The following is a 224363-nucleotide window of genomic DNA, read 5'->3' as shown; positions in this document are numbered from 1 at the left end:
ACCGGGCTCGGCGCCGAGGCCTCCGACCCGCTCGCCACCCTCGTCCAGCAGCCCGAGGTGCCCTGGCTGCAGCCGGTGCCGGACGCGCTCGTCGCCGCCGAGGCCGCCGACCCCGCCACCGTGGTGACCTCGAAGGAGAGCATCCGGCTCGCGTTCGTGGCCGCGCTCCAGCACCTGCCGCCCAAGCAGCGGGCGGTGCTGATCCTGCGCGACGTCCTGAAGTGGCGCGCCGCGGAGGTCGCCGAGCTGCTCGGCACCACCACCACCGCGGTCAACAGCAGCCTCCAGCGCGCCCACGCCCAGCTCGACCGGGCCACCCTGGTCCAGGACGAGATGGTCGAGCCGGCCACCCCCGACCAACGCGAGCTCCTCGACCGGTACGTCGCCGCCTTCGAGAGCTACGACGTGCAGGCCATCGTCGACCTGTTCACCGAGGACGCCGTGTGGGAGATGCCGCCGTTCACCGGTTGGTACCTCGGCGCCGAGACGATCGGCCGGCTCATCGGCAGCCAGTGCCCCGCGAGCAGGCCCGGGGACATGCGGATGGTCCGCGCCGACGCCAACGGGCAGCCGGCCTTCGCGCTGTACATGCGCGACCTCGACGGCGTGCACCGCGCGTTCCAGCTCCAGGTGCTGACCCTGACCTCCTCGGGCGTGGCCCACGTCGGGTGCTTCTTCGACACGGGTCTGTTCGCGTCGTTCGGCCTGCCGGAGACCCTTCCCGCGGAGGGCGGCGAGCCCGGCGCCGGGGCCCCGCGGCGGGGCGGCGGTCACGGCCTCCACGCGCACGGCTGAGCCAGGTGACGCACGTGACCGGGCCGGCGCCGGCGGCGGCCGTGTGGGGCGGGGTCGAGCTGCTCGAGCGCGCGATCGGCTACATGCTGGGCAGCCTGCGGCTGGCCACCGAGGCCGACTACACCGCGCCCACCCCGTGCACGGAGTGGGACCTGCGCGCGCTGCTGGACCACATGAACGACTCGCTGGAGGCGCTGCAGGAGGCGGTCGACGTACGCCGGGTGGACCGCCGCTCGGGCCCGGCCGGGACCGGCGACCCCGTCGCGGCGCTGAGGGACCGGGCCTGCCGCCTCCTCGGCGGGTGGGCGAACGACCCGTCGGGCGGCGACGTCTCGGTCGACGGCAGGCCGCTGACCGCCCGGGTGCTGACCAGCGCGGGGGCGCTCGAGGTGGCGACGCACGGCTGGGACGTCGCCGAGGCATGCGGCGCCCGACTGGCGGTCCCGGAGGCGCTGGCCGAGGACCTGCTGCGGCTCGTCCCGCTGCTCGTCACCGCCCACGACAGGCCGGGCCGGTTCGGCCCGGTGGTCGAAGTGCCGGCGACCGCCGCGGCGGGCGACCGCCTGCTCGCACTCCTGGGCCGGGACCCCTACCGGCGGCCGCGGCGCGCGCGCAGGTAGTCCGCGACGACGTACTCGCCCAGCCGGGACAGGTCCGGGGTGAACACCCGCCCGCCCGCGCGGCGGGCCACCGCGTCGACGAAGCGCGCCAGCCCGGGGTCCTCGCCGAGCATGAAGAAGTTGAGCGCGGCGCCGTACCGGGTCAGCTCGTCGACCTGGCCGATCGTGGCGCGCAGCGTGGCGTGCGTCGTCGGCCAGCTGAACCACGGGGTGCCGTCCTCGAGCAGGTGCGCGGTCGGCTCGCCGTCGGTCACCACCAGCACCACCGGCTCGGCGTCGGGATGGCGGCGCAGGTGCCGCGCGGCGATCATCAGCGCGTGCTGGAGGTTGGTCCCCTGGACCCACTCCGGCTCGACCCCGGCGAGCTGCACCGGTGACAGGCGGCGCGCGGAGAGGTCGAAGCCGATGACCTGGAGCGCGTCCTGCCGGAACCGGGTCTCGACGAGGTGGGACAGCGCGAGGGCGGTCTGCTTCATCGGCCCCCAGCGGCCCTCGTGCACCATCGAGTAGGACAGGTCGACGCACAGCGCCACCGCAGCCGTCGTACGGCGCTCGGTCTCGACCACCTCGAAGTCCTCGACCAGCAGCCGGCCCGAGCCCACTCCCCCGCCCCGGCGCAGCGCGTTGGACACGGTGCGGACCGCGTCGATCGGCAGGTCGTCGCCGAAGACCCAGGGCCGGGTCAGCCCCGTCGGCTCGTCGGCCGCCCCGGTGCGCCGGTCGTCGTGGTCTCCGGTGCCGGACGCCTCGAGCTGGCTGAACACCCGGCGCAGCGCGGTCTCCCCCAGCCGTCGCACCGCCCGCGGGGTCAGCCGCAGCCCGTCGTCGTCCCGGGTGACGAAGCCCTGCCGCTCGAGCTCGTGCTCCAGCTCGCGCAGTGCCCGCAGGTCCGCGGCGGCGTCCCCGCCGAGGTGCCGCTCGAGTGCCTCCACGTCCACGTCGTCCAGCGTCGACCCGGGCAGGCCCTGGCCCAGCTGCTGCTCCAGCGCCTCGAGGTCGGCGAGCTCGGCCACCGCCTCCACGGCGGCGCTGTACCCCAGCGCCTCCCCGCCGGGCCGCATCGAGACCGGGTCACGGCCCAGCCCGGGGCGCAGCGCGCGCAGGTTGTCGGACAGCTGCGTCATCTCCGAGGCGAGATCGGGGTCGGCGAGCGCGTCGCTCATCAGCTGGGCGAGCTGTTCCCGCTGGTCGGGCGAGAGCGAGGCCATCATCCGGTCCGCCGCGGCCTGGCGTCGGGCGAGCGCGTCGATCAGCTCGTCGACGTTCTCGGGATGCTCGGGGAACAGGTCGCCGTGCCGATCCATGAACTCCGCGAACCGGTCCGTGGTGTCCTCGCCGCGGGCGTGGGCGGCGAGCAGCGCGTTCAGGTCGGCGAGCATGTCCTTGACCCGCTCCATCGCGGCCGGGTCGTCGGAGGACAGCGCCTGCTTGAGCCCCGCGAACTGCGCGTCGAGGACCTCCCGGCGCAGCATCTGCTGGATCGACTCGTAGGCCGCCCGCGCCTCCGGCGAGTGCCAGGCGTAGTCGTCGAGGGCACGGACGGCGCCGGCCACGTCGTCGGGGATGGTGGCGAGCTCCATCTCCGCCATGCGGGCGTCGTCACCCTCCTCCCCCGCCAGGGTGTCCCGCTCCGCGGCGAGCGCCTGGTCGAGCACCGCCCGGACCTGGTCCAGGGTGCCGCCGAGGTCGCCCTGGCGGCGGGCCCGCTCGCGCATCCGGCGTACCCGCTCGGACAGGTCGTCGAGCCCGCGCCGGCCGTCGAGACCACGACGCATCAGCTCCCGCAGCGCCTCACGGAGCGACCCTCCGGCCAGCACCTCGCGGCCGACCTCGTCGAGCGCCTCGCGGACGTCGTACGGCGGCGCGAGCGGGTCGCGCCCCCCGTGCCAGGGGCCGTACCTGAACCGGTGCCGGGACACGGTCAGGCTCCGTAGACCGAGCGGCCGTCGAGCGTCTCCTTGTCGATGCGCCGGGTCAGGTGCAGCCCCTCCAGCACCAGCTCGACGGCAGCCGCGACGTGTCCGGCCGACGCGTCGTCGCCGTCCCCGAGCCGGTCGAGCACCTTCGACAGGCCCGGGATGGTCCCGAACTGGCCGAGCAGCTCCTCGGCCGGGACCAGCTCGCCGGTCTCCACGGTCGACCCCTCGCTGAAGATCTCCGTGAACCCGGACAGGTCGAGGCCCGCGAGCCGCGCGCGGAACGTCTCCGCCGTCGCCAGTCGCAGCAGGTGGTGCACCACCTCGACCTCGCGGCCCTCCTCCCCCATCTCGAACTCCACCTTGCCCAGGAGGGTGGGGACCACGGTCGGCACGTCGCAGATCCGGGCCACCGCCGCGGGCTCCCCAGAACGGGCGCTGCGGCGCAGCGCGGAGGCGGCGACCGCCTCGGCCGCCGCGATCGCGAACCGGGCGCTGACCCCCGAGCGCTGGTCGATCGAGGAGGACTCGCGCAGGCCGCGGGTGAGCCGGGCGACCACCTCGAGCAGGTGCTCGGGTACGTCGGCCACCAGCGCCGACTCCTGGCCGATGAGCGCGACCTCCTCCGCGACCTCGTACGGGTAGTGGGTGCGGATCTCGGCGCCGAACCGGTCCTTGAGCGGGGTGATGATCCGGCCACGGTTGGTGTAGTCCTCGGGGTTGGCGGTGGCCACGAGCAGCAGGTCGAGCGGCAGTCGCAGCGAGTAGCCGCGGACCTGGATGTCGCGTTCCTCGAGGACGTTGAACATCGCGACCTGGATCCGCTCGGCGAGGTCGGGCAGCTCGTTGAGTCCGAAGATGCCGCGGTGGGTGCGCGGCACGAGCCCGTAGTGGACGGTCTCGGGGTCCCCGAGGGTGCGCCCCTCCGCGACCTTCACCGGGTCCACGTCGCCCACCAGGTCGCCGACGCTGGTGTCCGGCGTGGCCAGCTTCTCGACGTACCGCTGGTCGCGGTGCCGCCAGGCCACCGGCAGGTCGTCGCCGAGCTCCGCGGCCAGCCGCCGGCAGCGGGTGCACACCGGGGCGAGGGGGTCGTCGTTGATCTCGCACCCCGCGACCACCGGGCTCCACTCGTCGAGGAGCGCCACGAGGGTGCGCATGAGGCGGGACTTGCCCTGGCCGCGCTCGCCGAGGAGGACCAGGTCGTGTCCGGCGAGCAGGGCGCTCTCGAGCTGCGGCAGGACCGTGTCGTCGAAACCGACGATCCCCGGGAAGGCGGTGTCCCCGGAGCGCAGCCTCTCCAGCAGGTTCGAGCGGATCTCGGCCTTGACCGAGCGGGACCGGTAGCCGTGCTCGCGCAGGCCACCGAGCGACGTGGGCTGGCTCATGTTCTCCACAGTAGGACGCCGCTCCCAAGGGGCCATCGCGGTTCGGGGCGACCAGGACGATGGGAGCCATGCCGGGAGCGACTAGTCTTTTCTCCTCATACCGAACCACCCGGACGGGCCACTAACCGCGCCCGTGCCGAGTCGTTGTCAGGAGAGCAGGGGGACGAAAGGAGCCGATTGTGCACGACCTGATCGCCACCCATCTCCACGATGCCGAGCTGATGGACGAGATCGAGCTCGTCTCCGGCCTCATCGTGGCCGCGAGCGCCGCGCCCGCCCCGCTGGACCAGGCCACGGTGGACCGGCTGCTCGGCCTGGACGACACCACGGACCCGGACTTCCCGACACAGCGAACCGACTGACCCGGCCCACGGCGAGGGACCGGGAGCCGCGGCCCGACGCGGGTCGCGCGAGTCCCCTCCGCCCGGACCGCCTAGACATTCGGCCGCCTCGAAACGCCCATACCGCCACGGGATGTGCGAGACTCCCTCACGGCCGTCCACTCAAGCAGCGAGGTGAACCACGGCCTGCTGCACCAGGAGAGGACCACGTGCTACTCGAAGTCGACGTGCAGAACCACGGCGAGCACACCGTTGTCACGGCGCGCGGGGAGGTCGACTACGCGACCAGCCCGCTGCTCCGCGACACCATCAACGACCTCGTCGTCGACGGCAGGATCCATCTCGTGCTGGACTTCAGCGAGGTCAGCTTCCTCGACTCCACGGGCCTCGGCGCCCTGATCGGCGCCCGACGGCGGGTGCACACCTTCAAGGGTTCGCTCGCGCTGGTCTTCACCGGCGACCACCTGCGCAAGCTCTTCCGGATCACGAACCTGGAGAAGGTGTTCACCATCCACGCCTCGCTCGACGACGCGCTCCCCCAGGACGCCCGGGCCCACTGACCCGGACGCCCCGCGGGAGCGACCGGCGTCAGCGCCGCCGCGAGATCACCGGCACCCCGGCCCACAAGCCGGCGAAGAAGATCAGCGCCAGGCTGCCCGCCACGTTCGCCGCGGTCCGGTTGGTGACCAGGTCGAAGACCAGCCACACCACCCCGGAGGTGGTCAGCGCCAGCATCAGCAGGCCGGCCCGGGCCGCCTGGTTGGCGGCGTGCACCAGCCAGCGCCGCTCCCCCTGCCGGAACAGGATGCGGTGGAAGGCGACCGGGCCGATGATCAGGCCGGTGGCGATGACCGAGCCGCAGAGCACCGCGAGGTAGGCGAACTTCTGCACGTTGTCGAGGTCGGCGAACCGCTCGGTGAACGGCAGGGTCAGCAGGAAGCCGGTGAGGATCTGCACGCCGGTCTGGGTGACCCGCAGCTCCTGGAGGAGCTCGTTGAAGTTCCGCGTCAGCTGCTCGTGCTGGGTCTCGTCCTTCTTCTCGGCCTCGGACTTCTCGTCCTCCACGGTCGTGCTGTCCCTCTCCGAGGTGTCCTCCGGCTCGGACTCGGCGTGGTTGCGCTCGGGCGACATGCTGGTCACAGGTTCTTCTCTTTCTCGTGTGCCCGCGGACGCGGGGCGCCTGCCGGATACCCCGGCCGACGGTCCGGGAAACGCTCGACGCGTCGCCGCTGATCATGCTCCGTTTTGCCGGGGTACACCGGCAGTTCAGACAGTTCGCGCAGGCTCGGCCGGGTGAGGACGTCGCGCTCCAGGCAGGTGGTCGCCGGGCGCCGCGGTCTCGCTCGCCGGCGCGGGGGTCACCGCGGTGGCGCTCGGCGGCTTCCTGCGCAGCGGGTCGCCCCGACACGGTGTACTCACGATGTGCCGGGGCGACCCCGGCGTCCCTGCTCAGCCTGCTGCTAGACCGCGAGGAACACCTGACGACCCGTGCCCTTTGCGGTCCGGTACATGCAGCCCCCGTCCCCTCTCTTCGCCGCATACCGGACCTCGCCGGCGGCGTGTCGTCTGAGCCGGACCCGGCTGGGTAGAGACGGGTAGAGACTGCAGGTGTCGCACGTGAAGGGAGTCCCGCATGGGACACGAGGCATCCGCCGGCTCGGGCACCGTCTGGGGCACCGAGGACCGCGGCCAGCGGTTCCCGGCCCTGGCCCGGGACGAGCTCGCGGACGTCGTGGTCGTCGGCGCCGGCATCGCCGGGCTGAGCGTCGCGCGCGAGCTGGCCCGGGCCGGCCGGAGGGTCGCGGTGCTGGAGAGGCACGTCGTGGGCGCCGGGGTGACCGGTCACACCACGGCCAAGGTCTCGGTCCTCCAGGGCGCCCGGCTCGCCGCCCTCGGGCGTCGGCACGGCGAGCAGACCGCGGCGGCGTTCGTGGAGAGCCAGACGGCGGCGATGCTGCACGTGGCGGACGTCGTACGGCGGCTGGGGGTCGACTGCGACCTCGAGGAGCGGCCGGCGTACCTGTTCTCCGAGGACGTCGAGGACCTGACCACGCTGCACGACGAGGCGGCCGCCGCCCGCCGGCTCGGCCTTCCGGCCCGCTTCACGCACGACACCGGCCTGCCGTTCCCCACCGTGGGCGGCGTCCAGGTCGAGGACCAGCTGCAGTTCCACCCGCTGCGCTACCTCGACGCGCTCACCGACGACCTGCTCGCCCACGGCGGCCGGATCTGGGAGGGCACCACGGTGACCGGGCTCGAGGAGCGCGGCAGGCCCGCTGTGCGCACCGCCGACGGGCACCGGGTACGCGCCGAGCACACCGTGGTCGCGACCCACTTCCCGCTCTTCGACCGGTCCCTGCTCTTCGCGCGGATGCACACGAGCCGCGAGTTCGCCGTCGCCGGCCCGGTCGCCGAGCGCGACGCCCCGCACGGCATGTACATCAGCGCCGGCTCCGACACGCGGTCGCTGCGCACCGCCCCCCACGACGGGGGCGGACGGCTCCTGATCGCCACCGGCGCACCGTTCACGCCCGGCGCGGCCGACGCCCGCGCCCGGCTCGACGACCTCGTGGACTGGTTCACCAGCCACACCGCAGTGGAGCGCGTCGAGCACGTGTGGGCCGCGCAGGACAACTTCACCCCCGACGGGCTGCCGTTCATCGGCCCGCTGCACCCGCGGACCAGCCGGGTCTGGGTGGCCACCGGCTTCGGCGGCTGGGGGATGACCAACGGCGCCCTGGCCGGGACCCTGCTGCGCGACCACATCGAGGGGCACCCGCCGCCGTGGGCGGACGTCTACCACCCGCGACGGCTCAAGCTGGCTCCCGAGGCGCAGTCGGCGACCAGGGCCGCGCTGCGGACCGTCCGCGGCTGGGCCGGCGCCCGGATCGCGGCCCGCGTCCGCGACGTCGACGACGTCACCGCGGTACGCCCCGGTGAGGCCGCCGTGGTCAGCGACAAGGGCGGCACCTGGGCCACCCATCGCGACGAGGACGGGACGCTGCACTGCGTGTCGGCGGTGTGCACCCACATGGGCTGCCTGGTCGCGTTCAACGACGTGGAGCGCACCTGGGAGTGCCCCTGCCACGGATCCCGCTTCGGGGTCGACGGGCAGGTCCTCCAGGGCCCGGCCACGGCTCCGCTGCAGCCCCGACCCGGGGACTGACGACATCCGGACGTAGGCCGCATTTCACCTCCGCTTCCGGAGCCGGTTCCCCGCGCCTGACTGACTGACACCTCCCACCTACTCGGAGGTCTCAGTCCATGCACCCCACGTCCAGCAGCCGCCTGTCCCGACGCGGCTTCCTCGCCCTCACCGGCGGCGCGAGCGCGGCCGCCACCGCCGCCATGTACGGCTTCTCCTCCGCGCCCGCCTGGGCAGCGCCCCGCTTCCCCGACGACCCGTTCACGCTCGGCGTCGCCTCGGGTGACCCGACCCCGGACGGCGTGGTCCTGTGGACCCGGCTGGCCCCCCAGCCACTGGCTGCCGACGGGCTGGGCGGCATGCCGCCGTACCAGCTGGAGGTGAGCTGGCAGGTGGCCACCGACCCGGCGTTCGCCACCGTGGTGCGGGCCGGCACCGAGACCGCGGCCCCCGAGCTCGCGCACTCCGTGCACGCGGAGGTGACCGGCCTCGAGCCCGAGCGCGAGTACTACTACCGCTTCCGCGCCGGCAAGGAGACCAGCCGGGTCGGCCGCACCCGCACCGCGCCGGCCGCGGGGTCCACCCCCGCCCGGGTCTCCTTCGCGCTGGCCTCCTGCCAGGCCTGGGCAGGAGGCCGGTACGCCGCCTACCGGACGATGGCCGAGGAGGACCTCGACCTCGTCGTGCACGTGGGCGACTACACCTACGAGGGCCGCGACCACGAGTCCCTCGCCGACTTCCGGCTCAACCACGCGAAGTACAAGTCCTCCCCGGACCTGCAGGCCGCGCACGCCGCGTTCGCGTTCGTGCTGACCTTCGACGACCACGAGGTCGAGAACAACTGGGCCGGGGCGGTCTCCCAGCCGGATGGCGAGGCGTCCAACGACCCGCAGCGGTTCCTGCAGCTGCGCGCCAACGCCTTCCAGGCCTACTACGAGCACCTCCCCCTCCGCCGTCCGCAGCGGCCCAGCGGCCCCGACATCCGGCTGCACCGCCGTCTGGACTACGGCTCGCTGGCGACCTTCCACGTGCTCGACACCCGGCAGTACCGCTCCGACCAGCTCACCGAGGCGTTCCCGGGCGGTCCCCAGCACCCCGACGTCATGGACCCCTCGCGCACGCTGCTGGGCGACGCGCAGGAGCGCTGGCTCTTCGACAACCTGGCCGCGTCCCGGGCGACCTGGAACGTCGTCGCGCAGCAGACGATCATGGCGCAGTACGACTACGACACCGGTCCGGGGCTCTCGGTCAACCACGACCAGTGGGACGGGTACGCCGTCTCTCGCGACCGGTTCCTCACCTACCTGGACCGGAGCCGCCCGTCCAACCCCGTCGTCCTCACCGGCGACTGGCACTCGGCCTGGGTCAACGACCTGCTCGCCGACTTCTCCCGACCCGGGTCCGAGGTCCTCGCGACCGAGTTCGTGGGTACGTCGATCAGCTCCGACTGCGGCTGGGCCGGTGCGATCAAGGCGGCCACGTCCGCCAACCCGCACGTGAAGTACGTCAACCCGGACCGGCGCGGCTACTCCCGCTGCGTCGTCACGCCCGACACGTGGCGCACCGACTACCGGGTCGTCTCGTCGGCGACCGACCCGGTCGCGCCGGCCGTGACGGACGCGAGCTGGGTGGTCGAGAGCGGCCGCCCGGGAGCGGTGCCCGCCTGACCCGGAAACGCATCGAGGGCAGTCCCTGGGGATGGGGACTGCCCTCGCGATACGGAGATCGGCCGGGGGGATGGCCATGGGTCGAATGGTCGGGGGGGGTGACTCTCTTCGACCTGATCTCGTGACTCCAGAGTGACGGCTCGTCGGGCGGATCGTCTGCACATTGGCGGTGCACGCTTCTGCAATGCATCAAGATGCAGAATCGCGGGAGGTCACGCCCCGCGACGTGGTCCTCGCAGGACTCCCCCGGCCACCGCCGTACCCGAACGGCTGGACCGGCGGACGGGCCACCAGGTCGGCGATGAACATCCGCCGGGCGAGGAGCACCAGCAGCGCCGCGACCAGGAACAGCAGCGCGGCGGCCCGCCAGGCGGTCTCGTAGCCCGTCGCCCCGACCAGGGCGCCGAAGAGCGCCGGCCCCGCCGCCCCGCCGACGAAGGCACCGGCCTGGACCATCCCCGTGGCGACCCCCGGCGCGTCCCGGCCGACCCGGACCACCGCGTACAGCAGCAGTCCCGGCCACGACCAGCCCACCGCGAACGCGACCAGCCCGGCCGGGACCACGGCGTACGGCGACGGGACCGAGAGCACCGCGACCGCGACCGCGCCGACGAGCATCTGGACGGCGACCACCGGGAGGTTCCGGCCGTGCCGGCGGTCGGCCAGGTGGCCGGCGACGACCCGGACCACGATGTTCAGCGCGCTGCCGGTCGCCATCAGCACCCCGGCCTGGCTCGGGGAGAGCCCGACCCGGAAGCCCCACGACGCCAGGAAGGCTCCCAGCGAGTTGGCGGCGGCGCTGGCCACCGTGATCGCCACCGCCGCGGTGACCAGGGCGGCCATCGACGGGGCGTCCCGCTCGGCGGCGGCCGGGGCACGGTCCGGCCCGCCGCGCGGCAGGCGCAGACCCGACAGCGCCGCGAGCAGCCCGGCGACGCCGGTGAACACGAACGTGCCGCGCCAGCCGACCAGCACACCGACCGTCGGCACCGCCAGCCCGGCGACCATGATCGACAGCGGGATCGCGGACTGCTTCACGCCGAAGCCCAGCCCCCGGCGGTGCGGCGGCACCGCCCGGGCCATGGTCAGGTTGGAGGTCACCTGGCAGGCCGCGTTGGCGACCCCGAGGACGACCATCAGCGCGACCAGGACCGGGAACGAGTGCGCGACCAGGGCGACCCCGAGACCACCCGCGGCGGCGACCAGCCCGGCGACGACCGTGCTGGTCCGCCGCCCCAGCCGGTCCGCGAGCCCGCCGCCGAGCAGCGCGGTGGTGGCGGCGGCCGCGAAGAAGGCACTGACCGCCACCCCGAACCGGGTCTCGTCGAAGCCGAGCTCGGAGCGGACGAACACCGACTGGGAGCTGAGCAGGAACACCGGCAGCGTCCCGAGCGTCGTCATCGCGCTGGCTCCCAGCAGCATCCGGGTGACCGGCGGGACGCGGCGCGACAGCATGCCCCCGACTCTAGAAGTCACTCGACCTCCCGGTCGCCCGGGGCGTCAGCAGACGCCGTCCTCGGCGCGCGGGCGCGAGAGGCCGAAGAACGGCCGGACCCGCAGGCCGATCCAGGTGCCCAGGAGCGCCATGACGCCCCACACCCAGCCGTGCAGGCTCAGCGAGGCGATGCCCCCGAGGTAGGCCCCGATGTTGCAGCCGTAGGCCAGTCGGGCGCCGTACCCCATCAGCAGTCCGCCGACGACCGCACCGGCCGCGAGCCGGCCGGGGACGCGGCGGTGGAGGGTGAACGCGCCGGCCAGCGCGGAGGCGATCAGCGCGCCGGTCATGATCCCGAAGTTGGTCAGGCTGGTGCTCTCGGCGAGCACCGACCCCTGGAGGACCGCGGCCTTGTCGCCGGACCAGAAGCCCCACGTCGACGGGTCGGCGATGCCGAGTGCGCCGGCCGCCTTGGAGCCCCAGAGGGCGAACGCGGTGGTGACGCCCCAGGGGGCACCCGACACCAGCAGCACGCCGAGGTTGAGCACGGCCAGCGCCAGCGCGCCGAACCACAGCGGCCAGGAGCCGCGCAGGGCGCGGGCGACGCCCGTGGCGGTCGCGACCGGGGCGACCGGCGGCGGGTTCCGGCGCCGGCCGACGAGCACCGTCGCGCCGGCGATCAGGGCCAGGACGGCCAGGGTGACCGCGAGGCCGCCCCACGGCCCGCCGAAGACGTCGGCCAGGCTGACCGGTTCCAGCGCCGGCCGCTCCTCCCACCAGCCGATGTGCGCCGCACCGACGGTCGCGCCGGCCACGAAGCCGCCCAGCGTCAGCAGGATCGCGGTGTGCCCGCTGCCCACCGCGTACAGCGTGCCGGAGGCGCACGCGCCGCCGATCTGCATGCCGAACCCGAAGAGGGTGGCGCCGACGAGCAGGCCCACCCCGACGGGGGAGACGTAGCCGGCGACGTCGACGCCGGTCGGGCTGACGCCGGCGGACAGGAACGGCGCGAAGAGGATCGCGGTCGTGGCGATCAGGAGGGTGTGTGCGCGCAGCGCCCTGCCCTGGCCGACCGCGACGAGCTGCCGCCAGGCGGAGGTGAACCCGAACCGCGAGTGGAACAGGCCGAAGCCGAGGCCGACCCCGAGCAGCAGCAGTGCGGCCTGGGCCACGCCCTGGGTGACCAGGGTCACCGCAAGCAGTCCGGCCGCCAGGGCCACCCCGGCCAGCGCCACGCCGCGCTGGACGGGCGGCGCGGCGGGTGCAGGCGGCGGCGTACGGCGGCCGCGCTCCGCGACACGTTCGGGCTGGGTCAGCGTGGTCATCGGCATGCTCCAGTGCGTAGGGGACGTCGACCACCCAGAACACCCGAGCCGTTCCGCGTCATCCATCCCGGTCCGGGCATGTCAGATGGTGGACAAAACCGGCGCGTGTAGGCCCGGGTGCTCCGCCGCGCCGCCCGGGCCGTACGGGCGTCAGGCAGGAGCGGCCCGGCCCCGTCGCCAGTAGCCCATGAACGAGACCGAACGGCGGTCGACGCCGTGCTCGTGCACCAGCAGCCGGCGCAGCGCGCGCACCGTGCCGGCCTCGCCCGCGACCCACGCGTAGAGGCCCGTGCCGGCCTCCGCCGCGCTCTCCCAGAGCAGCTCGGCGTCGACGTCGACGTCCGCCCAGCCGACCGGCTCCGTGCGCGCCGCCGGCGGGCAGGCGGCCAGGAGCGCGCCGACGCTCGCCTCGAGCCGGGTGCCGTGCGGGTGGGCGCCGCGGGCCAGCCAGCGCACCTCCACCGCCGACGCGGTCGCGAGGTCCTGGAAGTCCGCCCGGTCGGGCACCTCCAGCAGCGCGTGGCCCGCGTAGCCCGGCGGCAGCGACTCCAGCACGGACGCGATCGCGGGCACCGCGGTCTCGTCCCCGGCCAGCAGCACCCGCACCGGGGCCGCCGGGTCCGGCGCCGGGGGCCGCCACTCGATACCGCCGTAGCGCTCGGAGTGCGCGTTCGGGCCGATCAGGGTCACCCGGTCCCCCGGACGGGCGGCGGCCGCCCACGCCGACGCCGGGCCGCCGCGGCCGTGCTCGTCGAGGTGCAGCACGAAGTCGACGTCGATGGTCGGCTCCGGGCCGGCGAGCCGCGCTGCGCGGACCGTGTACGTGCGCATGGCGCCGCGCACCGCGGCGTCGACCGCCAGCCACCGCCGGTACCAGCCCTCGGAGAGGTCGGAGAGGTCCGGGAGCGGATGGCCCGGGGAGGGCACCATCACCTTGACCCGCAGGTCCCGCGGGCCGCCCGGGCCGCACGGGTGGAAGCCGGCGAGGGCGGGTCCGCCGAACGTGAGCCGCACGAACGTCGGCGACAGGCGTACGGCGCGGACCACCTCGACGTCGAAGGCGAGGGCCGGGGTGGCCTCGGTCGCGGTGATCATGCGCGGGCCCCCGCGGCGACGGCTCGGGATGCGGCCGGCCCGGCCTGCTTCCGGCCGAGCGGGATCACCAGCGGGGTGCCCGCCACCGGGTCGTCGATCACCGTGCAGCGCATCCCGAACACGTCGCCGACCGTGGCCTCGGTGACCACGGCGCGCGGAGGGCCGGCGGCGACGACCCGGCCCGCCAAGAGGGCGACCATGTGGTCGGAGTAGCGCGCGGCCAGGTTCAGGTCGTGGAGCACGGCCACGACGGTCGTGCCACGGCGCTGGTTGAGGTCGGCGAGGAGATCGAGCACGTCGACCTGGTGCGCGACGTCGAGGAACGTGGTCGGCTCGTCGAGCAGCAGCACGTCGGTCTCCTGGGCGAGCGCCATCGCGATCCACACCCGCTGCCGCTGCCCGCCGGACAGCTCGTCCACCGTGCGGTGCGCGAGGTCGAGCGTGCCGGTCGCCTCCAGGGCCGTGGCGACGGCCGTCTCGTCGGCGGCGGACCACTGCCGGAACCAGCCCTGGTGCGGGGAGCGCCCGCGCCCGACGAGGTCCACGACGGTCAGCCCGTCCGGGGCCACCGGCGACTGCGGCAGCAGACCCATCACCCGCGCCACCTGCCTGGTGGGCAGGTCGTGGATCGACCGGCCGTCGAGGAGCACCTGCCCGGCGGCCGGTCGCAGGAGACGGGCCAGCCCGCGCAGCAGGGTGGACTTCCCGCATGCGTTCGCGCCGACGATCGTGGTCACCTTCCCCCGCGGGACGGTGAGCGACAGCTCCTCCACGATCGGCGCGGCGCCGTACCCCAGGGTGAGGTCGCGGGCCCCGAGCGTGTGATGTCCGGACATGGTTCAGCCTCCTCGGCCGACACGGCTGCCTGTCACCAGGAGCCAGAGCAGGAACGGCGCCCCCAGGGCACCGGTGACGACACCCACCGGGAGCACGGCCCCGGGGACCAGGTTCGCGGCGACGAGCTCCGCGGCCAGCACGACGAGCGCGCCGACGAGGCCCGCAGCCGGCAGCGACACCGCACCGCCGAGCAGCCGGCGCGCGATCGGACCGGACAGGAAGGCCACGAACGCGACCGGGCCCGTGGCCGCCGTCGCCACCGCGGCCAGGGCCACCGCGAGCAGGAGGAGGCCGAGCCGAACGCGCGCGACCGGGACACCGAGCCCCGCCGCGGCGTCGTCGCCGAGCTCGAGCCCGCGCAGCCCGTGCGCGAGATGCGCGGCGACCGGGAGCAGCAGCCCGGTCGCGAGCAGCAGGTGGGCCGCCCGCTCCCAGGTGCTGTCGTTGAGCGAGCCGTTCAGCCACACCATCACCTCCGAGGCGGTGCGGATGTCGGACCGGGTGAGCAGGTACGACGTCACCGCCTGGAGCAGCGCGGCGCAGCCGATCCCGACCAGCACGAGCCGGTGGCACGACGCGCCGCCGCCACGCGCCATCACGTGGAGGGTGAGCGCGACGAGCAGCCCGCCGGCCAGGGCGAGCCAGGAGACGCCCTGGCCGCGCACGCCGAGCACGACGATCCCGAGCACCGCCGCGGCACTCGCCCCGGAGGTGACACCGATGACGTCGGGGCTCGCCAGCGGGTTGCGCAGCAGGGTCTGGCAGACCGCCCCGGAGACACCGAAGGCGGCCCCGGCCAGCAGGCCGACCACGGCCCGGGGCAGCTTGTTCTCCATCACGATGAAGCTCGCGCCGGGGATCTCCGTGCCGCCGAGGATGCGCAGGAAGTCGGGCATGGTGACCGTGTACGTCCCGAGCAGCACGTCGACGAGGAACATCGCGAGCACCGCGACAGTCAGCGCGGCGACCGTCCGTCGTACCCGCCGGCGCCGGGCCCGGTGCACGGACCGGACCAGCGCCGCGGGCCGGTCGAGAAGGACGCTCACAGCGCCACTCCCCTGCTCCGGCGGACCAGCCAGAGGAAGACGGGCGCACCGAGGACGGCGGTCATCACGCCGGCCTGCACCTCGCTGGGCGGCAGCACGAGCCGTCCGGCGACGTCGGCGCCGACCAGCAGCGCGGCCCCGAGGAGGCCCGAGAGCGGCAGCACCCACCGGTAGTCGCCGCCGACCAGCGCCCGACCGACGTGCGGCACGACCAGCCCGACGAAGGCGATCGGGCCGGCGACGGCCGTGGCCGCGCCGCAGAGCAGCACGACACCCAGGGCCACCACTGCTCGGCTCAGCGCCACCTTCTGGCCCAGGCCGCGGGCGAGGTCGTCGCCGAGCGCCAGCCCGTTGAGGGCCCGGCCGGTGCCCAGGGTGACCACGGCGCCGACCGCGAGCAGCGGGACCACCGGCGCGACGTCACCCCAGCTGCGCCCGGCCACGGACCCGATCTGCCAGAACCGGAAGGCGTCGAGGGTCTCCTGACTGGTCACGAGCACCCCGTTCGTCAGCGACGCCAGCCCCGCGCTCAGCGCCGCCCCGGCCAGGGCCAGCTTGACCGGCGTCGCGCCCTCGCGGCCGAGGCTGGCCACCGCGTAGACGACGACCGCGGCGATGCCGGCGCCGAGGACGGCGAACCAGACCAGCGACGTGAGGCTGCTCTGTCCGAGGACGAACATCGCCGCCACGACCGCCAGGGCCGCCCCGGCGTTCACGCCGAGCAGCCCGGGGTCGGCCAGCGGGTTGCGGGCCACGCCCTGCATCGCGGCGCCGGCCAGGCCGAGGGCAGCTCCGACGAGCAGACCGATGACGGTCCTCGGCACCCGCGAGGCGATCACGGCATGGTCGCCGTCGGCCGGGTCGAAGTCCGTCCACGCCTCGACCAGCGTCGCCCACGAGAGGGGTCGGGCGCCGAACGCGAGGGACGCCACGCAGGCGAGCAGCACGAGCGCGGCGGCGAGCAGGACCCAGCCCGGCGCCGTACCCCGGCGAGCGGACCCGGTCTGCGCGACGCCGCCCCCGCGCGCCGCGACGGTCGTGGAGATCCCCATGCTCAGCCGGCGTTGTCCGCGGCCTCAGCGAGCTGAGGAAGGAACGCGTCGAGCGCCCAGGGCAGGCTGAGCGGGCTGGCCGCGGAGATGGCCAGGGTCAGCGTCTCGTCCGGGTCGGCGACCAGGGCGCCGTCGCGCACGGCCGGGATCTGGCCGAGCAGCGGGTCCTGCTCGATCTGCTGCTTGGTCGTCGCCTCGGGCACCCACGTCACGAAGACGTCGGACTCCAGCTCGTCGGCGCGCTCCGGGGACCACTCGAGGAAGAACTGGTCCCCCTCGAGGCTCTCCTCGACGATCGGCGCCTGCTCCATCCCGATCTGGGTCAGGAAGCGGGGCCGGTTGTCCTCGGTGGTGTAGATGTTGATGCCCGCGCCCTTGTCCGGCTCGAGGTTGCCGTAGATGAACGTCGTGTCCTCGAGCTGCGGGTACCTCGCGGACTTCTCCTCGATCGTCGCCTCGGTGTCCTCGACGAGCTGCTCGGCCTGCGCGGACCGGCCGAGCGCCTCACCGATCATCCGGGTCGACTCCTGCCACGGGGTCCCGTAGGCGGTGTCGGGGTAGGCGACGACCGGGGCGATCTTGGAGAGCTTGTCGTACTCCTCCTGCGTGAGGCCGGAGTAGGTCGCCAGGATCACGTCGGGGGTGAGCTCGGCGATCGCGTTGTAGTTCACGCCGTCGGCCTCGGAGTACTGCTGCGGGGCGTCCTCGGTGCCGAGCGCGGCGCCGGCCTCCTCGAGCGCGGCGTCCTTCCAGGGCGTGGACTCCTGCTCGTTGCCGCCCCACTCGTCGGCGGGCATGCCGACGGGCACGACGCCGAGCGCGATGGACACGTCGGCGTTGACCCACGACACCGTCGCGACCCGGGTCGGTTCGGACTCGATGGTGGTCTCCCCGAACGCATGCTCGATGGTCACCGGGAACGCGTCGCCCGCGGCACCGGTCGAGGAGCCCGCGCTCTCGGCCTCCTCGCCGCCGGCCGGGCCGGTGGCGCAGCCCGTGACGGTCAGCAGCAGGGCCGCGGTCACGGCGGCGATGGTGGGTGGTGGCGCGATGCGCATGTGTCTCCTCGACAGGCTGGGCCGACAGGCAGGTAAGGGTCCCCTTAGTCGGATCATGCCAGATGAGGTAAGGCTTACCTAACTTGGGTCACGGATCGCTGTAGCATCAGGCTTTGTGGACGTTTACAAAGCCGCAGAGCGGAAACGGTCCACCGGGTCGCCGCCTCATGGCGGCGACGCGCCCAACGTCGAGACACAAGGAGTCACCATGAAGAAGGACGATCTCGTCCAGGCAGTTGCCGAGGCCGCAGGGCTGAACAAGGCTGAGGCCGACCGCGCGCTCTCGGCACTCGTCGAGACCGTCGTCTCTTCGGTCGCGGCAGGCGAGCGTGTACAGATCCCCGGGCTCGGCACGTTCGAGTCCCGTGAGCGCAGCGCCCGCGAGGGGCGCAACCCGCAGACCGGCGAGACCATGCAGATCGCCGCGACCACGGTCCCCGGCTTCAAGGCCGCTGCCGCGTTCAAGCAGGCCACTGCCAAGTAGCCACTCCCCCGGCACGGCGCACCGCCGGCCGGGAGCACAGACTCGAGGCCAGGGGCCCTCTTCCGTCACGGAGGAGGGCCCCTGGTCTCTGTCGTCGGCGGGAACACCGGCGCGCCGTCGCGCCTGGGCTCAACCGATCTGCGCGGACTCCCCGCTCTGCCAGAGGTCGTGCGGGAGCAGTGGGATGAGCTCGTCTCGTGCGGGATACCGCGACACCGACTCACGCCCCACCACCGTCGAGGCGACGCGTACCCCCGTCGCCAGCGCGGTCGTCATGTCGGCGCCATCGACGAGCTCGGAGAGCATTCCCGCGGCCAGGCTGTCACCGGCCCCCGTGGTGTCGATCGCGGTGACGGGCGGCGCCGAGACCGCGACGAGCTCCCCCTCGGGGCTCCGCGCGACCACACCTCGCTCCCCGAGCTTCACGACCACCCATCCGGCACAGTGTTCCCCCAGCTGCTCCGCTGCCCTCCTGGGGTCCGTCTGCCCGGTCAGCGCGACAGCCTCGGACTCGTTGGGAAGGAAGACATCGACGTACGGGAGCATCCGCAGCACCTCCTGCACCGCGTCTCCCGTCCAGTCATCCGGGTCCCATCCCGTGTCGAAGATCGTGACCGCGCCTTGCTCTCGAGCCCTCCGGAGAAGGTCCCGTGTCGCATCACCGCGAAGGCCCGGCAGGGAGAAGTACCCGGTGACCAGGACCAGGCCTGCCTGTGACGCCTCACCCGGGAGGTCGGACTCGTCATAGTCCGCGAGAACACCGTGCGCCGTGAGGAAGGCGCGCTCCCGGCCCGGTGCCTCGAGGGCGATCGAGATACCGGTCTCCCGCCCCGCGTACACCTGAAGGTCCGCGGCCACGCCTGCGTTTCGCAGCTCATCTGCCACCCACCGTCCGGCCTGGTCGTCGCCGACGGCGCCGAAGAGGCGATGCTGGACCCCTAGGGCGGCGAGCGCGAGCGACACGTTGCCTGCAGCGCCCGCGGGCCGTACCGCGATGCGCTCGATCACGTCGTCCCCTCCTGGCTGGGGAAGGCGGGTGACCGAGCTCGCCAGCACGTCGAGCTGGACGTTCCCGATGACGTGCAGCGACCGGCTCATCGGCCGTCCAGCTTGATGTCGTCCTGCTCGTAACGGAAGCCGTCGGCTCGCAGGCCGCGTCGGGCGGCGAGGCTCCACCCGAGCAGCTGCAGCGGCAGGATCTCCAGCACCGTCCCGGCGAGTGCGGACGGGGGCTCCGGCAGCGTGAGGACGGTGAGTGCCTCGTCGGGCTCCACGTCCGACCGTCGCGTGACGAGCAGCGTCTGGCAGCCGAGGCCGCTCAGCTCGCGAGCCAGTCGTACCTCCCGGTCGTCACCTACGACGATGCAGGCGCAGCTGTCGTCGACCGGCTCCATCGGGCCGTGCAGGTAGTTGTACGTCTCGTGCGCCGCGGTGTGAGCCCTGGCCGCCTCCCGCAGGAGAAGTGCCCCTTCGCCGGCGGTGGCGTTGGACGCCCCCGAGCCGACTACGTCGATGATGCGCGCACGGTCGAACCGCTCGGCCACGGACTCGACGACCGGCTTGGCCTCCGCGATCACCCGTTCGGCCAACCCGGGCAAGGCGGACCAGTCACTGGTCGTGCCGCTCCAGTGCTCGCCGAGAAGCCCCATGGTCTGGAGCGTTGCCGAGTACCCCGTCGTGTAGACGGGACTGTCCGGCCCACTCTCCATGGGCAGCAGCTCGTCGACGACCTCCGCGAGCACGGAGTCGACGAAGTTCGTGACCCCGACGCGTCGCACGGTGACCTGCCGCAGAGCGGCCACGGTCTCGGCGCTCCGCCCGGACTCACTGATCCCCACGTACACGTCCGCCACCGGTCCGGCCTCCAGCAGTTCCGACGCCGGCACGGCGAACGCTCGTAGACCGAGGTCGCGCCAGACCGGCGCGACACTCCTGGCCACGTGCTCGCTCGCACCGATGCCGACCAGGGCAACCACCGACCCCGGGTCGGGCGGAGCCAACCGCGGCAGGGCGTCCTGCACTGCCTTGGCGCTGGCTGCCAGCACCGCCGGCTGGGCGTCGATGCCTTCTTGGAATCGCAACAGGGTCAGCCTTTCACTGCTCCGGAGGTCAGGCCTCCGACGATGTAGCGCTGGAACAGCAGCGCGAGGACGAGTGGCGGAACGGTGGCCAGGACGCCACCGGCGGCGATCAGGCCGAAGTCGGAGGAGTACTTCCCGGTGAACTCCGCGATGGCCACGGGGATCGTCTTGGACTGGGTGGTCGAGGTGAAGATCAGCGAGTAGAGGAACTCGTCCCAGGCAAGGAGAAACCCGAACATGCCGGTGGTGAGAAGTCCTGGCCGCGCGAGCGGCAGGATCACCCGGACCAGCGCGCCGAGTCGTGTGCACCCGTCGACCCGAGCCGCCTCCTCCAGGTCCGCCGGCAGGCTGAGGTAGTAGTTGCTCATCGTCCACAGGCAGAACGGCGTGACGATCGAGCAGTAGGTGATCACCAGGCCGGTCTTCGTGTCGAGCAGGTCGAGGTTGGCCAGGGCAAGGTAGAGCGGGATCACCAGGGCGATCGGCGGGAGCATGTAGATCGCGAGGAAGGTGAACAGCGAGGTACGCCGGAACCGGAACTTCAACCGCGCGAAGGCGTAGCCGCCGAGCGCGCCGACCACCAGCGACACCAGGGTCGTGAGCGTGGCGACGATGAAGCTGTTGACCATGGCCTGCCGGAAGTTGGCGGCCACGTCGGCCTCACCGGGCGCCGATCTGAAGATCGCCTTGTACCGCTCGAGCGTGGGGTTCTCGGGCCACCAGTGAGGATGCGGCGAGAGCAGTTCCGCGGAGGGCGAGACGCTGGAGATCAGCAACCACGCGAACGGCGCGAGGACCACCAGCGCCATCACCACCGCGGCGACGTGGATGCCGATCATGTAGCGCCTGCCGGGCCTCACTCGACACCTGCCATCTGCCCCTGCCGCAGGAGCCGGAGGTAGGCCATGGCGAGTGCGAAGACCGCCAGGACGATGAGGTACGCCAGCGCGGCCCCATAGCCGAAGAGCTGATTGGAGAAGGCCTGGAGATAGGTGTAGAAGGCGACCGTCTGCGTGCCGCTCGCCGGTCCACCGCCTGTCATCACGTAGATGATGTCGAAGACCTTGAACGCCTCGATCGTGCGCAGGATCAGGACCACGGCGATGGCCGGGGCGAGCAGGGGCATCGTGATACGCCAGAAGCCGCGCCACGCGCTGGCCCCGTCGATGCGCGCAGCCTCGTACAGGTCGTCTGGAATGGTCTGCAGTCCGGCGAGGATGAAGAAGACCACGATGGAGGTGTTCTTCCAGACGTCGGCGACGATGACCATGTTCAGCGCCAGGAACGGCGTCCCGAGCCACTGGACCGGGGTGTCGGAGATGCCCACGGTGTCGAGCAGTCCGTTCAGTGCGCCGTACTGGCCGTTGTAGATCCAGCGCCACAGCGCACCGTTGACGATGGTCGGCAGGGCCCACGGCAGGACGACGATGCTACGCCACAGCCACCGCGCTTTCAGCGGAGCGTTGAGCAGCAACGCGACGGCGATCCCCAGCGTCAGCTCCAGGAACGTCGACACCAGCGTGAAGTACATGGTGTGCCCGAGCACGGTGTAGAAGGCGCTGTCTTGGAAGACCTTCACATAGTTGTCCAACCCGACGAACGGGTAGGAGCCCGGCATCGGGCTGGTGATGTCGTAGAGCGAGACCACGAAGGTCCGCACGACCGGGTACAGCACCACACCGAAGACGACTACGGCGGCCGGCAGGAGCAGGAGCAGGGCGAAACGTCCCTCACCCTTGCCGCCACCCGAGCCAGCCACCCGACGCCGGAGACGGCGAGGGGTCGACGCGGCGCTCAAGACTCCAGCAGCGACGAAGCCTTGGAGGCTGCGTCGTCCAGGGCTTGCTGCGGCGTCTTGTCACCGAGCAGGGCCAGCTGGATCTCTGCCTGCAGGGCTTGCGACATGGCGTTGTAGCTCTCCACCTGGGGGCGGAGGATCAGGTCGCCCAGCTGCTTCTTCGCCTGCGGGACGACCGCGGGGTTGGTCTTCACGACGGCGGGGTCGTCGTAGGAGCTCTCCCACACCGGCAGGGAGCTGAGGGCGTACTTCTCCTGGACCTGCTGGCTGGTGACGTACTCGACGAACTTCCAGGCGGCGTCCTGGTTCTGGCTGCCCGCCGCGACCGCGAGCGCCATGCTGCCGTTCACACCCGGACGGCCGGACGGTCCGCTCGGGGTCTGGAGAACCTGCACGTCGCCCGGCACCTGGCTCTCGGCCGGGTCGTTGGCCAGGCCGTACATGTATGTCCAGTTCAGGGCGAGACTCGCCTGGCCCGACGAGAAGACCCTGCGGACGTCCTCCTCGAGCGACTGGGTCGAGGTGGGGTTGCTGAGCCCGTCGACGATCGTCTGCCGCATGAACTCGAGCGCCTGCACACCGCCCTCCTGCTGGAACGCGGGCTGGCCGCTGTCATCGAGGAAGCTGCCCCCGAACGCGCCGAGCAGCTGGGCGTAGTCGCAGATCAACGCCTCTGCCTGCTGCCAGGACCAGATCAGCGGGTACTCGACGACACCACCCGACTTCAGCGCACGCGCCGCGTCCAGCACCCCGTCCCACGTATCGAGCTGGGCCGCGTCCACGCCGGCCTTCTGCAGGTGCGCGGAGTTGTAGAAGAGGTACTTGGTGTCGAGGATCCACGGCACCCCGTAGAACTTCCCGTCGTACTGCGGGGTCGCCACCGCGCCGCCGAGCATCTGCTGCTCCCACGACGCCGGCCACCGGTTGGTCACGTCAGCGACGACGTTCTTGCTGCCGAACTCGGCCGGCCAGATGACGTCGATGAGCACGACGTCGTACGTGCCGGCCGGTGCCGCGGCGACGATCTTGTCGTGCAACGCCTCGTAGGAGACGAAGTCGGCACTCACCTTGATTTCAGGGGTCGCCTTCTGGAAGGCGGAGACCATCTCGTTGATGTTCTCCTCCGAGTAGCCGGCCTGCTTCATGAACAGGGCTCGGATGTCGCCCTTCCCGCTGCCGGCCGCGCCCTGCTCGCCCCCACCGCCGAGCCCGCACGCCGCGAGGAGACCCGCGAGCCCCACGGCACCGCCGCCGATGAGAAAACCTCGCCGGGATGGCCTGACCGCCAAGATCTCCGAGGCCGTCGAAGAGTTCCTCACCATGAGAGCTCCATTTATTAGGCAACTTGCTTATTGATTGGCAATATAGTCAGCAGCCGAGAAGGCCGTCAAGGGATTCAGGAGGGCACATGCAGGTGCAGGTCGCCGCTCAGCAGTCCGGCGTCCAACGTGTGCTGGCGTTCCTCCTCGAGGAGCAGGATCCGGTAACGCGGCCACTCGTCGCGTCGGCCTGCGCCCTCTCGCGCCCGACCGTCTTCGCGGCAGTGCAGCAGCTGGAGAGCCTGGGGCTCGTGGCGGTCACCGGCCAGCAGAGCGGGTCGCCCGGCCGATCCGCCACGCTCTACGAGGTGGCCCCCGGGGCCGGAATCCTGGCCGCTGTGGACATCGGCGGCAGCAACCTGCGAGTCGCGATCACCGACCTCCGCGGAAAGCTGCTCGCGGAGGGCAACGAGCCCACCGCGGAGGCCGGAGGCCCGGCCATCACCAAGCAGGCGATCGACCTCGTGCACTCCGTGCTCAAGTCGTCGGAGGCGGCTGGAGCCACGCCCACCCGGGTCGCGGTCTCCGTCCCCGGCGTCGTCGGAGCCGACGGCAGCACCGTGCACTACGCCTCCAACATCGACCAGTTCACGGCCTTCGACTTCCGGACTCCACTGAGCGACGCCCTGAGCGCCCCGGTGGTACTCGACAACAACGTCAACCTGGCGGCGTTGGGAGAGCGATGGCGCGGGGTCGCCCGAGGTCTGGAGACCTTCGCCGTGGTCGCGGTCGGAGCCGGGATCGGCGCCGGGATCGTCCACGAGGGAGTCCTGCTCCGGGGCGCGCACGGAGCTGCCGGGGAGGTCGCGTTCCTGCCGCCGTTCGGTAGCCGGCGCAAGGTCGACGCGGCCGCGCACGACGAGGCCGGAGGCCTGAGTCTCCTCGCGGCCGCACGAACGCGGTCCGGGTGGACCGCTCCTCCGCCCGTCACGGTGGAGGAGCTCTTCGTCCGGGCGGCCGAAGGCGAGGAGCCGGCGGCATCCCTGGTGGAGGAGGAGTGCACCCGGGTCGCCTCGGTCATCGCCTCCCTCTGCGCGGTCATCGACCCCGAGACGGTCATCCTCACCGGTGGTGTCGGGGCGAACGACCTGCTCATCGCGCGCGCCGGAGAGCTGGCGCAGACGATGACCCTCTTCCCCCCGTCAGTGGTCAGGTCCGGCCTGGGAGAGCGGGCCAGCCTGGTCGGCGCGATTCAGCTCGCCGCTCAGTCGGCGAAGCTCCACCTGATGGAGACCCTGAACGTCTGACGTGTGCCCGGCGCCCGGTGTCCGGCCGGCGCCGGGACTCTGCCGAAGTTGGACGTGCGGATCAGGCAGTGGATGCCCGTGGTCCGGTTCACCGCCCGGCGGGGAGCTCCCGGCGCACGTGGGAAGATCGGCGTTCGCCGCGCGCGAGCGGCAGGCGACGACCATGATGGAGGCGGCGGCGGTGTCGCCGCCCGACGTCGCGCCCGCGCGGGCGTGGCGACGTACCAGGACGGTCGACGAGGCGGGTGACACGTGGCCGGAGCGCTCACCTCGAGCGAGGACGACGCAGCCGCCGGACGGCGCGGGCGGTCGCCGCGGGTACCCCCCTGGTTCCGGCGGGGTGTCATCTTCATCCTGCTCGCCGTCGCAGCGCTGCAGGTCGCGGAGTGGCTGTTCTACAACCTGCGCAGCTTCCTCGGGCTGCTGTTCCTGGCCTGGCTGTTCAGCATCACCGTGGAGCCGCTCGTCGACGTCGGCGTCCGGCGGGGCATGCGTCGCGGCCTCGCGACCGCCATCGTCATGTTCGGCCTCGCCGCCGGCTCCGTGGCCTTCTTGGTCGTGTTCGGTGCGCTGCTCGTGGACCAGCTCTCCGAGCTCGTGACCGCCCTCCCCGGCGTGGTGGGCGACGTCGTGGACTGGATGAACCGCACCCTGGGCACGACCTTCCAGCCCCAGGACATCAACGACTCGCTCCAGCTGACCCCCGAGCGGATCCAGCAGCTCGCCCAGGAGCTGACGCCGGGCGTGGTCGGCATCCTGTCGTCGCTGGTCGGGCTGCTCTTCCAGGCGCTCACCCTGATCCTGTTCGCCTTCTACATGACCGCTCAGGGCCCCCAGCTGCGCGAGACCGTGTCGCGGTGGTTCCCGCCGCGACAGCAGCTGGTCATCTCGACCGTGTGGGAGATCGCCGTCGTGAAGACTGGCGGCTACGTGGTGTCACGGCTGCTGCTGGCGCTGCTGAGCAGCCTCCTGACCGGGGCCTTCCTCTGGTTCCTCGGTGTCCCCTACTGGCTGCCGCTGGCGATCTGGACCGGGCTCGTCTCGCAGTTCATCCCGACGGTGGGCACGTACCTGGCGATCGCGGTGCCGGCGCTCATCGCGTTGGCGCAGCAGCCCCTGGACGCGCTGTGGGTGGTCGCCTTCGGCGTCGTCTACCAGCAGGTGGAGAACTACTTCTTCGCACCGCGGATCACCTCGCGGACGGTGGAGATCCATCCCGCCGTCGCCTTCGGCGCCGTGGTCGCCGGCGCCGCGCTCTTCGGGCCGCTGGGCGCGCTGGTGTCGGTGCCGGTCGTCGCGGCGATCGAGGCCCTGGCCCAGACCTACGGCCACCGCTACGAGTTCGTCGCCCAGGACGACGACGCCCAGAACGACGCCGCCCAGAGCGACGCCGGCCGGGGCGACACCGCCCAGGCCAGTACGCCGGGCGCCCCGCCCGTCGAGAGCGCCGGTGACCCGGAGGGTCAGGCCGGCCCGACGGTGTAGACGACCGTCTGCACGCGGATCATGCCGTCCCGGAAGACGAACGTGTCGATGCCGTCCTCGACCTTCCGCCCGCCTCCGGTGGCCTTCCACTCCAGGTAGAGCACGTCGTCGACGAACACGGTCTCCAGCTCCCACTTCGCCTGCGGCAGGTCGGCGAGCAGCTGGGTGAACACCTCCCGCGCGCCGTCCCTGCCGCGGTAGACCTTCTTCTGCACGACCAGGATCGCGTCGTCTGCGTAGTCGGCGAGGATCCCCTCGAGGTCCTCGCTGCCGAGGGCCTGGCCGTGGTGGGCGAAGACCTCCTCCGGTGTGCGTGTCGCCATGTCGGTGCCTTTCTCGAGGGCCTGGATCCGGCAGCCGACCGCCGGCGTTTTTCAGTGTGCGTCGCGGGCATGCGGTTGTCCACGCCCCACAAGAACCACCCGGAGACCCGTCCGCTTGTACGAATGCGTTAGTCACGGCTAACGTATTGCCTGTGCCCGACCTCCTGTCCGCTGCAGCCGAGCCGAACCGCCGCAGAATCCTGCAGCTGCTCGCCTCGGGGCCACACACCGTCACCGAGGTCGCCGCGAACTTCCCGGTGACCCGCTCCGCGATCTCGCAGCACCTCGGTGTGCTCGCCGAGGTCGGCCTGGTGACCCACCGCAAGCAGGGCCGACAACGGTTCTACGAGGTGCTTCCCGACGGGATGGCCCGGCTCCGCGCCGAGATGGACCGGTTCTGGACCGACGAGCTGGCCCAGTTCACCGCCGACGCACACGCACTGCCCCACCGCACCTTCACAGATTGGGAGAGACCCACATGACCGCCGAGAAGACCACCCTCCTGCCCGTGTCCCCCGACGAGGCGTTCGCCCTGGTCACCGAGCCGGAGCGACTCCGCCGCTGGCAGACCGTGTCCGCCCGCGTCGACCTCCGCGCCGGCGGTGACTACCGCTGGACCGTCGTACCCGGCCACGTGGCCTCCGGCTCCTTCCGCGAGGTGGTCCCGGGCCGGCGCGTCGTGTTCGGCTGGGGCTGGGAGGGGTCGGACGACCTGGCCCCGGACACCTCCACGGTCACGCTGACCCTGGAGCCCACCGAGGGAGGCACCCTCGTCAGGCTGGTGCACGAGGGCCTGACCGCGGAGCAGGAGGTCAGCCATCTCGAGGGCTGGGACCACTTCTTCGACCGTCTGGAGCACGCCGCGGTCACCGGGGACGCCGGGCCCGACGAGTGGGCGGCCGCCCCTGCCCAGCTCGACAAGCTCACCTCCGCGGACGCGACCCTGGCCGTGTGCCAGCACGTTCTGCGCGGGCTGACCGAGGCCGACCTGGACACGCCGACCCCCTGCAGCGAGTTCACCGTGCGCCAGTTCGTCGACCACCTCGTGGACTCGCTCACCGGACTCGGCGCGATGGCGGGCGGGACCGTCGAGGTCGACGCGACAGGCACTCCCGAGGTGCGCGTGGCCGACGCGGCGCAGCAGGCGTTGGAGGCCTGGAACCGGCGCGGTCTCGAAGGGTCGGTCACGGTCGGGCCGAACGAGATGCCCGCCGACCTGGCCGCCAACATCCTCTCGCTCGAGTTCCTGATCCACGCCTGGGACGTCGCCGAGGCCACCGGCCAGAAGGTCGTCGTCTCCGAGCAGGTGACGGAGTACGTCCTTCAGCTCGCCGAGCAGGTCATCACCCCCCAGGCTCGTGAGGGCGGCGCGTTCGCCCCCGCGGTGGAGGTCGCACCCGACGCCCACGTGCTCGAGCGCCTCATCGCCTACTCCGGCCGTACCTCGGCCTGAACCGACCACCGACATCTGACGAGCACGACAGGAGATCCGGGATGCAGATGCCCAGGCCGTCCGAGAGTGACAAGGACCGCTTCCGCGACCTGATGCCTGCGACCCCGCAGGTGGAGGTCAAGCCGATGTTCGGGAACCTGGGAGCCTTCGTCAACGGGAACATGTTCGCCGGGCTGTTCGGGTCCGCGGTGGGCGTGAAGCTGTCCGAGTCCGACCGTGCCGAGCTAGAGACGGTCGAGGGGGCAGGCCCGTTCGGCCCGCCCGAGCGCCCGATGGGCGGCTACCTCTCCCTGCCCGACGCGTGGGCGGACCACCCGGAGCTGGCGGCGGCGTGGGTGGAGCGGGCGTTCGCGCACGTGTCGACCCTGCCTCCCAAGGCCAAGAAGGCTCCGAAGAAGCGCTGACCACGCCCGGTGCGGTCGGGGTGCGCAGACCCGACCGCGCCGGGTCTGCGCGACGCCTCAACCGGCGGACTCCATGTTCTTCGTGACCACGTCGAGCGTCCGTTGCAGCGGTCACAGTCGCAGCACCAGCAGCGCGATGTCGTCGTCACCGGCGCCGGCGATGGCCGCGGTCTCGACGAGCGCGTCGCAGAGCTGCTGGGACTCGAGGTGGCCCAGGTCCGCGAGCGCCGCGGCGAGGTTGTCGATGCCCTGGTCGATGCTCTCGGCCCGCCTCTCGACGAGTCCGTCGGTGTACAGCAGCAGCGTCGAGCCCTGCACCAGGTCGACGGTGTGCTCGTGCCGTGGCGTCTCGGGCGTGACCCCGAGGAGCAGGTCGGGCTCCGCCTCGAGGCGGGTCACGGTGCCGTCCGCACGACGCAGCAGCGGGGGAAGGTGCCCGGCGTTGCTCCACCGGAGCCGGCGCGTGCCGGCCTGCGCCTGCGCCGGGTCCTCGTCGATGCGGGCCACGACCGCGGTTGCCAGCGTGTCGAGCTGCAGACCTCGCAGCGCTGCGTCGAGGCGGGCGAGCAGGCGGGAGGGGCCGTCGTGGGTGTCGAAGGCGAGGCCACGCAGCAGGTTGCGGACCTGCCCCATGGCCGCCGCCGCGATCTGGTCGTGCCCGTTGACGTCCCCGACCGACAACACCGTGGCGCCGGAGGCGTCCACGAAGGCGTCGTACCAGTCACCGCCGATCTGGGCGGCCTGCTCCGCCGGCTGGTAACGCACCGCGATGGTGAGCGCGTCCGGTGTGGTCGGCTGCGTCAGCGACGAGCGCTGCAGGATCTCCGACATCTGCCGTGCCGAGTCGGCGGCGGCCAGGTCCGCCTCGCGACGCCGCACCCGGTAGAGCGCCTGGGCGCACTGCGCGGCGACGCCCCGCAGCAGGCCCAGCTCGTCCTCGCCGAACTCGCGTTCGGACCACCATGACACCCCGAGGGCGCCCAACAGCCGGTCACCCACCTGCAACGGGAGCGTCGCCCACGCCACCCGTCCGGTCGCGTCGTACAGGGCCTGGGTGGCCGGGGACCAGGCGAGGCCCGCGTCCTTGGTACGGAACAGGAGCGTCTCGCCCGTCCTGGCCACGTACGGCGCCGGCAGCGGACTGGTCAGCGGCAGCTCCGCGTAGCCGACCGGCGCGTCCGCCCCGGGCCGGTCGCTGATCGCCAGCCTGACCAGGTCGGCCTCGTCGTCGCGTACCGCGAGGACACCACCGTCGGCGCCCAGTACCTTCAGGCAGTCGTCGAGCACGATGCGCTCCAGGTCCCGCACCGTCTCGGCGCTGACCAGGGCGAGCGCGATCGCCGACAGCTGGTCGAGACGGTCGGCGGCCAGCCGCTCGGCAGCGCGCAGCAGCGTCAGCTCCCGTTCCTGGTGCTCCTGCCGTTCCCGCTGCGCGAGCGCGACCTCGGTGACGTCGCTGCCCGTGGCGACGATGTGCGTGACGACGCCGTCCTCGTCCCGGACCGGGTACAACGCCAGGTCGACCACGCGTTCCCGGCCGTCACCGAGGAAGTACCGGCTGCGAGCTCGCACCGCCTCCCCGGTCCGCACCGAGTCCTCGCACCAGCGGCGGACCTGCTCGGAGACGGCGGGGTCGGGGCTCCACCATCCACCCGCCCAGAACGGTCGGCCCAGGATCGTGGCCCGGTCCAGCCCGCACCCCTCGATGGACAGGGTGTTCCCGGCGAGGACCCGGCCGTCGCGGTCCAGGATCCCGGAGAAGAGCAGCGGCGTGTCGTACAGGCCCTGGAACCAGCGTCGCACCAGGACAGGGTCGAGAGGCTGGGCCGGGTGGTCGTGCACGTCCGGTCGATCGGTCATCCCCTCGATGCTCTCACCGCCAGCGGTGCGCGACCCCGAGGAGACCGTGCGGATCTTCAGCGGTCCACGCCCTGGTCGGGATCCCCGCCACGGCCCGGACGGCCGAGGGTCACCGCCTGACCGTCACCTGCTCAACAGGGCGGTCTCGAACACCTTGCCCATGGCCGCCGGGTTCCGGGCCACGTAGCTGCGGCCACCGGTGGCCGCGACGATGCGGCTCAGCGCCTCGGCGTCCGCGTCGGGGCCGACCCCGATGGCGATGACTGCGACGGGCCGGGCGGGGTCGCGCTCCGCGCGCAGCGTGTGGAGCAGCTGGGGCAGCGCGAGGCTCCCCGGATCCTCGTTCCGGCCGTCGGTCAACAGCACCACGGAGTTGACCGCCTCGTCGTCGTAGCCGGCCCGGACGGCGCGAACGGCGGCCAGGGTCGTGTCGTAGAGGCCCGTCCCGCCGTACGTCAGGCCGGGCAGCTCCGCCAGCGCACCACCGAGCGCCTGTCGCTGGCTCTCGCCGCCGACTCGCGCGTCCAGCCGCCTGATCGGGACCAGCTCCCGGTAGTCCCGGTCCGGGCCACCGAGTCCGACGGAGAACGCCCACATCCCGACCTGGGACTGGTCGGCGAACATGCCCATCGACGCCGCCGAGGCCTCCGACGCCAGCGACACCCTGGTCCGACCACCGGCCACCTCGTCCATGGAGCCCGACACGTCGAAGACACCGAGGATCCGCGACGGAACCGTCAGCACCGACCAGCGCCGGAGCGTGGTGGCGACGGCTTCGGCTCCCGGCGCTCGCAGCAGGTCGAGCTGTCCGGCACCGCGGTCCCGCGGCAGGGGCTCGAGGTCGGCGGACCGGAACCCGGCCACCTCCAGCAGCTCGGCACCGTCGGGGCTCCCCAGCCGGTCGGCCAGCTGCTCGGCCGCCTCGACACCGACGGACCCCTCGGTCAGCGCCACCAGCGGGTAGTCCAGCACCATCGTCCCGGTCCCGGGGACCCGTACGTCGAGGTCACGGCCCAGCCCCTGCGCCCTCAGGTCCAGCAGCTGCTGCTCGCTCAGGACCGCCGCACCCCCCGGGTCCAGGGCGAGCTCGGTCACGTCGCGTGGCGCGTCCCTGTCGTCACCGAGGCGTTGGGCGAGCGGCACCATCACCGAGTCGACGTCCGCCCCGGTCGATCCCGGCTCGGCCTTCAGGGCGAGCAGCGCCGCAGCCGGCGCCGAGCTCCTCACCGGGTCCACGAACCTGACGTCGTCGCGCGACAGCACCTCGCGCCAGGACTCCGGCCGCACCAGGCCCCGACCGGCGACGACCACCGGGGACCGGGCCAGGGACCGTGAGACCACCGTCGGCTGCCCCTCGAACCCGTCGATGCGCTCCAGCCAGGTTGCCGAGTCCGGCACCCACAGGTCGGGAGCTCCGGCGGCACGTGCGTCCAGCGACCTCGAGACCTCGGAGGGGTCGGCGGCGTACACCCGGTAGTCCACACAGCGACCGTCCGCCTCGGCGCCACCCTCCTCCAGGCTCAGCGCCACCTCGCGGAGAACCTCGACGCTCTCCTCGGCCGCGGCGACCGAGACCGTCTGTGAGCCGGAACAGCCGCCGAGTCCCAGGAGGGTCGGGTTCGCGACGTGCTGGACACCCAGGGCAACCGGGAGCGCGACGCACAGCACGGCCAGCAGGATGAGCAGGGGGCGAGGGGCCGTCCGCCGTCGTCTCCGCCGGGGGGCTGCCGAGTGCTGTCCGGGCAATGACCTCGTGTCCTTCTGTGCCGGTTGCTCCCCCGCTCCGGCTCCGCAGCCTAGGACATCGAGACGGCCTGCCCGCAGGGGTGCCCGCCCGGGCACCCCGAACCCGGTCTGCTACCGGGGTCGCCCGGTCGCGACGACCGGCGCGGCGTCCCGGTGGGGTCGGTGCCTCCCCGGCACAGCCGCTACGCCGACTCCGACAGCGCGTCCGTCAGCAGCGCGACGAGCGCCTCGAGCTGCACGTCGGCCGACGACGCCACCTCGTCGTCCGATCCGTCGAGCGCCCTGGCCGCGATCCCCGCCTTGCTGTCGATCAGCTCCGCGATCCTGGTGTCGATGGTCTGCGAGGCGATGATGCGCCACGCGGTGACGGGCTCCTCCTGGCCGATGCGGTGGATGCGGTCCACGGCCTGTGTCTGCTCCGCGTCGGTCCACGAGAGCTCGGCCAGCACCAGGTTGGAGGCGACCTGCAGGTTGAGGCCCACCCCGGCCGCGGTCAGGGAGCAGACCACGATGTGGACGTCGGGGTCGTTCAGGAACGCGTCGATGTTCTTCTGCCGCGACGACGGGGTCTGGTCGCCGCGGATCGACGCGAAGCCGATCCCCCGCTTGGCGAAGGTCTCCTCGGCGACGTCCATCACGTCGACGTGCTTGGCGAAGAAGACGACCTTGCCGACGCTGCGCGCGAGCTGGGCCGCGTAGTCGGCCGCGAGGCCCGCCTTGGCCTGGCCGATGCGTCGCATCATGCTGAACACGTTCTCGTCGCTCTTCGTGGTGGTGGTGTCCTCCCGCTCCCACGTGGCGACCCGGCGTACGAGGTCGTGGTCGATGCCCTCGACGACGGCACCGGAGGTGCGCGTGGCGAGGGCGGTCTCGTAACGGTGCACGAGGCGGCGGGCGAGCTCGCGCTCGGCCTCGCGGATCGAACGGCCGGCCTCGTCGTCGAGCTCGACGGGAAGGTCCGCGATCCGGCGGGCGGGGAGGTCGGCGGCGACCTCGACCTTGCGACGGCGGACGATGCCGAGGTCGACCACACAGTTGCGAGCCGCCGGGTAGAACCCGGGGTCACCCGGCTCCAGTCCTGTCTCCTCGAGCGCGTTCATCAGCTCGGCCAGGGGCCGCTTCTCGTCGATCCAGCCGAGGAACTGCCAGATGGCCCGGAAGTCCTCGATGTCGTTGATCAGCGGGGTGCCGGTGAGCGCCATCAGCAGAGGACGCGCGATGCGGGAACGGATGCGCTCGGAGAGCTCCAGCACGTGCTGCGAGCGCTGCGACGTCTTGTTCTTGATGAAGTGCGCCTCGTCGACGACCATGCCGCGGAAGCCGAGATCGCCGATCCAGCCGACGTGGCGGTCGAGCACCTCGTAGTTGACGACGACGATGTCGGCGAAGCCGTCGATCGTGTCACCGTCGCCGTGGATCACGGTGGCCGGGTGGTTGGGGGTCCAGAGGCCGGCCTCGCGGGCCCAGTTGGTCTTGACGACGTTCGGCACGACCACGAGCAGCGGGTAGGCGTTCGCCGCCTGCGCGGCGAGCAGCGCCTGGGCCGTCTTGCCCAGGCCGGGCTCGTCGGCGAGCAGGAAGGTCCGGTGACCGGCCGCGGCCGCGGCGACCACCTGCGCTTGGTGCGACATCAGCTCCAGGTCACCGGCGGCCCGGCGCGAGGACGGCTCGGGCAGGGCCATGCACGCCGGGGCGCCGCCGGCGTACTCGAACGACCTGAAGAGCGGGCCGAGCAGCTCCCAGCCGGCAAGCCGTCGCGGACGGGCCTCGCTCTGCTTGGCGGCCGAGAAGTCGGGCGCGAGGAAGGGGTTGGCGAGCTGTCGCGAGACGATCGACTGCGGCACGACCCGGCGCTTGGTGGGGGCGGTCGCGGCCGCGGGCTCCGTGGGCGCGGGCTCGGGGCCCGTCTCGATACCGGCCGCCCTCTGCATGTCGCGCTTGAGCGCCCTGGCAGCGTCGGAGAGGACGGCATCCTCGGCGAGCAGCGCGAAGAGCGAGGTGTCACGGGCGGCGGTCTGCGCGAGGATCGTCGCGATCCCGTCGAGGCGCTTGAGCTGCTCGGCCCGGTGAGCGTCGCTGCTGGTGTCGTCAGCCTTGACGCGGGCACGCTCGTCGCGCACCAGCAGGGCGATGACCTGGAACTTCGTGCCTACCGACGACGTCACCGGTCCGCGTTTGGCGGCCGTCTCGACCTCCCGCACGGCGCGGGCGAGCACCGGGATGATGCCCTCGTTGTCGCGGGGCCGGACACGTCGCTGCTGTCGCGGGGCGGTACGGCGAGCGGCCGGTTGACGCTGGCCTCGTCGAGCCACAGGCTCCTCCTCTGGAGTGCCCGGCACGCTCGCCGCTGCGGGTGGCGACACCCGCACGCGGTCGTGCGGCCGGGGCGATATGGACGTCGAGCGGAGAAGCCCCGGAAGGCGACTCCGCGACGCGACGCGGTCCCACGGATCTGCGAGAGATCGTTGCGTCGGGCCCCGACGGCCCGCCCACGGCGTGGAACCCACGGCCGTCGGTCGACGGCCGGGCCACCGACCCGGGCAACGGTCGTCACGCGACGATGCACGTTGTCGAGAGGCGGTGGTGGACCAAGCGTAGCGCGCCGCGGCCCCCGATGCGCAGCCGACACCACGCCGCCCCACTGGCGGCCGGCCCCCGCCGCCCCTGCACGGCGGGGGCCGCCACCGCCCGGTGGACCGGGCAGACGGAAGCGGCTCTCACCGTGACGGTGAGGGCCGCTTCCTCGTGGACCGGGGCAAACCCGGCAACGTCAGCCGATCAGCGACTCCTGCGTCTGCGGGTTGAGGTGAGGAAGCTTGTTCGCACCGGCCCTGACCGGATCGGCGAGCAACATCACGTCCATACCGCGCCCGGTGTCGTTGGTGAAGACGTGGCCGTTGTACCAGTACGAGGACCAGGTGTTCGCCCCGTGCGGGTCGTTGTGCGCGATCTCGACCGGGTTCTCGCGATCCGTGAAGTCGAAGACGGTCGTCCCACCGGAGTACGCGGCCGACACGCCGACGTACCGGCCCTCGACCGGGAGCACGTTGAAGTTGTGCATGGTGCACCGCGCGTTTTCACCCTGGACCCGCGAGATCTTGTAGTGGCTCAGCGGGGTCTCCGGGGTCGTGGCGTCCCTGTTGTCGAGCGACGCGAGGTCGTACAGCCAGATCGCGCCCACCGTGTCAGGGTCGGTCGCCCGGCAGCGCGGGGACGTCCCGCCGCCTGCCTCGTCACCGAAGAGGACGGTGCTGCCGTCCCACGTGAAGGTCGCGCTGTGCCAGAAGTCGAAGGCCGGGTTGTGGATGCGCGCGATCGTCGTCGGGTTCTCGACGTCGCTGATGTCCCAGATCTGTCCCTCCTGCATGCACGCAGCCGCGGCACGGTCGATCGCGCTGAAGACGCTGATGTCGTGACAGCCGCGGAACCCGGCGTTCCCCTTGTAGTCGTTGAGCTCGAGCCGCGGCTCGTTGACCACCGACGCGCTCGCGGGGTCGCCCAGCGGCACCTCGACCACGGAGATCTTGCTGTGTCCCTCGCCGACACGTGAGCAGGAGTTGCCGTACGCCGACTCCGCGAGCTCGCCCGACGGGTAGGACGAGACGTACAGGAGGACACGGCTTGGGTCCGCCTTGTCCGGGACCACCGTGTGGGTGTGCGAACCGCAGTCCGTCGCCACCGCGCCCACGTAGGCCGGCTGCTCGGGGTCGTGCACGTCGAAGATCCGGATCCCCTCGAAGCCGGGGGTGGTGTGCCCCTCCGCGTCCAACGACCGCGGGCTACCGCACTCCGGGGCGGTCAGCGGAGAGTCGATGGAGACGAACAGCAACCCCTTCCACACCGAGACGTCGTTCTGGGACCCGGCGCACGCGAAGTCGCTGAGCACCCTCGGGTTCTCGGGGTCGCTCGCGTCGATCGTGCGGAAGCCCTCGTAGTTGCCGGCGAAGACCGTCCGGCCCCAGAAAGCGAGGTCGGAGTTCCGGTACGAGGGGACGTCGCTGGTCTTGGGGGCGCTGCCGACGATCTTGAGGTTCTTGGTCTGGCTCGTCGGGCTCGGGTCCCACGTGCCGCCATGGTCTTCGTGAGCAACGACGGGTGGTGCCGCGACGAGGAGCATGAGCGCGCTGAAGGTGAGCGCGATCCTCCGAACAGGAAGTCGCATGGGAACAGTCCGTTCTTCCGGGAGGACCGCCCGCCTGGTGGTCCGATTCGCGACATTCTGGCTGAAGTGTGATCTACGTCGCAATAGCGTGTTCTCGCCTTCAGTGCCGCAGGTTTCTGCAACGCACATACCTGCATGTTCGGCGCATTGCCGGCAGGGGACGCCCCTTCTAGCGTGACCGCCACGCCTTCGGGCGTGCCCCGGGCGTCCCAGAGCGGACGCTCCCGATCCTGGAGGTTCCATGCGTCGACCCCGCATCCTCGTCGGGCTCGCTGTCGCGGTGATGGCCACCGCCACGGCGCTGCCCGCAACAGCCCACGAACCGTGGGACGACGGCTCCGTGCCGCCACCGCCCCCGGCGAGCCCCGCCGACGGCTACAGCCAGAACATGCACCTGCTCAGCACCGCCGAGCACCGCGGCGGTGTGAACTCCGACCTGGCGTTCAAGGGCACCCTGGCCTTCGCCGGCCACTACGGCGGCTTCCGGGTCATCGACCTGGCCGACCCCGGGGAGCCGGTCGAGGTCGCCGACGTGCACTGCAACGGCCCGCAGGGCGACGTCACCGTCCACGGCGACCTGCTCTTCCTCTCCGTCGACACCCCGCAGAGCACCGAGGGGTGCGAAGGCTCCCGCAACGTCACCGCCAGCACCGAGGGTGCCTTCGAGGGCGTGCGGATCTTCGACATCAGCGACCCCGCGGAGCCGGAGTTCATCAAGGGCGTACGGACGGACTGCGGCTCCCACACGAACACCCTCGTGCCCGGCGAGGGCGGCACGGCGTACGTGTACGTGGCGTCGTACCCGCTCTCGAAGAACAGCCTCGGCCCCGACTGCCAGGCGCCGTTCGAGCGGATCTCGGTGGTCCAGGTCGACGGGACCGACGCCGCTGCCGGGCAAGGAGCACGGGTCGTCGCCGAGCCGACGATCAAGGGCGTGGACCTCTTCGGTGCGCAGTACGGCGCCGAGCCGTTCTTCGCGTGCCACGACATCACCGTGCTCTCGCCGACGAAGACCGCCGCGGCGGCGTGCCTGTCGCAGGGACAGCTCTGGGACATCTCCGACCCGCTCGCGCCGAAGGTGACCGCGGACATCGACACGCCGGACGTCGACATCTGGCACTCGGCCGCGTTCACGCCGGACGGGAGGTACGTGACCTTCGGGGACGAGTACTTCGGTCCCGCCAAGGAGCCGTTCGGCGCGATCTGGACCTACGCCGTCGCCGACCCGTCCGTGCCGTTGAGCCACCTGCGCATCCCCCGGGAGGAGACCAGCACGTACCACAACTTCAACTACGTGCCGCTCGCCGACCGCTACGTGCTCGTGGCCTCCGCCTACGGGTCCGGGACGTCGGTGGTGGACCTGACCGACCCGTCGGCCCCGACCGAGATCGGCTTCTTCGACATGCAGTCCAACGCCTGGTCGACGTACTGGTACAACGGTCTGGTCGTGGTCAACGACATCTCGCGCGGCCTGGACACGCTGCGCTTCAGCGACCGTTCCGTGGCCGGCGCGAAGCAGCTGCCGATGCTGAATCCGCAGACGCAGGACTACCTGCTCTGACCCAGCACACGAAGGGGCCCGCTGCGACGAAAGCAGCGGGCCCCTTCTCACGCTCCCCTCGGCCGAGGGAGGTCACCGGCAGGGAGAAGCCCGACGGTCGGGACCGCGGCGACGTGGAACCGAGGGCCGGCCGGGCTCGCCAGCCCGATAATGGGTCTCATGGCCGGACGCTGGGAGTTCTGGATCGACCGTGGCGGCACCTTCACCGACGTGGTCGCCCGTCGTGGGGACGGGACACTGGTCACCCACAAGCTGCTCTCGGAGAACCCGAAGCGGTACGACGACGCCGCGATCGCCGGGATCCGGGAGGTGCTCGGGCTCGGTGACGGTGAACGGATCCCGGTCGAGGACATCGCCGCGGTGAAGATGGGGACGACGGTCGCCACGAACGCCCTGCTGGAGCGCACGGGCGAGCCGACCGTGCTGGTGACCACCCGCGGCTTCGCGGATGCGCCGCGCATCGCCTACCAGAACCGGCCCAAGATCTTCGCCCGGCACATCGAGCTGCCCGACCTGCTGCACTCCGTGGTCATCGAGGCGACCGAGCGGCTCGACGCCGAGGGGGAGCTGGTGACCCCGCTCGAGCCCGGGTCGGTCCGGCGCGAGCTCCACGAGGCCTTCGACCGGGGCTTCCGCAGCGTGGCGGTGGTCCTCATGCACGCCTTCCGCAACCCGGCCCACGAGCTCCGGATCGGCGAGCTGGCCCACCAGGTCGGCTTCACCCAGGTCTCCCTGTCCCACGAGGTGAGCCCGCTGATGAAGCTGGTCTCGCGGGGCGACACCACGATCGTCGACGCCTACCTCTCGCCGATCCTGCGGCGCTACGTGGACCAGGTGAGCAGCGCGCTGCCAGGAGTGAAGTGCCAGTTCATGCGCTCCTCGGGCGGTCTCACCGAGGCGCACCACTTTCGCGGCAAGGACGCGATCCTGTCAGGCCCCGCCGGCGGCATCGTCGGGATGGCACGGACCGCGCAGGCGGCCGGGCTGACCCGGGTGATCGGGTTCGACATGGGTGGGACCTCGACCGACGTGTCCCACTACGCCGGGGAGTTCGAGCGGCAGTACGACACCCAGATCGCCGGCGTGAGGGTCCGCGCCCCGATGATGAGCATCCACACCGTGGCCGCGGGAGGCGGGTCGATCCTGCAGTTCGACGGCCAGCGGTACCGCGTCGGGCCCGCGTCGGCAGGCGCCGACCCCGGGCCGGTGGCCTACGGGAAGGGCGGCCCGCTGACCGTCACCGACGCCAACGTCATGCTGGGGCGCATCCAGCCGGCCCACTTCCCGACCGTCTTCGGCGACGACGGCGACGAGCCTCTCGATGCCGAGGAGGTGACGCGCGCCTTCGGGGACCTCGCCCGCACGATCGGTGACGGTCGCAGCCGCGAGGAGGTGGCCGCGGGCTTCCTGCGCATCGCCGTCAACAACATGGCAGACGCGATCAAGAAGATCTCGGTGCAGCGCGGCCACGACATCACCCGCTACACCCTGTCCACGTTCGGCGGCGCGGGTGGTCAGCACGCCTGCGCCGTTGCCGACGCGCTCGGCATGACCCAGATCCTCATCCACCCCTTCGCCGGCGTCCTCTCGGCGTACGGCATGGGCCTCGCCGACGTCACGGCCACCCGCGAGAAGGCCGTGGAGACAGCCCTTCCAGAGCTCGGCGAAAGCGGGCTCGACGCCGCGCTCGCCCCGCTCGTCGAGGACGGGACCCGCGAGCTGTCCGACCAGGGGGTCCCTGGTGAGCGGGTGGACGTGGTCCGCCGCGCCCACCTCAAGTACGGCGGCACCGACACCACCGTCCAGGTTCTGTGCGGTGACGTCGACGGCATGCTCGAGGAGTTCGAGCGTCTCTACCGGCGCAGGTTCTCGTTCCTCATGCCGGAACGTCCCGTCGTCGTGGAGGCCGTGTCGGTGGAGCTGACCGCACGCACCGACTCCCACCCCGACGAGGTGGCGAGCACGGCCCGCGAAGGCGCGCTGCGTCCTGCCTCGAGGGTCCGGATGTACACCGATGCCTGGACAGAGGTGGACCTGTTCCGGCGTGAGGACCTCTCCGTCGGCGACGTGATCGCGGGACCCGCCGTCATCGCCGAGGCCAACGCCACCACGGTGGTGGACCCGGGCTGGCAGGCTCGGGTCACCGACCACAGCCATCTGATGCTGCGGCGGGTGGAGGCCCGGCCCAGGGACCCCGCGGCCACCACCGACGTGGATCCCGTCATGCTCGAGCTGTTCAACAACCTGTTCATGTCCATCGCGGAGCAGATGGGTGAGCGGCTCCGCGCCACTGCCAACTCCGTCAACATCAAGGAGAGGCTCGACTTCTCCTGCGCGCTCTTCGACACCGACGGCCGTCTGATCGCCAACGCCCCGCACATGCCGGTCCATCTGGGGTCGATGGGCGAGTCCATCAAGGCGGTGATCGAGGCGAACGCGGGGCGGATGCGGCCCGGCGACTCCTACGTCCTCAACAACCCGTACCGCGGGGGCACCCACCTGCCCGACATCACTGTGGTGACCCCGGTCTTCGACGAGACCGAGCACATCCTGTTCTACGTCGCCTCTCGCGGCCACCATGCCGAGGTCGGTGGCATCACACCGGGCTCGATGCCCTCCTTCAGCCGCCGGGTCGAGGAGGAAGGCGTCCTGATCGACAACGCCCTGCTCACCCGGGACGGCAGGATGCGCGATGCGGAGATGCTCGCGCTGCTGACCGGAGGAGAGTTCCCGGCCCGGAGCCCCCAGGACAACCTGGCGGACCTCCGGGCGCAGCTGGCGGCCAACGAGAAGGGCGTCTCGGAGCTCCGCTCCCTGGTCGAGGACTTCGGCGTGGACGTCGTGATGGCCTACATGGGGCACGTGCGGGACAATGCCGCCGAGGCGGTGCGCCGCGTCATCTCCGCGCTGCACGACGGGAGCTACCGCTACGAGCTCGACTCCGGAGCCGTCATCGAGGTCACGATCACCGTCGACCGCGAACAGCGGTCTGCCCACATCGACTTCACCGGTACGTCGGAGCAGCAACCGGACAACTCCAACGCCCCCTCCTCGGTCACCATGGCGGCGATCCTCTACGTGTTCCGCACGCTCGTCGACGACGAGATCCCGCTCAACGCCGGCTGCCTCGAGCCGATCGAGGTGACCATCCCCGAGGGCAGCATGCTCGCGCCCAGCTATCCGGCCGCGGTCGTCGCCGGCAACGTCGAGACCTCGCAGGCGGTGACCGGGGCGCTGTACGCCGCGCTCGGGGCGCAGGCCGAGGGGTCGGGCACGATGAACAACCTGACCTTCGGCAACGACCGGTACCAGTACTACGAGACCGTGGCGAGCGGCTCCGGCGCCGGTCCCGGCTTCGCCGGTACCGACGTCGTGCAGACGCACATGACCAACTCCCGGCTGACCGACCCCGAGGTCCTCGAGTGGCGGTTCCCGGTGCGGCTCGAGGCCTACGAGATCCGGCACGGCAGCGGCGGCGCGGGCCGGCACCGCGGCGGCTCGGGCGGGCGCCGTCGGCTGCGTTTCCTCGCGCCGATGACGCTCACCCTGCTCAGCAGCCATCGTCGAGTCGCGCCCTACGGCATGGCCGGCGGCGCACCTGGCGCACTGGGTCGCCAGTGGATCGAGCACACCGACGGCAGCCTCCAGCAGGTCGGCGGGCGGGACTCCGTGCCAGTCCGGGCCGGCGACGTGTTCGTCGTCGAGACACCCGGTGGAGGCGGGTACGGCGTACGGGAGTGACGCCGCATGCCGGCCCAGCCTGCCGGCAGGGTCAGTGCGTCCGGGGCCCGGGAGCTGCACCCGCAGCGCTGAGTGGTCACAGACCGCCGAAGAGGTCCACGTCGTCGTACACCGGAGCCGGGCGGTCCTCGGGGTGGCGGGTCACGGCACCCTCGAAGCCCGGCCCCGGCAGCGGAGCCGCGCTCTCCTTCCACGACGCAGCCGCGCGGTTGGCCAGGCGGTCGGCCGCCTCGTTGAGCGGGTGGCCGGAGTGCCCCTTCACCCACGCGAACTCGACGCGGCGACCCACCATCGCCGTGTCCAGCGCCTTCATGATCTCGACGTTGAGGACGGGCTTGCCGTCACCCTTCTTCCACCCGCGTCGCTTCCAGCCGACCATCCACTTGGTGATCGAGTTGATGACATAGGTGCTGTCGCAGTAGACGAGCAGGTCCTCGGAGAGGTGTGCGGTCTGCTGCAGCAGATCGAGTACGGCCGTCAGCTCCGCCTTGTTGTTCGTCCCGTGGGCCCAGCCACCGGCCGCCCAACAGGCGTCGTCGACGTACCACGCCCAGCCCGCGGGACCGGGGTTGCCGAGCGCCGAACCGTCCGCTGCCGCAATGATCGTCACGCACCGCATCCTGCCATCACGGCCGCGCCCGCCGGCGGGCCCCCACCGTCCCCGAGGAGGTCCAGGCCGGCCGGCGTGCGGCCGACCTGGACGTCGGGATCAGGCCAGGTCGAACCGGTCGAGGTTCATCACCTTGACCCACGCCCGCACGAAGTCGCGGACGAACTTCTCCCCTGCGTCGTCGGTCGCGTAGACCTCCGCGATCGCTCGGAGCTGTGAGTTGGAACCGAAGACGAGGTCGACGGCCGTGGCGGTCCACCTGATCTCGCCCGTGCCGCGATCCCTACCCTCGAACACGTTCTCCGCCGAAGCGGAGGCCTTCCACTCCGTGCTCCCGTCGAGCAGGTTCACGAAGAAGTCGTTGGTCAACGTCTCGGGCCGGTCGGTGAAGACGCCGTGCGGGGATCGACCTGCGTTGGCGTTCAGCGCCCGCATGCCGCCGATCAGCACCGTGAGCTCGGGCGCGGTCAGCGTCAACAGGTTGGCCCGGTCCAGGAGCCGGGCCTCCGCGGGCAGCTTCTCCCCGGGCCGGAGGTAGTTGCGGAACCCGTCGGCGGTCGGTTCGAGGACCCGGAACGCCTCCACGTCGGTCTGCTCCTGGGAGGCGTCCGTGCGGCCCGGCACGAACGGGACGGTGACGTCGTGGCCGGCGTTCCTCGCCGCTCGCTCGACGGCGGCGCTTCCTCCCAGGACGACCAGGTCCGCGAGGGAGACCTTCTTCCCGCCGGACTGCGAGCCGTTGAACTCCTGCTGGATCTGCTCCAAGGTCTGCAGCACGGTGCCCAGCTCGGCCGGGTTGTTGACCTCCCAGTCCCGTTGCGGCGCAAGGCGGATCCGCGCACCGTTGGCCCCGCCGCGCATGTCGGTGCCCCGGAAGCTGGCCGCCGACGCCCACGCGGTGGAGACCAGCTGGGAGATGGACAGCCCCGATCCGAGGAGCTTCTCCTTGAGCGCGGCGATGTCCTGGTCCCCGACCAGGTCGTGGTCGACCGGCGGGACCGGGTCCTGCCACAGCTGCGGCTCCGGAACCCACGGACCGCGGTAGCGGGAGACGGGTCCCATGTCGCGGTGAAGCAGCTTGTACCAGGCCTTGGCGAACGCATCCGCGAGCTGGTCCGGGTTCTCCATGAAGCGCCGGGAGATCTGCTCGTAGGCCGGGTCCAGCCGCAACGCGATATCCGTCGTCGCCATCATCGGCGCGTGCCTGACCGACGGGTCGTGCGCGTCGGGCACGGCGTCCGCCCCCGCGCCGCCCTTCGGCTTCCACTGCTTCGCACCGGCAGGGCTCTCGGTCAGTTCCCACTCGTAGCCGAACAGCGTCTCGAAGAAGCTGTTGTCCCACGTGATCGGGGTGGGCGTCCATGCACCCTCGAGCCCGCTGGTGATCGTGTCCTTGCCCTTGCCGGTGCCGAAGGTGTTCTTCCAGCCGAGACCCTGGCCCTCGAGGGGGCAGCCTTCGGGCTCGGGACCGACGTACTCGGCGGAGGCGGCACCGTGGGTCTTGCCGAACGTGTGGCCGCCGGCGATGAGCGCGACGGTCTCCTCGTCGTTCATCGCCATGCGACGGAAGGTCTCTCGGATGTCACGTGCGGCAGCGAGCGGGTCCGGCTTGCCGTTGGGACCCTCGGGGTTGACGTAGATCAGGCCCATCTGCACGGCGCCGAACGGACCTGTGAGCTCGCGGTCGCCGCTGTAGCGCTCGTCTCCGAGCCAGGTGTCCTCCGGCCCCCAGAAGATCTCCTCGGGCTCCCAGATGTCCTCCCGCCCGAAGCCGAAGCCGAAGGTCTTGAAGCCCATCGACTCCAGGGCACAGTTGCCGGCGAAGATCAGGAGGTCGGCCCAGGAGATCTTCCGGCCGTACTTCTGCTTGACCGGCCAGAGCAGCCGTCGGGCCTTGTCGAGGTTCGCGTTGTCCGGCCAGCTGTTGAGGGGGGCGAAGCGCTGAGCGCCCTCGCCACCGCCGCCCCGGCCGTCCTCGATGCGGTACGTGCCGGCGGCGTGCCAGCTCATCCGGATGAAGAGCGGACCGTAGTGGCCGTAGTCGGCCGGCCACCAGTCCTGCGACGTCGTCATCACCTCGAAGATGTCCCGCTTCAGCGCGTCGACGTCGAGGGTCTTGAGCTCTTCTGTGTAGCTGAAGTCCTCGCCCATGGGGTTGGCCCGGGGTGAGTGCTGGTGGAGAACCTGCAGGTTGAGCTGATTGGGCCACCAGTCCTGGTTCGACCGGGGCCGACCCGCCTTGGGGGTCGGGGCGGGGATGACCGGGTTTTCACTTTCGCTGCCGGGCTCGGACACGTCGCTCGTCTCCTGTCTCGCTGTTTTTCTCAAGTATCGAGCATTCTCCGGGCTCCGTGAAGATCGCACGCCCGCGAGACCTGCACAGAACCTTCACGAGTCGTCCCCCACTCCTGACCAGGCAGGCTCCTAGGCTCGCACCATGCCAGTCAGCGGACCCGCCCCCAGGATCCTCGTCGTCGAGGACGAGCCGGTGATCAACCAGGCGCTCACCGACCGGCTGCGCGGCTCGGGGTACGACGTCGTCCAGGCCTGGGACGGGCCGGGCGCGGTCGCGCAGTTCGCGGCCACCGCACCGGACCTGGTCCTCCTGGACGTGATGCTTCCCGGTTTCGACGGCCACGAGGTGTGCCGGCGGATCCAGGCCGAGCGGCCGGTCCCGGTGCTCATGCTGACTGCGCGCGACGACGAGGCGGACATCCTGGTGGGGCTCGGCGTCGGCGCCGACGACTACCTCACCAAGCCGTTTCGCATGCGGGAGCTGGTGGCCCGGGTCGCCGCCCTGCTGCGGCGGGTCGAGCGCGCAGCGGAGCTGGCGGCCCGCTCCGCCACCGACCTTGGCGACCTGCGGGTCGATGCCGCCTCGCGCCGGGTCTGGGTCACCGACACGGAGGTGCACCTGACGCCCACCGAGTTCGACCTCCTGCTCTGCCTGGCCGGCAACCCGGGCGTCGTCCTCACCCGGGAGAGTCTCTACGCCGAGGTCTGGGGCTGGTCGGGCGCCTCCGGGACCCGGACGGTCGACAGCCACGTGAAGGCTCTGCGCGCCAAGATCGGTGCGGACCGGGTGCGCACGGTGCACGGTGTCGGCTACGCCCTCGAGCCGGGGAGCGGCACGTGAGCAGCCCGCTGCTGGACCAGGTCACGTCGGTCAAGCTCAAGCTCGGGCTGCTCGTCGCGGTCAGTGTCACCGTGGCCTCGGTCGTCGCGGCGATCGGCGCCGGTGGCGGAGTGCCGTTCTGGCTCAGCGTCCCGGTCACCGTGGCCCTGGCCCTCGGCGTGACCCAGCTGCTGGCCGTGGGGATGACCTCGCCCCTGCGCGAGATGACCGCGGCGGCCCGGCGGATGGCCCGCGGCGACTACTCCGGCCGGGTCACCGCGACCTCGAGCGACGAGGTGGGCGAGCTGGCCCGCGCCTTCAACCGGATGGCCGAGGAGCTGGCCGCTGTCGACCGCCGGCGCCGCGAGCTGGTGGCGAACGTGAGCCATGAGCTGCGCACCCCGGTCGCCGCCTTGTGCGCCGTGCTCGAGAACCTCGTCGACGGCGTCGCGGAGCCGGACCCCGTGGCCCTGCGGACGGCGCTCGACCAGGCCGAGCGGCTCGCCACCCTCGCCTCCGACCTGCTCGACCTCGCCCGGGTGGACGCCGGCGAGGCTCAGCTGTCCACCACGCAGGTGCCCGTCCTGGCGCTGCTGGAGCGCGCCGTGGCCGAGGCGCGGGTGGCCGGTCGCGAGGTGAGGTACGACGTCCGCGCCACGCCGCCCGCGCTGACGGCCACGGCCGATCCGGCGCGGCTCCACCAGCTGGTCGCCAACCTGCTCGACAACGCGTCCCGGCACAGTCCCGCCGGTGGGGTCGTCCGGGTCGCCGCCCAGGACACGGCCACCGGCTGGCGCCTGGAGGTCACCGACGACGGGCCGGGTGTCCCCGCCTCCGACCGGGACCGCGTCTTCGAGCGGTTCGGGACGCTGGCGGAGGCCGAGGGCGGCGGCGGCACCGGCCTCGGTCTCGCCATCGCCCGCTGGGTGACCGACCTCCACGGCGGCACCATCCACTTCGTCGAGCCGGAGGCGCCGAGCACCGGCGCCCGGGTGCGCGTCGACCTCCCGCACGAGCCGCGGCAGCACACCCACGTCCCCAGCAGCACCCAGGAGCCAGTCATGACGAGCCCGGACCGGAGCCCCGCCCTCCCCGTACCCCCTGTGGCCCGGGTGCCCGAGCCCGCTGTGGACACGCTGTTCGGCAGGTTCTGGCCCGACACCGGCGTTCCCGGGAACGTGCGCGCAGTCCTGTCCTGCCTCGGCGTCGGCCTGCTCGCCGGCATGGTGCTGCCGTTCCGGGACTTCGGTCTCGGCACGTTCGCGGTGCTTCTGGCGGGCGGAGGCGTGATCCTCGGCTACAGCGTCTACCGCCGGTCCCCCTTCACCCTGGCCTGTGCCGCGCTGTGCGTGCTCCTGGCGGCGACCGTCGTCGTCCGGGACGCCGACTGGATCGTGGTCCTGTGCCTCCTGGCCGGCGGTGCGCTCTGCGTCACCGGGCTCGTGAGCGGCCGCACCCTGCCCGCCTTCGTGCTGGCCGGCATCGCCTGGCCGCTCGCCGGGCTGCGTGGGCTCCCGTGGCTCGGTCGCTCCGTGCGCGGTGTCACCGGCCAGGGGAACAGCGCGGCGGCGCTGCGCACCGTCGTGTGGTCACTGCTGGGTGTTGTCGTCTTCGGGCTGCTGTTCGCCTCTGCCGACGCGGTCTTCGCGGAGTGGGCGGGCGCGGTCGTCCCGGACCTGCAGCTCGACTCGTTCGTGCTGCGGGCGTTCGTCACCGTTGCGGTAGGCGGCGTGGTGCTGGCGGCGACGTACCTCGCCCTGAACCCTCCCCGCGTCGAGCCGGGGGCCGGCCCGGCGCGGCCCGTCGCGCACCGCTACGAGTGGCTGGCCCCGGTGCTGCTCGTCGACGGTGTCTTCCTGGTGTTTCTCGGCGCGCAGGCCACGGTCATCTTCGGCGGGCACGACTACCTCGAGCGCACCACGGGGCTCACCTACGCGGAGTACGTCCACCAGGGCTTCGGCCAGCTCACGGTGGCCACCGCGCTCACCCTGCTCGTGGTGTGGGCGGCCGCCCGTAAGGCACCGCGCGAGACGGCCGCGGACCGTGCCTGGCTGCGCGGGTCGCTCGGCCTGCTCTGCGTGCTGACCTTGGTCGTGGTCGCCTCCGCTCTCTACCGGATGCACGTCTACCAGGAGGCCTACGGCTTCACCCGGCTCCGCGTCCTGGTCGACGTCTTCGAGGGCTGGCTGGGACTGCTGGTGCTCGGCGTGATGGCGGCGGGCGTGACGCTCCGGGCGGCCTGGCTGCCCCGCGCCGCGTTGCTCAGCGGGACCGGACTCCTGCTCCTGCTGGCCGCGCTCAACCCGGATGCCTGGATCGCGCAGCGCAACCTGGACCGGTACGACGAGACCGGGAAGGTCGACTGGTCCTACCTGCAGGGGCTCTCCGCGGATGCGGTGCCCGTGCTCGCCACGCTCCCGGACGAGGTGGTCGAGTGCGCGCTGACGGGGCACCGGCCCGGCAACGACGACTGGCTGGAGTGGAACCTCGGACGGCAGCGCGCCGAACCGCTGCTGCGCGAACACCCCACCGACCGGGAGTACAGCGACGCCTTCTGCGCGCGCGAGGCTGCCGGCTGAGCACGGAACCGGCGAGTCGACGTCGGCGAAGGCCCCCCCGTCACTGCTTCGCGCCGCCCGCTGTCGTCGCCCGGGAAGACGCGACTTCCCGGCGGGCCCGATGGCTCGCCGGGAAGGCGCCGTGACGCTCCGCCCCTCAAGCCGTCGCCTGGATCACCAGGTTGTACGCCGTCGCGACGGCCACGCGGGCTGTCGCGAATCCGGCGTCGCGGAACGCGGCCGTGAGTCGGGCCGGTCCGGCCTGGGCGCCGAGTGCGGCACCGCCTTCGGAGACGCTGTGCGGGACGCACAGAGCTGAGCTGCCCACGTAGAACACTCCCGCGATCGGGTTGGCGAGGTTGGCCTCGAGGGTGTCCTCGGCGTACGGCTCGACCGCGACGACCAGTCCGTCCGGCGACAGCACGCTCCGGGCGTGGGCGAGCGCACCGACCGGGTCGCCGAAGTCGTGGACGGCGTCGAAGAACAGCACCAGGTCGTGGCTGCCGGTGTAGGACGTCGCGTCGGCGACCTCGAACTGGACGCGGTCGGCGACACCGGCCTCCTGGGCGGCGGCGTCGGCGAGCCGGATCGACTCGTCGTGGTAGTCGACGCCGACGAAGGTCGAGTTCGGGAAGGCCTCGGCCAGCATGATGGTCGGCAGGCCGAGGCCGCAGCCGACGTCGAGCACGCGGATGCCTGACTGGAGACGTTCGACCAGGCCGTGGACGCCAGGCAGCCACTCGGTGAGCAGCGAGTTGCGATAGAGGGTGCCGTAGAAGCGGGACACCCCGCTGAACAGGCGCGGGTCGTGCTGGTGCCAGGCGATGCCCTCACCCGTGGTGTAGGCGTGCGCGAGCTTGTCGACCGCCGCCCACACCGCGGCGATCAGCTCGAACCCGGCCATCATGGCGGTGGGGCTCTCCTCCTCCGCGAGCACGGCGGCGGCTTCGGGCGAGAACGTGAAGGACTCGGTCGCGGCGTCGTAGGTGACGTAGCCGTTGGCCGCCTGCGCCGAAAGCCACTCCTGCACGTAGCGAGGGGCGATGCCTGAGCGCTCCGCGAGCTCGGCGATGGTGGCCGACTCGAGGGACGCCAGCGCCTGCCACAGACCGAGGCGGTCGCCGAGGTAGACGAGGACTGCGTTGTACGCCGCGGCCTGGTCGGCCGACACCTTTCCGGCGAACTCCTCGAGCCTGCCGAAGTCGAGGACGGGTGCGTCGAGCTGGGTGGTCATGGACCTTTCCTTTCGTCGGGCGCCCGGTCGGCGCCTTCGATGACGACGGTCGGGTACGTGGCTGTCAGCGTGCTCGCACGGGCTGGTCTGGTCGTGGAAGCGGCGTGACAGGAGGTTGCGCCACCCTGGGGACATGGACCGCCTCGGCACCGTGCTGATGATCTGGGCGCACCCGGATGACGAGACCTACCTCGTCGGGGGGCTGTCGGCCGCCCTGACCGACGCCGGGCACCGGGTCGTCTGCGTCACGGCGACGCGCGGGGAGGCCGGCGTGTCGAGTACCGCGACCCCGAACCGCGACCAGCTCGCCAAGATCCGGACGGCTGAGCTCGAGGAGGCACTCCGCATCCTGGGCGTCGCGGAGCACCACTGGCTGGACTACCCGGACGGCGGCTGCACCGGCGTCGACGCGGAGGAGGCGGCGGATCGGATCGCGAGCGTCCTCGACGCCGTACGCCCCGACACGGTGGTCACGTTCGGTCCGGACGGGTTCACCGGTCACCCCGACCACCGGGCGGTGAGCCGGTGGACCGACCTCGCCCTGGCACGAGCGTCCACGCGGCCAAGGCTGCTGCACGCGGTCGCCCGGGAGGAGGTCGTCGACCGGGAGCTCACGGAGGACTTCGGTGTGTACGAGCTGGGTCGGCCGCGGGTGTGCGCCGACGACGAGCTGGACCTCCTGCTGGAGCTCGACGGCGTGGTGCTGGACCGCAAGGTCGACGCGCTGCTGCGGCAGGTGTCACAGACCGGCGGGCTGGTGGAGGCGGTTGGCCTGGAGCGGTTCCGAGCGTGGGTCGCCAGCGAGAGCTTCGCCGAGCCACAGACCAGATGACGGTGGCGCCGAACCTCGGGCACAGTGCGGTGATGGACCGCACCACCCTCGCCCTGTGCGTGGACGTGCTCGGGCCGCTGGTGCTGCGCGTGCGGGGTGCGGCGGTCGACGTGGTCGGCGGGCGCCGACGCGCCGTCCTGGCCCTGCTCGCGCTGGAGGGTGTTCGTGGCCTGAGCACCGAACGCCTGGTCGACTCGTTGTGGCCCGAAGACCCGCCGGAGAACGCCGTCCAGGCGCTCTACAGCCACGTCCACCGGCTTCGCCGCCACCTCGGCCCGCTGGCGAACCGGCTGGAGCGGCAGCCGAACGGGTACCGCCTGCGCCTGGAGCCCTTCGAGCTCGACGCCGACGCTGCCCGGCGGCTGGCGTCATCGGACCCGCATGCGGCGCTGGCGCTGTGGCGGGGTCCTGCGCTGGTGGAGTTCCGGTCGTTGCCCGCGCTCGAGATCGCCTCCGTCGGGCTGGACGAGCTGCGTCTGAAGCTGGTCGACGACCTGCTCGAGTCACGGCTGGCGCACGGCGACCGCGACGTGGTCGTGGACGCCGCCGCGGCCGCAGCGGCGTCGCCACTGCGGGAGCGCACGGCACTGCTGCACGTGCGGGCGCTGGCCGCAGACGGCCGCACGGCGGACGCGATGGCCGCGGCCCAGGCCTTCCGGCGCAGGCTGGCCGACGAGACCGGGCTCGATCCCACCGAGGCGCTGGCCGAACTGGAGCAGCAGGTGGCCGCCGGGTCGGTCCACGGGGCCTCCGTCGGGCGCCGGGTGGCCAAGCCGGACGGTCCGATGGTGGGCCGGCAGCACGACCGGGAGGAGGTGGTCCGGCTGCTCGGTGCGCACTCGGTCGTCACGCTGACCGGGCCCGGTGGCGTCGGCAAGACCCGGCTGGCGCTCGACATCGCGGCCGACTCGCACGTGCTCGGCGAGGCCGTGGTCGTCCCGCTCGCCGTCGTCGACCGCGCCGACCGCGTCTGCCAGGCGGTCGCGTCGGACCTGGGCCTGCGCACCACCGGCGAGACCCGTTCTGCTCAGATCGCCGCAGGTCTGGCGGACCGTGAGCTGCTCCTCGTCCTGGACAACTGCGAGCACCTGGTCGAGGCATGCCGCGAGCTGGTGGTCGCGCTCAGGCGTGGCGCGGCCGGCGTACGGGTGCTCGCGACGTCGCGAGTCACGCTGCAGGTGCCGGGAGAGTACGTCGTCCGGCTGCAGCCGTTGCCGGTGCCGAGGGACGTCACGGACCTGGAGTCCTTGCGGCGGCAGCCCAGTGTGCGCGCTTTCGTCGAGCATGCGCGCCGCCGGCGGACAGACTTCGCGCTCACGGCGGAGGAGGCCCCGGACCTGGTCGAGGTGCTGCGGCGCCTGGACGGGCTGCCCCTCGGGATCGAGCTGGCCGCGCGGCAGGTGGCGGTGATGCCCTTGCGAGCGGTCCGCGAGCGGCTCGACCGGGCACTCGACCTCTCCACCGGCCGGCGGGGTCCCGAGGACGACCGGCAGCGGACCCTGCGGGCGACCATCGAGTCGTCGTACCGCCTGCTCACGGCGGACGAGCAATGGCTGCTCCGGGCGATCGCTCCCTTCGTCGGCGGTGTCGACCTGGCGACCGTCGAGGTTCTCGCCGAGCCTCTGGCGGGCGACCCGCTCGACCTCCTGCACCGCCTGGTCGACTCGTCGCTGCTCGGGGCGGACGCGGAGAGCGCGCGCTACCGGCTGCTCTTCACCGTGCGTGCCTTCCTGGTCGACGAGATCACCAGGCTGGGCGAGACCGAGGAAGCACACGTGCGGTTCGTCGAGCGGTGCCGCGTCATCGCGGAGGACATCGGCGAGCGGATGCTCGGGCCCGACGAGGCCGCCACCAATCGGCGGCTGCGGGCGGAGCTGGACAACCTGCGGTCCGCCCGTGACCTGGCACCTGCCGATGCCAGGGTGGCGATCACGGTTGCGGTGAACCAGGTCGTCACGTGGCGCGACCTGCGCGAGATCTGGGCCTGGGCGGTAGAGCTCGCCGAGGACCCGGCGCTCGCCGCGCACCCGCAGCGGGTGACGGTGCTCGCCGGCGCAGCGGACGCGGCGAGGCTGGTGGGCGACTTCGACACCGCCGCGCGTCGTGCCGACGAGGCGATCGCTTCGGCCGGACCCGACGCAGGGCTCGCTGCCCGTGCGTGGAGTGTCCGCGCGGTGGTCGCGCACTTCCGTGGCGAGTTCACGACCGCCCGCGACGCCTGGCTGCGCGCGGCCGAAGGCGCGACGGCGGAGTCGAGCGCGTTCGTCGGCTCGGCCGCCCTCGCCGCGGCCTACGGCGGTGACCTGGTGACCGCCCGCACACTGCTGGACCGAGCGCGGTCGCTGGCCACCTGCGGCTCACATCGCGCGTTCGTCGCGTACGTCGAGGGCGAGCTGCGCGCGACGACCCGACCGGAGGGCTCGGTCCCGTACTACGTCGAGGCGATCCGGGATGCCTCCCGGGTCGGCTGCAACTTCGTGGAGGGTGTCGCGCGGGTGTCGCTCGCATCCGCCCAGACCCGTATCGGTGACGTGCCGGCTGCGGCCGAGGGTTTCGGCTACCTGATCGCGTTCTGGCGGCGTACGGGCCAGACGACCCAGCTGTGGACCACGGCACGCAACGCGGCGGAGCTGCTCTCGGCGGCAGGTCGATCGCGCACCGCGGCCCAGCTGCTGATCTGCGCCGACGCCGCGCCCGGTGCCGCCGCGGTCGACGAGGAGATCGCTCGGTTCAGCGTGCGCTCCTACCTCCGGGTCGAGGCGCTGGTGGGCGCCGGGGAGCTGGACGAGCTCCGCGCCGAGGCATGGCGGCTCGGACCCGCGAGGGTTCTCGACCGGGCCCTGGCGGAGCTGGGTGACCTGGCCTCCGCCGGGCCCTCGGCGACGACGGGTGGCGGGCGTCCACGGCACCACAGCTAGTCGCGAGGCGAGCCCCAGTTCGTACCAGGCGGTCTCAGGCGGTGGCGCGCTGCTCGTCGCCGGTGAGCAGCGCCCGGTAGCGGGCGCCGTACTCCGCGAGAGCCGCCTCGTCGAGGTGGTACACCCCGTGCACCACGAACGGCTCGGCGAGCGGCATGCCGCACAGGTGCGCGGTTGCGTCGATCGGACGCATCAGCTCGCTCATGGTGAACCTGTTGTAGCCGCCCGGTTGGTACGACTCACCCGGACCGCCGGTCGTGGTGACCACCTGCAGGGTCTTCCCGTGAAGCTTGGTGCCCTCGCTCCCGTAGGCGAATCCACGGAGCAGCACGTGGTCCATCCACTCCTTGAGGATGCCGGGGACGGAGTACCAGTACCACGGGAACTGGAGCACGACCGTGTCGTGCTCGACGAGCAGCCGCTGCTCCTCGGCCACGTCGAAGCCGCCCGCTCGGCGGACCGTGGCGAGGTCGCGGACGGTGACGTCGTCGAGGTCGCACACGGCGGCGGCCAGCGCACTGTTCACGCGGGAGCCGGCGGGATCGGGGTGGGCGAGCAGGACGAGGGAGCAGGGGTTCCGAGACATGGTGCGTTTCCTTGTGGGTGCGGGTGGTGAGGCGGTGCGGGTCAGAGCTGGGAGAGCCGGGGTACGACGTGCTCGCCGAGCGACCTGACGAAGGCGACCGGATCGCCCTGCAGGGGCATCACGTGCACCTCGTCGACGCCGACGTCTGCGAGCGCGCGCATCTCCTCGACGAGGGCGGCGGCTCCGGTCGGGTCCTGCCCGACGGGACCGTTGTAGAGCACGGTCCGACGGATCTCGTCGTAGGGCCGGCCCTCCCGCTCGCACCAGTCGCGCAGCACCGCGAGCTTGTGAGCGACCTGCTCGGGACCGGCGCCGCGACCGGAGAAGACGTTGCAGGCGTCGGCGTACTTCGCGACCAGGCGAAGCGTCTTCCGCTCGCCGCCGCCGCCGACCATGATCGGTGGGTGCGGCTTCCGCAGCGGTTGCGGTGAGTTGATCGTCTCGGCGAGCTGGAAGTGCTTGCCGTCGAACGGCCCGTCCTCGTCGCTCCACATCTGGCGCACGATCCGGAGGGCCTCCTCGAGCCGCTCGAACCGCTCGGCCAGCGGCGGGAACGGTACGCCGAGGGCGCGGTGCTCCCGTTCGTACCAGGCCGCACCGATGCCGAGGGCGGCTCGCCCGCCGGAGAGCACGTCGAGGGTCGACACGATCTTGGCGAGCAAGCCGGGGTGGCGGTACGTCACACCGGTCATCAGGAGCTGAAGCTCCACTGACGAGGTGTGCGCCGCGAGGAAGCCGAGCGCGGTGTATCCCTCGAGCATCGGTTCTCCGGCGCCCGAGAAGAAGTCGAGCTGGAAGTAGTGATCCATGAACGACAGGTTGTCCAGCCCGGCTTCCTCGGCCGCCCTCCCGGTCGCGGCGATGGTGGGACCGATCGTCTCCGGGCCGCCGGGCAGGCTGAAGTTCACCAGATGCACGCCGAGCCTCATGCCGGCTCCTTCCCGTCGACAGGTCGGTTCCAGTGTTGCTCGACTCCCACGAGCGCGGAGCTGACCTCCCACAGCCTGCGGGCCAGGTCACGGTCGTAGCTGGCCTTCGACGACCGCTTCGCCCGCATGTCGGCGAAGTAGGCGCCGGTGACGCCGTCGACCTCTGGTGAGCAGGCCAGATGGACCACCGTGCTCGCGCCCTGTTCAGGCGTCTTCATGAACGGCCTGACCAGGGGCAGCATCAGCCGCATCCATCGACCGCTGTCCTCCTGACCGAAGGAGGTGCGCACCACGCCGGGGTGCAGGACCGTCGCGGTCACGCCGGTCCCCTCGATTCGGCGGGCAAGCTCGTAGGTGAACAGCACGTTGGCCAGCTTGGACTGGTTGTAGGCGCGCTGGCCGTTGTAGCCCCGCCCGCCCTGGAGATCGTCGAGGTCGATCCGCCCCATCGCCTGCGCCCCCGAGGACACCGTCACCACCCGGGCCGGCGCGCTGGCCACCAGCAGCTCGAGAAGCTCGTGGGTGAGCAGGAACGGGGCGAGGTGGTTGAGCGCGAACGTGTGCTCCAGGCCGTCTGTGGTCACATGCCGGTGCGCCCAGTAGCCCCCGACGTTGTTGACGAGCACGTCCAGGCGAGGGTAGGTCGCCCTGACCTCGGCGGCGAGGCGGCGCACCTCGGCCTGTGAGGACATGTCCGCCTCGAACAGGTCCACCTGGGCGGACGGCACCTTCCGTCGTACGGCGTCCGCGGCAACGGCCCCGCGCGCGGCGGAGCGACCCACGATGCCGACCCGGGCGCCGAGCCCGGCGAGACCCGTGGCCGTGGCCAGCCCGATCCCGCCGGTCCCGCCGGTGACCAGCACGGTGGAGCCGTGCATGTCGGGGCTCATGGTCAGCGGACGACCTTGAAGTTGAACTGCGCGGTGCCGAGCGCGCCCATCAGCCGCAGCCAGATCGGCAGCAACATCTCGGTGCCGCGGGCGGTCTCGATGCCGCCGAGGTCGATCACGTCGTCGTGACCGAAGGACTCCAGGATCTCGACCACGATGGCCTTGGCTGCGGGGTCCTCACCGGAGACGAAGACCGTGCTGGACTCGCCGAGCGACTTCGGCTCCACCATCAGCGACGCGTTGAGGGTGTTGAGAACCTTGACGACCTTGGCCCGCGGGAAGGCGCGCTGCACCTGCTCGCCAAGGGAGTCGGTGTCCTTGACGAACAGGGTGGGCGGGAAGCCGGCGGAGAAGTCCAGCGGGTTGGCGATGTCGACCAGCACCTTGCCGGCCAGGTTGTCGGCACCGGCGAGCCCGAGCACGTCGAGGGTGGCCGCGCCCGAGGAGGCGTTGACGACCAGGTCGGCGCCGACGGCCGCATCGGCGAAGGAGGCCAGCACGACGCCGGGGTGTGCGCTGTGCCAGGCGGAGAAGGGCGGGTTGCCCATCTGGTCGGCCTCGGTGCGGGCCAGCGTGGCCTGCGGGTCGCGGGTGCCGACCACGACGGAGTGGCCGAGACCGTGCAGGCGACCGGCGATCGCCTGGCCGACCATGCCGGTGCCGAGAACTGCGATGTTCATCAGGGTTCCTTCGCGAAGTCGAATAGGTAGACAGGTCTGTCTGCTCTGTGCTTGGACACTAGCAGACAGGTCTGTCTATGATCAAGTGGTGACTTCCTCCTCTGCGCGCGACCGGATTCTCGACACCGCCTTCCGGCTCTTCTATGCCCGCGGCATCCGGGCGGTCGGCGTGGACCTGATCATCGCCGAGTCCGGCGTGGCGAAAGCGACCTTCTACAAGCACTTCCCGGCCAAGGACGAGCTGGTGCTCGCCTACCTGGACAAGGTCGACGGGATCTGGACCGGCCAGCTGCGCGCGGCCGCCGAGGCGGCCGGCCCTGATCCCGCAGACCAGCTCGTCGGACTCTTCGACGCACTGGGCACGGCCTGCCGGCGCGACGGCTACCGGGGGTGCGCGTTCATCAACGCCGCGGCGGAGGCTGCGCCCGGCACCCCGGTGCACGAGCGCACCGTCGCGCACAAGCGAGCGGTGCTCGCCTGGCTGCGCGACCTGGCCACCCGGGCGGGCGCCGACGACCCGGAGTCCCTGGCCAGGTCAATCGCCCTACTGCTCGACGGTGGCCTCGCGGATGGCGCGCTCGCCGCGGACCCCGAAGCCCCGCGCGCGGCCAAGCACGCGGCCCGCGGCCTGGTCGCCGCCGCGGCCTCCCGTGTCGCCTGAGCCCCCGTCGACCGGAGCGGGCAGGCAAGCGCCCGGGCGGCGGACCAGAGGGCTGTCACGGGGTTAGAGGTCACGCATCGCCGCGCACCAGGATGAGGCGCCATGCCTCGGGTCCCCGCTCGCTGTAGGTCACCGAGAAGAGCCCTGGCCAACGCTGGTTCACCTGGTCCAGAAGCGGCAGCGGGTCGTGGGGTGCCACCAGCTCCAGGCCGGCGCCCGGACGCAGGGACTCGAGCGCTCCGAAGATCGTCGCGTGCCGGATCGCGTGCGGGATGGAACGCACGTCCAGCTCGGGATAGCCGGGGCCGTCGTTCTCACCACACGAGCAGGTGTGGCCACCGCAACCGGCGCCCTCGTCGTCTACGTCCGTGGCAGTGGTCTTCGTTGCGCCACCGAGGAGCTGGTGCATGCCCTCGAGCAGCGCGGCCACCGAGACGCCGGGCGTCGCGGCCAGCAGGGGCACCACCAGGTCGTTCTCCTTGGCCAGGTGGGAGTCGAAGACCGCGCGTAGCGCCGCGGCCGACGCGGCAGCCCGTTGCAGGTCGGCGGCATCGGCCACCTCGCGCAGCAACCGGGTGAGGACTTCGTGCTCGCCGATCATGGCTTCGACCAGGAGCCGCCCTTCGACGATCGCCTGCGCTGCCGGGTACATCGCCTGCTCCTCGGCCCGGGCGTGCGGAAGCAGCTCGCGCTCGCACCAGTCGACGAGGTCTCGGCGGGCGATCTCGGCCGCAGGGGTGTCGCAGTGGGAGGCGGCCGTGAACAAGGCCTCCGTACGCAGCCTCAGCGCACCCGCCAGGACGGCGTGGTGCTGCTTGACCGCCTCGGCAGCGCTGGCGTCGGCCTCGCTCGAGGCGATGACGAGTTCGGACATGTCCTGTCTCCTTCAAGGGCGATGTGGCAGCTTCACCAGGATTTTACTACACTTGACTCCGTGGAAAATAATCGGCCTTCGAGCCCACCGCGGGCGGTTCCCGGCTTCGGCCCCCTGCCCGGCGCCGGCCGTTCCCGCACGCCCCTGTCCAGGTCTCGGTCAGCGCTGCTGGAGACGCTCCGGGCGCAGACGGAGCCGACGACCCTCGCGGCGCTCGTCGCCACCTCCGGGCTGCACGCCAACACGGTCCGCGAACACCTCGACGCGCTGGTGCGCGACGGCCTCGCCCACCGTCACCCCGAGGCGCCGTCCGGCCGCGGGCGGCCGGCCTGGCTGTACGAGGCCACCGGCGTGGACGCTGCCTCTGCCCCTGAGTACGCCGGCCTCGCCTCGGCGTTGGCCGCGGCGATCCACCGGACCAGCGCGTCACCGACCGACGACGCGGTCACCGCCGGAAGGGAGTGGGGCCACGAGCTCGCACGCGAGCGCGGTGCCAGGCCGGCGGCCAGTGCGGTCGCGGCCCGACGCGAGGTGGTCTCCCTGCTCGACGAGGTCGGGTTCGCACCGCAGGCCGACGCCCGCAGCTCGACGGTCCGGCTCACCCGTTGCCCGCTGCTGGAGGCCGCCCACAAGTACCCCGATATCGTCTGCGGCGTACACCTCGGCCTCGCCCAGGGGGCACTGGAGGAGTACGGCGCGGACCCCGACGGTACCGAGCTGCTGCCGTTCGCCGAGCCGGGCGCCTGCCGGCTGCACCTGATGCAGCGGCGCCGATGAGCACGATCGCCCGCCCCCGCGGCCCGCGCAGCCTCCGTGCGCCCTTCGTGCCCCGCCTGGTGTTGCTGGCTCCCGCCGGGATCGCCCTGCTGGCCGGTCTCGACGCTGCCCTGATGCTGCTCGGCCTTCCCGCTCCGGTGCGGGTCGACCGGCTCCCCGAGGTGCACGGGATGCTGATGGTCCTCGGCTTCGTGGACACCTTGATCGCCGTGGAACGGGCAGTCGCCCTGCGTCAGCCACGTGGCTTCGCCGCGCCCGGCCTGCTGGGTCTGGGCGCCGTGGTCCTGCTCTCGCCCGCGCCCCTGGTGGTTGGCCGCTGCCTCATGGCGGTCGGCGCTGCCGCGCTGGTCTGCCTGTACGTGCCGCTGTGGCGTCGGCAGCGCGACGAGGCCGTCCTGGTGCAGGCCCTCGGGGCCGTACTCGCCCTGGGCGCAGCGGTGCTGTGGCTGGGAGGAGCCGCGGTCCCGCTGCTGGCTCCATGGTTGGTCGGGTTCGTCGTGCTGACCATCGCCGGCGAACGGCTCGAGCTGTCCCGGATCGCGATCGGTCCGTCGGCCGGCAGCAGGCTGGTGCTCCTCGCAGCCGGGCTGATGGCCGGGGTGGCGGCCGCACTACTGTGGCCCCGGCCGGGCACGGCCCTCCTCGGGGCCACCCTCCTCGTCCTGACCGGCTGGCTGGCCGCGCACGACGTCGCCCGGCGCACTATCCACACCTCGGGGCTGACCCGCTACATGGCCGGCTGCATGCTCGCGGCGTACTGCTGGCTGGGCGTCGCCGGCGCCATCTGGCTGCTCGGTGGCCCGGCGCTGGACGGCGTGCGGTACGACGCCGTGCTGCACGCGGTGTTCCTCGGGTTCGCGCTGTCCATGATCATGGCGCACGCCCCGGTGATCCTGCCGGCGGTGCTACGCCGACCGCTGCCCTACCATCCCGCGCTCATCGCGCCGGCCACGCTCCTGCACGTCTCCCTGGCGTTGCGGCTCTGGGTAGGCGACGCCCTCGGCAGCCACGGCGCCTGGGTCACCGGCGGGGTCCTGAACATCGTGGCGGTGCTGTCGTTCCTGGCCGTCGCCGTCGGGTCGACGATCCGCGGCAGCCGGAGGCCGTCGTGAGCAGGTCGCACAACCGTGGCTTCTGGCCGCTGCGCGACCTGCCGGTGCTGGTCTGGTTGGCGGCGACGGTCGCGGTGGCCCTCGTGCACCCGTTCGTCCCGGCGCCCCGCTGGCTGATGATCCACCTGCTCATGCTCGGCGCGGTCAGCCACGCCATCCTGGTCTGGAGCAGGTACTTCACCGACGCGCTCCTCCACTCCGCGGACGACGATCGCCGCGGACAGAACCGGCGGCTCCTGCTGCTCAACAGCGGCGTGGCCGTCGTGGTGACCGGTGTGCTCTCAGACGCGTGGCCGGCCACCCTGCTCGGGGCGACCGCGGTCGGCTCCGCCGTCCTCTGGCACGGCTGGACGATCCTGCGCCAGCTGCGTGCGGCGCTGTCGGCCCGGTTCAGCTTCTCGGTGCGGTACTACGTGGCGGCGGCCTGCTTCCTGCCGGTCGGTGCCGGCCTGGGCACCGTGCTGGCGCGCGGCCTCGCCGACCCGTGGCAGACCCGGCTGGTCGTCGCGCACGCGTCGGTGAACCTGCTCGGCTGGGTCGGTCTCACCGTCGTGGGCACTCTCGTGACCCTGTGGCCGACCATGCTGCGCACCCGGATCGCCGACGGCGCCGAGGCGGCCGCGGCTCGGGCGCTCCCGATCCTGGTCTGCTCCGTCATCGTCGCCGCCGGAGGCGCATCCACCGGGCTGCGTCCCCTCGCCGCCCTCGGCATCGCCGGGTACGTGGCGGGGCTGCTCCTCACCGCGCCCGCCTTCGTCGACGCCTTGCGACGTAAACCGCCGACCGGGTTCCCCGCCTGGTCGGTCCTGGCCGGGCTGGTCTGGCTGGTGGGCGGCCTGGTGACGCTCGGAGCCGGCATCGGCACCGCTTCCTCGTGGCAACGCGTCCACGAGGTGTTCGGCTGGCTGACGCCGTTCCTGGCCGCGGGCTTCGGTGCCCAGGTGCTGCTCGGCGCCTTGTCCTACCTGGTCCCGGTCGCGCTCGGCGGAGGTCCGATCCCGGTCCGGGCGGCGAACGTCGTCCTGGACCGCGGCGCACCCCTGCGCCTGGTGCTCACCAACGCGGGCCTGTTGCTCTGCGCGCTTCCGGTGCCCGGCACCGTCCGGGTGCTCGCCTCGACCCTCGTCCTCCTCGCGCTCGCCGCCACCCTGCCACTGCTGCTGCTGGCCGTGCGCGCCTCACGCCACGCGAAGACGGATCCGCCCGCGTCGGGGCGGGACCGCACCCAGGTGCCCCAGGCCCGTCCGGCCGGCCAGGTGGCCGGCCTCGCCGCGACCGGGCTCGCCGCCGTGGCGATGGTGGTGGCCGCGGGCGTCGCCGTCGACCCGGCCGCCATCGGGGCAGGGACAACTGTCTCGGCCGCGGCCGGTGTCACCACCACCGGCGAGACCACGACCGTCGCGGTCGAGGCGCGCGACATGCGGTTCACCCCGGCCACCATCGCGGTTCCGGCCGGCAACCGACTCGTGGTCGTGCTGACCAACACCGACGACGAGGACGTCCACGACCTCGTCCTCGACACCGGTGCCGACAGCGGCCGGCTCGCGCCCGGACAGACCGCACGCGTCCAGGTCGGAGTGGTCGGCCGCGATCTCGCGGGCTGGTGCTCGGTCGTCGGCCACAAGCAGATGGGCATGGTGCTCACGATCGACGTCACCGGCGCCGCCCCCTCCACGGCGCCTGGGACATCCGCGGGTCACGGTGCCCACCAGCACGGGCCCGGCGGGAACGCCGCCGACCAGGCGGCCGGGGGGACCGAGGTGACCCAGCCGGCCGAGTCCACGCCGGCCACTGACTCCCTGGACCTGATGGCCGAGCCGTCACCCGGCTGGGCGGCTCGCGACGCGGCCCTGCCGCCGTTGTCGGAGAGCCGGCTGCACCGGCGTACGTTGGTGGTCCGCGATGTCGAGCGCGAGGTCGCCCCGGGCGTCACCCAACGGCTGTGGACCTACGACGGCACAGCCCCGGGTCCGGTGCTGCACGGCCGGGTCGGGGACCGGTTCGAGATCACCTTGGTGAACCGCGGGTCGGTCGGTCACTCGATCGACTTCCACGCGGGAGCGCTCGCGCCGCAGCGTCCGATGCGAACCATCGCACCCGGTGCGTCACTGACCTACAGCTTCCGCGCCACCCGCGCAGGGGTGTGGATGTACCACTGCTCCACCATGCCGATGTCGGCTCACATCGCCAACGGCCTCTTCGGCGCGGTCGTCATCGAGCCCCCGCACCTGCCGCGCGTCGACCGCAGCTACCTGCTGGTGCAGTCCGAGCTCTACCTCGGCGAGCAGGGCGGCGAGGTCGACGTCGACAAGCTGGCCGTCGAGGACCCCGACCTGGTCGTGTTCAACGGCTTCGCCAACCAGTACGACGACGCCCCCCTGACCGCGCGCGTGGGGGAACGGGTCCGCGTGTGGGTCCTCGACGCCGGCCCCAACCGACCGACCTCGTTCCACGTGGTCGGAGGCCAGTTCGACACCACCTACTCCGAAGGGGCCTACCTGCTCCGGCGTGGACCGGGCGGTGCGCAGAGCCTGGGCCTGCAGGCGGCACAGGGCGGGTTCGTCGAGCTCACCTTCCCGGAGCCGGGCGACTACCCGTTCGTCTCACACCTGATGATCGACGCCGAACGCGGCGCGCACGGGCGGTTCCGGGTCACCCCCTGAGTCCGGCCTCCCGGGTGGTCGCCGGCGGACGGGGTGATCTTCAGTCACCCCCGGCGACGAACCGCTGTGGGTCGGCGGTGAACTCGGTGCGGCAGCCTTCGGAGCAGAACCACAGTGTCCGGCCTTCCCAGTCGACGTGCGGGCCGGTGGGTTCGACCTGCATGCGGCAGACCGGGTCGACCACCAGCCCGGCGAGCGTCTTGAACCGGCCGTCCTCGAGCCAGAGCACCCTGTCCGCCACCTCCCGCAGCCGGTTGTCGTGGGAGACGATCACGATCGAGCGGTCGTCCTCGTCGGCGAGCTGGCGCAGCAGCCGGGAGAGATCGCGGCCGCGGGACGCGTCGAGGTTCGCGGTCGGCTCGTCGGCCAGCAGCACGGGTGGGTCGTTGGCCAGAGCCCGGGCGACCGAGACCCGCTGCTGCTCCCCACCGGACATCTGCGAGGGCCGCGCCGCGGCCCGGTGGGCCAGGCCGACCCGGTCCAGCAGCGCCCGGGCGCGGCGGTTCGCGGCGGTGCCCTTGATGCCGGCGATGTTCGCCGCGACCGCGATGTTCTCCGTGGCAGTCAACGCGTCCAGCAGCGCGTAGTCCTGGAAGATGAATCCGAACGTGTTCGCTCGCAGGGCAGGGAGCTCACGCTCCAGCGTGGTCGCGATCTCGACCCTGCGGCGGTCCCGGCCGGTGACGACAATGGATCCGGCGGTGGGGCGAAGCAGCGCCCCCAGCATCAGCAGCAGCGTGGTCTTGCCCGAGCCGCTGGGTCCCATGACCAGCAGCACCTCGCCGGCGTGCACGTCGAGGTCGACCTCGCGGACGGCTGCCACCTCGGCCGCGCCATGGCCGTAGGTCTTGGTGAGGCCGCGGACAGCGACGGTGACCGGCCGGTCCCGCCCGGTGGGCTGTTCGGGGGCGGTGTGGTCAGCGGTGGTCATCGGGTCTCCCGGAAGGCGGTGGCCGCGTCGAGGGTGGCGATGCGGCGCAGCGGCCACAGGGCGGCGAGCAGGCCGACGGCGAGCGCGCCCAGGGTGGTCTGGTAGAGCGCGGTCGAGGTGATGGTGATGCTGACCGCCGGCGCGAGCAGCGGCAGCGTCCAGGAGAGCAGCTGGGCGAAGGTGGTGGCGAGCAGTGACGCGAGCGCGACGGTCCACAGCACCTGCACGGTGATGCTGCCGGCCAGCCGGATGGTGGTGGCGCCGAGTGCCTTGAGGACGGCGTACTCGCGGATCCGGTTCAACGTGGCGGTCATCAGGCCGAGCGCGATCACGGCGAGTGCGATGAGCAGCCCGATGGTGGACATCAGGCGGAGCAGGTCGGCGCTCATGTCGGTGACGATGCGGGCCTCGGAGGTGGCGAACTCCTCTCGAGTCTGCGTGGTCACGCCGGGCAGGGCCGCGCTGATGCGATCCGCAACGTTCGCCGCTGCTGTGGGCTCGGTGCCGACCAGCAGGTAGGAGTCGGTGTCGCCGCGGATGTTCGTGAACTCGGTCCGGGCGACGAACACGGTGGTGTTGGTGATGCTGGAGCCACCCGAGGACAGCCCGACCAGCGACAGGCGGGTACCGAGCACGGTGAGGGTGTCGCCCAGGTGGACGCCGAGGCCGTCGGCGGCCTGCTCGTCGAGCACCGCCTCCCCGGTGCCGGGGGCGCGACCGACCTCGAGTCTGGCGGGCCCGCCGCGTCCGGTGCGGGTGTCGTAGCCGATCAGGTACGACAGCTGCCTGCCCTGCGGTCCGGAGACCGAGCCGGAGGCGAACCCGATCGGGGACGCCCAGGTGACGCCGGGCACCGACCGGACCCGCTCTACCGTGTCCGGCGGAAGCGCGGAGGCGCTCATGTGCATCGTCTTCACCCCTTCCTGGGAGACGAACACGGTGGCGGGCGAGGTGCGGATGTAGCTGGTGACCTGGTCGATGGCGCCGGCGAAGATCCCGCGGAGCACCAGCACCAGCAGCAGGGCGGAAGCGACTCCGAGCACGGTCAGTGCGGCACGACGACGTTCCGCGAACAGGAACCGTCGACCGACCGGCACACCTCGCCGAGCTCTGCCGGGTCGGGCTGCGCCAGCACGGGTGATCATCATCGGCTCCGGAACGCGGAGGCCGCGTCGAGCCGGGACAGCCGGTGTGCGGGCAGCCACGCGGCCAGCAGCGCCATCCCCGCGGCCGCGGTCGCGGTGCGGGTCAGGGTCGCGGAGGTCATCACCACGGGGAACGCCGGACGCCACCACGAGAGCAGCTCACGGGTGAGAAGCAGCAGGATCACGGCAGCGACGGCACCGGCCGCCGTGAGGGCGGCGGTCTCGGCGACCGCGATGCGCCGGACCCTGCCCGGTGCGGCACCGAGTGCCTTGAGGACGCCGAGGTCACGTTGTTGCTCGCTCACGCGCGTGTAGGCCACCAGCGCCACGATCAGGGTGCCCGTGGCGAACGCGACGGACACCATCAGCTTCACCGGGGACCCGTAGATCTTGGTGGCTAGCGTCAGGGACGCCTCACGGAGCTGCGCCGGAGTGCGGACGGTCAGGCCCTGGTCGCGGAGACGGTCGGCAACCCTGCCTGGTGTGTCGGTGGTGACCAGAACCGCTCCGGTGGTGTCGCCGGCGCCGAGCATGCCGGTCATCGCGGCACTGGTGGTGAACACCATCGGCGTCATGAACATCGCGGTGCCGTCGGTGAGCCCGACGACCCGCATCGGGTGGCCGAACATCGGCATGTCGTCGCCGACAGCGAGCCCGTGCTGGTCGGCGAACAGTGCGTCCAGCGCGACCTCGTCTGCCGTGGCAGGGGCCCGGCCCGCGGTGAGCGCCCACGGGCCGCCGGGTCCGCCGGGTTCGCTGGCGACCGCGGCCACCGCGGCCTTGCCGTGCGGCAGCTCGAGGATGCTGTACATGGTGCGGATCGGCCACGCGCCGGTGACTCCGTCGGTGGCCTCGACGGCGGTCACGGTCGCGGCGGGGAGAACGCCGGGATCCGCGAAGAGGCTCTCGGTGCCTGCGGGCACGACCACCAGGTCAGCCGCAAGGTGGTCGTCGTAGACGGTGACTCGCTGCTGCACGCCGGTCCACAGGCCGTTGAGCAGCAGCATCATCATCAGCGCCAGGCCGATGCCCAGGGCGCCGGCGGCCGTGCGGACCGGTCTGGCGGCCAGCAGGCGCCGGGTGACCGGGACCTGGCGTTCACCACGTGACATGACGGTCACTTCCTCGACCCTGTGTCAGGGTGTCAGCCGGTGTGATGGGCGCTGTGCTCGACCGGGCTGGGGGTGCGAGCCGGTCGCGGCGCATCGGCAGGTTCGGGGTTGCTGATGGCTGGTCCGATGACGAACGCCGCGCCGGCGAACAGCCCGACGTGGTGGAGCACGTGCGGCGCGAGCCCCATCACCGTGGCGATGACCGCCGTGACCGCGTTCCAGGCCGTCCCCAGGGGACCCCCGTGCGGCGACGGCGAGACGGACGGTGCCCGGTCGCCGCCCAGACCGGCGTCCGTGGGGGCGAGGTTGTGGTGGTCGTGTGGCATGGCGGGCTCCTAGGCCCGGTACGAGAGGGTCGTCATCATGCCGGTCTCGGCGTGGTAGATGTTGTGGCAGTGTGCTGCCCACTGGCCGGGATTGTCGGCGTCGAGGTCGACTTCGAGCGTCTGCATCGGGCGCACGATCACTGTGTCCTTGCGGACCCCGCTGCCGCGCAGGGCGAAGGTGTGGCCGTGCAGGTGCATCGGGTGGAACATCATCGTGTTGTTGACGAACCGCAGCCGCACCCGCTCACCTTCACCGACGTCGAGTGGTTCGGCGTCGGCGAACGTCTCGCCGTTGATCGTCCACCGGTAGGGCGCCATCGACCCGCCCAGAACCAGGTCGTGTTCCCGGTCGGTCGACCGGTCAGCCAGCCGGACATCCGCCGCGGCCTTCAAGTCGCTGCCGAGCAGGACCCGCCGGGTGAGCTCGCGAGGCTGGACGTCAGCTGCCGGTGCGCGGCCGGCGCCGGTGCGGACGACCGCCACCCCCTGCCCCTTCTTACCTTCCGCGGAGGCAACCAGCGGGAAGACGCCGTCGGCCAGCGTGACCATGACATCGAACCGCTCCCCCATCCCGACCAGCAGGGCGTCGGTGGGCACCGGCACGACGGGGAAGCCGTCACTGTGGGTGAGGGTCATGCGGTGCCCACCGAGCGCGACCCGGAACGCCGTGTCGGAACCGGCATTGACGAACCGGATCCGTACGCGTTGCCCGGGCTTGCCGGTCAACGTCACCGGCGCGTCCGCGGTTCGGCCGTTGACCAGGTAGTGCGGGTACTCGACGTCACCGGCGCCGCCGAGGAGCCGGGACTGCATCCCCTCCCCCGTCATGCCGCCCATGCCTCCCATGGAACCGGGACCCATGCCAGGCATCGACCCATGGTCCATCCCGCCCATCCCGTTCATGCCGCCGCCGGCGGTGGAGGCTCGGAGGTCCTCGAGGACCTCGTCGGGCGTGCGGCCGGTGCCGTCGACCCAGTCGTCGAGGACGACGACCCACTCGTCGTCGTAACCGCCCGGTTCCGCCGGGTCGTCCACGACCAGCACCCCGTACAGACCGCGGTCGAGCTGCACACCGGTGTGCGGGTGGTAGAAGTACGTTCCGGGGTCGGGAACGGTGAACTCGTAGCGGAACGACCCGCCTGCGGAGATCGGGCCCTGGGTCATGCCGGGGACGCCGTCCATGTCGTTGCGCAGCGCGATGCCGTGCCAGTGCACGCTGGTCTCGGCCGGGAGCTGGTTGTCGACCTCGACCCGCAGCACGTCACCGGCGGTGACCCGCAGCAGCGGGCCGGGGACGGAGTCGCCGTACGCCCAGGTGGTGACCACGCGGCCGCCGAGGTTGAGCGTCACCCGCCGGGGCGTGAGCCGTGCCCGTACGACCGAGGCGCCCGTGCGTCGACGTGCTGCCTCCGCCTGCGCGACGGCCTTGGCGGCCGGGCTGACGGCACCGTCGCTGCTGCAGGCGGCCACGCTTCCGAGGGAGAGTACGCCGGCCAGGCCCGCGGCTCCGCGGATCAGACTGCGGCGGGTCAGGTGCGCCAAGGCAGGGCTCCTCGAGGTAGTGGTAGATGTGCCTGTGGGGAGGCGCGCTGTCAGCGTGTGACCGGACGAGCGCCGGCGCGCAGGACGTCGGCGCGGGTGCGGAACTCCCCGGCGTCGATCTCGCCGCGGGCGAACCGCTCCTCGAGGATCTGCATCGGGTCGCGGTCCGTGGACCGGTCGGCCGGTCGGGAGCTGCTGCTGGTGCCGCGGAAGATCGCGACCACCGCGAACACCACCAGAGCCCAGAACGCCACCATCACGAGGGTCATGACGATCCAGCCGCCCCACCCCACTCCGTCCTGATACCAACCCATCATCGTTCCCAGCTCCCTTCATCTCTTTGTCGTCAGCATGGGGCGCGCACCCCGGGGATCTCGTCGTGGTCCTGTGAAGGTTCGCTGAAGAAAGCCGGTGCCCACCAGCGAGCGCAATGCCGCCTCAGCCCTGGCTGACACCATGGGGACCATGAGCGAGAAGCACACGGCTGGCGCCTCACCGAGCCAGACCTCCCCGGCGGCCGGCACACGGCACTGGGCGGGTCTGCGCGCGATGGTCATCGAGGACGAGCCCGAGCTGGCGGCCCTGGTCGGCAGCTACTTCGCACGTGACGGCTTCGAGGTCACCGTCAGCCACGACGGAGGCCAGGGAGTCACCGCCGCGCGAGAGATCGACCCGGACGTGATCGTGCTCGACCTCGGCCTCCCGGGCCTCGACGGTGTCGAGGTGTGCCGACAGCTGAGGACCTTCTCCGACGCCTACGTCGTGATCCTGACCGCTCGCAGTGACGAGGTCGACACGCTGATCGGCTTGTCGGTCGGCGCCGACGACTACATGACCAAGCCCTTCAGCCCGCGCGAGCTGATGGCACGGGTGCAGGCGATGCTGCGCCGCCCGCGGCCGCTGCGCCAGCCGGACGACGGTGCGGAGGCAGCCCGGACGGTCGGTGACCTGACGATCGACACGGCCGGCCGCGACGTGTGGCTCCAGGGCGACCCGGTCGCGTTGACCCGCACCGAGTTCGACCTGCTCGCCGCTCTGGCCGAACGGCCGCGGATGGCGTTCAGTCGTCGTCAGCTCATCGACCACGTGTGGGGTGAGACGTGGGTGGGCGACGAGCACCTGGTCGACGTCCACATCGGGCATCTGCGTCGCAAGCTCGGCGACGACGCGGCCGAGGGACGGTTCGTCCGCACGGTCCGAGGCGTCGGCTACCGGATGGGAACCGGCCAGTGACCGCCGCCACCGCTACCGGGTTCGAGCCCGGCCCCGCGAGCACACGCACCGGTCGGCTCAGGTCCGGGTTCGCGGGTCGGCTGCTCCTGGCGCAGGCGCTGGTGCTAGTCGCCGGCGCTCTGACCACATGGTTGGTGGCCTCTGCGGCCGGCCCCAGCATCTTTCACGACCATCTGGAGAGGGCCGGCGTCGGCCACACGACCTCCGAGACCCGACACGTGGAGGAGGCCTTCGCCTCGGCCCTGCTGGTCTCGCTCTCCGTCGCGCTGCTCGCCGCCGTGACCGCGGCACTCGGGGTCTCGTGGTACTTCAGCCGACGGGTACAGCGCTCCATCTCCCCGGTCACCGCCGCCGCCTCCCAGGTCGCTGCCGGCCGGTACGACGCACGCGTGCCCGACCCGGGACTCGGCGGCGAGTTCGCGAGCCTGACCCGCACCTTCAACGCCCTCGCCGAACGCCTCGGGGCGGTCGAGACCACCCGCCGGAAGATGCTCGCCGACCTCGCGCACGAGATGCGCACGCCCCTGGCCACGATCGACGCCCACCTCGAGGCCGTCGAGGACGGCGTGCGTGAACTCGACGAGACCACCCTCGGCGTTCTCCGCGCCAGCACCCGGCGGTTGAGGCGGCTGGCCGAGGACGTCAGCGCCATCTCCCACGCCGAGGAGGGCAGGCTCGACATCGACCCACAGCCGGTCGACCCGGCCTCCCTCGTCGAAGGCGCCGCGGGCGCGGCCCGGGGCCGATACGCGAGCAAGGGGGTTCGGCTCGAGACGAGCATCCACACCCACGACCCGGTACTGGCCGACACCGACCGGATCGGACAGGTCCTGACCAACCTGCTCGACAACGCCCTCCGGCACACACCGCCGGAAGGAACCGTGACCCTGACGTGCAGCCGGATCGACCGCTGGGTCCAGTACACCGTGGCCGACACCGGTGCGGGCATCGCCGGCGAGCATCTGGGTCGCCTGTTCGACCGGTTCTACCGGGTCGACACCGCCCGCGACCGCAACCACGGCGGCAGCGGGATCGGGCTCAGCATCGCCAAGGCACTCGTCGAGGCACACGGCGGCAGCATCAGCGTCGACAGCTCGGGGGTCGACCGGGGAGCGACGTTCACGGTGCGACTCCCGGTAGCCAACACCTAGCGCCACCGACCTTCAGCGACCTGCGGCGCTCGCGGCATCACCATGAAGGTTCTGTGAAGGTCCCCCACGGATCTTGACGGAATACCCCGCGGGGGTATTCTGGAGGTACCCCTCAGGGGTATCGGCAGGATGAGGTGACCCCATGACCCGCACACCCGGCTACATCACCGACAAGCAGGCGCTCCTCACTCGTCTGCGGCGCATCGAAGGACAGGTCCGTGGCCTGCAGCGCCAGGTGGAGGACGACACCTACTGCGTGGAGATCCTGACCCAGGTCGCGGCCGCCACCAAGGCGCTCCAGAGCGTCGCGTTGATGCTGCTGGAGCAGCACCTGCAGCACTGCCTCACCCACACCGCTGACCCGACCGAGCGCGATCAGAAGCTCACCGAGGCCAGCCAGGCGATCGCCCGGCTCGTCCGCGCCTGACCCACCCACCACCACCCCAGCTGAGGAGACCACCGATGAGTACCCGTTCGAGCGACATCAAGGAGAGCCAGATGACCACCGACCAGACCACGCAGAGCTTCGCGGTGACCGGGATGACCTGCGGCCACTGCGCCGGCGCCGTCACCAGCGAGCTGAAGACGCTCGACGGCGTCACCGACGTACAGGTGGACCTCGTCGCCGGTGGCACCTCCACCGTGACCGTCACCAGCGGAGCCCCGCTCGACCAGTCCCAGGTTGCCGCCGCCCTCGACGAGGCCGGCGACTACCAGCTCGCCTGACACGAGCCCGCCACCCCACCCGCTACGACCACTCGTAGGTCCGGCCGCACGGCGCGGCCGTGCAAGGAGATGAACCCGATGACAGAGCACGCCACCGCAGACACCACACCCGCCGGCGGGACCACGCCTGCGGCGACGGACCTGGAGCTGACCATCGGCGGGATGACCTGCGCCTCGTGCGCCGCGCGCATCGAGAAGAAGCTGAACAAGGTCGAGGGTGTCACCGCCAGCGTCAACTACGCCACCGAGAAGGCCAAGGTCAGCTACACCGGCGCCATCGCCCCTGAGGACCTGGTCGCCGTGGTCGAGGCCACCGGCTACACCGCCGCCCTGCCAACGCCGGAACCCGAGCCCGGGCGCGGCGCCGCCTCGGGTGAGACCGACGAGCAGCACCGTCGCGAGGACGAGGCGGCCGGGTGGTGGCAGCGGCTGGTGATCTCCGCGTTCCTCACCGTCCCGGTGCTCGCACTCTCGATGGTGCCGGCGCTCCAGTTCGACAACTGGCAGTGGATCTCCCTCACCCTCGCCTCCCCCGTCGTGGTGTGGGGTGCCTACCCCTTCCACAAGGCCGCCGTCACCAACGCCCGGCACGGAGCGGCCACCATGGACACCCTGATCTCGGTGGGTGTCACCGCCGCCTACCTGTGGTCGCTGTGGGCGCTGCTGTTCACCCACGCCGGCATGACCGGGATGCGGATGCCGTTCCAGCTGCTGCCCGGTGACGGCGACGGGGCGCACATCTACCTGGAGGTCGCGGCCGCCGTCACCACCTTCATCCTCGCCGGCCGCTACTTCGAGGCCCGCGCCAAGCGGCAGTCGGGTGCGGCGCTGCGGGCGCTGCTGGACATGGGCGCCAAGGACGTCGCCCTGCTCCAGCCGGGGCCGGACGGGGACACCGAGGTTCGTGTCCCGGTCTCCCAGCTGGTGGTCGGCGACCGGTTCGTGGTCCGCCCCGGGGAGAAGGTCGCCACCGACGGGATCGTCGAGTCCGGCACCTCCGCCATCGACGCCTCCATGCTGACCGGCGAACCGGTCCCGGTCGAGGTCGGTCCCGGTGACGCGGTGGTCGGTGCCACCGTCAACGCCGGCGGCCGCCTGGTCGTACGGGCCGCCCGCGTCGGAGCCGACACCCAGCTCGCCCAGATGGCCCGGCTGGTCGAGGACGCCCAGTCCGGCAAGGCGCAGGTCCAGCGGCTCGCCGACCGCGTCTCCGGCGTCTTCGTCCCGATCGTGATCATGCTGTCGCTCGGAACGCTCGCCACCTGGCTTCTGACCGGGCACGGCGCCACGGCCGCGTTCACCGCCGCGGTCGCGGTCCTCATCATCGCCTGCCCGTGCGCCCTGGGTCTCGCGACCCCGACCGCCCTCTTGGTCGGCACCGGCCGCGGCGCCCAGATCGGCGTGCTGATCAAGGGCCCCGAGGTGCTCGAGTCCACCCGGGTGGTCGACACCATCGTCCTCGACAAGACCGGCACCGTCACCACCGGACAGATGAAGCTGGTCGACGTCATCACCGTCGACGGTGTCGAGGTGGCCGAGGTGCTGAGGTTCGCCGGCGCCGTCGAGGACGCCTCCGAGCACCCGATCGGGCAGGCCATCGCCTCCGGTGCCGTGGAACGGCTGGATGCCCAGCTGCCCGCCGTCGAGGGGTTCACCTCCACCCAGGGTCTGGGGGTCGCCGGCCTGGTCGACGGGCACGCGGTCGCAGCCGGCCGACCGGCGTGGCTGCGCGACGAGTGGAGCCAGCCGCTGGACCCGTCGCTGGCCGCGGCAACGGACGCAGCCGAGGCCGAGGGCCGGACGGCGGTCGCGGTCGGCTGGGACGGCGCGGCCCGCGGTGTCCTGGTCGTCTCCGACACCGTCAAGCCGACGAGCGCCCAGGCCATCACCGAGCTCATGGCACTGGGGCTGCGTCCCGTGCTGCTCACCGGCGACAACGAACGAGCCGCCCGCGCGGTGGCCGCCGAGGTCGGCATCGACGAGGTCATCGCCGAGGTCCTCCCTGCCGACAAGGTCGCCGTGGTCCGTCGCCTGCAGGACGAGGGCCGGACGGTCGGCTTCGTCGGGGACGGGGTCAACGACGCTGCTGCGCTCGCCGCCGCCGACCTCGGCCTCGCGATGGGCACCGGCACCGACGTCGCCATCGAGGCCTCCGACCTCACCCTGGTCCGCGGCGACCTGCGTACCGCCGTGGACGCCATCCGCCTCTCACGCAGGACCCTGGGCACCATCAAGGGCAACCTGTTCTGGGCCTTCGCCTACAACGTCGCAGCCCTCCCGCTGGCAGCGCTCGGACTGCTCAACCCGCTGATCGCAGCCGCCGCGATGGCGTTCTCCTCGGTGTTCGTGGTCTCCAACAGCCTGCGGCTGCGCCGCTTCCGCGCGGTGTCCACCACCCCGGGGAGCAAAGCCGGCGCAGCCGACGGCACCCACATGCCTCACCCCGAGCCAGCATCCGCCTGACCCGCACCAGCCCGCACGCGCACCAGCAGCCCTCTACCGCAAGGGAGCGCCAGATGAGCCACCCCGACCAGGACCAGTCCCGCACCATCCGCCGAGACGAGCGAGGTCCCGCCACAGCGGTGCTCGAGGTCACCGGGGTCGACTGGGCCAGCAGCAAGAACGTCACCGAGGCAGTCCTCGGCCGCCGACCCGGCGTGCTGGCAGTGGACGCCAACCCGGTCTCCCAGACCGCGACCGTGACCTACGACCCGACGACGACCGACCTGACCCACCTGCGGGACTGGGTGCGCGAGTGCGGCTACCACTGCGCAGGTCAGTCGGTGCCGCAGCACATCTGCGACCCGATGGCCCAGCCCGATGCGCGTGACCGGCACGCCGCCTCGCCGCACGACGCGATGGGTCACGGCGGACACGGGGAGATGTCGATGGCCGACATGGTGCGCGACATGCGCAACCGGTTCCTCGTCGCCGTGCTCTTGTCGGTGCCGATCCTGCTGTGGTCCCCGATCGGCCGTGAGGTCATCGGGTTCGAGACCGCCGCCCCGTTCGGTCTGCGTGACGACGTCTTCAGCCTCTTGCTGTCGCTGCCCGTGGTCTTCTACTCCGCCTGGATCTTCTTCGACGGCGCCTGGCGGGCCCTGCGCGCCCGCACGCTGGACATGATGGTCCTCGTCGCGGTGGCGGTCGGTGCCGGGTGGCTCTACTCCCTCGGGGTCACCCTGACCGGCGGCGGCGAGGTGTTCTACGAGGCCGCCACCGTTCTCACCGCGTTCGTGCTGCTCGGGCACTGGTTCGAGATGCGTGCCCGCGGTGGCGCCAACGACGCCATCCGTACCCTGCTCGACCTCGCCCCGCCCCAGGCGCTGGTCGTCCGGGACGGGGAGCCCGTCGAGATCTCCACGGCCGACGTGGTGGTCGGCGACCTGCTCCTGGTCCGGCCCGGCACCAAGATCGCCACCGACGGCGTCGTCGAGGAGGGTGAGTCCGAGCTGGACGAGTCGATGGTGACCGGGGAGAGCCTGCCTGTCCACAAGGGGCCCGGTGACGCGGTCATCGGCGCAACCGTGAACACGTCGGGCACGCTGCGGGTCAGGGCCAGCCGGATCGGCGCCGATACCGCGCTGGCGCAGATCGTGGCGCTGGTGCAGCAGGCGCAGAACTCCAAGGCGCCCGGTCAGCGCCTCGCGGACAAGGCCGCGTTCTGGCTGGTCCTGGTCGCACTGGTCGGCGGCGTCGGCACCTTCCTGGTGTGGCTGGCCGTGGGCGCCAGCGTGCAGACCGCCTTGCTGTTCGCGATCACCGTCGTGGTGATCACTTGCCCCGACGCACTCGGCCTGGCAACGCCGACGGCGATCATGGTCGGCTCCGGCCTCGGCGCCAAGCGCGGCATCCTCTTCAAGAACGCCACCGCGCTCGAGACGTCCGCCCGCATCGACACCGTCGTGATGGACAAGACCGGCACCCTCACCAAGGGTGAACCCGAGGTGACCGAGGTCGTCGTCGAGGGGATCGACCGGGCTCGGCTGCTCGCGCTGGCAGCGGCGGTCGAGCGGGAGTCCGAGCACCCGCTGGCTCACGCTGTCGCCAGGTACGCCGACGACGAGGGTGCGCCAGCACTGCGCGCGACCGGCTTCCGTAACGTCGCCGGGCACGGTGCTGTCGCCGACGTCGATGGGCAGCGGGTCGCCATCGGCAACCGCCGGCTGATGGACGCCGAAGGCATCACCCTCGGCTCCCTCGCCGACCGGCGTGACCAGGTTGCGGCGGGTGGCCGAACGGCCGTCCTCGTCGCCGTCGACGACCGGGCCGTGGGTGTCGTGGGCATCGCCGACGCGGTCCGCGAGACCTCTTCGGCCGCCGTGACCGCCCTGCACGACGCCGGCGTGGCGGTGGTCATGCTGACCGGCGACAACGAGGCAACCGCGCAACGCATCGCCGACGAGCTCGGCATCGACACGGTCATCGCCGAGGTGCTCCCGGAGGACAAGTCCACCAAGGTGACCGAGCTCCAGCGAGCCGGGAGGCGGGTCGCCATGGTCGGTGACGGCGTGAACGACGCTCCCGCGCTCGCGGCCGCGGACATCGGAATCGCGATCGGCACGGGCACCGATGTCGCGATCGAGACCGCCGACGTCGTCCTCATGCGCTCCGACCCACTCGACGTACCGACCGCACTCACGATCGGCCGCGGCACGCTGCGCAAGATGCGGCAGAACCTCGGCTGGGCGGTCGGCTACAACGCGATCGCCCTGCCCATCGCCGCCGGCGTGTTCGAGCCCGCGTTCGGTCTCGTGCTGCGACCCGAGATCGCGGCGCTGTCCATGTCCGGCTCCAGCTTCCTCGTCGCGGTCAACGCCCTTCTACTCAAGCGCCTGCGCCTGCCCGCGCAACCCTCCCAGCCCGAACCCACCCCTGCCCGGCAGCTCCAACCCGCCGGGTAGCGTGGCCGGCCTTGCGCGGCCACCGCATACCCCTGCGGCGAACTCCTCGACTCCTGACCTCCCCTCCATCGACCACACCTGAGAGCCCCCATTGCACATGTCCCCCGCTCGTCGCTCCACCACCGTCGCGCTCCTCACGTCCGCGCTGCTGACTCTCCTTGCCGCGTGCGGAGCCGACGACCCGGGGACCGCCACCGGGGCGACGCTGGGGCACGTGCACGGACTCGGCACCGACCCCGCCGACGACACCCTCTACGCCGCGACACACTTCGGTGTCTTCGACCTCGGCGAGGCGGGCGCAGGCCCGGTGGAACGGGTCGCCGACCGGTGGCAGGACACCATGGCGTTCACCGTCGTCGGCCCGAACCACTTCCTGGCCAGCGGTCACCCCGACCAGCGCGAGGACCTTCCCGTCCACCTCGGCCTGATCGAGTCCACCGACGCCGCGCGCACCTGGGAGCCGGTGTCGCTCCTCGGCGAAGCCGACTTCCACGCCCTGGAAGCCGCCGGCGACCGCGTGTACGGGTACGACGCCGTCAGCAGCCGACTGATGGTCACCGAAGACCGCGAGGAATGGCGCACCCTCGCCCAGGTTCCTGCCGCCGACCTCGCCGCGGACCCCCGCGACCCCGCCCGGGTGCTCGCCAGCACCGCCGATGGAGTCATCACCTACCGGACCGAAGGCGGGCCGGGGCGCCCCCTCGACGGGACGCCACCCCTGATGCTGCTCGACTGGCCGACGGAGGACCTCCTGGTCGGTGCCACCGGCGAGGGGGTGGTCTACCGCAGCCGCGACAGCGGTGACAGCTGGCAGCGCAGCGACGGCCCACCCGGCGACCTGCAGGCCCTCGAAGTCACTCCCCGCGGCTGGTACGTCGCCACCAGCGCCGGCCTGTTCCGCTCCTCCGACGACGGACGCACCTGGCGGCCCCTCTCAGCCGGGTGACCGCTCCCGAGAATCAGTTCGCACGCGCGCTCCTCGGTGGGCGCACACGACGACCGACCCACGTCAGCGGATCGGGCCAGGTGTGGGATCGGGCACCGGCTCGTCGGTGGCGATGAGCGAGGGCGGCCCGACCGCGATGCCCTCCTCGGGCTCGGGGCTGGAGGCGCGTGCGTCGGCCAGCACGTCGGCAGGGACGTGCTGCTCGAGGAACCGCCGCGCCAGCCGGGTCGACGGGTGCACCGCGATCGTGGCCACCACGATGATGCCGGCGATCAGCAGCCAGCCGGCGGCGCCCCAGTTCATGGCGAGGAAGGTGTACAGCGCCGGCGCCCAGACGCGGCCGAGGGTGCCGCTCAGCTCGGCGGCCCCCTGGTAGGCACCCCGTTGCCGGGGGTCCATCAGCTCGGCCTCGAACGACCAGCTGGCCGCCGACAGGTAGAGCTCGGCCCCGGTCACGGTGACGTGGCCGAGCCACACCAACGCGATCGTGACCCAGCCGACGGTGTCGTGAGTCGCCAGCGTGATCAGGCAGGAGAGGACGAAGAAGGTGGACGACACCCGTACGGCCTTCAGCGCGGTCGGCACGTCCTCGACGCCGCGGGCCGCTGCCATCGGCAGGAAGATGCACATCACCGTGTTGGTCCCGAACAGGAGGGCCAGCAGCACCCGCGGGGCGTCGGTCTCCTCCACCAGCCACAGCGGGATCACGATGTTGAGCAGCACCTGGTTGGTCCAGAAGACCCCGCCGAAGAAAGTCGTCAGCAGCCAGCCGGGGTTGCGCAGCGGTCCGGGCCCGGCGACCTTCACCTTGCGGTCTTCCGGAGTGCGGTCATCGTGGGAGGCGCGTGGCAGCCGCGTGATAGCGGCGGCGTTGACCAGGAAGATCACGGTGGTCAACCAGGGCAGTGCGTGGAGCACGTCGTTGGAGTCGAACGCCAACGCGATCCCCCCGACCAGCGAGCCGAGGGTGAAGCCGACGTTGAGCGCGGAGTACATGTAGGCGCGTGACCGCACCCGCTCGTCGGGCGGCAGAACGTCGATCGTGTACGCGCCGTGCGCGGCGCCGCCGAGGGCACCGATGACCTCCATGCCGACGGCCATGGCGACGTAGCCCTTGAAGTCCGTGATGAAGGGCCACACCGCGAACATCGCCGCCTGCCCCGTCGCGCTGACGGCCCACATCTTCTTCGGCCCGAAGCGGTCGACCAGCTTGCCCATCGGCAGCGCCACCAGGAAGGCGGCGATGCCGGCGCAGGTCAGGCCGAGCCCGACCTGGGCGGCGGACAGCCCGACGATCTGGGTGAAGAACACCGCCGAGCCGGTCATGAAGGTGCCCTCACCGAGGGCGAAGAGGAGCGACTGGGCAGCGAGCCGTCCAGCCAGAGGTGACGGGGGGCGCGTTTGACGGAGGACGGCAGCGAACATCACCGGGAGATTGTCCGGTTCCAGACGACAGATGTCGCGCGATTTTTCGGGCGATTCGGCACAAGGAGGCTCCGACAGGGCGGGACCAGCGGCTCAGCGATGAGCTGGACACGTTCAACGCGGCCGCGACCCCGGACGTCCCCGCGCCCGAGGAGCTCACCGTCCGGATGGAGGAAGACGGAGAGCTGGTCGCCGGAGCTTCGGGCTGGACCTGGGGTCAGGCCGCTGGCATCGGCATGACCTGGGTCCGGGAGGACCAGAGAGGAACTGGCATCGGGGCGAGCCTTCTTGCGGCGTTCGAGAACGAGGCCAGGGAGCGAGGCTGCAGCCATGTGTTCGTCACGTCGTTCACCTTCCAGGCCCCGGGCTTCTACCAGCGCCTGGGCTACGAGGAGATCTTTCGGTGGGGGTCGGTTCCGACGCCGGGCCGGGATGACGTCCACCTGCGAAAGCAGCTCTGAGCGCCTCTTCCGCGCACGGATCCAGCCGCTGTTCGCTCGGACGTGGCTCACGGCGCGTTCGCCGATGCCCGCCGAGCACCGCGATCACGGTCGGCACGAGCGACAGGACGACGATCGAGAGTACGACGAGCTCGACGTGGGTCGCGACCAAGGGGACGCCACCGAGGAAGAAGCCGGCCAGCACAGTGGCCGCCGCCCAGGCGATACCCCCGGCCAGGTTGTAGAGGGTGAACCGACGACGCGGCATGGCGCCGACGCCCGCCACCACGGGCGTGAGGGTGCGCAGCACCGGGGTGAAGCGGGCGAGCATCACCGCCCGGGCGCCGTACCGCGCGACGAACGAGGCGGCCCGGTCCACGTGCTTGGGCGAAAGAAACCGGGACCCAGTCCGGCTGAACGCCCGCGGGCCGAAGCGTCGGCCGAGCAGGTAGCCGACCTGGTCTCCCGCGACCGCCGCCGCCGCGACCGCGGTCACGACCAACCAGACGGGCAGGTGGATCACCCCCGCGGCCACCAGGACCCCGGCGGTGAACAACAGTGAGTCGCCAGGAAGGAAGAACCCCAGGAGCAAACCACTCTCCACGAACACGATGCCCACGAGGAGCAGGACCGCGGCGCTGCCCCAGGCGTAGAGCAGGGGGATCAGGAGGAGGGTCATGCTGTGACACTAGGGGCGGCGACCTGCCGACAACCTGATCGTCAGTCCCCGGTCGACACCACCTCAACGGTCAACGTGGTAGACGTCGTAACCGGCAAGATCCGCAACCTCGTGGTAGCGAGCTTCGCGTTGTTGTCGTCGTCAGTGGGAAGCCGTATCGCTTCGGTCAGGTTGCTGGCAGGTAGGCCCGGGCAGGCTGCTCCGAACCCGCCCCAAGGAGCTTGCTCATGTTCGACCTGGTCAACGGTCTCCCGATCCACCCCCTCGTGGTGCATGCCGTCGTGGTGCTCCTCCCGCTCGCCTGCCTCGGGACGATCGCCCTCGTGGTGCGTCCCGCCTGGCGTCGCCCCTACGGCCTCCTGGTCGTCGCGGACGCCGCGCTGTCGGCCGTGCTGATCCCGGTCGCGACCTCCAGCGGCGAGGCCCTGGAGTCGCACGTCGGCGAGCCCGGCGCGCACGCCGAGCTCGGCGAACAGCTGCTGTGGTTCGCCCTTCCCCTGCTGGTCCTGTCCGCAGCGCTGGTGTGGCTGGACCGTCGCCCGGTGACTCGGCGCGGCGCGTCGAGCCCGCGGGTGGTGCAGGTCGTCGCCGTCCTCGCCCTCGTCGCCGCGGTTGCGGCGAGCGTGCAGGTCTACCGTGTCGGCGACTCGGGTGCGCGCGCCGCTTGGGCCGACCAGGTCACCGGATCGGCCCAGGGGGGAGAATGAGCCTGTGGCCAGGATCGGCATCTGCGAGGACGACCCGGCGATCCGGCGGGTCGTCCTGGAGGCCCTGCGCCTCACTGGCCATGAGGGCGTCGCGGCGCACACCGGCGGCGAGGCCGTGCGGATGTTCGGCCACGACGACTCCCTCGACGTGCTCGTCCTCGACATCGGCCTGCCCGACGCGGACGGGCGTGACGTGTGCCAGGCGCTGCGCAGCGGTGGCCAGACCGCGCCCGTCATCTTCTTGACCGCGCTCGACACCGTGCACGACAAGCTGGCCGGATTCAGCGCGGGCGCCGACGACTACCTCGCCAAGCCCTTCGACGTGAAGGAGCTCGTGGCCCGCATCGAGGTGCTGTCCCGCCGCGGCCGCACCGTCGTGCCCGACGCCCCGACCGACCTGGTGCTCGACCCGGCACGGCACTCGGTCTCGTGCCAGGGACGCGAGTCGATGCTGACCCCCACGGAGTTCCGGATGCTCGCCGCCATCACCTCACGACCCGGCGAGGTGGTACGCCGCCGGGCGGTCGTCGCAGCGGCGTGGCCGGACGGCGCGGCCGTCAGCGAGAACACCATCGACTCCTACATACGGCGGATCCGCGCCAAGCTGGAGGAGGTCGGCTCACCGCTCCACATCCAGACCGTGCGCGGCGTCGGGTTCACGTTGCGATGAGGCCGCATCTGCCGCGGTCGGCATCGTTCCGGACCCAGATCGTGCTCGGGACCGCCGCGCTGATGGCGGCGCTGATGATCGTCGTCGGCCTCGGTACCCAGCTGGTGCTCGAGCTGACCGCGCGCAGCGACATCCACCATGTCCTGGTCGCACGAGCCAACGCCGTGGCCGCGTCCGTGCGTGCCGCGTCGGACACGTCACTGATCGTGCCCGCGGCCGCGGTCGAACCGGGGGTGCAGGTCTTCGGCCCCGCTGGCACGGTGCTCGCAGGGTCCGTCGAGCAGCGAGCCGCCGACGATGCCCGCGAGCTGGCCCTGCGCGGCGAGACCTCCGAGGTGGACGCCGGCGGCGGCGTACGCCTCCGAGCCGTCCCGTTCACCACGTCCTCCGGTGACCGCGGAGTGGTGGTCGCGAGCGTGCTGACCACGCCGTACGAACGCTCGGAGCGCTACGCCTTGTTGGCCACTGTTGTCCTCGGCCTGATCGTGGTAGGCATGGCCGCGCTCCTCGCCCGCAGGGTCACCGACCAGGCGCTCGTGCCGGTGTCGCAGATGGCCACTCGCGCGGCGGACTGGAGCGAGCACGACCTCGCCCAGCGTTTTGACCTCGGTCCTCCCACCAACGAGCTGGCCGTTCTCGGAGAGACCCTCGACCACCTGCTCGAGCGAGTCGCCCGAGCGATCCGATCCGAGCAGCGCCTCACCTCCGAGCTGGCCCACGAGCTGCGCACCCCGCTGACCGCTATCCAGGGTTCGGCCGACCTCGCGCTGATGCGCGGGGTCGACGACCCGGAGCTCCGCCTGGAGCTGGAACAGATCGCCGCCTCGACCCGCACCATGGCCGCCACGATCGCGGCACTTCTCGACCTGGCCCGCGAGAACCCCGAGGGACTGGACCGCGACTCCTCCCTCGTCTCCGACCTGGTCGGTCCGCTGCGCGCGCTGGTTCCCGACCATCTCCGCTTCGTTGACACGACCGGCGATACCGGCACCGTCGCCCTCGCTACACCCGGTCCGCTCGCGCTACGGGCGCTCGCCCCGCTGATCGAGAACGCCTGCGCGCACGCCACCTCGGAGGTGAGCCTCAGCGCACGGCGCGAAGGCCACCAGGTCGCCCTCTCCGTCACCGACGACGGCGTCGGCATCGACGCCGCGCTCCAGGAACGTCTCTTCGAGCCCGGCGCCACCGCGGGTGCCGGCACCGGCCTTGGACTGGGGATCGCACGCCGGACCGCCCGCTCCCTCGGCGGTGACGTCGTCGTCGAGCCCGCCGAGAGGACCACGTTCACGGTGCGCCTCCCGGTGGCCTGACTGCGCCGTCACGCGTTCCAGTTCGGTGGCGAGCCCGTGACACGACCGCGGTGCGGCATCAACCGGAGCCAGGCGGGTCTGACGCCATCCGCGCGGTCACGCCGCGAGACCTCATCATGTGCCCGCCGCGGCGTAGGTGAGCAGGGTGTCCGCGATGGCTGTCGCGGCACCGGGCAGGCCGTTGCAGCTGGGAAAGGCGTTGACGTCGACCACCACGGGGCCGTCGACGCCTTCGACGACGTCGACACCATAGATCTGAAGCTGCAGTGCCCGACCGACGGCGACCGCGATCTCTCGTAGTTGAGCCGGCGGGTAGAACACAGTGCCGGGCCGACGCCGGGCCTGACTCCAAGGCTTGAGGAGTCCGCCGACCTTGGTCCCGATCACATACAGCTTGCGGTCGACGCCGGCGCTGGGCACCCAGTGCTGCACCAGATACGGGCCAGGCGCTGCGGGAGGCTGCATCGTGTCCGGGTCATCCCACCGCGCGACCCCATTGCCGTCACCGACGTCGAACTTGCTCACCTTCACCGCGACGGGGTGTCCCGCTGCCCAGGCCCGTGCCTGGTCGGCGTCGGGCACCGTCGTCGCATGCGGGACCGGGAGGCCCGCGTCCGCCAGCCGCTGCTGCACGGCGCCGCGGTCCATCGTCAGCAGCGTCGACCGTGCCGAGTTGCAGCACCTGAGGCCCTGCGCCTCCAGTTCGGCGACGGTCATGAGCGTCGAGCGCCGAACCCCCCGCAGCACAACGGCGTCGGCGTCGGCGAGGCGGTCCGGCAGCGGTGCGTCGACCCGACCGACATGCACCCGCACATCCGAACCCTCAGCCTTGAGGCGCGCGATGACGTCGGACATGACAGGTGATCGCTGCGGTGGCTTACCCAGCAACAGCCAGAGAAGGGGTGGCCTTGCCTGGTGGGACGGCGCCCAGGCCATCTTCCGCTCCCTCCCGCCAAGGCACCCCTGTCCATGTCCTGGCAGTCAAGCGCTGGCGGCGCCGACCGAACCGCATACACGGATGGGCACCATGAACGAGGCGGTGAGACCCGGCTCTGACCGACGATAACGTCCGCCCGCCCCTCACGCACCCGCGACCGAAGTGCCCTGCCCGTGGCAGACAGCCGCGGCGGCTGTTGCTGCACGTCGCGGACCGAGCAACCCGACGCTGCCGGCCACCTGGCAGAGCGGTGGCGGTTCGTCACTGCGATCCGCTGCGTACTGCGGCCAGGAGCCCCTCGAAATCCTCATTGCACGGACCGCAGGCACGCAGGTGCGCCGCGATCCCCGGGTACCGCTGCTCGACGGGCCCCCCAGCGGCGGACAGCTCCGCGTAGACGTGCAGCATCTCCAGCGCCTCGGCGCAGCCCACGTCGCGCGGGTCCGTCCGCAGGAAGTTGTCGAGCTCCGACCAGCCGTCCATCAGCGCCTCGATAACTCATCGGGTAGATACCCATGGGTGACAAGAGCGGCCCGCAGCTTACGCCGGGCGTCGAACAGGGTCTTGTAGATCGCGTTGCGGTTCGAAGCGAGCTCGATGACCAGAGTATCCAGCGGGACGTCGTTGAGCACGATCGCAACGAAGACCCGGCGCTGCCGCGGGGTCAGCTCCTCGTTCACCGCCCGCCGCAGCGCGGCCAGCAGATCCCGCCACTCCGCCTCCCGGGCGGGGTCGAACCCGAACCGGTCCGGCAGCCGATCCCAGTCTTCGGTGGCCAGCGGAACGGTGGGGTTTCGCCAGAAGTGCCGCCCGATCTTGGTCGACACGTTGAGGAGCACGAACTTGTACGCCCAGGTCGTGAACAGGCTCTCGCCACGGAACTGGCCGATCTTGCCGGTGATAGCAACCAGCGCGTCCGCAGCAGCCTGATAGGCCAGGTCATCGAGCTCCGGACCGGCGATCCGCAGCTGCGGGCCGCGACGCCGTACCTCTCCCAGCGCGATACGCACCAACATCTCATGCAGCCGTACCAGCGCCACCTCTCGCCCGGATCCGGTACCGGTAAGCAGCTGGACCCACTCCGCCGACTCGGGATCCAGCACGGCAGCGGCGCCCGGCCCCCTCGTCCCCCGGGAATCCGCCGGCGACATGCTCAGGAGGCTACTCGGATGCTCCCTCCGGTGCCATGCGGCGCAGACCGCATCGGGCACCTACCCGGACCCGGGCGGCTCGTCTCAGTCCTGCTCGAGGGCGTCGGCGGCCGGCCAGACGCCGTGCCGGGGCATGTCCAGGTGGGTCGCCAGCGTGCCCCTCCACGCTGGCGGCGTGAAAGGCTCACCCCAGTAGTCGGTCACGCGGATGGCCTCTTCGCCGCGCAGCTCGGCGATCGTGACGTTGCGGTACACCCGGCCGTCGCCGTAGTCGGTGCTCCACTCCACGAGGATGGTGTCCCCGCAGACGTGTCTCCTGCCCACGCCGAGCTTCAGTCCCACGAAGTGGGACTCCACTTCGTCAATGCGTGCCCTGCCATCGATGACCTCGCCGCTTTGGGGCCATTGGCGCACGGCGTCTTCCGCCAGCTTCACGCCGAGGATGCGCTCCAGGCGAGTCTGATGGGTGGAATCTGATGTCATTGTCTAGCCTCCTTCGATGCGCCCCCGAGCCGCTGCGCGGGGCGCGCGGCGGACGAACGCCGGAACCGCGGATCGAGCCCGCCTCACTTGCTGAACTTCGTGACCGGCCGCTCCTGCAGCTCGTCGTCGATGAACAGGTCGGCCCGCTCGTTGTAGAAGGCGACCAGCCCGGCGATCTTCTGACTCTCGGGCAGCGGTGTCCGGTAGGACCAGGCGACGTCCTCGACGAGGCGGTCACCGACACGGACCGACCAGTACTGGGCCTGGCCCTTGTAGGGGCAGTGCGTGGCCGTCTCCGTCGGCACGAGCAGGTCCATCCGCACGTCGGTCTTCGGGATGTACCAGCGCGGCGGGAGCCCGGTCTCGAACAAGACCCGGGAGTTGGTCGACTCGGCCGGGACCACACCAGCGAGCTCGACCCGCACGCGGCGCGACGTGGCCACGATGTCGACACGGGTGTAGGGATCGCGCGGGTGCGTGTAGACCTCCTCGTCCTCCTCGAACCAGCCGTCCATCGCGTCCCAGTCCAGCCGAATGAGGTCCCGAAGCTCCTCGATCGGGGAGTCGGGGAACCGCAGCGCCGCGTTCTCGGCGTTCTTGCCCCCTGCCTTGATCGTGAAGTGCTGCGCGTTGCCTCGGCTGGGCGAATGGGTGACGGTGGAGGTCTCGACCAGCAGGTCACTCCGCACGTCCACTATCGGGAAGTAGTAGGCCGGGTAGTACGGCACCTCCCAGACCAGGCGGGGGTGGATGGTGTCGGCCACCACGTCGCCTCCGAGATACGCCCGCACGCGCTTGGCGCCCTGCTCCACCCGGATCCGGCCGACGCGGGCGATGTTTTCCGTTGTTGCCATCTCCGTGCTTCTCCTCACGTGGCCTGGTGCCCTTCATGGATCCCGACCTTCCGGCCCCGACGAGGTCGATGGCCGTCGGAAACTGTCGCACCGACGCTCGTTAGTGTCCGCCCGCGCGCAGTTCTTACCTACCGTCGGGAGTTCGCTCGGCCCGGACCGTGGCTGCCGTCGCGAGCGCGGTCGTGAGGGAGCTCGACCGTCCTGGGCGACATTCGGGGCCGTGGGCGGTCGTGTCACAGGGAGAGCCGGCCGCGCGGCAGCGTCACAGCGAGAATCTCGCCGGCTTCTGTCACGGGTCTGGTCACGGGTGGCAAAGCGAGAGGCCCTCTTCCAACGGAAGAGGGCCTCTGACCTGCGGTTTCCGGTACAGCACGTCCGGTGTCTCACCCGTCTGATGCCCGTGTCTGCCCACAATCAGGCCACAGGTGTCGGAGCCTCACGTCGACGCTGCTCCGGAACGTGCACGCTGGGCCGCGGCGACGGCAGCAAGGAATCCGGGAGGTCGCCGGACGCGCGCGCTCGTTCGAGAAGTTCCGGCGTTGGCCACCACCGGGTGAACCCGAGGTCCTCGCATACAGCCGCTGCCGCGTGGTATCCGCCGGCCAGTGATCCGGGGATACCCGGATGTACCGAGCCGCCGCCGAGGTACAGCCTCGGCACGGGCGTCCGTGTGCGACTCATGGCACGGTGAGGGCGCAGCGCGAACGTCTGGTTCGCCGTGAGGGCGCCCTGACCTACGGAGCCGTTGCGAGTGGTGCCGAACCGCTGCTCGATGTCGGGGGGCCCGTCAGCGAAGGAGAACAGCAGCCGAGACTGGCCAAGGGCGGGCATCCCCTCCCGCAGCGAGTCCCACAGCTGCGAGCGGTGCTCGGTGCGTTTGCGTGCCCAGTCCGCCGCCTGCCCCGTACGCGGGAAGAGCGTCGAGAAGCGCAGCGTGTGCAATGGTCCGTACGGGCCCGCGGCCGCCTGCCTCGGATCGAAGCGCGTCGTGACGGTCAGGTGACCACACGGCGCAGACGTCTGTTGCCCGTTCCGAACCGCGGCAACGGCCTCGGCGACGTCAGAGTCCCCGGAGAACCCGAGAACCTGCAGAAAGGCGTCGCTGGCGTCACGGTCCGCGGACTCGGGCGCTGGTCCCTTGATCCCGAAGTGTCCTGTGAACGGGCCGGTCTCGTCGAAGCGCCACCCCTTGACCATGTCAGCGGTCTCCGCAGGCACGGCTTCGGCGGGCACCAGCTCCTCGAACGTCGTCACGAGATCGAGCGTTGAGACCACCGCTCGGGCGCGGAACTCCCGGCCGTCCCGGCACTTCACCCGAAGCCGATCTGCGTCCTGGTGGACGGAGACCACGTCGGCCACGAGTCGGTACTCCGCTCCGGCCGCAACCGAGGACCGGGAAAGGCCCAGAGCCAGTGACTTGCTACCACCCATGACCACGATGGGCCGAAGCTGCTGGAGGACCGCCCAGGCACCGAGCAGACCCAGTGGACCATCCGCAGCGAAGAAGCCCGAGACCGCACAGAGATACCGCACCAGCCCCCCGGCACGGTCGTCCCGTACTGAGGCGGCAAGCTGTTCAGGCGTCATGGCTGCGAGATCGAGGAGGCTTTGGCCTCCGGCAGCCGACACGGCCTCGGCTATGCCTTCCGGTTCGGCGGGCGGGCAGTAGAGGAGCGGGACCACGATGCGTTCTGCCGTTTGCAGGGCCTCGGCCACTCCATCTCCCAGCTCGCGGCCGCCCGCGCGCACCACGAACGGGCGCGTGCCGTCCGCAGGAAGGAAGGCCGCCGCCACCTCGGGCTCGATGAAGCGCACCCCCAGCTCAGTGAGCCCCAGGTCGGCGAAAGGCGGAGACGCAGCACCGATCGGAACGGTGGCCTGCGCGATGTTGTAGTGGAAGGGCGTCGAGTAGTCGTCAGTGGAGAGCGTCCCTCCGACTTCGAACCTCTTCTCGAGCACCAGTACCCGGGCGCCCGCGCGAGCCAGGTACGCCGCACAGGTCAGCCCGTTGGGTCCGGCTCCGAGGACGAGGACGTCGTACTCACCAGTGTCCACGTCACTACCTCCGTGCTGTTGCTGCGAGCTCCATGGGCTCCAGCAACTGTCCGATGTTGTCCAGGAACCACGCCACCGGCCGGGCGGACCACCACCGCTGGTTGCGCACACCCAGGTCCTCGGCCACCACCTGGGCTGCGTTGTATCCAGCGGCCATCCAGGTGAGGCCGAGTGGCCAGACGGAGTTCGACATGTACAGCGACCGCACCGGCATCCGGTAGGGCATACGGTCGAGGATCCACTGGTCCTCCGAGAAGTCGCCGCCCAGGACCTGGCCGAAGACGGCGGCCTGGTTGGTACGCCAGATGTCAACCGGAGTCCACTGGTAGGCGTCGATGACCCGCTCCGAGAAGCCCGGCGCGATTGAGTTCATCACCTCGTGTCTGCGGCGCAGCATCTCGTCGCGGATCGGCCCGTCCCAAGCCTCCGGACCGCCCTCCTTGCGCAGCGGGTACGGGATCGCTTCCTCGCCGCGGATCACGCGGTAGCCCTCCGGGGAGATGGCGTTGGGGTCTACCTGGCCGTAGTCGAGGATCTCGATCATGTTGCCGAATGCTGCCCAGGTGTCGTTGTTGATCATCGCGACGACATAGTCCTTGGCCGCCGACCACGAGTCGTACGCCCGATACATCAGGTGCGCCTTGTCCACCAGCGGATCGAAGTCGCTCGAGCCCCAGGGCATTCGTCCGTCGATCAGCCACGACGTCACCGTGGAGCCGCGCTCGTCCATGCGCCAGTGCTTCATCTTCGTGGCGAGCCTGGAGTCGACCGAGCGCATCGTTTCCTCGCCCAGCAGGTCCAAGGTTCCGCGTGCACCCACGTTCGAGATGACCGCGTGCCGGGCCTCGAACCTGGCTCCTGGGAACGCAGCTTCAGGCGACAGCACGACAGCGGTGGCCCGTCCGTCGCGCACCTCGATCCTATCGACCGGGCAGTTGGCAAGGATCGTGCCTCCGTGGTCCAGGAAGCAGCGGCTGACCGCGTCGACCAGGGCCTCGTTACCACCTATGCCGATGGCGGTGGTGTAGAAGAGACTCAACGCCACGGCGAAAGCACCTTGACCGCGGGAGAGGGGCGCACCTTGGAGGTGCAGCGCCACCGGGCAGAGAATCGTCTGACGAGCCTTGTCGGACTCGAAGGTCAGCTCCAGCAGCTCGTAGGCGGTCATGGAGGACAGGTCTTCCACGCTGCGTCCGAGCACGTAGCTGCACATCTTGAGGATCTCCTCGAACTTGCCGGTGTCCGGATGCGGACTGTAGAAGGCAAGCTCGTTCATCTCGACCATCTTCTCGAGCACCCTGCTCTGGATACCGAAGATCGTCTCGCCGTCCGCTGCGGAGTGCCGTGCGAAGCTTGCGGCGGTGAGGTTGGGGTCGTAACAGATCAGGCAGTTGGTGCCATCAGGGTGCGCCGTCCCGAGTACGACGGGGGTCGTCCGATCCGATACCCATAGTCGGCGACGAGGCCGAGGTCCACCAGCGCTGGAGAGTTACCAGAGAAGTTGATCGAGGCGTGCGGGCTGTCCAGGGTGCCCGGCCACGTCTCGTGGGTGGGGCAGAAGTTACCGCATTCCGGCCCGGCCTCGACGACGGCGACCTCGAGTCCCGCTTTCTGAAGGTAGGCGGCGGCCGGCAGCCCGCCAGAGATTCCCCCGCCGACGACGATCACGTCAAATTGCATAGCCAGTCCCTTCCATGCGTGACCGGCGGGACGGCTGCGGGTCGTCGTACGGCACCCCCGAGGGAGCGTCCGGACTGCAACGGGACGACAGATGGCGGAACGCCGCATCGGAACTCAGCACCGCGTCGCCGCTTTCTCGAGAGTCCACGCCGACGCGGGTGGGTTGTCAACAGGCCTGCCCCAAAGACGGGGATCGTCCTTCTCCGTGGCGGGAAACACTCGCGAAGGTCTGGACCTGCACGGACACGGTGCGGTGCCGCGGTCACCCGAACAGCGCCGCAATGATGGGCGACCCGCTACCAACGGAACTCTTGTCAAGCCCAAGGGCCGCCACGAGAACGACAGGCCACCACGGGTCTGGTCACGGTTTCGTCCCCCCATCCAGAACCCACGTCAGCGCGAGCGCTCCTGCAGCTCCACATGAACGTTTACACAGGCTGGCGGTCACGTTCCCCACGGACTTTGATGAGCGACACATGTGCCCTGGGCGTCTGCTTGACCGGTGCGACTGGCAACGCCAGCTCCGGCCGCGCTCCCAGGTTGCAGTACCAGCGATCCCCTCGCCCTCGCCCCTTGCTCCGCATCGCCGAGCATGACGCCGAGCGCAACGATGACTGCAAGCGCGATGACACCAACGAGACTCATCAGTGTCGCTCGCCGTAGGTAGTGGCGTCCGCGACCCAACTGGGTGGTTCCAGGATTCCTCAGTCTGTGACCCGATTGAGAAGTCTGTGTTCCTGAGCTGCGGCGGGGCCTTCGGCCAGGGTTCCCCTCGGCGGAGCTGAGCGCCGAGAGCAGCACGGTGGGAAGCTGAGGTGGATACGTCATCAAGGTCCTCCTTCCGGTGTGGGCCGGCGTCGCCGGCCTTGACGCAATCCACCCTCCTGGGCAGCTCTCGAGTGCGGCTCCAGTGTCACTTGAGCGACGTTCGAGGATCGGCGAGCGCGCGGCCGGGCTACCGTGGGTGGGCAGGAGGCGCGGTATGGCCGAAGACTCACTCGAGTTCCGAGTGCTCGGCCCGCTCGACGTTCGACGCGGCGGAAGGTCGGTGGCTCCTGCGGGAGTTCGCCGCCGCTCCCTGCTCGCCATGCTCCTGCTAGAGGCTGGCCAGCTAGTTCCTGTCGAGCGTCTCATCGACGGCATCTGGGGCTATCAACCACCGAGCACTGCGATCGGGCTTGTACACACCTACGTGTCGCTTTGGCGTCGTGTGCTCGGCGAGGGGGCAAGCCCGGACGAGCCAGAGCGGCTGGTGCGCGAGGGACACGGATACCGCCTCATCGTGCGAGCCCAAGAACTGGACGTTGCGACAGCCCGCGAGCTCACAGACCTGGGGAGAACCGCCCTCTCCGCGCGCGACAACGTGCGAGCTGCGGCCCTGCTCACCGATGCGCTGGGCCAATGGCGTGGCGCCCCCTTGGCGGACCTTGCCGGGGAGCCCTTTCACAGCTCCGCCGTCCACGGACTTCTCGACCTGCGACGCACGGTCCTGCTCGACTGGGCCACGGCCCTGGTGAATTGCGGTCGGGGGCACGAGGCGGTGGAGCCCCTGACATCTGCCCTCGACGGCGACCCACTCCAGGAGGAACTGGCCGAGGCGCTGGTCCGCACGCTCTGTCATGTCGGCCGCCCATCGGAGGCCCTCGACGTACTCGACCGCACACGGACGGCACTTGCCGATGCTCTCGGCGTGGACCCCGGGGAACGGCTCAGAGCTCTCCACCTGCAGGTTCTCCGCCAGGACCCCGCCCTGACTGCACCGGCCGACAGCAGAGTTGATGTCCCGTTGCCATTGGCCAGCGACAGCTTCGTGGGACGAGAAGCCGCCATGGCGGACCTCGCAAAGCTGCTGCACTCCCACCGACTCGTGACCCTGACCGGGCCGGGCGGGTCGGGAAAGACTCGACTGGCCGTCGAGTTGGCCGCGGACCAACGTGACTCGTTCGGCGGAGCCGTGCGTTTCGTAGACGCCTCACCGATCACCGAGGCAGGCGCCCTCCCGGCGCGTGTCGTAAGCGCCCTCGGTGCGAGGGTTCCCGGCGGCCAAACCGCCTGGCAGGTTCTCGTCTCAGCGACAGCCGATCACCCCCACCTGCTGATCCTCGACAACTGCGAGCAGATTGCCGGCGCGGCGAACCTCGTCACGGAGTTGCTGACCCTCTCCCCACAGCTCAGGTTTCTTGTCACGTCACGGGAGCCACTGCATGCACGGGGCGAGCAGCGCTATCCCGTCGGGGGCCTGGCCCTCCACACGCCGGGGCCACAGGGGCCCCAGGATGTCACCGAGGGCGCCGCGGCATACCCCCCAGCCGTGCGCTTGTTCGTCGACCGATCCGCCGCCATAGATCCCGGTCTCACGTACGCGGGCAACGACCTGGAAGACATTGCGGAGATCTGCCGACGCCTCGACGGCCTTCCGCTGGCGATCGAGCTTGCCGCGGGCTGGGCGGGTCTGCTGCCACCGCGGCAACTCCTGGTCGCCCTCAACGAGACGCTGGACGTCCTCACGACCGCCGACGGTGGCCGACCCGCCAGACAGCGGACCCTCCGCGCGACCATGGACTGGAGCTACTCGCTGCTGGACGAGCCTACGCAGCGGGTTTTTCGCGGCCTATCCGTCCTCCGAGGAGGCTTCACGGCACGAATCGCGGCCGCCGTCCTCGACGAGCCCTTGAACGGCCTCCTGCTTGTTCTTCGCAGTCTTCGAGACAAAGGACTGCTCGACCTCGACACTCGTGTAGGCAGCGACGCGGAGCGGCGATACCGGCTCCTGATGACGGTCCGCGAATACGCCCAGGAACGCTTGGTCGCCCAGAACGAGCAGTCGGAAGCGCTCGCGCGGCATGCAGACTTCTTCGTGTCGCTGGCCGATACCGGGGGCCGACAGCTGGGAGGACCGGGGCAGACCGCGGCCGCTGACAGGTTGGGAGCCCACCACGACGACATTGCTGCGGGCCTCCGCTGGATGGCCACCAATGCCGACGCCGACCGCGCCCTGGATGTCGCGGCCTCGTTGTGGCGCTCCTGGCACCTGCGATCACACCTCGACGAGGGACGGCGGTTCGTCCAAGAGCTCGTAGACATTGCGGGCCCGCGAGCCGCTACCCGCTCCCGCGCGCGGACTGACCTGTGCCTCGGCAACCTCACTTACTGGCAGACCCGGTACGAACAAGCGCTGGAGTACTACACGCGTGCAGCCGCGCACTTCCGAGAGCTCGACGACGCCGCAGGGCTCGCCGAGGCTACCTACGACCAGGGGTTTGCCTTGCACCTGGTTGGACGGACCGCTGAGGGCCAGGCCTGCTTGGAGGAAGCCCGGGAACGCTACCGGAGTCTCAAGGATGCCGTCGGGGAGGCGAACGCCGTTGCCGGACTGGCCTTCGGCCTGTGCAACCTCGGGCACCTCGATGAGGCCGCCGAGCTCGCGGAAGACAGCCTCACTGTCCTGCGCGAGCAAGCGGACTCCTTCTCGATCGCGAACACGGTGGGCCTGCTCGGCATGGTCCGCCGCGCCCAGGACGACCTCGAGCGAGCGGAACCGCTGCTGCGCGAGGCCCTGACTACCCACGCCGCCGCCAACCACTCGACGGGAGTCGTGTGGATGCTGCGAGGGTTCGCCGCACTCGCCCTCGCCCGTAACGAGCCTCGACGGGCTCTTCGACTCGCGGCGGCGGCCGACGTGCTCGACCCAGACCAGCAGGGCGGCTTCATCACCGGGGTCACCGAGCCAGATGTGCTGACCGCGGCCAGGCGCCTTCTGCCGGCAGCTGAGGTACAGCGTTTGTGGAAGGCCGGCCATTCGATATCGATGGACGAGGCCGTTCGGGAGGCACTCTCAGACGATCAACCTGCCCACTCCGGTCCACGTCGCGATCAGACGCTCTTGTGACCTAAACACGCAAGTCTTATATGGGCTGCCGCCACCGGATAATCGACCAGCGACCGCAGTCTCACGCCCCGTCCCCTGGCTCAGACCGTCGTGCGCGTCTCCACGTTTCTCATGCTCAGACGCCCGAATCGGGCTCGTTCTATCACGGATCTGGTCACAGGAGGCAAAGCAAGAGGCCCTCTTCCATTCGGAAGAGAGCCTCTGACCTGCTGTTTCTACTTTGTAGCGGGGGCAGGATTTGAACCTGCGACCTCTGGGTTATGAGCCCAGCGAGCTACCGAGCTGCTCCACCCCGCGTCGGTGAACCCAACGTTACGGGACGCTTGCCGTCCCCGCCAAATCGAGAGGCGGACTCACGCTGTGGCGCCGGTCACCCGCCCTGGCCGCCGCCTCCGGTCGCGCCACCCTGGGTCGAGTCACCGCCACCCCCGGTGGAGCCGCCACCCTCGGTCGAGCCACCGCCCCCTCCGGTGGAGCCGCCACCCCCGGTAGAGCCGCCGCCCGACGTACCTCCGTCGGTCGAACCCTGCGACTCGAGCTGGCCGGCCGCCCGCAGCGCCTGCTCCACGAGGTCCCGCGCGCGCTCCGAGGCGTCGGCGTACCCCTGCAGGTCCTTGTCCTGGAGGGCCTGCTCGGCTGCGGCGAAGGCCTCCTCGGCCTGCCGGAGCAGCGAGGTGACGTCTTCGGGCACGGATCCGCCGCCGGGCTGGTTGCCGGTCCCCCCACTCGGCGTCTCCTCCGGCTGGCTCAGGGATTCCTCGGAACCCGTCACGCCGAGCACGTCGTCGAGCGCCGCGGCCAGGGTTGGGCCGTAGCCGACGTCCTTGCCGAAGGAGACCAGCACGTAGCGCAGCACCGGGTAGGTGCCCTCACCGGACTGACGCAGGGTGTACAGCGGCTGCACGTAGAGCAGCCCGTTGCCCACCGGGAGCGTCAGCAGGTTGCCGTACACCGCCTTGGAGTTGGTCCGGGTGAACGCGAGCAGCGCGTTCTGGATCTCCTGGTCGGCGCCGAACTGGTTCGCGATCTGCGACGGTCCGGGGATCTGCGTGTTGCTCGGCAGCCGCAGGATCCGAATCGTGCCGTAACCCTCCTGCGAGGCGTCGGCGTCCACGGAGATGAACGACGCCAGGTTCTGCCGGCTCTGCGGCACGTAGACGCTGGTCAGAGAGAACACCGGCTCCGAGGCCTCACCACCCGGGGTCTTCACGGAGAGCCGGTACGGCGGCTGCGACTGTGCCTGCTTCGTCGGGTCCTCGGGCACCCGCCAGCGGTCCGAGCCCTCGTAGAACGTGCGCGGCTGCGTCACGTGGTACTCCGCGAGCAGGTTGCGCTGCACCTTGAACAGGTCCTCGGGGTAGCGCATGTGCTGGCGCAGGTCCTCGGGGATCGACTCCATCGGCCGCACCACGTCCGGGAACGCCGCCGACCAGGCCTTGAGGATCGGGTCCTCCTGGTCCCACTCGTAGAGGGTCACCGAGCCGTCGTACGCGTCGACGACCGCCTTGACCGAGTTGCGCATGTAGTTGATCTCGTCGGTCGGCAGCGTGGCGTAGGCGGTGCGCGGCTGCAGCGAGTCCGAGGTCATGTCCGACAGCGACCGCTTCTCCGCCATCGGGTAGCGGTCGGTGGTCGTGTAGGCGTCGAGGATCCACACCACCTTGCCGTCGACGACCGCCGGGTAGGAGTCCCCGTCGACGGTCAGCCACGGGGCTACCTTCTGCACCCGCAGCCGAGGCTCGCGGTCGTAGATGATCTTCGAGTTCTCGTTCACCCGGCTCGACAGCACGATGTTCGGCTCGCTGAACTTCACCGCGTAGAGCAGCTTGTTGAAGAAGCCGCCGACCGGCACGCCGGCCGCGCCGTCGTACGTGTTGGTGCTCGGCGCCGCGCCCGGGCCCGCACCCTCGGGGATGTCGAGCTCGACATCGCGCCCACCTTCGGACTTGCCGACGATCGAGTAGGTGGGGCTCTTCTCGCCGAAGTAGATCCGCGGCTGGTACCCGTCCGGGGTCAGCTCGCTCAGCTCACCGCGGGGCGGCAGGTCCTGCTCGGCCCACTCCGGCTCGCCGTCGTTGGTGGCCACGTCGCCCTGGGCGTTGCGCTGGTTGCCGAAGGCGGCCACCACACCGTAGCCGTGGGTGTACACGGTGTGCAGGTTGGCCCAGTTCACCTGCTCCTCGGACAGACCGCTCTGGTCGAGCTCGCGGGGCGCGACCACCATGTCGCGCAGCTCCCCCTCGACCGGGTAGCGGTCCACGTCGAGCACGTCGGGGACGCTGTAGTACCCGCGGACCTGCTGGAGCTGCTCGAAGGTGTCCGAGACCACCGAGGGGTCGATCAGCCGGATCCCGGGGATCGACTGGGCGTCGGCCTTGAGCTGGCCCGAGCTGAGCGTGGAGTTCGCGTTGTACGGCGTGGTCTCCACGTCGTCGATGTCGTACGCCGCCCGCGTCGCCTCGATGTTGCGGGCGATGTACGGCGCCTCCTTGTCCGGCTCGGACGGGGACACCTGGAACTGCTGCACCACGCCGGGCCACAGCACGCCGAGCAGGATCGCCGAGAGGGCGAGCAGCGCGAGGCCCACCGAGGGCAGCATCCAGGTGCGGCGGAAGACGTTGGCGACGAACAGCACCGCGCAGATCAGCGCGATGAAGGTGAGGATCTCCTTCGACGGCAGCACGGCGTGGTCGTCGGTGTAGGTGACCCCGGTGATCAGCCCGCCGGTGTCGGTGGTGACGTCGTACCGGTCCAGCCAGTAGTCGAAGGCCTTGAACAGCACGAACAGCCCGGCGAGGAGCGAGATCTGCACCTGCGCGGCGCCGGAGAACTTGTCGCGCTGCGCCTGGAGCCGGATCCCGCCGAACAGGTAGTGCACGACGCCGGCCACGAGCAGCCCGACGAAGGCCGCGGCCATCCCGAAGCCGACCAGGAAGTGCAGCCACGGCAGCTCGAAGACGTAGAAGCCGACGTCCTTCTTGAAGTACGGGTCGGTCGTGCCGAACGGGGTGGAGTTGCGCCAGAGCAGGAACTCACGCCACTTCCCCGCGCCAGCGGCCCCCGCGAACAGCGCGAAGACGCCCGCAACCCCGACCAGCAGCCAGCGCCGCAGCGGGTCCACGACCTCGCGGTAGCGGTCGAGGCTGGCCTGCTCGAGCGAGGCCGGACGGAACAGCGGCCGGAACCGGTAAGCCAGGAACAGGTTGACCGCCACGAAGGCGCCCATGAGCAGCCCGAAGATCACGAAGAGCAGGATCCGGGTGCCGAGCATCTTGGTGAACACCGACGAGTAGTCCACGCTACGGAACCACAGCCGGTCGGTCCAGATCCCGGTGAACACCGAGGTCAGGAAGAAGCCGGCCACCAGCACGAGAGCGGTGAACATGAGCGCGCGCGAGCGCGGCTGCGGGGCGGTCGCCGGTGCGGGGCGGGGCTTGGCCGGAGGTGGTTCGTCGAAGAAGCCGCTCACGATGTTCCTTTGTCGTTCGGTGCTGCCACGGGGTGCTGCTCTACTGCTCGAGTGTTCCGAGCAACAACTCTAGGAGAGCGGGGACCAGGTCGGGACTCTCCACGACGGACAGGTCGTCGTCGTGGGACTTCAGGCGCAGCGCACAGTACGTCGACCCGTCCCGGGTGGCCCCGGCGACGATCCGCACCTCCTGCCGCTCCGGGTGCGCCACCGCGAACTGCTCCGCGGCGGCCGGGTCCTGCGGGATCTGCTCGTCGGCGCCGGGCGGGAGCACGAACCGCTCCACGACCGCCGCGCAGCCGAAGACCTCCGCGGGCCACATGATCTGGCCGAGGGTCTGCTCCAGGGTCTGCTCGGCGGGCATCTGGTCCTGCTCCACCGGGGTCAGCGAGCCGGCCGCGGAGGACTCGTCGAGCCCCATCGCCGCGGCCAGGACCGGCTCGCGGGCGAGCAGGTCCGCCGTGGGCACGAGCGCGTAGAGCCGGGAGGGCTGGTCCCAGCCCGCCTCGGCGGCGTGCGCCTCGATCTCGCGCACGGCGGTCTGGAGCACCGGGTCGACCTCCGGGCTGTCCTCGCTGAGCATCGGCTCGCGCGGCGCAACCGGCACGGCTCCACCGTCCGTGCCGACGCCGTCCGGGCCGACGCCGTCGGGGCCGAGGCCGTCCGGCCCCGGGCCGGTGCTCACGAGCACCTCGGCAGGTCGGCGTTCTCATCCGCGGCGTAGGCCTCCAGGGCCTGCACCGCGCTGTGCATGGTGTCCGCGCGCACCAGCTCGATCTCCTCGTCGTCGACGCCCGCCGCCAGCGCGGCGGCGCAGTTGTCCGGCGGGACCAGGAAGATCTCGGCGCCCGAGTCGGCGGCGGCGACGATCTTCTGCTGGATCCCTCCAATGGGACCAACGGTTCCGTCCCCGGTGATGGTTCCCGTCCCCGCGATCGGGACTCCCCCGGTCAGCGCACCCGGCGTCAGCGTGTCGTAGACGGCGAGCGAGAAGATCAGGCCCGCGCTCGGGCCGCCGATGTCGTCGCTGATGTTGACCGAGACGTCGAACGGGAAGTCGTAGCCTCCCCCGACGGTGACCCCGACCAGGGCCTTCGTCGGGTCGTCCGGCGCGGCCTCCGGCTGCACCGTCACGCTCTTCGTGGCTCCGTCCCGGCGTACGACGAAGGTGGCGTCACCGCCCACCCCCGCCTTCTGGACCAGCTCGGTGACCGCGGTCGCGTCGCTGACCGGCGTGCCGTTGACCGACACGATCCGGTCCCGCGCCTCCAGCTTGCCCTCGGCCGGGCTGCCGTCGTTGACCGCGAACACCTCGGTGACCACCGGCAGCTCGAAGCCGAGCTCCTTGAGCGCCGCGGCGATCGCGGTGTCCTGCGAGGAGACCATCTGCACCGAGCTCTGCCGGCGCACCTCCTCGACGGACTCGTCGGGGGCGTAGACCACGTCGCGGGGGTAGACCGCGCGGGTCCGGTCGAACCAGGCGGCGAGCGCCTCGGCCAGGCTCAGCCCCTGGCTGGGCCCGGTGACCGAGACCGTGGTCAGCTCCAGCCGCCCGTCGGTGTCATAGCGACGGTGCCCCTCGACCTGGACGATCTCCTCGCCCTTGCTCTCGGCGAGGACGTCCACGGTGGGACCGGGGCTCATCGTCACGTACGGCACCGGGAGGAACGCAGCCACCGCGAACAGCATCACGAGCAGAACGCAGGCGATGATGCTCGACACGGTCCGGCGGGTCATGCCGCCACCTTCTCACTCAGCGGCAACTACGCGGAGCGTCGGGTGCTGTTGGGTGAGGGGCGCGTCGTCGTCCCCCCACGCGAGGGGCGTACGGCGATGCCGGTGCTGCGGTCGCGGACCACCATCGGCCGGGCTCGCGACGCGCCCGGGTGCTCGCGGCTCATCGCCTTCGCGAACCGCTCGTAGGCGGCCTCGGAGCGGTCGGCCTCCTCCCGCTGGGGGCGACCCGCCCAGGAGGCCCAGATCATCATCACGACCGCGACCACGCCGGTCGGCACCAACCACGCCAGGATCTCCACCCCTCAAGGCTAGAGCCGTGCGTCGCCCTTCCCGCGCAGCAACACGGGCGCGGGAGTCAGGGGGTGCCGACCCACTCGTCGCTGCCGTCGGCGAACAGCTGGTGCTTCCAGATCGGCACCCGGTGCTTGAGCCGGTCGATGAGGGCACGGGAGGCGTCGAAGGCCTCGCCCCGGTGCTCGGCGGCGGTCGCGACGATCACCGCCGCGTCGCCGATCGCGAGCTTGCCGACCCGGTGCACCGCGGCGAGCGCCAGGACGTCGTACTCCCGGGCGACCTCGTCGGCGACGTCCTGCAGGATGGCCAGCGCGGTGGGGTGCGCGGAGTACTCCAGCCCGGTGACCGCCTTGTTCTCGTCGTGGTCGCGGACCGCGCCCACGAACAGGGTCAGCCCGCCGGCCGCGGCGTCGGACAGCGCCGCGACGACCTCGTCGACGGCCAGCGGCGTCTCGCGGATGTCGGTCAGGCGTACGACGGGGGGCAGCTCGCTCACGCGACCGAGCCTAGGTCATGCGCGCCGGGTTGAGGTCACGAGTAGTTTGGAGACATGACGAACGACCCCGCCGACCGCCCCGGCAACGACCCTGGAGACGAGAACAACCCCTTCAAGGGCACCCCGTTCGAGCAGCTCTTCTCGGCCTTCGGCGGCGCCATGCCCGGCGCCACCCCCGGTGCTGGTGGCCCCGCGGGCATGCCCGACCTGTCGATGATCATGAGCCAGATGCAGGCGATGATGGCCCCCCACGAGGGCTCGGTGAACTGGACCCTCGCCAAGGACGTGGCCCGCAAGACCGTCGCGCAGGAGCCCGACCCCTCCCCCGGGGAGAAGGACCGCGGCGACGTCGCCGACGCCCTCCGGCTGGCCGACCACTGGCTCGACCAGGCGACCGACTTCCCCTCCGGCGTCTCGAGCTCGGTGGTGTGGAGCCGCGCGCAGTGGGTCGAGGAGACCATCGAGGTCTGGCAGCGGCTCGTCGAGCCGGTCGCCGAGCACGTGGTCGCCGCGATGGGCGACGCGCTGCCCGAGGAGGCCAAGTCGATGGCCGGACCGCTGCTCGGCATGATCGGCAAGGCCGGCGGCGCGATGTTCGGCACCCAGGTCGGGCAGGCCCTCGGCGGGCTCGCCGGCGAGGTGCTCACCGCCTCCGACATCGGGCTCCCGCTCGGCCCGGCCGGCAAGGCCGCGATCCTCCCGGCGAACGTGAAGAAGTTCGCCGACGGGCTCGACGTCAGCGACGAGGACGTGCTGCTCTACCTGGCGCTGCGCGAGGCCGCTCACCAGCGGCTGTTCGCGCACGTGCCGTGGCTGCGCGCGCACCTGATCTCCGCGGTCGAGGACTACGGCCGCGGCACCACGATCGACGTGTCCAAGATCGAGTCCTCGATGGCCGACCTGGACCCGATGAACCCCGCCGCGATCCAGCAGGCGCTCGAGGGCGGCCTGTTCGAGCCGGAGAAGACCCCGGCGCAGCAGGCCGCGCTCGCCCGCCTCGAGACCACGCTCGCCCTGGTCGAGGGCTGGGTGGACGAGGTGGTCGGTCAGGCCACCGAGACCCGGATGCCCAGCGCCGCCCGGCTGCAGGAGGCGGTCCGCCGCCGCCGCGCCGCGGGCGGTCCCGCCGAGTCCACGTTCGCCGCGCTGGTCGGGCTCGAGCTCCGGCCGCGCCGCCTGCGCGACGCCTCCGCGTTGTGGGGCTCGCTGCGCTCCCGGCAGGGGACGGAGGCCCGGGACGCGGTGTGGGCACACCCCGACCTGCTCCCGACCGCCGAGGACCTCGACGACCCGCTCGGCTTCCGCGAGCACGTCGAGCAGCCCGAGGCGCTGACCGACGCGGAGTTCGACGCCGCGCTTGCGGACCTCCTCGACAGCGAGTCCGGTCAGGGCGGGCCCGGCGGCACGTCCGGCGACCAGTCCGGCGACGAGCCGGGCGACACCCCGGACGCCGGCGACGGCCCGGAGCGGTGAGCGCGGGCTCCCCGCCGTCCCCGACCGACGACCCGCTGCACCGCGACGCGCTGGAGGTGCTGGGCGCCTGGACGGCGCCCGACGCGGAGCAGGAGGCCGTACGGCGCCGCTACGTCGCGCACCTGGAGCGCCGGCCGGACGGCCTGCGGCGGGACTGCTTCCCCGAGCACGTCACGGCCAGCACGCTGGTCCTCTCCGCCGACGGCACCCGCACGCTGCTCACCCTGCACGCCAAGGCCAGGGCGTGGTTCCAGATGGGCGGCCACTGTGAGCCGCAGGACATCACGCTGGCCGGCGCGGCCCTGCGCGAGGCGGTCGAGGAGTCCGGGGTCGCAGACCTCGCGCTCGACCCGGTACCGGTGCAGCTGAGCGCGCACGACGTGCCGTTCTGCCACGCGGGCGGGACGGTGGCCCACCTCGACGTGCGCTTCCTCGCCGTCGCCCCGGAGGACGCCGCGCACGCGGTCAGCGAGGAGTCGCTCGACGTGTGCTGGTGGCCGGTGGACGCGCTGCCGACCGAGGCCGACGAGATGCACGAGCTGGTCCGGCTGGGACGGGAACGGCTCGCCGCACGCGCCTGACCGGGACGCGTCAGTCGACGTCGTCGGCGGCCATCGCGGCCGCCCCCTCCTCGGAGCAGTCCGGGGGGTCCGCCTCGATGCCGAGGTGCGACGCGGCGGCCACCCCCTCGAGGAACCCCTTGGCCCGCTCGGCCTTGGGGTAGCGGTCCACCCACTCCCAGAACGCTGGCGTGTGCCCGGCCTCGATGAGGTGCGCGAGCTCGTGCACGAGCACGTAGTCGATCACCCACGAGGGCATCCCCTGCAGCCGGCGGGAGAGCCGGATGGAGCGGTCACTGGGCGTGCACGAGCCCCAGCGGCTGTTCTGGTTGTCGACCCAGCGGACGGTGTCGGGACGGGCCAGCCCGCTGAGGTACCGGTCGCTGAGCCCGACCGCGCGGCGCTTCAGCCCCGAGTCGCTGGGCCGGCGGCGCTGGTCGGACTTCTCCAGCCGCTTGAGCATGGTGGCCACCCACTCCTGCTCCTCCGCGCGGGTGAGCCGGGCCGGGATCATCACGATCACCTTGTCGTCCTCGCGGTAGGCCGCGACGGTACGGCGCCGCTTGCGGCTGCGACGCACCTCGACGATGGGCTCCTGCGTGCTCGAGGAGCCTGATGACCCGGCCATGAGCCTCAATCTACCCGTGTGACCAGGCGAGCAGCCGTTCCAGCGGCCAGGTGTTGACCACCCGGTCGGCCGGGACGCCGAGCTCGGTGGCCCGCGCGCAGCCGTAGTCGAGGAAGTCCAGCTGCCCCGGGGCGTGGGCGTCGCTGTCGATCGAGAACAGGCAGCCGGCCTCGAGCGCGACCCCGACCAGCTCGTCGGGCGGGTCCCGCCGCTCGGGCCGGGAGTTGATCTCGACCGCGACGTCGTTCTCCGCGCAGGCGGCGAACACGGCGGCCGCGTCGAACCTGCTCTGCGGCCGGGTCCCCCGCCCGCCGGTGACGAGGCGGCCGGTGCAGTGCCCGAGCACGTCGGTCCGCGGGTGCCGTACGGCGGCCACCATCCGGCGGGTCATCGCGTCCGGGTCCATCTTCAGCTTGGAGTGCACCGAGGCGACCACCACGTCGAGCCGGCCCAGCATCTCGTCGCTCTGGTCGAGCCCGCCGTCGTCGAGGATGTCGACCTCGATCCCCTTGAGCAGCCGGAAGCCGCCGTCGAGGTGCGTGTTGACCGCCCCGACCACCTCGAGCTGCCGGGTCAGCCGCTCCGTGGAGAGGCCGTTGGCCACCGTCAGCCGCGGGGAGTGGTCGCTGAGCACGAGGTACTCGTGGCCGAGCTCCATCGCGGTGAACACCATCTCCTCGATCGGCGAGCCGCCGTCGGACCAGTCGGAGTGGGAGTGCAGGTCGCCGCGCAGCCGCCCGCGGAGCTCCTCGCCGCCCGTGGCCAGCGGACCGGCGGCCTCCTCCTCCAGCCGGGCCAGGTAGCCGGGGACCTGTCCGGCCAGGGTCTCGGTCACCACCGTCGCCGAGGACGACCCGATCCCCGGCAGCTCCCGGAGGGTGCCGGCCTCGGCGCGGGCGCGGACCTCGTCGGCGCCGGTGGCGAGCACGGTCGCCGCGGCGCTCCGGAACGCCTTCACCTTGTAGGTCTCCGCGCGGGTGCGCTCGAGCAGGAACGCGATCCGGCGCAGCGCGACCACCGGGTCACCGGCGCTCTCTACCGGATCGGTCCGCTTCCCCGCGGTCACCGCGCGAACTTTCTTTCGTCCACAGCTGCCATCGCCCCATTGTGGCTGGTCAGCGCGCTCCCGCCACGCTGCCCGGGCGTGTCCCCCACAGGGTTGTGCACCGTGCCGCACCGAGCGGTCCACAGGCCCTACGGCGCGTTCCACATTTCGTCCACAACGTTATCCACAGGGGTGGACAGCGCGCCGTTGACCGGCCGGAGGGGCGCCCCTAGGTTGGGGCGCAGATGAGGCCCTCGGCTGAGTCGGTACGGCGTTCGCAAGGGGAAGGCAAGCGGCGCACCGACCACGCGGAGGGCCTCTCTCCGTCCCGGGTCCCTGCTCCTGCGCGGGGACCGGGACCGGCTCAGCGGCCGGTGAACCGGGGCGGCCGCCGCTCCTGCGCGGCGGCGATGCCCTCCTGCAGGTCCGCGGTGGCCAGCGTGATCGGCTGCGCCAGGGCCTCCCACTGGACCGCCGCCTCGAAGTCCGCGTGCCCGCCGTCGCGCAGCGCGAGCGTGGTGTACCGGGTGGGGATCGGCGCGTTCGCGGCGACGCCCCTCGCCACGTCGAGCACCCCGTCGAGGAACCCCTCGTCCGGGAGCACCCGCGAGACCATGCCCAGTCGGAGCGACTCCTCGGCGTCGACGACCCGGCCGGTCAGCAGCAGGTCCCGGGCGTGCGCCTCGCCCACGACGTGCGGGAGCAGGTAGGTCGCGGCCATCCCCGGGTGCATGCCGAGCTTCACGAAGGGGGCGCCGAGCCGTGCCGACGCCGCGGCGTACCTCAGGTCGCAGGCGAGGGCCACGCACAGCCCGGCCCCGATCGCCGGCCCGTTCACCGCGGCGATCGTGGGCACCTCGAGCCGGCGGATCGACAGCCAGGCGCGGTAGAAGGCGACCATCCGGCTGCGCAGGTGGTCCACGCTCGCGTCGGGCTCGCCGGCGATCCAGCCGGTGTCGCCGCCGGAGCAGAAGGCGCTCCCCTCGCCGGTCACCACCACCGCGCGCACCGAGCGGTCGCCGGCGAGCTCGTCGACCGCGGCCACCCAGGCCGCGGTCATCTGGTCCGACATGGCGTTGCGCCGGTCGGGGTTGTCGAGGGTGAGGACGGCGACGCCGTCGGGGTTCCGGTCGAGGCGGAGGTGGGTGTGGTCAGACATGCGCGGGACACTACCGACTCTCCGGGCGCGGCAGGCGGTCCGGGACGACCGTCCCGGCTCCCCCCTGTCAGGGCCGAAAGCGGGCAAAAGTGACCTATCGCCCGGATTTTGAGCGTGGGACACGCCTGAAACCGCCTGCGCCTGCATGCAACGCGGGTTCCGCTCCCGTAATGTGCGATGCGGCCGCCCACGGCGGCCCCGGCGGGTCTTCCACAAGATCCCCCGCCGCGACGACCAGTACGACAACTTAGGCAAGGAGGCCGTCATGGCGGAGACCTGGAGCGGCGAGTTCTACTGCGTGAAGTGCAAGGAGAAGCGCGAGGCCGAGGGCGAGGTCAAGGTGAACGAGAAGGGCACCCGGATGGCCAAGGCCGTCTGCCCTGTCTGCGGCACGAACCTCAACCGCATCCTCGGCAAGGTCTGAGCGCTCCCGCGCCGACCGAACCACATTTTCGACGGCGGGGTCTCCTTCGGGAGACCCCGCCGTCGTGTTCTCGTCGGTCATCCCTCCGGCGGCTGTGGACGAGCGGCGGCGCGATCGCCGCGGGTAGGGCAGGCTGCCGCGCATGCGACCGATCCTGCGCCCCGGCACCCACGTCCTGCGTCGCAGCGCGCGCGAGCTCCAGGTGGGGCTCGACCCGCGCCACGCCCTGGTCCTCGACGACCGCCCCGGCGTCCGCGACCTGCTCGCTGCGCTGACCTGCCCCGGGCAGCCCCTCGCGTACGACGGCCCCGAGCTCGCCCTGCTCCGGGAGAACGGGATGCTCGTCGACTCCGGCCGGCTGCTGCCCCTGGTGCCCGGCGACCCCGACGCGCACACCACGCTGGGCCGCACCGACGCCGCCGCGCTCGCGCGAACCTCCGGGGACGCGGTCCCGGACCTGGTCGCGCTCCGTGCGGCGGCCCCGGTCGACGTGGTGGCCTTCGGCGGCGCCCCCGGTGAGCTGCTCGCGGCGCGGACGGCCGCGCTGCTCCGTGACGCCGGCGCCCGCGCGTCGGCGCTCGCTCCGGACGCGGCGGACGCCACTGCCGGCACGGACCGGGTCGGCGTCCTGGTCGGGGCCGGCGAGCCGCACCGCGAGCTGCTCGACGCCTGGATCCGGGCCGGCACCCCGCACGTCCTGGTCCGGGTCAGCGAGGGCACCGCCACGGTCGGGCCGTTCGTCACGCCCGGGGAGACCGCGTGCCTACGCTGCGTGGACGCGCACCACACCGATGCCGACCCCGCGTGGCCGCTGCTCGTGGCCCAGCACGCCTCCGCCACCGCACGCGGACGGCCCGACGGAGTGCCCGAACCGGTGGACAGCGTGCTGGCCACGCTCGCGGTCGCCTGGGCGGCCCGCGACGTGCTCTCCCACCTCGAGGGCCGGACCCCGTCCTCCCTATCCGGGGTGGTCCGGCTCGACCCGCACCTCACCTCCCTGGAGACCGGGTCCTGGCTGCGGCACCCCGACTGCGGGTGCGGGTGGGCGCACGGCGCGTGATCCACGGGGTTTGCACCGGTCGGTGACAATGGGGGGCATGGTCGATCTCCCCCGCAAGGCAGCAGCCCGCACCGCCCGGCTCGCAGCGCTGCCGCTCGGGTTCGCGGGGCGCACCGCTGTCGGCATGGGCAAGCGCCTCGGCGGCGCCCCTGCCGAGGCGGTGATGAGCGACGTGCAGCAGCGCACCGCCGAGCAGCTCTTCCGCACGCTCGGGGAGCTCAAGGGCGGCGCGATGAAGATGGGCCAGGCCCTGTCGATCATGGAGTCCGCGCTGCCGGAGGAGCTCGCGGCGCCGTACCGGGACCAGCTCACCAGGCTCCAGGACGCGGCTCCCCCGATGTCGGCCACCACCGTCCACCACGTGCTCAGCCGCGAGCTCGGCCCGTCCTGGCGCAAGCAGCTCGTGGAGTTCGACGACAACCCGGCCGCCGCCGCCTCGATCGGCCAGGTGCACCGGGGCCGCTGGCACGACGGCCGCGAGGTCGCGATCAAGGTGCAGTACCCCGGTGCCGGCGAGGCGCTGATGTCCGACCTGCGCCAGCTCGCCCGGGTCGCGCGCACCGTCGGCGGGATGGTGCCGGGCATCGACATCAAGCCGCTGATCGCCGAGCTGCAGGCCCGGGTCGCCGAGGAGCTCGACTACGCCCTCGAGGCCGAGGCGCAGCAGACCTTCGCCGAGGAGTTCGCCGGCGACGACCGCTACCTCGTCCCGCACGTGGTCGCCGGAACCGACAAGGTGCTCGTCTCCGAGTGGGTCGAGAGCAGCTCCTCCCTGGCCCGGCTGATCGCCGAGGGCACCCAGGAGCAGCGCGACCACTACGGCGAGCTGTACGTCCGGTTCCTGTTCTCCGGCCCCGAGCGCACCGGGATGCTGCACGCCGACCCGCACCCCGGCAACTTCCGGGTGCTTCCCACCGTCGACGGCTCCCTCGGCGGGCTCGGCGTCGTCGACTTCGGCGCGGTGGCCCGGCTCCCCGAGGGCGGGCTGCCCCGTTCCATCGGCAGGCTGATGCGGATCGCCACCCTCGACGACTACGGCGACGTGGTGGACCACCTGCGCTCCGAGGGGTTCATCAAGCCGAGGATCCAGGTCGACCCCGACGAGCTGCGCGACTACCTGGCGCCGTTCATCGAGCCGGCCAGGCACGACACCTTCCGGTTCTCCCGGGAGTGGATGCGCGAGCAGTTCACCCGGATCAACGACCCGCGCGAGCCGGGGTACACCCTGACGCTCAAGCTCAACCTGCCCCCGTCGTACCTGCTGATCCACCGGGTCTGGATCGGCGGCATCGGGGTGCTGTCGCAGCTCGAGGCGTCGGCGCCGTTCCGGCAGATCCTCATCGAGTCGCTGCCCGGCTTCGCCGCGGAGGACTGAGCACTACCACCAGGCGCTGTCGAGCTTGCCCTCGATCGCGCGCAGGTGCTCGCGGGAGCAGCGGTCGCAGAACACCTTGGTCCGGCCGTTCTCGACCGACGTGGTCCAGGTCAGCGGGGTCTCGTCGCCCGGCGCGGTGGCGCCGCAGAAGTCACAGGTGGCCGGCACGTCTCCACACTACGCGCGCAACGCGCCGGACCCCCGGCAGCCGCGGTGGCTGCCGGGGGTCCGGCGTCGTGTTTTCCCGGTCCCGCTGTGATCAGGTGAGCGCCCCGGCGGGGCGTCCCTCACGGGTCACAGGGAGCGGGCGAGGGCCAGTCGGGCCTGGTGGGCGGCGCGCTCGGCGCGTCGGGACAGTCGACGGGCGAGCACGACCTGACGCCCGCGCCGCAGCTCCTGGGCCTCCCCGACGCGCGAGGATATCTGCGCGCGGGCCAGATCTTCATTGATCAAGTTCATCTTGGTGCTCCGGTTCGGTGTGGTGTTCATGTGAGTGGGTTTCGCTTTCTTGGTGCTGTCGGGCCCGCTGTCAGGCCGGTGGACGGTCTGCTTACAGCGAGCGGGCGAGCACGAGGCGTGCCTGCAGGGCTGCGCGCTCGGCGCGACGGCTCTTCCGTCGTGCCACGACGAGCTGGTGGCCGCGTCGCAGGTTGCGCGCCTCTCCCAGGCGCTCGGACATCTGCGCCCGAGCCAGGTCTTCGTTCAGGAGGTACATCTGGTTCTCCGGTTCTCTACGTCGTTGTAGGTACTGCTGCTGGGTGCTGCTGGATGGTGCTGGTGCTGCTCGGGTCGTGCCGAGGTGCCGGTCAGGCCGCCACCTCGTTCTTGCGGGGCCGGCCGCGGGGCCGCTTGCGGGGGATCACCACTCCGTGAAGGAACAGCTGGCCACCCCACACCCCCCAGGGCTCACGGCGTTCGAGAGCTCCGGCAAGGCACTCCGCGCGGACCGGACAGTCCCCGCACAACGCCTTGGCAGCCTCGACGTCCGCGGGAGTCTCGGCGAAGAACAGCTCCGGGTCGTTCGACCGGCAGGGGAGCTGGTCCTCGTCGACCTGACGGCTGTCGACCGTGCTCCTGTCGAGGACGCTGATACTCATGTGTCACCTCCTTGTGACCTGATCACTCGTGGTTCTGGGAAACAAAAAGACCGCGGATCCCGGGTTTCGGGTTCCGCGGCCTGGAGGCTGCCGATCTGAGGATTCACTCTAGATCGGTGGACTCCAGGCGGAGGTACCCGGGAAGGCGCCGAGGACGACTGCATCGGTGATGTGCGTGTAACCGCACACCGGTGCCACGTCCGCGATGCGACGCTTCGAGCCGGCAGCAGCCGCGACGGTCGACACTCCACCCATGGTCGGGAAGGTGCGCGCGGCAGCGAGCGTGGCAACGCCGGAAACGGGCATGGCGGAGCCGGCCTGCTGGCTGAAGGTCGTGTTGATGGTGAACACTGCGAGCACCTCCTTCGATGCGTAGGGCGCCGGCCTTGTCAGAGCCGTGATGCGCGAGTTGTCGTGCGGGTGGAGAAAACGTACCGCCCGGTCCCGGTAAGCGGCAAACCATTTTCTGGGTATTTCCCGAAAAACTTTCGGGCGCATCAACGAATGACCCAGAAGGGCTACGTCCAGCGGCCCGGAACCCCGTAACTCCGGCGGAAAGTCAGCGCGTGTCGTGCTCGGCGATGACCTCGAGCACCGCGTCGCCGTACTTGTCGATCTTGGTCTTGCCGATGCCGGAAATCCGCAGCAGCGCCTGCAGGTCGGCCGGCTTGACCTCGGCGATCGCCTGCAGGGTGAGGTCGGTGAACACGACGTACGCCGGCACCTTCTCCTCCCCCGCCCGGGCCACCCGCCACTCGCGGAGCCGCTCGAACAGTGCCTCGTCGTAGGTCGCCGGGCAGTCCTCGCAGCGGCCGACCTTGCGCTCGGGGGTGGTGCTCAACGGCGCGTTGCAGACCCGGCAGTGGGCCACCCCGCGCTTCTTGCGGGCCCGCTCGGGGCGTGCCTCGGCGGCCCGGTCCGAGCGCACCTCGGGGCGGAGGCCGGTGAGGAAGCGGGTGGGCTTGCGCAAGCCGCGGCCACCGGGGGTGCGGGCCAGCGCCCAGGACACGCTGAGCTGCTTGCGGGCGCGGGTCATCCCGACGTACAGCAGGCGGCGCTCCTCCTCCACGGCGGCCGGGCCCTCGGCGTACACGATCGGCATCGTGCCCTCGTGCATGCCGCACAGGTAGACCGCGTCCCACTCGAGGCCCTTGGCGGCGTGCAGCGTGGCGAGCGTGACGCCCTCGGCGACCGGGGCGTGCTGCTCGGAGGCGCGCCGGTCGAGGTCGTCGACGAACGCGCCGAGCTCGGCGCCCTCCTGCGCGGCGGCGAACTCCTCCGCCTGGGTGACGATCGCCTGGAGGGACTCCCAGCGGTCGCGCACGCTGCCGCGCCCGGTCGGCGCGGTCTCGGTCCACTCCATGCCGGCCAGCACCGCCTTCACGTCGGCGACGACCCCGTCACCGGAGCCGACCCCGCCGCGGGCGTTCCCACGGAGCAGGGTGACCGCCTTGCGCACCTCCGGCCGGTCGAAGAAGCGGGCGGCGCCGCGCACGACGTAGGGCACGCCCCGGGCGGCCAGGGCCTCCTCGAACGCCTCGGACTGCGCGTTGATCCGGAACAGCACCGCGACCTCGCGCATCGGGAGACCCTGGTTGCGCAGCGCGAGGATGTCGGCCGCGACCGCCTCGGCCTCCGCGACCTCGTCCGGGTACTCGGCGTAGGCGACCTCGGCCCCGGCCTCCTGCTGCGACATCAGCCGCACCCCGGCGCTGGAGGTGCCGGCGAGCAGCTGGTTGGCGGTCTCGACGACCTGCGGAGTGGAGCGGTAGTTGCGGACCAGCTCCATCGACGCGGTGCCGGGGTACCGCTTGGGGAAGTCGCGCAGGTAGTCCGCGCTGGCCCCGGCGAAGGAGTAGATCGTCTGCGCGGGGTCGCCGACCACGCACAGGTCGGAGCGGCCACCGAGCCACAGGTCGAGCAGGGTGGCCTGGATCGGGCTGACGTCCTGGAACTCGTCGACCACGAACCAGCGGTACTGTCGGCGCACCTCGGCGGCGACCCGCTCGTCCTCCGCGAGCAGCGCGGCGGCGCACAGCAGCACGTCCTCCATGTCCATCCGGCCCTGGTCGCGTTTGACCTCCTCGTAGGCCGCGAACACCCGGGCCACGGTCGCCGGGTCCTGGCCGTTCACCGAACGACCGCGGGCGGTGCTGACCCGGGCGTAGTCGTCGGGGCGGACGTTGCTGACCTTGGACCACTCCACCTCGCTGGCGAGGTCGCGCAGCGTGGCCTGGTCGACGTCGACCCGGTTGCGGCGTGCGGCCATCGCCAGCATGGACAGCTTGGACTCGGTGAGCTGGGGCAGCTCGCCGCCGTACACCCGGGGCCAGAAGTAGCGGGCCTGGCGCAGCGCGGCGGAGTGGAACGTGCGGGCCTGCACGCCGCCGGCCCCGAGGGAGCGCAGCCGGGTGCGCATCTCCCCCGCGGCGCGGGTGGTGAAGGTGACCGCGAGCACCTCGGTCGGGTTGTAGACCCCGGTGGCGACGCCGTACGCGATGCGGTGGGTGAGGGCCCGGGTCTTGCCGGTGCCGGCGCCCGCCAGCACCCGGACCGGGCCCTGCAGGGCGAGGGCGACGTCCCGCTGCTCGGGGTCGAGGGCCTCGAGCAGCCGCTCGGCGGTGCCCGCGGGTGCGTCGGTGCCGACCACGTGGAACAAACTCCTCGATTGGGGTGTTGACGAACTGTGGGCCGCGACGTGTCGCGGCCTGTCATGTGCCAAGGGAACAGCCTAGACGTCGGGAAGGACATTCATGTCTGCGAGCTCAGCCGAGACCACCTCTGCCGCGGCGGTGACGATGTACTCCACGCAGTGGTGCGGGTACTGCCACCGGCTGCGGAGCCAGATGGACCGCGAGGGCATCAGCTACGAGGTCGTCGACATCGAGCGCGTGCCGGACGCCGCGTTCATCGTCGAGCAGGTCAACGGCGGCAACCAGACCGTCCCGACGCTCGTCTACAGCGACGGGACCGCGCACACCAACCCGTCGGTGAAGCAGGTCAAGGCGAAGCTCGCAAGCCTGAACTGACCTCCCGTCGTACGACGGGGTCGGGCGGCTCGCGCGACGGACCGGCCCACTCACCAGCTGCCGGGCAGCGGGCCGCCGTACCACGCCTCGATCAGCGACCGGGAGATCGAGATCCCGCCCGGAAGCACGAGCGTGCCGGCCTCGGCCTCGGCGCGCATCTCCTCGCGGGAGAACCAGCGGGCGTGCTCGATCTCCTCGCCGTCGACGTTGATCTCGGTGGTGACCGCGCGGGCCATGAAGCCCACCATCAGGCTGGCCGGGAACGGCCACGGCTGGTTGCCGAAGTAGGTCACGTCGGTCACCTCGACCCCGACCTCCTCCGCGACCTCACGCGCCACGGCCTGTTCGAGCGACTCCCCCGGGTCGACGAACCCGGCCAGGGTCGAGTAGCGCCCCTCGGGCCAGCTCGGCTGCCGCCCCAGCAGGGCGCGCTCGCCGTCGGTCACCAACATGATCACCGCCGGGTCGGTCCGCGGGAACTGCTGCTTGCCGCAGTCGGGGCAGGTCAGCACGTGCCCGGCCGCCGCGGTCTCCAGCCGCCCGCCGCAGCGCGGGCAGTGCCGGTGCGCGAGGTGCCACTCGGCCAGGGCCACCGCGTGCACCAGCAGCCCGGCGTCGTCGACCGACAGGTTCGGTCCCACCGCGCGGAAGCCGGCCCAGCGCTCCGCCTCGGCGTCGCCCGGCGGCTCGTCGAGCAGCACCGCGAACCGCGCCACGCCGTGCTGCTCCCCCAGGAACACCCGCTGCCCGGCAGGGGCCTGGTCGGGGCTGCGCCAGTCCACCGCCGTACGGTCCGCGCTGACCGGGAACCTGCCCCCGGCCAGCAGCAGCACCCGGGTCTCCGGGTCGGCCCAGGTCTCGTCGAGCCAGGCCTGGTCGGTCCGTCGCCTGCCCACCCGGTCGTGCGCACGCACCGACAGCGCGATCTGGTGGTCTCCGGCGGCCATGCTCTCCAACGACGTCACGGTCCCGACTGTACGACCCGGCTGATCGCGCCGCCGGGGCGTGCGGCGGCCGGGCCACCACGCCCTAGGATCATGCGCCATGAGCACCCACATCGCAGCGAAGCCGGGCCAGATCGCGCCGTACGTCCTGATGCCGGGGGACCCGCTGCGCGCCAAGTGGATCGCCGAGACGTTCCTCGAGGACACCGAGGTCTACTCCGAGGTGCGCGGCATGCTCGGCTTCACCGGCACCTACCGCGGCGAGCGCGTCTCGGTGCAGGGCTCGGGGATGGGGCTGCCGTCGTTCTCGATCTACGCCCACGAGCTGTTCGCGGAGTACGACGTCCAGGCGGTCGTGCGCGTCGGCTCCTGCGGGGCGCTGAGCGAGGACCTCGCCGTGCGCGACATCGTGATCGCCTCGGGTGCGTGCACCGACTCGTCGATGAACCGGATCCGCTTCGAGGGGCTCGACTACGCCCCCGTCGCCGACTTCGGCCTGCTGCGCGCGGCGGTCGAGGCCGCCGAGGAGATGGACCTGCCGGTGCAGACGAAGGTCGGCCTGATCATGTCCAGCGACTCCTTCTACAGCGCGCGCCCGGAGCTGGTCACCCGGATGGCGGACTACGGCGTCCTCGCGGTCGAGATGGAGGCCGCCGCGCTGTACACCCTGGCCGCGAAGTTCAAGCGGCGCGGCCTGACGATCTGCACGGTCTCGGACCACATCCTCACCGGCGAGGAGACGACCTCGCAGGAACGCGAGAAGACCTTCGGGCACATGGTGGAGGTCGCGCTCGACGCGATGCTCGCGCAGCGCTGAGGGGCGGCGCATCCGGCGGCGGGACGCCGCACGAGTGACGCCTCAACGCCGCACGAGTGACGCCTCAACCCCGCACGAGTGACGCCTCAACGAGGGGTGACGAGGCGCTCGAGCTCGTCGCGGCCGGGCAGGTCGTCGTGCTGCACCAGGTCGCCGCTCCGCACGTAGTAGAACGCCGCCTCCACCTGCTCCACGGGCACACCCTGCAGCTCCGCCCAGGCCACCCGGTAGATCGCGAGCTGGAGCGGGTCGGCGGTCTGCTCCCGGTTGGTCTTCCAGTCCACGACCAGGAAGCCCCGCTCGGTCTCGTAGACCGCGTCGATCCGCCCGCGGACCACCTGCCCGCCGAGCACCAGCGCGAACGGCGGCTCGATCGCGTACGGCGTCCGCTCCGCGAAGGCGCCCGCGTTGAACCGCTCGACCAGGTGCTGCAGGTCGGTGTCGTCGTCGATCTCGGCGTCGCCGCGGCCGGGCACCTCGTCGAGACCGACGAGCTGTTGCTGGCCGAACCGGGCCTCGACCCAGGCATGGAACCGGGTGCCGAACCGGGCCGCCGGTGACGGCTTGCGCGGCATCGGCCGGGCCAGGTCGCGCGCCAGCGTCTCGGGGTCGTCGCGCAGCCGCGCCACCGAGGTCGCGGACAGGCTCGACGGCAGCGGCACCTCGACCACCTGGGCGCGGGCCAGCCGCGCCTCCACCAGCAGCCGGTGCATCTCGTCGTCCCAGTCCGCGACCCGGGCCGCCTCGTCGTCGGACAGCCCGCTCTCGTCCAGCGGCAGCGGCTCGTCACCACCGGCGGCCGCGAGCCGGGCGATCTCGGCGTTCACCCGGACGGCCGCCTCCTGCCGGCGGGCCAGCTCCTCGGTGTGCCCCTGGGCGGGCCACGGCCGCCGCTCGGCCTGCGCGGTGAGCGGGTTGACCTCGTCCTTGGCCGGCCGGTCCAGCCACTGCTCGGGCTTCTCCCCCCACTCCTCGAGCGCCTCCTTGACCGTGACCTGGTACGGCGACGGGCCGAGCGCGCCCTTGCGGGTGGGCGACCAGCAGTACGACGAGACCACGAGCTCGTGCCGGGCCCGGGTCAGGGCGACGTAGCCGAGCCGCAGCTCCTCCTGGAGCTCGTGGGTCTTGCACTCCTCGGCGAACGCCTTGAGGTCGGCGGCGGTGTACCCGGCCAGCGACGGGAGGTCGCGCTGGTCGCCGCGCAGCGGGTAGGGCAGCACTCCCGGCCCGGCGGTCCACTTGGTGCGCGTCTGGGAGGTGGGGAACTTCTCCGCCGCCACGCCGACGAGGAACACCACGTCCCACTCGAGCCCCTTGGCCCGGTGCACGGTCAGCAGCTTGACCGAGTCGGCGTCGGTGGGGGTCGCCACGTCGAGGCCGTTGCCGAAGTCGTCCTCAGCCTCCAGGTAGGCCAGCAGAGCCGGCAGGGTGACGTCGCCGTCCACGGCCTGGAACTCCGCGACGGCCTTCACGAACAGGTCGAGGTTGTCGCGCCGCGCGGCCGCGGCCGGGCTGACCGACGAGGCCAGCTCGACGTCGATGCCGGTGGTGTCGATGATCCGTCGGACCAGGTCGAGCAGCGGCTCGCCGGCGAACCGGCGCAGCACGCGCAGCTCCTCGGCGAGCAGCGCGAACCGCTCCCGCGCCTCCGGGGAGTACTCGGCGTCGCCCGGGTCGTCGAGCGCGTCGCTCAGCGACACCACCTCGGTCGGGTCGGCCCCCTCCACCGCGGCGGCCAGCTCCTCCTCCACGGTGCGGACGGCTTCGCGCCCGCCCGGACCGGACGAGCCGGCCAGCTTCCGTGCCCGGCGGCCCAGCAGCGCCAGGTCACGGGCGCCGATCGCCCAGCGCGGCCCGGTGAGCAGGGTGAGCATCTCGGCGTTCGCGGTCAGGTCGTGCAGCAGGGTCAGGGTGGCGACGACCTCGGCGACCTCGGGCAGCCGGAGCAGCCCCTGCAGACCCACGATCTCGACCGGGATCTCGGCGCCGGTGAGCGCGTCGAACACGTCGGCGGCGTGCGAGTTGTCGCGGGTCAGCACGCCGATCTCCGACCATCGCGGCTCCACCATGGTGGCGTGCGCCGCGACCACCTGCTCGGGCAGCCACTCGAGCTCGTCGGGGTAGGTCTCGAGCACCGCCGCGCGGACCGTCCCCGGCTCCGCGCCCGGCTTGGCCTCCAGCGGCTGCACCTGCGGGAACTGGGCGTAGAGCGGCGCGGCGAGCTGGTTGGCCGTGGACAGGATCCGGTGGTCCGAGCGCCGGTTGACGGTCAGGGAGTAGGCCGGCACGTCGGGCGACCCGGCCGCGGTCGAGAAGTCGGCGCCGAACCCGAGGATGTTGGAGACCGACGCACCGCGCCACCCGTAGATCGCCTGGTTGGGGTCGCCGACCGCCGTCACCGCGTGCCCGCGACCGGTCTCCTCGGACTCGCCGGAGAACAGCCGGCTGAGCATCCGGGCCTGCGCTACCGAGGTGTCCTGGTACTCGTCGAGCAGCACGATGCGGTACTTCGCCCGCTCGGCCGCGCCGACCTCCGGGCGCTCGGTGGCCAGCCTGGCTCCGAGCTCGATCTGGTCGGAGAAGTCCATCAGCCCGAGGTCGGCCTTGAGCCGGCGGTAGGACTCGACGAGGCCGAGCAGCTCCTCGCGGCGGCCGAAGGTGTGCAGCACCTTCGCCACCTCCGCGATCTTGGTCTTCAGGTGCTCGGCGGCCTGCGCCTCCTCCGCCCGCGGCCGGGCCGCGGTCTGGAAGGCGCGCACGTCGGCGGGCGTGACCAGGTGCTCGGCCATCCCGCCGTCGAGCGCGAGCAGGTAGTTGATCACGGTGCCGGGGTGGTCGCTGAGGTGCTCCACGTGGCCGGCGTACCGGTCGATGGCCCGGGCGGCGAGCTGGTAGCGCGACGCGTCGGCGATCACCCGGGTGTCGGGCTCGTGGCCGATCCGCAGGCCGTGCTCGGTGAGCAGCCCGGCGGCGTAGGCGTTGTAGGTCGCGACCGTCGGCTCCTCCGGCTCGTCGGCGTCCTCGTCCGCGCCGGGGTCGAGGATCCGGGCCCGCGGTCCGGGCTCGGGGAGGATGCCCGCGTCGCGGAGCCCCGCGCGGATCCGGACGGCGAGCTCGTGGGCGGCCTTGGTGGTGAAGGTGAGGCCGAGGACCTGGTCGGGGGTGACCAGGCCGGTGGCGACCAGCCACACCACGCGGGCTGCCATCACCGTGGTCTTGCCCGACCCGGCGCCGGCGATCACGACGTGCGGCTCGAGCGGCGCGGAGACCACCTCGAACTGCTGGTCGCTGAACGTGAACTCGGCCCCCATCAGGTCACGGAGGGCCTCCGGCGAGTCGACGACCCGCGGCTGGAATCCCGCGCTCACGACAGCAACGTCCCGGCGCCCTTGATCGGGCAGATCGCGGTGAACGAGCAGTGCTCGCAGTGCTTGCCGGCCTGGGCCGGGAAGGTCTCCGAGCGCACCACCGTGACCGCCTCCATCAGCTGCCGTTCCACCGTCGAGTGGCCGTTCTCGTCGACGGCCTGCGGTTCCTGGGTCTGCACCTTGACCGAGCCCCTGCTCTCCTTGCGGAGCTGGACGAGCTCGGCGCCGCCGGGGCGGCCGGGCCCGGACCCCTCGGGCAGCAGGTCGTCGACGGCGCCGTGCGCGACCGCGTGCTGGTACAGCCCGAGCTGGGCGTTCTCCGGCAGGTCCTTGTCGGGCGGCGGGTACTTCCCGGTCTTCAGGTCGATCACCACGACCCGCCCCTCGTCGTCGATCTCGAGCCGGTCGGCGTACCCGTAGAGCCGCACCTGCTGCCCGTCGGGCAGGGTGACCTCGGCCGACAGCTGCCGCTCGGTGCCGATCACGGTGCGCGCGCCGGGCTGGGTGTGCCACTGCACGAACCGGGTCAGCGCCGCCTGCACCTCGGCCCGCTCCCGGACCCGCGACCAAGGCGTGCGGAACACGATCTGCCCCCACACCTTGTCGACCTGCGCCATCAGCTCCTCGACGGTCGCCAGCTCGCCCTTGCCGACCCGGTCGGCGAGGGCGTGCACCACGAGCCCGAACCCCTGGGAGGCGCTGGACGCCCGCTCTCCCCCGGCCTCGCGCTCGAGGAACCACTTGGCCGGGCACGCCAGGATCGACTCCAGGGCGCTCGCCGAGAGCGTGACCGGCTCCTCGGCGCTGCGCACCGGGCGCTCCGACAGGCTCCGGGCTCGGGTGCCCCACCAGTGAGCGGGGTCGGCCTGCGGGACCAGCGGCTGGCCGTGCTCGGTGGCCGACGCGAGCAGCGCGAGCCGGTGGGCGGCCGCGTCGCGCATCGGCTCGGACGTCTCCGGGTCGGCGACGGTACGGCGGAGCTCCGCGACGAGCCCGGGCAGCGACAGCGGCCGCTGCGGACGGCCCTGGATCCGGACCCGCTCCACCGACAGCTCGTCGAGGAAGCGGGAGGGCTGGTCGCCGTCGTCCTCGGCGGACTCGACGGCGGTCACCAGCAGCCGCTCCCGGGCCCGGGTGCAGGCGACGTAGAACAGCCGGCGCTCCTCGGCGAGCAGCGTCTGGGTGGTCACCCGGGGCAGCACGTGGCCGGGGCCGATCCGGTCCGCCTGGAGCAGCGAGGTACGCCGGCGTAGGTCCGGCCAGCCCTCCTCCTGGACCTGGGCGACGACCACGAACCGCCACTCCAGGCCCTTGGACCGGTGCGCGGTCAGCAGCCGGACCGCGTCGCCGCGGACGCCCTCTTCGGCGAGGGTGTCGGCGGGGATCTGCTGGGCGGACAGGGCGGCGAGGAAGTTGACGACGCTGGTGTGCCCGCGCTGCTCCTCGGCCCGGGCAGCCACCTCGAACAGCGCGCAGATCGCGTCGAGGTCGCGGTGCGCCAGCCGCGCCGCCGTACCGCCCTCCTCGACCGCCCGGCGGAGCCGGTGTGGCCAGCCGGTGCCCTGCCACAGGGTCCACAGCAGCTCCTCGGCGGTGCGCCCGGCCTCGAGCTCGGCGCGGGTCTCCTGCAGCAGCGTCGCGAACCGGGCGACCTTGCCGGCGCCCTTGCCCCTCACGCCCTCGAGGACGGCGGGGTGCAGCAGCGCCTCGCGGAGCAGCTCCGGAGAGGGCCGCGGGGACCGCTCCTCGTCGGCCGCGGCCGGCTTCTCGCGGAGCCGCAGCTGCCGGGCCAGCGCGCGCACCTCGGTGGCGTCCAGCGCGGCCAGCGGGGAGAGCAGCATGGCCTCCGCCCGGGTGGCGTCGACGTGGTCGACGTGCTCGGGGTCGTCGTTGTCGAGGTTGACCACCACCCGCAGCGCCTCGAGCAGCGGCAGCACCGCGGGCTCGCGGACCAGCGGGGTGTCGTCGCTGGCCACCTCGACCGGGACGCCGGCGGCGCCCAGGCTGCGGCGCAGCCCCGGGATGGAGGTCCGGCCGGAGCGGACCAGCACCGCCATCTGCGACCACGGCACGCCGTCCTCGAGGTGAGCTCGGCGGAGCAGGTCGGCGATGTGCTCGGTCTCGGCGCGGGCGGTGTCGAAGGTGCGCACCTCCACCCGGCCCTCGCCGAGCTCGTGCTCGACCGGCTCGGGGCTGCGGAAGGCCCGGAACAGCGTCGGGTCGATGGCGCCCTTGGTCGGGATCGCCGCGGAGACCGACTGGGACGCGGCCAGCAGCCGGGAGCCGAACCTGCGGGTGACCCGTAGCGCGACGGTCGGCGCCCTGCCGCCGGAGCGGGTGCGGAACGCGTCGGGGAAGTCGAGGATGCCGCGCACCTCGGCTCCGCGGAAGGCGTAGATCGACTGGTCGGGGTCCCCGACCGCGACCAGGTCGCGGCCGTCCCCGGCCAGCGCGCGCAGCAGCCGCACCTGGCTGGTGTCGGTGTCCTGGTACTCGTCGACGAAGACCCAGGAGAACCGCGCCCGCAGCTCGGCTCGCACCTCGGGGCTCTCCGCGAGCATCACCGCGCGGTGCACGAGCTCGGGGTAGTCGATCGCGCTCTCGCTGTCGAGGATGTCGAGGTACTGCGCCATGAACAGGCCGGCAGCCTGCCACGCCGGCTGCTCCGCCTCCCGGCCCAGCGCCACCAGCTCGTCGGGTCCCAGGCCCTTCTCCCGCGCCCGGGCGAGCACGCTCTGCACCTCCCGGGAGAAGCCGCGGGTGCCGACCGCCTGGCGCAGGGACCGGGGCCACTGCACCGACTCTCGCTCGTGGGTCAGCAGCCGCTGGAGCACGACGTCCTGCTCGGGCGCGGAGAGCAGCCGGAGCGGCCCGGCGTAGAGGTCGGCCGGCGAGTGCGCCCGGATCAGCCCGTAGGCGAAGGAGTGGAAGGTCGAACTGAGCGTGGTCGCCATGGTGCGGCCGAGCCGGGCGGTGACCCGGTCGCGCAGCTGCTCGGCGGCCTTGCGGCTGAAGGTGAGCGCGAGCACCGACTCCGGAGGGACGCCGCGGTTCTCGATGCGGTCGACGATCGCCTCGACCAGCGTGGTGGTCTTGCCGGTGCCGGGCCCGGCGAGCACCAGCAGCGGGCCGCCCGCGTGGTCGACCACCGACTGCTGGTACCCGTCGAGCGCGGGCGCGCCGGTGCGTCCCGCGGTCGGGTAGGCGAGCCGGTACGTCGTCATGGGGACCATCCCACCAGACGCCGCCGACAGCTCCGGCGGGCCGCCCTCACGCCTCGGGCCACCACATCGCGGCCGGCATGTCCACGCGGCCGCCGGGGCGCAGCGGCGTGCCCTCGTCGAGGTGCCGTGCGCGGGACTCCCCCTCCTTCTCCAGCGGCAGCGTCCCGTCGGCGCGGACCACCCGCCACCAGGGCACCGCGCCGCCGTACGTCGACATCACCCGGCCGACCTGGCGCGGCCCACCAACCCCCACCTGCTCGGCGACGGCGCCGTAGGTGGTGACCCGGCCACGGGGCACCCGCTCCACGGCGGCGAGCACCGCCTCGACGTACTCCTCGTGGTCCACGCGCCACACCGTACCGACGTGGCTCAGGACCGGGTGACGGCGTGCCGGCCCAGCACGACCGCCCAGCCCAGCAGCACGAGCAGCGCCACCGCGAGGACCGGGCCACCGGATGGCAGGTCGAACGCGGCCCCGACGCGGCTGAGCGCCCACACCGGCACCGCCGCGGCCGCCGCCACCGCGCCGCGGACCGCCCACAGCCGGAGCAGGCCGGCGTCGAGGACCACCGAGGTCGGCCCGTACGACGCCAGGGCCGACGCGACGTGCGCCACCAGCAGGCAGCCGGTCGCCACCAGCAGCCACCCGCCCAGCTCGTCCCGGAGCTCGAAGGCCCAGTGGCCGCCGAGCAGCAGGACCAGGGCCAGCGGGGCGAAGGAGTCGGGGAGCACCGCCGCCGCGACCGCGACCACGGCCACCGCGACCAGCCACCACCCCGAGAACGAGGCACCGGCCGCGCCCTCGGCGAGCAGGAAACCGGCCGCGCCGAGCAGCACCAGCAGCCGCAGGGCCGCCTGCTGGGGGCTGAGCCGGCTGAGTGCGTCGAGCAGCCGCTCGGACCGCGCGGAGCCGCTCATCGCCGCACCATCCTGGGTGCGGCGGCCCGGCGGCCGAGTCCGCGCAGCACCTCGTCGAGGGTGCCGGGACCGCGCCACCGGACGACGGGGATCCCGGCCGCCTCGACCTGTCGCAGCAGGTCCTCGCGCTCCAGCAGCCGCATCCGCCAGGCGAGGTGCAGCGCCGGGTCGTCGTCGCCGAGGTCGAGGTCCTCGGGGACCGTGTCGACCACGACGACGGTGACCCCGCCGCTGGCCAGGCTCAGGGTGGCGCCGATCGCCTCCTCGGACAGCATCGGGGAGAGCACGATCGCGACGGTGCCCGGTGCGAGCCCGAACCGGAGCCGGGTCAGGTCCACGAGACGGTCCGCGCCGGGGGTGACCTGGGCGAGCGTGTCGAGCAGCTTGCGCAGGTGGCGAGTGCCCGCGCCCATCGGCAGCACCCCGTGCCGGGCGGTGCCGAGGACCCGGAGCCCGACCCGGTCGCCCTGGCGCAGGTAGTGCTCGGCGACCGCGCCGGCCGCCCGGACCGCGACGTCGAGGCTGCTCGCGGAGCCGTGGATGCCGCGGCCGACGCCGAGGTCCACCACCGCGTCGACGACGAGCAGGATGCTGCTGTCCTCCTCGGCCAGCGTGCTGGTCACGTGCAGGGTGCCGGTGCGCAGCGAGACCCGCCACTGCACCCGCCGTAGCCGGTCGCCCGGGGCGAAGGGGCGGATGGTCGCGAGCTCGCCGCCCTCCCCTTGGCGTCGCGCCGGATGGGTGCCGACCAGGCCGATCGGGTGCGGCGCGGGGCTCCGGGCGTCGAAGCGCCCCGGCGTCGGCAGCGTGAGCAGCGACTGGGCGAGCACCTCGACCGGCCCCCACCGATAGCCCGCCCAGGGGGTGAGTGCGGAGACCAGCCCGTCCCCGACGAGCCGCCGGCCCCAGTGCAGCGACCCGACCGGAACGTCCCAGGTCACCGTGGGCGCACCGCCGGGCACGGTGACCCCGTGGACCCCGCCGGCGGGCCGGTAGGCCAGGAACCGGTGCCGGGTCAGCGCCACGACGGCGTGCTCGACGTCCTCGGCGCCGGTGAGCCGGGCGCGTACCAGCGTGCCCTCCCCCTCGCGGACGCTGGGGTGCACCAGGTCGGTCGCCGCCCGCGGCGGTCGGGCCGGCCGGGTGAGCACGGCACCCGCGGCGCACACCGCCAGCGGCACCGCCAGGACCAGCAGGTCGGGACGCCCGAGGAGCACGGCGGCCACCGCGCCGGCCATCGAGGCGAGGCCGGCCCGGACCAGCGCCGGGGTGGGACGCCAGGGGTGGTTCACGACGCGCCGGGCCCGAACGTCGCGGGTGTCGGCACGCGGCCCAGCACGGCGCGCACCACGGTCTCCCCGGACACGTCGCTCATCCACAGCTCGGGGCGGATCGTGACCCGGTGCGCGAGCACCGCGGGCGCGACCGCCTTCACGTCCTCGGGCACCACGTAGTCCCGGCCGCCCACGACGGCGTACGCCCGGGCCACCAGCATCAGCCCCAGCGCCCCGCGCGGCGAGGAGCCCATCAGCACGTGCGGGTGCTCGCGCGTCGCGGCGGCGAGCGCGACGCAGTAGCGCCCCACGCTCTCCTCGACGGTGACCGTCTCCACCGCGGCCTGCATCGCGAGGAGCCCGGACGCGTCCGTGACGGCCTCGAGGGTCTGCTCCTCGCGCTGCCGCTCGACCCGGCGGCTGAGCACCTGCCACTCCTGGTCCGCGGTCGGGTAGCCGAAGCCGACGCGGGTGAGGAACCGGTCGAGCTGGGCCTCGGGCAGCGGGTAGGTGCCTTCGTACTCGACCGGGTTCGCGGTGGCGAGCACGTGGAACGGCGCGGGCAGCGGGAAGGTCTGCCCCTCGACGGTGACCTGCCGCTCCTGCATCGCCTCGAGCAGCGCGGCCTGGGTCTTCGGCGGGGTCCGGTTGATCTCGTCGGCGAGCAGCAGACCGGTGAACAGCGGCCCCGGGCGGAAGTCGAACTCCCCGCGCTTCTGGTCGTAGATGAACGACCCGGTCAGGTCGGCCGGCAGCAGGTCGGGGGTGAACTGCGCGCGGGTGAAGTCCAGGCCCAGGGTCTGCGCGAACGACCGGGCGGCGAGCGTCTTGCCCAGGCCCGGGAAGTCCTCGACCAGCACGTGCCCGCCGGCCAGCACGCTGCTCAGCACCAGGGTGAGCGCCTCGCGCTTGCCGACCACGGCGCGGGCCACCTCGTCGAGCACGGCCGCGGCCAGGCCGGAGACGTCGGAGACGGACATGGGTGTGCTCACAGCGACTCGATCCTGTCGACGAGGTGGGTGATCCGGGGAAGGTCGAGGCGGGTGGGCCGGTCCGCGAGGGCGGTGAGCTCCGGGCCCATCAGCTCGGCGGCGTGGCCGGGGTCGGTACGGCGGTCCACCCCGTGGTGCGCGAGGAGCCGCTGGTCGGCGAGCGCCAGGAGGTGCCGGGGCAGCTGCTCGTCGAGGCCGCGGGCGTCGAGGTGCCCGGTGACGACCCGGTGCAGCAGGGCCAGCCGCGGGTCCTGCCCCGGCTCCCGGACCGGGTCGTCGTCGACGGTGCGCCAGCCGGTCGGCGTGCTGCGCGCCGAGGCGTCCGTGAACAGCCAGACGGTGGCGCACACGGCGAGGAGCACCAGCAGTCCGAGCAGGGGCTGGACCCGGAGCCCGAAGAACGAGGCGCCCGCCACCCCGGCGATCCACACGCCGGCCACGAAGGCGGTCCGGGAGCGCCAGGAGGTGTCCGGCACGTCGAAGTCGGAGGAGTGGCTCACCGGCGCGGCCCCTCGAGCTCGGCGAGGTCACTGTGCAGCCGGTGCAGCGCCGACCGCGCCGCCGTACGCTCCGGCTCGCCCAGCTCGTGCCGGGAGAACCGCGCCTCCCGGTAGAGGTCGGCGAGCCCCCCGATCGCGCGGGGGTCGAGGTCGAGCAGCCTCAGGACGCGCACGGTGAGCTCGGCGGTGGTCTCCCACGGCTCCCGCCGGACGCCCGCCTCGGCGACGGACTCCTCGACGCGCAGCCAGCAGCGCTGGATCCCGTCCCGGGGCGAGCCCTCCGCGACCGCCTCGAGCTGCGCCGCGCTGCTCTGGGCCAGGGCCGCGGCGACCCGGTGCAGGTCGGGCAGCACCTCGAAGTCGGCCGACTCGGGCGGCTCCGGCGGGTGCCAGCGGTGCCGCCACAGGTGCCGGGCGAGCAGCCCCGCCCCGACGAGCACCGCGACCACCATCACCCAGCCGAGCAGCTCACCGAGCCAGCGCAGGTCCACCACCGTCTCGGTGTCCTCGATCAGCTGCTCGCGCGTGGAGACCGCACCGGGCGGCGCCGTGGAGGTGGGCGACGCGGTGGCGGCCGGCGGCTCGCGGTCGAAGACCCGGGGGGTGCCGCTGACCAGGGAGCCCGGTCCCACCACGGCGGCCCAGGTGAGCACGAGGAGCCCGGCCGCGGCCACGAGCGTGGCCACGGCGCCCGCGCGTCCCCGTGTCATGCCCGCAGCGTAGCGCCGAGCGGGCCGGGGACCGGCGCAACGAAACGGGCCCGGCCACGCCCCCGGGGAGATGCGACAGGGCCCGGCCCCTCAGCGGGGCTGGGCCCTGTCCGGTGGTGCGGTGCGGTCAGAGAGCCGGGGAGAACGGCTCGGTGCCCGCGGCGAGCTCGAGGCCCGCGATGCCCGACGTGCTCTGCGCGAACGCGAGCTCGTGGCTGAGGTCGCCGACCCCGTTGGACCCGGCCAGCGGCGCGATCGCCAGCGTGGAGAGCGTGCCCAGCGCCTTGCCCTCGGCGTCGAGGAAGGCGCTGCCGGAGTCACCGGGCACGCCCGGGCTCACCGTGTAGACCGGGTGGCTCCACCCGTCGCCCTCGGTGCCGAGGCTCGTGCCCTGCTTCGGCGAGAGCTCCTCGACGCCACCGCGGAGGCTGGAGTTGCCGTAGGAGTAGACCGTCTCGCCGGCCGCCGTACCGTCGCTGTCGATGCCCGCCGGGCCGCCCCAGAACGGGACCGAGGGGTTCACGTCCGCGACGAAGGCCGGGTCCACCTTGACCAGGGCGAGGTCGTTGTAGGCGCAGGCGTTCTCGTCGGTGGTACCGGCGTCCTGCATGGCCAGCCAGCTGCTGTAGGCGAGGGTGCCGGTGCCCACGGTCTCGCCCGCGCTGACCAGGCTGCCGCCCTCGACGAACTCCACCTTCGTGCCCAGCGGGAGGGAGCCGGCGTCGCAGCCGTTGGTGTCGGTGGCCTCACCGGTGCCGGCGCAGTGCGCGGCGTAGCCGACGTACACGTTGCCGACGCCGTCGGTGTAGACGAAGTTGGCGGTGCACTGCGCGCCCTCGGTGTACATCTGCACGCCGGGGTGGATCGTGGCCGTGTCGGCGGGGGCCCACGCGGTGGCCGCGCTGCCGGGGGCAGCCGTGGCGGTGACGGTGCCGGCGGCGACGACCGCGCTCGCGGCGAGGGACGTCCAGGCCCGGGTCCGGGTTACCTGCATGTCGTAGCTCCTTCCCAGAGCCTCAGGGGTGTGACCTGCCCAACGAACCCGCCCCGCGAAGGTCACGGTGACGGCCGGGTGGAGGCGCGGTGGAGCCGAGGTGAAGAGCCGGGTGGGATCCGGCCGCAGGCACGACACGGGCCCGGGACCCGGTCTCTCGACCGTGTCCCGGGCCCGTGTGGAGCCTCGGAGGAGGTGGTGTCAGTACGACGGCTGCGACGGGTCGATCTGGTTGACCCAGGCGACCACGCCGCCACCGACGTGCACCGCGTCGCCGTACCCGGCGCCCTTGAGCACCGCGAGCGCCTCGGCGGAGCGCACCCCGGACTTGCAGTGCAGCACGACCGGCTTGTCCTGCGACAGCTTCTCGAGCGCGGTCCCGTTGAGGAAGTCGCCCTTGGGGATCAGGACCGAGCCGGGGATCCGGTTGATCTCGAACTCGTTGGGCTCGCGGACGTCGACGAGCACGAAGTCGCGCTCTCCGTTGTCGCGCTCCTTGAGCATGGTCTCGAGCTGCGTGACCGAGATCGTCGCGTCCGCGGCGGCGTCGGCCGCCTCGGTGCTGATCGCACCGCAGAACGTGTCGTAGTCGATCAGCTCGGTGACCGTGGGGTTCTCGCCGCAGATCGCGCAGTTGGGGTCCTTGCGGACTGCCAGCTTGCGGTACTCCATCTCGAGGGCGTCGTAGATCATCAGCTTGCCGAGCAGCGGCTCGCCGATGCCGGTGATGAGCTTGATGGCCTCGTTGACCTGGATCGAGCCGATCGACGCGCAGAGCACGCCGAGCACGCCGCCCTCGGCGCACGACGGGACCATGCCCGGCGGCGGGGGCTCGGGGTAGAGGCAGCGGTAGCACGGGCCGTTCTCGGCCCAGAAGACCGAGGCCTGGCCGTCGAAGCGGTAGATCGAGCCCCAGACGTAGGGCTTCTTCAGCAGGACGGCGGCGTCGTTGACCATGTAGCGGGTCGCGAAGTTGTCGGTGCCGTCGACGATGAGGTCGTACTGCTCGAAGATCCCCATCACGTTGTCGTTGTCGAGACGCTCGTCGTGCAGGATCACGTTCACGTAGGGGTTCGCCTCGGCGATCGACTCCTTGGCCGAGAGCGCCTTGGACTTCCCGATGTCGCTCTGGCCGTGGATGATCTGCCGCTGCAGGTTCGACTCGTCGACCTCGTCGAACTCCGCGATGCCGATCGTGCCGACACCGGCGGCGGCGAGGTAGAGCAGCGCGGGGCTGCCGAGGCCGCCGGCGCCGATGACCAGGACCTTCGCGTTCTTGAGCCGCTTCTGACCCGACATGCCGACGTCGGGGATGATCAGGTGCCGGCTGTAGCGCCGCACCTCGTCGATCGTGAGCTCCTCGGCAGGCTCGACGAGTGGGGGAAGGGACACGAGTTCTCCTCAGGGTGGACAGTCCGGGGTGCCTTTCCGTAACACCAGGACGTCTCTCCATGTTCCCCGCCGGTGTGGACCAACCCCACGGCGTCCCGCAATCTGGAACGCGCGGCCGGGGCGCGGAAACGGGGTGCACGCGCCCCCGGCCGCGCGTCCGGCCCCGCCACGACCCCGCGGCCACCTGGGGGGTGGCGCGAGGGCCGTGGGGGTCCGCTGAGGCCCCGGGGGGACGACCTCCTCGGACGGGTGGTGGAACGCGCTCCGATCGCACTCTGCTCCCGGCCGGGAAGCCTCGGCAAGGAAAATCTCCGGGGCCCCGGAGCCGCTCGGGGGCTTCCGCGTGGCAATGTCCGGTTCACCCCGGCGGAGCCGGTGAGACGTCCACGCCGGGAGAGGGACGCGGGGTCACCGGCTACCGCGGAGTAGGCTTCTCCGGAGACCGAACCAGGGTGAGAGGCCAGCACTTGAGCACCATCGACGACCAGAAGCCGCGCACCGGGCGGATGCCGCGCAACGCACGCCGCGCCCAGCTTCTCGACTCCGCGCTCGGTGTCTTCGTCGCCCAGGGCTACCACGCCGCGGCGATGGACGACATCGCCGACCGCGCCGGCGTCTCCAAGCCGGTGCTCTACCAGCACTTCCCGGGCAAGCTCGAGCTCTACCTCGCGCTGCTCGACCAGTCCTGCGACACGATCATCGACGCCACCCGCGAGGCGCTAAAGTCCACGGAGGACAACAAGCAGCGCGTCGCCGCCACCATGCACGTCTTCTACGACTACGTCGCCGACGCGCAGGGCGCGTTCCGGCTGGTCTTCGAGTCCGACCTCACCAACGAGCCGGCCGTGCGGGAGCGGGTCGACCGGGTCACCACCGAGTGCGCCTCCGAGATCGCCACGGTCATCCACGAGGACACCGGCCTGCCCGACGAGCAGTCCCGCCTGCTGGCGGTGTCGCTGGTCGGCATGGCCCAGGTCAGCGCGCGGTTCTGGCTCGACGACCCGCGGGACATCCACAAGGCCGACGCCGCCCAGCTCGTGTCGAGCCTGGCCTGGCGCGGCATCCGCGGGTTCCCCCGCACCGACGAGCCCTCCTAGTCCCGCGCGGCTCCGGTCGTGCCCCCGGTTGCGGGACGGCGATAGGGTCGCCGTACGCGGGCAGGTCCCGGACCGCTGCGGCGGACCGACCCGGACCCGGCCCCTGCCACCCGGCCAACGAGCGCCCGGCCCCGCCGGCGCGATGCAACGAGGAGGTCCTCCGATGGAGGTCAAGATCGGCGTACAGAACGCCAACCGCGAGCTGGTCATCGACTCGGACCTGTCCGGTGAGGAGATCGAGGGACTGGTCTCGAAGGCCCTCGAGGGCGACAGCGCGGTGATCGTGCTCGCGGACAGCAAGGGCCGCAAGGTGCTGGTCCCCAAGGACAAGCTCGCCTACCTCGAGCTCGGTTCCCCGGTCGTCGGTCAGGTCGGCTTCCGCTCCTGACCTCCCCGCCGTACGACGGGCCGCCTGCCGGCGCCGCGGCGCGACGGACATTTGACCTCGCAGTCCTTTGTGAACTGCAGGGGTTGGAGGATCATCGAAGCGGGTACCTAGCAGCACCCCCCGGGCGCAATCACGCGCCGCGGGAAGACTGAAAAGAGGTGTCAGCATGGATCTCGGAACGATTCTCTTCTACCTCGTCGTCGGCGCCATCGTCGGACTGCTCGGCAAGTTCATCGCACCGGGCGACAAGGACAACATCCCGCTGTGGCTCACGATCGTCTGCGGTATCGGCGGCATGATCATCGGCGGCTTCATCTACTCCGCCTTCGGCGGTGACGGCAGCGCCGGGCTCGACTGGGTCCAGGGCATCGTCGCGGTCCTGACGGCAGTGGTGCTCGTGATCATCGCATCGACGGTCACCGGCAGGAACACGACCCGCAAGGTCTGACAGCCCCACCCCTGAGGTCTGACAGACACCGGTCAGCAGAGAGCCCCCGGCCAGCGGCCGGGGGCTCTCTCGTGCTCGAAACGGGGTCGCTCAGGGGGCGAGGCCCAGCGCGTCCATCCGCGCGTCGTGGTTCTCGGTCAGCCGGGTGAACATCCGCCCGATCGCGGCGAGGTCCATGCCCGGCCGGTCCACGCCCCCGGCGAGCAGAGCGGACAGCGCGTCCCGCTCGGCGGCGACCCGCTGGGCCTGGGTCAGCGCCTCCCCCATCAGCCGCCGGCCCCACAGCGCGAGCCGTCCGCCGACCCGATGGTCGGCCCGGATCGCCTTGCGCACCCGGTCCACGACGAACTCGGCCTGGCCGGAGTCCTCGAGGCTCTCGATGATCAGGGTGCGGGTCTCGCTGTCGACGAACGCGGCGACCTCCCGGTAGAAGTCCGCGGCGAGCCCGTCGCCGACGTACGCCTTGACCAGCCCCTCGAGCCAGTCCCGCGGCGCGGTGTGCGCGTGGAAGCTGTCGATCGGCTGCTGGAACGGGGTCATCGCCTCGTAGGCGTCGGCGCCGAGCCCGGTGAGCCGGGTGCGCAGCCGGTCGAAGTGGCCGAACTCCCGCGACGCCATCGCCGCCAGCTCGGCCTTGTCCTCGAGGGTGGGCGCCATCTTGGCGTCCTCCGCGAGCCGGTCGAACGCCGACATCTCGCCGTAGGCGATCGCCCCGAGGAGGTCGACGATCGCGGCCCGGTAGTGCGGGTCCTGGAAGGCGACCGGGACGTCCCCGGCCGGGGTCGCGGGCTCGTCGGCGGGGGTCGGCACGGACCTCGCTCCGGACGTCGGGACGGCGGCCGGGGCGAGGGTCGCAGGAGCGGGCTCGAGCGGCGAGTCGGTCATGGCGGCAGCCTACCGATAGAGTGGGGGGAGCCATTGCTTCGAAATGGACGTAGAGAGAACAGGCAAGACCCTGACCACCTTCAGAGAGCTCGGGGTGCTCCCCGAGATCGCCGACGCCCTCGAGCGTGCCGGCATCACCACCCCTTTCCCGATCCAGGAGATGACGCTCTCGGTGGCCCTCATGGGCACCGACCTCATCGGACAGGCGCGCACCGGGACCGGCAAGACGCTCGCGTTCGGCATCCCCGTCCTGCAGCGCACGGTCGCTCCGCACGACCCCGACTACCTCGACCTGGCCGCCCCCGGGAAGCCGCAGGCGCTGGTCATCGCGCCGACCCGTGAGCTCGCGCTCCAGGTCTCCAACGACCTCAAGCTCGCCGGCGCCGACCGCGGCACCCGCACCCTCACCGTGTACGGCGGCGTGGGCTACGAGCCGCAGCTCGACGCCCTCGAGTCCGGCGTGGACATCGTCGTGGGCACCCCCGGCCGTCTGCTCGACCTGGCCAACCGCCGCGCGCTGGACCTCTCGCACGTCAAGTGCCTGGTCCTCGACGAGGCCGACGAGATGCTCGACCTGGGCTTCCTGCCCGACATGGAGCGGCTCATCGCCAAGACCCCCGAGACCCGGCAGACCATGCTGTTCTCGGCGACCATGCCCTCGGCGATCGTCGCGCTGGCGCGCACGCACATGCGCCACCCGATGAACATCCGGGCCGAGTCCGGCGACGCGCAGCAGACCGTGCCGGCGACCGCCCAGTTCATCTACCAGGTGCACGACCTGGACAAGCCGGAGATGATCGCCCGCATCCTGCAGGCCGAGAACTCCGGGCTGACCATCGTCTTCACCCGCACCAAGCGCCAGGCGCAGCGGGTGGCCGACGACCTCGCCGACCGCGGCTTCCCGAGCAGCCCCCTGCACGGCGACATGCAGCAGGTGGCGCGGGAGAAGGCGCTGGCGAAGTTCCGCGACGGCAAGCTCAAGGTGCTCGTGGCCACCGACGTCGCCGCCCGCGGCATCGACGTCGAGGGCGTCACCCACGTCATCAACTACAGCTGCCCCGAGGACGAGAAGACCTACGTGCACCGCATCGGCCGCACCGGCCGCGCCGGCGCCACCGGGATCGCGATCACGTTCGTCGACTGGGCCGACGTGACCCGCTGGAAGACGATCAACAAGGTGCTCGACCTGCCCTTCGAGGAGCCGGTCGAGACCTACTCCACCTCCGAGCACTTCTTCCACGACCAGGGCATCGTCCCCGGCACCAAGGGCCGCCTGGTCCCGGAGAAGCCGGCCGAGGAGCGCAAGCCCCGCGAGGAGCGCGCCGACCGGCCGCGTCGTGACCGGAACCGCACCCGCACCCGCGGCGGCAAGCCCGCGCAGGGTGACGGCACATCGTCCGGCACCGCCTCGACCGCGTCGGACACCGCGGAGACGGCGACCGGTGAGGGCACCTCGAAGCCACGCCGCAACCGGAACCGCCGGCGTTCCCGGGGCGGCTCGTCCGCGGCCGCCGCGTCCTCCTCGGAGTGACACGCCGCCGCCGGGACCAGCCGGTCCCGGCGGTGCAGCAGGAGCAGAAGAAGAAGTGACGCGTCAGGCGACGACGACGACCGTGGCCCCGACGGGAGCGAACTCCCAGAGGGCCCGGGCGTCCGGTCGCCACTGACGGATGCAGCCGTGCGACTGCGGGGTGCCCAGCTGGGCCCGCGTCTGCACCTTGCGCCCCTCGTCGACCGGGATGTCGTGGAAGCCGATCGCGGCCCGGTCGCCGTGGGTGAAGCGCACCATGTACCGCATCGTCCCCGAGTCGTCGACGCCGATCGCGTCCACCGACTTGGAGTACACCTCGTAGGTTCCCGGGCCGAGGTTGTCGGTGAGGCTGCCGGAGACCAGGTAGGTGCGGCGGACCCGCTCGTTGCCGCCGACCAGCCACACCCGCTGCCGGCTCATGTCGAAGACCACCCGGCGTCCCTCCCCCGAGTCCTCGGGAAGCGTGTCGTCGACCGGGAGGATCCCGCCCGGCTCCGGGGCGCGCATCAGGTACGGCGACCCGGCACCGGCCAGCGCGAGGCCGCTGCTCTCGGGGCCGACGGCGTCGCGGGCCGGCGCGGCGTACGCGACCTCGACGCCCTCGCCGCTGGGCAACAGCCCGCTGCCGCCGAGGACGGCCACCAGGGTGACCAGGACGGAGGTGCCGGCCAGGGTGATCCGCGAGTAACGCGGTCGCACGGACGGCGACCGGGTCGGTCCTTCTCGCATCCCTGGCATGGGAACCATCCTAGGTGGCCGAGGCCGCTCGTTTCGTCAGGTTGACCGCCACGTCGCGGTACGCGTCGGCGCCGCGGTGGCTGCGCGTGGTGCTCAGGATGGACCGTCCCGCGGCCGGGGCCTCGGCGAAGCGGATCGACTTCGGGATCGGCGGCTCGACGACCTCGAGGTCATAGGTCTCCGAGATCGTCTCGAGCACCGCGCGGGCGTGGTTGGTGCGCCCGTCGAACAGGGTGGGCAGCACGCCCCAGACCTCGAGCTCCCTGTTGGTGAACCGGCGGACGTCGTGCACCGTGTCGAGCAGCTGGCCGACCCCGCGGTGCGACAGCGTCTCGCACTGCAACGGGATCAGCACGCCGGTGGCCGCGGTCAGCGCCGCGACGGTGAGCACGCCGAGCGACGGCGGGCAGTCCAGGAGGATCCAGTCGTAGTCGGTGAGCTCCTCGAGGCTGGCCCGGACGACGTACTCGCGGCCGGTCCGGGTGAGCAGGTCGGCCTCTGCCCGGGCGAGCTCGATCGTCGCCGGCAGCAGGTCGACGCCGTCCTCGGTCTCGATGATCACCTCGGTGGCGTCGAGGCCCTTGGTCAGCACGTGGTGCACCGACAGCTCGAGGTCCTCGGGGTCGATGCCCAGCGAGAACGTGAGGCACGCCTGCGGGTCGAGGTCGACGATGAGGACCCGGTGGCCCAGCTCGGCGAGCGCGGCGCCGAGGGAGGCGACCGTCGTGGTCTTGGCGACCCCGCCCTTCTGGTTGGCGATCGCGAGAGTCTTGGTGGTCATCGGTTCTCATTGTGCCCGAGAGGGGCCGGAGTTCCGCCCCTTGTCCGTGGAATGCTGGGCGCATGTCTCGCCCCACCGCTCTCGTCACGGGTCCCACCGCCGGCATCGGCCGCTCCTTCGCGCACGCGCTGGCCGGGCGCGGCTACGACCTGGTGCTCGTGGCCCGTGACAGGGACCGGCTGGACTCGCTCGCGGCGCAGCTGCGCGAGGCGTACGGCGTCGAGGTGGAGGTGCTCCCGGCCGACCTGGCCGACCGCGACGCCCTGGCCACCGTCGAGGCCCGGGTCGCCGACCCCGACCGTCCGGTCGCCCTGCTCGTGAACAACGCCGGCTTCGGCCACAAGACGCCCTTCGCCGAGAACAGCGTCGAGGACGAGCAGCAGCTGCTCGACGTGCTGGTCACCGCGGTGCTGCGGCTCAGCCACGCCGCCCTGAAGCCGATGCTGGCCCGGGGCGGGGGCGCGATCGTGAACGTGTCCAGCGTGGCCGGCTTCCTGCCGCGCGGGACCTACAGCGCCGCCAAGGCCTACGTGACCTCGTTCAGCGAGTGGCTGGACCTCACCTACCGGGACCGCGGCGTGCGGGCGATGGCGCTGTGCCCGGGCTTCGTGCGAACCGAGTTCCACGAGCGGATGGGGGTCAGCCAGGGCTCCGCGCCGGCCTGGATGTGGCTCGACGCGGACCGGCTGGTGCAGGACGCGCTGGCCGACCTCGACCGCGGCCGGAGCCTCTCGGTCCCGAGCCGGCGGTACAAGGTGCTGACCGCGGTGGCGCGGTACACGCCCCGCTCCGCGCTCGCCCGGTTCCAGTCCGTCGGCCGCCGGTAGCCTGGCACCGCTCACCCCTCCCCGGCGACGAACGCGCGGACGGCGTCGGCGACGAGCTGCACCGCGATGGCCGAGAGCAGCAGGCCGGAGATGCGGGACACCAGCATCACCCCGCCATCGCGGATCAGCCGCAGGATCGGGGTGGAGAACCGCATCGCCAGCCACAGCGCCACGTGCACGAGCACCACGCCGAGGGCGACCGCCGCGAAGCTGGCCAGGTCGTGCACCCGCTGGGAGAAGACCATCGTGGCCACGATCGCGCCCGGCCCCGCCAGCATCGGCGTCCCGAGCGGCACCAGCGCGACGTTGACGTCAGCGGCGGCGGTGGCCTCCTGCTCCTTGCCGGTCAGCAGCTCCAGGGCGACCAGCAGGAGCAGCAGCCCGCCGGCGGCCTGGAGGGCGGGCAGCGAGATGTGCAGGTAGCCCAGGATCTGCTGGCCGAAGAACGCGAAGGCGACGATCACCGCGAACGAGACCGCCACCGCCTGCCACGCGGCGCGGTGCAGGGTCGCGGCGGAGCGGCCCCGGTTCAGCGCCAGGAAGATCGGGATGGTGCCGACCGGGTCCATGATCACGAACAGGGTCACGAACACCTCGGTCATCAGGACCAGGCTGAGGACGTCGCTCACCTGCCGACGACCTCCGGCGTACGGCGCCCCGACGCGCGCTCGGCGGCCCGCGCGAGGTCGAGCAGCCGGGCGTACTCATCGGGGTCGGTGGTGTTGCAGCCCAGGTCGTGGTCGACCTTGCCCTCGCCGTGGAAGTCGCTGGAGCCGGTGACGAGCAGGTCGAGGTTGCGGGCCACCGAGCGCAGCCGGTCGCGGGTCGCCGTGTCGTGGTCCTGGTGGTCGACCTCGACCCCGGCCAGCCCGGCCTCCTTCAGCGCGGCGAGGCCGGCCTCGTCGAGCGCCTGGTGGTTGTGCCGCTTCGCCCACGGGTGGGCGATCACGCTGACTCCCCCGGCGTCGGCGACGGTGTCGATCATCGTGACCAGGTCGGCGGCGTAGCGGTGGACGTAGGCGGGCCCCTGCGGCCCGAGGTAGCGGTCGAAGGCCTCGCCCCGGTCCCGCACGACCCCCTTCGCGACGAGGGCGTCCGCGACGTGCGGCCGGCCCATCGCGGCCGCGTCGCCGGCCAGGCGCCGTACGTCGTCGGCCTCGATGTCGATGCCGATCCGGCGCAGCCGCTCGAGCGTGGCCGGGAGCCGCGCGTTGCGGCCCTCGAGGATCCGCACGAGCTCGTCCCCGAGCCGCCGGTGCTCGGGGTCGGGCAGGTAGGCCAGCAGGTGCACTCCGGACCCCTGGAGCACGCAGCTGAGCTCGATGCCGCGGACCAGGGTGAGCCCGGCCTCCTCCGCGGCCTCGGCCGCCTCCGCCCACCCCTCGGTGGTGTCGTGGTCGGTGAGCCCGAGGACGTCGATGCCCTCCTCACGCGCGTGGCGGACCAGGTCGGCCGGGGTCATCGTCCCGTCGGAGCGGTCGCTGTGGGTGTGGAGGTCGATGCGCACGTGCGAAGCCTAGTCGCGCCCTCCCCCGCCACCGGACCTGCGTCACCAGGGCGGCGGGTGCCCGCCGAAGGGGAGCTCCATCAGCTCCGGGCCGAGGTCGGAGACGTCGAGCAGGATCCACTCGTCGTTGAGCAGCAGGGCCGCCGAGGCCGGCCGCATCACCAGCCAGAGCCAGCGCCCCTGTGCCTCTCCCGCGAACACCGACCGGTCGAAGTTGGAGTCGCTGTGGCTCGTCGAGACCGACCACAGCGAGACCGGGCGGCCGTCCACGCGGACCTTCGCGTGCGGTGGGCCGTCGCCGATCTCCGCGCCGGGGTCGGTGTGGTCCACCCCCGCGATCCGGGCGCCCAGGCCGACGCCGGGCTCCTCGGACACCACGGTCAGCTCGACCACCCCGTCGAGGTCGCTGGTTCCCGAGCACGACGCGAGGCTGGCGCGTGCCTCTCCGTCGCGCGGTGAGCCGACACAGCCGAAGTCGGTGATCGTCCACCCCGGGCTCAGCGGCCAGGGCAGCAGCGTGGGGACGGTGGTGCACCGCAGCAGGTGCTCGGTGAGCGCCTCGTAGCTGGCCTCGGCCGGGCGCCACAGTGGGGTGATCCGGCCGTGGTCGAGGCAGCGCCACCCGTCGTCGTCTTCGGTCACCGGGGACGAGCAGCGGGGGCAGCTCGCGGCAAGGCTCATGGGGTAACGCTAGGCGTTAACCCCGTGCCGTCAAGGAACTTCGGACTAAGGTCGTGCGACGTGGAGCGAGTGTGGGTCGACTGCGTCGGGGGCATCGTGGCCCGCGCCGACGGGCGGCTGCTGATGATCCTGCGCGGCCAGGAGCCCGCCAAGGGCTGCTGGTCGGTCCCGGGCGGCCGGGTCGAGCCCGGAGAGAGCGACGAGCAGGCCACCGCCCGCGAGGTCCTCGAGGAGACCGGGCTCGCGGTCGTGGTGGGCCCGCTGGCCGGCACCGTCGACAGGGATATCCCCGGCGGCGGGGTCTTCCGGATCCGCGACTACCGCTGTGTCCCCGCCCCGGGGGCGGACCCGGCGGCGGTCCGCGCCGGGGACGACGCGGACGACGCCGGGTGGTTCACCGCCGACGAGGTGCGCGCGCTCACCTGCACCCCGGGCCTCGTCGAGGCGCTCGAGGAGTGGGGCGTGCTCGCGCCTAGGAGTTCCAGCGCAGGATGACCGGGGTCTCCCGCTCGTAGCCCAGTGTGCAGATCGTGGAGGTGTCCAGCCGGAACAGCCGGCCGTCGCCGACGGGCAGCCCGAGCCACCGGGCGGTCAGCGCGCGCAGGGCGTGCCCGTGGCCGAAGACCAGGACGCGGCCCTGCACCCGTCGTACCCGCTCGACCACGCGGTCCAGCCGCTCGGTGACCTGCTCGGGCGGCTCCCCGCCCGGCGTGGGGTGGGTCCACACGGTCCACCCCGGCACGGTCTCGCGGATCTCGAGGGTGGTGATCCCCTCGTAGTCGCCGTACTCCCACTCGACGAGGTCCTCGTCGACGACCGCCCCGGCGAAGCCGGCGAGCTCGGCGGTACGGCGGGCCCGCTTCCGCGGGCTGGTGAGGACGAACTCGAACTCGTCGTCTCGCAGCCGCTCCTCGAGGTGGCCGGCCACCTCGACCCCGAGGTCGGTCAGCGGAAGGTCGGTGTGCGAGGTGTGCCGGTGGTCGCGGCTCCACTCCGTCTCCCCGTGTCGTACCAGCCACAGCTCAGAGGTCATGGCCGTGATCCTGCCACGTCCGAATCGCCCCAGGGGCTCGCGAGCAGCTGCACCGGGACGCACGAGGCCCCCGCACCGTGGGGTGCGGGGGCCTCGACGCCGGGTTGTCAGGTGACCCGGTCAGGCGACCTCGACGTCAGACGACACAGCCGCCGAGCGCGATCTGTCCGTCGATCGCCTTGATCCGGTTCTGCACGTCGCCCAGCTGGGCCTGCAGCGACAGCACGACGCCCTTCTGGGTGGCGATCGCGTCCTTGTTGGCCTTCTTCTGGGCCTCGAGGGTGCGCAGCGTCGCCTGGGCGGCGGTGATCTTCTGGTCGAGCGAGCTGAGCTGGCCCTGCAGGGTGGTCAGCTGCGCCTCGGTCGCGGAGATCTCCTCGTCGATCCTGGTCAGCTCCGCGAGGAGCGGGGCCACCCGGGCCTGCAGGTCCAGGATCTCCTGCTCCTTGACGGCGATCCGGCCGTTGAGCCCGGTCAGCGTCGCCACCAGGTCGTCGAGGCGGGCGTTCAGCGTCGCGATCTCGTCCTTCTTGGCGTTCACGGCGGCGTTCGCCTCGTCGACCGCGGCCTGCAGCGCCGGCAGCTCGGACTCGAGCCGGGCGATCTCGGCCCGCTTGGCCTCGACCGCGGCATTGGCGTCCACCAGGTCGGCCTCCGCCTCGCCGAGGTTGTCGCGCAGTCCCTCCAGCACCGCCGTCTGGTCGGCGATCGCCTGCTGGGCGGCCTCCACGTTCTGGCTGAGGGTGGGGAGCTCGGCCTCGAGGTCCGCGACCACCTGCTCCTGGGCCGCGACCGCCTCGTTCGCGGACGTGACCGCGCCCTCGAGCGCGGGCAGGTCGCTCTCCAGGCCGGCCAGCTCGCCCTGCTTGGCGGTGACGGCCTGGTCGGCGGAGGTGACCGCGTCCTCGAGCGCGGGAAGCTCGCTCTCCAGGCCGGCCACCTCGGCCTGCTTGGCGGCGACGGCGGCGTTCGCCTCGGTGACCGCAGCCTGCAGCGGGGCGGCCTGCTGCTGGAGCTCGCTGCTCTCCCGCTGCTTGGTCACCAGCTGGGCGTTGAGGTCGTTGATCTGACCCTGCAGCGAGGTGAGGTCACCCTGCAGCCCCGAGATCAGCGCGTTCGTGTCGGTGATCTCCGCGTTGACGGCGTCGAGCTGACCCTGCTTCGACCTCCGCAGGTCCAAGAGCGCCTGCTTCTCGGGGGAGTTGCCCTTGATGGCGGCGATTCGCGCGGTGAGCGAGGAGATCTCGGCCTCCAGGGCCGTCTTCTGCTGCTGCAGCGCGGCCAGGTCGGCCTGCGCCGCCGAGAGCTCGGCCTGGGTGGCGGTGATCTCCGCGTTCACGGCGGCGATCTGCACGTTGAGCGCGTCGATCTCCTTGGCGAGCGTGGCGGTCGCGGCCTGGTTGGCGGCCAGCGCGTCCGCGGCGTCCTGCGCCTCGGACTCCAGCGCCGCGAGCTCGGTCTGCGCCCGGGTGACCTCCGCCTGCTTGGCGGCCAGCGCGTCCGCGGCGTCCTGCGCCTCGGACTCCAGCGCCGCGAGCTCGGTCTGCGCCCGGGTGACCTCCGCCTGCTTGGCGGCCAGCGCGTCCGCGGCGTCCTGCGCCTCGGCCTGCCGCGTCGCGAGCACGTCCCGGGCGGTGAGGATCTCGGCGCGCTGGGCGTCGAGCTCCTCCTGCGCGGCGACACCGTCGGCCACGAGCCTGGCCAGCTCGGCCTCGCCGTCGGCGACCGCCTGGGTCGCGTCCGCCACGGCTGCCGCCGCACGCTGCGCGTCGGCCTCCAGCCCGACGAGCTCACCCTGGGCGGTCTCGATCATCGTGTGCTGCGTGGCCAGGGCGTCCGCGGCCGTCGCCGCGTCGCTCTCGAGACCCGTGAGCTCGGTCTCGGCGGACGCGATCTGGCCCTGCAGCGCGGTGATGTCGGCCTCGACACCGGCGGCCTGCGCGGTGAGGTCGTCGTGCGCGGCGAGCGCGTCGGCGAGCTGCTGCTGCAGCGGCGCGAGCTGTCCCTCGACCGTGGCCCGCTGTGCCCGCAGGTCGACGAGCGTCTGCTCGGCGGCCTCGACGGCCGCCGCGGTGCTCGCCTGCTGCTCGGTCAGCCCGGCCAGCTCGGTCTCGGTCGCCGCGGCTTCGGTGGCGAGCCGCTGCTCCTCCGCCTCGAGCGCCGCGATCTCCTGGTCGGCCGCCGCGATCTGGGTCTCCAGGCTCTCGGCCTGCGCCTCCAGGTCGGCTCTCTCGGCCTGCAGCAGGCGGATGGCCTCCGCGTTCTTCCGTGCGGCGGCCTTGAGCAGGTTCTCCTGGACCATGCCGCGGTGGGAGAGCTGGTTCACGACGCCCGAGCAGATGCCTCCCGAGGTCGTCGTCGAGGCGGCGAGCGCCGGGCTGCCGGCCAGGAGGAGCCCGGCGCAGACGGCCGGGGCGAGGGTCACGCGCGCGACGCGCCTGACGAAGAAGGCCGGGCCGGTGGTGGCCGTGGGCCGGCTGGTGCGAGAAACAGACATGTGAACACCTTTGAGTGCAGTCCCCAACTGCGCCGCGTCGCCTGCCTCCCCAGGCAGCGCTGCAGCACCCCCGAGAAGTTCAGGGGCAGGTGTGAGTCTTCGCCGGGTCCGTCCGGATCTGAGCCGAATCGACCGAAGTGGTCCCCCAACCACCCATCTGGGCTACCCGCTCCGGCCGTTCCGCCAGGTCACCGTTCCGGGCGCGCCGATCACAACCGCCCGGTCAGTGCACGCCGCCCATGAGGGCCCGGATGGGTCGCGCGAACGCGGCCAGCACCAGGCCGAGCACGATCGCCACCGCGCCCACCACGCCGAAGTACGCCGTCTCGCTCTCGGCGGTGTAGAACTGCGCCAGGTAGCCGGACATCGCCGACCCGAGCGCCACCGAGAGGAAGAACAGCGCGACCATCTGGGTCTTGAAGACCGCCGGCGCGAGCTTGGTGGCCAGCGACAGGCCCACGGGCGAGAGCAGCAGCTCGGCGACCGTGAACACCGCGAGGATCCCGACCAGGCCGAGCAGCGGGGCGCTGTTCGTGCCGCCGCCGGCCATCGGGATGAACAGCAGGAACGCCACGCCCATGGTGACCGTGCCGAGCGCGAACTTCACCGGGGAGGACGGCTGGCGCGGGCCGAGCCGGGTCCACATGGTCGCGAACACGCCGGCGAGCAGGATGATCATCACCGGGTTGATCGACTGCACCCACGACACCGGCATCTCCCAGCTGAACAGGGTGCGGTCCAGCCGCTTGTCGGCGTACTGCGCCACCACCGTGAACTGCTGCTGGAACAGCGACCAGAACGCCGCGCTCGACACGAACATGGGGATGAACGCGACCACCCGGCGGCGCTCGACCGTGCTGATCTTGCGGCTGGAGAGGATCACCACGAAGTAGGCGACCGCGGCCACGACGGTGGCGCCGATGACCACGTTGGCGAGGTTCTCTGCGGTGAGCACGCCGAGCCACACGAGGGCCGCGAGGACGGCCGCGGCGATGAGGCCGAGGGCCAGGGCCGTCGTACGGCGGTGCGCCGGCAGCGGGTTCTGCAGCTCGTTGGCGTGGGCCGGGAGGTTCTTGCGGCCGACGGCGTACTGGACCAGACCGGCGGCCATGCCGATCGCGGCGAGGCCGAAGCCGTAGTGGAAGCCGAGCTCCTTCTGGGCCAGACCGGTCAGGAGCGGTCCGACCAGGGCCCCGAGGTTGATGCCGAGGTAGAACAGCGAGAAGCCGGCGTCGCGGCGCTCGTCGTCCTCGGCGTACAGCGACCCCACGAGCGAGGTGGCGTTCGCCTTCAGCCCGCCGCTGCCCACGCCGACGAGGAGCAGGCCCGCGCCGACCCCGGTGAACCCGGGCAGGAGGGCCAGCGCGACGTGACCGGCCATGATCATCAGCGCGCTGGAGAAGAGCGTGCGCTCGGAGCCGAGGACCCGGTCGGCGAGCCAGGCGCCGAGGATCGTGGACAGGTAGACCAGACCGCCGTACGCGCCGACGATGCCGCTCGCGGTCGCCGGGTCCATGCCGAGGCCGCCGTCGGCGACGGGGTAGTACAGGTAGATCAGCAGGATGCCCTGCATGCCGTAGAAGGAGAAGCGCTCCCACATCTCCACGCCGAAGAGGTTGGCGAGGGCGCGGGGCTGGCCGAAGAAGGTCTTCTGCTGCTGGGGTTCGGGGGCTGTCTCGACACTCACCGGCATAACGTGCCACCGCCGCCGCGACGCCTCCAAACCGGGAGGACGTGGCGCTTTTCACGCACGAGAGCCGCCTCACGCAGCCGGTGCGCGGGCGGCTCTCGAGGGGGCCGGGTCAGCCCTTGGCCGGGGGCTCCACGAGCGTGGGCCGGCCGGGCTGCTCGCCGCCGCGCGCCTCGAGATAGTTGTTCTTGGGCACCATCACCTTGCGCTTGAAGATGCACACGAGGGTGCCGTCCTGCTTGTAGCCCTTGGTCTCGACGTGGACCACGCCGCGGTCGTCCTTGGACGTCGACGCCCACTTGTCGAGCACGGTGGTCTCGCCGTAGATCGTGTCGCCGTGGAAGGTCGGCGCGACGTGTCGCAGCGACTCGATCTCCAGGTTGGCGATCGCCTTGCCGGAGATGTCCGGGACGCTCATGCCGAGCAGCAGCGAGTAGATGTAGTTGCCGACCACCACGTTCCTGCCGAACTGCGTGGTGTTCTCCGCGTAGTTCGTGTCGAGGTGGAGCGGGTGGTGGTTCATCGTGATCAGGCAGAACAGGTGGTCGTCGTACTCGGTGACCGTCTTGCCGGGCCAGTGCTTGTACGTCGCACCGACCTCGAACTCCTCGTAGCTACGACCGAACTGCATCCCACGCTCCTTGCAGGTTTGTCCGACTTGGGTGCCCCCATCGTGGCCGAACCGTGCGTCCCGTGGGAGCCCCCGGAGCCGTGGGATTACTCACGCGTACGGCGCAGCCGGCCGGCGAGCCCGCGCGCCGGGGGGGCGGCCTCGGACTCCGGCTGCTGCGCCTGCGCCTCGGCGAGGGCGCGGCGGGCCTGCGCGAGCTCGGCGCGGACCTTCTGCAGCTGGCGCCGGGCGTTGTCGCGCTCCGCACGGCGCTCGCGGTGCTCGTCGAGGACCCCGACCAGGGCGGCGACGCTCTCGGCGAGCAGCCGCTCGTCGGAGACCTCGTCGCGCAGCGTCGGCGCGGTGGGGTCCGCCTCGGGGTCGCCCTCCGGCGGGACCAGCTCGGCGAGGTCGCCGACCACGTCGACCCCGAGCCGCTCGAGCTCGCGGGCCACGTCGCGGGACCACTGCACCGCGAGCGCCCGGTCCTCGGGGCTGAGCCGCAGCCTCGTGCCCGGGTGCTCGACCAGCACCCGCTGGGCGAGCATCGTCTTCACGTCCACCGAGTACGGGCCGGGGTGCGGCAGCGCGTCGCCGAGCGCGGCGTTGACCCGGCGGAGCAGCTCGACCTGCTCGGCGCCCAGCGACCGGTTGGCGCGGGACCGGGTCAGGTCGAACGACGCGGGGTCGAGCCCGAGCAGGCCGGCGAACCGCTCCCAGAGCAGGGAGGACCCGGCGCCGGAGCCCGGCACGGTCACCACGTGCACCCGCTCGGGGGGCAGCGTGCTTCCCCAGCGTCGGACCAGCGCGGCGTAGTCGTGGACCTCCCAGAACCAGGTGGCCTCCCCGGTCCGGGCGACCAGGTCGTCGACGAACTCGGGGAAGGTCGCGGTGCGCCGGTGCTTGATCCGCTCCTGCCACTCGGCCGGCACCTGGCGCACCAGGTCGCGGGCGGTGACCACGAGGTGCACCTCGGTCTCCGGCCCGAAGGCGGCGACGGCGGCCGCGGCATGATCGGCGGTGGCACCGGCGAAGAGCTCGTGGGTGATCAGCACGTCGCCGTCCCAGGCGAGCGCCTCGTCGACCAGGCGCCGCCACATGCCCACGGCGCGGTCGGGGTGGTGCTCCTGCGCGGAGAGGCCGCGCAGGTCGAGGTTGGCCAGGTAGTGGTCGGCGGTGGAGCTGCCGGGCAGCAGCAGCCCCTGCTCACGGGCCGTGTCGTGCTGCGACCAGAGCACGTTCTGCAGGAACGTGGTGCCGGTCTTGGGGCTCCCGACGTGCAGGAACACCCGCGCCGGACCCGATCCCTGCCCCTGCGTGCCCACCTGAGTCCTCCTGCGCCGTAGGTCCTGCCGGCCTCGAAGTCTACGGTCCGCGGCGGGTCGCCCCGGCACCCGGCGTGCAGCGGTCGGCCAGCGGGGTGCGGCGGTCAGGCGCCCCCGCCACCGGCCTTGCGGCGGTGCATCCGGACCCCGCTCATCGGTCCGCGGGTCTCGTGCGCCTTCTCCTTGCCGTGCCCCTTGTGCTCGACGCCGCGGTCGTTGCTCTGCTTGCGCTCGAGGGCCTCACGCATCCGGGCCTTCACGTCGTCGTTGCCTGCTCCGGCGTTCTCTTCCGCGGCCATCGGTCCTCCATCGGCTCGGTCCTGACGGCCCACCCTGGCACGGCGACCCCGCGAGGTCGAGGGGTTTACTCCCAGGTCGTGGGCAGCCCGTGGCCGACCGTGGTGCCCAGGATCCGGCGGTCGCCTCCCGGCCACAGCCGCAGCACGACCAGGAACTCGTGGTCGGCCCCGGGGGTACGACGGGTGGGCTCGGCGAACAGGTGCGCGAACGGCGCCGACTCCGTCGCGGCCGCTCCCAGCCTGTCCAGCGTCGCGGTGACCTCGGCCTGCTCCTGCTCGCCGAGGTACTGCCACATCACGCTGTGCCAAAGCACGGTGGTGGTGCCGTCCACGAGCGCGACGTCCCGGACGAAGGAGGCCGCGTCGCGCCGCCGTACCTCCACCGGGTGCGCCGCGGCGACCGCGAACGCGTGCCGGAGCCGCTCGTGCCGCTCGTGCTGGTCGGGCCAGACGTACGCCGTCAGCAGCAGCCTGCCCTCGGGGGTGCCCACGTCGACCGGCATCGGGTCGCTGCCGAGCCGCTCGGCGACCTGCAGGTCCGGCCAGGGCTCGAGCGGCGTCCCGCGCCAGGCGTCGACCAGCCGCAGCGGGCTGTCGGCGGGCCCCTGCACCACCGCGCCGTCCATCTCGTAGGCGAACCGGTCGGCGCGCAGGTTGAGCCCGCCGCTCGACCCGATCTCCAGCAGCCGGACGGGCAGCCGGTACGTCTCGCCGAGCCGGAGCAGGCCGCCCACCAGCGCGGCGGCCCGGCCGACCTCGTTGGTCTGCGGCGGCCGGTCCAGCCACTCGCGGACCGCGTCGGGCTCCTGCCCGAGCAGCGCCTCGAAGGCGCGCCAGCCACCCGCCGGCTCCCAGGTGCCGCCGACGCTCGGGTAGAAGGTCGCGAGCCCGCTCGCGCGGCGCTCCAGCACGAGCCGGTGCACGCTGCCGAGCAGGCGCAGGCCGAGCCCGGACGGGCCGGGGTCGTCCTCGTGGCCGGTGAGCACGGTGCACGTGACACCGCCCGCCTCGAGGTCGTCGGCGAGCCGGCCGAGGAGCTCGGCGTACATCGGGGAGCCGAGCCGTTCGCAGGCCCCCGCCTGGTCGCGGAACAGGCGGGCGGTGCGGGCGGCACCCTCCCGCGACATCCCTGCGGTCACAGCGTCCGTTCGTAGTTCGCCAGGAGGGCGCGCAGCCGCTCCTCGTCGCGCTGCTCGGCCGGGAGCAGGACCTCGGCCACCACGTCGGTGACCTCCGCGAGCCGCTTGTTGAGCTGGCGGCACTCCTGCACCTCGGCCTCCAGCCGGGCCACCCGGGCGCGCAGCGCCTCGATCTCCCGCTGCGCCTTGCGCCAGCGCGGGGGCCCGTCCTGCGGGCCCTGCTTCGGGCCCTGCTTCTGGCCCGGTTTGCCGCCCTGCCTGGGGCCCTGCTGCGGACCGTTCTGCGGATCCTGGCCCTTCTCGGGTCGCTTCCTCATCGTTCTACGCCTCCAGTCTCGCGACGATGCGACATACGCGCGGGTCCTCGTGGTGGTGCACCGCCAGGCCGTGCCGGTTCTCGCTGTGGGTGACCGTGAAGCCGTAGCCGGCCAGCTCCCCGGCCACCGTCTCCGGCTGCACGAACTGACGGTAGTGCTCGCCGAACTCGTGCTCGGTGGCCTCGGTGCGGAACTCCAGGTACAGCCGGCCGCGGGTGCCGCGCAGGACGCTGCGACCGAACCGCCACAGGTTGTGCCGGCCCTCGTCCTCGAGCGCGTGCACCAGGAACCGGGCGTAGACCGCGTCGGTGGGCCGCTCGTGCGCGAGCTGCGCGCCGACGGTGAGCAGCTGCCGGTAGTCGTAGAGGTTCAGCCGGCGGAACCGGGCCGACGAGCCGGTCTCCCGGGCCCTGCCCTCGGCGAAGGCCACCCCGGAGGACGCGTAGTCGCAGCCCAGCACGTCGATCCCCTGGTCCGCGAGCCACAGCGAGTCGCGGCCGGTGCCGGAGCCGACGTCGACGAGGGACGCGGGGCGCGGCTCCTGCTCGGCCACCCACCGGGCGAAGGACGACGGCTCGGTCGGCACCCGGGCGGCCTTGGTGGCGTAGAAGTCGGCCCAGTAACGGATGTGGCGACGCTCGCCGCGCATCAACCCGCCGAACCGGCGCCTGGCCCACCGCGGCGGGTCGTACTTGAAGGCCGGGTCGGGCACCCGCCACGAGGGGCCGTAGGTGGCCTCGAGGAGGGCCTCGGGGTCGGCCGGCGCGGGCAGCCGCACCCCTTCCACCTCGACCTCGCTCGGCGGGAACAGCGCCGAGACCGGCAGGTCGGCCACCACGCTGGGCATCAGGTGCAGCGACCCGTCGAGGTAGAAGGCGGTGAACACGTCGATGCCGATCACCCGGTCACCGGGCAGCCGGGCCATCACCTTGAAGTCGCCGCCGGACATCCGGCTCGTCTGCCAGCCCGCCTCGTTGAGCTCGCGCTCGATCTGCATCGACTCACGAATGATGTCGAACGGGTGGGTGGACCGTGCCAGGTAGGCGATGTCGGCGTCGTTGTCGTGCCCGATCAGCCGGCCGTCGCGGACCCCGCCGAGCAGGGCGCCGAACGCCACGAAGGCCCGGTGGCCCCGCGCGTCGAGCTGGGCCAGCGCCTCCGCGACGTGCTCCACGAGGGCACGGCGTACGTCGTCGCCGGCCTCGGCGAACATCGGGGTGACCGAGCCCTGCTTGTCCACCGCGAGGGGCCGGCCGTCCTTGCCGACGACCCGGAGGACCCCCTCGCCGGTCCCCAGCGAGACGGGCGCGTCGTACAGCACCTCACCGTGCTCGATCGACCGCAGTGCCAGCCGGGCGCGGCCGTCGAGGTGGGGGCGCAGCAGGTCCGGCCAGGGGACCGAGCACCCGCCGTCCGACGTACGGCGCCCGTCCCGGCCGGGCACGAAGGCCCACACCCGGCGGCCGTCGAGCTCCACCGCGAGACCGCCCTCGACCGGGTGCCGCAGGTGCACGCCCTCGTCGTCGACGCGTGCGTCCAGCAGCCCCGCCGTCCCGCTCTGCTCTGTCATACGTGTCACCCCGTCCGGCACGTCCACCCCAAGGTTGGACAGTAGCCGAACGGCAGGTGGACGGGCAGGGGCGCCGCGCGGGTCAGCGCAGCTTGTAGTCCTCGAGCAGGCGGCGGCCGATGATCATCCGCTGGATGTCCGCGGTGCCCTCGCCGATCAGCAGCATCGGGGCCTCGCGGTAGAGCCGCTCGATCTCGTACTCCTTGGAGAACCCGTAGCCGCCGTGGATCCGGAAGGAGTCCTCGACGACCTGCGAGCAGTACTCCGAGGCGAGGTACTTGGCCATGCCGGCCTCGAGGTCGTTGCGCTCCCCCGAGTCCTTCTTGCGGGCGGCCTTGACCATCATCTGGTGCGCGGCCTCGACCTTGGTGCCCATCTCCGCGAGACGGAACAGCACCGCCTGGTGGTCGGCGATCTTCTTGCCGAAGGTCTCGCGCTGCTGGGAGTACCGGACGCCGAGCTCGAAGGCGCGCCACGCCACCCCGCAGCCGCGGGCGGCGACGTTCACGCGGCCGACCTCGACCCCGTCCATCATCTGGTAGAAGCCGCGGCCCGGCTGCCCGCCGAGAACCTGGTCGGCGCCCACCTCGAACCCGTCGAAGACGAGCTCGGTGGTGTCGACGCCCTTGTAGCCCATCTTCTCGATCTTGCCGGGGACGGTGAGCCCGGGCATGACCTCGCCGAAGCCGGCGGGCTTCTCGACCAGGAAGGTGGTCATGTTCTTGTAGACGGAGTCGGCGCCCTCGTCGGTCTTCACGAGTACGGCGACCAGGGTGGAGGAGCCTCCGTTGGTCAGCCACATCTTCTGGCCGTTGATCACGTAGCCGTCGCCGCTCCTCACGGCCTTGGTCTTGATCGCCGACACGTCGGAGCCGCAGCCGGGCTCGGACATCGAGAACGCACCGCGGACCTCACCGGCGGCCATCTTCGGCAGGTAGTACTGCTTCTGCTCCTCGGTGCCGTGCTGCATGAGCATGTAGGCCACGATGAAGTGGGTGTTCACGATCCCCGAGACGCTCATCCAGCCGCGTGCGATCTCCTCCACCACCAGGGCGTAGGTCAGCAGGGACTCCCCGAGACCGCCGTACTCCTCGGGGATGGTGAGCCCGAACAGGCCGAGCTCCTTCATCCCCTCCACGATCTCGGTGGGGTACTCGTCCTTGTGCTCCAGCTCGGTGGCGACGGGGAGGATCTTCTCGTCGACGAACGAGCGGACCGTCTTCAGGATCTCCTGCTGGATGTCGGTCAGGTCGTCGGTGCGGCACAGCTCGGGCATGTCAGTTGTCCCCTTCCGGAGCGGTCCACACGTCGGAGCGCTCCATGCCGGCGGCGCGGCCCTTGGCCGAGATCACCAGCGCCATCTTGCGCGAGGCCTCGTCGATCATCTCGTCGCCGAGCATGACCGCGCCCTTGGCGCCGCCCTTCTCGGAGGTGAACCAGTCGTAGGCGTCGAGGATGTTCTCGGCGTGGTCGTAGTCGGACTGGAGCGGCGAGAACACCTCGTTGGCGGCCGCGATCTGGTCCGGGTGCAGGGTCCACTTGCCGTCGAAGCCGAGGGCGGCTGCGCGGCCGGCGACCCGCTTGAAGCCGTCGAGGTCCTTGATCTGCAGGTAGGGCCCGTCGATGGCCTGCTTGTCGTGCGCCCGCGCCGCCATCAGGATCCGCATCAGGATGTAGTGGTAGGCGTCGCCGACGTCGTACCCGGGGGGCTGCTCGCCCACCACGAGGGACTTCATGTTGATCGAGGCCATGAAGTCGGCGGGGCCGAAGATGATCGTCTCCACGCGCGGCGACGCGGTGGCGATGTCGTCGACGTTGATCAGGCCGAGCGCGTTCTCGATCTGCGCCTCGATGCCGATCCGGCCGACCTCGTAGCCCATCGTGGTCTCGATCTGGGTGAGCAGCACGTCGAGCGCCTTGACCTGGTCGGCGGTCTGCACCTTCGGCAGCATGATGCAGTCGAGGTTCGCCCCGGCGCCCTCGACCACCTCGATGACGTCCTTGTAGGTCCACTGCGTGGTCCAGTCGTTCACGCGGACCGTGCGCACCCGGTTCCCCCAGTCGCCGGTGTTGAGCACCTCGACGATGTTCTTGCGGGCGTCGGGCTTGGCGATCGGGGCCACCGAGTCCTCGATGTCGAGGAACACCTGGTCGCTGTCGAGACCCTGCGCCTTCTCGAGGAAGCGCGGGTTGGAGCCGGGGACAGCGTGGCAGGAACGGCGTGCGCGGAGCGCGTCAGACATCGAGGAACCTCTCTTCGACAGGCCAGGTTGCTCGGAGCCTACTCGCAGGTAGCAGCCCGCGGGGAGGCCCGGATCCCGTGGCATTTGTCACCGTGAGCGGACCTGTACAGCGACCCGCGGCGGTGCGTCCCGTGACTGTGGAGCGCCGGCGGCACGCCCGTCAGTCGAGGGGTGCCTCCAGGCTCGGCTCCGCCTTCGGCGCGGTGTTGTTGAGCACCACCAGCGCCATCCCGGCGAGGATCACCAGGAGACCGAGCAGCGCCTCGAGCGGCGGCCGCTGCCCGAGGATCCAGGCCGCCAGCAGGGCGGCACCGGGCACCTCGAGGAGCAGCGCCAGCGAGACCACCATCGGTCCGGTCGTCGCGAGCAGGTGGTTGAAGACCGAGTGGCCCATCAGCTGGGCGGTCAGCGTCACGGCGAGCAGGAGCAGCCACTGCCGCCCGTCGTACCCGGCCAGCTCCTGCCCCGACACCAGGCAGGCCACGGCGAGGAACAGCGCGCAGGTGCCGTAGCACACGAAGGTGTACGTCGTCGTGGTCATCGTCCGGCGGGCCCGGGAGCCGACCAGCATGTACGCCGCGGCGGCCATCCCGCCCACGAGCGCGAGCAGGTCCCCCACCAGCGCCTCCACGGACAGGGTGAGGTCGACCCCGGAGACGACGAGCACCCCGGCGAACGCGACGACCAGCCCGGCCACCACGCCGGCGCGGAACCGCTCCCCGCGCAGCAGCTGCCAGGCCACCACCCAGCCGATCTGCAGGCACACGAGCGCGGTGGCCGAGGCGACCGACGTGAGCGTCAGCGACGTGACCCAGGTGCCGAAGTGGAGCGCGAGCGCGAGGCCGGACGCCGACACCAGCAGCAGCCGCCGCCCGCCGAGCCCGGTCAGCTCGGTCCGCCGGGTCGAGACCGCCGACGGGGCGAGCAGCGCGGTCGCCATCGCGTTGCGCCAGAACGCGATCGCCAGCGGAGGGACCACCATCGCGGCCATCAGCGGGCCGGACAACGAGACCGCGAGGACGCCGACGGCCATCAGCAGGAGGGTGCGCACCAGCACATCCTCCCCGCCGCGCGTCCACCACCGCACACGGCACACGGGCAGGACGGCGCACGCACACGGGCACACGGGCACGACGGCACACGTGTGCCGTCGTGGCACGTTCGCGCTCCGGGACCCTGTCACAACCGCACACGTGTGCCGCTGTGTCGTCGGCGTGGGTGAGCGGACCCGGGTCAGGGGCGGCCGGGGAAGAACGGGCGCCAGTCCTCGGCGAGCCGGCGCGGGAGCCCCGGTTGCTCGCGCAGGACGTAGACACCGCGGAAGATCCGCCGGAACCGCGAGGTTCGCAGCACCCGCGGGGAGATCCCGGCCCGCACCGCGTCGGCCCGGGTGAAGGGACGGCGCAGGTCGAGCGCGGTGGTGGGCTCGGGTTCGGGCGAGGTGGCGACGGCCATGCCCGCGACTCTGCCAAGAGCCGGTGCGCCGACGAAGGCTCCGTCCACAGGCCACCGTCTCGCCGGCCCGCGGCAAGCGCACACGTGTGCCGTTGGCGCGTTCTCGCGCCGGAGACGTGCAACGCGCGCACACGTGTGCCGTTGTGTCGGTCGCGGGTACGGGCACGGGCGGCGCGGTGTGTGGCAGGCTCGTGCCGTGACCGAGCCCTCCGCCGACGCGTTCACCGCGGCGCTCACCGCCGAGGTGGGCAAGAAGACCGGCGTGTGCTGGCTGCGGTACGACGGGCGCGACCACGCCGTGTGGCACCTGTGGCACGACGACGCGCTCTACGTCGTCTCCGGCGGCAACGAGCAGCCGCTCCCCCGGATCGAGTCGGCCGACACGGTCGAGGTCGTGATGCGCAGCAAGGAGAACGGCGGCCGGCTCCTCACGTGGGAGGGGACGGTGTCCGTCGTACGCCCCGGTGACGAGCTGTGGGGGCCGGTCACCACCGCCCTGGTCGCGGACCGGCTCAACCTCGCGGACCTCGAAGTCGCCGCCGACGACTGGGCCGCGCACAGCGTGGTGTCCCGGATCGTGCCGACCGCCCGCGTCGTCGAGGCGCCCGGGGCGCTGCCCGACGACGCGCACCTCGCCGTCCCGCGGGAGACCACCGCGACCACGCGTGGGCCGCTGCCGCGGATCCTGCACCGGCGGGTACGGCGCCGCCCCCGCCTCAGCTAGGCCGCGGGACCGCGATCTCGCCGCGGGCGACGGGTTGCACCCGCCCGGCCACGTGGCAGCGCTTGGCCACCCCGTCCGACGCCTCGACCCGGCCGAGCAGCTGCGAGGGCCTGCCCATCTCCACGCCCTGCGTGATCGCGTAGCCCCCGCCCTCGGGCAGCCGCCCGGCCGCGACCAGAGCCATCCCGAGCCCGACGGCCGCGGACCCGGTCGCCGGGTCCTCCTCGACCGACAGGCCGGGCACGAACACCCGGGCGTGCACCTCGAGCCGTCCGGCGCCGTCGTCGGCGACCACGTGGTGCAGGTTGATCCCCTCGATCGGGTCGCGCGCCTCCCCCACCCTGGCGAAGTCCGCAGCGTAGGACCGCAGCGGCCGGCTCGACGGGTCCGCCCGGACCACGGCGTCCTCCACCACGGGCAGGTGCACGAAGGTCAGCCCGCAGCCCGCGACCCAGACCGGCCCGGCCAGGTCGGTCAGGGACAGGCCGACGTCCTGGAGCAGTGCGACCACGAGCTCGTCGTCGAGGGGGCCGAGCAGGTCGCGCGGTGTCGCGGAGAGCTCGACCCGGTCGTCGTCGGCGAACCGGACGCCGACCGGTCCGGCGCCGCACACCTGGGTCAGGTCTGGCCCCTTGACCAGCCCCCGCTCGCGCAGCACCCAGGCGGTACCGAGGGTCGGGTGCCCCGCGAAGGGGATCTCGTTCGAGGGGGTGAAGATCCGGATGCCGTACGTCGTACCGTCCTCGACCCGCGACGACGGGAACGTGGTCTCGGAGAAGTTGAACTCCTTCGCGATCTGCTGGCACTGCGCGGTGCTGAGGTCGTCCGCACCGTGCACGACGGCGAGCTGGTTCCCGGCGAACGGGCGGTCGGTGAACACGTCGACGATGTCGTAGGTCAGCATGGCGGCATCCTCCCAGAGCGCCGCGGAACTGGCCCTGGGCGCTAACGTATCCAGACGTGAGCACCTCTCCCACCCGCGTCTTCGCTGCCCGCCTGGCAGGCCTGCCGGTGTTCGACCCGGCCGGCGACCAGGTCGGGAAGGTGCGCGACCTCGTGGTGGCGCTGCGCACCGGCAAGCAGCAGCCGCGGGTGCTCGGGCTCGTCGTGGAGGTATTCGGCCGCCGCTCGATCTTCGTGCCGATGACCCGGGTGACCCACATCGACTCCAGCCAGGTGATCACCACCGGCCTGGTGAACATGCGCCGCTTCGAGCAGCGCTCCACCGAGACCCTCGTCTTCGGCCAGATGCTCGACCGCAAGGTGAGCGTCAAGGACACCGGCGTCGAGGGCACGGTGTACGACGTCGCGATGGAGCAGGCCCGCAGCCGTGACTGGGTCCTGTCGAAGGTCGCCCTGCAGGAGGGGTCGAAGCGCTTCGGTCGCAAGGGGCAGACCCACGTCGTGGACTGGGCCGACGTCGAGGGGTTCACCCTCCCCGACGAGACGCAGGGCGCCACCCACCTGCTCGCCGCGCTGGTCGAGATGCGCCCCGCCGACCTCGCCAACGTGATCCACGACCTGCCGTCCAAGCGCCGCGGTGAGGTCGCGGCGGCGCTGAACGACGAGCGGCTCGCCGACGTGCTCGAGGAGATGTCGGAGGAGGACCAGGTCGAGATCCTCGGCAACCTCGACAACGAGCGCGCCGCGGACATCCTCGAGGAGATGTCGCCCGACGACGCCGCCGACCTGATCCGCGAGCTCCCCCCGGAGACCGCCGAGCAGCTGCTCGAGCTGATGGAGCCGGAGGAGGCCGAGGACGTCCGCCGGCTGATGTCGTACGAGGAGCGCACCGCCGGCGGCATGATGACCACCGAGCCGGTGATCCTGCCGCCCGACGCGACCGTCGCGGACGCGCTGGCCCTGGTCCGCAACGCCGAGCTCACGCCGTCCCTGGCCGCCCTGGTGTACGTGTGCCGCGCCCCGCTCGAGCCCCCGACCGGCCGGCTGATCGGCGTCGCGCACATCCAGCGGCTGCTGCGGGAGCCTCCGTCGACCCTGGTCGGTGCGGTGCTCGACACCGACATGGAGACGCTGCGCCCGACCGCGACCCTCGAGGACGTGGCGCGCCACCTGGCCACCTACAACCTGGTCGCCGCCCCGGTCGTCGACGAGGACGGCCACCTGCTGGGCGCGGTCGCCGTCGACGACCTGCTCGACCACCTGCTGCCCGAGAACTGGCGTGACCGGCCGAGCCGAGGAGGGTTGCTCCGTGCCTAGGAACACCCCCCGCAAGGAGACCGCCCGGGTCCGCCTGGACACCCCCAAGGAGCAGCGCCGGCAGCTGGTCCGCCGGCCGACGTACGACCCGGACGCCTTCGGCAGCTTCGCGGAGCGCTTCGCCCGCTTCATGGGCACCGCGAAGTTCCTCCTGTACATGACGCTGTTCGTGGCGATCTGGCTCGGCTGGAACTGGGCCGTGCCGGCGGACATGCAGTGGGACGCGTACCCGTTCATCTTCCTGACCCTGATGCTCAGCCTCCAGGCGTCGTACGCCGCGCCGCTGATCCTGCTCGCGCAGAACCGGCAGGAGGACCGCGACCGCGTCGTCACCGAGCAGGACCGGCAGGCCAACAGCCGAGCCCACGCCGACATGGAGTTCCTGGCCCGCGAGATGGCGTCGCTGCGGATGGCGATCGGCGAGGTGGCCACCCGCGACTACGTCCGCTCGGAGCTGAGACAGCTGATGCACGAGCTCGAGGAGCGGCTGCAGGAGGACGAGCCGCAGCCCGAGCACGGGCACGCCGCGGGTGACGAACCCCATGCGGACCGCCGGTCGACGCCCCCGTCCCACGACGTACGCTGACGTCATGACGTCCCCTGTTCTCGAACAGATCCAGGCTGCGCTCGCGACGGTCAACGACCCCGAGATCCGGCGTCCGATCACCGAGCTCAACATGGTCGACTCCGTGGAGATCGACGATGCGGGCAAGGTCGCGCTCACCGTGCTGCTCACCGTCGCCGGCTGTCCGCTCAAGGACACCATCACCCGCGACGTCACCGCCGCGGTCGAGCGGGTCCCCGGAGTCACGTCGGTGGACCTGACGCTGGGCGTGATGACCCCCGAGCAGCGCTCTGGCCTCCAGGAGGTCCTCCGCGGCGGCCAGGCGCAGAAGGAGATCCCGTTCGCCCAGGCCGGCTCGCTGACCAAGGTGTACGCGATCGCCAGCGGCAAGGGCGGCGTCGGCAAGTCCTCGGTCACGGTCAACCTCGCGGTCGCGATGGCCGACCAGGGCCTCAAGGTCGGCATCGTCGACGCCGACATCTACGGCCACTCGATCCCCGCCATGCTCGGGGTCGGCGACGTGCGCCCCACCCAGGTCGAGGACATGATCATGCCGGTCCCGACCAGGTCGGCCTCCGGGGCGCCGATCTCGGTGATCAGCATCGGGATGCTCAAGCCGCGGCGCGACCAGGTCGTCGCCTGGCGCGGCCCGATGCTCGACCGGGCACTGGTGCAGATGCTCAGCGACGTCTACTGGGGGGACCTCGACGCCCTGTTCCTCGACCTCCCGCCCGGCACCGGCGACATCGCGATCTCGCTGGGCCAGCACCTGCCCAACGCCGAGGTCGTCGTGGTCACCACGCCGCAGGAGGCGGCCGCCGAGGTCGCCGAGCGCGCCGGGACGATGGCCTCGATGATGCACCAGCGCGTGGTCGGCGTGGTCGAGAACATGTCCTTCCTGCCCTGCCCGCACTGCGGCCCCGAGCACCGGCTCGAGGTGTTCGGCTCCGGCGGCGGCGCCCGGGTCGCGACCACGCTGGCCGGCCGGTTCGGGTACGACGTGCCCGTGCTCGGCGAGATCCCGCTCGACCTCCAGCTGCGCGAGGGCGGTGACAGCGGCCGGCCGATCGTGGAGACCGCCCCGGAGTCACCGGCCGCGCGCGAGCTGAACAAGATCGCCGCGACCCTCTCGGGGCGCGGCCGCGGACTGGCGGGAATGCAGCTGGGCCTCACGCCTGCCGGTAGGTTCTGACCCGTGTTCGGAGTCGGTCTTCCTGAGTTCCTGGTGATCTTCGTGGTCGCCATCGTGGTGTTCGGGCCGGATCGGCTCCCCGAGTTCGCGCGTCAGGCGGGGCGCTTCGTCCGCCAGGTGCGGCACTTCACCCAGGCCGCCCGGGACGACCTCCGCAACGAGCTGGGCCCGGAGTTCGCCGACCTCGAGCTCGCCGACCTCGACCCCCGCAAGGCGGTGCGCAAGCACATCCTGGAGGCGATGGAGGACGACGAGGACGAGCAGGACACCGTCCCGGTCAGGCCCGGCCTGCGCCCGCTCGAGTCGGGCGAGCTGCCGCCGTACGACAGCGACTCGACCTAGCCGACCTTCGCGTCCAGCGTCACCCGCACGGTCCGCTCGTCGCCGTCCCGGCGCACGGTCAGCGCGATCGTCTCCCCCGGCTGGTGGCTGCGGATCGCCACGATCAGCGAGATCCCGTCGTCGACGGGCTTGCTGTCCACCGCGACCACGACGTCGCCCTTCTCGAGGCCGGCGTCCGCGGCCGGCGAACCGGAGGGGACCTCGACGATCTCCGCGCCGCTGCGTGCCCCGCCGGTGTTCACGTTGGCACCGATCACGGGGTACTTCGCCTCGCCCGTCTTCACGATCTGCGACGCGGTGATCCTCACCTGCTCCATCGGGATCGCGAACCCGACCCCGATGTTGCCGGCGTCGTTGGCGAAACCGCCCATCGTGGCGATCGCGGAGTTCACGCCGACCACCTCGCCGCGCAGGTTCACCAGCGGGCCGCCCGAGTTGCCGGGGTTGATCGCAGCGTCGGTCTGCACGGCGTTGATGTACGACGACTCGTCCTCGTCACCGGTCGTGACGGGCCGGTCGAGCGCGCTGACGATGCCGGAGGTGACCGTGCTGCTGAGGCCGAGCGGCGACCCGATCGCGACCACGGTCTCGCCCACGTTCATCGAGCGGGAGGAGCCGATCGCCGCCGGACGAAGGTCCTCGGCGCCGTCCACGTCGAGCACCGCGATGTCGTAGACCGGGCTGCGTCCGACGATCTCGGCCTGGTGCGCGACGCCCTGGTGGTCGACCACCCGGATCGTGCCGTCGTCGGCGACCCCGGACACCACGTGGTTGTTGGTGATCACGTGGCCCCTGCGGTCGGCGACGAAGCCCGAACCGGAGGCCGCGCCGTCCGCCCCGCCCCGGGTCAGGACCTGCACGGTGCTGGGCAGGAGGGCGTCGGCGACCGCGGCCACCGACCCGTTCTCAGGGTCGAGCGGGGCCGGGGTGTCAGCGCCGCCCTCGAAGAGGCTCGAGCCCGCGTCGCCGGTGATGCTGGTCGAGACCAGGGCCCCGCCGATCGTGCCGCCGACCAGGCCCACGACGAGCGCGGTCACCGCCACGAGCGGCCACACCCAACCGGGGAGCGTGGGACGCGCGTGCCGGGGCTGCTGGTAGTACGCCTGCGGCATCGGGGTGGTCTGGTACGGGTAGCCGTAGCCCTGGTAGCCGGGCTGGTGCTGGTAGTCGGGCTGGTGCTGCGGGCCCGGGGCGCCCTGGGGCGGCTGGGGGTTGTGCGGCGAGGTGCCGTACGGCGCCGACGGCTGAGCGTGCTGCGGCTGCGCCTGCTGCGGCGGGGCGCTCGCGGCGTCGCGCTGCCACAACGGGCGGGTGTCGTCCTGCGCGGCGTCGGGTCGGCCGGGCTCGTTCTCGCTCACCCCGCCATTTTGTCCTACGCCCGCAAACGCGTCGCGGGTTCACCGGACTCAGTCGCGGCGGAGGTCCACGGCGTTGCGCTGCGCCCCGTCGCTGCCACGCCGGAGGTCGACCCTGCCGTGCACGCGCACGGTGGGCGCGATGACCGCGGTGGTCGGGGTCGTCGTACCGGTGGGCCGCGTCAGGGAGGCGGTCGGGGCGCCACCGGGCGCTCCGCCGATGCCGAGCGTGCCACCGCCCAGGGACGCGAACCCGAGGACCGCCACGGACACCGAACCCGCGCCGACGAGCGCGATGCCGGTACGCCGGCGGGCCCGGCCGCGGCGCTCGATCTCGCCGACGGCCACCCAGGACTCCTCGAGCCGGTCAGCGTCGCCGGGTGCGGGGGCGCCGTCGAGGTCGTAGAGCGAGCCGAGCAGGTGGTTCGGCGGCTCGTCGGGGGACATGGTGGCGAGCTGGCGCTTGACCCAGCCCTCCCGCTCGACCGCCTGCCGGCACGGCGCGCAGCCCAGCACGTGCGCCCAGGCCCGCTCGGTGGCGGCGTCGTCGAGGGCGCCGTCGACCAACGCGCTCACCGCGGATCCCAGGTGTCCTCCCAGGTAGCGCATCACGACCTCTGCGGGGCGAGGCCGGGGAGCCCGCGGGGTTCCGTCGGTCCGGAGTAGCGCACGCGCCCGGAGCCGGGGGCCCGGTGGGCCAGCGCCTTGCGCAGCATCGACCGCCCGCGGTGGATGCGGGATCGCACGGTGCCGAGCTTGAGGCCCAGGACGTCGGCGATCTCGTCGTACGACAGGCCCTCGATGTCGCAGAGCACGACCGCGGCGCGGAAGTCCGGCGGGAGCGCGGACAACGCCGCCTCCACGTCGTCGTCGAAGAGCCGGTCGGCGACCTGGGAGTCGGGGCTCGGCGCGCGGCCGGGCATCCGGGTCTCGGAGTCCTCGGCGAGCGCGTCGAAGCGGATCTTCGTCTTGCGTCGCGCCTGGTCGAGGAAGAGGTTGGTGGTGATCCGGTGCAGCCAGCCCTCGAACGTGCCGGGGGTGTAGCGCGACAGCGAGCGGAACACACGGACGAAGACCTCTTGGGTGAGGTCCTCGGCGTCGTGCGGGTTGCCCGTCAGGCGGTAGGCGAGGCGGTACACCCGCGCGGAGTGCTGGGTGACGACGTCCTCCCAGGACGGTGTCTCCCAGGAGGTGTTCAGGTCGGACTCGTTCATCCGGCGCTCCTTGCCCCAGCGGGCTCCGGCAGCTGTGCCGCTGACTGTGGTCGCCATCTTCTCGGCGCTGACCTCTTCCACGCTAGGAGCCGCTCCTGAGAGATCCCTGAAGGAACGGGTGGTAGTTTCCTGGGTTTTCCCGGCCTCCGTGCAACGACCGGGGCGCCGCCGGTGTTCCCGCGCGTCGGGGCGGGGCCGCTGACGGTAGAGTCACGTCTCGTTCACACCCTGTGTTACGCATCGACCCAGGAGGTCACCATCGCTACGGGACTCAAGCCTGCCAGCTGGGCTTACGCGGAGGAGTTCGTCAGCGAGGACGACGTGCTCGCCACGGCGCGCAACCGCGCTGCCGAGGTCGGAGTCGTCCCCATCGGCTCGGGCGGAGGCGCCGCGCTGCGCTTCCTGGCCGCCGTCACCGAGGCCCGCGCGGCGGTCGAGATCGGCACCGGCACCGGTGTCTCCGGTCTCTGGATGCTGCGCGGCATGCGCCCGGACGGCGTGCTCACCACGGTCGACACCGAGGGCGAGCACCAGCGGCTGGCCAAGCAGACGTTCGTCGAGGCCGGCATCCAGCCCCAGCGGGTGCGTCTCATTCCCGGCGCGGCGCTCGACGTGCTTCCCCGGCTCACCGACGGCCACTACGACCTGGTGTTCTGCGACGGCGACAAGCTGGAGTACTCCGAGTACCTCACCGAGGCGCTGCGGCTGCTCAAGCCGGGCGGGATCGTGGCCTTCGACAACGCCCTGTGGCACGACCGCGTGGCCGACCCCGCGCAGCGGGACGCCGAGACGGTGTCGATCCGCGAGCTGGGCAAGACCGTGCGCGACCACGACATGCTGCTGCCGGTGATGCTCCCGGTGGGTGACGGGCTGCTCGTCGCGAAGAAGGTCTGGACCCCCGAGACCTGATCCCCCGCGCGCTCTGCGTTGAGGCGTCACCCGTTCGGCGTTGAGACGTCAGTCGTGCGGCGTTGAGGCGTCACTCGTGCGACCTTGAGGCGTCAGTCGTTCCGGTCGGCGGTCAGGCCGGGGTGTCAGCGACCGTGGGCGCGCCGACGTTCGCCGGGACCCAGTACCGCCGCTTGCCGCTGCGGGTGTCCTCATAGACCCCGCCGTTGCCCTCGATCGCGCGACGCGAGCCCACGTTGTCGGGGTCGCACGTGACCAGCACCGGGTCGATCCCCAGCTCCGCGCACGTCGGCAGGATCATCCGCAGCGCCGCGGTGGCGATGCCGCGACGACGAGCGGACGGGCGGACGGAGTAACCGATGTGCCCGCCCCAGGTGAGCAGCAGCTCGGTCAGCTCGTGGCGCACGCTGATCTGGCCGAGGTACTCGTCGCCGTCGGCCATCCACCGCACGGTGCTCGGTACGTAGTTCGCCGGGCGGGGCGAGTCGGGTTCGCGCAGGCCGGCCAGCCACGTGGCGTACCTCGCGAACGTCCCAGGGTCGTCCATCTCCGCGCGGGTCAGGCTCAGTCCGTCGAACTGCCGGTCCGGAGGCAGGTTCGGGATGCCGGCGTACGGCTCCTCACCGGCCGCGAGGAACTCGTCCGTGGCGGCGAGGAAGGACCGGTGGAAACGCGGGTGCGGCGTCGCGAGCTCGAACATGGCGAAAGGCTAGGTCGGCGTACGGCGTCCTGCCACCGCTTTACAGCCGTACGGCGCCGTACGACTGACGTCTCAACGCCTCACGAGTGACGTCTCAACGCCGAACGAGTGACGTCTCAACGGAAGGAGGGGGCGGCGAGGAAGCCGGCTCCGCCTTCCGCGACGGCGACGATGTCGCACGGCTCGATCAGCACCGGCGCGGAGCCCACGATCTGCGACCCGGGCGAATCGGCCGCGGTCTTGCTGAACTCCTCCTGGAACGCGTCACGCTCCGCCGGGGTCTCGAAGACGTAGCACCCCTCGAACCACTCCCCCGCGCGCATGCGCCAGGTCTTGAACCTGAGCCCCGGCCGTCCCGTGAACTTCGGGTGCGAGGTGGCCTCGACGTAGGCGGACAGGGCCTCCTCGACGCCCTCCGGGGCGTTCTCGAGGGACCAGCGGACGGTCAGACCGTGCATGGTGACTCTCCTGGTTCGTCGATCGGTCGTCGTGGGTCGTGTCGCCCGACGGCTCAGCCGGTGACCCCGGCGAGCGGTTCGCGCAGCTCGAGCCAGTGCAGCAGCGCGCGCGCACCGAACCCGGTCGCTCCCATCGTCCACTCGTGCGCGTCGACCGGGGAGTCCCCGACGGAGGCGATGTCGAGGTGCACCCAGGGCAGACCGCCGGTGAAGTGCTGCAGGAACAGGGCCGCGATGATCGCGCCCGGACCGCCCGCGGCGTTGTCGGCGTCCGCGATCTTGGACTCGAGACGCTCCTCGTAGTCCTCGGCGAGCGGCATCCGCCACAGCGGCTCTCCCGCGGCCTGGCCGGCGGTGCGGATCAGGTCGGCGAGCGCGTCGTCGGTGGAGAAGAAACCGCCGGTGCGCTGCCCGAGCGCCAGCTTCATCGCCCCGGTCAGGGTGGCCACGTCGACGAGCACGTCGGGCTCGAGCTCCGCCACGGCGTACGCCAGCGCGTCGGCCATGACCAGGCGGCCCTCGGCGTCGGTGTTGGTGACCTCGCTGGTGCGGCCGCCGTAGTGCCGCAGCACGTCACCGGGGCGCATCGCGTTGCCGCTCACGGAGTTCTCGGCGCACGGGATGAGACCGGTGACCCGGACCGGGCAGTCGACGTCGGCCAGCGCGCCGAGGACGGCCATGACCACGCCGCCGCCGGTCATGTCGCGCTTCATGTTCATCATCGCGTCGCCGGGCTTGATGGACAGGCCGCCGGTGTCGAAGGTGATGCCCTTGCCGACGAGGACGACGTGCGGGACCTTCCGGCCGGCCTTCTTCGGGGTGTACTCGAGCTTCACCATCCGCGGCGGGTTCTCCGACGCCTGGCCGACCCCGACGATGCCGCCGAACCCCTCGGCGACGAGACGCTTCTCGTCCCACACCTCGATCGACAGCCCGGCGCTCTTCGCGATCTCCTCGGCCCGCTCGGCCATCCAGACCGGGTTCTTCTCGTTGGAGGGGACCAGCGCCATCATCCGCGACATCCAGCCGGCGCCGGCGACGGCGAGCGCCCGGTCGAGCGCGACCTGGCGGGTCCCGATGTCGTCGAGGCCCGCGAGCACCACGCGGGCGACGGGGGTCTCCTTGGGGCCGGTGGAGCGGCGGTGGAAGCCGAACGAGCCGAGCACCAGGCCCTCCACGAAGGCCCGCAGGCCGGCGTCGTCGCTGAGCGCGGGGATCGAGGTGGCGAGGGTCTCGCGGCCCTTGGCGCGGCGGGCGACGGCGGCACCGGCGCGGCGCAGGTCGTCCGGGGTGCCGGCACCGACCCCGACGAACAGCAGGCTCCGCAGGCTGCCGTTGCTCAGGCCCGCGCGGGACAGCAGGACGTGCTCGACGACCTCGCCCGCCTTGCCCGTCGCCTTGGCGTGCTCGAGGAGCGCGAAGACGTCGAGGTCGACCTCGTCGAGGAGCTCGGCGGCACCGGGCCCGAGGGACAGCCCGTCGTCGTCCGCGGCGAACGGGACCGCCACCAGGTCGGCGCCGACGACCCGGGTGGGCGCCACGTCGGCGAGGGCGATCTGGGGCGGTGATACCTGGCTGGGCAGAGACACGAATGGATCCCCCGAAACGTGATGGTGGACGGACTGCGGTCACGACCCTACTCACTGGGTGACCATTTACAACCGAAGACCCTGGACTCCCACCAGGAGAGTCCAGGGTCTGCGCACGTCCGAAGACGATGTCGACGACCTGGTCAGGTCAGCCGACGACCTCCTTCAGCGCTTCGCCGAGCGCCCCCGCCTCCTCTGCGTTCAGCTCGACGACGAGCCGGCCTCCGCCCTCGAGCGGGACGCGCATCACGATGCCGCGCCCTTCCTTTGTGACCTCGAGCGGGCCGTCGCCCGTCCGCGGCTTCATCGCCGCCATGCGCACACCTCTTCCTGTTACATGCAGCGCGCCCCTGTCGATGTGGGCTCTCGCACACCTGGTGAAGAGCATCCCGACGCGCCGGTGTGCGGACTATTATCGCGCATTTTTCCGCGGGGCTGACCACATTGTCCGCAACCGTCACGAGTGGGTGCCCCGCCGGCCGCCGGACGACCGGTGTACGGCGCTCGCGCGGAGCCTGCCGCGTCCGGGGAGGCGGGCCCGCCCGGCGTAGGGCAGACTCCCGTCCATGCACGCCCGGTCCGCGCTGTTCGACCTCGGCGGGGACCCGCTGCGCTCTCGCAACGCCCGTACAGAGACTGGAGACCCCGCATGACCGACCAGGCCGACCAGCCCGTGACCTACGCCGTCGCCGACGGCGTCGCCACGATCACGCTGAACCGTCCCGAGGCGATGAACAGCCTCGACGTGCCCACCAAGGAGGCGCTGCGCGACGCCGTGCACAAGGCCGGGGACGACCCCGCCGTCCGCTGCGTGGTCCTCACCGGCGCCGGGCGCGCGTTCTGCGTCGGGCAGGACCTGAAGGAGCACATCGGGATCCTCGAGAGCGGCAGCCGCGACACGTTGTTCACCACCGTCCCGGAGCACTACAACCCGATCGTCACCGCGCTCGCCACGATGCCGAAGCCCGTCATCGCGGCCCTGAACGGGGTGGCCGCGGGGGCCGGCGCCTCGATGGCGTTCGCCTGTGACTTCCGGCTGGTCGCGGACACCGCCGGCTTCAACCTGGCGTTCACCGGGGTCGCCCTGTCCTGCGACACCGGCGCCTCGTGGACCCTGCCGCGGCTCGTGGGCCGGGCCAAGGCGCTCGAGCTGCTGTACTTCCCCCGCACCATCCCCGCCGCCGAGGCCCTCGAGCTCGGCCTCGCCACCACGGTGGTCCCGGCCGCCGAGCTGGCGACCGAGGTGGCGGCGCTCGCGTCGCGGCTGGCCGCCGGCCCGACCGTGGCGTACGGCGCGATCCGCCGCTCCGTCGAGCACTCCGCGGGCAACGACCTCGCCACCTCCTTGGAGTTCGAGGCCGAGATGATGGCGCTGACCGGCAGGACCCGGGACCACGAGCAGGCGGTGGCGTCGTTCGTGGCGAAGCAGCAGCCGGCCTTCGAGGGGCGGTAGCCCGATGGCCCGCGGGCGACTCGGCGTCCTGGTCACCCTCCTGCTCCTGGTCGGCTCGGGGCTGGCCCCGCAGACCGCCGCCGCTGCCCGCGGCAACCTCGCCTCGCAGATCTCGGTCAGTCCCGGCGTGCGCCAGATGGTCACGGTGACCAGCTCCGGCTGGTCCAGCACCCGCGCCAGCCTCCGGGTGTGGCGCAAGCGGGACGGCGACTGGCGGCTCGTGCGCGGGCCGATCCGCACCCGGCTCGGCTGGAACGGCTTCGTCCGGGCCCAGGACCGGCAGCAGAGCACCGGCACCACGCCGGCCGGGCGGTTCACGATGCTCTCGGCGTTCGGCAACCGGGCGGACCCGGGCAGCGGGCTCCCCTACCGGCGCGTGGACGGCAACGACTTCTGGCCCTACGAGCCGCGCGACCCGGCGACGTACAACATCTTCCAGCCGTCGAAGGCACGGACCACGCGCTGGCGCGCGGACTACGTCGAGCGGCTCGCCGACTACGGCTACGAGTACGCCTACAGCATCGTGATCGGCTTCAACCTGCCCGGCGGCGTGCACTGGTCGAAGGACCGGCGCCAGTACGTCGCCCGCCGGCCGGCCGACACCGACCGGGGCGGCGGGATCTTCCTGCACGTGCAGCAGAACCGCTACACGGCGGGCTGTGTCTCCGCGCCGATCCGCCACGTCCGGTGGCTGGTGCGGTGGCTCGACCCTGAGCTGGACCCGCGGATCGTGATGGGCCCGGCCGACTGGGTCCGCACGCGCTTCTGACCGGACCGGTCAGCGGCTCCCGCCGAGCGCGCGGAGCAGCTGCCGCGGCGCGACCACGTTCATGCGCCGCCAGGACGGGTCGGCGCCGTACTCCACGGTGACCGCGACGCCGTCGAAGCGGTTGTTGAACCACTGGGTCAGTGTGCCGTGGCAGCCGGAGCCGCAGGCGAAGTCCTTGCGGGGCAGGTTGAGCTCCTCGGAGAGCCGCCGGCCGAACCAGCGCTTCTTGGGGCCGTAGGTGTCGATCCCGTAGAGCGGCTGGTGGAAGGAGACCACGAAGCGGGGGTCGACCCGGTCGAGGAACCGCATCAGCGCCCGGGTCTCCGGCTCCGACGCGGGCCGCCGGCCCGAGGTCGCCGTGCGGACCCACTCGCGCGGGAAGTTGCGGTTCAGGTCCACGCCGCGGGCGTTGTGACGCCGGTCCGCGAGGAACCCGTCGGGGTTGACCACCGGCACCACCCACAGGTCGATGCCCTCGACGGGCCGGCCGTCGCGGATCTGCTGGAGGATCATCCGGGGCGCGGCCTCGTCGCCGTGCAGGCTCGCGAGGGCGACCGCCCGGGTCCGCGCGTCCGGGTCACCGACCCGCCAGGCACGGATCGGCCGGTCCTTGACGGAGTGGCCGATGACCCGGCTCTGGACCACCGCCGGGCGGGCGTCCTGCGCGGCGGGCGCCGCCGGGGGCGCTCCGGCGACCAGCACCAGGGCGGCCGACGCGGCGAGAGTGACGCGCGCGGCCGGCGACCGGCTCACGGGATCTCGCCGAGCACCAGCAGGACGGTGAAGACCAGGACGCCGACGAGCAGGCCGACATGGGCCAGGATCGACAGGCCCGGTCCCTCGCCCCAGGTGTCCTTGACCGGGGCCGACGAGTGCCGGCCGCGGGCGGGCATCCACCGGGCGAGGATCAGCAGGCCGGCGACGACCGTGACCCACCACAGCAGCAGGCCGAGCCAGCCGAGGGCCAGGCTGCCGGTGATCAGGAACGCGACCCACACCACCACGGCGAGACCACCGACGACCGTGTGGGTGTTGAGCAGGTTCTTGGGGATGGAGAGACGACCCGCCGCCTCACCCCCGTTCTTGGCCAGCCGGACACGCGTCAGCACGACGACGACGGTCGCCAGGACGGTGAGCACGACGGTGATGATTTCCGGAGTCACGGATCAGAGCATGCCCGATCCACGCGCTCGCCGGTGTCAGTGGGGCAGTTCACGTCCTCGGCGCGGCGCGTTCACCGGGCGTACGGGCGGCGGGTCCCGAGACCTCGCGGACGTGGCAGTCGGCGATGTGGTCGTTGACCATCCCGGTGGCCTGCATCAGCGCGTACGCCGTGGTCGGCCCCACGAACCGGAAGCCCCGCTGCTTGAGCGCCTTGGCCAGCGCCTTGGACTCCGGGGTCACCGCCGGGACCTCGGCCAGGGTGGCCGGGGCGGGGCGGTCGCCGTCGGGCGCGAAGGTCCAGACCAGCTCGCTGAAGCCGCCGTCGAGGTCGAGCACCGCGCGGGCGTTCTGCACGGTCGCCTCGATCTTGGCGCGGTTGCGGACGATCCCGGCGTCCTGGAGCAGCCGCTCCACGTCGGCCTCGCCGAAGCGGGCCACCGCGTCGGGGTGGAACCCGTGGAACGCCGAGCGGAACGCCTCGCGCTTGCGGAGGATGGTGATCCAGGACAGCCCGGACTGGAACGCCTCGAGGCTGACCCGCTCGAACATCTCCCGGTCGCCGTGCAGGGCGCGGCCCCACTCGGTGTCGTGGTAGGTCACGTACTCGGGGGTGCCCAGCGCCCAGGCGCACCGGACCAGCTCGTCAGACGGCTGCATGGAGCGCCTCCGCCCGTTGTGCCAGCCGGCGCAGGGCGGCGTCGACACCGGAGCGCATCGACCAGCCGGTGAGCCGCCAGCCGAGCGCGCCGAGACGGCCGAAGGGGAGGTCGAGACGCTCCCACCACACGAACCGGCAACTGTCGGGCCCGTCGGCCACCACCGCGAACTCGCCGTCACCGCGGACCACCCGGCCGGTGTGCAGCACCTCGCAGCGGGCGGAGCCGTCCGGCTGCTCCTCCCACGCGGTGATCGTCATCGTGTCCCAGAAACCGACCGGCCCCACCCCGGTCCAGGCGCGGATGAGCCCGCCGACCCGGTCGGCCGCGTCGAGCGCCTCCACCCGGGTCATCGGGATCCACTCGCCCTGGCGGGGCCAGTCGGTGACGTAGTCCCAGACCAGCCGCGCGGGCGCCGCGACGAGGACGTCGGAGCGGACCAGCGCCCGCCTCACGGCGTGCCCCCGTCGTCGGCGCGCGGCTCCGGAGCCATCTCGGCGCAGAGCCGGTCGAGCAGCGCGTCGACCTCGGACATGCGGTAGCCGCGGAAGGCGGTGGTGAAGCGGACCCGGCGCAGGTCGTACGGCGTCAGGGGCCCGTCGGCCTGCACCCGGACGTCGGGGCGGTCGTCGTACACCTCGCTCATCGACCCGCCGCGACCCGTGGCCACGACCGCGACGGCGCCCATCGCGAGGACGATGAGGACGGCGAAGAACCAGGTCATACGTGCATCGTGCCACGCGGCTCCGACAGTCCCGGGCGGTACCGGCGGTCCGGCTCAGTCGGGGCTGGTGCCGTCCGGGAAGGCCTCCCCGCCGCCCGGCTCCGGGGACTGCCGGCGCTTGGCGGCGTCCACGAGGATCCCGACCGCCTCGTCGACGTCGTCGGTGACGTGGAACATGTCGAGGTCCTCCTCGGAGATCGCCCCGTCCTCCAGCACCGTGTGCCGGATCCAGTCCACGAGCCCGGTCCAGTAGTGGGTGCCGACCAGGATGATCGGGAACGACGTGACCTTCTGCGTCTGGACCAGGGTGAGCGCCTCGAACAGCTCGTCGAAGGTGCCGAAGCCGCCGGGGAGCACCACGAAGCCCTGGGCGTACTTCACGAACATGGTCTTGCGCGCGAAGAAGTAGCGGAAGTTCACCCCGACGTCGACCCACCGGTTGAGGCCGGACTCGAAGGGCAGCTCGATGCCCAGGCCCACGGAGACCCCGCCGGCCTCGCAGGCGCCCTTGTTCGCGCCCTCCATCACCCCGGGACCTCCCCCGGTGATCACCGCGAAGCCGGCGTCGGTCAGTGCCCGGCCGAGGTCCTCCGCGACGGCGTACATCGGGTCGCCCGGCCGGGTCCGCGCCGAGCCGAACACCGACACCGCCGGGCCCAGCTCGGCGAGCGCGCCGAAGCCCTCGACGAACTCCGACTGGATGCGCAGCACCCGCCAAGGGTCGGTGTGCACCCAGTCCGAGGCACCCCGGCTGTCGAGCAGCCGCTGGTCGGTGGTGCTGGTCTGGAACTGGCTGCGGCGCATCGTGGTCCGGCCCCGGCTCTTGCTGGGGCTGGCGGAAACCTCGGGTGACTCGGTCATGGGCCCGAGGCTAGCGACTCACCGGACGGATGGCTCGAGCCATGCCCGCAGCCGCTCCTCCACGTGCCGGATCTGCGCGAGCGGGACGAACTCCTCCTGCTTGTGCGCGAGGTGCGGGTTGCCGGGGCCGTAGTTCACCGCGGGGACGCCGAGCGTGCTGAACCGGGCCACGTCGGTCCACCCGAACTTCGGGTTGACCTCGCCGCCGACGGCCTCGACGAACGCGGCCGCCGCGGGCACGCCGAGACCGGGCATCGCGGAGGGGGCGGAGTCGCTGACCTCGAACTCGAAACCGTCGAAGACCTCGTGCATGTGGGCGAGCGCCTCCTCCTCGGACCGGTCGGGGGCGAAGCGGTAGTTGACCGAGACCGTGCACTGGTCGGGCAGCACGTTGCCCGCGACGCCGCCGGTGACGAAGACCGCGTTGAGCCCCTCGTGGTACTCCAGCCCGTCGATCACCGGGCGGCGGGGCTCGTAGGCGTTCAGCCGGGCCAGCACCTCCGCGGCGCCGTGGATCGCGTTGGTGCCCATCCAGGCCCGCGCGGAGTGCGCCCGCTCGCCGCGGGTGACCACGTCGACCCGCATGGTGCCCTGGCAGCCGGCCTCGACGACGCCGTCCGAGGGCTCCATCAGGATCGCGAAGTCGGCCTCGAGCAGCTCGGGGTTGCTCTCGCTGAGCAGCTTGAGGCCGTTGCGTTCCGCCTCCACCTCCTCGCAGTCGTAGAAGACGAAGGTGAGGTCGCGGTTGGTGACCGGCATGGTCGCGGCGAGCCGCAGCGCCACCGCGCAGCCGCCCTTCATGTCGCAGCTGCCGAGGCCGTGGAGGTTCTCCTCGTCGCGGCGGGCCGGCAGGTTGTCGTTGAGCGGCACCGTGTCGAGGTGGCCGGCGACCACCACCCGCTCGGCGTGCCCCTGCTCGGTGCGCGCGACGACGGTGTTGCCGAAGCGGCGCACCTTCAGGTGCGGCAGGGCGGCGAGGGCAGTCTCGACGGCGTCGGCGATCTCCTGCTCGTCACCGCTGACCGACGCGATGTTGACGAGGTCCTCGGTGAGCGTGACGGCGTCGACGGTCAGGTCCAGGTGGGTCATGAGGGCAGTCTGTCGAAGACGCAGAACTCGTTGCCCTCCGGGTCCGCCATCACGTCCCAGGAGATCTCGTCGTCCCGGGAGCGCAGCAGGGTGGCGCCGGCCGCCTGCATCTCCTCGACCGTGGAGCGGAGGTCCCAGTGGATCCGGTTCTTCACGGTCTTCGGCTCGGGGACCGGGGCGAACACGATGCACTCGAAGGGCACGTCGGGGACCCCCTCGAGCCACCACCAGTCCTGGCCCTCGGCGGTCTTCGCCTCGACGCCGAGCACGTCGCCCCACCAGCGCGCGATGTGCTCGGCGTCCGCGGCGTCGACATTCAGCTCGTAGAGGCGGTAGGCCGGCAGCTCGTCGGCCGACCGCCGGAAGGCGCAGAACTCCCCGCCCTCGGGGTCGGCGAGCACGTCCCAGGAGAAGCCGGACTCCGAGGCAGGCAGTACGACGGACGCTCCCCGCGCGACCAGGTCGTCGACCGACGCCGTGTAGACGTCGAGGTGGACCCGGTGCTTCACGGTCTTGGCCTCCGGCACGCGGCACATCGCGATCCCCTGCCCCTCGGCCGAGCCGACGACGTTGCCGCTCTCCTCGTCCGGCTGGAACTCCAGGCCGAGCACGTCGGCCCAGAACCGGCCCAGCGTCTCGCCACCGGTGGTGTCCATGCAGAGCTCTTTCCAGCGTGCGACCGCACTCATCCGTGATCTCCTTCACTGCTGCCGCCGGGCGTGGCGGGTCTCCTTGAGGAAGGCTCGCTAGCCTGTCACACGTGACCGACACCAGCCAGCAGCACGCAGCAGCCCCCGCGAAGGCCTGGGGATTCGGCCTCGCGACCCTCACCGGGACCAAGGAAGGGGACGGCGGGACCGTCCTCGACACGTGGTACCCGGCCCCCGAGCTGGGGTCCGCCCCGGCGGACGGCGAGGCCACCGCGGCCCTCCGCGCGCTCGAGGGCGTCGACGAGGTCCGCGGCGTGCGCCGTGTGGTCGTCCGCACCGTCCTCGAGGACCTCCAGGCCGCACCGGTGGACACCCCGGACGCCTGGCTGCGCCTCCACCTGCTCAGCCACCGCCTGGTGGTCCCTCACAGCATCAACCTGGACGGCGTCTTCGGCCTGCTCACCAACGTGGTGTGGACCAGCGAGGGCCCGTGCGCGGTCGACGGCTTCGAGGAGACCCGGCTGCGGCTGCGCGCCGACGGCCGGCACGTGAGCGTCTTCGGCGTGGACAAGTTCCCGCGGATGACCGACTACGTGCTGCCCACCGGCGTACGCATCGCCGACGCCGACCGGGTCCGCCTCGGCGCGCACCTCGCCTCCGGCACCACCGTCATGCACGAGGGCTTCGTGAACTTCAACGCCGGCACGCTCGGCGGCTCGATGGTCGAGGGCCGGATCAGCGCGGGCGTCGTGGTCGGCGAGGGCTCCGACATCGGCGGCGGCGCCTCGATCATGGGCACCCTGTCCGGCGGCGGCAAGGAGGTCATCTCCGTGGGCCGGCGCTGCCTGGTCGGCGCGAACGCCGGCATCGGCGTCTCCCTCGGCGACGACTGCGTCGTGGAGGCCGGCTGCTACGTGACCGCGGGCACCAAGGTCACCATCCGCGACATGGACGGCAAGCCGAAGGTCGTCAAGGCATCCGTGCTGTCGGGCTCCGACAACGTCCTCTTCCGCCGCAACTCCGTCTCCGGCGCCATCGAGGCCGTCCCCTGGCAGGGAGAGGGCATCGCGCTGAACGTCGACCTCCATGCCAACGACTGACCGAGGACCCCGACGACGCAGGACCGAGCAGGGCGGGGCCGCACGGTTCGTGCTGGTCGGTCTCCTGATGTTCGCGGTGGTCGCCGCCGCCGGTTTCCTCGTCTACCGGGGCGTGGGCCCGCTGCCCGACCCCGAGGGCTGCACCGCCGAGGTCGGCGACGTGGTCGTCGAGCTGAGCACCGAGCAGGCCGAGAACGCCGCGCTCATCGCGGCGATCGGCGTACGGCGCGGTCTGCCGGCGCGGGCGGTCTCGATCGCCCTCGCCACGGCGTACCAGGAGAGCAAGATCGTCAACGTCAGCCACGGCGACCGCGACTCGCTCGGCCTGTTCCAGCAGCGCCCCTCGATGGGCTGGGGCACCGAGAAGCAGATCAGCAACCCCTACTACTCGATCAACACCTTCTACGACGAGCTGGTCAAGGTCGACGGCTACGACCAGATGCGGATCACCGAGGCCGCGCAGGAGGTGCAGCGGTCGGGCTTCCCGGAGGCCTACGAGGACCACGCCGAGGACGCCCGCGCCCTCGCCTCCGCGCTCACCGGCTACTCCCCGGGCGGGCGGTTCAGCTGCGTCGTGCGCGCGCCGCTCGACGAGCCGGACGCCGAGAGGGAGGGCCGCAGCGGGCTGACGCCACGGGCGAGCGCGGTCCGCAGGGACGTGGAGAAGGCGTTCGGCCCGCAGTCGCTCGGCGGCTTCGCCCCCGGCGGCGTGAAGGACGGGCACATGGAGGGGTCCGCCCACTACGACGGTCGCGCCGTGGACATCTTCGTGCGGCCGGTCAACGAGGCGAACAACCGCCGGGGCTGGGCGGTCGCGCAGTACCTGGTCGCGCACGCCGAGCGCCTCGACGTCCACCACGTCATCTTCGACGACCGGATCTGGACCGCCGGGCTGCGCTCCGAGCAGGGCTGGCGCGACTACGACCCGGGCGACGGCCCCGGGGACCGCGCGGTCCTCGAGCACCGCGACCACGTCCACGTCGACGTCGTCGAGGGCGAGTAGTCCCAAACCACCGCGAACCGTCCCTCCCGGCTGGCATCCTGGGAGCGCGACCGGGACGTCCGGTGGACGTTCCGGAGAGGTCACCGTGGGTAGCGACTCGACGCTCTACACGATCGGTACGGCGCTGAACCGCGCCCTCGACAACGAGCTCCCCGTGGAGCTCCTCGTCGGCGGCATCTGGATGGCCGGGACCGTGGCCGCCGTGGACGGCTTCGGCGTCGTGCTGAGCTCGCGCGACAGCGAGCACGCCGTGGTCCGCGTCGAGGCGATCGCCGCGGTCCGGATCGCCGCCGCCGCGCCGCAGCGCACCCCGATCGCCACCGGCGCGCGGCCGATGCCCGGCCCGAACGGCTTCCAGCACTGACCGGAGCCGTCTCGCCGCCCCGCCGCGGGGTCAGGCGTCGGCCAGCCGGCGTACGGCGGCCTCCACGCGCTCGTCGGTCGCGGTGAACGCGACCCGCACGTGCCTCGCGCCCGCGGGGCCGTAGAACTCCCCCGGCGCCACCAGCACGCCGCGCTCGGCGAGGGCGCGCACGGTGTCCCAGCACGGCTCGTCACGGGTCGCCCACAGGTAGAGCGACGCCTCCGAGTGGTCGACCCGGAACCCGGCGCCCTCGAGCGCGCCGCGCAGGACGGTGCGCCGGGCCGCGTAGCGCGCGTGCTGCTCGGCGACGTGCTCGTCGTCGTCGAGCGCCGCCTTCATCGCGACCTGCTGCGGACCGGGCATCTGGAGCCCGAGGTTCTTGCGCACGGCGAGCAGCTCGCCGACCAGGGAGGTGTCGCCGGCGACGAACGCGCAGCGGTAGCCCGCCAGGTTGGACCGCTTCGACAGCGAGTGCACCGCGAGGATGCCGGAGTGGTCGCCGTCGCAGACGTCGGGGTGCAGCACGGAGACCGGCCCGCGGCCGTCGGCGCTCTCCCAGGCGCACTCGAGGTAGCACTCGTCGGAGACCAGCAGCGCACCGCGCTCCCGGGCCCAGGCGACCACCTTGCGCAGGTGCTCGACGGGGAGCACCCGGCCGGTCGGGTTGGACGGCGAGTTGATCCAGACCAGGGCGACCTTCTCCGGGCCGACCGAGGTCAGCGAGTCGGTGGCGACCGCGCGGGCGCCGGCCAGCCGTGCGCCCACCTCGTAGGTCGGGTAGGCCAGGGCGGGGTACACGACGAGGTCGCGCGGCCCTAGACCGAGGTGGCTCGGCAGCGAGGCGATGAGCTCCTTGGAGCCGATCACGGGGAGCACGCCGTCGAGGCCGAGCCCGGTCACCCCGAACCGTCGCGCGAGCCAGTCCACGGCTGCCTGGCGGGTGTCTGCGCGCCCCACGGTCGTCGGGTAGCCGGGCGAGTCCGCGGCACCCCGCAGGGCCTCCTGCACCACCGCCGGCGTGGGGTCGACCGGCGTACCGACCGACAGGTCCACGATGCCGTCGTGGTGGGCGCGGGCCTGCGAGGCGTACGCGGTCAGCTTGTCCCACGGGAAGTCGGGCAGCGACCGCGAGACGGGGCCCTCACCAGCACGTGCCGCCCACCACTTCTCGAGGAAGGGCGGCGGCACGTGGCTGTCGTCGACGGGGACGCTCACTCCTGGTTCTGCGGCGGGAGCGCGGCGATCATCGGGTGGTCCTTCTCGATCACACCGAGCTTCGCGGCACCGCCGGGCGAGCCGAGGTCGTCGAAGAAGTCGACGTTCGCGTTGTAGTAGTCCTTCCACTGCTCCGGGGTGTCGTCCTCGTAGAAGATCGCCTCCACCGGGCAGACGGGCTCACAGGCCCCGCAGTCCACGCACTCGTCCGGGTGGATGTAGAGCATCCGCGAGCCTTCGTAGATGCAGTCGACGGGGCACTCGTCGACACACGCCCTGTCCTTGACGTCCACACAGGGCTGCGCGATGACGTACGTCACCTTGGTTCCTCCTCGGATGAGCTGAGCTGTCCGTCCCGCACCACGGTCGAGCACCGTTCCGGAACGTTGTACAGCCTAGTATCTCGTTCGGGCGCCGACGCGCCTGACCCGGTCCATCCAGCGAAAGTTCCGCCGTCGTGACGAATCCCCCCGGTCTCGGCCCGCACGTGGTCGGGCAGCGGGTGGTGGTCCGGCGCCTGGTCCGTGGCGAGACGGGCCCCACCGGCGGTCCCGCGTTCACCGACCTGCTCGGCGTGATGGAGACCTGGGCCGACGGCGTGACCACGATCCGAGACGCCGAGGGTGCGGTCACCACGATCGCGGTCGGCGACATCGTCTCCGGCAAGCCGGTCCCGCCCCGTCCCTCGGTGCGGCACCGGGTCTCCCCCGAGGAGGCGGAGCTGCGCGCCGACGCCGCCTGGCGCGCCCGGGAGACCGAGCGGCTCGGCGACTGGCTGCTGCGCGCGTCGGGCGGGTACAGCTCACGGGCCAACGCGGCGCTGGCCGTCGGCGACCCCGGCACGGGGATCGACGAGGCGGCGGGGCGGGTGCGGTCGTTCTACGCCGCGCGCGACCTGCCGGCGTGGGCGCAGGTGGTCGTCGGCTCCGACGTGCACCACGCCCTCGAGTCCGCGGGGTGGGTCCTCGCGCGGCCCGGAGAGGCGGACACGCTGTTCCAGGTCGCGTCGGTGGCGCAGGCCCGCCGGGTGGTACGGCGGACGCTGCCGGACGTCGTGCCGCCGGTGACCCTCACGCCCGCGTGCGGCCCCGCCTGGCTCGCCGACGACACGCGCGCCCTGTCCCACGGCGACGACGCGGTCGGCGTGCTCGAGGGCTCCGCCGAGGTGGGCTTCGCGGCGGTGGAGCTGGACGGGCTCGTGGTCGCCAAGGGCAGGGTGGCGCGCGGCGGGGAGACCGACGACTGGGCCGGGATCACCAACGTGTGGGTCTCCCCCGCGCGACGCCGGCAGGGGCTGGGGACCGTCGTGGTCGGCGCGCTGCTGGAGTGGGCCGCGGAGCGTGGCGTGACCACGGCGTACCTCCAGACCCGGGGCGACAACCCGCCGGCACTGGCGGCGTACGACCGGCTCGGGTTCGTCACCCACCACGCCTACCGGTACCTCACCGGCACCGCTGCCTGACGGGGGCCCGGTGACGGCCCGGGCTCAGGCGGGGACGGCGACCGGGGCGTCGGAGCGCGTGCGCTGCGCGGGCAGCTCCTGGGCCTGCGCGACCAGGTGCACGGTGAGGTAGGAGCCGGCGACGCCGCTCAGCGACCCGGCCTGCAGCTCCACGTGACCGCGGTCGGTCAGGAAGCTGTGCGCCGACCAGTGGCTGTGGCCGAGGTCGGCCCAGAGGTCCTCGAGGGTCCAGGCGACCTCGTCCTCGGTCAGGTCGCCGCGGTAGCTGCACAGCGCGACCAGCAGCCGGTCGTGGTCGGGGGTGCGCTCCACCTCGACGTCGGCGAAGACGCCGACCTCCTCCAGCGCGGTCCGCAGCCGGAGCTCGAACGACAGCAGGTCACGGCCGGCGGCCGGCACCCCGTGACGCCGGAGCCCGCTGCGCAGCTTCTGGAACGCGGTGAGGTTCATGCCTTTCAGCATGCTCGGCGCAGTTCCACACCCCGTCCACGCGGAGGTAACGCAGCGGGCACACGAGCACGCCCACGGCAAAGGTTTCCCCCGGGGCGGGGGCACCGTCAGGCGTTCGGGTCCTTGCCGCAGATCACGGTGTCGGAGGGCGTGTACGTCGTGTGCATGGTCTCCTTGCGGACCAGCTCGTCGCTCCCCGCACGGCGGAAGTAGCGGTACACGTCGATGTCGAAGCCGCCGTACCCGTCGTTCTCCACGCAGTCCTTGTCCTCGACGTACCGCGTGTCCTCCTCGGTGATGTCGTAGCGGTCCGAGACGCCGGCGGTGATGTTCCAGTACTTCGTGGACCACATGCGCACGTTCATCGAGCCGTACGACGACGGGGTGCTCGGGTTCACCCAGGACTGGATCAGGATGCCGTGCGGGGTGTCGTTCTTGAACCGCAGGTCCACCGCGCCCCACACCACCGTGGCCTCGCGGCCGATCGGGTAGCGGTCGATGTAGAACGAGTGCGGCTTGTGCTCGACGTCCTCGAGGCCGGCGAAGAAGGCCGCGTTGAACAGTGTCGTGGCGACCTGGGAGACGCCGCCGCCGAGGTCCTCCTTGAACACGCCGTCGCTGATGATGAACCCCTCGGTGAAGCCGTTCGCCACGGTGCGCTCCCCGACCGTGTCGTTGAGGCTGAACGTCTCGCCGGGCTTGAGCACGGTTCCGTTGACGAGCTCGGCGGCGCGGCCGAGGTTGACGTTGCGGTAGTCGGCGTGCGGGAACTGCGTGGTGAACGAGGAGACGACCTCCTCGATCCCCAGCTTCGCGGCGTCGGCGGCGTCGAAGTCGGGCCTGTCGATGACGCTCTTGACCTCCATCGTGCGGTTGCGGCCGCGCTGCACGACCAGCGAGAGGAACTGCTCGGTGACCTGCTTCGGGTCGAAGGTGACCCCGTTGCGGCCGGGCACGACCTTCGGCGAGCCGTTCACGAGCTTCACGGTCGCGTCCCGCGGGGCGAGCTCGGCGCTGCTGGTGGCCGGCCTCAGCGCCGCGAGCAGCTTCTTCTCGTCGAGCTGCGGGACGAGCGAGCCGTTCTCCGGCTTCATCGAGAGCGCGTCGGCGTACGCCGGTGGCCGGAGCACGACGTTCTGGCTGGCGAGCACGAACACGACCGGGGCGGACATGGCCGGGTTGGCGAAGTCCTCCATCGCGGAGCGGACCTTCTTCTCGCTGACCTCCGGCTCGACCACGTCGACCTCCAGGGGCACGACCTCGTCGCCACCGAGGTACGCCGCGACCACGGCGTCCTCGGCCTTCGCGCGGTCCAGGCGCTGGCCGGGCTCGGGGTAGCGCGGGTCGGCCTCGCCGCCCTTGAAGCTGATCCGGCCCTCGCGCGCGGGCTCGTCGATCTCCTTCGCGAAGGACTCGACCTCCTCGCCGAGCCGGGTCTCGTCTACGGTGACCACGGGCTCGAGGTCGTCGCCGCCGGTGAAGTAGTCCCACATGCGGGCGGGGTTCCAGCTGCGACCGCCGCCGGCCTGCTCGACGGTGGCCTCGACGTCGACGTCCAGACCGGCCTCGGCCGGGTCGATCCGGCGGCGTTGGCCGTCGGCGCTGACCACGATCGCGCCGTCGCGCGCCCGCAGGCCGTCGGCGAGCTCGGCGCGGGCGGCCACCGGGGTGAGCCCGCCGATCTCGACACCGGCGACGCTCGTGCCCCGGGGCACGCGGTCACCGGTGAACAGGTAGCCGGCGACGTACAGGCCCCCGAACAGCACCGCGAGGCCCGTCAGGAGCCATGCTCCGACGCGGCGGTCGTTGTTCCTCTGACGATAGGGCTGGTCGCTCACACGTGGCAGTTTAGGTGGGAGTGACCCCTGAGCCCGAACTGCGTGCCGCTAGCGCGGTGACCGCGACGGCCAGCACGGCGAATCCGCCGCCGATCAGCAGGTAGCCGGAGAGGTCGGCGGCGACCACGTAGTCACCCTCGCCGCGGCCGAGCAGCGCGGCCACCAGCGCCGCCAGCCAGCCGGCCGCGAAGGTTGCCGTCGCCCCCGCTCCCCACTGCCGCAGGGCCAGCAGCGCCCACAGCGGCGCGGCGAGCGCGAGCACGATCCCGGGCAGGGTGCGGTGCACGGCGACCGAGGCGATCCCTGCACCCGCACCCACCACCAGCGTGGCCAGGGCCAGCGCGAGGCCGGCGGCCCTCATTCGAGCCCGGCGAACAGGTCCGTCTCGAGCCCGCGCTCGTCGACGGGACCCTTGGTGCCCTTGACCAGGCGGTAGTACTCGGTGCCCCACACCTCGTTGCCGACGTTGTTGGACAGCGCGAAGAACGGACCGTCGACGGCGATCTGGGTCTCGTGGGCGCGCATCGCGGCCAGCTTCGCGGCGACGAAGTCGTTGGCGTCGACCTCGGCGTCGAGGAACTCGTCGGAGGTCACCCACCAGCCGAGGTCGTCCTCGGGGTCCATGCCCTCGAACGTGGTGGTGTCCCCGGCGGCGCGGAGCTTGCGCAGCCCCTCGCGCATCCGCGTCTCCGACATCGCACCCCAGTAGACCTTGGCGACGTCCCACGCCGGGCCGAGGTCCGGCCGGAAGGACCGCGCCGCGGCCAGCGACACGGCGTACGTCGCGACCCGGTGCGCCTGGATGTGGTCGGGGTGCCCGTAGTTGCCGAACTGGTCGTAGGTCACGAGCACCTGCGGGCGGACCTCACGGACGATCTCGACGAGGTGCGCGGTGGCCTCGAGCAGGTCGGCACGCCAGAAGGTGCCCTCCTTGACGTCCTCCCCCGCCGTGGCGTGGCCGCTCTCGTGCCAGACCATCCCCGAGTCGCGGTAGGTGCCGGCGCCGCCGAGGAAGCGGTGGTCGGTGACCCCGAGCTCCTTCATCGCGTTGGCCAGCTCGGTGATCCGGTGCTCGCCGAGCCGGTCCTCCTTGTCGGAGGCCAGGTGCGCGAGCCCGGGGACGAGGACCTCACCCTCCTCACCGAGGGTGCAGGTCACCAGCGTGACCTGGGTGCCGCGGGCGGCGTACTTGGCCATCGTCGCGCCCTGGTTGATGCTCTCGTCGTCGGGGTGCGCGTGCACCAGCAACATCCGCTGTTCCATGCCGTCCAGCCTAGTCGCGGCGGAAGTGCCCCTTCACCCGGCGCGGCTCCTCGGGCAGGTCCAGCGGCGCCGGGGGTACGTCGACCGGCGGGAGGTCGCGCTCGAGGTCGAGCCAGCCGTCATGCTGGTCGACGAGCACGTCGAGGACGAACTCGGGGGCGTCGGTGACGACGGCCCACGGGTGGTCCTCGTCGTCGTCCTCGCCCGCGAGCCGTTCGCGCACCACGTCGGCCCGATAGCCGTCGTGGCTGAGCCGGCCGGCGACGGCGTGCGCGTCGTCCTCCTCGTAGAAGACCGCGCGGAGGTGCAGCGGGGTCACCTGAGCTCCTTCTCGATGGCCGGGATCCGTTCCCTCAAGTCTGCCAGCCGCCGCTCGGTGCGCTCGGGCTCGCCGGTGGCCGCGAGTGCGCGCATCCCCTCGTCCCCGGCGGCGACGGCGGCGCGGATGCCGTCGCAGGCGATGCGGACCCGCTCCGGGACGGCGTCGAGGACCTCCCGCCCGGCGAACCCGCCGTAGGCCTCCGCGACCAGCGCGAGACGCCGGGCCGCGGTCGCGGGATCCACGGGCCGGAACAGCGGCACCGCGGTCCACGCCAGGTGGGCGAGCTCGAGCAGCGGGGTGGACGGACCGGCGAGGTCCCAGTCGAAGACGCCGGTGAGCGCGTCGCCCTCGAAGCACACGTTGTACGGCGCCAGGTCGTTGTGGGCGACCACGGTCGGTCCGTCGACACCGGAGAACCGCCACGGGCCGGGGTGGTCGAAGTCCGGGACGGCGTCGTGCAGGGACCTCGCCCAGCCTGCGAGCGCGACCAGCTGCGCGTCGGTGAGCGCGTCGCGGTCCACGTCGACGACGTGGCCCGGCAGGTGGGTGAGCACCTCGCGGCCACGCGCGTCGGTGCCCAGCACCCGCGGGACGTGGGGCAGGCCCGAGCCGCGGAGGTGGTCGAGGAGGGCGTGCACCGCCGGCGTCCACGACCCGGTCGCCCGCCGTACGGTGTGGCCGACCTTGACCGCTCCGCCGACGTTGCCGCCGTCCAGCCTGGTGCCGTCGAGGAGGACCTCCCGCAGCTCGTCGAGGAAGGGCACGTCGGGCGCGAGCCAGGCGACGTCGTGGAGCTCCTCGGGACCGAGCCAGCGGACCGCGTCGTGCTCGTGCGGAACGGGCTCGCCGGCGACGAGCTCGGCGAGGGCCACCCGCAGGACGTAACCGGGCTTCACGTGCTGCTCGCCGCGCAGGTGCCCGGTCACCACGACGTCGGAGCCGAGCTCCTCGTGGATCTCGCGGACCGCCGCGGCCTCGGCGTCCTCGCCCGGCTCGGCCTTGCCTCCGGGGAACTCCCAGCGGCCGGCCAGCTCCGGCGGGTCGGTACGGCGGGCGGCGAGGACGCGTCCGTCACGGACGATGGCCGCCCCCATCACGAGCACCTCGGCCACGTGTCCGCCTTTCCCTGCTTGTCGTCCCGCGTCAGACTCGGGCTGACAATCTAGTGGGAGGGGTCACGTGGACGAACCGGGGACGACCGGGGTGCACCTCGTGCGCACGCGTGAACGGGTCGACGAGGTGTCCGCCCTGGCCGCGGCGCTCGGCGGTCGGGTCGGCGTGGCCGGCGTGCTCGAGGACCTGAACCGGAAGGGCTCGGTGCGCAACGTGCCCGGCCGGGCGGTGCGCTGGGGTTTCCGCTGGGACGACGAGGACTCCCGAAGCCAGCGGTGGTGGCCGCAGGGCATCACCACCTCGGCGGACGCGGACCCCGCGACGGAGCAGGTCGCCGGCCGCGCGGTGCTGTGCACGAGCTGGTACTCCAAGGACGTGGACGGGCTGAACAAGGGGTCGCGCGTCACCTTCGTCGACGTCGGCGCGTCCGGAGGGCCGGCGTACCGGCACGTCCTCCTCGTCGAGGCGCACCTCTCCGCCTCGGGCACGGTCGACCTGCGGCCGGTGAAGGTGCACGCCGGCGGGCTCGTGTGGCACGGGCGCTACCTGCACGCGGCCGGGACGGCGCGCGGGATCCACACCTTCCACCTCGACGACGTGATGCGGGTGCCGGGCAGCGGCGACCCGTCGGCGCTCGGCGTCGGGGTGGGCAGCTTCGGGTACCGCTACGTGCTGCCGGTGCGCTTCACCTACGACGCGTTCGCCGAGGATGGCGTCGAGCGGATGCGGTACTCGTTCCTGTCGCTCGCGCACGCCGCGCGCGGGGGCGGGCCGGCTGGTGCGCCGCGTCTGGTGGCGGGCGAGTACGGACGGGGCAGTCGGACCACCCGGCTCGTCGACTTCACGCTCGACCCCGCGACGTCGCTGCTGCGGGTCTCCGACGACGGCGTGGCTCGGCCGACCCGGCTGCCGGAGCAGGGGGTGCAGGGCATGCAGGGCGCGACCGTCGTCGGCGGCCGGTGGTACCTGACGACCAGCGCCGGAAGGTGCCTACCCGGTTCGCTGTACGTCGGACGACCTGGGGCGTTCCGGCGTCGCACCGGGGTGCTGCCGGTGGGCGTGGAGGACGTCAGCTACTGGCCGTCGCGGGACCAGCTGCTGTCGCTGTCGGAGTACCCGGGGCGGCGCTACGTCTTCGCGATGGACCGGTCGACCTTCGACTGACGGCGCCCTGGACTCTCCTGGTGCACAAGGGCTTTGGCCGCCCGGAACTGATGCTCCTATTGGCCGTCAAGGGCTCGTGATTGAATGCCGGGAATGTCAGTGCGACACCTGTACCTCACGCGGCACGCCGAGCCGGACGACGACGGCAGGCTGACCGAGCGGGGTGTCCAGCAGGCCGTGTTGCTTGGGCGGCGCCTGTCGAATGTGCCCTTCGGATCGGTTCAGCACGGCCCGCTGCCGAGGGCGACGGAAACCGCGCAGCTCGTGGCACGGCAGCTCGGCAGCCAGGTGCCGGTCATCGAGCTCGACGCTGCCGGGGACTACATCCCCCACGTGCCGTCCCCGGACGAGGTCGACCCAGAGCACCGGGCCGGTGTGATGGCATTCCTGGCTGACGTCTCGTCGGGGAAGTGGCACAGGGAGCGGAGTTCGCGGCGGAGGCCATCCGGCTGCTGACCGGGCCGGAGCAGGTCGGGGACGACAGCCACCATCTGGTCGTGACTCACGCTTTCACCATCGGGTGGCTGGTTCGCCATGCGTGCGCTGCTCCGCAGTGGCGTTGGTTGGGGCTCGACCACGGCCACGCCGCTCTGACGGTGCTTCGGTATTTCACTGACCGGCCGCCCACCGTGGTGGTGTTCAACGACATGTCGCACCTGCCCGACGAGCTGCGGTGGACGGGCTTTCCGGCCCACATGAGGCTCTGACTCGCGTCCGCCTGGCTCACCAGGCGGCAGTGGGCCAGTCACGGTAGGTCTGGGCAAGGCCCCAGCCGGGTGGATGAGACGAGCCACGGCCGCCGCGGGCGATGCCCGAAACTGTCGGTGGTCTGCCCTAGCGTGAGGGCCATGGAGACGACGCCGATCGACGAGCACGACGCCCGCGAGGCGCTTGTGTCGTTCGGTCGGCTGCGCCGCCGACGTGATGCCGCCGAGCGCGACATCTTCCTGCTGGCCGCGCACTTCGCGGACCTCTACGACGCCGACGCGACGTTGACCGACCGGCACCTGCTGCCCGGGATGGAGATGTCGGTGCGGCTGGCCGGTGCGGGCACTCCGGCCGTGCGCGAGTTCGCGGTCGCCGAGATGGCCGGCGAGCTCGGCATCGGCACCGGGTCCGCGAAGCGGCTGCTCGGTGACGTGCTGGAGACGCGGCACCGGCTGCCCCGGCTGTGGGCGCGGGTCGCCGCGGGCGAGGTGCAGTCGTGGGTCGCGCGCAAGGTGGCACAGGCGACCCGGGCCCTGAGCCTGGAGCAGGCCGCGTACGTCGATGCCGGGGTCGCCGAGTACGCCGACGGGCGGCTGCCCTTCCACCGGTTCCTCACCGTGGTCGAGGCGAAGGTGGTCGAGGCCGACCCCGAGGCCGCTGCGGAGCGTGAGCTGGCCGCGGCGCAGGAGCAGTTCGCCAAGGTCGGCCGCTCCAACGACCACGGCCAGAAGACGCTGTACGTCAAGGACCACGCCGCGGCGATCACCCGGATCGACGCGACCATCGCCTACCTCGCCGACGGGCTCCGTGCTCTGGGCGACGCCGATCCCGAGGACGCTCGCCGCGCGACGGCGATGTTGCTGATGGCCAACCCGCTGCAGGCGCTGCAGCTGCTCCAGGCGTACGCCGCGCACGTGGGTCGGTCCGCGGGGACCCCGACGCCGGGTGACGGCTACGCCCCCGAGGACGAACCGCTTTCCGACGACGACCCGGCTGACGACACGTCCGACGAGGGCTCCGTGGGCGCCACCGCGGACTGTGGGGTCGCGCAGGGCTCCGGCCTGGCGGCGTTCGCCAGGCCCTTCCACCCGGCCGACGTACCCGCGGCCGGCTCGACGGGATGGACCTTCGACCCCCGGTCGCTGCTGCCCACGGTCACGCTCTACCTCCACCTGCACGCCGACTCTCTCGACGGGTCCGGCGGCGTCGTCCGCTGGGAGGGTGAGGGGCCGGTCTCCGCGCAGTACGTCCGCGACCTCCTCGGGCCGCACTGCAGGTTCACGGTCAGGCCGGTCGTCGACCTCGCCGGGCAGGCTCCGGTGGACGCCTACGAGATCCCCGACCGGCTCCGCGAGGCCGTGCAGCTGCGGACGCCGGCCGACGTGTTCCCCTACGCCGGTTCGACCCGGCGCGGCATGGACCTCGACCACACCCGCCGCTATGTCCCACCCGACGAGGGCGGGCCACCCGGCCAGACCCGCGAGGACAACCTCGCCCCGATGAGCCGGTTCCACCACCGGGTCAAGACGCACGGCGACTGGGAGCTCCACCAGCCGTTCCCGGGCATCTTCGTGTGGCGAGCACCTCACGGCGCGATCTACCTCGTCGACCACACCGGGACTCGTCAGGTCCGCGGCACCCCGGACGTCCACGGCCCCGGCTCACCGCAACCGGTGACCCGGCTGGAGCGCTACGTCGCCGACCTCGTCGTCGAGTACGCCGCCTGACCCGCTGAACGCCTCGCGTGCAGACCGCGGTCGCCTCACCTCAGGACGACCGTGACGACCTGTCCGGCTACGGGCGCGGGGCCCGGGCGAGCTGCCGTGACTGCGCGACGAGCCGCCCGGTGGAGTCCCAGACCTCGGCGTCCTCCTCGAGCAGGCCGCCGGCGTAGTTGCGCGTCGCGTGCACGACCTTGAGCCACCCGGGAGCAGGGACCGCGCGGACGTGGGCGGTGAGCTCCAGGGTCGGTGCCCATCCCGGCAGGCCCAGGTCGAACGTGACCGGCGGGAGCGCGTCGAGCGCGAGAAGCAGCGACAGCGGGTCGGGCTCGCGTCCGTCGGCGAGCCGCAGCCACCCCTGGATCCGGCCCCGGCCGGACGGCTTGCCGAGCGCCCAGCCGACCGTGTCCGGGTCGAGACGCAGGTCGAAACGGTCCAGCAGAGGCGCGTTCGCCCTGAAGTCCGGCGGCGCCAGGTCGGTGCCGATGCATCGCTCCGGGTCGGGGAGCACGGGCGCCGCGGCGGTCGTATGCACCTGCTCCGGCAGGGACGTCAGGTCGCCGTACGTCGCCAGCGCGCGCACGCGCTCGACCGGCTGCCCGGCGTCGTCGGGCTGGCACAGCGCGACCGTCCCCGTCGACATCGTGCGACCACGCCGTACGACGTCCGTGTGCAGCGTCGCGGCCCCCGCCCGGGAGGCCGAGAGGTAGTAGGCGCTGACCGAGATCGGGTCCGGGTGGTCGTCGTCGAGGAAGGTCTGGCGCAGCGCGTTGCCCGCGAGCGCGAGCAGCAGCCCGCCGTTGATCCCCTCGCCGACCTTCCAGCCGCCGTCGAGGTCGCCGTCGTAGGTGCGTGCGTCGTCCTCGCGCCTGCGCAGCGCGATGCCGCGGTCGAACTCCGACTCGGTCCGCTCGGGCTTCTGCTCGGTGGTGGTCACCCCCGAGAGGCTAGCCGTACGGCGGACGACCGGACCGACCGGTCCGCGACCGGTCCGCGACCGGTCCGCGACCGGTCCGCGAGCGCACCGAACCCCGAGGATCAGTCGCGGCGCCCACGCTGCGCGGGGACCGGCGCCCGCTGCGCCACCAGGTGCACGGTCACGTAGTGGCCGCCGGTGCTGTTCCGGGTCGCCGCCTCGAACTCCACGTGCTCCTCCCCCACCAGCACCGCGTGCGCCTCCCAGAAGGGGTAGCGCACCCGCTGCTCCCAGAGCCGCTCGATGAGCTGGGCCACGTCGCGCTCGGAGAGGTCCGGCTTGAAGTGGCACAGGGCGATCACCAGCTGGTCGGGGTCGTCGGTGTGCTCCACCTCGACCTCGTCGAACACGCCGCTGGTCAGAAGGAGGTCCCGCAGGGTCCCCTCCATGGAGGTCAGGTCCCGCCCCGAGCCCGGGTAGGCGTTGCCTTGAACGGCAGTGCGCATCTTGTGGAACTGCAGCAGGTCCATGAGCCGATGATCCCGACGAAAACGGTCTCGCATGGCGTCGCAAGGCAAAAGTTCCTGCGCACCGGGGACGAACCAGGACGTAACCGGTGCAACCGTTGGCAAAGACTTCGGCAAGCGGCATGGCATTCCGGGCGAAGCCACCGATAGCGATCCACGCTTCCGGAGGCCGACCCCCGACATCCCCGCCGGCAGGCCCCCGCCCCCCTCGTAATCGGCGGACACGCCCGGTGGCCGCGTATAAGGTGCGAGCCAACGGGGGCGAGGGGGATCGCTTTGATGAACGGGGCTGACCGGATATTGGTGGGCGTGGTCGACGACCACGACCTGATGGTGGCCGGGATCAGGGCCCTGCTGTCGGCGCACAACTCGCCAGCGCGCTTCGTCGCCGGCGCCCGCACCGTCCCAGGGCTGATCCGGGTCCGCCGCGACCTCGACGTCGTGGTCCTCGACGTGCGGCTCGGCGACGGCTCCACCGCGGAGGAGAACGTGCACACCCTGTCCTCGCGCGGCCACACCGTGCTCCTGCACGCCGACTCCGCCCACCGCGAGGCGCTGCCCGTGCTCGCCCGCACCCCGGCCCGAGGGCTGGTGTGGAAGAACGACCCCGCCCGCACGCTGATGCAGGCGATCGTCACCGTGGCCCGCGGCGGTCTCTGGTCGTCGCCGAGCAGCCCGAAGACCGTGGACCTGACGCACCGCGAGACCGAAGTGCTGCGTCTGTACGCCTCGGGGCTTAAGTACGCCGAGACCGCCGCCGCCTTGCAGCCCCCGGTCAGCGTCGAGTCGGTGAAGACCTACCTGAGCCGGATCCGCCGCCGGTACGACGAGGCCGGGCGGCCCGCGTCCACCCGGATCGAGCTGCGTCAGCGCGCCCTCGAGGACGGCCTGCTGCCGCCGGAGCTCGGCCGCCTCTGAGCAGTCAGAGCCGCGCCATCCCGGTCACCGTCATCACGAGCTCGCCGCTCTCGTCGGACGCCGGGAGGTCGACCTCGGCGTGGATGCGCCAGTCGTGGTGGCCCTCCGGATCCCCGACGATCTGCTGCACCTCCCACGTCTCCCGGCCCTTCTCGACCAGCAGCATGTGCGGCCCGCGGGCGTCGGGACCGGTGTCGATCGTGTCGTGCTCCTCGAAGTAGTCGGTGAGCGCCGCCCGCCAGGCCTCGGCGTCCATCCCGCCTGCGGCGTCGAGCTCGCCGAGCTCGTCGTACCGCCGCCGGGACGCGAGCTCCACCCGCCGGAACAGCGCGTTGCGCACCAGCACCCGGAAGGACCGGTCGTTCGCGGTGATCGGGCGCGGCGGCGCGGGCACCGTCTCCACGACCTCGGGACGATCGGGGTCGGTGAGCTGCTCCCACTCGTCGAGCAGGCTCGAGTCGGTCTGCCGCACCACCTCGCCGAGCCACTCGATGAGGTCGGTCAGCTCGTCGGTCTTCACCGCGTCGGGGACCGTCTGACGCAGCGCCTTGTAGGCGTCGCCGAGGTAGCGCAGCACCAGCCCCTCGGAGCGGGCGAGCCCGTAGAAGCTGACGTACTCCCCGAACGACATCGCCCGCTCCCACATGTCGCGGACCACCGACTTCGGCGACAGCGCGCTCTCGGAGATCCACGGGTGGGTCTGCCGGTACAGCTCGTAGGTGTGCTCCAACAGCTCCTGCAGCGGCTTGGGCCAGGTGACCTCCTCGAGCAGCTCGAGCCGCTCGTCGTACTCGATCCCCTCCGCCTTCATCTCCGCGACCGCCTCGCCGCGTGCCTTGTACGCCTGGGCGTTGAGCACCGGCCGCGGGTCCTCCAGCGTCGCCTCGAGCACCGAGACGACGTCGAGGGCGTACGTCGGCGACTCCGGGTCGAGCGTGTCGAAGGTGGCCAGCGCGTACGTCGACAGCGGCTGGTTGAGCGCGAAGCCGAGCTGCAGGTCGTCCACGAGGCGCACCGTGCGCCCGCTGTCGTCCGGCGGGTCGATCGGCTGCACCACGCCGGCGGTGAGCAGCGTGCGGTAGATCGCGACCGCACGCCGGACCAGCCGGACCTGGCTGCGCGGCTCCTCGTGGTTGTCGCGCAGCAGCTTGCGCATCGCGACGAACGGGTCGCCCTCGCGCGCGATCACGTTGAGCAGCATCGAGTGGCTGACCCGCAGCCGCGACACGAGCGCCTCGGGCTCCGCGGCGACCAGCCGCTCGAACGTGTCCTCGGTCCAGGTGACGAAGCCCTCCGGCGGCTTCTTGCGCTGCACCTTGCGCTGCTTCTTCGGGTCGTCCCCGGCCTTGAGCATCGCCTTGTGGTTCTCCACGACGTGGTCGGGGGCCTGCACGACGACCGCCCCCGAGGTGTCGTAGCCGGCCCGCCCCGCGCGGCCGGCGATCTGGTGGAACTCCCGCGCCTTGAGCACCCGCTGCCGGCTGCCGTCGAACTTGGTGAGCCCGGTGAGGACCACGGTGCGGATCGGCACGTTGATGCCCACGCCGAGGGTGTCGGTGCCGCAGATGACCTTGAGCAGCCCCGCCTGGGCGAGCTGCTCGACCAGGCGGCGGTACTTCGGCAGCATCCCGGCGTGGTGCACGCCGATCCCGTGCCGCACGAGCCGCGACAGGGTCCTGCCGAAGCCGGCGCTGAACCGGAACCCGCCGATCAGCTCGGCGATCCGGTCCTTCTCCTCGCGGGTGCACACGTTGATGCTGGTCAGCGCCTGGGCGCGCTCGAGCGCCGCGGCCTGGGTGAAGTGGACGACGTAGACGGGAGCCTGGTTGGTGGTGAGCAGCTCCTCGAGCGTCTCGTGGAGCGGGGTCAGCGCCCACGTGTAGCTCAGCGGCACCGGCCGCTCGGCGGAGGTCACCACCGCGGTGTCCCGGCCGGTACGACGGGTGAGGTCCTCCTGGAACCGCGTGACGTCGCCGAGCGTCGCGGACATCAGCACGAACTGCACGTGCGGCAGCTCGAGCAGCGGGACCTGCCACGCCCAGCCGCGGTCGGGCTCGGAGTAGAAGTGGAACTCGTCCATCACGACCTGGCCGATGTCGGCCCGCGGCCCCTCCCGCAGCGCCTGGTTGGCGAGCACCTCGGCGGTGCAGCAGATGATCGGCGCCTGCGCGTTGACGCTCGCGTCCCCGGTCAGCATGCCGACGTTCTCGGCGCCGAAGATCTCGCACAGGTTGAAGAACTTCTCCGACACCAGTGCCTTGATCGGCGCGGTGTAGTAGGTCCGCCGCCCCTCGGCCAGCGCCGCGAAGTGCGCGCCGAGCGCGACCATGCTCTTGCCGGACCCGGTGGGCGTGGAGAGGATCACGTTGGCCCCGGTGAGGATCTCGATGACCGCCTCCTCCTGCGCGGGGTACAGCGAGATCCCCCGGCCCTCCACCCAGGTCGTGAAGGCGTCGAGGAGCGTGTCGGGGTCGCTGGAGCGGGGCAGCAGGTCGGTGAGCGTCATCAGGCCTCCATCGTCCCCCACCGGGCATGAAGCCACCGCCACCGGGCACAGGCGGTGCCATGACTGAACTGACCGCACTCGTCCTGAACTGCACCTTGAAGCCCGCCCCGACCGCGTCGAGCTCCGAGGTCCTCGGCACCGAGGTGCTCGAGGCGCTCTCCGCGCACGGGGTCACCGGCGACATGGTCCGGGTCACCGACCACCAGGTGAAGTTCGGGGTCAACGTGGACGAGGGCGACGGCGACGGCTGGCCCGACATCCGCCGCCGGATGCTCGACGCCGACATCCTCGTGATCGCCACCCCGATCTGGCTGGGCCAGCCGTCGGCGGTCTGCAAGATGGTCCTCGAGCGGCTCGACGCCGAGCTCGGCGAGACCGACGACGAGGGTCGGATGCTGACCTACGGCAAGGTCGGCGCGCTCGCGGTCGTCGGCAACGAGGACGGCGCCCACCACACCTCTGCGGAGGTCTTCCAGGCGCTGGCCGACGTCGGCTTCACCATCCCGCCGAACGGCGTCACGTACTGGGTCGGCGAGGCCATGCAGGGCACCGACTACCTGGACATGGACCCGCGGCCGGAGAAGACCGCGCAGACCACGAAGACCCTGGCCGCCAACGCCGCGCACCTCGCCCGGCTGCTCAAGGCGTCGAACTACCCGGCCGGCTGAGAAGCCGCGCCGGCTCTGCACGGACCGCCCGGCTCAGCGGGGCGGCTCCTCCATGACCACCACGCGGACCGCCTCGTCGGCGTTGTTCGCGAACCCGCCGGTGGTCCACGCCGGCTCGTCGCCCTGCACCCGGCCCGAGGCGTCGTGCGCGCGCACCCGGAGGTAGTGCTGGCCGTCGGTCGCCTCCCAGGGGCAGGTGAAGCGCTGCCACGCGTGGCGGTCGGGCGCCGGCTCGAGGTCCGCGTCGACCCAGGTGTGCCCGTCGTCGGTGCTCACCTCGACGCGGCGTACCACTCCCCACCCCGACCACGCGCGGCCCTCCAGCAGGTGCGTGCCCGGGCGTACGACGCGGGTCCGGCTCATGAAGTCCGGGAACCCGGGAGGAACCAGCAGGGCGCGGGGCTCGATCCGGGTCACCGGCGTGCCCGGGTCGTCCGCGTCCTCGGCGTTCCGCTTGATCCGGTAGGCCACGGCGTTCTGGAAGCCCTCGAAGGCGTGGTCGACCACCTCGATGTCGCACAGCCACTTCACGTGCGCCATGCCGTACCAGCCGGGGACGACGAGCCGCACCGGGAAGCCGTGCTGCGGAGGCAGCGGCTGGCCGTTCATCTCGTAAGCGACCAGGATCTCCTCGGACGTGGCGTCGGCGACGCCGAGCGCCCGCCGGTAGTCGTCCTCGGTGCCCCGGTCGAGTCCGTGGTCGGCGCCGGAGAACACCACGTCGACCGCGCCGCGCGCGATCCCGGCGTCCTCGAGCAGGTCGACGAGCCGCACGCCCGTCCAGTCCGCCGTGCCGACCGCCCCGGTGAGCCACGGCTGGCTGACCGGCCGCGGGGTGAGGTGCGCGCGGCCGTTCCCGGCACACTCGAGGGTGACCCGCGACGTGTGCCGGGGCATCGCCTTGAGCGTCTCGAGGTCGACCGAGATCGGACGGTCCACCAGCCCGCGCACGGTCAGCCGCCAGGTGGCAGGGTCCAGCATCGGGATGTCGTAGTGGGTCAGCACGTAGTGCAGGCCCGGGGGCGTCACGTCGTACCGCATCGCCTCCAGCGGCATCGCATGGTTGCGCGAGGCCAGCGCGAGCTCCTCGAGCGTGATCCCCTCGTCGGGCTCGGCGACCCGGGACGGGGTGCTGACCTGGTCCACGGACAGGGTCATCGTGGTCTCCTCTCCTCGGCTCACGGGACGCGGTCCGGATAGGGCCACACTCCCACTCCGCACCCGGCACCACAACGGCCAGCGGGTGCCACGGCGCCGGCGCCGGGAGCGGGCTCAGTCGAGGAGGGTGCCGAGCGGTCCGAGGTCGAGGTTGAGATCCTCGACGGAGAGGTCGAACTGCTCGCGGAGCTGGGTCATCGCCTCCTCGAGGCGCATCAGTCCGACGCCGAGCTCCTCGACCTGGTCGTCGCTCAGGTCGCCCTCGTCGACGCGGCGCAGCGCCTGACGCTCCATGAGCTGACGGACCAGCTCGATGATGGTCAGCACCAGCTTCATCAGGTCGCGCTGGACCGACTCGGAGTCCGTCTCCAGGCGGCTGGGCAGGGCGAACCCCTCCGCGAGGCGCTCGGCCTGCGGGGCCGGCTGCCAGTCCGGGCGCTCGGACTGCTGGTCGCTCACTCCGGCACCATCTCCGCGCGCACGGAGGTGATCAGCGCGTGCAGCCGGACCTGGACGAGGTCGACCCCGGCCAGCGAGATCGTCAGGTCGCCGGAGATCACCACGCCGGCGCCGAGCAGGCGGTCGAGGAGGTCGACCAGCGCGACGGGCTGCAGCGGCTCGCCGCTGGAGGTCTGCGAGAGCGCGGGGTACGACCCGGTCACTGCGGGTCCAGCGAGGCGAAGGTGTACGGCGGCCAGGGCCCGCCGACCTCGAGCCGCACCCGCGGATGCTCCGACGCGAGCCGGGCGACGAGGTCCTTGAACGCCGCCACGCCGGAGGCGTCCACGAGGTAGGTGCCGTTGAGGACCATCTCGCCGGTGTGGCCGGTCAGCCGCCGGTCCTGCGGGGCCAGCCGGCGGCTCAGCACGGTGCCGCCGGCGAGCGCGGCGTGGATCTCCTCGGCGAGCTCGGCGCCGGCCTGTGCGGAGGCCTCACGGCGTTGGGTCGCGGCCCGCCGCTTGAGGAGGTAGGCGCGGCCGGCGCCCATCTCCTCGGCGGGTTCCTGCTCCGCCGCCGGCGTCTCCTGGGCGTCCACGTCGACGTACGCCTTGACGCTCCACTCGCCGCGTCCCTCGATCCGGTCGAGGGCGCGGGAGGCGGCGTCGTGCCACTCGCCGAGCCGCGCCCGCACGGAGTCCGCGCCGAGGAAGACCGTGGCGAGGCGCAGCGGGGCGGTCGGCACCTGCTCGGAGGCGAGCCGGGCGACCGCGTCGTGCGTGGTGGCCACCGACTCCAGCCAGCCGAGGTCCTCGAGGTTGCGCCGCAGCCCCTCCTCGCCGAACTCCGCGAGGTCGACCTCGCTCACGACCGCCTCGAGGCCCCCGTGCTCCACGAGCCGCAGGGGCGCCCCGGCGATCCCGGCGCTGCCCTCGAGGGCCGCGGGGTCGAGGCCGCGGGTGATCGCGTAGCAGTACAGGCCGGTCTCACTCACGCCCGGACTCCAGCTCCCTCAGCCGCGCCTTGAGATCCCGGTTCTCCTCCTCGAGCTCCTGGTCCCGGCTCCGCGAGGACAGCATCGGGTCGTTCTCCCACCAGTCGATGCCCATCTCCTTCGCCTTGTCGACGGAGGCGACGAGCAGCCGGATCTTGATGGTCAGCAGCTCGATGTCGAGGAGGTTCACCTTGATGTCGCCGGCGATGACGATGCCCTTGTCGAGCACCCGCTCCAGGATGTCGGCGAGGTTGGCGGGCTGGGGCCGGTCGCTGGAGAGCTGGTACTGCTGGCGCGAGCCGGACGTGACCAGGGGGCCGCCCTGCTCGGTCACCGGCCGCCCTCCCGGTCGCTGCCCTTGCCACGGACGTACCGCTGCGCGCGGTGGTAGCCGGTCAGGTCACCGTCCTCGTCCACGTCGACCTGGTAGGTGGCGAGGATGTCGGTGGAGTCGGGGATGCGCCGGCTCTCCACGACCTCGAGGTCCACCCGCCAGCCGTCGTCGGTGCGCTCGATGCCGATGACGCACTCGGGCACCCGTCCGGTGAGCTCGGCGAGCTGACGCGCCGCGGAGCGGGCGATGTCCATCGCCTTCGCCTTCTTCCGCGGCCTCTCGGTCCCGCCCGACTGCTCGGGCGCCTCCGAGGACTCGTCCGCGGCTCGCTCCGTCGCTCGCTCCGACCGCTCGGCGGACGGGGCGGCCTTCTTGCTCGGAGGCCGCTTGGCCGCGGCCTTCTTGGTCGGAGCCTTCTTGGTCGGAGCCTTCTTGGCGGCCGCCTTCTTGCTCGGCGCCTTCTTGGTGGTGCCGGTCGCGGCCGAGTCGCTGCTCTCGCTCTGCGTCTCGGAACCGCTGCTCTCACTCTGTTCAGTGGTCGCCATGGGTCAGCGAACCTCCCCTCCGCGTTGACGTCGACGGCTCTCCATGAGCCGTTCTACCAGTTCGTCCTCCATCTGCTCGGCCTCCTCCTCGGAGATCTCTCCCCGGGAGCGCAGCTCGTCGACGTCCTCGAGCTGTCGCCGGATCACCGCAGGGTCGTAGAACTGCCGTTCCGCCTGCTCGAGCACCTGTTCCGCCACCCAGACGGTGCCGCGCACCGGGGCGAGCGGGAGCGTGAGCAGGCCGGTGAAGAGACCCATCGCAGATCACTGCTCCGGGACGAAGTCGTAGAGGGCCATGGGACCCACCAGGCTGACGCGGGCGGTGCCCTCCCACTCCTCGGCGAGCACCTCCGCGGCCTGCTCGAAGTCGGCCCGCTGCTCCTCGGTGACGAGGAAGGAGACCTCGGCGACGTTATCCATCCCCGAGACCTCCCGCACCAGGTAGTCCGCGGCGTGCGGGACCAGCCCCTCGAGCAGACGCCGGGTGTGTGCCTCCCGTCGTACGTCGACCGCGCGTGCGACCAGTTCGCCGAGCCGGATGCGGTCGTAGTGGGAGGCGTCCTCCGGCAGGTCCGCCGTACGGCGCCGCAGCTCGGCCACCTCGGGCTCGCTGCGCACGATCTCCGCGAGCACCGTGTCGAGCACGTAGCGCGCCCGCACGTTGAACTGGAGCCGTCCGGCGACCTGCTCGAGCAGCGCGGCGAAGTGGTCGCGCTGCGGGGCGAGCAGCTCGTCGACGACCGCCGCTCCCCCGGCCACGACCGACCCGAACCGCATCGGAAGGACCGGCCCGTGCGCGGCCATCGTGTTCAGCACCGTGCTGTGCGCGACCAGGTCGCGCCGCCGCCCCAGGGGGCGCTCGGGGTCGATCGACTCCACGAGCGCACCCACCGGGCCGTCGGTGACGAGACGGATCTCGCTCCCCATGCCGTCGGACGCGTCGAGCACGTCGACGGCGGCGTCAGCGGGGACGATCCCGTAGACGTAGAACGCGGAGTCAGTCATCTCGGCCGCCTCCTCCGTCGTGATCGTTGCCATGCTCATCGACTACTCGGACTCCTGCCGGCGGCGCGGGCGCGACGAGGAGGACGAGGTCGACTTGCGGGCCGGCCTGCGGCTGCCCTGGTCGTCGTCGTCGCCGGTCAGCGCGTTCTTGGCGGCACCGAGCACGCCTGAGGTCTTGCCCCGGGCACCGGACTCGGTCATCCCCTCGACGAGCTCGGGCAGGTCCTTGCCGCCCTTCTCGTAGAGGTCGAGCCGGTTGGTCGCCTCGGCGAACCGCAGGTAGGTGTCGACGCTCGCGATGACGATGCGGGCGTCGATCGTGAGCAGCTCGATCCCCACCAGGGAGACCCGCACGTAGGCGTCGATCACGAGGCCCTTGTCGAGGATCACCTCGATGACGTCTGCGAGGCCACTGGGGGCGGGGCGGTCGAGGTACCCGCCACCCTGACGTGAGTGGGATGAGACGGTCACGTGATCAACTCCTCTTCCGAGTGCTGGTTCGCTTGCTGGCTGTGCGCTTGCTGGCGGTGCGCTTGCGCGGCTTGGGGGCCGGCTCCTCCTCCTCGGCGGGCTCCTCCTCGGCGGCCTCCTCCTCGGCGGGCTCCTCCTCGGCTACCTCTTCCTCGGCGGGGGCCTCCTCGGCCTCTTCGTACTCGGCCTCCGGCTCACCCTCCTCGGGCTCGGCCTCCTCCTCGTACTCGGCCTCGGGCTCCTCCTCGGCAGGGGCCTCCTCGGCCTCCTCGTACTCGGCCTCCGGCTCACCCTCCTCGGGCTCACCCTCCTCCTCGTACTCGCCCTCAGGCTCCTCCTCGGCCTCCTCGTACTCGGCCTCGGGCTCACCCTCCTCGGGCTCACCCTCCTCCTCGTACTCGTCGTACTCGCCCTCGGGCTCCTCCTCGCCCTCGGGCTCCTCCTCGGCCTCGTACTCGCCCTCGCCGTACTCCTCCTGCTCCTGCGCGGCCTGCTCCTCCTCCACGACCTCCTCGTGGCTGCGGACGACCTCGCTCTCACGGATCTCGCCGCGCCAGCCCTCGATCTCCTCAGGGTTGAGGATCACGCGGGTCATGACGTGCCGGCGGAAGTGCTTCAGCTCGAGACGGGCCCGGCGGCCCTGGGCGCGCCAGATGTTGCCGGTGCGCTCCATGAAGCCCTGCGGGTAGTACTCGAGGACCACCAGGATGCGGGTCATGTTCGGCGCCAGCTCGTGGAAGGTGACCGCGCCGTCGACGTGGCCCTTGGCGCCCTTGGAGCGCCACACGATCCGGTCGTTGGGGACCTGGTCGAGGATCGTGGCCTCCCACTGCCGGTGCGACCAGAAGACCTGGGCCTTGAAGTTGACCTTGACCTCGTCCTGCTGGTCGATGCCGTCGATCTTCTTCATGAAGTTCGAGAAGTCCTGGAACTGGGTCCAGGTGTTGTAGGCCACGTCGATCGGCACACCGACGTCGATGGACTCGATGATGTTCGTGGCCTTGGTCGCCTTCGGGGACTTGCTGCCGCCGCCGGTGACCGCGCTCTTCACCTTGTCCTTCACGCCGCTGAGGCCACCCTTCATGGCGCCCTTCACCGGCGACTCGCCCTCGGCGACCGCCTCTACACCGCCCTTGGCGGCCTTGGTCATCACGCCGCCGTTCTCGGCGATGCCGTTCAGCGAGTCGGTAGCCCCGCTGATCCGTTCCTGGACCGTCTCGAGGCCCTTCTCGCCGAGCGCCTTCAGCGCGTCCTGCAGCTCGTCCTTCAGCCGGTCCATCGGCAGCGCTCCGAGCGCCGACTTGAGACCGCCACCTGCCTGCTCAGTCTTGTTCTCTGTCATGTGGGCTTCTCCTTACTGGCTGCTGCGCGAACGGCTGGAGCGGCTCGACGACTTCTTCGCCGTGCTCGCGCTCTTCTTCGCCGCGCTGCCGCCAGCCTGAGCCTTCTTGGCCGGGGCCTTCTTGGCGGTGGACTTCTTCGCGGGGGTCTTCTTGGCTGCGGTCTTCTTCGCGGCGCCACCGGACGACGGCGCCTTCTTCGTGGCCGCCTTCTTGGCGCCGCCCGCAGTCTTCTTCGCGGCCGCCGCCTTCTTGGCGGGCTTCGGCTCGGGCTCTTCCTCGGCCTCTTCCTCGGGCTCTTCCTCGGCAGCCTCGGCCTCGGGCTCCTCTTCGCCCTCCTCGGCTTCCTCAGCCTCTTCGGGCTCCTCCTCGCCCTCCTCCGACTCCTCGGCCTCCTCCGACTCGTCGGAGGGCGCCTCGAGCTCGGCGAGGCCGCGCAGGTCGTCGGTGCGCGTGCGCAGCGAGTCGCTGAACATCTCGAGCCGCGAGCTCAGCGTCGCCACCGCCGCGGCCTTGGCGGCCTCGAACAGCTTGTCCCGGATCTGGTCCTGGATCTTCGCGAGCTCGGGGTTGCTCTCCACGAGCTCCTGGCCCTGCTTGAGCAGGCCGCGCGGGCTGGTGGCGACCCTCTGGCCAGCCAGCATGCTGCCGATCGTGATCGCCAGCTTCATCTTCTTGGTCCGTCCGAGCAGGTAGCCGCTTGCTACAGCAGCAACCACCTTTGCTTCGTTGCTCATTGCTCCCTCAATCCCGTCGTGTGGACTTCAGCCGATGTCGTTCGACGTTTGCTCCCTCGGGGACAGGTGCCCTGCCCCCGTCCTGCCAAAACCTCCCGGTTCGAGATCACCGGGCGTGTACGTCGCGTCCGCGCACCCGACGGGCACGCCGCCCGTGGAGGCGTGCGTGACCGGGGGCGGCGCGAGGCAGGGTGGGGTGCGCACGCCACGCGTCGCGCGTGAGGGCAGCGCTGGAGGACGTGAGGGGTCGCGCTGTCTGCCATCTGAGCCTCCGCCCCGGCACCTGCCGCTCCCCGAACCTAGGGACACCCCTGGCACGCGGCAATAGCCTGAACGGACCCTTGACCGCGGCTGGTGCAGGATGGGCGGATGGAACTCGACGTCGCCCGTGTCCGCAGCTCCTTCCCCGCGCTCAGCCGAGGGGTCGCCTACTTCGACGGCCCCGGCGGCACGCAGGTGCCCCGCGAGGTGGGGCGCGCGATCGCCGAGACGATCACCTCGGGGATCTCCAACCGCGGTGACGTGACAGCGGCCGAGCGGCAGGCGGACTCGGCGGTCACCGGGGCACGCGCGGCGGTCGCCGACCTGCTCGGCGGTACGGCGGACGGCGTGGTGTTCGCGCGCTCGATGACGCAGATGACCTACGACCTGTCCCGGGCGCTCGCGAAGCGGTGGGCACCCGGCGACGAGGTGGTGGTGACCCGCCTCGACCACGACGCGAACATCCGGCCCTGGGTCAGCGCGGCGGAGTCCGCGGGAGCCACCGTGCGCTGGGCCGACTTCGACCAGGAGACCGGCGACCTCACCGTCGACGACGTGCGCGCGCAGCTGTCCACGCGTACCCGCCTCGTCGCGGTCACCGGCGCGTCGAACCTCCTCGGCACCCGCCCGGACATCCCCGCGATCGTCGACGCGGCGCACGAGGTCGGCGCGCTGGTGCACGTCGACGGCGTCCACCTCACCCCGCACACCCCCGTCTCGGTCGCCGACCTCGGCGCGGACTTCTACGCCTGCTCGCCCTACAAGTTCCTCGGACCGCACCACGGCGTGCTGATGGCCTCGCCGGAGCTGCTCGTGGAGATCCACCCAGACAAGCTGCTCCCGTCGAGCGACCGGGTCCCGGAGCGGTTCGAGCTCGGCACGCTGCCCTACGAGCTGCTCGCGGGCACGACGGCGGCGGTCCAGTTCCTCGCCGGCCTGGCCTCCGACGCGACCGACCGGCGTACGCGGGTCCTGGAGTCGATGCGCGCGGTCGAGGAGCACGAGGACCGGCTCTTCGCGCGCCTGCTCGACGGACTGTCGGGCGTCGCGGGCGTGACGCTGCACGGCTCCCCCAAGCGGCGTACCCCGACCGTGCTGTTCTCCGTGGAGGGCCACTCCCCGCGCGAGGTGTACGAGCACCTCGCGCGGCTCGACGTGAACGCGCCGGCGAGCAGCTTCTACGCGATCGAGGCGTCGCGCTGGATCGGTCTCGGCGACACCGGCGCGGTCCGCGCGGGACTCGCGCCGTACACCGACGACAGCGACGTCGACCGCCTGGTCGCGGGTGTGAAGGAGCTGGAGCGATGAGCCGCGGCGTGCTGGTCACCGGCGCCTCGCGCGGGATCGGCCGGGCGATCGCGACGGCGTTCGCCGAGGCCGGGGACCAGGTCGTGGTGCACTACGGGAGCGCGAAGGGCGCCGCCGAGGACGTGGTCGCCTCGCTCCCGGGCGAAGGACACGCGATGGTCCAGGCCGACATGGCCGACCCCGAGGCGGTGCGTGCGGCGGTCGACTCGGCGGCGGAGCGGCTCGGGCGGCTCGACGTGCTGGTGAACAACGCCGGCATCTTCGTGGCCCACCCGCCGCTGGAGACGTCGTACGACGGCTGGCAGCAGGCGTGGTCGCGGACCCTCGCCACGAACCTGGTCGGCGCGGCGAACGCCACGTTCTGCGCCATCCCCCACCTCGTCGCGGCGGGTGGCGGCGCGGTGGTGAACGTGTCGAGCCGCGGCGCGTTCCGCGGCGAGCCGGACAACCCCGCCTACGGCGCGTCGAAGGCCGGGCTCAACGCGTTCGCGCAGTCGATGGCGCTGGTCCTCGCGCCGCACGACATCCGCGTGGGCACGGTGGCACCGGGTTTCGTGCAGACCGAGATGGCGCGCGAGGTGCTCGAGGGGCCGGGCGGCGACGCGGTCCGCCAACAGTCGCCGTTCGGCCGTGTGGCGCGGCCCGAGGAGGTCGCCTCGGCGGTGTTCTGGCTCGCGTCGGAGGGCGCCAGGTTCTCCAGCGGCACGATCATCGACGTGAACGGCGCGTCGTACCTGCGCAGCTGAGCGGCGTCGCCTACCGCTGCAGCACCGACAGCAGCGCCCGGGCGTAGGCGCGCTCGGCGTCGATGTCGATGTGCCGCTCGACCCCGCTCCCGGTCTCGACCACGACGACGAAGCCGTCGGGGACCGCGTCCAGGCGCACGAAGCGCTCGCCGAGCAGGGAGCGCAGCTGCGACTCGTGCGGCAGCCACACCACCTCGTCCTGCGGGATGCTGTCCAGTGCCCACTCGGTGGTGCCGTTGAACCGCATCGTCCCGCCGGTCTCGAGCACGTGCGGCTCGATGGTCATCTCGCTGACGACGAAGACGTCGTCGTCGAGGTCCCGGTCCGGGATGACGAAGCGGTCCCCCGACGCCGGTGTCCAGGACAGGCCGGCCTCACGGAGCATGCGGGCGAGCTCGACGGTGATCACCCGTCCAGTGTGCCCGTGCCTTCCCAGGGCTGTCCGCCGCTCAGGCCAGTGCGTGCGCGAGCAGGGCCTCGATGTCCCCCGCGGTGGGTGGTGAGTCGGAGAGCAGCGCCTCGAGGCAGAGGCTGTCGACGACGGCGAGGAAGGCCCGCGTCCGGACCGGGTCGGCGCCGGCGAGCAGCGGCTCGGTGCCGGCCCTGGCCCAGGCCACGGCGGCGTCCCGCAGGGCGGGCCGGCGGGCCGCGAGCAGGTACAGCTCGTACCCGGCCACGACCCGCCCCCGATGGTGCGCCAGCTCGTCGGCCAGCGCCGTCGCGTACGTCGCCAGGGTGGTGACACCGTCCGCTCGCTCGCAGAGGCTCTCGGTGAACTCCTCGGTGGCGGCCAGCATCGCCGAGACGGCCAGGTCGTCGATCCCCGTGAAGTGGTACGTCGCCGAGGCGAGCGCCACGCCGGCCTCCGCCGCGACGGCCCGGTGGTTGAACCCGGCCAGCCCCTCCCGCTCGAGCACGCGCAGCGCGGCCGCGATCAGCTGCCTCCGGCGCTCGAGGCCGCGAGCCCGGCGTCCGTCGACCTCGGTCAATGCGCACCGCCGAGCTCGAGAGCCACCACGCCGACGACGATGAGCAGCAGCCCCCCACCCTGCACGAGCGTGAGCCGCTCGTCGAAGAGCCACCACCCCAGGGCCGCCACCGCGGCCACGCCCACCGCCGCCCAGATGGCGTAGGCGACGCCGACCGGGACCCCGCGGACCAGGACCAGCGAGAGCAGCCAGAACGCCGCGGCGTACCCGAGCACGGCGCCCGCCGAGGGCGACAGCCGGGTGAAGCCGTCGGACGCGCGCAGACACATGGTCGCGAAGAGCTCCGCGGCGATGGCGAGCGCCAGCAGCAGGTAGACCATGGGCACCTCCAAAAGTAGTGGTACAAATGTACTACTACTTTCGGCGGCGCAGCTCCTCGTTGATCGCGGGCACGATCTCGTGCAGGTCCCCGATCACGGCGTAGTGCGCCTTGGTCACCATCGGGGCGTCGCGGTCGGTGTTGATGGCCAGGATCGTCTTCGCGCTCTGGCAGCCGGCCCAGTGCTGGATCGCGCCGCTGATGCCGCAGGGCACGTAGAGGTCGGGCGCGATCCGGCTGCCGGTCTGGCCCACCTGCTCGTGGTGCGGACGCCAGCCGAGGCTCGTCACGACACGGGAGACGCCGAGGGCGCCGCCGAGCAGCTCGGTGAGCTCGAGGAGGTCCTTGAACCCGTCCGGACCACCCGCGCCCCGGCCCGCGCCCACCACGACCCGGGCACCGGTCAGGGCCGCCGTATCGTCCACGACGGTCACCTCGGTGCGGGCGACCCGGGCCACCAGGTCCTGGTCGGTGACCGACGGCGTGTAGCCGAGCCGCTCGGGGGCGGTGGGGACCTCGGCCGGCTCCGGGTCGCAGGCGTGCCCCGCGACGGAGAGGACCGCGACCGCGTCGTCGAGCCGCATCTCCTCCAAAGCGGACCCGCCGAGCACCTGCCGGGTCACCACCAGGGGCTCGACGGAGTCGACCGCGACCACGTTGGCCGCCATCGCCACCTCGAGCCGGGTCGCGACGTGCGCCAGGACCTCGTTGCCGCGCGGGGTCCCGGCCGCCACCAGCATCCGCGCCTGCTCGGCCCTCACGGCGTCGACGACCGCGGCGGCGTGGGCCGCGGCGGCGTACGTCGTGAGCCGCTCGTCGTCGGCCGTGTGCACGACGGCGACCCCCTGCTCGCCGAGCTGCTTCATGACCAGCGTCGCCATGCTCTCCTCGAGCGGAGCCACCACCGCCGCGTGCACCGGCTGGTCGCCCAGACGCGCCGCCGTCTCCCGCGCGAAGGTGAGAGCCTCCCGCGAGACGAGGGTGGCGCCCTGCGCGTCGGTCTCGACCAGGACGAGGATCATCGGCCCACCACCCCGATCCTGGTCAGCAGGTCGACGACCGCGGGAGCTGCCTCCGGGCCCTCACCGAGGATCTCGACCGAGCTCGGCTGGCTCGGCGGGAGCTTGAGGCGGACCCGGCCCGACCCCTGGCGTGCCGCGGTCAGGGCGACGGTCTCGACGGGCGCCCGCTTGGCCTTCATCCGCCCCGGGATCGAGGGGTAGCGCGGGCTGACGCCGCCCTCCATCACCGCGACGACGGCCGGCAGCGGCAGCTCGAAGACCTCCGTCCCGTCCGGACCGTCCCCGCGGGCCAGCAACCGGTCGTCCTGCACCTCGCAGGTCGAGATGCCGGTGAGCACGGGCCGGCCCAGCGCGTAGGCGAGCCGCACGGGCACCTGGAAGTCGCCGGTGTCGGCGGCGTCGTTGCCGAGCAGCACCAGGTCGTAGGACAGACCGCCTGCCTCGCGCTCGCGGACCACCCCGGCGACCGCGGCGGCCACGTCGGCCGGGCCGAGCAGGTCCGCGTCGGCCTCGACGAGCACCCCGTCCGCACAGCCCACGGCCAGGGCGTTGCGCAGCTGCTCGACGGCGTCCTCCGAGCCCACGCTGAGCACGGTCGCCCGGCCACCGGTCGCCTCGGCGACCTGGGTGGCGAGCTCGACCGCGCACTCCTCGTGCGGGCTGACCGTGTAGCCGACGTGCCGCGCGTCGACGCTGAGCCCGTCCGCCGACAGCAGGACCTCGCCGGCCGTGTCCGGGACCCGCTTCACGCACACCAGGACGTTCGCCATCGCCGGCTACCCGCGGATCCGGTGGTTCTCGGGGTCGAACAAGGGGGTCGCGTCGGCGGCCGCCACGGTCACCGGGTAGCGCTCCTCCATGTAGTCGACGGCCAGCTTCGTCCCCACCACGGCCTCGGCCGGCGGCAGGTACGCCATCAGCAGGTGCTTGCCGAGCGACGGCGCGGAGCCGGCCGACGTCACGTAGGAACGGCGGCCGTGGCCGTCGACGAGCGGCCGGCCGTCCGGCGTGACCACGGGCTCGCCGCCGAGCATGTACCGCTGGGTGCCGTCGGCGGAGGTGTGGTCGTCCACGGTCAGGGTGCAGAGCACCGCCTGCGGCTCGTTCTCACGCTGCTTGAGGTAGGCCTCCCGGCCCACGAAGTCGGCATCCTTGACCTTCGGGCGCATCATCCCCGCCTCGACGATGGTGCGCTCGGTGTCCAGCTCGGCGCCGTGCGCCCGGTAGCCCTTCTCGAGCCGGCCGGTGGTCCCGTAGACCCCGATGCCGACCGGGACCAGCCCGTACGGCGCCCCGGCCTCGCGGACCAGGTCCCACAGCCTCGCACCCTGCTCCATCGGCGCGTAGAGCTCCCAGCCGAGCTCGCCGACGTACGAGATCCGCGACGCGATGACCGACACCGGTCCGACCTCGATCCGCCGGCACCGGCCGAAGGGGAACGCCTCGTGGGCGACGTCGGCGTTGGTGACGGAGCCGAGGATGTCCCGGGCCCGCGGGCCCCACAGGCCCACGGTCGTCCAGGCCGACGTCTGGTCGACGACCTGCGCGCCGCCGTCGGCCGGCAGGTGGTCGGCGAACCACGTGCGGTCGATGTTCCCGGTGATCCCACCGGTGACCACCCGGTAGTGCTCCTCGGCCAGCCGCATGATCGTGAGGTCGGCGCGGATGCCCCCCCGCTCGTCGAGGACCGACGTGTAGACGACCCGTCCCGGCGCGACGTCGACCTGCGCGACCACGACGCCCTGAACGGCCTCCATCGCGCGCGGGCCGACCACGTCGAAGATCGCGAACGCGGTCAGGTCCACCAGACCGGCCCGCTCCCGCATCGCCAGGTGCTCGGCGTTGATGATCGGCGACCACCAGCGCGAGTCCCACTCCGCCTCGCGCGGCATCACCGCGTCGCCGTACTCCCCGAGCAGGCCGGCGTTGGACTCGTACCAGAAGGGCCGCTCCCAGCCGACCGTCTCGAAGAAGACCGCGTCCAGGCCCCTCTCGCTCTGGTGCATGGGCGAGAGCCGTACGTCGCGGTTGCTGGCCCACTGCTCGGAGGGGTGCACGATGCCGTAGGTCTTGTTGAAGGACTCCGAGGTCCGGGCCTTGACGTGGGCGCGGGTCCGCTGCGCCGGGTAGAACCGGGCGACGTCGGACTGGTGCAGGTCGTACTCGGGGTTCCCGTGCGTCATCCACTCGGCGACCGCGCGGCCGACCCCCGGGCCCTCCTTGACCCAGACCGCCGCCGCGGACCACAGCCCCTTGACCTCCGGGGTCTCCCCGAGGATCGGGTAGCCGTCGGGGGTGAGGGAGAGCAGCCCGTTGATCGCGTAGCGGATCTCGACCGCCGGGTTGCCCAGCACGTCGGGCATGAGCTCGAGCGCCTGCTCGAGCTGGGGGTCGAAGTCGTCGGCGGTGAACGGCATCTCCGTGGGCGACAGCTTCGCCTGGTCGATCGAGGGGATGTCCTCGGGGTCGTGCAGGATCGGCCGGTGCGCGTAGGAGCCGACCTCCAGGTCGCCGCCGTGCTGGCGCTCGTAGCAGAAGGTGTCCATGTCCCGGATGATCGGGAACGAGATCTCGCCGACGGTGTCCGCGAGCTGGGGCACCGGCCCCACGCTGATCATCTGGTGCACCGCCGGGGTGAGCGGGATCGACGCCCCCGCCATCGCGGCCAGCTTCGGGCTCCAGACCCCGCAGGCGATGAGCACCGTGTCGGCCTCGATGTCGCCGCCCGTGGTCCGGACCCGGCGGATCCGGCCGCGCTCCACGTCGAGCCCGACCACCTCCACCGTCGACACCACCTGCAGGGCGCCGAGCTCCTGGGCCCGCTCCCGCATCAGGGTGCCGGCGCGCAGGGAGTCCACGACCCCGACCGAGGGCGTCCAGAACGCGCCGATGATCACCGACGGGTCGAGGTACGGCACCCGCTCGGCGACCTGCTCCGGGGTGACCAGCTGCGACTCGATGCCCCAGGCCTTCGCCGACGACATCCGCCGGCGCAGCTCCTGCATCCGCGCCTCGGTCCGGGCGACCTCGAACCCACCGGACTCGGTGAAGACGCCGAGCTCCTTGTACTGCCGCACGCTGTCCGCGGTGAGGTCGGTCATCTCGCGGGAGTGGTCCACGGGGAAGATGAAGTTCGACGCGTGCCCGGTGGAGCCGCCCGGGTTGGGCAGCGGTCCCTTGTCGATCTGGACGATGTCCCGCCAGCCGAGCCTGGCCAGGTGGTAGGCGAGGCTGTTACCGACGATTCCGGCTCCGATCACGACCACGCGTGCCGCGTCCGGGACTCTCCCCATGAGCTCACCTCTCCGACCCTGCAACAACGCTCTGTCGTTGCGTATGACGCACTATCTCGCGCAATACGAAACAGCGATTTTCAGCATCAGTCGACGGTCGCGCTGATGTCAAGGGCGTCGCGGGAAGTCGGTTGCGCGAAGTAGTCCTGGAGGTACTTCTCGCCCTCGTCGCAGAAGAAGGTCACCACGTGCTCGAGCCCGAGGGCGCTGCGCAGCCGGCGCGCCGCCACCAGGTGAGCGCCGGAGCTGGGGCCGACGAAGATGCCGTGGGTGCTGGCCAGCCGGCGCATCTCGGCCACCGCGGTCGGCGAGTCGACGCTCAGCACCTGGTCGAGCTCCCCGCGGTGCCGCTCGATGATCCCGGGCACGAACCCGTCGGAGATCCCCTCGATGAGGTGCTTGCCGATCTCGCCGCACAGGATCGTGCAGGACTCGTCGGGCTCCAGGGCGACCACCATGCAGTCGGGGTTGACCTCCTTGAACCGCTGGCCCACCCCGACGATGGTGCCGCCGGTCCCGACGCCGCCGACCACCGCGTCCGGCAGGACCCCCTCGGGGAGCTGGGCGAGGATCTCCGAGCCCAGCCAGACCCGGTTCTCCTCCACGTTCCACTCGTTGTCGAACTGCTGCGGGGCGAAGAACCCGGGCCGCGACCCGAGCTCGCGGACGGTGGCCAGCGCGTCGTTCACGTGGAAGTCGCCCACCGCCATCACCTCGGCGCCGAACGCCCGTGAGATCGCGGTCCGCTCGGGGCTCATCCCGTTGGGCATCACCACCAGCATCCGGTAGCCCTTGACCGCGGCCACCATGCTCATCGCGTTGCCCGTGTTGCCGCTCGAGGCCTCGACGATGGTGTCCCCCGGGCGGAGCAGCCCCTCCCGCTCCGCCCGGGCGATGATGTACAGCGCGATCCGGGCTTTGATCGACCCCGAGGGGTTGAGGTACTCGAGCTTCACCCACACGTCGTCGATGCGCAGCAGCGGCGTGTCACCGATGGCGTCGAGGATCGTCTCCCCGCCGCTCACCCGGTCGAGTCGGCGTCCGGCCATCGGCCTGTCCTCACTTCGTCACTTGAGCCACGCGTCGACCTTGTCCTGGTTCGCCTCGACCCACTTCTCGGCGGCCTCCTCCGGGTCCATCCCGTCGGCGGCGATGTACTTCGCCACGACGTTCTGGTCGTCGTTGGTCCACTGGAAGTTCTTCACCAGGTCGTAGGCGGGACTCCCGGACTTGGCGAAGTCCGTGGCGACGATCTTGTCGAGGTCGTACTCCGGGTAGTCGCAGGCCACCTTCTCGGGGTCGGCGTCACAGCCCGGCTTGTACGGCGGCAGGTCGACCTTGACCAGCGGGACCTCCGCCATGAACCACTGCGGCTCGTAGAAGTACCCGATCAGCGGCTCCTTGTTGGCCTCCGCCTGGCGGAACGCCTGGATCAGGGCGGCCTCGCTGCCGGCGTACACCACCTCGTAGTTCAGGTCGAGGTTCTTCACCAGCGCCTCGTCGTTGGTCACGAACGAGGGGTCGCCGTCGAGCAGCTGGCCCTTGTCGCCGGACTCGGAGGTCTGGAACATGTCGGCGTACTTGTTCAGGTTCTTCCAGTCGGTGATGTCGGGGTACTCCTCCGCCATCCAGGGCGGGACGTACCAGCCGATGATGCCGACGTTGCCGGTCGACCCGGCCTCCTGCGCGATGCCCTGGTCCTCGATGTACTTCTTCTTCAGGTCGTCGTGGCCCCAGTTCTCGATCACCACGTCGATCTCGTCGTTGCCCATGCCCTGCCAGGCAACCTCCTCCTTGACGTTCTTGTACTCCACGTCGCACCCGAGCCGGCTGCTGGCGACGTACCCCACGACGTGCGCCGAGGCCTCGTAGCCGACCCACGGGTTGATCGCGATGTCGAACTCGCCGCACTCCTCGCCACCCCCGCCACCGGTCGGCGCCGACTCGATGTCACCGCCGCCGCAGCCGGCGAGGGCCAGCCCGGCGAGCACCGCCAACGCTGCCAGCCGGACCGGTCCCGATCTGTGTCGTCCCATGGTGTCTCCTTGTGTCAGGCGCGGCCGTAACGGGCCGCCGCGTACTGCGCGATTCGGTCGAGCATGATCCCGAGCGCGGTGATGGCGATCCCGGCCGCCAACCCCTTCCCGAAGAGCTGCGCCTGGGAGAAGCCCGCGACCACCAGGTAGCCGAGCCCCCCTCCCCCGACCAGGCCGCCGATGACCACCATCGACAGCACGTAGAGCAGGCCCTGGTTGGAAGCGAGCACGACCGCCGCGCGGGCCATCGGCAGCTGCACCTTGCTGATCATCTGCCAGGCGGTGGTGCCCGCCGCGCGAGCGGCCTCGACCGACGTCGGCGAGACACCCCGGATGCCGTCCGCGATCAGCTTGGTGGCGATGGGTACGCCGTACGCGACCGCTGCGACGATGGCGGTGAACCGGCTGGTGCTGAACAGGGCCAGGGCCGGCACCAGGTAGACGAACGGCGGGATCGTCTGCAGCGCGTCCAGCAGCGGCCGGATCGCTGTGTCGGCGCGATGGTTACGGCCCATCCACACGCCGACGACGAGGGCGCTCAGGATCACGATGAGCGTGGCGACCAGCGTGGTGGTCAGCGTCTTCATCGTCTCGTTCCACAGGCCGGTGCCGAGGATCACGAGCAGGCAGACCGCCGAGATGGCGGTCGGCCGCCAGCCGCCGAGCAGGTAGGCGAAGGCGAGGATGACCAGGCCCATCAGCCACCACGGGGTGTCCGCCAACAGCGACTCGAGCGGGTTGATCAGCGCGTAGGTGACCAGGTCCTTGAGGGAGTTGGTGACGTTCTCCAGGGTCGTGACCAGCCAGTCGGTGAGCTGGGTGACTCCGTCGGAGAGCGGGGTGCCGAGGTCGGGCCGCTCGGGGAACTCCGCGGCCCACAGGTAGGTCCGGGACACGTAGACGAGCACCAGCGCCACCGCCCCGCCGGCCCCGAGGACGACCCAGCGCCGCCGGCCGCCGGCGCGGCCCGCCCGGGCCTCCTTCTCCGCCCGCTGGCTGGCCGCCGTGGTGGTCCGGTCCAGCATGATCGCCATGATCACGATCGCGATGCCGCTGACGAAGGCGCTCCCGATGTCGAGGCTCTGCAGCGCCTGCGCGACCGGCTGCCCGAGGCCGGGGCCGTTGATCAGCGCCGCGATGGTGGCCATCGACAGCGCCGCCATCATGCACTGGTTGACGCCGACGATGATGGTGCGCTTGGCCATCGGCAGCTGCACCTTGCGCAGCGCCTGGACGTCGGTCGTGCCCAGGGACCGGCTGGCCTCCAGGGTCGTCGGCGCCACGGTCCGGATCCCGTGGGCGGTGATCCGCACCAGCGGCGGCAGCGCGTAGATCAGGGTGGTGACCACGGCCGAGGCCGGGCCGATGCCGAAGAACAGGGCCAGCGGCGCCAGGTAGGCGAACGCCGGCATGGTCTGCATCAGGTCCAGGACCGGCGTGAGCGCCGCCGTCGCCCGCTTGCTGCGGGCCATCCAGATCCCCGTCGGCAGGCCGATGACCACGCAGATCGCGACCGCGACCGCGGTGACGATCAGCAGGTCGATGCTGTCGGTCCAGTAGCCCAGCGAGCCGAAGAGCAGCAGGCTGACGAACACGAGCAGCGCAGACCGCCACGCGGCGAGCGCGTAGGCCAGCCAGGTCAGCAGCGCGACCACCCCGAGCCAGCCGATCTCCGGCACCGGGCGCGGGAAAGCGGGCTGGCTGAGCAGCTCCTGGAAGAAGGTGACCACGGTGTCGATCGCCGTGCTGATCCCGCCGATCACGTACTGGAAGAAGAAGCTGGTGTCGCGGGCGGCGTCGAAGTCGTCGCGCACGCCGTTCAGCCACTGGTGGAAGCCCGTCAGCTCCGCGCCGCCGAGCTCCAGGGTGGCGGTGCCGCGCAGCAGCGCCCAGCCACCCAGCCAGACGAAGATGGTCGCTCCCACGGCCCAGCCGCGCTTGAGGCGCGGCGGCGCGCCCACCTCCGGGACGGGCTCCTCGACCCTCGGCCGGTCCAGGACGCTCACGGCTGTGGCTCCGGCTCCGGCTGCTCGTCCTCCTCGGCCACGACGACCCGGAGAATGTCCTCGTCGTCGACCACGCCGAGGAACCGGTCCCCGTCGTACACCCGGACGGGCTGCTCGGCCTCGAGCACGGCGCGCGCGGCGTCCTTGACGATGACGCCGGCCTGCATCACCGGGCCGTCCACCGGCTCCCCCGGACGCGGCTCCCGGACCACCCAGCGCAGCGTCAGCACGTGGGAGCGCGGCACCTCGCTGACGAAGTCGCGGACGTAGTCGTCGGCCGGCACGGCCACCACCTCGTCCGGGGTCCCGATCTGGACGATCTCGCCGTCCCGCATGATCAGGATCCGGTCCCCGAGCTTGAGCGCCTCCGACAGGTCGTGGGTGATGAAGACCATCGTCTTGCCCACCTCCTCGTGGAGGCGGATCACCTCGTTCTGCATGTCCCGCCGGATCAGCGGGTCGAGCGCCGAGAAGGGCTCGTCGAACATCAGCACGTCGGGGTCGACGGCGAGCGCACGGGCCAGCCCCACGCGCTGCTGCATGCCTCCGGAGAGCTGGTCGGGGTAGGACTCCTCGTAGCCCTCCAGGCCGACCAGGTCGACCATCTCCTGGGCTCTCTGGCGGCGCTCCGTCTTCCCCTCGCCGCGGACCTCGAGGCCGTAGGCGATGTTGTCGATCACCTTGCGGTGCGGCAGCAGGCCGAAGTGCTGGAACACCATGGCGACGTGGTGGCGGCGCAGCTCGCGTAGCTCACTCTCGGACGCGGCGGTGATCTCGGAGCCGCCCATGATGACCTGCCCCGCGGTGGGCTCGATCAGCCGGGTGAGCAGCCGGACCAGGGTGGACTTGCCCGAACCCGAGAGACCCATCACCACGAAGACCTCACCGGGGGCGACGTCGAAGGAGACGTCCTTGACCGCCATGACGCAGCCGGTCTTGGCCTGGAGCTCCTGGCGGGAGAGGTCCGCGTCGGGCGAGCCGATGATCTTGTCCGCCTTGGTGCCGAAGATCTTCCACAGGTGCCTGACCGAGAGAGCCGACTCCGTCGTCTTCACGGGGCTGATGGTCGTGGCTGTCATGCGGGGCCTCCGTTGGGATAGAGCGGGCTGCCGTCGCGGTAGCGGTAGAACGGCACCGTCGACGGCGCGAGCGGCGTGTTCCCGAGGATCAGGTCGGCCGACTTCTCGGCGAGCATCATCACCGGCGCGTAGATGTTGCCGTTGGTGATGTACGGCATCGACGACGCGTCGACGACCCGGAGGCCGTCGACCCCGCGCACCCGCATGGTGAGCGGGTCCAGCACGGACATGTCGTCGGTCCCCATGCGGGTGGTGCAGGACGGGTGCAACGCGGTCTCGGCGTCCTCGGCGACCCAGTCGAGGATCTGCTCCTCGGTCTCGACACCCGGACCGGGTGAGAGCTCGCCGCCGTTGAACGGCGCGAAGGCCGGCTGGGTCAGGATGTCCCGGGCCACCCGCACCGCCTCGACCCACTCCCGCCGGTCCTGCTCGGTGGACAGGTAGTTGAACCGCAGCGCCGGGTGCTCGTGGGGGTCGGTCGACCGGATCTTCACGGTGCCCCGGGCGTCGGAGTACATCGGCCCGATGTGCACCTGGTAGCCGTGCCCCTTGGTCGGGGCCGACCCGTCGTACCGGATGGCGATCGGCAGGAAGTGGAACATCAGGTTCGGGTAGTCGACGTCGTCGTTGCCGCGCACGAACCCGCCCGCCTCGAAGTGGTTCGTGGCCCCGAGCCCGCGGCGGAGGAAGAGCCACTCGGCGCCGAGCCGCGGCCGGTTGCGCCACTTCAGGCCCGGCGCGATCGACACCGGCAGCTTGCAGGCGTACTGGATGTAGACCTCGAGGTGGTCCTGCAGGTGCTCGCCGACCCCGGGCACGTCGGCGACGACGCCGATCCCGAACTGCTCCAGGTCGGAGGCGTTGCCGACACCGGAGAGCTGCAGCAGCTGGGGCGAGTTGATCGCGCCGCCGCAGAGCACGACCTCGCCGGCGCGGACGGTGTGCTGCCGGCCCGCCTGGGTGTACTCGACGCCGACCGCGCGGTTTCCCTCGAACACGATCCGGGTGGTCAGCGCGAGGGTGTGCACGGTGAGGTTCGGCCGGCTCATCACCGGGTGCAGGTAGGCCCGGGCGGCACTGAGCCGCCGGCCGCGGTACACGTTGCGGTCGAACCTGGCGAAGCCCTCCTGGCGGTAGCCGTTGACGTCGTCGGTCAGCGGGTAGCCGGCCTGCTGGGCGGCCTCGAGGAAGGCGCCGAACAGCGGGTTGGTGGCGGGGCCGCGCTCGAGCACCAGCGGCCCGCTGCCGCCGCGCCAGGCGTCGGCGCCGGCCAGGCAGGTCTCCATGCGCTTGAAGTAGGGCAGGCAGTGGGCGTAGTCCCAGGTCTCCATCCCCGGGTCCGCGGCCCACCGCTCGTAGTCCAGCGGGTTGCCGCGCTGGAAGATCATCCCGTTGATGCTGCTCGACCCGCCGAGCACCTTGCCCCGGGCGTGGAAGATCCGCCGGTCGTGCATGAAGGGCTCGGGCTCGGACTCGTACTTCCAGTCGTAGAGCCGGTTCCCGATCGGGATCGGCAGCGCGGCCGGCATGTGGATGAACGGGTCCGCCTTGAAGTCCGAGCGGCCGGCCTCGAGCACGAGCACCGAGGTGCCCGGGTCGGCGCTGAGCCGGTTGGCGAGCGCGCTGCCCGCTGACCCACCTCCGACGATGACGAAGTCGACCTGTGCACCGGACATGGCCACCCCTCCTCAGCCGCCGAACCAGCGCTGCGGGGCCGGGCGGACGTTGTGCCAGATGTGCTTGGTCTCGCGGTACTCGTCGAGCCCCGCCCGGCCGAGCTCCCGTCCGATCCCGGACTGCTTGTAGCCGCCCCACTCCGCCTGCGGGACGTAGGGGTGGTAGTCGTTGATCCAGACCGTCCCCATCCGGAGCCTGCCGGCCACCCGCTGCGCCTTGCCGGCGTTCTCGGTCCACACCGCCCCGGCCAGGCCGAGGACGCTGTCGTTCGCGATCGCGACCGCCTCGTCCTCGGTACGGAACCGCTCCACGGTGAGCACCGGCCCGAAGGACTCCTCGTGCACCACGCCCATCGAGGTGTCGCACCGGTCGAACACCGTCGGCAAGTAGTAGAAGCCGGACGTCAGGTCGGGGTCGTCGGGCCGCGCGCCGCCGCAGCGGAGCCAGGCTCCCTGCTCGACGGCGTCGGCCACGTAGTCCTCGACCTTCTTCAGGTGCGCGGCCGAGATCAGCGGCCCCGTCTCCGCCTTGTCGTCGAAGGGGCCGCCCAGGCGGATCTGCTCGGCACGCCGGACCACCTCGTCGACGAAGTCGTCGTGGAGCGAGTCCTCGACCATCAGCCGCGCGCCGGCGGAGCAGACCTGGCCCGAGTGCAGGAAGACGGCGGTCAGCGCGAAGTCGACGGCCGACTCCACGTGCGCGTCGGCGAAGACTATGTTCGGGTTCTTCCCGCCCAGCTCCAGGGCGACGCGCTTCACCGTGCCGGCGGCCGCCGCCATGATCCGCTTGCCGGTCTCCAGCCCGCCGGTGAACGACACGAGGTCCACGCGCGGGTCCTCCGAGAGCGGCGCCCCGACCTGCGGCCCGGCGCCGAGCACCAGGTTGGCGACCCCGTCCGGCAGGCCCGCCTCGGCGAGCAGCCGCATCAGCAGGATCGCACTGTGCGGGGTCAGCTCGCTGGGCTTGAGCACCAGGGTGTTGCCGGCCGCCAGGGCAGGCGCGACCTTCCACGACGTCTGCAGCAGCGGGTAGTTCCAGGGCGTGATCAGCCCGCACACGCCGACCGGCTCGTGGACGATCCGGCTGACCACGTCCGGGCGTCCGGTGTCGACGACGCGGCCCGCGTCCTCGGCGGCGACCCGGGCGTAGTAGCGGAAGACTCCCACCACGTCGTCGACGTCGTACCCGCTCTCGACCAGCCGCTTGCCGGTGTCCAGGGACTCCGCGCGGGCCACCTCGGCCCGGTCCCGCTCGAGCAGGTCCGCGACCCGGGCGAGCAGGTCCCCCCGCTCCGACGCCGGCACCGTCGGCCAGGGTCCCTCGTGGAACGCCCGCCACGCACTCTCGATCGCGTCGGCGGCGTCCTCGGCGGTCCCCTCGTCGACCTCGCCGACCAGGCTTCCGTCGGCGGGGCAGCGGATCTCGCGCCGTCCACCGTTGCGCGCACTCCGCCAGCCACCGTCGACCAAAATGTCCGGCACGCTGGCCTCCAACCCACTATGAGTTGCTTAGTGCGCAACTCTTTGTGATCTACGCAACAGCATGCTGAGGCGCCACCCGAGCGTCAATAGCTCGTCGGGGTGTTGTGACCGGTTCGCGACCCTTCTCAGCGAACGCCCCAGCCGAGGCGGTGCGACACCTCGGTGGCCGACTCGACCAGGCGGGGAAGTGCCCCGTCGATGCGCTCCTCGTCGAGCCGGAACGTGGGCCCGGAGATGCTCAGCGACGCGATCACGTCGCCGTGCGCGTTGCGGATCGGCGCCGCGATGGCGGCCAGCCCCACCTCCAGCTCGTCGACGGCGACGGCGTACCCGCGGGAGCGGACCTCCTCGAGCTCGCGCCGCAGCTGCTTCTTCGTGGTGATGGTGAAGTCGGTGTACGCCGCCATCACCGGCACCGTCGACGCGAGCTCGTCCGCGGACATCTCGCTGAGCAGGATCTTGCCGTTCGAGGTCGCGTGCAGCGGGATGTGCTGGCCGACCCAGTTGTGCGGCTGGAGCGACGAGGCCCCGGCCACCTGGTCCAGGTACAACGCGGAGTGCCCGGACAGCACCGCGACGTTGACCGTCTCCCCCGTGTCGGAGGCCAGCTTCCGACAGATCGGCCGCGCCTCCTGCACCAGGTCGAGCCGCGCGGTGGTCGCCCCGGCCAGGCGCAGGATGCCCATCCCCAGCCGGTACTTGCCGCGCTCCTCGGCCTGCTCGACCAGGCCGCCCTGCTCCAGGGTGCTGACCAGCCGGAACGCGGTGGACTTGTGCACGCCGAGCTCGCCGGCGATCTCGGTCACGCCCGCCTCCCCCGCCCTGGCCAGGATGTCGAGGATGGTGACGGCACGCTCCACCGACTGGACTCCGCTGTTCGGTTCCGCGGCGTTGCTCATGACGCAACGCTAGCGCACTACCCGTTGCGTATCGCAGACTGAGTTGTCCACAGCGCAACGGGCGAAGGGACCGGGAGATGAGCCTCGAACCGGCCGGCAGCAACCCCGAGTACGTCCTCACGATCGTGTGCCCCGACAGGCCCGGCATCGTCTTCGCGGTGTCCGGGTTCCTCGTGCAGCACTCGGCGAACATCCTCGAGAGCCAGCAGTTCGACGACCAGCTCGAGGACCGGTTCTTCATGCGCGTCCGGTTCGAGGTGTACGACGCCCGCCAGACGCTCGAGGGCCTTCGCGAGACGTTCGACGTGGTCGCCCGCACCTACTCGATGTCCTGGCACCTGTGGCCGGCGGAGGCGAGGTACCGGACGCTGATCATGGCCTCCCGCTTCGGCCACTGCCTCAACGACCTGCTCTACCGGCAGAGCACCGGCGCCCTCCAGATCGAGGTCGCGGGGGTGGTGTCCAACCACCCGGACCTCGAGCCGCTCGCCAAGACCTACGGGGTGCCGTTCCACCACGTCCCGGTGACCGAGCAGGGCAAGGCGGACGCGGAGGCCGAGCTGCTGGACCTGGTCGGCACGCTCGACGTGGACCTGGTGGTCCTCGCGCGGTACATGCAGGTGCTCTCCGACGAGGTGTGCCTGGCGCTGGAGGGTCGCGCGATCAACATCCACCACTCGTTCCTGCCCAGCTTCAAGGGCGCCCGTCCCTACCAGCAGGCCTTCGACCGGGGGGTGAAGCTCGTCGGCGCCACGGCCCACTACGTCACGCCGGAGCTCGACGAGGGGCCGATCATCGAGCAGGACGTGGTGCGGGTGGACCACACGCTGAGCGCCCCCGAGCTGGTCGCGGCCGGGCGTGACGTCGAGTGCCAGGTGCTCTCCCGGGCGGTGCGCTGGCACGCCGAGAGCCGGGTCCTCCTCCACGGAGGACGGACGGTCGTCTTCCGCTGAGACGTCGAAGGCGCCGGGTCAGTCGCCGAGCTCGGCGCGGCGCCGTACGACGTACTCCTCGAGCTCCGCGCGGACGGCGTCGTCGAGAGGCGGCTGCTCGTAGTCGGCCAGCCGCTTCTGGTAGATCTGCTCCGCCCGGCCGGCGGCGTCGACCCCTCCGCCGCGCATCCACCGCTCGTAGTTCTCCGAGGAGGACAGCAGCGGGCGGTAGAAGCAGGTCCGGAACCGCTCCATCGTGTGCATCGCGCCGAGGAAGTGGCCGCCGTGGCCCACCTCGGTGTGCGCGTCGAAGGCCAGCGACGCCTCGTCGATCTCCAGCGGCGTGAACTCCTCGCGCATCATCTGCAGCAGCTCGATGTCGATGACGAACTTCTCGTAGCAGGCGACCAGGCCGCCCTCGAGCCAGCCGGCCGCGTGCATCACCCAGTTCGCCCCGGCCAGGAAGGTCGGCAGCAGGGTCATCAGGGCCTCGTAGCCGGCCTGGGCGTCGGGCAGCTGCGACGACGTCATCGCGCCGCCCGTCCGGAACGGGAGGCCGAAGTGCCGGGCGATCTGGCCGGTGCAGAGCAGGCCGGTGGCCGACTCGGGGGTGCCGAAGCACGGCGAGCCCGACTGCATGTCGATGTTGGACAGGAACGAGCCGAACACCACCGGGCAGCCGGGGCGGATGAGCTGGGCGAGGGCGATGCCCGACAGCGCCTCCGCCATCTGCTGCACGAGCGCGGCCGGGATCGTCACCGGCGACATCGCGCCCATCAGGATGAACGGGGTCAGCACGACCGGCTGCGCGGCCGCGCAGTACTCGAACTGCGCGTCGAGCATCCGGTCGTCCCACCGCAGCGGCGAGTTGCAGTTGATCAGCGAGATGGTCACCGGGGTCCGCTCGATCACCTCGCGCCCGCCGAACAGGATCTCGCTCATCGCGATCGTGTCCCGGGCGTTGACCCCGGAGACCACGTTGCCCATGTAGAGCTTGTCGGTGAGCGTCTGGAGCGCCAGCGTCATGTCCAGGTGCCGGGAGTCGAGGGGCGTGTCGTTGGGCTCGCACACCACCCCTCCGGCGGAGTCCAGCGTGTCGAAGGACTGGGCCAGCTTGGCGAAGGACCGGAAGTCCTCCATGGTGGCGTCGCGGCGCACCTGCCCCTGCCGCACGAACGGGGGACCGTAGACCGCGCCGAACGCCATCGCGTCGCCGCCGATGTGCACCGAGTGCTCGGGGTTCCGCGCCGCCACGTCGAACTCGCGGGGCGCCTTCGCCACCTGCTCCAGCACGAAGTCGGGGTCGAGGAAGACGGTGTTGTCCTCGACCCGCTGCCCGGCCGCCCGGAAGAGGTCCAGCGCCCGGTCGGAGAGGAACTCGACGCCGATCTCGGAGACGATCCGGCGCCACCCGCGGTCGAGCGTCGCCATCGCCTCGTCGGAGAGCAGGTCGTAGCGCGGCATGGTGTTCCGAAACATCGAAAGACCTCCCTTGACCCGGGTGAGACTCGCATCATAGCCTCATCATGTGGGAGTCGAGTTCCACAATATGAAACAACGGTGATCATGAGCGCCAACGGAACCCAGGCCATCGACCGTGCCGCCCAGCTCCTCGCGCTGGTGGTCCAGGCCGACGAGCCGATCAGCTTCACCGAGCTCGCCGACGAGACCGGGCTGGCCCGCTCGACGACGTCGCGGCTGCTCGCCGCGCTGGAGCGGCACCACCTGCTCGAGCGCGACGGCAACGGCGCCTACATCTCCGGACCGCTCTTCGCCCTGTACGCCGCACGCCACGACCCGTGGTCGCAGGTGGCCCGGCTCGCCGAGCCGATCCTGGAGAAGATCGGCGCGGAGACCGGCGAGACCGTGAACCTCGCCGTCCCGCGCTCGCACACCGTGGTGCACATCGCCCAGGTGAACGCGACGTACGTCCTCGGTGCGCGGGACTGGCTGCAGGTCCCGGTGCCGCCGCACTGCTCCGCGCTGGGCAAGGTGCTCTACGCCTTCGGCTGCCTCGAGCTCCCCGAGGGCGCGCTGGAGCAGCTGACCTCCCACTCCCTGGCCACGCCCGCGGCCCTGCGCAGCGAGATCGCCACCATCCGCCGTCGGGGCTACGCGACGGCCCGCGAGGAGCTCGAGATCGGGCTCGACGCGGTCGCCGCCCCTGTGCACGGGCGGGACGGCAACGTGATCGCCGCCCTCGGTGTGTCCGGGCCGAGCGCCCGGCTGCGCGGCCAGCTCGACGACGTCGGGCGGCTGCTGATCGAACACGGAAGCGCGCTGTCGCAGCTGCTGCGGCGACGCAGTCCCAAGGAGGGACCGGCATGGGGATGACGCCCGAGGAGATCCTGCGGGGCCTGTACGACGAGACGATGGTCGGCAACGCCCCGGCGGTGCTCGACCTGACCGAGGAGGGGCTCCGCTCGGGGATGGAGCCACAGACCATGCTCTTCGACGCGCTGATCCCGTCGCTCGAGGAGGTCGGCGCCCGGTTCGAGCGCGGGGACTTCTTCGTCCCCGAGATGCTGATCGCCGGCCGGGCGATGGCCGGCGCGATGGAGGTGCTGCGCCCCCTGCTCGCGGAGACCGGCGTGCAGACGGTCGGCAAGTTCCTGATGGGCACGGTGAAGGGCGACGTGCACGACATCGGCAAGAACCTGGTCGACATCATGCTCGAGGGCGCCGGCTTCGAGGTGATCGACCTCGGCGTGCAGGTGGCCCCGGAGAAGTTCGTCGACGCCATCCACGAGCACCAGCCGGACATCGTCGGGTTCTCGGCGTTCCTCACCACGACGATGCCGATGTTCAAGGCCAACCTCAACGCGCTGCAGAAGGCCGGCATCCGGGACTCGGTGATCGTCATGGTGGGCGGCGCCCCCGTCACCCAGGAGTACGCCGACGCGGTGGGTGCCGACGGATACGCCGCCGACGCGTCCGCGACGGTGAAACGGGCCAAGGACCTGTTGCAGAAGAAGCGATCGCTGGTGACCGCATGACGCACGAGACCCGGCTGCGCTCCGCGACGAAGGAAGTGGTCCTCGGCCACGACCGGCCGTTCTGCCTGATCGGCGAGCGCATCAACCCGACCGGCCGGCGGATCTTCCAGGAGCAGCTGCGGGCCGGCGACCTCTCCGCCATCGAGCGTGACGTCGCCGCGCAGGTCGCGGGCGGCGCCGACGTGCTCGACGTCAACATGGGGGTGCCGCTCACGGACGAGGCAGACCTGCTGGCGCGCGCGATCACCCTGGTGCAGTCGCTGACCGACCTCCCGATCTGCATCGACTCCTCCGTGGTCGACGCGCTCGAGGCCGGGCTGGCGGCGTACCAGGGCCGCGCGCTGGTCAACTCGGTCACCGCCGAGGACGACCGGATGGCGGCCATCCTGCCGCTGGTCAAGCGGTACGACGCCGCGGTGATCGCGCTGCCCAACGACGAGGACGAGATCCCGATGGAGGCCGACCGGCGGCTCGAGCTGGTGGCGCGGATCGTCGAGGTCGCCACCACGGAGTACGGCATCGCGGTCGAGGACATCGTGATCGACCCGCTCGCGATGCCGATCGGCGCCGACACCTCGGTCGTGCAGACGACGCTGACCACGATGCGCCGGATCCGCGACGAGTACGGCCTGAACATGACCTGCGGCGCCTCGAACGTCTCCTTCGGCATGCCGAACCGGCACGCGATCGGCGCCGCGTTCCTGCCGATGGCGATGACCGCCGGCCTGACCAGCGCGATCATGGACGCCCGGACGCCGCAGATCGTCGAGGCCGTGAAGGCGGCGGACCTGCTCCTCGGGCACGACGAGTGGGGCTCCGCGTGGATCGCGTCCCACCGGGCGAAGCAGGCCGTGGCGCCGTGACCGAGCCCGCCGGGCGGGAGGGCGGCCCCGGACCGCCTCCCGGCCCCGACCTCGACAGCTATCGGCGCGAGGGTCTCCTGGAGCCGCCGGCCGAGGCCGGGCGGCAGGTGCACGACGGGACCGGCCGGGTGCAGCTCTCGTTCGTCCCCTCCGACCGCGCGGTGCGCGTCCCGCCGGGCGTGACCGTGTTCGACGCCGCGAGCTGGAACGGCATCGCGATCGACTCGACGTGCGGGGGCCACGGCACGTGCAAGAAGTGCAAGGTCAGGGTGCTCGCCGGCTCTGTCGCGCCCTCCCGGCTGGACATCCGCTCGTTCAGTCCCGAGCAGCTGCGTGCGGGGTGGCGGCTGGCCTGTCTCGCCCAGGCCACGCAGGACCTCCGCGTCGAGGTGCCCCCGCTGACCACCCGTCCCAAGGCGGCCACCGTCGGGGTGGGCCGGCAGGTGATCCTGCGCCCCGCGGTGCAGAAGCGGTACGTCGAGCTGGCGGAGCCGACCCTGGCCGACCAGCGGCCGGACCTCACCCGGCTGCTCGACGCGATCGACGACCTCGACCCGCAGCCGGACCTGCACGCCCTCCGCCGGCTGCCGACGGTCCTGCGTGCGGGTGACTACCGGGTGACCGCGGTCATCGTGGACGAGGCCCTCGTCGACGTCGAGCCGGGTGACACCACCGACCGCCGTTTCGCGATCGCCTTCGACCTCGGCACCACGACCGTGGTGGCCACCCTCCTCGACCTCGGCACCGGCACCCCGCTGGCCGTGCACTCGATGCTCAACAGGCAGCAGCCCTTCGGCGGCGACGTGATCACGCGGATCAGCGCCACGATGCTCGACCCCGACGCCCTCGACCGGCTCCGCGCGGCCGCGCACGCGACCCTGGCCGAGCTCACCGCCGGGGTCTGCGCGGAGGCGGAGGTCGACCCGACCGAGGTGTACGAGGTCGCCGTGGCCGGCAACGCGACGATGACCGCGCTGGTCCTCGGCATCGACCCCGAGCCGTTGGGCGTCGCGCCGTTCGTGATGTCGTGCTCGACGCCACCCGTGGTGCTCGCCAGCGACCTCGGCGTCCCTGTGCACCCCCGGGGCCGGGCGCTGCTCTTCCCAGCCCTCGGGGCGTACGTCGGCGGGGACATCGTCGCCGGGATGCTCGCCACCGGCATGGACCGCGACAAGCGGCTGCGGCTGTTCATCGACGTGGGGACGAACTGCGAGATCGTGCTCTCCGACGGTCGGCAGATCCTGGCCACGGCCGCGCCGGCGGGCCCCGCCTTCGAGGGTGGGGCGATCCGGTGCGGCATGCGCGCCGCCGAGGGCGCGATCGAGGTGGTGCGGGTGGGCGAGGACGTCGAGCTGCAGGTGATCGGCGACGTCGCGCCGGCCGGCCTGTGCGGCTCCGGGCTCGTCGACGCGGTGGCCGAGCTCGTGAAGGCCGGGCTGCTGGACGCGACCGGCCGGTTCGTGACCGACGAGGTGGCGGCCGAGACCGCCCCCGCGCTGGCCGAGCGGCTGACCCGGGTCGGCGAGGAGCGGGTGTTCGTCCTGCACCGGCCCGAGGGGGTCACCGACCCGGCGCACACCGTGTACCTGTCCCAGCGCGACGTCCGCGAGCTGCAGTTCGCCAAGGCCGCGATCGCCACCGGCTGGTCGCTCCTGCTCGAGGAGCTGGAGGTCGAGCCGGGCGACGTGCAGCAGGTCCTGCTCGCCGGGTCGTTCGGCAGCTACCTCTCCCCCGCCTCCGCGGTGCGGATCGGCCTCGTCCCCGACCTGTCGGTGCTGCGCATCCTCTCCGCCGGGAACGTCGCCGGGGAGGGCGCGAAGATGGTGCTGCTGAGCCACCGCGAACGTGCCGGCGCCGCGACGCTGCTGGAGGAGGTGCGCTATGTCGAGCTCTCCGACCGGGCCGACTTCAACGACAAGTTCGTCGACCAGCTCGCCTTCCCGGGCTGAGCGGCTGGCCCTGGTCGCGTGCGGGGCCCTCGCGCAGCCGGCCGAGGCGGTCGCCGTACGGCGCGGGTGGCCGGTCGACGTACACCCGCTGCCGCCGCTGCTGCACAACCAGCCGCAGCTCATCGCGGGCCGGGTGGAGTCGCTGGCCGAGCAGCTGCTGCCCCGCTACCGCGCCGTCGTCGTGGGGTACGCCGACTGCGGCACCTACGGCGCCCTGGACGATGTCTGCGCACGGCTCGGCCTGCGGAGGCTGCCGGGGCTGCACTGCTACGACCTCTACGCCGGCGCGGAGCATATGCGGCGGTTCTTCGAGGACCAGCCGGGGACCTACGTGCTGACCGACTTCCTGGTGCGGTCGTTCGCGCGCACGGTGCTCCGGGAGCTGGGGCTGGACCGGTATCCCGAGCTGCGTGACAGCTACTTCGGCAACTACACCCGCGTGGTGTGGCTGGCGCAGGACCCCGACGTCGAGCTGCACGGGCTCGCGCGGGAGGCGGCGGCGCGGATCGGCCTGCCGCTGACCGTCGTGGAGACCGGCCACGCGGGACTGGAGCGGGAGCTGGCCGGCCTGGTGGCGGACCTGCTGCCCGCGGTGGGGCCGGACCGTCAGCCGGTCGCGCCGAACGGGCCCACCGGACCGAACGGACCACCGAGGCGCTGAAGCAGGCCCTGCCGCCATGCCTCGGTCTCCGCGACCTGGTTGAAGGTGAACACGTGCAGGCCCTCGACCAGCGCGCCCGGCTCGGAGAGTGCCCCCGCGGACCTCTCCAGGAAGCGTTCGCCGGTGAACCCGCCCGGCGCCGCCAGACGGGTCAGCGTGCCCTTGTGCTTGACGAGGAACCGGGTGGACTCACCGACCCCGATCTTGGTCGCCATCGCCAGGAGCTTCGTACGCTCCACCGGTCCGGGCAGCCCCACCAGCAGCGGGAGGGTGACGCCGCGCGCCCGCATCCTGCGCAGCCAGGCGCTCAGCGTCTCCGGGTCGAAGGTCAGGTTGCTCACCACGTGGGTCGCGTGCCGGCGCTTGTCCCACATCGCCTGCACGGTGAGGTCGTCGTGGATCGAGGGGTGCGACTCGGGGTAGCCGGTGATCCCGACGTTGGCGAAGGGACGTCCGAGGACGGTCAGGTCCTCGAGGAGGTCGAGCGACGCCTTGTAGTCCCCCGCGGGCGGGTCCGCGTCGCCGGCGGGGACGAAGATCGTGGTCACCCCCACCGCCCTGAGCCGGTCGCAGATCTCGGAGAGCTCCGACCTGCCCGACACCATCCGCGCCGCGAGATGCGGTACGACGTCGTACCCGTGCGCCCGTAGCCGCTCGGTCAGGTCGAGGGTGGCGGCGAGACCCTTGGCCGGCGACGCGGTGACCGTGACCGTGAAGCCGGGGGGCAGGTGCTCGACCACGATCCCCTCGATCGAGGCCGTGGGGAGCACCTCGTAGCGCGCGTGCGAGAGCAGGCGACGCAGGAGGACACTCCGGGTCTTGTTGCGCATGCTGCAACTCGTTTCGTGATACGCACCGCTGCTCCGAGACTATGACCCGACCACCGGCCCGGCAAGACCCGCGCGGGGCACTCCCCGGCCCGAGCGACGCGGGCGGCTCACTCGGCAGCCCGCCGCGCCAGCTCGACGGCGAGGAGGTGCTTGCACGGGCCCCGGCCGGTCTTGTGCTTGCCGTACCAGGGGCACGAGCAGCGGCTGCCTTCGGGATGACGGCCTACGACGTGCTCGGTGTCCGCGCTCGTGACGTAGGCCGTGTCCCCGGCCACGCGCACGGCGCCGGCGTCGACGAGCGCCCGAGCGGCCCGGAGCCGTGGATGCATCGCCTCGAGCCGCGCCGCGTCGAAGGGCAGCTCGCGGTGGAAGAACGCCTGCTCGGCGGTGTCGTACCCGACCCGTCCCGCAGCACCCAGATGGCCGAGGGCGCTCGACACGCGCTGCTCGGCGATGTCGGCCCCGGCCGCCAGCCGAGATATGTCGATCCGCGGCTCGAACGCCAGCAGCACCGACAGCAGCTCGGCGTCCAGCGCGGCCTGCTCGTCGGAGAGGTCCCAGAGCACGCCGCCCTCCCCGGAGAACCCGCGCGAGGCGTCCGGGCTGAGAGCGAGGACGAGGCGGGCGTCATCGAGGACCAGCTCCCACAGGCTCGCGGCGGCCGGCGCACTCGGGTCGTACGGCGGCGCGTAGGCGCGCAGGGACCGGGCGAAGCGCAGCAGGGGTTCGAGCGGGCGGAGCCGTTCCGGGCCGGACACACCGGCGCCGTCCGCGGACGGGCGCGTGGTCAGGCGCAGCGCGCGCCCGGTGGGCACGGCCCACATCGGGCGGGTCCGGGAGCCGGTGCCCGGCGGCAGCGCGCGGACGAAGCGCCGGGCCTCCGCCGCGGACACCTCGGCCACCGGACGCATCCGCGACGCGGCCAGCTGCACCTCGGCGAAGCCCTTCAGCCAGCGCTCGGGGAGGGAGACCTTCTTCTCCGTCACGGACCCGTCCAGGGTGGTCACCACGACGTCCTCGCCCACCGCCAGGTGCAGCGGGTCGATCCCGCCGACGCGTGCCAGCGCCGCCCGCATCGGCGGGTTGAAGTCGACGTTGGTGGTCCCCGTGTCGAGCGCGGGACCGTCGAGGGCACCCGGCAGCACGTCGAGCCTGGCGTAGACCCCGCAACAGGCCGAGAAGCTCTCGAACCGCAGCCGGTCGCCGTTGCTGGTGACCACCGGGTCGGCTGCGCGCAGGATCGCGGCCAACATGCCGGGCGGAGTGTAGAAGCGCGTCCGGGCCACCTTGGCGACCGAGAGCAACGCCGCCGCGGTCTGCTCGGAATGACCGAGGAACCCGTCGAAGAACACCGGGTGCTCCGACCGACCTCGCGGGGTGCTGCCGCCGCTCGTGGCCAGCACGACGTCCGTCCGCCCCTGCCCGAACCTCACCTCGGAGGGGCGGAGGTATCGATACGTTTGGTCCACATCTGGCGCCATGTCCGGCAGACTAGGCCGACATCCGAGGCGAGGGGGCTCAGTGCCGGATTTCCCGACGTACGACGACCTGGCGCAGGTCTCGCGGCCGGCGATCTGTGGGCTGCTCGACGAGCTGGGCACACCGGCCTGGAACGGCACCTACGACTACGCCTGGGGCCGGCACCGCCAGACGTGGGAGGCGGTCGAGGAGGCCCTCAACCACCCTCGGTCGGCACGGGCCGAGCGGCACGAGACACCGCCGAGGTGGCTCGCGCCGCTCGTCCGGGAGAGACTCCGGGACCTGTCGACCCACTCCTCGTACCACGACGGCTTCGCGCCCGTCCGGCTGCTGGAGCGGCTCGGCCTGGTGCGGCTGGACGCGGACGACGCCTACGTGCTCGCGTTCATCAGCGGTGTCGGGAACCAGGGGCGGGACAGCGCGGCCTGCCTGCTTCGCGACGATCCGGAGCTGATCGACCGCGCCCTGTGGCGGGTCTTCGAGGTGGAGGGGGGCGGCGAGGTCAGCCTGGCCAACGTCGACGCGTACGGGGGCTGCTGGCAGCAGACGTTCCTCGACCTGGTCGGCGACGGCACGCTCCCGCGCGAGCGGGTGATGACCTCGTGCCTGGGCACCCTGCGCGGTGACTTCAGCACCTACCGGGCGGCGTGGTTCTCCCGGCTCTACCTGGCCCTCTCCCCCACGCTCGAGGAGATGTCCCGGCACCAGGACGCCTACCGCCACCTGCTCGGCTCCGACGTCGGCCCGACCGTCTCCTTCGCCATGAAGCTGCTCGGGACCCTCCTCAAGGCGGGTCGCCTCGCCGGCCCGGAGACCGTTACCGCCCTGGTCCCCGTCGTCCTGGGCCGGGCCAAGGGGACCGCGACAGCGGCGCTCACGATGGCCACCACGCTCGCCGAGGCCGACCCCGGGCTGCGCCCCGAGGCGATCGCGCTGGCCGGCGAGGCGGTCGGCCACCCGAACCGCGACGTGCAGGCGGCCGCCGTACGGGCGTTGGAGCGGTACGGCGCGACCGCCGCGGCGGTTGCCCGTGCCGACGAGCTGGCCCCCAGCCTGCGGCAGTTGCTCGGTCTGACGGCGGAGGAACAGCACCACGAGGAACCCGCCGTCCCGGCGGTGCCCGCGTCGACAGCCCCACCGCCGCCTCTCCGCGGCGACCTGCTCGAGCGGACCGCCGCGCTGCTCGAGGACGCCGGCGACGTCCTGGAGGTCGAGGCCCTGCTGGCCGGCCTCGCCTCGACCGGGCCGACGGACCTCCTCAAGCCGCTGCGAAAGCGCGCACGCAAACCGGGCGGCGGACCGATGAGCGGGCACATCGCGGGCCTGGTGCTGACCTCGCTCGGGGAGCCGGTGGAGTTCACCTCGACCCATCCCGGACCGAGCGAGTTCCTGGTCCGCCGGCTCGTGGAGGTGGCGCGCATCCTCGCCGGCGAGGACCGGCCGCGAACCCTCCTGGCCACCCCCGACACGGGCGAGGGATGGGTGACGCCGGCGACGCTCGTAGGGCGCCTCGCCGCCACCCCCGACCCGGGGACCAGCGACCTCGTCGCGGCCCTTCTCCGGCTCGGCACGGAGGGTCGGGCGGAGGCGCTCGGCCGGGCGCGGCAGCTGCCTGGAGAGCTCGGCCAGGTGGTGCGTCATGCCCTCGGGGAGGACGTCGACCGGGCCGACGTGACGCGGGTGCCGTGGTGGGTGGCCGCGTCCCGGGCGCGCGCGCCGCTCCACGACGACCCGTTGCTGCTCCGTCATCGGCTCGACGCCGCCGGGCAGGGACGAGCCCTGACCACGGGCCTCGACGTCAGGACGGTGTCCGGCACCTACTCCGACAGGGGCGGCCGGCGGAGCTACACCCACTACTACTGGAAGGTCACCGTCGAGCAGGGCTGCGTCGAGATGACGTCCGACCAGCCCACCGCGGACGGGCGACGGGGCGAGTGGACGCCCGAGCTGGAGGATCTCGTCGGTCACCTCGCCGCCATCTGGCCGCACGACGCCGAGCACTTCCTCGCACACTCGTGCCTCACCGTCTTCGACACCACCGACGCCGGACCGTGGCGCGACGCGGCCCGGGTGCTCGAGACGCTGTCGCGTCACCCCGGCCGGCTCGGTGGTCTCGCCGCGGCGACGGTGGCCGTGGGCCTCTCCGCCGGCCGGGCCGACCAGCGCCTGACCGCCGTCGACACCTTCCACGACCTCGTGGCGACCGGCCGCATCTCACCCGACGCGCTCGCCGACGCGATGGTGCTGACGGCAGGTCACTGCACGGCCACCCGCTGGGCGAGCAGCCTGCGGGACGCGTCCGCGACAGTGCTGGGCGCGCGGGCCGCGGTCGCGACCCTCAACGCGCTGCTGCCTCGGCTCCAGGCCGGACACCAGGGACTGCACGCACTCCTCGACGTCCTGCACGAGGAGTCCCTGCGGCACGGCATCGCGGTCACGGATCCTGCACTGCGCAGCTGGCTGCAGAGCTTCAGCGGCTCCTCGAAGTCGGCCAGGGCGGCACAGGCGCTGCTCGCGTAGACGTCACTTCCTGGGCGGTGTCTCAGCGACGAACGGGACCCTCGCGACGTACTGCTGGTACAGCTTGACGGCCTCCTCCGTCGACACCTGCTGGAACTCCACCAGGGTCTGCAGACCCTCCAGCTCCGCGTTGCACGCCTCGGCGCTGACGATGCGAGCCTCGGCGTTCTTCGACTTGCTGAGGTTCGCGGAGATCGCCGCGACCACCGATGTCAGCATGGCGAACAGGCACAGGGGGCGCCACACGTCCTCGGCGCCGCCGAGGTCGAGGGACTCCGCCACCCCGTCGGTGAACTTCGAGCCGCCGACCGCCGGTCCGGCGGTGAAGGCTGCCGCCAGAGCACTGCTGATCACGGAGACGTAGGTCAGTCGCTCCGCACGGGGCTTCGCCGACCGCAGGTAGGCGTCCACGGTCTCCCGACGATGCTCGATCCGTCTCAGCAGCCGCTGGCTGTCGGTCTGGTCCGGCATGGCATTGCCCCCTTCCTGCACGGTGTCCCTCCCGGTCGCAGGACGCCGTGCGAATGGCGTGCGCTCAGAACATCCTCCCTTCCCGGGACCTGACGCAGTGGCCCTGTCGGGCCTACGCGCGGTGCGCGGTGCTCGTGGCGACCGGTGGGTGGTAGTTGCGACCGACCTCCTCCGCGCGCTTCATCGCGGTGATGCCCTGGTCAACGGTCAGGAGCGGAGTCGTCTTGATCGACTTGACGGACCCTCCTGCCGTCGCGGCCAGCGAGAAGGCGGCTGCCTCCTCGGCGCCCGGGAAGTCGGCGAGCAGGACGAGGTCGTAGTCACCGAACGCGTAGAAACAGCCGGTGACGCTTCCTTGGCAACCGTCGAGGAGGGGCTGGATCCGCTCGAGCACGTTGCCGTGCTCGCGGACCTGGGTGGCCCAGGAGTCGCTGGTGTAGGCGACCTGGAAGAGGAACTGTGCCATGGGGGCCTCCAAGGGTCCTCGAGATTCGGCCGCGACCGGGGGCCGCGGACTCTGGCGTTTAACTCTTCGCCTGCCGGCCCCCCACGGCAACACCGGGCTATACCCCGGCCGCCTCGATGTCGCGTTCGCCGGGAACATCGACGCTCACGGCCCCTCGGAGGGGGACAGGTGGTCTGCTGCAAGGCGGCCCGGTTCCGCCCGCCGTCTAGAGGAGTCGGGAGGTCAACCGGCACAGCGAGTTCCGCACTCGCCGCGGACGACTGAGGCGAGCCAGCTCCGCTGCGGTCAGCTCACGGCACGACCGGAGGTCGGCCGCGTACTGCGCGGCAGACTCCGCCACCAGCTCGCGGTCGTACAGCACGGCGACCACCTCCTCGTGGAGGAGCAGGCTGCGGATGTCCCAGTTACAGGTGCCGACGACCGCCACGTCGTCGTCCACCGTGACGGTCTTGGCGTGCAGGAAGCCGGCGTCGTACAGGAACACGCGTACGCCGGAGGCCAGCAGCTGGCCGAAGTAGGCATGGGCGGCATGGAACGGCACCTTCTTGTCCGGATGCCCCGTCATCATGAGCCGGACGTCGACGCCGCTGGCGGCGGCCACGCAGATCGCTGTCAGGGTCGGCTCGTCCGGGACGAAGTACGGCGACTGGATCCAGACGCGTCGACGAGCGGCGATGAGCGCGACCATGAACAGGTCCCGGATCGACGCGGTCGGCGTCGACACGCTGGAGTGCAACACCTGGACCGGCCTGCCCTCCTCGGGCAGGCGGGGCGACGGCGCCTCCAGGTAGCCGCTGAACAGCTCGTCGCCGCCGCCGGTGGCGGCCCAGGTGGACGCGAAGAGGTCGAGGTAGGGAGCGACGACCGGTCCCGTCATCCGGTAGTGGGTGTCACGCCAGGTGGCGAAGCGTTCACCACCGTCGATGTACTCCTGCCCCATGTTCATGCCGCCGGAGTACACGACGTTGCCGTCGATGATCACCATCTTCATGTGGTTGCGGTAGTTC

General features: G+C 72.0%; 216 protein-coding genes, 1 tRNA gene and 4 pseudogenes (2 of these 221 cut by a window edge). 74 read left to right on the top strand and 147 right to left on the bottom strand.

The window, feature by feature from the left end:
* Together K1X13_RS12035 and K1X13_RS12030 are read left to right on the top strand one after the other, a co-directional pair.
* Nucleotides 1-795: the 3' portion of a sigma-70 family RNA polymerase sigma factor gene (locus K1X13_RS12035; RefSeq protein ID WP_221025285.1), read on the top strand. Its footprint begins 252 nt before the window's first position; 795 of the gene's 1047 nt are visible here — the last part of the coding sequence; its start codon lies off the left edge, out of view; the stop codon is at nt 793-795.
* Between the two features lie 14 nt (nt 796-809).
* Nucleotides 810-1415: a TIGR03086 family metal-binding protein gene (locus tag K1X13_RS12030; protein WP_221025284.1), complete on the top strand. Its 606-nt coding sequence runs from the start codon at nt 810-812 to the stop codon at nt 1413-1415.
* Here the strand turns inward: K1X13_RS12030 and K1X13_RS12025 are convergent.
* Together K1X13_RS12025 and K1X13_RS12020 are read right to left on the bottom strand one after the other, a co-directional pair.
* On the bottom strand, nt 1385-3334 hold the full coding sequence (locus K1X13_RS12025; RefSeq protein WP_221025283.1) for a vWA domain-containing protein: 1950 nt from the start codon (nt 3332-3334) through the stop codon (nt 1385-1387). The genes K1X13_RS12030 and K1X13_RS12025 overlap by 31 nt on opposite strands.
* 2 nt (nt 3335-3336) lie before the next feature.
* Complete coding sequence (locus K1X13_RS12020; RefSeq protein WP_221025282.1) at nt 3337-4719, bottom strand: magnesium chelatase ATPase subunit I; 1383 nt, start codon at nt 4717-4719, stop codon at nt 3337-3339.
* Nucleotides 4720-4898: 179 nt separating this feature from the next.
* Between K1X13_RS12020 and K1X13_RS12015 the strand changes: the two genes are divergently transcribed.
* Together K1X13_RS12015 and K1X13_RS12010 are read left to right on the top strand one after the other, a co-directional pair.
* Complete coding sequence (locus K1X13_RS12015; protein WP_221026120.1) at nt 4899-5081, top strand: hypothetical protein; 183 nt, start codon at nt 4899-4901, stop codon at nt 5079-5081.
* Between the two features lie 188 nt (nt 5082-5269).
* Entirely contained in the window at nt 5270-5620 is a 351-nt protein-coding gene (locus tag K1X13_RS12010; RefSeq protein ID WP_221025281.1) for an STAS domain-containing protein, read from the top strand.
* 28 nt (nt 5621-5648) lie between these two features.
* Here the strand turns inward: K1X13_RS12010 and K1X13_RS12005 are convergent, their stop codons facing one another.
* Nucleotides 5649-6191 carry a DUF6328 family protein gene (locus K1X13_RS12005; protein WP_225915149.1) on the bottom strand — a complete coding sequence of 181 codons (543 nt, stop codon included), beginning with the start codon at nt 6189-6191 and terminating at the stop codon, nt 5649-5651.
* Nucleotides 6192-6693: 502 nt separating this feature from the next.
* Between K1X13_RS12005 and K1X13_RS12000 the strand changes: the two genes are divergently transcribed.
* On the top strand, nt 6694-8226 hold the full coding sequence (locus K1X13_RS12000; protein WP_221025279.1) for an FAD-dependent oxidoreductase: 1533 nt from the start codon (nt 6694-6696) through the stop codon (nt 8224-8226).
* 98 nt (nt 8227-8324) lie between these two features.
* Nucleotides 8325-9872: an alkaline phosphatase D family protein gene (locus tag K1X13_RS11995; protein ID WP_221025278.1), complete on the top strand. Its 1548-nt coding sequence runs from the start codon at nt 8325-8327 to the stop codon at nt 9870-9872.
* 189 nt (nt 9873-10061) lie between these two features.
* On the opposite strand, the gene K1X13_RS11990 is transcribed toward K1X13_RS11995, so the two are convergent.
* The 7 genes from K1X13_RS11990 to K1X13_RS11960 all read right to left on the bottom strand — a co-directional run bounded on the left by K1X13_RS11990 (nt 10062) and on the right by K1X13_RS11960 (nt 17720).
* Nucleotides 10062-11327 (bottom strand): MFS transporter, encoded by a 1266-nt coding sequence (locus K1X13_RS11990; protein WP_221025277.1) that lies wholly within the window; start codon nt 11325-11327, stop codon nt 10062-10064.
* Nucleotides 11328-11372: 45 nt separating this feature from the next.
* Nucleotides 11373-12638: a YeeE/YedE family protein gene (locus tag K1X13_RS11985; protein ID WP_225914964.1), complete on the bottom strand. Its 1266-nt coding sequence runs from the start codon at nt 12636-12638 to the stop codon at nt 11373-11375.
* A 144-nt stretch (nt 12639-12782) separates the two neighbouring features.
* Nucleotides 12783-13727 carry a siderophore-interacting protein gene (locus tag K1X13_RS11980; protein WP_221025276.1) on the bottom strand — a complete coding sequence of 315 codons (945 nt, stop codon included), beginning with the start codon at nt 13725-13727 and terminating at the stop codon, nt 12783-12785.
* The gene (locus K1X13_RS11975; RefSeq protein ID WP_221025275.1) at nt 13724-14563 is read right to left on the bottom strand and encodes an ABC transporter ATP-binding protein; all 840 of its coding nucleotides are present in this window, start codon (nt 14561-14563) and stop codon (nt 13724-13726) included. Before K1X13_RS11975 ends, K1X13_RS11980 begins: the two co-directional genes overlap by 4 nt.
* A 3-nt stretch (nt 14564-14566) precedes the next feature.
* A complete protein-coding gene (locus K1X13_RS11970) occupies nt 14567-15610 on the bottom strand; it encodes a FecCD family ABC transporter permease (protein ID WP_308249529.1) in 1044 nt (347 codons plus the stop codon).
* On the bottom strand, nt 15607-16662 hold the full coding sequence (locus tag K1X13_RS11965) for a FecCD family ABC transporter permease (protein ID WP_221025274.1): 1056 nt from the start codon (nt 16660-16662) through the stop codon (nt 15607-15609). Before K1X13_RS11965 ends, K1X13_RS11970 begins: the two co-directional genes overlap by 4 nt.
* Nucleotides 16663-16664: 2 nt before the next feature.
* Nucleotides 16665-17720 carry an iron-siderophore ABC transporter substrate-binding protein gene (locus K1X13_RS11960; protein ID WP_221025273.1) on the bottom strand — a complete coding sequence of 352 codons (1056 nt, stop codon included), beginning with the start codon at nt 17718-17720 and terminating at the stop codon, nt 16665-16667.
* 208 nt (nt 17721-17928) lie between these two features.
* Between K1X13_RS11960 and K1X13_RS11955 the strand changes: the two genes are divergently transcribed.
* A complete protein-coding gene (locus K1X13_RS11955) occupies nt 17929-18204 on the top strand; it encodes an HU family DNA-binding protein (RefSeq protein ID WP_221025272.1) in 276 nt (91 codons plus the stop codon).
* 129 nt (nt 18205-18333) lie between these two features.
* Here the strand turns inward: K1X13_RS11955 and K1X13_RS11950 are convergent, their stop codons facing one another.
* The 5 genes from K1X13_RS11950 to K1X13_RS11930 are packed head-to-tail and all read right to left on the bottom strand — an operon-like array spanning nt 18334 to nt 23324.
* Entirely contained in the window at nt 18334-19302 is a 969-nt protein-coding gene (locus tag K1X13_RS11950) for a carbohydrate kinase family protein (protein ID WP_221025271.1), read from the bottom strand.
* Entirely contained in the window at nt 19299-20285 is a 987-nt protein-coding gene (locus K1X13_RS11945) for an SIS domain-containing protein (RefSeq protein ID WP_221025270.1), read from the bottom strand. Before K1X13_RS11945 ends, K1X13_RS11950 begins: the two co-directional genes overlap by 4 nt.
* Nucleotides 20286-20290: 5 nt before the next feature.
* A complete protein-coding gene (locus tag K1X13_RS11940) occupies nt 20291-21124 on the bottom strand; it encodes a carbohydrate ABC transporter permease (RefSeq protein WP_225914963.1) in 834 nt (277 codons plus the stop codon).
* A 17-nt stretch (nt 21125-21141) separates the two neighbouring features.
* A complete protein-coding gene (locus K1X13_RS11935) occupies nt 21142-22044 on the bottom strand; it encodes a carbohydrate ABC transporter permease (RefSeq protein ID WP_221025268.1) in 903 nt (300 codons plus the stop codon).
* A 35-nt stretch (nt 22045-22079) separates the two neighbouring features.
* Complete coding sequence (locus K1X13_RS11930) at nt 22080-23324, bottom strand: extracellular solute-binding protein (RefSeq protein ID WP_308249528.1); 1245 nt, start codon at nt 23322-23324, stop codon at nt 22080-22082.
* 167 nt (nt 23325-23491) lie between these two features.
* Between K1X13_RS11930 and K1X13_RS11925 the strand changes: the two genes are divergently transcribed.
* The gene (locus tag K1X13_RS11925; protein ID WP_221025266.1) at nt 23492-24649 is read left to right on the top strand and encodes an ROK family transcriptional regulator; all 1158 of its coding nucleotides are present in this window, start codon (nt 23492-23494) and stop codon (nt 24647-24649) included.
* A gap of 252 nt (nt 24650-24901) precedes the next feature.
* On the top strand, nt 24902-26134 hold the full coding sequence (locus K1X13_RS11920) for an AI-2E family transporter (RefSeq protein ID WP_221025265.1): 1233 nt from the start codon (nt 24902-24904) through the stop codon (nt 26132-26134).
* Here K1X13_RS11920 and K1X13_RS11915 read toward each other — a convergent pair.
* Nucleotides 26113-26457 (bottom strand): nuclear transport factor 2 family protein, encoded by a 345-nt coding sequence (locus tag K1X13_RS11915; RefSeq protein WP_221025264.1) that lies wholly within the window; start codon nt 26455-26457, stop codon nt 26113-26115. The genes K1X13_RS11920 and K1X13_RS11915 overlap by 22 nt on opposite strands.
* A gap of 152 nt (nt 26458-26609) precedes the next feature.
* On the opposite strand from K1X13_RS11915, the gene K1X13_RS11910 reads away from it, so the two are divergent.
* The 3 genes from K1X13_RS11910 to K1X13_RS11900 are packed head-to-tail and all read left to right on the top strand — an operon-like array spanning nt 26610 to nt 28314.
* Nucleotides 26610-26939 carry an ArsR/SmtB family transcription factor gene (locus K1X13_RS11910; RefSeq protein ID WP_221025263.1) on the top strand — a complete coding sequence of 110 codons (330 nt, stop codon included), beginning with the start codon at nt 26610-26612 and terminating at the stop codon, nt 26937-26939.
* Entirely contained in the window at nt 26936-27910 is a 975-nt protein-coding gene (locus K1X13_RS11905; protein WP_221025262.1) for a TIGR03086 family metal-binding protein, read from the top strand. Before K1X13_RS11910 ends, K1X13_RS11905 begins: the two co-directional genes overlap by 4 nt.
* Nucleotides 27911-27951: 41 nt before the next feature.
* Nucleotides 27952-28314: a TfoX/Sxy family protein gene (locus K1X13_RS11900; protein ID WP_221025261.1), complete on the top strand. Its 363-nt coding sequence runs from the start codon at nt 27952-27954 to the stop codon at nt 28312-28314.
* A 111-nt stretch (nt 28315-28425) separates the two neighbouring features.
* On the opposite strand, the gene K1X13_RS11895 is transcribed toward K1X13_RS11900, so the two are convergent.
* The 4 genes from K1X13_RS11895 to K1X13_RS11880 form a co-directional block, all read right to left on the bottom strand.
* Nucleotides 28426-30174, bottom strand: a complete 1749-nt coding sequence (locus K1X13_RS11895) for a SpoIIE family protein phosphatase (RefSeq protein ID WP_221025260.1) — start codon at nt 30172-30174, stop codon at nt 28426-28428.
* Nucleotides 30175-30297: 123 nt separating this feature from the next.
* Nucleotides 30298-31842: a substrate-binding domain-containing protein gene (locus K1X13_RS11890; RefSeq protein ID WP_221025259.1), complete on the bottom strand. Its 1545-nt coding sequence runs from the start codon at nt 31840-31842 to the stop codon at nt 30298-30300.
* Nucleotides 31843-32102: 260 nt separating this feature from the next.
* Nucleotides 32103-34232, bottom strand: coding sequence for a DEAD/DEAH box helicase (locus K1X13_RS11885; RefSeq protein ID WP_221025258.1), 2130 nt, complete (start codon nt 34230-34232; stop codon nt 32103-32105).
* A gap of 458 nt (nt 34233-34690) precedes the next feature.
* Nucleotides 34691-36082, bottom strand: a complete 1392-nt coding sequence (locus K1X13_RS11880; protein ID WP_221025257.1) for an LVIVD repeat-containing protein — start codon at nt 36080-36082, stop codon at nt 34691-34693.
* Between the two features lie 241 nt (nt 36083-36323).
* Here K1X13_RS11880 and K1X13_RS11875 point away from each other — a divergent pair, with 241 nt between their 5' ends.
* Nucleotides 36324-37643 (top strand): LVIVD repeat-containing protein, encoded by a 1320-nt coding sequence (locus K1X13_RS11875; protein ID WP_221025256.1) that lies wholly within the window; start codon nt 36324-36326, stop codon nt 37641-37643.
* A gap of 159 nt (nt 37644-37802) precedes the next feature.
* Complete coding sequence (locus K1X13_RS11870; RefSeq protein WP_225914962.1) at nt 37803-41384, top strand: hydantoinase B/oxoprolinase family protein; 3582 nt, start codon at nt 37803-37805, stop codon at nt 41382-41384.
* A 76-nt stretch (nt 41385-41460) separates the two neighbouring features.
* Here the strand turns inward: K1X13_RS11870 and K1X13_RS11865 are convergent, their stop codons facing one another.
* Complete coding sequence (locus K1X13_RS11865; protein WP_308249527.1) at nt 41461-41994, bottom strand: RNase H family protein; 534 nt, start codon at nt 41992-41994, stop codon at nt 41461-41463.
* A 99-nt stretch (nt 41995-42093) separates the two neighbouring features.
* On the bottom strand, nt 42094-44289 hold the full coding sequence (gene katG, locus K1X13_RS11860) for a catalase/peroxidase HPI (RefSeq protein WP_221025253.1): 2196 nt from the start codon (nt 44287-44289) through the stop codon (nt 42094-42096).
* Nucleotides 44290-44431: 142 nt separating this feature from the next.
* Here katG and K1X13_RS11855 point away from each other — a divergent pair, with 142 nt between their 5' ends.
* Nucleotides 44432-45130 (top strand): response regulator transcription factor, encoded by a 699-nt coding sequence (locus K1X13_RS11855; RefSeq protein ID WP_221025252.1) that lies wholly within the window; start codon nt 44432-44434, stop codon nt 45128-45130.
* Complete coding sequence (locus K1X13_RS11850; protein ID WP_221025251.1) at nt 45127-47688, top strand: DUF4153 domain-containing protein; 2562 nt, start codon at nt 45127-45129, stop codon at nt 47686-47688. The genes K1X13_RS11855 and K1X13_RS11850 overlap by 4 nt, the downstream gene beginning before the upstream one ends.
* A 136-nt stretch (nt 47689-47824) precedes the next feature.
* On the opposite strand, the gene K1X13_RS11845 is transcribed toward K1X13_RS11850, so the two are convergent.
* On the bottom strand, nt 47825-48901 hold the full coding sequence (locus tag K1X13_RS11845) for a class I SAM-dependent methyltransferase (RefSeq protein ID WP_221025250.1): 1077 nt from the start codon (nt 48899-48901) through the stop codon (nt 47825-47827).
* A gap of 133 nt (nt 48902-49034) precedes the next feature.
* Between K1X13_RS11845 and K1X13_RS11840 the strand changes: the two genes are divergently transcribed.
* Both K1X13_RS11840 and K1X13_RS11835 read left to right on the top strand, forming a co-directional pair.
* On the top strand, nt 49035-49733 hold the full coding sequence (locus K1X13_RS11840; RefSeq protein ID WP_221025249.1) for a PIG-L deacetylase family protein: 699 nt from the start codon (nt 49035-49037) through the stop codon (nt 49731-49733).
* Between the two features lie 32 nt (nt 49734-49765).
* Nucleotides 49766-52651, top strand: a complete 2886-nt coding sequence (locus K1X13_RS11835; RefSeq protein ID WP_221025248.1) for an AfsR/SARP family transcriptional regulator — start codon at nt 49766-49768, stop codon at nt 52649-52651.
* Nucleotides 52652-52685: 34 nt separating this feature from the next.
* On the opposite strand, the gene K1X13_RS11830 is transcribed toward K1X13_RS11835, so the two are convergent.
* The 4 genes from K1X13_RS11830 to K1X13_RS11815 are packed head-to-tail and all read right to left on the bottom strand — an operon-like array spanning nt 52686 to nt 55736.
* Complete coding sequence (locus K1X13_RS11830) at nt 52686-53237, bottom strand: NAD(P)H-dependent oxidoreductase (protein WP_221025247.1); 552 nt, start codon at nt 53235-53237, stop codon at nt 52686-52688.
* A gap of 41 nt (nt 53238-53278) precedes the next feature.
* Nucleotides 53279-54166 carry an LLM class F420-dependent oxidoreductase gene (locus tag K1X13_RS11825; protein ID WP_221025246.1) on the bottom strand — a complete coding sequence of 296 codons (888 nt, stop codon included), beginning with the start codon at nt 54164-54166 and terminating at the stop codon, nt 53279-53281.
* A complete protein-coding gene (locus K1X13_RS11820; RefSeq protein ID WP_221025245.1) occupies nt 54163-55056 on the bottom strand; it encodes an SDR family oxidoreductase in 894 nt (297 codons plus the stop codon). The genes K1X13_RS11825 and K1X13_RS11820 overlap by 4 nt, the downstream gene beginning before the upstream one ends.
* A gap of 2 nt (nt 55057-55058) precedes the next feature.
* A complete protein-coding gene (locus tag K1X13_RS11815; RefSeq protein ID WP_221025244.1) occupies nt 55059-55736 on the bottom strand; it encodes an NADPH-dependent F420 reductase in 678 nt (225 codons plus the stop codon).
* A gap of 88 nt (nt 55737-55824) precedes the next feature.
* Here K1X13_RS11815 and K1X13_RS11810 point away from each other — a divergent pair, with 88 nt between their 5' ends.
* Nucleotides 55825-56397, top strand: a complete 573-nt coding sequence (locus K1X13_RS11810; RefSeq protein ID WP_221025243.1) for a TetR/AcrR family transcriptional regulator — start codon at nt 55825-55827, stop codon at nt 56395-56397.
* Between the two features lie 70 nt (nt 56398-56467).
* On the opposite strand, the pseudogene K1X13_RS19145 reads toward K1X13_RS11810, so the two are convergent.
* Nucleotides 56468-56731, bottom strand: a pseudogene (locus tag K1X13_RS19145) (DUF2249 domain-containing protein); the annotation flags it as partial.
* Between the two features lie 48 nt (nt 56732-56779).
* A pseudogene (locus K1X13_RS19140) lies at nt 56780-57271 on the bottom strand (hemerythrin domain-containing protein); the annotation flags it as partial.
* A 60-nt stretch (nt 57272-57331) separates the two neighbouring features.
* On the opposite strand from K1X13_RS19140, the gene K1X13_RS11800 reads away from it, so the two are divergent.
* Genes K1X13_RS11800 through K1X13_RS11790 form a run of 3 tightly spaced genes read left to right on the top strand, consistent with a single transcriptional unit; the run spans nt 57332 to nt 61823 of the window.
* Nucleotides 57332-58048 (top strand): helix-turn-helix transcriptional regulator, encoded by a 717-nt coding sequence (locus tag K1X13_RS11800; protein ID WP_308249526.1) that lies wholly within the window; start codon nt 57332-57334, stop codon nt 58046-58048.
* A complete protein-coding gene (locus K1X13_RS11795; RefSeq protein WP_221025241.1) occupies nt 58045-59160 on the top strand; it encodes a DUF8744 domain-containing protein in 1116 nt (371 codons plus the stop codon). Before K1X13_RS11800 ends, K1X13_RS11795 begins: the two co-directional genes overlap by 4 nt.
* Nucleotides 59157-61823 carry a multicopper oxidase domain-containing protein gene (locus K1X13_RS11790; protein WP_221025240.1) on the top strand — a complete coding sequence of 889 codons (2667 nt, stop codon included), beginning with the start codon at nt 59157-59159 and terminating at the stop codon, nt 61821-61823. Before K1X13_RS11795 ends, K1X13_RS11790 begins: the two co-directional genes overlap by 4 nt.
* A 40-nt stretch (nt 61824-61863) precedes the next feature.
* Here K1X13_RS11790 and K1X13_RS11785 read toward each other — a convergent pair whose 3' ends face one another.
* The 6 genes from K1X13_RS11785 to K1X13_RS19135 form a co-directional block, all read right to left on the bottom strand.
* Complete coding sequence (locus tag K1X13_RS11785; RefSeq protein ID WP_221025239.1) at nt 61864-62754, bottom strand: ATP-binding cassette domain-containing protein; 891 nt, start codon at nt 62752-62754, stop codon at nt 61864-61866.
* Nucleotides 62751-63797, bottom strand: a complete 1047-nt coding sequence (locus tag K1X13_RS11780) for an ABC transporter permease (protein ID WP_308249525.1) — start codon at nt 63795-63797, stop codon at nt 62751-62753. Before K1X13_RS11780 ends, K1X13_RS11785 begins: the two co-directional genes overlap by 4 nt.
* Nucleotides 63798-63898: 101 nt before the next feature.
* Nucleotides 63899-65011, bottom strand: coding sequence for an ABC transporter permease (locus tag K1X13_RS11775; RefSeq protein ID WP_221025237.1), 1113 nt, complete (start codon nt 65009-65011; stop codon nt 63899-63901).
* Between the two features lie 32 nt (nt 65012-65043).
* Nucleotides 65044-65337, bottom strand: a complete 294-nt coding sequence (locus K1X13_RS11770; protein ID WP_225914960.1) for a hypothetical protein — start codon at nt 65335-65337, stop codon at nt 65044-65046.
* 9 nt (nt 65338-65346) lie between these two features.
* Nucleotides 65347-66879, bottom strand: a complete 1533-nt coding sequence (locus K1X13_RS11765; protein ID WP_225914959.1) for a multicopper oxidase family protein — start codon at nt 66877-66879, stop codon at nt 65347-65349.
* Nucleotides 66880-66929: 50 nt separating this feature from the next.
* Complete coding sequence (locus K1X13_RS19135; RefSeq protein WP_225914958.1) at nt 66930-67196, bottom strand: SHOCT domain-containing protein; 267 nt, start codon at nt 67194-67196, stop codon at nt 66930-66932.
* Between the two features lie 148 nt (nt 67197-67344).
* Here K1X13_RS19135 and K1X13_RS11760 point away from each other — a divergent pair, with 148 nt between their 5' ends.
* The 7 genes from K1X13_RS11760 (at nt 67345) to K1X13_RS11730 (ending at nt 75839) form a co-directional block, all read left to right on the top strand.
* A complete protein-coding gene (locus K1X13_RS11760; RefSeq protein ID WP_443678917.1) occupies nt 67345-68112 on the top strand; it encodes a winged helix-turn-helix domain-containing protein in 768 nt (255 codons plus the stop codon).
* Nucleotides 68113-68330: 218 nt separating this feature from the next.
* Complete coding sequence (locus K1X13_RS11755) at nt 68331-69263, top strand: HAMP domain-containing sensor histidine kinase (protein ID WP_308249524.1); 933 nt, start codon at nt 68331-68333, stop codon at nt 69261-69263.
* Nucleotides 69264-69405: 142 nt separating this feature from the next.
* Nucleotides 69406-69690 (top strand): metal-sensitive transcriptional regulator, encoded by a 285-nt coding sequence (locus K1X13_RS11750; RefSeq protein WP_221025234.1) that lies wholly within the window; start codon nt 69406-69408, stop codon nt 69688-69690.
* Nucleotides 69691-69725: 35 nt separating this feature from the next.
* The gene (locus K1X13_RS11745) at nt 69726-69989 is read left to right on the top strand and encodes a heavy-metal-associated domain-containing protein (protein WP_225914957.1); all 264 of its coding nucleotides are present in this window, start codon (nt 69726-69728) and stop codon (nt 69987-69989) included.
* Between the two features lie 78 nt (nt 69990-70067).
* Nucleotides 70068-72452 carry a heavy metal translocating P-type ATPase gene (locus tag K1X13_RS11740; protein WP_221025233.1) on the top strand — a complete coding sequence of 795 codons (2385 nt, stop codon included), beginning with the start codon at nt 70068-70070 and terminating at the stop codon, nt 72450-72452.
* Between the two features lie 53 nt (nt 72453-72505).
* Nucleotides 72506-74893: a heavy metal translocating P-type ATPase gene (locus K1X13_RS11735; RefSeq protein WP_221025232.1), complete on the top strand. Its 2388-nt coding sequence runs from the start codon at nt 72506-72508 to the stop codon at nt 74891-74893.
* Nucleotides 74894-74990: 97 nt separating this feature from the next.
* Nucleotides 74991-75839 carry a F510_1955 family glycosylhydrolase gene (locus K1X13_RS11730; RefSeq protein WP_221025231.1) on the top strand — a complete coding sequence of 283 codons (849 nt, stop codon included), beginning with the start codon at nt 74991-74993 and terminating at the stop codon, nt 75837-75839.
* A 63-nt stretch (nt 75840-75902) separates the two neighbouring features.
* Here the strand turns inward: K1X13_RS11730 and K1X13_RS11725 are convergent, their stop codons facing one another.
* Entirely contained in the window at nt 75903-77165 is a 1263-nt protein-coding gene (locus K1X13_RS11725; RefSeq protein WP_372450697.1) for an MFS transporter, read from the bottom strand.
* Between the two features lie 266 nt (nt 77166-77431).
* Here K1X13_RS11725 and K1X13_RS19845 point away from each other — a divergent pair, with 266 nt between their 5' ends.
* Nucleotides 77432-77725: a GNAT family N-acetyltransferase gene (locus K1X13_RS19845; RefSeq protein WP_221025229.1), complete on the top strand. Its 294-nt coding sequence runs from the start codon at nt 77432-77434 to the stop codon at nt 77723-77725.
* Here the strand turns inward: K1X13_RS19845 and K1X13_RS11715 are convergent.
* A complete protein-coding gene (locus K1X13_RS11715; protein WP_221025228.1) occupies nt 77613-78383 on the bottom strand; it encodes a DedA family protein in 771 nt (256 codons plus the stop codon). The two genes, K1X13_RS19845 and K1X13_RS11715, sit on opposite strands and share 113 nt — an antisense overlap.
* A gap of 227 nt (nt 78384-78610) precedes the next feature.
* On the opposite strand from K1X13_RS11715, the gene K1X13_RS11710 reads away from it, so the two are divergent.
* From K1X13_RS11710 to K1X13_RS11700, 3 genes are read left to right on the top strand one after another with little or no spacing between them, the layout of a single operon-like run.
* Nucleotides 78611-79090 (top strand): DUF2231 domain-containing protein, encoded by a 480-nt coding sequence (locus K1X13_RS11710; RefSeq protein ID WP_221025227.1) that lies wholly within the window; start codon nt 78611-78613, stop codon nt 79088-79090.
* A 4-nt stretch (nt 79091-79094) separates the two neighbouring features.
* Nucleotides 79095-79760, top strand: a complete 666-nt coding sequence (locus tag K1X13_RS11705; protein ID WP_221025226.1) for a response regulator transcription factor — start codon at nt 79095-79097, stop codon at nt 79758-79760.
* Complete coding sequence (locus K1X13_RS11700; protein ID WP_221025225.1) at nt 79757-81070, top strand: HAMP domain-containing sensor histidine kinase; 1314 nt, start codon at nt 79757-79759, stop codon at nt 81068-81070. Before K1X13_RS11705 ends, K1X13_RS11700 begins: the two co-directional genes overlap by 4 nt.
* Before the next feature lie 114 nt (nt 81071-81184).
* On the opposite strand, the gene K1X13_RS11695 is transcribed toward K1X13_RS11700, so the two are convergent.
* The 8 genes from K1X13_RS11695 to K1X13_RS11660 all read right to left on the bottom strand — a co-directional run bounded on the left by K1X13_RS11695 (nt 81185) and on the right by K1X13_RS11660 (nt 88218).
* Entirely contained in the window at nt 81185-81925 is a 741-nt protein-coding gene (locus K1X13_RS11695; RefSeq protein WP_221025224.1) for an ATP-grasp domain-containing protein, read from the bottom strand.
* Nucleotides 81926-82268: 343 nt separating this feature from the next.
* Entirely contained in the window at nt 82269-82490 is a 222-nt protein-coding gene (locus K1X13_RS11690; protein WP_221025223.1) for a hypothetical protein, read from the bottom strand.
* Nucleotides 82490-83158, bottom strand: a complete 669-nt coding sequence (locus tag K1X13_RS11685) for a sigma-70 family RNA polymerase sigma factor (protein ID WP_221025222.1) — start codon at nt 83156-83158, stop codon at nt 82490-82492. The genes K1X13_RS11690 and K1X13_RS11685 overlap by 1 nt, the downstream gene beginning before the upstream one ends.
* Nucleotides 83159-83242: 84 nt before the next feature.
* Nucleotides 83243-83641 carry a nuclear transport factor 2-like protein gene (locus tag K1X13_RS11680; protein WP_221025221.1) on the bottom strand — a complete coding sequence of 133 codons (399 nt, stop codon included), beginning with the start codon at nt 83639-83641 and terminating at the stop codon, nt 83243-83245.
* Nucleotides 83642-83724: 83 nt separating this feature from the next.
* On the bottom strand, nt 83725-84495 hold the full coding sequence (locus K1X13_RS11675; RefSeq protein WP_221025220.1) for a DUF427 domain-containing protein: 771 nt from the start codon (nt 84493-84495) through the stop codon (nt 83725-83727).
* A gap of 414 nt (nt 84496-84909) precedes the next feature.
* Complete coding sequence (locus tag K1X13_RS11670) at nt 84910-86550, bottom strand: phytoene desaturase family protein (RefSeq protein WP_221025219.1); 1641 nt, start codon at nt 86548-86550, stop codon at nt 84910-84912.
* 4 nt (nt 86551-86554) lie between these two features.
* The gene (locus tag K1X13_RS19700) at nt 86555-87847 is read right to left on the bottom strand and encodes a phytoene desaturase family protein (RefSeq protein ID WP_221025218.1); all 1293 of its coding nucleotides are present in this window, start codon (nt 87845-87847) and stop codon (nt 86555-86557) included.
* An 86-nt stretch (nt 87848-87933) separates the two neighbouring features.
* Nucleotides 87934-88218, bottom strand: a complete 285-nt coding sequence (locus tag K1X13_RS11660) for an NAD(P)-binding protein (RefSeq protein ID WP_221025217.1) — start codon at nt 88216-88218, stop codon at nt 87934-87936.
* 994 nt (nt 88219-89212) lie between these two features.
* Between K1X13_RS11660 and K1X13_RS11655 the strand changes: the two genes are divergently transcribed.
* Entirely contained in the window at nt 89213-92119 is a 2907-nt protein-coding gene (locus tag K1X13_RS11655) for an AfsR/SARP family transcriptional regulator (RefSeq protein WP_221025216.1), read from the top strand.
* A 223-nt stretch (nt 92120-92342) separates the two neighbouring features.
* On the opposite strand, the gene K1X13_RS11650 is transcribed toward K1X13_RS11655, so the two are convergent.
* The 6 genes from K1X13_RS11650 to K1X13_RS11625 form a co-directional block, all read right to left on the bottom strand.
* A tRNA-Met gene (locus K1X13_RS11650) sits at nt 92343-92416 on the bottom strand.
* Nucleotides 92417-92489: 73 nt separating this feature from the next.
* Nucleotides 92490-95588 carry a UPF0182 family membrane protein gene (locus tag K1X13_RS11645; protein WP_221025215.1) on the bottom strand — a complete coding sequence of 1033 codons (3099 nt, stop codon included), beginning with the start codon at nt 95586-95588 and terminating at the stop codon, nt 92490-92492.
* A gap of 40 nt (nt 95589-95628) precedes the next feature.
* Entirely contained in the window at nt 95629-96273 is a 645-nt protein-coding gene (locus tag K1X13_RS11640; RefSeq protein WP_308249523.1) for a PPA1309 family protein, read from the bottom strand.
* Complete coding sequence (locus tag K1X13_RS11635; RefSeq protein WP_221025214.1) at nt 96270-97325, bottom strand: YlbL family protein; 1056 nt, start codon at nt 97323-97325, stop codon at nt 96270-96272. The genes K1X13_RS11640 and K1X13_RS11635 overlap by 4 nt, the downstream gene beginning before the upstream one ends.
* A 26-nt stretch (nt 97326-97351) precedes the next feature.
* Entirely contained in the window at nt 97352-97624 is a 273-nt protein-coding gene (locus K1X13_RS11630) for a hypothetical protein (protein ID WP_221025213.1), read from the bottom strand.
* Between the two features lie 56 nt (nt 97625-97680).
* Entirely contained in the window at nt 97681-98115 is a 435-nt protein-coding gene (locus K1X13_RS11625) for a molybdenum cofactor biosynthesis protein MoaE (protein WP_308249522.1), read from the bottom strand.
* A 54-nt stretch (nt 98116-98169) separates the two neighbouring features.
* Here K1X13_RS11625 and K1X13_RS11620 point away from each other — a divergent pair, with 54 nt between their 5' ends.
* On the top strand, nt 98170-99588 hold the full coding sequence (locus K1X13_RS11620; RefSeq protein ID WP_221025212.1) for a zinc-dependent metalloprotease: 1419 nt from the start codon (nt 98170-98172) through the stop codon (nt 99586-99588).
* Nucleotides 99585-100169, top strand: a complete 585-nt coding sequence (locus tag K1X13_RS11615) for an NUDIX hydrolase (RefSeq protein WP_308249521.1) — start codon at nt 99585-99587, stop codon at nt 100167-100169. Before K1X13_RS11620 ends, K1X13_RS11615 begins: the two co-directional genes overlap by 4 nt.
* A gap of 10 nt (nt 100170-100179) precedes the next feature.
* Here the strand turns inward: K1X13_RS11615 and K1X13_RS11610 are convergent, their stop codons facing one another.
* From K1X13_RS11610 to K1X13_RS11600, 3 genes are all read right to left on the bottom strand, one after another.
* Complete coding sequence (locus K1X13_RS11610; RefSeq protein WP_221025211.1) at nt 100180-100776, bottom strand: M48 metallopeptidase family protein; 597 nt, start codon at nt 100774-100776, stop codon at nt 100180-100182.
* Between the two features lie 10 nt (nt 100777-100786).
* Entirely contained in the window at nt 100787-101842 is a 1056-nt protein-coding gene (locus tag K1X13_RS11605) for a PHP domain-containing protein (protein ID WP_221025210.1), read from the bottom strand.
* Nucleotides 101843-102185: 343 nt separating this feature from the next.
* Nucleotides 102186-102980, bottom strand: a complete 795-nt coding sequence (locus K1X13_RS11600) for an enoyl-CoA hydratase/isomerase family protein (RefSeq protein ID WP_221025209.1) — start codon at nt 102978-102980, stop codon at nt 102186-102188.
* A 265-nt stretch (nt 102981-103245) separates the two neighbouring features.
* Here K1X13_RS11600 and K1X13_RS11595 point away from each other — a divergent pair, with 265 nt between their 5' ends.
* From K1X13_RS11595 to K1X13_RS11585, 3 genes are all read left to right on the top strand, one after another.
* Nucleotides 103246-103404, top strand: a complete 159-nt coding sequence (locus K1X13_RS11595) for a DUF5679 domain-containing protein (RefSeq protein WP_187577614.1) — start codon at nt 103246-103248, stop codon at nt 103402-103404.
* Nucleotides 103405-103546: 142 nt separating this feature from the next.
* The gene (locus K1X13_RS11590; RefSeq protein ID WP_221025208.1) at nt 103547-104464 is read left to right on the top strand and encodes a TOMM precursor leader peptide-binding protein; all 918 of its coding nucleotides are present in this window, start codon (nt 103547-103549) and stop codon (nt 104462-104464) included.
* Nucleotides 104465-104501: 37 nt separating this feature from the next.
* A complete protein-coding gene (locus K1X13_RS11585; RefSeq protein ID WP_221025207.1) occupies nt 104502-105839 on the top strand; it encodes an ABC1 kinase family protein in 1338 nt (445 codons plus the stop codon).
* A gap of 3 nt (nt 105840-105842) precedes the next feature.
* Here the strand turns inward: K1X13_RS11585 and K1X13_RS11580 are convergent, their stop codons facing one another.
* From K1X13_RS11580 to K1X13_RS11555, 6 genes and pseudogenes are all read right to left on the bottom strand, one after another.
* Entirely contained in the window at nt 105843-106007 is a 165-nt protein-coding gene (locus K1X13_RS11580) for a hypothetical protein (protein ID WP_221025206.1), read from the bottom strand.
* A gap of 126 nt (nt 106008-106133) precedes the next feature.
* Nucleotides 106134-106352: pseudogene (locus K1X13_RS11575) on the bottom strand (putative WhiB-interacting protein); the annotation flags it as partial.
* A gap of 37 nt (nt 106353-106389) precedes the next feature.
* Nucleotides 106390-106599, bottom strand: a pseudogene (locus K1X13_RS11570) (putative WhiB-interacting protein); the annotation flags it as partial.
* A gap of 46 nt (nt 106600-106645) precedes the next feature.
* Entirely contained in the window at nt 106646-106936 is a 291-nt protein-coding gene (locus K1X13_RS11565; RefSeq protein ID WP_221025203.1) for a WhiB family transcriptional regulator, read from the bottom strand.
* A gap of 108 nt (nt 106937-107044) precedes the next feature.
* Nucleotides 107045-107287, bottom strand: coding sequence for a hypothetical protein (locus K1X13_RS11560; protein WP_221025202.1), 243 nt, complete (start codon nt 107285-107287; stop codon nt 107045-107047).
* A gap of 208 nt (nt 107288-107495) precedes the next feature.
* The gene (locus K1X13_RS11555) at nt 107496-109586 is read right to left on the bottom strand and encodes an ATP-dependent DNA helicase UvrD2 (RefSeq protein ID WP_221025201.1); all 2091 of its coding nucleotides are present in this window, start codon (nt 109584-109586) and stop codon (nt 107496-107498) included.
* Between the two features lie 103 nt (nt 109587-109689).
* Here K1X13_RS11555 and K1X13_RS11550 point away from each other — a divergent pair, with 103 nt between their 5' ends.
* Entirely contained in the window at nt 109690-109965 is a 276-nt protein-coding gene (locus tag K1X13_RS11550) for a mycoredoxin (RefSeq protein WP_221025200.1), read from the top strand.
* Between the two features lie 50 nt (nt 109966-110015).
* Here the strand turns inward: K1X13_RS11550 and nudC are convergent, their stop codons facing one another.
* On the bottom strand, nt 110016-110930 hold the full coding sequence (gene nudC, locus K1X13_RS11545) for an NAD(+) diphosphatase (protein WP_308249520.1): 915 nt from the start codon (nt 110928-110930) through the stop codon (nt 110016-110018).
* Between the two features lie 79 nt (nt 110931-111009).
* Between nudC and deoD the strand changes: the two genes are divergently transcribed.
* Nucleotides 111010-111726 carry a purine-nucleoside phosphorylase gene (gene deoD, locus K1X13_RS11540; RefSeq protein ID WP_221025199.1) on the top strand — a complete coding sequence of 239 codons (717 nt, stop codon included), beginning with the start codon at nt 111010-111012 and terminating at the stop codon, nt 111724-111726.
* A gap of 86 nt (nt 111727-111812) precedes the next feature.
* Here the strand turns inward: deoD and K1X13_RS11535 are convergent, their stop codons facing one another.
* The 10 genes from K1X13_RS11535 to moeZ all read right to left on the bottom strand — a co-directional run bounded on the left by K1X13_RS11535 (nt 111813) and on the right by moeZ (nt 125098).
* The gene (locus K1X13_RS11535; RefSeq protein ID WP_308249519.1) at nt 111813-115094 is read right to left on the bottom strand and encodes an ATP-dependent helicase; all 3282 of its coding nucleotides are present in this window, start codon (nt 115092-115094) and stop codon (nt 111813-111815) included.
* Nucleotides 115091-118318, bottom strand: a complete 3228-nt coding sequence (locus K1X13_RS11530; RefSeq protein WP_221025198.1) for an ATP-dependent helicase — start codon at nt 118316-118318, stop codon at nt 115091-115093. Before K1X13_RS11530 ends, K1X13_RS11535 begins: the two co-directional genes overlap by 4 nt.
* A 46-nt stretch (nt 118319-118364) precedes the next feature.
* Nucleotides 118365-118664, bottom strand: a complete 300-nt coding sequence (locus K1X13_RS11525; RefSeq protein ID WP_221025197.1) for an MGMT family protein — start codon at nt 118662-118664, stop codon at nt 118365-118367.
* 23 nt (nt 118665-118687) lie between these two features.
* Nucleotides 118688-119236 carry a hypothetical protein gene (locus K1X13_RS11520; RefSeq protein WP_221025196.1) on the bottom strand — a complete coding sequence of 183 codons (549 nt, stop codon included), beginning with the start codon at nt 119234-119236 and terminating at the stop codon, nt 118688-118690.
* Nucleotides 119233-120528 carry a DUF58 domain-containing protein gene (locus tag K1X13_RS11515; RefSeq protein ID WP_221025195.1) on the bottom strand — a complete coding sequence of 432 codons (1296 nt, stop codon included), beginning with the start codon at nt 120526-120528 and terminating at the stop codon, nt 119233-119235. The genes K1X13_RS11520 and K1X13_RS11515 overlap by 4 nt, the downstream gene beginning before the upstream one ends.
* The gene (locus K1X13_RS11510) at nt 120525-121490 is read right to left on the bottom strand and encodes an AAA family ATPase (RefSeq protein WP_221026033.1); all 966 of its coding nucleotides are present in this window, start codon (nt 121488-121490) and stop codon (nt 120525-120527) included. The genes K1X13_RS11515 and K1X13_RS11510 overlap by 4 nt, the downstream gene beginning before the upstream one ends.
* A gap of 8 nt (nt 121491-121498) precedes the next feature.
* Nucleotides 121499-122002, bottom strand: a complete 504-nt coding sequence (locus K1X13_RS11505) for a hypothetical protein (protein ID WP_221025194.1) — start codon at nt 122000-122002, stop codon at nt 121499-121501.
* Nucleotides 121999-122712 carry a DUF4129 domain-containing protein gene (locus K1X13_RS11500; protein ID WP_221025193.1) on the bottom strand — a complete coding sequence of 238 codons (714 nt, stop codon included), beginning with the start codon at nt 122710-122712 and terminating at the stop codon, nt 121999-122001. The genes K1X13_RS11505 and K1X13_RS11500 overlap by 4 nt, the downstream gene beginning before the upstream one ends.
* 127 nt (nt 122713-122839) lie before the next feature.
* Nucleotides 122840-123706, bottom strand: coding sequence for a hypothetical protein (locus tag K1X13_RS11495; protein WP_221025192.1), 867 nt, complete (start codon nt 123704-123706; stop codon nt 122840-122842).
* Nucleotides 123707-123907: 201 nt separating this feature from the next.
* On the bottom strand, nt 123908-125098 hold the full coding sequence (moeZ, locus tag K1X13_RS11490) for an adenylyltransferase/sulfurtransferase MoeZ (protein ID WP_221025191.1): 1191 nt from the start codon (nt 125096-125098) through the stop codon (nt 123908-123910).
* 506 nt (nt 125099-125604) lie between these two features.
* Here moeZ and K1X13_RS11485 point away from each other — a divergent pair.
* The 3 genes from K1X13_RS11485 (at nt 125605) to K1X13_RS11475 (ending at nt 127031) form a co-directional block, all read left to right on the top strand.
* Entirely contained in the window at nt 125605-126195 is a 591-nt protein-coding gene (locus K1X13_RS11485; protein ID WP_221026032.1) for a TetR/AcrR family transcriptional regulator, read from the top strand.
* A gap of 163 nt (nt 126196-126358) precedes the next feature.
* On the top strand, nt 126359-126583 hold the full coding sequence (locus K1X13_RS11480; protein ID WP_221025190.1) for a DUF3107 domain-containing protein: 225 nt from the start codon (nt 126359-126361) through the stop codon (nt 126581-126583).
* 166 nt (nt 126584-126749) lie between these two features.
* A complete protein-coding gene (locus K1X13_RS11475) occupies nt 126750-127031 on the top strand; it encodes a GlsB/YeaQ/YmgE family stress response membrane protein (protein ID WP_221025189.1) in 282 nt (93 codons plus the stop codon).
* A gap of 90 nt (nt 127032-127121) precedes the next feature.
* On the opposite strand, the gene K1X13_RS11470 is transcribed toward K1X13_RS11475, so the two are convergent.
* The gene (locus K1X13_RS11470; RefSeq protein WP_221025188.1) at nt 127122-127916 is read right to left on the bottom strand and encodes a ferritin-like fold-containing protein; all 795 of its coding nucleotides are present in this window, start codon (nt 127914-127916) and stop codon (nt 127122-127124) included.
* A gap of 94 nt (nt 127917-128010) precedes the next feature.
* Between K1X13_RS11470 and K1X13_RS11465 the strand changes: the two genes are divergently transcribed.
* Nucleotides 128011-129447 (top strand): DEAD/DEAH box helicase, encoded by a 1437-nt coding sequence (locus K1X13_RS11465; protein ID WP_221025187.1) that lies wholly within the window; start codon nt 128011-128013, stop codon nt 129445-129447.
* 63 nt (nt 129448-129510) lie between these two features.
* Here the strand turns inward: K1X13_RS11465 and K1X13_RS11460 are convergent, their stop codons facing one another.
* Together K1X13_RS11460 and K1X13_RS11455 are read right to left on the bottom strand one after the other, a co-directional pair.
* Complete coding sequence (locus K1X13_RS11460; protein ID WP_221025186.1) at nt 129511-130185, bottom strand: L,D-transpeptidase; 675 nt, start codon at nt 130183-130185, stop codon at nt 129511-129513.
* 10 nt (nt 130186-130195) lie between these two features.
* Complete coding sequence (locus K1X13_RS11455; protein ID WP_221025185.1) at nt 130196-130966, bottom strand: ParA family protein; 771 nt, start codon at nt 130964-130966, stop codon at nt 130196-130198.
* 62 nt (nt 130967-131028) lie between these two features.
* Here K1X13_RS11455 and K1X13_RS11450 point away from each other — a divergent pair, with 62 nt between their 5' ends.
* Nucleotides 131029-131793, top strand: coding sequence for an SDR family NAD(P)-dependent oxidoreductase (locus K1X13_RS11450; protein ID WP_221025184.1), 765 nt, complete (start codon nt 131029-131031; stop codon nt 131791-131793).
* Nucleotides 131794-131804: 11 nt separating this feature from the next.
* Here the strand turns inward: K1X13_RS11450 and K1X13_RS11445 are convergent, their stop codons facing one another.
* Genes K1X13_RS11445 through K1X13_RS11435 form a run of 3 tightly spaced genes read right to left on the bottom strand, consistent with a single transcriptional unit; the run spans nt 131805 to nt 133981 of the window.
* On the bottom strand, nt 131805-132422 hold the full coding sequence (locus tag K1X13_RS11445) for a MarC family protein (protein WP_308249517.1): 618 nt from the start codon (nt 132420-132422) through the stop codon (nt 131805-131807).
* Nucleotides 132419-133300: a PHP domain-containing protein gene (locus tag K1X13_RS11440; RefSeq protein WP_221025183.1), complete on the bottom strand. Its 882-nt coding sequence runs from the start codon at nt 133298-133300 to the stop codon at nt 132419-132421. The genes K1X13_RS11445 and K1X13_RS11440 overlap by 4 nt, the downstream gene beginning before the upstream one ends.
* Before the next feature lie 42 nt (nt 133301-133342).
* Nucleotides 133343-133981 (bottom strand): DUF6758 family protein, encoded by a 639-nt coding sequence (locus K1X13_RS11435; RefSeq protein WP_221025182.1) that lies wholly within the window; start codon nt 133979-133981, stop codon nt 133343-133345.
* 60 nt (nt 133982-134041) lie between these two features.
* Here K1X13_RS11435 and K1X13_RS11430 point away from each other — a divergent pair, with 60 nt between their 5' ends.
* Entirely contained in the window at nt 134042-134476 is a 435-nt protein-coding gene (locus K1X13_RS11430) for an NUDIX hydrolase (RefSeq protein ID WP_308249516.1), read from the top strand.
* On the opposite strand, the gene K1X13_RS11425 is transcribed toward K1X13_RS11430, so the two are convergent.
* The 13 genes from K1X13_RS11425 to K1X13_RS11365 all read right to left on the bottom strand — a co-directional run bounded on the left by K1X13_RS11425 (nt 134454) and on the right by K1X13_RS11365 (nt 148159).
* Entirely contained in the window at nt 134454-135014 is a 561-nt protein-coding gene (locus K1X13_RS11425; RefSeq protein ID WP_221025181.1) for a histidine phosphatase family protein, read from the bottom strand. The two genes, K1X13_RS11430 and K1X13_RS11425, sit on opposite strands and share 23 nt — an antisense overlap.
* 136 nt (nt 135015-135150) lie before the next feature.
* The gene (locus tag K1X13_RS11420) at nt 135151-137511 is read right to left on the bottom strand and encodes a coiled-coil domain-containing protein (protein ID WP_221025180.1); all 2361 of its coding nucleotides are present in this window, start codon (nt 137509-137511) and stop codon (nt 135151-135153) included.
* Between the two features lie 223 nt (nt 137512-137734).
* Nucleotides 137735-139198 carry a peptide MFS transporter gene (locus K1X13_RS11415; protein WP_308249515.1) on the bottom strand — a complete coding sequence of 488 codons (1464 nt, stop codon included), beginning with the start codon at nt 139196-139198 and terminating at the stop codon, nt 137735-137737.
* Nucleotides 139199-139313: 115 nt separating this feature from the next.
* Nucleotides 139314-139832: a MaoC family dehydratase gene (locus K1X13_RS11410; RefSeq protein WP_221025178.1), complete on the bottom strand. Its 519-nt coding sequence runs from the start codon at nt 139830-139832 to the stop codon at nt 139314-139316.
* 86 nt (nt 139833-139918) lie between these two features.
* Nucleotides 139919-141136 carry a hypothetical protein gene (locus K1X13_RS11405; RefSeq protein WP_221025177.1) on the bottom strand — a complete coding sequence of 406 codons (1218 nt, stop codon included), beginning with the start codon at nt 141134-141136 and terminating at the stop codon, nt 139919-139921.
* A 104-nt stretch (nt 141137-141240) separates the two neighbouring features.
* Entirely contained in the window at nt 141241-141435 is a 195-nt protein-coding gene (locus K1X13_RS11400) for a DUF5302 domain-containing protein (protein WP_221025176.1), read from the bottom strand.
* A 65-nt stretch (nt 141436-141500) separates the two neighbouring features.
* Nucleotides 141501-142574 carry a DUF2332 domain-containing protein gene (locus K1X13_RS11395; RefSeq protein ID WP_308249514.1) on the bottom strand — a complete coding sequence of 358 codons (1074 nt, stop codon included), beginning with the start codon at nt 142572-142574 and terminating at the stop codon, nt 141501-141503.
* Complete coding sequence (locus K1X13_RS11390) at nt 142571-142891, bottom strand: DUF6752 domain-containing protein (protein ID WP_221026119.1); 321 nt, start codon at nt 142889-142891, stop codon at nt 142571-142573. Before K1X13_RS11390 ends, K1X13_RS11395 begins: the two co-directional genes overlap by 4 nt.
* Nucleotides 142892-142895: 4 nt before the next feature.
* Nucleotides 142896-144461 (bottom strand): class I SAM-dependent methyltransferase, encoded by a 1566-nt coding sequence (locus K1X13_RS11385; protein WP_221025175.1) that lies wholly within the window; start codon nt 144459-144461, stop codon nt 142896-142898.
* An 82-nt stretch (nt 144462-144543) separates the two neighbouring features.
* Nucleotides 144544-145737 (bottom strand): acyl-CoA dehydrogenase family protein, encoded by a 1194-nt coding sequence (locus tag K1X13_RS11380; RefSeq protein ID WP_221025174.1) that lies wholly within the window; start codon nt 145735-145737, stop codon nt 144544-144546.
* 1 nt (nt 145738) lies between these two features.
* Nucleotides 145739-146704, bottom strand: a complete 966-nt coding sequence (locus K1X13_RS11375) for an HpcH/HpaI aldolase/citrate lyase family protein (RefSeq protein ID WP_221025173.1) — start codon at nt 146702-146704, stop codon at nt 145739-145741.
* Nucleotides 146705-146864: 160 nt separating this feature from the next.
* Nucleotides 146865-147755: a DMT family transporter gene (locus K1X13_RS11370; protein WP_221025172.1), complete on the bottom strand. Its 891-nt coding sequence runs from the start codon at nt 147753-147755 to the stop codon at nt 146865-146867.
* Nucleotides 147756-147937: 182 nt separating this feature from the next.
* A complete protein-coding gene (locus K1X13_RS11365) occupies nt 147938-148159 on the bottom strand; it encodes a hypothetical protein (RefSeq protein ID WP_221025171.1) in 222 nt (73 codons plus the stop codon).
* A gap of 196 nt (nt 148160-148355) precedes the next feature.
* On the opposite strand from K1X13_RS11365, the gene K1X13_RS11360 reads away from it, so the two are divergent.
* A complete protein-coding gene (locus tag K1X13_RS11360; protein ID WP_221025170.1) occupies nt 148356-148883 on the top strand; it encodes a hypothetical protein in 528 nt (175 codons plus the stop codon).
* Here K1X13_RS11360 and K1X13_RS11355 read toward each other — a convergent pair.
* Complete coding sequence (locus K1X13_RS11355; RefSeq protein WP_221025169.1) at nt 148876-149787, bottom strand: PhzF family phenazine biosynthesis protein; 912 nt, start codon at nt 149785-149787, stop codon at nt 148876-148878. The genes K1X13_RS11360 and K1X13_RS11355 overlap by 8 nt on opposite strands.
* A gap of 56 nt (nt 149788-149843) precedes the next feature.
* Here K1X13_RS11355 and K1X13_RS11350 point away from each other — a divergent pair, with 56 nt between their 5' ends.
* Genes K1X13_RS11350 through K1X13_RS11335 form a run of 4 tightly spaced genes read left to right on the top strand, consistent with a single transcriptional unit; the run spans nt 149844 to nt 153202 of the window.
* Complete coding sequence (locus K1X13_RS11350; RefSeq protein ID WP_221025168.1) at nt 149844-151103, top strand: magnesium transporter MgtE N-terminal domain-containing protein; 1260 nt, start codon at nt 149844-149846, stop codon at nt 151101-151103.
* Nucleotides 151096-151689 carry a DUF1003 domain-containing protein gene (locus K1X13_RS11345; RefSeq protein WP_221025167.1) on the top strand — a complete coding sequence of 198 codons (594 nt, stop codon included), beginning with the start codon at nt 151096-151098 and terminating at the stop codon, nt 151687-151689. Before K1X13_RS11350 ends, K1X13_RS11345 begins: the two co-directional genes overlap by 8 nt.
* A 4-nt stretch (nt 151690-151693) precedes the next feature.
* A complete protein-coding gene (locus tag K1X13_RS11340; RefSeq protein ID WP_221025166.1) occupies nt 151694-152860 on the top strand; it encodes an Mrp/NBP35 family ATP-binding protein in 1167 nt (388 codons plus the stop codon).
* A gap of 3 nt (nt 152861-152863) precedes the next feature.
* Entirely contained in the window at nt 152864-153202 is a 339-nt protein-coding gene (locus K1X13_RS11335) for a sec-independent translocase (protein WP_221025165.1), read from the top strand.
* Here the strand turns inward: K1X13_RS11335 and K1X13_RS11330 are convergent.
* The 3 genes from K1X13_RS11330 to sigE are packed head-to-tail and all read right to left on the bottom strand — an operon-like array spanning nt 153199 to nt 155771.
* A complete protein-coding gene (locus K1X13_RS11330; protein ID WP_221025164.1) occupies nt 153199-154560 on the bottom strand; it encodes a S1C family serine protease in 1362 nt (453 codons plus the stop codon). The two genes, K1X13_RS11335 and K1X13_RS11330, sit on opposite strands and share 4 nt — an antisense overlap.
* Nucleotides 154561-154608: 48 nt before the next feature.
* Nucleotides 154609-155133 (bottom strand): zf-HC2 domain-containing protein, encoded by a 525-nt coding sequence (locus tag K1X13_RS11325; RefSeq protein WP_221025163.1) that lies wholly within the window; start codon nt 155131-155133, stop codon nt 154609-154611.
* A 32-nt stretch (nt 155134-155165) separates the two neighbouring features.
* Nucleotides 155166-155771: an RNA polymerase sigma factor SigE gene (sigE, locus tag K1X13_RS11320; protein ID WP_221026028.1), complete on the bottom strand. Its 606-nt coding sequence runs from the start codon at nt 155769-155771 to the stop codon at nt 155166-155168.
* Between the two features lie 321 nt (nt 155772-156092).
* Here sigE and K1X13_RS11315 point away from each other — a divergent pair, with 321 nt between their 5' ends.
* Nucleotides 156093-156680, top strand: a complete 588-nt coding sequence (locus K1X13_RS11315; protein ID WP_308249513.1) for an O-methyltransferase — start codon at nt 156093-156095, stop codon at nt 156678-156680.
* A 112-nt stretch (nt 156681-156792) separates the two neighbouring features.
* Here K1X13_RS11315 and K1X13_RS11310 read toward each other — a convergent pair whose 3' ends face one another.
* The 4 genes from K1X13_RS11310 to K1X13_RS11295 form a co-directional block, all read right to left on the bottom strand.
* Nucleotides 156793-157380 (bottom strand): GNAT family N-acetyltransferase, encoded by a 588-nt coding sequence (locus K1X13_RS11310; RefSeq protein WP_225914951.1) that lies wholly within the window; start codon nt 157378-157380, stop codon nt 156793-156795.
* 116 nt (nt 157381-157496) lie between these two features.
* Nucleotides 157497-157838: a hypothetical protein gene (locus tag K1X13_RS11305; protein WP_221025162.1), complete on the bottom strand. Its 342-nt coding sequence runs from the start codon at nt 157836-157838 to the stop codon at nt 157497-157499.
* A 53-nt stretch (nt 157839-157891) separates the two neighbouring features.
* Entirely contained in the window at nt 157892-159427 is a 1536-nt protein-coding gene (locus K1X13_RS11300; protein ID WP_221025161.1) for a leucyl aminopeptidase, read from the bottom strand.
* A gap of 148 nt (nt 159428-159575) precedes the next feature.
* Nucleotides 159576-159743: a DUF3117 domain-containing protein gene (locus K1X13_RS11295; protein ID WP_221025160.1), complete on the bottom strand. Its 168-nt coding sequence runs from the start codon at nt 159741-159743 to the stop codon at nt 159576-159578.
* A 333-nt stretch (nt 159744-160076) separates the two neighbouring features.
* Between K1X13_RS11295 and K1X13_RS11290 the strand changes: the two genes are divergently transcribed.
* Both K1X13_RS11290 and K1X13_RS11285 read left to right on the top strand, forming a co-directional pair.
* The gene (locus K1X13_RS11290) at nt 160077-160880 is read left to right on the top strand and encodes an enoyl-CoA hydratase/isomerase family protein (protein ID WP_221025159.1); all 804 of its coding nucleotides are present in this window, start codon (nt 160077-160079) and stop codon (nt 160878-160880) included.
* A gap of 4 nt (nt 160881-160884) precedes the next feature.
* A complete protein-coding gene (locus tag K1X13_RS11285; RefSeq protein WP_221025158.1) occupies nt 160885-161649 on the top strand; it encodes a L,D-transpeptidase family protein in 765 nt (254 codons plus the stop codon).
* A 9-nt stretch (nt 161650-161658) separates the two neighbouring features.
* Here the strand turns inward: K1X13_RS11285 and K1X13_RS11280 are convergent, their stop codons facing one another.
* From K1X13_RS11280 to K1X13_RS11245, 8 genes are read right to left on the bottom strand one after another with little or no spacing between them, the layout of a single operon-like run.
* Nucleotides 161659-162402, bottom strand: a complete 744-nt coding sequence (locus tag K1X13_RS11280) for a M14 family zinc carboxypeptidase (protein ID WP_221025157.1) — start codon at nt 162400-162402, stop codon at nt 161659-161661.
* The gene (locus K1X13_RS11275; RefSeq protein WP_221025156.1) at nt 162399-162812 is read right to left on the bottom strand and encodes a hypothetical protein; all 414 of its coding nucleotides are present in this window, start codon (nt 162810-162812) and stop codon (nt 162399-162401) included. The genes K1X13_RS11280 and K1X13_RS11275 overlap by 4 nt, the downstream gene beginning before the upstream one ends.
* Before the next feature lie 49 nt (nt 162813-162861).
* Nucleotides 162862-163470 carry a DNA-3-methyladenine glycosylase I gene (locus tag K1X13_RS11270; protein WP_221025155.1) on the bottom strand — a complete coding sequence of 203 codons (609 nt, stop codon included), beginning with the start codon at nt 163468-163470 and terminating at the stop codon, nt 162862-162864.
* Nucleotides 163457-163924 (bottom strand): SRPBCC family protein, encoded by a 468-nt coding sequence (locus K1X13_RS11265; RefSeq protein ID WP_221025154.1) that lies wholly within the window; start codon nt 163922-163924, stop codon nt 163457-163459. Before K1X13_RS11265 ends, K1X13_RS11270 begins: the two co-directional genes overlap by 14 nt.
* A complete protein-coding gene (locus K1X13_RS11260) occupies nt 163921-164193 on the bottom strand; it encodes a DivIVA domain-containing protein (RefSeq protein ID WP_221025153.1) in 273 nt (90 codons plus the stop codon). Before K1X13_RS11260 ends, K1X13_RS11265 begins: the two co-directional genes overlap by 4 nt.
* A 54-nt stretch (nt 164194-164247) precedes the next feature.
* A complete protein-coding gene (locus tag K1X13_RS11255) occupies nt 164248-165054 on the bottom strand; it encodes an LOG family protein (RefSeq protein WP_372450696.1) in 807 nt (268 codons plus the stop codon).
* Nucleotides 165055-165072: 18 nt separating this feature from the next.
* On the bottom strand, nt 165073-166143 hold the full coding sequence (gene dapE / locus K1X13_RS11250; protein ID WP_221025152.1) for a succinyl-diaminopimelate desuccinylase: 1071 nt from the start codon (nt 166141-166143) through the stop codon (nt 165073-165075).
* On the bottom strand, nt 166140-166832 hold the full coding sequence (locus tag K1X13_RS11245; RefSeq protein WP_221025151.1) for a VOC family protein: 693 nt from the start codon (nt 166830-166832) through the stop codon (nt 166140-166142). The genes dapE and K1X13_RS11245 overlap by 4 nt, the downstream gene beginning before the upstream one ends.
* Before the next feature lie 71 nt (nt 166833-166903).
* On the opposite strand from K1X13_RS11245, the gene dapD reads away from it, so the two are divergent.
* The 3 genes from dapD to K1X13_RS11230 all read left to right on the top strand — a co-directional run bounded on the left by dapD (nt 166904) and on the right by K1X13_RS11230 (nt 169260).
* Entirely contained in the window at nt 166904-167893 is a 990-nt protein-coding gene (gene dapD / locus K1X13_RS11240; protein ID WP_221025150.1) for a 2,3,4,5-tetrahydropyridine-2,6-dicarboxylate N-succinyltransferase, read from the top strand.
* A complete protein-coding gene (locus tag K1X13_RS11235) occupies nt 167880-168896 on the top strand; it encodes a VldE C-terminal domain-containing protein (protein ID WP_225914950.1) in 1017 nt (338 codons plus the stop codon). Before dapD ends, K1X13_RS11235 begins: the two co-directional genes overlap by 14 nt.
* 85 nt (nt 168897-168981) lie before the next feature.
* Nucleotides 168982-169260 carry a hypothetical protein gene (locus K1X13_RS11230; RefSeq protein ID WP_221025149.1) on the top strand — a complete coding sequence of 93 codons (279 nt, stop codon included), beginning with the start codon at nt 168982-168984 and terminating at the stop codon, nt 169258-169260.
* A gap of 30 nt (nt 169261-169290) precedes the next feature.
* Here the strand turns inward: K1X13_RS11230 and dapC are convergent, their stop codons facing one another.
* Nucleotides 169291-170448, bottom strand: coding sequence for a succinyldiaminopimelate transaminase (dapC, locus tag K1X13_RS11225; protein WP_221026023.1), 1158 nt, complete (start codon nt 170446-170448; stop codon nt 169291-169293).
* Nucleotides 170449-170471: 23 nt separating this feature from the next.
* Nucleotides 170472-170795: a ferredoxin gene (gene fdxA, locus K1X13_RS11220; protein WP_221025148.1), complete on the bottom strand. Its 324-nt coding sequence runs from the start codon at nt 170793-170795 to the stop codon at nt 170472-170474.
* Between the two features lie 137 nt (nt 170796-170932).
* On the opposite strand from fdxA, the gene K1X13_RS11215 reads away from it, so the two are divergent.
* Nucleotides 170933-171937 carry a GNAT family N-acetyltransferase gene (locus K1X13_RS11215; protein WP_221025147.1) on the top strand — a complete coding sequence of 335 codons (1005 nt, stop codon included), beginning with the start codon at nt 170933-170935 and terminating at the stop codon, nt 171935-171937.
* Between the two features lie 24 nt (nt 171938-171961).
* Here K1X13_RS11215 and K1X13_RS11210 read toward each other — a convergent pair whose 3' ends face one another.
* The 6 genes from K1X13_RS11210 to K1X13_RS11185 all read right to left on the bottom strand — a co-directional run bounded on the left by K1X13_RS11210 (nt 171962) and on the right by K1X13_RS11185 (nt 176922).
* A complete protein-coding gene (locus tag K1X13_RS11210; RefSeq protein ID WP_221025146.1) occupies nt 171962-172387 on the bottom strand; it encodes a hypothetical protein in 426 nt (141 codons plus the stop codon).
* A 107-nt stretch (nt 172388-172494) separates the two neighbouring features.
* Nucleotides 172495-174225 carry a VanW family protein gene (locus K1X13_RS11205; RefSeq protein ID WP_221025145.1) on the bottom strand — a complete coding sequence of 577 codons (1731 nt, stop codon included), beginning with the start codon at nt 174223-174225 and terminating at the stop codon, nt 172495-172497.
* A gap of 10 nt (nt 174226-174235) precedes the next feature.
* Nucleotides 174236-174586, bottom strand: a complete 351-nt coding sequence (locus K1X13_RS11200) for a hypothetical protein (RefSeq protein ID WP_221025144.1) — start codon at nt 174584-174586, stop codon at nt 174236-174238.
* Nucleotides 174583-175488, bottom strand: a complete 906-nt coding sequence (gene mshB, locus K1X13_RS11195; protein WP_221025143.1) for an N-acetyl-1-D-myo-inositol-2-amino-2-deoxy-alpha-D-glucopyranoside deacetylase — start codon at nt 175486-175488, stop codon at nt 174583-174585. The genes K1X13_RS11200 and mshB overlap by 4 nt, the downstream gene beginning before the upstream one ends.
* A 10-nt stretch (nt 175489-175498) precedes the next feature.
* Nucleotides 175499-175807 carry a hypothetical protein gene (locus K1X13_RS11190; protein ID WP_308249512.1) on the bottom strand — a complete coding sequence of 103 codons (309 nt, stop codon included), beginning with the start codon at nt 175805-175807 and terminating at the stop codon, nt 175499-175501.
* On the bottom strand, nt 175804-176922 hold the full coding sequence (locus tag K1X13_RS11185) for an NUDIX domain-containing protein (protein WP_221025142.1): 1119 nt from the start codon (nt 176920-176922) through the stop codon (nt 175804-175806). The genes K1X13_RS11190 and K1X13_RS11185 overlap by 4 nt, the downstream gene beginning before the upstream one ends.
* A gap of 67 nt (nt 176923-176989) precedes the next feature.
* On the opposite strand from K1X13_RS11185, the gene K1X13_RS11180 reads away from it, so the two are divergent.
* The 4 genes from K1X13_RS11180 (at nt 176990) to K1X13_RS11165 (ending at nt 180522) form a co-directional block, all read left to right on the top strand.
* Nucleotides 176990-178087, top strand: a complete 1098-nt coding sequence (locus K1X13_RS11180; RefSeq protein WP_221025141.1) for a hypothetical protein — start codon at nt 176990-176992, stop codon at nt 178085-178087.
* An 84-nt stretch (nt 178088-178171) separates the two neighbouring features.
* Nucleotides 178172-178543 carry a histidine phosphatase family protein gene (locus tag K1X13_RS19840; protein WP_372450695.1) on the top strand — a complete coding sequence of 124 codons (372 nt, stop codon included), beginning with the start codon at nt 178172-178174 and terminating at the stop codon, nt 178541-178543.
* On the top strand, nt 178498-178794 hold the full coding sequence (locus K1X13_RS11170) for a histidine phosphatase family protein (RefSeq protein WP_221025139.1): 297 nt from the start codon (nt 178498-178500) through the stop codon (nt 178792-178794). Before K1X13_RS19840 ends, K1X13_RS11170 begins: the two co-directional genes overlap by 46 nt.
* Before the next feature lie 141 nt (nt 178795-178935).
* Nucleotides 178936-180522 carry a hypothetical protein gene (locus tag K1X13_RS11165; protein WP_221025138.1) on the top strand — a complete coding sequence of 529 codons (1587 nt, stop codon included), beginning with the start codon at nt 178936-178938 and terminating at the stop codon, nt 180520-180522.
* 67 nt (nt 180523-180589) lie between these two features.
* On the opposite strand, the gene K1X13_RS19130 is transcribed toward K1X13_RS11165, so the two are convergent.
* Nucleotides 180590-181453 (bottom strand): thioesterase family protein, encoded by an 864-nt coding sequence (locus K1X13_RS19130; RefSeq protein ID WP_308249511.1) that lies wholly within the window; start codon nt 181451-181453, stop codon nt 180590-180592.
* A gap of 101 nt (nt 181454-181554) precedes the next feature.
* The gene (locus tag K1X13_RS19125; protein ID WP_225914949.1) at nt 181555-181962 is read right to left on the bottom strand and encodes a hypothetical protein; all 408 of its coding nucleotides are present in this window, start codon (nt 181960-181962) and stop codon (nt 181555-181557) included.
* 276 nt (nt 181963-182238) lie between these two features.
* Here K1X13_RS19125 and K1X13_RS11155 point away from each other — a divergent pair, with 276 nt between their 5' ends.
* Nucleotides 182239-182877 (top strand): response regulator transcription factor, encoded by a 639-nt coding sequence (locus K1X13_RS11155; RefSeq protein ID WP_221025136.1) that lies wholly within the window; start codon nt 182239-182241, stop codon nt 182875-182877.
* 4 nt (nt 182878-182881) lie between these two features.
* Here K1X13_RS11155 and K1X13_RS11150 read toward each other — a convergent pair whose 3' ends face one another.
* Nucleotides 182882-185383, bottom strand: coding sequence for a DEAD/DEAH box helicase (locus tag K1X13_RS11150; RefSeq protein ID WP_221025135.1), 2502 nt, complete (start codon nt 185381-185383; stop codon nt 182882-182884).
* A gap of 59 nt (nt 185384-185442) precedes the next feature.
* Between K1X13_RS11150 and K1X13_RS11145 the strand changes: the two genes are divergently transcribed.
* A complete protein-coding gene (locus K1X13_RS11145) occupies nt 185443-186051 on the top strand; it encodes a flavodoxin family protein (RefSeq protein WP_221025134.1) in 609 nt (202 codons plus the stop codon).
* A 33-nt stretch (nt 186052-186084) separates the two neighbouring features.
* Here the strand turns inward: K1X13_RS11145 and K1X13_RS11140 are convergent, their stop codons facing one another.
* The 11 genes from K1X13_RS11140 to K1X13_RS11090 form a co-directional block, all read right to left on the bottom strand.
* Nucleotides 186085-187209, bottom strand: a complete 1125-nt coding sequence (locus tag K1X13_RS11140; protein WP_225914948.1) for a sulfite oxidase — start codon at nt 187207-187209, stop codon at nt 186085-186087.
* Nucleotides 187210-187323: 114 nt separating this feature from the next.
* On the bottom strand, nt 187324-187668 hold the full coding sequence (locus tag K1X13_RS11135) for a gas vesicle protein K (protein ID WP_221025133.1): 345 nt from the start codon (nt 187666-187668) through the stop codon (nt 187324-187326).
* Nucleotides 187665-187871 carry a gas vesicle protein gene (locus K1X13_RS11130; protein WP_221025132.1) on the bottom strand — a complete coding sequence of 69 codons (207 nt, stop codon included), beginning with the start codon at nt 187869-187871 and terminating at the stop codon, nt 187665-187667. Before K1X13_RS11130 ends, K1X13_RS11135 begins: the two co-directional genes overlap by 4 nt.
* The gene (locus tag K1X13_RS11125; RefSeq protein ID WP_221025131.1) at nt 187868-188641 is read right to left on the bottom strand and encodes a GvpL/GvpF family gas vesicle protein; all 774 of its coding nucleotides are present in this window, start codon (nt 188639-188641) and stop codon (nt 187868-187870) included. Before K1X13_RS11125 ends, K1X13_RS11130 begins: the two co-directional genes overlap by 4 nt.
* Nucleotides 188634-188975: a gas vesicle protein gene (locus K1X13_RS11120; RefSeq protein WP_372450694.1), complete on the bottom strand. Its 342-nt coding sequence runs from the start codon at nt 188973-188975 to the stop codon at nt 188634-188636. The genes K1X13_RS11125 and K1X13_RS11120 overlap by 8 nt, the downstream gene beginning before the upstream one ends.
* Nucleotides 188972-189520, bottom strand: a complete 549-nt coding sequence (locus K1X13_RS11115; protein WP_221025130.1) for a gas vesicle protein GvpO — start codon at nt 189518-189520, stop codon at nt 188972-188974. The genes K1X13_RS11120 and K1X13_RS11115 overlap by 4 nt, the downstream gene beginning before the upstream one ends.
* Before the next feature lie 3 nt (nt 189521-189523).
* A complete protein-coding gene (ccmI, locus tag K1X13_RS11110; RefSeq protein ID WP_221025129.1) occupies nt 189524-189778 on the bottom strand; it encodes a c-type cytochrome biogenesis protein CcmI in 255 nt (84 codons plus the stop codon).
* A 6-nt stretch (nt 189779-189784) separates the two neighbouring features.
* A complete protein-coding gene (locus K1X13_RS11105) occupies nt 189785-190525 on the bottom strand; it encodes a GvpL/GvpF family gas vesicle protein (protein ID WP_221025128.1) in 741 nt (246 codons plus the stop codon).
* Nucleotides 190526-190567: 42 nt separating this feature from the next.
* Nucleotides 190568-190996 (bottom strand): gas vesicle protein GvpJ, encoded by a 429-nt coding sequence (gene gvpJ / locus K1X13_RS11100; protein WP_221025127.1) that lies wholly within the window; start codon nt 190994-190996, stop codon nt 190568-190570.
* 4 nt (nt 190997-191000) lie between these two features.
* Nucleotides 191001-192338 (bottom strand): SRPBCC family protein, encoded by a 1338-nt coding sequence (locus tag K1X13_RS11095; RefSeq protein ID WP_221025126.1) that lies wholly within the window; start codon nt 192336-192338, stop codon nt 191001-191003.
* Between the two features lie 12 nt (nt 192339-192350).
* Nucleotides 192351-193073 (bottom strand): hypothetical protein, encoded by a 723-nt coding sequence (locus K1X13_RS11090; RefSeq protein WP_221025125.1) that lies wholly within the window; start codon nt 193071-193073, stop codon nt 192351-192353.
* A 369-nt stretch (nt 193074-193442) separates the two neighbouring features.
* Here K1X13_RS11090 and K1X13_RS11085 point away from each other — a divergent pair, with 369 nt between their 5' ends.
* On the top strand, nt 193443-194642 hold the full coding sequence (locus K1X13_RS11085; RefSeq protein ID WP_221025124.1) for a cysteine desulfurase-like protein: 1200 nt from the start codon (nt 193443-193445) through the stop codon (nt 194640-194642).
* Complete coding sequence (locus tag K1X13_RS11080; RefSeq protein ID WP_221025123.1) at nt 194639-195388, top strand: SDR family NAD(P)-dependent oxidoreductase; 750 nt, start codon at nt 194639-194641, stop codon at nt 195386-195388. The genes K1X13_RS11085 and K1X13_RS11080 overlap by 4 nt, the downstream gene beginning before the upstream one ends.
* A 10-nt stretch (nt 195389-195398) precedes the next feature.
* Here K1X13_RS11080 and K1X13_RS11075 read toward each other — a convergent pair whose 3' ends face one another.
* The 13 genes from K1X13_RS11075 to K1X13_RS11015 all read right to left on the bottom strand — a co-directional run bounded on the left by K1X13_RS11075 (nt 195399) and on the right by K1X13_RS11015 (nt 210189).
* The gene (locus K1X13_RS11075) at nt 195399-195797 is read right to left on the bottom strand and encodes a pilus assembly protein CpaE (protein WP_221025122.1); all 399 of its coding nucleotides are present in this window, start codon (nt 195795-195797) and stop codon (nt 195399-195401) included.
* Between the two features lie 40 nt (nt 195798-195837).
* Nucleotides 195838-196377, bottom strand: a complete 540-nt coding sequence (locus K1X13_RS11070; RefSeq protein WP_221025121.1) for a TetR/AcrR family transcriptional regulator — start codon at nt 196375-196377, stop codon at nt 195838-195840.
* Nucleotides 196374-196697 (bottom strand): DMT family transporter, encoded by a 324-nt coding sequence (locus K1X13_RS11065; protein WP_221025120.1) that lies wholly within the window; start codon nt 196695-196697, stop codon nt 196374-196376. Before K1X13_RS11065 ends, K1X13_RS11070 begins: the two co-directional genes overlap by 4 nt.
* Nucleotides 196698-196731: 34 nt before the next feature.
* Nucleotides 196732-197718 carry an electron transfer flavoprotein subunit alpha/FixB family protein gene (locus tag K1X13_RS11060; RefSeq protein ID WP_221025119.1) on the bottom strand — a complete coding sequence of 329 codons (987 nt, stop codon included), beginning with the start codon at nt 197716-197718 and terminating at the stop codon, nt 196732-196734.
* A complete protein-coding gene (locus K1X13_RS11055) occupies nt 197715-198488 on the bottom strand; it encodes an electron transfer flavoprotein subunit beta/FixA family protein (protein WP_221025118.1) in 774 nt (257 codons plus the stop codon). The genes K1X13_RS11060 and K1X13_RS11055 overlap by 4 nt, the downstream gene beginning before the upstream one ends.
* A 6-nt stretch (nt 198489-198494) precedes the next feature.
* Entirely contained in the window at nt 198495-201011 is a 2517-nt protein-coding gene (locus tag K1X13_RS11050; protein ID WP_221025117.1) for a GcvT family protein, read from the bottom strand.
* Between the two features lie 86 nt (nt 201012-201097).
* Nucleotides 201098-202060, bottom strand: coding sequence for a PLP-dependent cysteine synthase family protein (locus tag K1X13_RS11045; RefSeq protein ID WP_221025116.1), 963 nt, complete (start codon nt 202058-202060; stop codon nt 201098-201100).
* Between the two features lie 18 nt (nt 202061-202078).
* Nucleotides 202079-203047 (bottom strand): ABC transporter substrate-binding protein, encoded by a 969-nt coding sequence (locus K1X13_RS11040; protein ID WP_221025115.1) that lies wholly within the window; start codon nt 203045-203047, stop codon nt 202079-202081.
* Between the two features lie 14 nt (nt 203048-203061).
* A complete protein-coding gene (locus K1X13_RS11035; protein ID WP_308249510.1) occupies nt 203062-205053 on the bottom strand; it encodes an ABC transporter permease in 1992 nt (663 codons plus the stop codon).
* On the bottom strand, nt 205050-206132 hold the full coding sequence (locus K1X13_RS11030; RefSeq protein WP_221025114.1) for a quaternary amine ABC transporter ATP-binding protein: 1083 nt from the start codon (nt 206130-206132) through the stop codon (nt 205050-205052). The genes K1X13_RS11035 and K1X13_RS11030 overlap by 4 nt, the downstream gene beginning before the upstream one ends.
* A complete protein-coding gene (betA, locus tag K1X13_RS11025; protein ID WP_221025113.1) occupies nt 206129-207808 on the bottom strand; it encodes a choline dehydrogenase in 1680 nt (559 codons plus the stop codon). The genes K1X13_RS11030 and betA overlap by 4 nt, the downstream gene beginning before the upstream one ends.
* A gap of 12 nt (nt 207809-207820) precedes the next feature.
* Nucleotides 207821-209290 carry an aldehyde dehydrogenase family protein gene (locus tag K1X13_RS11020; protein ID WP_221025112.1) on the bottom strand — a complete coding sequence of 490 codons (1470 nt, stop codon included), beginning with the start codon at nt 209288-209290 and terminating at the stop codon, nt 207821-207823.
* A gap of 125 nt (nt 209291-209415) precedes the next feature.
* Complete coding sequence (locus K1X13_RS11015; protein ID WP_221025111.1) at nt 209416-210189, bottom strand: IclR family transcriptional regulator; 774 nt, start codon at nt 210187-210189, stop codon at nt 209416-209418.
* Between the two features lie 77 nt (nt 210190-210266).
* Here K1X13_RS11015 and purU point away from each other — a divergent pair, with 77 nt between their 5' ends.
* Nucleotides 210267-211142 (top strand): formyltetrahydrofolate deformylase, encoded by an 876-nt coding sequence (gene purU / locus K1X13_RS11010; RefSeq protein ID WP_221025110.1) that lies wholly within the window; start codon nt 210267-210269, stop codon nt 211140-211142.
* 18 nt (nt 211143-211160) lie between these two features.
* Here the strand turns inward: purU and K1X13_RS11005 are convergent, their stop codons facing one another.
* The gene (locus K1X13_RS11005) at nt 211161-212600 is read right to left on the bottom strand and encodes a trimethylamine methyltransferase family protein (RefSeq protein WP_221025109.1); all 1440 of its coding nucleotides are present in this window, start codon (nt 212598-212600) and stop codon (nt 211161-211163) included.
* Between the two features lie 87 nt (nt 212601-212687).
* Between K1X13_RS11005 and K1X13_RS11000 the strand changes: the two genes are divergently transcribed.
* Genes K1X13_RS11000 through K1X13_RS10980 form a run of 5 tightly spaced genes read left to right on the top strand, consistent with a single transcriptional unit; the run spans nt 212688 to nt 217590 of the window.
* Entirely contained in the window at nt 212688-213455 is a 768-nt protein-coding gene (locus K1X13_RS11000) for an IclR family transcriptional regulator (RefSeq protein WP_221025108.1), read from the top strand.
* On the top strand, nt 213446-214117 hold the full coding sequence (locus K1X13_RS10995) for a cobalamin B12-binding domain-containing protein (protein WP_221025107.1): 672 nt from the start codon (nt 213446-213448) through the stop codon (nt 214115-214117). The genes K1X13_RS11000 and K1X13_RS10995 overlap by 10 nt, the downstream gene beginning before the upstream one ends.
* Nucleotides 214114-214980, top strand: coding sequence for a dihydropteroate synthase (locus K1X13_RS10990; RefSeq protein ID WP_221025106.1), 867 nt, complete (start codon nt 214114-214116; stop codon nt 214978-214980). Before K1X13_RS10995 ends, K1X13_RS10990 begins: the two co-directional genes overlap by 4 nt.
* On the top strand, nt 214977-216929 hold the full coding sequence (locus K1X13_RS10985) for an ASKHA domain-containing protein (RefSeq protein WP_221025105.1): 1953 nt from the start codon (nt 214977-214979) through the stop codon (nt 216927-216929). The genes K1X13_RS10990 and K1X13_RS10985 overlap by 4 nt, the downstream gene beginning before the upstream one ends.
* Complete coding sequence (locus K1X13_RS10980) at nt 216862-217590, top strand: DUF1638 domain-containing protein (protein ID WP_221025104.1); 729 nt, start codon at nt 216862-216864, stop codon at nt 217588-217590. The genes K1X13_RS10985 and K1X13_RS10980 overlap by 68 nt, the downstream gene beginning before the upstream one ends.
* On the opposite strand, the gene K1X13_RS10975 is transcribed toward K1X13_RS10980, so the two are convergent.
* Together K1X13_RS10975 and K1X13_RS10970 are read right to left on the bottom strand one after the other, a co-directional pair.
* A complete protein-coding gene (locus K1X13_RS10975; protein WP_221025103.1) occupies nt 217536-218420 on the bottom strand; it encodes a methylenetetrahydrofolate reductase in 885 nt (294 codons plus the stop codon). The two genes, K1X13_RS10980 and K1X13_RS10975, sit on opposite strands and share 55 nt — an antisense overlap.
* Nucleotides 218421-218527: 107 nt before the next feature.
* Nucleotides 218528-219823 carry an SWIM zinc finger family protein gene (locus tag K1X13_RS10970; RefSeq protein WP_308249509.1) on the bottom strand — a complete coding sequence of 432 codons (1296 nt, stop codon included), beginning with the start codon at nt 219821-219823 and terminating at the stop codon, nt 218528-218530.
* Nucleotides 219824-219941: 118 nt separating this feature from the next.
* Between K1X13_RS10970 and K1X13_RS10965 the strand changes: the two genes are divergently transcribed.
* The gene (locus tag K1X13_RS10965; protein WP_221025101.1) at nt 219942-222419 is read left to right on the top strand and encodes a DUF6493 family protein; all 2478 of its coding nucleotides are present in this window, start codon (nt 219942-219944) and stop codon (nt 222417-222419) included.
* A gap of 3 nt (nt 222420-222422) precedes the next feature.
* Here K1X13_RS10965 and K1X13_RS10960 read toward each other — a convergent pair whose 3' ends face one another.
* From K1X13_RS10960 to cls, 3 genes are all read right to left on the bottom strand, one after another.
* Nucleotides 222423-222890, bottom strand: a complete 468-nt coding sequence (locus K1X13_RS10960) for a hypothetical protein (RefSeq protein ID WP_221025100.1) — start codon at nt 222888-222890, stop codon at nt 222423-222425.
* 112 nt (nt 222891-223002) lie between these two features.
* Entirely contained in the window at nt 223003-223356 is a 354-nt protein-coding gene (locus tag K1X13_RS10955) for a GYD domain-containing protein (protein ID WP_221025099.1), read from the bottom strand.
* A gap of 205 nt (nt 223357-223561) precedes the next feature.
* A protein-coding gene (gene cls / locus K1X13_RS10950; RefSeq protein ID WP_221025098.1) for a cardiolipin synthase crosses the window boundary here: on the bottom strand, nt 223562-224363 show its 3' portion. The gene runs 626 nt beyond the window's last position; the window shows 802 of its 1428 coding nt (coding positions 627-1428); its start codon lies off the right edge, out of view; the stop codon is at nt 223562-223564.

The organism is Nocardioides jiangsuensis, from assembly GCF_019679455.1.
Classification (GTDB): domain Bacteria; phylum Actinomycetota; class Actinomycetes; order Propionibacteriales; family Nocardioidaceae; genus Nocardioides_C; species Nocardioides_C jiangsuensis.
The sequence above is the reverse complement of the archived record's forward strand: the minus strand, read 5'-3'. Positions and strand labels throughout refer to the sequence as shown.

What these genes read in the sequence shown, in the direction of transcription:
- K1X13_RS12020 (WP_221025282.1), bottom strand. Translation starts at nt 4,719, where the DNA reads ATGAGCCAGCCCACGTCGCTCGGTGGCCTGCGCGAGCACGGCTACCGG.
- K1X13_RS12005 (WP_225915149.1), bottom strand. Translation starts at nt 6,191, where the DNA reads ATGTCGCCCGAGCGCAACCACGCCGAGTCCGAGCCGGAGGACACCTCG.
- K1X13_RS12000 (WP_221025279.1), top strand. Translation starts at nt 6,694, where the DNA reads ATGGGACACGAGGCATCCGCCGGCTCGGGCACCGTCTGGGGCACCGAG.
- K1X13_RS11995 (WP_221025278.1), top strand. Translation starts at nt 8,325, where the DNA reads ATGCACCCCACGTCCAGCAGCCGCCTGTCCCGACGCGGCTTCCTCGCC.
- K1X13_RS11990 (WP_221025277.1), bottom strand. Translation starts at nt 11,327, where the DNA reads ATGCTGTCGCGCCGCGTCCCGCCGGTCACCCGGATGCTGCTGGGAGCC.
- K1X13_RS11985 (WP_225914964.1), bottom strand. Translation starts at nt 12,638, where the DNA reads ATGCCGATGACCACGCTGACCCAGCCCGAACGTGTCGCGGAGCGCGGC.
- K1X13_RS11980 (WP_221025276.1), bottom strand. Translation starts at nt 13,727, where the DNA reads ATGATCACCGCGACCGAGGCCACCCCGGCCCTCGCCTTCGACGTCGAG.
- K1X13_RS11975 (WP_221025275.1), bottom strand. Translation starts at nt 14,563, where the DNA reads ATGTCCGGACATCACACGCTCGGGGCCCGCGACCTCACCCTGGGGTAC.
- K1X13_RS11965 (WP_221025274.1), bottom strand. Translation starts at nt 16,662, where the DNA reads ATGGGGATCTCCACGACCGTCGCGGCGCGCGGGGGCGGCGTCGCGCAG.
- K1X13_RS11960 (WP_221025273.1), bottom strand. Translation starts at nt 17,720, where the DNA reads ATGCGCATCGCGCCACCACCCACCATCGCCGCCGTGACCGCGGCCCTG.
- K1X13_RS11955 (WP_221025272.1), top strand. Translation starts at nt 17,929, where the DNA reads ATGAAGAAGGACGATCTCGTCCAGGCAGTTGCCGAGGCCGCAGGGCTG.
- K1X13_RS11950 (WP_221025271.1), bottom strand. Translation starts at nt 19,302, where the DNA reads ATGAGCCGGTCGCTGCACGTCATCGGGAACGTCCAGCTCGACGTGCTG.
- K1X13_RS11940 (WP_225914963.1), bottom strand. Translation starts at nt 21,124, where the DNA reads ATGATCGGCATCCACGTCGCCGCGGTGGTGATGGCGCTGGTGGTCCTC.
- K1X13_RS11925 (WP_221025266.1), top strand. Translation starts at nt 23,492, where the DNA reads ATGCAGGTGCAGGTCGCCGCTCAGCAGTCCGGCGTCCAACGTGTGCTG.
- K1X13_RS11915 (WP_221025264.1), bottom strand. Translation starts at nt 26,457, where the DNA reads ATGGCGACACGCACACCGGAGGAGGTCTTCGCCCACCACGGCCAGGCC.
- K1X13_RS11905 (WP_221025262.1), top strand. Translation starts at nt 26,936, where the DNA reads ATGACCGCCGAGAAGACCACCCTCCTGCCCGTGTCCCCCGACGAGGCG.
- K1X13_RS11900 (WP_221025261.1), top strand. Translation starts at nt 27,952, where the DNA reads ATGCAGATGCCCAGGCCGTCCGAGAGTGACAAGGACCGCTTCCGCGAC.
- K1X13_RS11895 (WP_221025260.1), bottom strand. Translation starts at nt 30,174, where the DNA reads ATGACCGATCGACCGGACGTGCACGACCACCCGGCCCAGCCTCTCGAC.
- K1X13_RS11880 (WP_221025257.1), bottom strand. Translation starts at nt 36,082, where the DNA reads ATGCGACTTCCTGTTCGGAGGATCGCGCTCACCTTCAGCGCGCTCATG.
- K1X13_RS11875 (WP_221025256.1), top strand. Translation starts at nt 36,324, where the DNA reads ATGCGTCGACCCCGCATCCTCGTCGGGCTCGCTGTCGCGGTGATGGCC.
- K1X13_RS11870 (WP_225914962.1), top strand. Translation starts at nt 37,803, where the DNA reads ATGGCCGGACGCTGGGAGTTCTGGATCGACCGTGGCGGCACCTTCACC.
- K1X13_RS11855 (WP_221025252.1), top strand. Translation starts at nt 44,432, where the DNA reads ATGCCAGTCAGCGGACCCGCCCCCAGGATCCTCGTCGTCGAGGACGAG.
- K1X13_RS11845 (WP_221025250.1), bottom strand. Translation starts at nt 48,901, where the DNA reads ATGACCACCCAGCTCGACGCACCCGTCCTCGACTTCGGCAGGCTCGAG.
- K1X13_RS11840 (WP_221025249.1), top strand. Translation starts at nt 49,035, where the DNA reads ATGGACCGCCTCGGCACCGTGCTGATGATCTGGGCGCACCCGGATGAC.
- K1X13_RS11835 (WP_221025248.1), top strand. Translation starts at nt 49,766, where the DNA reads ATGGACCGCACCACCCTCGCCCTGTGCGTGGACGTGCTCGGGCCGCTG.
- K1X13_RS11830 (WP_221025247.1), bottom strand. Translation starts at nt 53,237, where the DNA reads ATGTCTCGGAACCCCTGCTCCCTCGTCCTGCTCGCCCACCCCGATCCC.
- K1X13_RS11825 (WP_221025246.1), bottom strand. Translation starts at nt 54,166, where the DNA reads ATGAGGCTCGGCGTGCATCTGGTGAACTTCAGCCTGCCCGGCGGCCCG.
- K1X13_RS11820 (WP_221025245.1), bottom strand. Translation starts at nt 55,056, where the DNA reads ATGAGCCCCGACATGCACGGCTCCACCGTGCTGGTCACCGGCGGGACC.
- K1X13_RS11815 (WP_221025244.1), bottom strand. Translation starts at nt 55,736, where the DNA reads ATGAACATCGCAGTTCTCGGCACCGGCATGGTCGGCCAGGCGATCGCC.
- K1X13_RS11795 (WP_221025241.1), top strand. Translation starts at nt 58,045, where the DNA reads ATGAGCACGATCGCCCGCCCCCGCGGCCCGCGCAGCCTCCGTGCGCCC.
- K1X13_RS11785 (WP_221025239.1), bottom strand. Translation starts at nt 62,754, where the DNA reads ATGACCACCGCTGACCACACCGCCCCCGAACAGCCCACCGGGCGGGAC.
- K1X13_RS11775 (WP_221025237.1), bottom strand. Translation starts at nt 65,011, where the DNA reads ATGTCACGTGGTGAACGCCAGGTCCCGGTCACCCGGCGCCTGCTGGCC.
- K1X13_RS11770 (WP_225914960.1), bottom strand. Translation starts at nt 65,337, where the DNA reads ATGCCACACGACCACCACAACCTCGCCCCCACGGACGCCGGTCTGGGC.
- K1X13_RS19135 (WP_225914958.1), bottom strand. Translation starts at nt 67,196, where the DNA reads ATGATGGGTTGGTATCAGGACGGAGTGGGGTGGGGCGGCTGGATCGTC.
- K1X13_RS11760 (WP_443678917.1), top strand. Translation starts at nt 67,345, where the DNA reads ATGAGCGAGAAGCACACGGCTGGCGCCTCACCGAGCCAGACCTCCCCG.
- K1X13_RS11750 (WP_221025234.1), top strand. Translation starts at nt 69,406, where the DNA reads ATGACCCGCACACCCGGCTACATCACCGACAAGCAGGCGCTCCTCACT.
- K1X13_RS11745 (WP_225914957.1), top strand. Translation starts at nt 69,726, where the DNA reads ATGAGTACCCGTTCGAGCGACATCAAGGAGAGCCAGATGACCACCGAC.
- K1X13_RS11740 (WP_221025233.1), top strand. Translation starts at nt 70,068, where the DNA reads ATGACAGAGCACGCCACCGCAGACACCACACCCGCCGGCGGGACCACG.
- K1X13_RS11735 (WP_221025232.1), top strand. Translation starts at nt 72,506, where the DNA reads ATGAGCCACCCCGACCAGGACCAGTCCCGCACCATCCGCCGAGACGAG.
- K1X13_RS11730 (WP_221025231.1), top strand. Translation starts at nt 74,991, where the DNA reads ATGTCCCCCGCTCGTCGCTCCACCACCGTCGCGCTCCTCACGTCCGCG.
- K1X13_RS11725 (WP_372450697.1), bottom strand. Translation starts at nt 77,165, where the DNA reads ATGACCGGCTCGGCGGTGTTCTTCACCCAGATCGTCGGGCTGTCCGCC.
- K1X13_RS19845 (WP_221025229.1), top strand. Translation starts at nt 77,432, where the DNA reads ATGGAGGAAGACGGAGAGCTGGTCGCCGGAGCTTCGGGCTGGACCTGG.
- K1X13_RS11715 (WP_221025228.1), bottom strand. Translation starts at nt 78,383, where the DNA reads ATGACCCTCCTCCTGATCCCCCTGCTCTACGCCTGGGGCAGCGCCGCG.
- K1X13_RS11710 (WP_221025227.1), top strand. Translation starts at nt 78,611, where the DNA reads ATGTTCGACCTGGTCAACGGTCTCCCGATCCACCCCCTCGTGGTGCAT.
- K1X13_RS11700 (WP_221025225.1), top strand. Translation starts at nt 79,757, where the DNA reads ATGAGGCCGCATCTGCCGCGGTCGGCATCGTTCCGGACCCAGATCGTG.
- K1X13_RS11695 (WP_221025224.1), bottom strand. Translation starts at nt 81,925, where the DNA reads ATGTCCGACGTCATCGCGCGCCTCAAGGCTGAGGGTTCGGATGTGCGG.
- K1X13_RS11690 (WP_221025223.1), bottom strand. Translation starts at nt 82,490, where the DNA reads ATGGACGGCTGGTCGGAGCTCGACAACTTCCTGCGGACGGACCCGCGC.
- K1X13_RS11685 (WP_221025222.1), bottom strand. Translation starts at nt 83,158, where the DNA reads ATGTCGCCGGCGGATTCCCGGGGGACGAGGGGGCCGGGCGCCGCTGCC.
- K1X13_RS11680 (WP_221025221.1), bottom strand. Translation starts at nt 83,641, where the DNA reads ATGACATCAGATTCCACCCATCAGACTCGCCTGGAGCGCATCCTCGGC.
- K1X13_RS11675 (WP_221025220.1), bottom strand. Translation starts at nt 84,495, where the DNA reads ATGGCAACAACGGAAAACATCGCCCGCGTCGGCCGGATCCGGGTGGAG.
- K1X13_RS11655 (WP_221025216.1), top strand. Translation starts at nt 89,213, where the DNA reads ATGGCCGAAGACTCACTCGAGTTCCGAGTGCTCGGCCCGCTCGACGTT.
- K1X13_RS11635 (WP_221025214.1), bottom strand. Translation starts at nt 97,325, where the DNA reads ATGACCCGCCGGACCGTGTCGAGCATCATCGCCTGCGTTCTGCTCGTG.
- K1X13_RS11620 (WP_221025212.1), top strand. Translation starts at nt 98,170, where the DNA reads ATGACGAACGACCCCGCCGACCGCCCCGGCAACGACCCTGGAGACGAG.
- K1X13_RS11610 (WP_221025211.1), bottom strand. Translation starts at nt 100,776, where the DNA reads ATGGCCGGGTCATCAGGCTCCTCGAGCACGCAGGAGCCCATCGTCGAG.
- K1X13_RS11600 (WP_221025209.1), bottom strand. Translation starts at nt 102,980, where the DNA reads ATGTCTGACCACACCCACCTCCGCCTCGACCGGAACCCCGACGGCGTC.
- K1X13_RS11595 (WP_187577614.1), top strand. Translation starts at nt 103,246, where the DNA reads ATGGCGGAGACCTGGAGCGGCGAGTTCTACTGCGTGAAGTGCAAGGAG.
- K1X13_RS11590 (WP_221025208.1), top strand. Translation starts at nt 103,547, where the DNA reads ATGCGACCGATCCTGCGCCCCGGCACCCACGTCCTGCGTCGCAGCGCG.
- K1X13_RS11585 (WP_221025207.1), top strand. Translation starts at nt 104,502, where the DNA reads ATGGTCGATCTCCCCCGCAAGGCAGCAGCCCGCACCGCCCGGCTCGCA.
- K1X13_RS11565 (WP_221025203.1), bottom strand. Translation starts at nt 106,936, where the DNA reads ATGAGTATCAGCGTCCTCGACAGGAGCACGGTCGACAGCCGTCAGGTC.
- K1X13_RS11550 (WP_221025200.1), top strand. Translation starts at nt 109,690, where the DNA reads ATGTCTGCGAGCTCAGCCGAGACCACCTCTGCCGCGGCGGTGACGATG.
- deoD (WP_221025199.1), top strand. Translation starts at nt 111,010, where the DNA reads ATGAGCACCCACATCGCAGCGAAGCCGGGCCAGATCGCGCCGTACGTC.
- K1X13_RS11530 (WP_221025198.1), bottom strand. Translation starts at nt 118,318, where the DNA reads ATGACGACGTACCGGCTCGCCTACCCGACCGCGGGACGCACCGGCGCG.
- K1X13_RS11520 (WP_221025196.1), bottom strand. Translation starts at nt 119,236, where the DNA reads ATGAGCGGCTCCGCGCGGTCCGAGCGGCTGCTCGACGCACTCAGCCGG.
- K1X13_RS11510 (WP_221026033.1), bottom strand. Translation starts at nt 121,490, where the DNA reads ATGTCCGTCTCCGACGTCTCCGGCCTGGCCGCGGCCGTGCTCGACGAG.
- K1X13_RS11500 (WP_221025193.1), bottom strand. Translation starts at nt 122,712, where the DNA reads ATGACACGGGGACGCGCGGGCGCCGTGGCCACGCTCGTGGCCGCGGCC.
- K1X13_RS11495 (WP_221025192.1), bottom strand. Translation starts at nt 123,706, where the DNA reads ATGCAGGTAACCCGGACCCGGGCCTGGACGTCCCTCGCCGCGAGCGCG.
- K1X13_RS11485 (WP_221026032.1), top strand. Translation starts at nt 125,605, where the DNA reads ATGCCGCGCAACGCACGCCGCGCCCAGCTTCTCGACTCCGCGCTCGGT.
- K1X13_RS11480 (WP_221025190.1), top strand. Translation starts at nt 126,359, where the DNA reads ATGGAGGTCAAGATCGGCGTACAGAACGCCAACCGCGAGCTGGTCATC.
- K1X13_RS11475 (WP_221025189.1), top strand. Translation starts at nt 126,750, where the DNA reads ATGGATCTCGGAACGATTCTCTTCTACCTCGTCGTCGGCGCCATCGTC.
- K1X13_RS11470 (WP_221025188.1), bottom strand. Translation starts at nt 127,916, where the DNA reads ATGACCGACTCGCCGCTCGAGCCCGCTCCTGCGACCCTCGCCCCGGCC.
- K1X13_RS11460 (WP_221025186.1), bottom strand. Translation starts at nt 130,185, where the DNA reads ATGCCAGGGATGCGAGAAGGACCGACCCGGTCGCCGTCCGTGCGACCG.
- K1X13_RS11455 (WP_221025185.1), bottom strand. Translation starts at nt 130,966, where the DNA reads ATGACCACCAAGACTCTCGCGATCGCCAACCAGAAGGGCGGGGTCGCC.
- K1X13_RS11450 (WP_221025184.1), top strand. Translation starts at nt 131,029, where the DNA reads ATGTCTCGCCCCACCGCTCTCGTCACGGGTCCCACCGCCGGCATCGGC.
- K1X13_RS11435 (WP_221025182.1), bottom strand. Translation starts at nt 133,981, where the DNA reads ATGAGCCTTGCCGCGAGCTGCCCCCGCTGCTCGTCCCCGGTGACCGAA.
- K1X13_RS11425 (WP_221025181.1), bottom strand. Translation starts at nt 135,014, where the DNA reads ATGACCTCTGAGCTGTGGCTGGTACGACACGGGGAGACGGAGTGGAGC.
- K1X13_RS11420 (WP_221025180.1), bottom strand. Translation starts at nt 137,511, where the DNA reads ATGTCTGTTTCTCGCACCAGCCGGCCCACGGCCACCACCGGCCCGGCC.
- K1X13_RS11410 (WP_221025178.1), bottom strand. Translation starts at nt 139,832, where the DNA reads ATGCAGTTCGGTCGTAGCTACGAGGAGTTCGAGGTCGGTGCGACGTAC.
- K1X13_RS11400 (WP_221025176.1), bottom strand. Translation starts at nt 141,435, where the DNA reads ATGGCCGCGGAAGAGAACGCCGGAGCAGGCAACGACGACGTGAAGGCC.
- K1X13_RS11390 (WP_221026119.1), bottom strand. Translation starts at nt 142,891, where the DNA reads ATGAGGAAGCGACCCGAGAAGGGCCAGGATCCGCAGAACGGTCCGCAG.
- K1X13_RS11385 (WP_221025175.1), bottom strand. Translation starts at nt 144,461, where the DNA reads ATGACAGAGCAGAGCGGGACGGCGGGGCTGCTGGACGCACGCGTCGAC.
- K1X13_RS11380 (WP_221025174.1), bottom strand. Translation starts at nt 145,737, where the DNA reads ATGCCCGAGCTGTGCCGCACCGACGACCTGACCGACATCCAGCAGGAG.
- K1X13_RS11375 (WP_221025173.1), bottom strand. Translation starts at nt 146,704, where the DNA reads ATGTCTGACGCGCTCCGCGCACGCCGTTCCTGCCACGCTGTCCCCGGC.
- K1X13_RS11365 (WP_221025171.1), bottom strand. Translation starts at nt 148,159, where the DNA reads ATGGCCGTCGCCACCTCGCCCGAACCCGAGCCCACCACCGCGCTCGAC.
- K1X13_RS11355 (WP_221025169.1), bottom strand. Translation starts at nt 149,787, where the DNA reads ATGCTGACCTACGACATCGTCGACGTGTTCACCGACCGCCCGTTCGCC.
- K1X13_RS11340 (WP_221025166.1), top strand. Translation starts at nt 151,694, where the DNA reads ATGACGTCCCCTGTTCTCGAACAGATCCAGGCTGCGCTCGCGACGGTC.
- sigE (WP_221026028.1), bottom strand. Translation starts at nt 155,771, where the DNA reads ATGAACGAGTCCGACCTGAACACCTCCTGGGAGACACCGTCCTGGGAG.
- K1X13_RS11310 (WP_225914951.1), bottom strand. Translation starts at nt 157,380, where the DNA reads ATGTTCGAGCTCGCGACGCCGCACCCGCGTTTCCACCGGTCCTTCCTC.
- K1X13_RS11305 (WP_221025162.1), bottom strand. Translation starts at nt 157,838, where the DNA reads ATGCACGGTCTGACCGTCCGCTGGTCCCTCGAGAACGCCCCGGAGGGC.
- K1X13_RS11295 (WP_221025160.1), bottom strand. Translation starts at nt 159,743, where the DNA reads ATGGCGGCGATGAAGCCGCGGACGGGCGACGGCCCGCTCGAGGTCACA.
- K1X13_RS11290 (WP_221025159.1), top strand. Translation starts at nt 160,077, where the DNA reads ATGACCGACCAGGCCGACCAGCCCGTGACCTACGCCGTCGCCGACGGC.
- K1X13_RS11285 (WP_221025158.1), top strand. Translation starts at nt 160,885, where the DNA reads ATGGCCCGCGGGCGACTCGGCGTCCTGGTCACCCTCCTGCTCCTGGTC.
- K1X13_RS11270 (WP_221025155.1), bottom strand. Translation starts at nt 163,470, where the DNA reads ATGCAGCCGTCTGACGAGCTGGTCCGGTGCGCCTGGGCGCTGGGCACC.
- K1X13_RS11260 (WP_221025153.1), bottom strand. Translation starts at nt 164,193, where the DNA reads ATGACCTGGTTCTTCGCCGTCCTCATCGTCCTCGCGATGGGCGCCGTC.
- K1X13_RS11255 (WP_372450696.1), bottom strand. Translation starts at nt 165,054, where the DNA reads ATGACCGAGTCACCCGAGGTTTCCGCCAGCCCCAGCAAGAGCCGGGGC.
- dapE (WP_221025152.1), bottom strand. Translation starts at nt 166,143, where the DNA reads ATGACCCACCTGGACCTGACCGTCGACGCCGTCACGCTCACCGAGGAC.
- K1X13_RS11245 (WP_221025151.1), bottom strand. Translation starts at nt 166,832, where the DNA reads ATGAGTGCGGTCGCACGCTGGAAAGAGCTCTGCATGGACACCACCGGT.
- K1X13_RS11235 (WP_225914950.1), top strand. Translation starts at nt 167,880, where the DNA reads ATGCCAACGACTGACCGAGGACCCCGACGACGCAGGACCGAGCAGGGC.
- K1X13_RS11210 (WP_221025146.1), bottom strand. Translation starts at nt 172,387, where the DNA reads ATGAACCTCACCGCGTTCCAGAAGCTGCGCAGCGGGCTCCGGCGTCAC.
- K1X13_RS11200 (WP_221025144.1), bottom strand. Translation starts at nt 174,586, where the DNA reads ATGAGGGCCGCCGGCCTCGCGCTGGCCCTGGCCACGCTGGTGGTGGGT.
- mshB (WP_221025143.1), bottom strand. Translation starts at nt 175,488, where the DNA reads ATGGAACAGCGGATGTTGCTGGTGCACGCGCACCCCGACGACGAGAGC.
- K1X13_RS19840 (WP_372450695.1), top strand. Translation starts at nt 178,172, where the DNA reads ATGCCGGGAATGTCAGTGCGACACCTGTACCTCACGCGGCACGCCGAG.
- K1X13_RS11165 (WP_221025138.1), top strand. Translation starts at nt 178,936, where the DNA reads ATGGAGACGACGCCGATCGACGAGCACGACGCCCGCGAGGCGCTTGTG.
- K1X13_RS19125 (WP_225914949.1), bottom strand. Translation starts at nt 181,962, where the DNA reads ATGGACCTGCTGCAGTTCCACAAGATGCGCACTGCCGTTCAAGGCAAC.
- K1X13_RS11155 (WP_221025136.1), top strand. Translation starts at nt 182,239, where the DNA reads ATGAACGGGGCTGACCGGATATTGGTGGGCGTGGTCGACGACCACGAC.
- K1X13_RS11150 (WP_221025135.1), bottom strand. Translation starts at nt 185,383, where the DNA reads ATGACGCTCACCGACCTGCTGCCCCGCTCCAGCGACCCCGACACGCTC.
- K1X13_RS11145 (WP_221025134.1), top strand. Translation starts at nt 185,443, where the DNA reads ATGACTGAACTGACCGCACTCGTCCTGAACTGCACCTTGAAGCCCGCC.
- K1X13_RS11140 (WP_225914948.1), bottom strand. Translation starts at nt 187,209, where the DNA reads ATGACCCTGTCCGTGGACCAGGTCAGCACCCCGTCCCGGGTCGCCGAG.
- K1X13_RS11115 (WP_221025130.1), bottom strand. Translation starts at nt 189,520, where the DNA reads ATGGCGACCACTGAACAGAGTGAGAGCAGCGGTTCCGAGACGCAGAGC.
- ccmI (WP_221025129.1), bottom strand. Translation starts at nt 189,778, where the DNA reads ATGGGTCTCTTCACCGGCCTGCTCACGCTCCCGCTCGCCCCGGTGCGC.
- K1X13_RS11105 (WP_221025128.1), bottom strand. Translation starts at nt 190,525, where the DNA reads ATGACTGACTCCGCGTTCTACGTCTACGGGATCGTCCCCGCTGACGCC.
- K1X13_RS11095 (WP_221025126.1), bottom strand. Translation starts at nt 192,338, where the DNA reads ATGACAGAGAACAAGACTGAGCAGGCAGGTGGCGGTCTCAAGTCGGCG.
- K1X13_RS11090 (WP_221025125.1), bottom strand. Translation starts at nt 193,073, where the DNA reads ATGAGCAACGAAGCAAAGGTGGTTGCTGCTGTAGCAAGCGGCTACCTG.
- K1X13_RS11085 (WP_221025124.1), top strand. Translation starts at nt 193,443, where the DNA reads ATGGAACTCGACGTCGCCCGTGTCCGCAGCTCCTTCCCCGCGCTCAGC.
- K1X13_RS11080 (WP_221025123.1), top strand. Translation starts at nt 194,639, where the DNA reads ATGAGCCGCGGCGTGCTGGTCACCGGCGCCTCGCGCGGGATCGGCCGG.
- K1X13_RS11065 (WP_221025120.1), bottom strand. Translation starts at nt 196,697, where the DNA reads ATGGTCTACCTGCTGCTGGCGCTCGCCATCGCCGCGGAGCTCTTCGCG.
- K1X13_RS11060 (WP_221025119.1), bottom strand. Translation starts at nt 197,718, where the DNA reads ATGATCCTCGTCCTGGTCGAGACCGACGCGCAGGGCGCCACCCTCGTC.
- K1X13_RS11055 (WP_221025118.1), bottom strand. Translation starts at nt 198,488, where the DNA reads ATGGCGAACGTCCTGGTGTGCGTGAAGCGGGTCCCGGACACGGCCGGC.
- K1X13_RS11050 (WP_221025117.1), bottom strand. Translation starts at nt 201,011, where the DNA reads ATGGGGAGAGTCCCGGACGCGGCACGCGTGGTCGTGATCGGAGCCGGA.
- K1X13_RS11045 (WP_221025116.1), bottom strand. Translation starts at nt 202,060, where the DNA reads ATGGCCGGACGCCGACTCGACCGGGTGAGCGGCGGGGAGACGATCCTC.
- K1X13_RS11040 (WP_221025115.1), bottom strand. Translation starts at nt 203,047, where the DNA reads ATGGGACGACACAGATCGGGACCGGTCCGGCTGGCAGCGTTGGCGGTG.
- K1X13_RS11030 (WP_221025114.1), bottom strand. Translation starts at nt 206,132, where the DNA reads ATGACAGCCACGACCATCAGCCCCGTGAAGACGACGGAGTCGGCTCTC.
- betA (WP_221025113.1), bottom strand. Translation starts at nt 207,808, where the DNA reads ATGTCCGGTGCACAGGTCGACTTCGTCATCGTCGGAGGTGGGTCAGCG.
- K1X13_RS11015 (WP_221025111.1), bottom strand. Translation starts at nt 210,189, where the DNA reads ATGAGCAACGCCGCGGAACCGAACAGCGGAGTCCAGTCGGTGGAGCGT.
- purU (WP_221025110.1), top strand. Translation starts at nt 210,267, where the DNA reads ATGAGCCTCGAACCGGCCGGCAGCAACCCCGAGTACGTCCTCACGATC.
- K1X13_RS11005 (WP_221025109.1), bottom strand. Translation starts at nt 212,600, where the DNA reads ATGTTTCGGAACACCATGCCGCGCTACGACCTGCTCTCCGACGAGGCG.
- K1X13_RS11000 (WP_221025108.1), top strand. Translation starts at nt 212,688, where the DNA reads ATGAGCGCCAACGGAACCCAGGCCATCGACCGTGCCGCCCAGCTCCTC.
- K1X13_RS10995 (WP_221025107.1), top strand. Translation starts at nt 213,446, where the DNA reads ATGGGGATGACGCCCGAGGAGATCCTGCGGGGCCTGTACGACGAGACG.
- K1X13_RS10990 (WP_221025106.1), top strand. Translation starts at nt 214,114, where the DNA reads ATGACGCACGAGACCCGGCTGCGCTCCGCGACGAAGGAAGTGGTCCTC.
- K1X13_RS10980 (WP_221025104.1), top strand. Translation starts at nt 216,862, where the DNA reads ATGTCGAGCTCTCCGACCGGGCCGACTTCAACGACAAGTTCGTCGACC.
- K1X13_RS10975 (WP_221025103.1), bottom strand. Translation starts at nt 218,420, where the DNA reads ATGCGCAACAAGACCCGGAGTGTCCTCCTGCGTCGCCTGCTCTCGCAC.
- K1X13_RS10960 (WP_221025100.1), bottom strand. Translation starts at nt 222,890, where the DNA reads ATGCCGGACCAGACCGACAGCCAGCGGCTGCTGAGACGGATCGAGCAT.
- K1X13_RS10955 (WP_221025099.1), bottom strand. Translation starts at nt 223,356, where the DNA reads ATGGCACAGTTCCTCTTCCAGGTCGCCTACACCAGCGACTCCTGGGCC.